This is a genomic window from Pseudooceanicola aestuariicola (genome assembly GCF_045763785.1).
Taxonomy (GTDB): domain Bacteria; phylum Pseudomonadota; class Alphaproteobacteria; order Rhodobacterales; family Rhodobacteraceae; genus Pseudooceanicola.
Map to the genome: position 1 here is coordinate 1 of NZ_JBJGSF010000001.1, position 230686 is coordinate 230686.

190 protein-coding genes, 5 tRNA genes, 1 rRNA gene and 1 riboswitch (1 of these 197 cut by a window edge) are annotated in these 230686 nt (G+C 61.3%); of the genes, 93 read left to right on the forward strand and 103 right to left on the reverse strand.

Translation table 11 applies throughout. The features are described from left to right. Nucleotides 1–99: 99 nt before the first annotated feature. From rrf to serB, 6 genes are all read left to right on the forward strand, one after another. Nucleotides 100–214 (forward strand): 5S ribosomal RNA (gene rrf / locus ACI3GR_RS00005). Between the two features lie 177 nt (nucleotides 215–391). After that, the gene (locus tag ACI3GR_RS00010; protein WP_407491648.1) at nucleotides 392–1168 is read left to right on the forward strand and encodes a hypothetical protein; all 777 of its coding nucleotides are present in this window, start codon (nucleotides 392–394) and stop codon (nucleotides 1166–1168) included. A gap of 13 nt (nucleotides 1169–1181) precedes the next feature. Then, complete coding sequence (locus tag ACI3GR_RS00015) at nucleotides 1182–1508, forward strand: hypothetical protein (RefSeq protein ID WP_407491650.1); 327 nt, start codon at nucleotides 1182–1184, stop codon at nucleotides 1506–1508. A gap of 92 nt (nucleotides 1509–1600) precedes the next feature. After that, nucleotides 1601–1677, forward strand: a tRNA-Met gene (locus ACI3GR_RS00020). Between the two features lie 155 nt (nucleotides 1678–1832). Next, nucleotides 1833–2273 carry a ribose 5-phosphate isomerase B gene (gene rpiB / locus ACI3GR_RS00025; RefSeq protein ID WP_407491651.1) on the forward strand — a complete coding sequence of 147 codons (441 nt, stop codon included), beginning with the start codon at nucleotides 1833–1835 and terminating at the stop codon, nucleotides 2271–2273. Nucleotides 2274–2354: 81 nt separating this feature from the next. Continuing rightward, nucleotides 2355–3221 (forward strand): phosphoserine phosphatase SerB, encoded by an 867-nt coding sequence (serB, locus tag ACI3GR_RS00030; protein WP_407491652.1) that lies wholly within the window; start codon nucleotides 2355–2357, stop codon nucleotides 3219–3221. Between the two features lie 81 nt (nucleotides 3222–3302). Here the strand turns inward: serB and ACI3GR_RS00035 are convergent, their stop codons facing one another. From ACI3GR_RS00035 to ACI3GR_RS00060, 6 genes are all read right to left on the reverse strand, one after another. Next, nucleotides 3303–5645, reverse strand: coding sequence for an aldehyde dehydrogenase family protein (locus tag ACI3GR_RS00035; RefSeq protein WP_407491653.1), 2343 nt, complete (start codon nucleotides 5643–5645; stop codon nucleotides 3303–3305). Nucleotides 5646–5690: 45 nt separating this feature from the next. Beyond that, the gene (gene deoC, locus ACI3GR_RS00040; RefSeq protein WP_407491654.1) at nucleotides 5691–6680 is read right to left on the reverse strand and encodes a deoxyribose-phosphate aldolase; all 990 of its coding nucleotides are present in this window, start codon (nucleotides 6678–6680) and stop codon (nucleotides 5691–5693) included. Between the two features lie 75 nt (nucleotides 6681–6755). Further along, nucleotides 6756–7400 (reverse strand): 2-dehydro-3-deoxygalactonokinase, encoded by a 645-nt coding sequence (locus ACI3GR_RS00045; protein WP_407491656.1) that lies wholly within the window; start codon nucleotides 7398–7400, stop codon nucleotides 6756–6758. A gap of 43 nt (nucleotides 7401–7443) precedes the next feature. Further along, nucleotides 7444–9216 carry a SulP family inorganic anion transporter gene (locus tag ACI3GR_RS00050; RefSeq protein WP_407491658.1) on the reverse strand — a complete coding sequence of 591 codons (1773 nt, stop codon included), beginning with the start codon at nucleotides 9214–9216 and terminating at the stop codon, nucleotides 7444–7446. Between the two features lie 187 nt (nucleotides 9217–9403). Continuing rightward, nucleotides 9404–12211, reverse strand: coding sequence for a DNA polymerase I (gene polA, locus ACI3GR_RS00055; RefSeq protein ID WP_407491660.1), 2808 nt, complete (start codon nucleotides 12209–12211; stop codon nucleotides 9404–9406). A 101-nt stretch (nucleotides 12212–12312) separates the two neighbouring features. Continuing rightward, nucleotides 12313–12486: a zinc-finger domain-containing protein gene (locus ACI3GR_RS00060; protein ID WP_407491662.1), complete on the reverse strand. Its 174-nt coding sequence runs from the start codon at nucleotides 12484–12486 to the stop codon at nucleotides 12313–12315. Nucleotides 12487–12613: 127 nt separating this feature from the next. Here ACI3GR_RS00060 and ACI3GR_RS00065 point away from each other — a divergent pair, with 127 nt between their 5' ends. After that, a complete protein-coding gene (locus ACI3GR_RS00065) occupies nucleotides 12614–13699 on the forward strand; it encodes a CaiB/BaiF CoA transferase family protein (protein ID WP_407491664.1) in 1086 nt (361 codons plus the stop codon). A gap of 48 nt (nucleotides 13700–13747) precedes the next feature. Further along, on the forward strand, nucleotides 13748–14947 hold the full coding sequence (locus tag ACI3GR_RS00070) for an MFS transporter (protein WP_407491666.1): 1200 nt from the start codon (nucleotides 13748–13750) through the stop codon (nucleotides 14945–14947). Between the two features lie 101 nt (nucleotides 14948–15048). Here ACI3GR_RS00070 and ACI3GR_RS00075 read toward each other — a convergent pair whose 3' ends face one another. The 3 genes from ACI3GR_RS00075 to ACI3GR_RS00085 all read right to left on the reverse strand — a co-directional run bounded on the left by ACI3GR_RS00075 (nucleotide 15049) and on the right by ACI3GR_RS00085 (nucleotide 18009). Further along, nucleotides 15049–16527 (reverse strand): NAD-dependent succinate-semialdehyde dehydrogenase, encoded by a 1479-nt coding sequence (locus ACI3GR_RS00075; RefSeq protein ID WP_407491667.1) that lies wholly within the window; start codon nucleotides 16525–16527, stop codon nucleotides 15049–15051. Nucleotides 16528–16590: 63 nt separating this feature from the next. Further along, nucleotides 16591–17580, reverse strand: coding sequence for a P1 family peptidase (locus tag ACI3GR_RS00080; protein ID WP_407491668.1), 990 nt, complete (start codon nucleotides 17578–17580; stop codon nucleotides 16591–16593). A gap of 66 nt (nucleotides 17581–17646) precedes the next feature. Next, the gene (locus tag ACI3GR_RS00085; RefSeq protein ID WP_407491670.1) at nucleotides 17647–18009 is read right to left on the reverse strand and encodes a cupin domain-containing protein; all 363 of its coding nucleotides are present in this window, start codon (nucleotides 18007–18009) and stop codon (nucleotides 17647–17649) included. Nucleotides 18010–18192: 183 nt separating this feature from the next. Between ACI3GR_RS00085 and ACI3GR_RS00090 the strand changes: the two genes are divergently transcribed. The 9 genes from ACI3GR_RS00090 to ACI3GR_RS00130 all read left to right on the forward strand — a co-directional run bounded on the left by ACI3GR_RS00090 (nucleotide 18193) and on the right by ACI3GR_RS00130 (nucleotide 27599). Next, nucleotides 18193–19407 carry an aminopeptidase P family protein gene (locus ACI3GR_RS00090; RefSeq protein ID WP_407491672.1) on the forward strand — a complete coding sequence of 405 codons (1215 nt, stop codon included), beginning with the start codon at nucleotides 18193–18195 and terminating at the stop codon, nucleotides 19405–19407. Between the two features lie 150 nt (nucleotides 19408–19557). Continuing rightward, nucleotides 19558–20634 (forward strand): coiled-coil domain-containing protein, encoded by a 1077-nt coding sequence (locus ACI3GR_RS00095; protein ID WP_407491674.1) that lies wholly within the window; start codon nucleotides 19558–19560, stop codon nucleotides 20632–20634. 93 nt (nucleotides 20635–20727) lie between these two features. Next, complete coding sequence (locus ACI3GR_RS00100) at nucleotides 20728–21849, forward strand: hypothetical protein (RefSeq protein ID WP_407491675.1); 1122 nt, start codon at nucleotides 20728–20730, stop codon at nucleotides 21847–21849. Between the two features lie 51 nt (nucleotides 21850–21900). Continuing rightward, a complete protein-coding gene (locus tag ACI3GR_RS00105) occupies nucleotides 21901–23838 on the forward strand; it encodes an AAA family ATPase (protein WP_407491677.1) in 1938 nt (645 codons plus the stop codon). A 1-nt stretch (nucleotide 23839) separates the two neighbouring features. Beyond that, the gene (locus ACI3GR_RS00110; RefSeq protein WP_407491679.1) at nucleotides 23840–24466 is read left to right on the forward strand and encodes a hypothetical protein; all 627 of its coding nucleotides are present in this window, start codon (nucleotides 23840–23842) and stop codon (nucleotides 24464–24466) included. Next, nucleotides 24467–25822, forward strand: coding sequence for a DUF6638 family protein (locus ACI3GR_RS00115; RefSeq protein WP_407491681.1), 1356 nt, complete (start codon nucleotides 24467–24469; stop codon nucleotides 25820–25822). A gap of 1 nt (nucleotide 25823) precedes the next feature. Further along, complete coding sequence (locus tag ACI3GR_RS00120) at nucleotides 25824–26096, forward strand: hypothetical protein (RefSeq protein WP_407491683.1); 273 nt, start codon at nucleotides 25824–25826, stop codon at nucleotides 26094–26096. Between the two features lie 12 nt (nucleotides 26097–26108). Beyond that, complete coding sequence (locus tag ACI3GR_RS00125; RefSeq protein WP_407491686.1) at nucleotides 26109–26750, forward strand: DUF1523 family protein; 642 nt, start codon at nucleotides 26109–26111, stop codon at nucleotides 26748–26750. 96 nt (nucleotides 26751–26846) lie between these two features. Further along, nucleotides 26847–27599: an SDR family NAD(P)-dependent oxidoreductase gene (locus ACI3GR_RS00130; RefSeq protein ID WP_407491688.1), complete on the forward strand. Its 753-nt coding sequence runs from the start codon at nucleotides 26847–26849 to the stop codon at nucleotides 27597–27599. Between the two features lie 9 nt (nucleotides 27600–27608). On the opposite strand, the gene ACI3GR_RS00135 is transcribed toward ACI3GR_RS00130, so the two are convergent. Both ACI3GR_RS00135 and ACI3GR_RS00140 read right to left on the reverse strand, forming a co-directional pair. Then, nucleotides 27609–27743 carry a hypothetical protein gene (locus ACI3GR_RS00135; RefSeq protein WP_407491690.1) on the reverse strand — a complete coding sequence of 45 codons (135 nt, stop codon included), beginning with the start codon at nucleotides 27741–27743 and terminating at the stop codon, nucleotides 27609–27611. A gap of 131 nt (nucleotides 27744–27874) precedes the next feature. Next, entirely contained in the window at nucleotides 27875–28684 is an 810-nt protein-coding gene (locus ACI3GR_RS00140; RefSeq protein ID WP_407491692.1) for a division plane positioning ATPase MipZ, read from the reverse strand. Between the two features lie 185 nt (nucleotides 28685–28869). On the opposite strand from ACI3GR_RS00140, the gene mutL reads away from it, so the two are divergent. Both mutL and ACI3GR_RS00150 read left to right on the forward strand, forming a co-directional pair. Further along, nucleotides 28870–30723 (forward strand): DNA mismatch repair endonuclease MutL, encoded by a 1854-nt coding sequence (gene mutL / locus ACI3GR_RS00145; protein WP_407491694.1) that lies wholly within the window; start codon nucleotides 28870–28872, stop codon nucleotides 30721–30723. Continuing rightward, nucleotides 30720–31973, forward strand: coding sequence for a DNA recombination protein RmuC (locus ACI3GR_RS00150; protein ID WP_407491696.1), 1254 nt, complete (start codon nucleotides 30720–30722; stop codon nucleotides 31971–31973). Before mutL ends, ACI3GR_RS00150 begins: the two co-directional genes overlap by 4 nt. Nucleotides 31974–31979: 6 nt before the next feature. On the opposite strand, the gene ACI3GR_RS00155 is transcribed toward ACI3GR_RS00150, so the two are convergent. Both ACI3GR_RS00155 and ACI3GR_RS00160 read right to left on the reverse strand, forming a co-directional pair. Continuing rightward, entirely contained in the window at nucleotides 31980–32630 is a 651-nt protein-coding gene (locus tag ACI3GR_RS00155; RefSeq protein ID WP_407491699.1) for a ChrR family anti-sigma-E factor, read from the reverse strand. 4 nt (nucleotides 32631–32634) lie between these two features. Continuing rightward, complete coding sequence (locus ACI3GR_RS00160; RefSeq protein WP_407491702.1) at nucleotides 32635–33192, reverse strand: sigma-70 family RNA polymerase sigma factor; 558 nt, start codon at nucleotides 33190–33192, stop codon at nucleotides 32635–32637. Between the two features lie 221 nt (nucleotides 33193–33413). Between ACI3GR_RS00160 and ACI3GR_RS00165 the strand changes: the two genes are divergently transcribed. From ACI3GR_RS00165 to ACI3GR_RS00180, 4 genes are all read left to right on the forward strand, one after another. Then, entirely contained in the window at nucleotides 33414–34718 is a 1305-nt protein-coding gene (locus ACI3GR_RS00165; protein ID WP_407491705.1) for an NAD(P)/FAD-dependent oxidoreductase, read from the forward strand. 2 nt (nucleotides 34719–34720) lie between these two features. After that, the gene (locus ACI3GR_RS00170; RefSeq protein WP_407491708.1) at nucleotides 34721–35527 is read left to right on the forward strand and encodes a DUF1365 domain-containing protein; all 807 of its coding nucleotides are present in this window, start codon (nucleotides 34721–34723) and stop codon (nucleotides 35525–35527) included. Continuing rightward, the gene (locus ACI3GR_RS00175; protein ID WP_407491710.1) at nucleotides 35524–36255 is read left to right on the forward strand and encodes an SDR family NAD(P)-dependent oxidoreductase; all 732 of its coding nucleotides are present in this window, start codon (nucleotides 35524–35526) and stop codon (nucleotides 36253–36255) included. Before ACI3GR_RS00170 ends, ACI3GR_RS00175 begins: the two co-directional genes overlap by 4 nt. Nucleotides 36256–36342: 87 nt before the next feature. Beyond that, on the forward strand, nucleotides 36343–37542 hold the full coding sequence (locus tag ACI3GR_RS00180) for a hydantoinase/carbamoylase family amidase (protein WP_407491713.1): 1200 nt from the start codon (nucleotides 36343–36345) through the stop codon (nucleotides 37540–37542). A gap of 80 nt (nucleotides 37543–37622) precedes the next feature. On the opposite strand, the gene ACI3GR_RS00185 is transcribed toward ACI3GR_RS00180, so the two are convergent. Further along, entirely contained in the window at nucleotides 37623–38327 is a 705-nt protein-coding gene (locus ACI3GR_RS00185) for a response regulator transcription factor (RefSeq protein WP_407491715.1), read from the reverse strand. Next, nucleotides 38324–40237, reverse strand: coding sequence for a PAS-domain containing protein (locus ACI3GR_RS00190; RefSeq protein WP_407491719.1), 1914 nt, complete (start codon nucleotides 40235–40237; stop codon nucleotides 38324–38326). The genes ACI3GR_RS00185 and ACI3GR_RS00190 overlap by 4 nt, the downstream gene beginning before the upstream one ends. A gap of 201 nt (nucleotides 40238–40438) precedes the next feature. On the opposite strand from ACI3GR_RS00190, the gene ACI3GR_RS00195 reads away from it, so the two are divergent. From ACI3GR_RS00195 to ACI3GR_RS00235, 9 genes are all read left to right on the forward strand, one after another. Beyond that, entirely contained in the window at nucleotides 40439–42412 is a 1974-nt protein-coding gene (locus ACI3GR_RS00195) for an AMP-binding protein (protein WP_407491722.1), read from the forward strand. A gap of 12 nt (nucleotides 42413–42424) precedes the next feature. Continuing rightward, entirely contained in the window at nucleotides 42425–43243 is an 819-nt protein-coding gene (locus tag ACI3GR_RS00200) for an ABC transporter ATP-binding protein (RefSeq protein ID WP_407491725.1), read from the forward strand. Nucleotides 43244–43278: 35 nt separating this feature from the next. Beyond that, on the forward strand, nucleotides 43279–44265 hold the full coding sequence (locus ACI3GR_RS00205) for a branched-chain amino acid ABC transporter permease (protein WP_407491727.1): 987 nt from the start codon (nucleotides 43279–43281) through the stop codon (nucleotides 44263–44265). 2 nt (nucleotides 44266–44267) lie between these two features. Further along, nucleotides 44268–44483: a hypothetical protein gene (locus tag ACI3GR_RS00210; protein WP_407491730.1), complete on the forward strand. Its 216-nt coding sequence runs from the start codon at nucleotides 44268–44270 to the stop codon at nucleotides 44481–44483. Nucleotide 44484: 1 nt separating this feature from the next. After that, nucleotides 44485–45561 (forward strand): branched-chain amino acid ABC transporter permease, encoded by a 1077-nt coding sequence (locus ACI3GR_RS00215; RefSeq protein WP_407491732.1) that lies wholly within the window; start codon nucleotides 44485–44487, stop codon nucleotides 45559–45561. An 86-nt stretch (nucleotides 45562–45647) separates the two neighbouring features. Continuing rightward, nucleotides 45648–46931 carry an ABC transporter substrate-binding protein gene (locus tag ACI3GR_RS00220; protein WP_407491735.1) on the forward strand — a complete coding sequence of 428 codons (1284 nt, stop codon included), beginning with the start codon at nucleotides 45648–45650 and terminating at the stop codon, nucleotides 46929–46931. A gap of 62 nt (nucleotides 46932–46993) precedes the next feature. Beyond that, nucleotides 46994–47818, forward strand: coding sequence for an ABC transporter ATP-binding protein (locus ACI3GR_RS00225; protein WP_407491738.1), 825 nt, complete (start codon nucleotides 46994–46996; stop codon nucleotides 47816–47818). Between the two features lie 60 nt (nucleotides 47819–47878). Then, complete coding sequence (locus tag ACI3GR_RS00230; protein ID WP_407491741.1) at nucleotides 47879–49096, forward strand: phenylacetate--CoA ligase family protein; 1218 nt, start codon at nucleotides 47879–47881, stop codon at nucleotides 49094–49096. A 113-nt stretch (nucleotides 49097–49209) separates the two neighbouring features. Next, on the forward strand, nucleotides 49210–51567 hold the full coding sequence (locus tag ACI3GR_RS00235; protein WP_407491744.1) for a mechanosensitive ion channel domain-containing protein: 2358 nt from the start codon (nucleotides 49210–49212) through the stop codon (nucleotides 51565–51567). A gap of 118 nt (nucleotides 51568–51685) precedes the next feature. On the opposite strand, the gene ykgO is transcribed toward ACI3GR_RS00235, so the two are convergent. Both ykgO and ACI3GR_RS00245 read right to left on the reverse strand, forming a co-directional pair. Then, nucleotides 51686–51811 (reverse strand): type B 50S ribosomal protein L36, encoded by a 126-nt coding sequence (gene ykgO, locus ACI3GR_RS00240; RefSeq protein WP_007255499.1) that lies wholly within the window; start codon nucleotides 51809–51811, stop codon nucleotides 51686–51688. Between the two features lie 82 nt (nucleotides 51812–51893). Beyond that, nucleotides 51894–51968, reverse strand: a tRNA-Val gene (locus tag ACI3GR_RS00245). 147 nt (nucleotides 51969–52115) lie between these two features. Here ACI3GR_RS00245 and ACI3GR_RS00250 point away from each other — a divergent pair. Next, nucleotides 52116–52976, forward strand: coding sequence for an N-formylglutamate amidohydrolase (locus tag ACI3GR_RS00250; RefSeq protein ID WP_407491748.1), 861 nt, complete (start codon nucleotides 52116–52118; stop codon nucleotides 52974–52976). 147 nt (nucleotides 52977–53123) lie between these two features. Here ACI3GR_RS00250 and ccoP read toward each other — a convergent pair whose 3' ends face one another. Genes ccoP through ccoN form a run of 4 tightly spaced genes read right to left on the reverse strand, consistent with a single transcriptional unit; the run spans nucleotide 53124 to nucleotide 56545 of the window. Beyond that, on the reverse strand, nucleotides 53124–53993 hold the full coding sequence (gene ccoP / locus ACI3GR_RS00255) for a cytochrome-c oxidase, cbb3-type subunit III (protein ID WP_407491749.1): 870 nt from the start codon (nucleotides 53991–53993) through the stop codon (nucleotides 53124–53126). Nucleotide 53994: 1 nt separating this feature from the next. Beyond that, the gene (locus tag ACI3GR_RS00260) at nucleotides 53995–54189 is read right to left on the reverse strand and encodes a cbb3-type cytochrome c oxidase subunit 3 (protein ID WP_407491751.1); all 195 of its coding nucleotides are present in this window, start codon (nucleotides 54187–54189) and stop codon (nucleotides 53995–53997) included. A gap of 10 nt (nucleotides 54190–54199) precedes the next feature. After that, nucleotides 54200–54928, reverse strand: coding sequence for a cytochrome-c oxidase, cbb3-type subunit II (gene ccoO, locus ACI3GR_RS00265; RefSeq protein WP_407491752.1), 729 nt, complete (start codon nucleotides 54926–54928; stop codon nucleotides 54200–54202). A 12-nt stretch (nucleotides 54929–54940) separates the two neighbouring features. Further along, nucleotides 54941–56545, reverse strand: a complete 1605-nt coding sequence (ccoN, locus tag ACI3GR_RS00270; protein ID WP_407491753.1) for a cytochrome-c oxidase, cbb3-type subunit I — start codon at nucleotides 56543–56545, stop codon at nucleotides 54941–54943. Between the two features lie 247 nt (nucleotides 56546–56792). Here ccoN and ACI3GR_RS00275 point away from each other — a divergent pair, with 247 nt between their 5' ends. Continuing rightward, on the forward strand, nucleotides 56793–57632 hold the full coding sequence (locus ACI3GR_RS00275; RefSeq protein ID WP_407491755.1) for a universal stress protein: 840 nt from the start codon (nucleotides 56793–56795) through the stop codon (nucleotides 57630–57632). A gap of 282 nt (nucleotides 57633–57914) precedes the next feature. Here ACI3GR_RS00275 and fnrL read toward each other — a convergent pair whose 3' ends face one another. Next, nucleotides 57915–58661, reverse strand: a complete 747-nt coding sequence (fnrL, locus tag ACI3GR_RS00280; protein ID WP_407491756.1) for a transcriptional regulator FnrL — start codon at nucleotides 58659–58661, stop codon at nucleotides 57915–57917. A gap of 61 nt (nucleotides 58662–58722) precedes the next feature. Between fnrL and hemN the strand changes: the two genes are divergently transcribed. Together hemN and ACI3GR_RS00290 are read left to right on the forward strand one after the other, a co-directional pair. Next, nucleotides 58723–60078 carry an oxygen-independent coproporphyrinogen III oxidase gene (gene hemN, locus ACI3GR_RS00285; RefSeq protein ID WP_407491757.1) on the forward strand — a complete coding sequence of 452 codons (1356 nt, stop codon included), beginning with the start codon at nucleotides 58723–58725 and terminating at the stop codon, nucleotides 60076–60078. A 60-nt stretch (nucleotides 60079–60138) separates the two neighbouring features. Further along, nucleotides 60139–60957, forward strand: coding sequence for a PhzF family phenazine biosynthesis protein (locus ACI3GR_RS00290; RefSeq protein WP_407491758.1), 819 nt, complete (start codon nucleotides 60139–60141; stop codon nucleotides 60955–60957). Between the two features lie 52 nt (nucleotides 60958–61009). On the opposite strand, the gene ACI3GR_RS00295 is transcribed toward ACI3GR_RS00290, so the two are convergent. From ACI3GR_RS00295 to ACI3GR_RS00320, 6 genes are all read right to left on the reverse strand, one after another. Beyond that, entirely contained in the window at nucleotides 61010–62341 is a 1332-nt protein-coding gene (locus ACI3GR_RS00295) for a S41 family peptidase (protein ID WP_407491759.1), read from the reverse strand. Between the two features lie 4 nt (nucleotides 62342–62345). Further along, complete coding sequence (locus tag ACI3GR_RS00300) at nucleotides 62346–63512, reverse strand: murein hydrolase activator EnvC family protein (RefSeq protein WP_407491761.1); 1167 nt, start codon at nucleotides 63510–63512, stop codon at nucleotides 62346–62348. Further along, complete coding sequence (gpmI, locus tag ACI3GR_RS00305; RefSeq protein WP_407491763.1) at nucleotides 63509–65026, reverse strand: 2,3-bisphosphoglycerate-independent phosphoglycerate mutase; 1518 nt, start codon at nucleotides 65024–65026, stop codon at nucleotides 63509–63511. Before gpmI ends, ACI3GR_RS00300 begins: the two co-directional genes overlap by 4 nt. A 164-nt stretch (nucleotides 65027–65190) precedes the next feature. After that, a complete protein-coding gene (rlmH, locus tag ACI3GR_RS00310) occupies nucleotides 65191–65661 on the reverse strand; it encodes a 23S rRNA (pseudouridine(1915)-N(3))-methyltransferase RlmH (RefSeq protein ID WP_407491765.1) in 471 nt (156 codons plus the stop codon). A 16-nt stretch (nucleotides 65662–65677) separates the two neighbouring features. Further along, the gene (gene rsfS / locus ACI3GR_RS00315) at nucleotides 65678–66166 is read right to left on the reverse strand and encodes a ribosome silencing factor (protein ID WP_407491766.1); all 489 of its coding nucleotides are present in this window, start codon (nucleotides 66164–66166) and stop codon (nucleotides 65678–65680) included. 96 nt (nucleotides 66167–66262) lie between these two features. Next, on the reverse strand, nucleotides 66263–67588 hold the full coding sequence (locus ACI3GR_RS00320; RefSeq protein ID WP_407491767.1) for a mechanosensitive ion channel family protein: 1326 nt from the start codon (nucleotides 67586–67588) through the stop codon (nucleotides 66263–66265). 160 nt (nucleotides 67589–67748) lie between these two features. On the opposite strand from ACI3GR_RS00320, the gene ACI3GR_RS00325 reads away from it, so the two are divergent. From ACI3GR_RS00325 to ACI3GR_RS00345, 5 genes are all read left to right on the forward strand, one after another. Beyond that, nucleotides 67749–68120, forward strand: a complete 372-nt coding sequence (locus ACI3GR_RS00325) for a hypothetical protein (RefSeq protein ID WP_407491768.1) — start codon at nucleotides 67749–67751, stop codon at nucleotides 68118–68120. A gap of 223 nt (nucleotides 68121–68343) precedes the next feature. Further along, the gene (leuC, locus tag ACI3GR_RS00330) at nucleotides 68344–69747 is read left to right on the forward strand and encodes a 3-isopropylmalate dehydratase large subunit (protein ID WP_407491769.1); all 1404 of its coding nucleotides are present in this window, start codon (nucleotides 68344–68346) and stop codon (nucleotides 69745–69747) included. Further along, a complete protein-coding gene (gene leuD / locus ACI3GR_RS00335; RefSeq protein ID WP_407491770.1) occupies nucleotides 69747–70352 on the forward strand; it encodes a 3-isopropylmalate dehydratase small subunit in 606 nt (201 codons plus the stop codon). Before leuC ends, leuD begins: the two co-directional genes overlap by 1 nt. A 273-nt stretch (nucleotides 70353–70625) precedes the next feature. Next, the gene (locus ACI3GR_RS00340) at nucleotides 70626–71468 is read left to right on the forward strand and encodes a hypothetical protein (RefSeq protein WP_407491772.1); all 843 of its coding nucleotides are present in this window, start codon (nucleotides 70626–70628) and stop codon (nucleotides 71466–71468) included. A 143-nt stretch (nucleotides 71469–71611) separates the two neighbouring features. Then, nucleotides 71612–72469, forward strand: coding sequence for an endonuclease/exonuclease/phosphatase family protein (locus ACI3GR_RS00345; protein WP_407491774.1), 858 nt, complete (start codon nucleotides 71612–71614; stop codon nucleotides 72467–72469). On the opposite strand, the gene ACI3GR_RS00350 is transcribed toward ACI3GR_RS00345, so the two are convergent. Beyond that, the gene (locus tag ACI3GR_RS00350; RefSeq protein WP_407491775.1) at nucleotides 72383–73354 is read right to left on the reverse strand and encodes a Rossmann-fold NAD(P)-binding domain-containing protein; all 972 of its coding nucleotides are present in this window, start codon (nucleotides 73352–73354) and stop codon (nucleotides 72383–72385) included. The genes ACI3GR_RS00345 and ACI3GR_RS00350 overlap by 87 nt on opposite strands. An 86-nt stretch (nucleotides 73355–73440) precedes the next feature. Here ACI3GR_RS00350 and ACI3GR_RS00355 point away from each other — a divergent pair, with 86 nt between their 5' ends. The 4 genes from ACI3GR_RS00355 to ACI3GR_RS00370 all read left to right on the forward strand — a co-directional run bounded on the left by ACI3GR_RS00355 (nucleotide 73441) and on the right by ACI3GR_RS00370 (nucleotide 76787). After that, complete coding sequence (locus ACI3GR_RS00355; protein WP_407491777.1) at nucleotides 73441–74346, forward strand: LysR family transcriptional regulator; 906 nt, start codon at nucleotides 73441–73443, stop codon at nucleotides 74344–74346. Nucleotides 74347–74453: 107 nt separating this feature from the next. Further along, entirely contained in the window at nucleotides 74454–75557 is a 1104-nt protein-coding gene (leuB, locus tag ACI3GR_RS00360) for a 3-isopropylmalate dehydrogenase (RefSeq protein WP_407491778.1), read from the forward strand. 123 nt (nucleotides 75558–75680) lie between these two features. Further along, nucleotides 75681–76649 carry a DMT family transporter gene (locus ACI3GR_RS00365; RefSeq protein ID WP_407491779.1) on the forward strand — a complete coding sequence of 323 codons (969 nt, stop codon included), beginning with the start codon at nucleotides 75681–75683 and terminating at the stop codon, nucleotides 76647–76649. A 61-nt stretch (nucleotides 76650–76710) separates the two neighbouring features. Continuing rightward, nucleotides 76711–76787: transfer RNA gene (locus ACI3GR_RS00370), tRNA-Pro, on the forward strand. Between the two features lie 38 nt (nucleotides 76788–76825). Here the strand turns inward: ACI3GR_RS00370 and arsB are convergent. The 8 genes from arsB to ACI3GR_RS00410 all read right to left on the reverse strand — a co-directional run bounded on the left by arsB (nucleotide 76826) and on the right by ACI3GR_RS00410 (nucleotide 85793). Further along, nucleotides 76826–77848: an ACR3 family arsenite efflux transporter gene (gene arsB / locus ACI3GR_RS00375; protein WP_407491781.1), complete on the reverse strand. Its 1023-nt coding sequence runs from the start codon at nucleotides 77846–77848 to the stop codon at nucleotides 76826–76828. After that, nucleotides 77845–79122 carry an organoarsenical effux MFS transporter ArsJ gene (arsJ, locus tag ACI3GR_RS00380; protein ID WP_407491782.1) on the reverse strand — a complete coding sequence of 426 codons (1278 nt, stop codon included), beginning with the start codon at nucleotides 79120–79122 and terminating at the stop codon, nucleotides 77845–77847. The genes arsB and arsJ overlap by 4 nt, the downstream gene beginning before the upstream one ends. A 1-nt stretch (nucleotide 79123) precedes the next feature. Beyond that, nucleotides 79124–80203, reverse strand: a complete 1080-nt coding sequence (locus ACI3GR_RS00385; protein ID WP_407491783.1) for a DUF1036 domain-containing protein — start codon at nucleotides 80201–80203, stop codon at nucleotides 79124–79126. A gap of 24 nt (nucleotides 80204–80227) precedes the next feature. Further along, nucleotides 80228–81226, reverse strand: coding sequence for an ArsJ-associated glyceraldehyde-3-phosphate dehydrogenase (locus ACI3GR_RS00390; protein WP_407491785.1), 999 nt, complete (start codon nucleotides 81224–81226; stop codon nucleotides 80228–80230). Further along, nucleotides 81223–82068, reverse strand: coding sequence for an arsenate reductase/protein-tyrosine-phosphatase family protein (locus tag ACI3GR_RS00395; protein ID WP_407491787.1), 846 nt, complete (start codon nucleotides 82066–82068; stop codon nucleotides 81223–81225). Before ACI3GR_RS00395 ends, ACI3GR_RS00390 begins: the two co-directional genes overlap by 4 nt. Nucleotides 82069–82134: 66 nt before the next feature. Then, nucleotides 82135–83448: an HlyD family type I secretion periplasmic adaptor subunit gene (locus ACI3GR_RS00400; protein ID WP_407491788.1), complete on the reverse strand. Its 1314-nt coding sequence runs from the start codon at nucleotides 83446–83448 to the stop codon at nucleotides 82135–82137. Further along, entirely contained in the window at nucleotides 83445–85181 is a 1737-nt protein-coding gene (locus tag ACI3GR_RS00405) for a type I secretion system permease/ATPase (RefSeq protein ID WP_407491790.1), read from the reverse strand. Before ACI3GR_RS00405 ends, ACI3GR_RS00400 begins: the two co-directional genes overlap by 4 nt. A gap of 51 nt (nucleotides 85182–85232) precedes the next feature. Further along, the gene (locus tag ACI3GR_RS00410) at nucleotides 85233–85793 is read right to left on the reverse strand and encodes a toxin-activating lysine-acyltransferase (RefSeq protein ID WP_407491791.1); all 561 of its coding nucleotides are present in this window, start codon (nucleotides 85791–85793) and stop codon (nucleotides 85233–85235) included. Nucleotides 85794–86467: 674 nt separating this feature from the next. On the opposite strand from ACI3GR_RS00410, the gene ACI3GR_RS00415 reads away from it, so the two are divergent. Next, nucleotides 86468–120922, forward strand: coding sequence for a tandem-95 repeat protein (locus ACI3GR_RS00415; protein ID WP_407491792.1), 34455 nt, complete (start codon nucleotides 86468–86470; stop codon nucleotides 120920–120922). A 71-nt stretch (nucleotides 120923–120993) separates the two neighbouring features. Here the strand turns inward: ACI3GR_RS00415 and ACI3GR_RS00420 are convergent, their stop codons facing one another. Then, entirely contained in the window at nucleotides 120994–121761 is a 768-nt protein-coding gene (locus ACI3GR_RS00420; protein WP_407491793.1) for a cyclase family protein, read from the reverse strand. A gap of 99 nt (nucleotides 121762–121860) precedes the next feature. Between ACI3GR_RS00420 and ACI3GR_RS00425 the strand changes: the two genes are divergently transcribed. Next, nucleotides 121861–123072: an MFS transporter gene (locus ACI3GR_RS00425; protein ID WP_407491794.1), complete on the forward strand. Its 1212-nt coding sequence runs from the start codon at nucleotides 121861–121863 to the stop codon at nucleotides 123070–123072. 137 nt (nucleotides 123073–123209) lie between these two features. Here ACI3GR_RS00425 and trhO read toward each other — a convergent pair whose 3' ends face one another. Together trhO and ACI3GR_RS00435 are read right to left on the reverse strand one after the other, a co-directional pair. Beyond that, complete coding sequence (gene trhO / locus ACI3GR_RS00430; RefSeq protein ID WP_407491796.1) at nucleotides 123210–124121, reverse strand: oxygen-dependent tRNA uridine(34) hydroxylase TrhO; 912 nt, start codon at nucleotides 124119–124121, stop codon at nucleotides 123210–123212. Between the two features lie 53 nt (nucleotides 124122–124174). Further along, nucleotides 124175–124726, reverse strand: coding sequence for an NADPH-dependent FMN reductase (locus ACI3GR_RS00435; RefSeq protein WP_407491797.1), 552 nt, complete (start codon nucleotides 124724–124726; stop codon nucleotides 124175–124177). A gap of 121 nt (nucleotides 124727–124847) precedes the next feature. Between ACI3GR_RS00435 and pncA the strand changes: the two genes are divergently transcribed. From pncA to ACI3GR_RS00450, 3 genes are all read left to right on the forward strand, one after another. Continuing rightward, nucleotides 124848–125444, forward strand: coding sequence for a bifunctional nicotinamidase/pyrazinamidase (gene pncA / locus ACI3GR_RS00440; RefSeq protein ID WP_407491799.1), 597 nt, complete (start codon nucleotides 124848–124850; stop codon nucleotides 125442–125444). A gap of 105 nt (nucleotides 125445–125549) precedes the next feature. Continuing rightward, entirely contained in the window at nucleotides 125550–126842 is a 1293-nt protein-coding gene (gene pncB / locus ACI3GR_RS00445) for a nicotinate phosphoribosyltransferase (protein WP_407491800.1), read from the forward strand. Between the two features lie 114 nt (nucleotides 126843–126956). Beyond that, on the forward strand, nucleotides 126957–127490 hold the full coding sequence (locus tag ACI3GR_RS00450) for a hypothetical protein (RefSeq protein WP_407491801.1): 534 nt from the start codon (nucleotides 126957–126959) through the stop codon (nucleotides 127488–127490). A gap of 394 nt (nucleotides 127491–127884) precedes the next feature. Here the strand turns inward: ACI3GR_RS00450 and ACI3GR_RS00455 are convergent, their stop codons facing one another. The 8 genes from ACI3GR_RS00455 to ACI3GR_RS00490 form a co-directional block, all read right to left on the reverse strand. Next, nucleotides 127885–128211, reverse strand: coding sequence for a type II toxin-antitoxin system RelE/ParE family toxin (locus ACI3GR_RS00455; protein WP_407491802.1), 327 nt, complete (start codon nucleotides 128209–128211; stop codon nucleotides 127885–127887). Further along, complete coding sequence (locus tag ACI3GR_RS00460) at nucleotides 128208–128465, reverse strand: type II toxin-antitoxin system ParD family antitoxin (RefSeq protein ID WP_407491803.1); 258 nt, start codon at nucleotides 128463–128465, stop codon at nucleotides 128208–128210. Before ACI3GR_RS00460 ends, ACI3GR_RS00455 begins: the two co-directional genes overlap by 4 nt. A gap of 168 nt (nucleotides 128466–128633) precedes the next feature. Then, entirely contained in the window at nucleotides 128634–129050 is a 417-nt protein-coding gene (arfB, locus tag ACI3GR_RS00465; RefSeq protein WP_407493572.1) for an alternative ribosome rescue aminoacyl-tRNA hydrolase ArfB, read from the reverse strand. A 282-nt stretch (nucleotides 129051–129332) separates the two neighbouring features. Further along, nucleotides 129333–129953 carry a queuosine precursor transporter gene (locus tag ACI3GR_RS00470; RefSeq protein ID WP_407491805.1) on the reverse strand — a complete coding sequence of 207 codons (621 nt, stop codon included), beginning with the start codon at nucleotides 129951–129953 and terminating at the stop codon, nucleotides 129333–129335. A 66-nt stretch (nucleotides 129954–130019) separates the two neighbouring features. Then, complete coding sequence (locus tag ACI3GR_RS00475) at nucleotides 130020–130889, reverse strand: esterase-like activity of phytase family protein (RefSeq protein ID WP_407491806.1); 870 nt, start codon at nucleotides 130887–130889, stop codon at nucleotides 130020–130022. After that, nucleotides 130862–131677 carry a penicillin-insensitive murein endopeptidase gene (gene mepA, locus ACI3GR_RS00480; protein ID WP_407493573.1) on the reverse strand — a complete coding sequence of 272 codons (816 nt, stop codon included), beginning with the start codon at nucleotides 131675–131677 and terminating at the stop codon, nucleotides 130862–130864. The genes ACI3GR_RS00475 and mepA overlap by 28 nt, the downstream gene beginning before the upstream one ends. 104 nt (nucleotides 131678–131781) lie before the next feature. Next, entirely contained in the window at nucleotides 131782–133110 is a 1329-nt protein-coding gene (locus ACI3GR_RS00485; protein WP_407491807.1) for an MFS transporter, read from the reverse strand. Between the two features lie 91 nt (nucleotides 133111–133201). After that, the gene (locus ACI3GR_RS00490) at nucleotides 133202–133738 is read right to left on the reverse strand and encodes an acyl-CoA thioesterase (protein WP_407491808.1); all 537 of its coding nucleotides are present in this window, start codon (nucleotides 133736–133738) and stop codon (nucleotides 133202–133204) included. 164 nt (nucleotides 133739–133902) lie between these two features. On the opposite strand from ACI3GR_RS00490, the gene ACI3GR_RS00495 reads away from it, so the two are divergent. The 3 genes from ACI3GR_RS00495 to yaaA all read left to right on the forward strand — a co-directional run bounded on the left by ACI3GR_RS00495 (nucleotide 133903) and on the right by yaaA (nucleotide 137173). Next, nucleotides 133903–134190 carry a YggT family protein gene (locus ACI3GR_RS00495; RefSeq protein WP_407491809.1) on the forward strand — a complete coding sequence of 96 codons (288 nt, stop codon included), beginning with the start codon at nucleotides 133903–133905 and terminating at the stop codon, nucleotides 134188–134190. 166 nt (nucleotides 134191–134356) lie between these two features. Next, entirely contained in the window at nucleotides 134357–136396 is a 2040-nt protein-coding gene (recQ, locus tag ACI3GR_RS00500; protein WP_407491811.1) for a DNA helicase RecQ, read from the forward strand. Between the two features lie 9 nt (nucleotides 136397–136405). Next, nucleotides 136406–137173: a peroxide stress protein YaaA gene (yaaA, locus tag ACI3GR_RS00505; protein WP_407491812.1), complete on the forward strand. Its 768-nt coding sequence runs from the start codon at nucleotides 136406–136408 to the stop codon at nucleotides 137171–137173. 153 nt (nucleotides 137174–137326) lie between these two features. Here yaaA and rnr read toward each other — a convergent pair whose 3' ends face one another. From rnr to ACI3GR_RS00525, 4 genes are all read right to left on the reverse strand, one after another. Beyond that, nucleotides 137327–139618, reverse strand: coding sequence for a ribonuclease R (rnr, locus tag ACI3GR_RS00510; RefSeq protein WP_407491813.1), 2292 nt, complete (start codon nucleotides 139616–139618; stop codon nucleotides 137327–137329). A 12-nt stretch (nucleotides 139619–139630) separates the two neighbouring features. Beyond that, on the reverse strand, nucleotides 139631–140392 hold the full coding sequence (locus ACI3GR_RS00515) for a TIGR04282 family arsenosugar biosynthesis glycosyltransferase (protein ID WP_407491814.1): 762 nt from the start codon (nucleotides 140390–140392) through the stop codon (nucleotides 139631–139633). A 26-nt stretch (nucleotides 140393–140418) separates the two neighbouring features. Beyond that, nucleotides 140419–141591: a succinyl-diaminopimelate desuccinylase gene (gene dapE / locus ACI3GR_RS00520; protein WP_407491815.1), complete on the reverse strand. Its 1173-nt coding sequence runs from the start codon at nucleotides 141589–141591 to the stop codon at nucleotides 140419–140421. Nucleotides 141592–141677: 86 nt separating this feature from the next. Then, the gene (locus ACI3GR_RS00525; RefSeq protein ID WP_407491816.1) at nucleotides 141678–142040 is read right to left on the reverse strand and encodes a DUF8846 family protein; all 363 of its coding nucleotides are present in this window, start codon (nucleotides 142038–142040) and stop codon (nucleotides 141678–141680) included. 532 nt (nucleotides 142041–142572) lie between these two features. On the opposite strand from ACI3GR_RS00525, the gene ACI3GR_RS00530 reads away from it, so the two are divergent. Together ACI3GR_RS00530 and ACI3GR_RS00535 are read left to right on the forward strand one after the other, a co-directional pair. Continuing rightward, nucleotides 142573–143481 (forward strand): Hint domain-containing protein, encoded by a 909-nt coding sequence (locus tag ACI3GR_RS00530; protein WP_407491818.1) that lies wholly within the window; start codon nucleotides 142573–142575, stop codon nucleotides 143479–143481. 38 nt (nucleotides 143482–143519) lie between these two features. Then, nucleotides 143520–143915 carry a rhodanese-like domain-containing protein gene (locus ACI3GR_RS00535; RefSeq protein ID WP_407491819.1) on the forward strand — a complete coding sequence of 132 codons (396 nt, stop codon included), beginning with the start codon at nucleotides 143520–143522 and terminating at the stop codon, nucleotides 143913–143915. A gap of 66 nt (nucleotides 143916–143981) precedes the next feature. Here the strand turns inward: ACI3GR_RS00535 and ACI3GR_RS00540 are convergent, their stop codons facing one another. Beyond that, nucleotides 143982–144233 carry a GlsB/YeaQ/YmgE family stress response membrane protein gene (locus ACI3GR_RS00540; protein ID WP_407491820.1) on the reverse strand — a complete coding sequence of 84 codons (252 nt, stop codon included), beginning with the start codon at nucleotides 144231–144233 and terminating at the stop codon, nucleotides 143982–143984. Nucleotides 144234–144338: 105 nt separating this feature from the next. Between ACI3GR_RS00540 and ACI3GR_RS00545 the strand changes: the two genes are divergently transcribed. Continuing rightward, a complete protein-coding gene (locus tag ACI3GR_RS00545; RefSeq protein ID WP_407491821.1) occupies nucleotides 144339–144935 on the forward strand; it encodes a Crp/Fnr family transcriptional regulator in 597 nt (198 codons plus the stop codon). Nucleotides 144936–145013: 78 nt separating this feature from the next. Beyond that, on the forward strand, nucleotides 145014–145205 hold the full coding sequence (locus ACI3GR_RS00550) for a YgaP family membrane protein (protein ID WP_407491822.1): 192 nt from the start codon (nucleotides 145014–145016) through the stop codon (nucleotides 145203–145205). A gap of 15 nt (nucleotides 145206–145220) precedes the next feature. On the opposite strand, the gene ACI3GR_RS00555 is transcribed toward ACI3GR_RS00550, so the two are convergent. After that, complete coding sequence (locus ACI3GR_RS00555) at nucleotides 145221–145844, reverse strand: trimeric intracellular cation channel family protein (protein ID WP_407491823.1); 624 nt, start codon at nucleotides 145842–145844, stop codon at nucleotides 145221–145223. A gap of 221 nt (nucleotides 145845–146065) precedes the next feature. Beyond that, complete coding sequence (gene dapD / locus ACI3GR_RS00560) at nucleotides 146066–146893, reverse strand: 2,3,4,5-tetrahydropyridine-2,6-dicarboxylate N-succinyltransferase (RefSeq protein ID WP_407491824.1); 828 nt, start codon at nucleotides 146891–146893, stop codon at nucleotides 146066–146068. Between the two features lie 138 nt (nucleotides 146894–147031). On the opposite strand from dapD, the gene ACI3GR_RS00565 reads away from it, so the two are divergent. Then, a complete protein-coding gene (locus ACI3GR_RS00565; protein ID WP_407491826.1) occupies nucleotides 147032–147877 on the forward strand; it encodes an LOG family protein in 846 nt (281 codons plus the stop codon). 3 nt (nucleotides 147878–147880) lie between these two features. Here the strand turns inward: ACI3GR_RS00565 and puuE are convergent, their stop codons facing one another. Next, entirely contained in the window at nucleotides 147881–149302 is a 1422-nt protein-coding gene (gene puuE, locus ACI3GR_RS00570; RefSeq protein WP_407491827.1) for an allantoinase PuuE, read from the reverse strand. Nucleotides 149303–149371: 69 nt separating this feature from the next. On the opposite strand from puuE, the gene uraH reads away from it, so the two are divergent. Together uraH and ACI3GR_RS00580 are read left to right on the forward strand one after the other, a co-directional pair. Continuing rightward, nucleotides 149372–149731 (forward strand): hydroxyisourate hydrolase, encoded by a 360-nt coding sequence (gene uraH / locus ACI3GR_RS00575; protein ID WP_407491829.1) that lies wholly within the window; start codon nucleotides 149372–149374, stop codon nucleotides 149729–149731. A 207-nt stretch (nucleotides 149732–149938) separates the two neighbouring features. Beyond that, the gene (locus tag ACI3GR_RS00580) at nucleotides 149939–150739 is read left to right on the forward strand and encodes a GNAT family N-acetyltransferase (RefSeq protein ID WP_407491830.1); all 801 of its coding nucleotides are present in this window, start codon (nucleotides 149939–149941) and stop codon (nucleotides 150737–150739) included. Between the two features lie 242 nt (nucleotides 150740–150981). Here the strand turns inward: ACI3GR_RS00580 and ACI3GR_RS00585 are convergent, their stop codons facing one another. Beyond that, nucleotides 150982–151659 (reverse strand): YiaD family glycine zipper/OmpA-like lipoprotein, encoded by a 678-nt coding sequence (locus ACI3GR_RS00585; protein ID WP_407491831.1) that lies wholly within the window; start codon nucleotides 151657–151659, stop codon nucleotides 150982–150984. 101 nt (nucleotides 151660–151760) lie between these two features. Next, a complete protein-coding gene (locus tag ACI3GR_RS00590; RefSeq protein WP_407493574.1) occupies nucleotides 151761–152606 on the reverse strand; it encodes a methylated-DNA--[protein]-cysteine S-methyltransferase in 846 nt (281 codons plus the stop codon). 221 nt (nucleotides 152607–152827) lie between these two features. Between ACI3GR_RS00590 and nth the strand changes: the two genes are divergently transcribed. From nth to ACI3GR_RS00625, 7 genes are all read left to right on the forward strand, one after another. Further along, entirely contained in the window at nucleotides 152828–153472 is a 645-nt protein-coding gene (gene nth / locus ACI3GR_RS00595; RefSeq protein WP_407491832.1) for an endonuclease III, read from the forward strand. Nucleotides 153473–153504: 32 nt separating this feature from the next. After that, nucleotides 153505–154452, forward strand: a complete 948-nt coding sequence (locus tag ACI3GR_RS00600; protein ID WP_407493575.1) for an adenosine kinase — start codon at nucleotides 153505–153507, stop codon at nucleotides 154450–154452. Between the two features lie 132 nt (nucleotides 154453–154584). Next, complete coding sequence (locus ACI3GR_RS00605; protein ID WP_407491834.1) at nucleotides 154585–156060, forward strand: AMP nucleosidase; 1476 nt, start codon at nucleotides 154585–154587, stop codon at nucleotides 156058–156060. A 129-nt stretch (nucleotides 156061–156189) separates the two neighbouring features. After that, nucleotides 156190–156477, forward strand: coding sequence for an HU family DNA-binding protein (locus ACI3GR_RS00610; protein WP_407491836.1), 288 nt, complete (start codon nucleotides 156190–156192; stop codon nucleotides 156475–156477). Between the two features lie 112 nt (nucleotides 156478–156589). Then, nucleotides 156590–157483 carry a DMT family transporter gene (locus ACI3GR_RS00615; protein WP_407491838.1) on the forward strand — a complete coding sequence of 298 codons (894 nt, stop codon included), beginning with the start codon at nucleotides 156590–156592 and terminating at the stop codon, nucleotides 157481–157483. Nucleotides 157484–157562: 79 nt separating this feature from the next. Further along, entirely contained in the window at nucleotides 157563–158276 is a 714-nt protein-coding gene (locus ACI3GR_RS00620) for a cytochrome c biogenesis CcdA family protein (protein ID WP_407491839.1), read from the forward strand. A 15-nt stretch (nucleotides 158277–158291) separates the two neighbouring features. After that, nucleotides 158292–158702, forward strand: coding sequence for a thioredoxin family protein (locus tag ACI3GR_RS00625; protein WP_407491840.1), 411 nt, complete (start codon nucleotides 158292–158294; stop codon nucleotides 158700–158702). Here ACI3GR_RS00625 and ACI3GR_RS00630 read toward each other — a convergent pair whose 3' ends face one another. From ACI3GR_RS00630 to aroC, 3 genes are all read right to left on the reverse strand, one after another. Next, nucleotides 158703–158918, reverse strand: a complete 216-nt coding sequence (locus ACI3GR_RS00630) for a hypothetical protein (protein ID WP_407491841.1) — start codon at nucleotides 158916–158918, stop codon at nucleotides 158703–158705. 63 nt (nucleotides 158919–158981) lie between these two features. Beyond that, nucleotides 158982–159932, reverse strand: coding sequence for an AEC family transporter (locus ACI3GR_RS00635; protein WP_407491843.1), 951 nt, complete (start codon nucleotides 159930–159932; stop codon nucleotides 158982–158984). After that, nucleotides 159932–161035, reverse strand: a complete 1104-nt coding sequence (aroC, locus tag ACI3GR_RS00640; protein ID WP_407493577.1) for a chorismate synthase — start codon at nucleotides 161033–161035, stop codon at nucleotides 159932–159934. The genes ACI3GR_RS00635 and aroC overlap by 1 nt, the downstream gene beginning before the upstream one ends. Nucleotides 161036–161223: 188 nt before the next feature. Between aroC and ACI3GR_RS00645 the strand changes: the two genes are divergently transcribed. From ACI3GR_RS00645 to ACI3GR_RS00660, 4 genes are all read left to right on the forward strand, one after another. Beyond that, a complete protein-coding gene (locus ACI3GR_RS00645) occupies nucleotides 161224–162582 on the forward strand; it encodes a dicarboxylate/amino acid:cation symporter (protein WP_407491844.1) in 1359 nt (452 codons plus the stop codon). 130 nt (nucleotides 162583–162712) lie between these two features. Beyond that, nucleotides 162713–162813, forward strand: a riboswitch (TPP riboswitch). Between the two features lie 57 nt (nucleotides 162814–162870). After that, a complete protein-coding gene (thiB, locus tag ACI3GR_RS00650) occupies nucleotides 162871–163848 on the forward strand; it encodes a thiamine ABC transporter substrate binding subunit (protein WP_407491846.1) in 978 nt (325 codons plus the stop codon). Then, nucleotides 163824–165371, forward strand: coding sequence for a thiamine/thiamine pyrophosphate ABC transporter permease ThiP (locus tag ACI3GR_RS00655; protein ID WP_407491847.1), 1548 nt, complete (start codon nucleotides 163824–163826; stop codon nucleotides 165369–165371). The genes thiB and ACI3GR_RS00655 overlap by 25 nt, the downstream gene beginning before the upstream one ends. Further along, entirely contained in the window at nucleotides 165358–166050 is a 693-nt protein-coding gene (locus ACI3GR_RS00660; RefSeq protein ID WP_407491849.1) for a thiamine ABC transporter ATP-binding protein, read from the forward strand. The genes ACI3GR_RS00655 and ACI3GR_RS00660 overlap by 14 nt, the downstream gene beginning before the upstream one ends. A gap of 128 nt (nucleotides 166051–166178) precedes the next feature. Here the strand turns inward: ACI3GR_RS00660 and ACI3GR_RS00665 are convergent, their stop codons facing one another. Genes ACI3GR_RS00665 through petA form a run of 3 tightly spaced genes read right to left on the reverse strand, consistent with a single transcriptional unit; the run spans nucleotide 166179 to nucleotide 168907 of the window. Further along, a complete protein-coding gene (locus ACI3GR_RS00665; protein WP_407491850.1) occupies nucleotides 166179–166970 on the reverse strand; it encodes a cytochrome c1 in 792 nt (263 codons plus the stop codon). Nucleotides 166971–166985: 15 nt separating this feature from the next. Beyond that, a complete protein-coding gene (gene petB, locus ACI3GR_RS00670) occupies nucleotides 166986–168326 on the reverse strand; it encodes a cytochrome b (protein WP_407491851.1) in 1341 nt (446 codons plus the stop codon). An 11-nt stretch (nucleotides 168327–168337) separates the two neighbouring features. Beyond that, on the reverse strand, nucleotides 168338–168907 hold the full coding sequence (gene petA, locus ACI3GR_RS00675; RefSeq protein WP_407491852.1) for a ubiquinol-cytochrome c reductase iron-sulfur subunit: 570 nt from the start codon (nucleotides 168905–168907) through the stop codon (nucleotides 168338–168340). Between the two features lie 220 nt (nucleotides 168908–169127). Here petA and ACI3GR_RS00680 point away from each other — a divergent pair, with 220 nt between their 5' ends. Further along, nucleotides 169128–169814, forward strand: a complete 687-nt coding sequence (locus ACI3GR_RS00680) for an outer membrane protein (RefSeq protein WP_407491853.1) — start codon at nucleotides 169128–169130, stop codon at nucleotides 169812–169814. A 6-nt stretch (nucleotides 169815–169820) separates the two neighbouring features. On the opposite strand, the gene ACI3GR_RS00685 is transcribed toward ACI3GR_RS00680, so the two are convergent. The 4 genes from ACI3GR_RS00685 to dapF all read right to left on the reverse strand — a co-directional run bounded on the left by ACI3GR_RS00685 (nucleotide 169821) and on the right by dapF (nucleotide 173297). Next, nucleotides 169821–170429 carry a glutathione S-transferase gene (locus tag ACI3GR_RS00685; RefSeq protein ID WP_407491854.1) on the reverse strand — a complete coding sequence of 203 codons (609 nt, stop codon included), beginning with the start codon at nucleotides 170427–170429 and terminating at the stop codon, nucleotides 169821–169823. Nucleotides 170430–170480: 51 nt separating this feature from the next. After that, nucleotides 170481–171107, reverse strand: coding sequence for an FMN-binding negative transcriptional regulator (locus tag ACI3GR_RS00690; RefSeq protein WP_407491855.1), 627 nt, complete (start codon nucleotides 171105–171107; stop codon nucleotides 170481–170483). Nucleotides 171108–171207: 100 nt separating this feature from the next. After that, a complete protein-coding gene (gene mtaB, locus ACI3GR_RS00695) occupies nucleotides 171208–172461 on the reverse strand; it encodes a tRNA (N(6)-L-threonylcarbamoyladenosine(37)-C(2))-methylthiotransferase MtaB (protein ID WP_407491856.1) in 1254 nt (417 codons plus the stop codon). Next, the gene (gene dapF / locus ACI3GR_RS00700) at nucleotides 172458–173297 is read right to left on the reverse strand and encodes a diaminopimelate epimerase (protein WP_407491857.1); all 840 of its coding nucleotides are present in this window, start codon (nucleotides 173295–173297) and stop codon (nucleotides 172458–172460) included. The genes mtaB and dapF overlap by 4 nt, the downstream gene beginning before the upstream one ends. 153 nt (nucleotides 173298–173450) lie before the next feature. Here dapF and ACI3GR_RS00705 point away from each other — a divergent pair. Further along, a tRNA-Lys gene (locus tag ACI3GR_RS00705) sits at nucleotides 173451–173526 on the forward strand. A 179-nt stretch (nucleotides 173527–173705) separates the two neighbouring features. Continuing rightward, nucleotides 173706–174188: a Panacea domain-containing protein gene (locus ACI3GR_RS00710; protein WP_407491858.1), complete on the forward strand. Its 483-nt coding sequence runs from the start codon at nucleotides 173706–173708 to the stop codon at nucleotides 174186–174188. A 430-nt stretch (nucleotides 174189–174618) separates the two neighbouring features. Here ACI3GR_RS00710 and ACI3GR_RS00715 read toward each other — a convergent pair whose 3' ends face one another. The 6 genes from ACI3GR_RS00715 to ACI3GR_RS00740 all read right to left on the reverse strand — a co-directional run bounded on the left by ACI3GR_RS00715 (nucleotide 174619) and on the right by ACI3GR_RS00740 (nucleotide 178517). Beyond that, nucleotides 174619–175749 carry a Fic family protein gene (locus ACI3GR_RS00715; protein ID WP_407491860.1) on the reverse strand — a complete coding sequence of 377 codons (1131 nt, stop codon included), beginning with the start codon at nucleotides 175747–175749 and terminating at the stop codon, nucleotides 174619–174621. A gap of 206 nt (nucleotides 175750–175955) precedes the next feature. Then, complete coding sequence (locus tag ACI3GR_RS00720; protein ID WP_407491861.1) at nucleotides 175956–176441, reverse strand: hypothetical protein; 486 nt, start codon at nucleotides 176439–176441, stop codon at nucleotides 175956–175958. 84 nt (nucleotides 176442–176525) lie between these two features. Next, on the reverse strand, nucleotides 176526–176759 hold the full coding sequence (locus tag ACI3GR_RS00725) for a hypothetical protein (RefSeq protein ID WP_407491862.1): 234 nt from the start codon (nucleotides 176757–176759) through the stop codon (nucleotides 176526–176528). After that, on the reverse strand, nucleotides 176756–177502 hold the full coding sequence (locus ACI3GR_RS00730) for a hypothetical protein (RefSeq protein ID WP_407491863.1): 747 nt from the start codon (nucleotides 177500–177502) through the stop codon (nucleotides 176756–176758). The genes ACI3GR_RS00725 and ACI3GR_RS00730 overlap by 4 nt, the downstream gene beginning before the upstream one ends. A gap of 39 nt (nucleotides 177503–177541) precedes the next feature. Then, entirely contained in the window at nucleotides 177542–177862 is a 321-nt protein-coding gene (locus tag ACI3GR_RS00735) for a hypothetical protein (protein WP_407491864.1), read from the reverse strand. A 28-nt stretch (nucleotides 177863–177890) separates the two neighbouring features. Further along, nucleotides 177891–178517 carry a hypothetical protein gene (locus ACI3GR_RS00740; RefSeq protein WP_407491865.1) on the reverse strand — a complete coding sequence of 209 codons (627 nt, stop codon included), beginning with the start codon at nucleotides 178515–178517 and terminating at the stop codon, nucleotides 177891–177893. Nucleotides 178518–178650: 133 nt separating this feature from the next. On the opposite strand from ACI3GR_RS00740, the gene ACI3GR_RS00745 reads away from it, so the two are divergent. The 3 genes from ACI3GR_RS00745 (at nucleotide 178651) to ACI3GR_RS00755 (ending at nucleotide 179913) form a co-directional block, all read left to right on the forward strand. Further along, nucleotides 178651–178872: a helix-turn-helix domain-containing protein gene (locus ACI3GR_RS00745; protein ID WP_407491866.1), complete on the forward strand. Its 222-nt coding sequence runs from the start codon at nucleotides 178651–178653 to the stop codon at nucleotides 178870–178872. 1 nt (nucleotide 178873) lies between these two features. Beyond that, nucleotides 178874–179398, forward strand: a complete 525-nt coding sequence (locus ACI3GR_RS00750) for a hypothetical protein (RefSeq protein ID WP_407491867.1) — start codon at nucleotides 178874–178876, stop codon at nucleotides 179396–179398. 152 nt (nucleotides 179399–179550) lie between these two features. Further along, on the forward strand, nucleotides 179551–179913 hold the full coding sequence (locus ACI3GR_RS00755) for a Rap1a/Tai family immunity protein (RefSeq protein WP_407491868.1): 363 nt from the start codon (nucleotides 179551–179553) through the stop codon (nucleotides 179911–179913). 46 nt (nucleotides 179914–179959) lie between these two features. Here the strand turns inward: ACI3GR_RS00755 and ACI3GR_RS00760 are convergent, their stop codons facing one another. Next, nucleotides 179960–180412, reverse strand: coding sequence for a thermonuclease family protein (locus ACI3GR_RS00760; protein WP_407491870.1), 453 nt, complete (start codon nucleotides 180410–180412; stop codon nucleotides 179960–179962). Between the two features lie 212 nt (nucleotides 180413–180624). Between ACI3GR_RS00760 and ACI3GR_RS00765 the strand changes: the two genes are divergently transcribed. After that, nucleotides 180625–181119, forward strand: a complete 495-nt coding sequence (locus ACI3GR_RS00765) for a hypothetical protein (RefSeq protein WP_407491871.1) — start codon at nucleotides 180625–180627, stop codon at nucleotides 181117–181119. A gap of 239 nt (nucleotides 181120–181358) precedes the next feature. Here ACI3GR_RS00765 and ACI3GR_RS00770 read toward each other — a convergent pair whose 3' ends face one another. The 14 genes from ACI3GR_RS00770 to ACI3GR_RS00835 form a co-directional block, all read right to left on the reverse strand. Further along, on the reverse strand, nucleotides 181359–183218 hold the full coding sequence (locus ACI3GR_RS00770) for a hypothetical protein (protein WP_407491872.1): 1860 nt from the start codon (nucleotides 183216–183218) through the stop codon (nucleotides 181359–181361). A 10-nt stretch (nucleotides 183219–183228) separates the two neighbouring features. Next, nucleotides 183229–183630, reverse strand: coding sequence for a hypothetical protein (locus tag ACI3GR_RS00775; RefSeq protein ID WP_407491873.1), 402 nt, complete (start codon nucleotides 183628–183630; stop codon nucleotides 183229–183231). Then, complete coding sequence (locus ACI3GR_RS00780; RefSeq protein WP_407491874.1) at nucleotides 183627–183872, reverse strand: hypothetical protein; 246 nt, start codon at nucleotides 183870–183872, stop codon at nucleotides 183627–183629. The genes ACI3GR_RS00775 and ACI3GR_RS00780 overlap by 4 nt, the downstream gene beginning before the upstream one ends. Beyond that, on the reverse strand, nucleotides 183869–184129 hold the full coding sequence (locus ACI3GR_RS00785) for a hypothetical protein (RefSeq protein ID WP_407491876.1): 261 nt from the start codon (nucleotides 184127–184129) through the stop codon (nucleotides 183869–183871). Before ACI3GR_RS00785 ends, ACI3GR_RS00780 begins: the two co-directional genes overlap by 4 nt. 160 nt (nucleotides 184130–184289) lie before the next feature. After that, a complete protein-coding gene (locus tag ACI3GR_RS00790; protein ID WP_407491878.1) occupies nucleotides 184290–184730 on the reverse strand; it encodes a DUF5681 domain-containing protein in 441 nt (146 codons plus the stop codon). Nucleotides 184731–184895: 165 nt separating this feature from the next. Then, entirely contained in the window at nucleotides 184896–186863 is a 1968-nt protein-coding gene (locus tag ACI3GR_RS00795) for an AAA family ATPase (protein WP_407491879.1), read from the reverse strand. After that, nucleotides 186856–187113, reverse strand: a complete 258-nt coding sequence (locus tag ACI3GR_RS00800) for a hypothetical protein (RefSeq protein WP_407491881.1) — start codon at nucleotides 187111–187113, stop codon at nucleotides 186856–186858. The genes ACI3GR_RS00795 and ACI3GR_RS00800 overlap by 8 nt, the downstream gene beginning before the upstream one ends. Beyond that, nucleotides 187110–187328 carry a transcriptional coactivator p15/PC4 family protein gene (locus ACI3GR_RS00805; RefSeq protein ID WP_407491882.1) on the reverse strand — a complete coding sequence of 73 codons (219 nt, stop codon included), beginning with the start codon at nucleotides 187326–187328 and terminating at the stop codon, nucleotides 187110–187112. Before ACI3GR_RS00805 ends, ACI3GR_RS00800 begins: the two co-directional genes overlap by 4 nt. 97 nt (nucleotides 187329–187425) lie before the next feature. Next, on the reverse strand, nucleotides 187426–187779 hold the full coding sequence (locus tag ACI3GR_RS00810; protein WP_407491883.1) for a hypothetical protein: 354 nt from the start codon (nucleotides 187777–187779) through the stop codon (nucleotides 187426–187428). 104 nt (nucleotides 187780–187883) lie between these two features. Continuing rightward, nucleotides 187884–188069, reverse strand: a complete 186-nt coding sequence (locus ACI3GR_RS00815) for a helix-turn-helix transcriptional regulator (protein WP_407491884.1) — start codon at nucleotides 188067–188069, stop codon at nucleotides 187884–187886. A 150-nt stretch (nucleotides 188070–188219) separates the two neighbouring features. Continuing rightward, nucleotides 188220–189098 (reverse strand): hypothetical protein, encoded by an 879-nt coding sequence (locus ACI3GR_RS00820; RefSeq protein WP_407491885.1) that lies wholly within the window; start codon nucleotides 189096–189098, stop codon nucleotides 188220–188222. Further along, nucleotides 189098–190300, reverse strand: a complete 1203-nt coding sequence (locus tag ACI3GR_RS00825; protein ID WP_407491887.1) for a tyrosine-type recombinase/integrase — start codon at nucleotides 190298–190300, stop codon at nucleotides 189098–189100. Before ACI3GR_RS00825 ends, ACI3GR_RS00820 begins: the two co-directional genes overlap by 1 nt. Nucleotides 190301–190621: 321 nt before the next feature. Continuing rightward, a complete protein-coding gene (locus ACI3GR_RS00830) occupies nucleotides 190622–191335 on the reverse strand; it encodes a winged helix-turn-helix domain-containing protein (RefSeq protein ID WP_407491888.1) in 714 nt (237 codons plus the stop codon). A 3-nt stretch (nucleotides 191336–191338) separates the two neighbouring features. Then, a complete protein-coding gene (locus ACI3GR_RS00835) occupies nucleotides 191339–191572 on the reverse strand; it encodes a hypothetical protein (protein ID WP_407491889.1) in 234 nt (77 codons plus the stop codon). A gap of 229 nt (nucleotides 191573–191801) precedes the next feature. On the opposite strand from ACI3GR_RS00835, the gene ACI3GR_RS00840 reads away from it, so the two are divergent. Then, complete coding sequence (locus ACI3GR_RS00840; protein ID WP_407491890.1) at nucleotides 191802–192284, forward strand: hypothetical protein; 483 nt, start codon at nucleotides 191802–191804, stop codon at nucleotides 192282–192284. Between the two features lie 90 nt (nucleotides 192285–192374). Here ACI3GR_RS00840 and ACI3GR_RS00845 read toward each other — a convergent pair whose 3' ends face one another. Continuing rightward, a complete protein-coding gene (locus tag ACI3GR_RS00845; protein ID WP_407491891.1) occupies nucleotides 192375–193619 on the reverse strand; it encodes a saccharopine dehydrogenase family protein in 1245 nt (414 codons plus the stop codon). Nucleotides 193620–193695: 76 nt separating this feature from the next. After that, a complete protein-coding gene (locus ACI3GR_RS00850) occupies nucleotides 193696–194787 on the reverse strand; it encodes a carboxynorspermidine decarboxylase (protein ID WP_407491892.1) in 1092 nt (363 codons plus the stop codon). Nucleotides 194788–195026: 239 nt separating this feature from the next. On the opposite strand from ACI3GR_RS00850, the gene rnhB reads away from it, so the two are divergent. Together rnhB and ACI3GR_RS00860 are read left to right on the forward strand one after the other, a co-directional pair. After that, on the forward strand, nucleotides 195027–195644 hold the full coding sequence (gene rnhB, locus ACI3GR_RS00855; protein ID WP_407491893.1) for a ribonuclease HII: 618 nt from the start codon (nucleotides 195027–195029) through the stop codon (nucleotides 195642–195644). A 133-nt stretch (nucleotides 195645–195777) separates the two neighbouring features. Further along, nucleotides 195778–196869: a site-specific DNA-methyltransferase gene (locus ACI3GR_RS00860; RefSeq protein ID WP_407491894.1), complete on the forward strand. Its 1092-nt coding sequence runs from the start codon at nucleotides 195778–195780 to the stop codon at nucleotides 196867–196869. 97 nt (nucleotides 196870–196966) lie between these two features. Here ACI3GR_RS00860 and ACI3GR_RS00865 read toward each other — a convergent pair whose 3' ends face one another. Genes ACI3GR_RS00865 through mutY form a run of 3 tightly spaced genes read right to left on the reverse strand, consistent with a single transcriptional unit; the run spans nucleotide 196967 to nucleotide 199507 of the window. Continuing rightward, nucleotides 196967–197272, reverse strand: a complete 306-nt coding sequence (locus ACI3GR_RS00865; protein ID WP_407491895.1) for an antibiotic biosynthesis monooxygenase family protein — start codon at nucleotides 197270–197272, stop codon at nucleotides 196967–196969. Continuing rightward, the gene (locus ACI3GR_RS00870) at nucleotides 197269–198390 is read right to left on the reverse strand and encodes an alkane 1-monooxygenase (RefSeq protein ID WP_407491896.1); all 1122 of its coding nucleotides are present in this window, start codon (nucleotides 198388–198390) and stop codon (nucleotides 197269–197271) included. Before ACI3GR_RS00870 ends, ACI3GR_RS00865 begins: the two co-directional genes overlap by 4 nt. Before the next feature lie 34 nt (nucleotides 198391–198424). After that, nucleotides 198425–199507: an A/G-specific adenine glycosylase gene (gene mutY, locus ACI3GR_RS00875; RefSeq protein ID WP_407491898.1), complete on the reverse strand. Its 1083-nt coding sequence runs from the start codon at nucleotides 199505–199507 to the stop codon at nucleotides 198425–198427. A gap of 80 nt (nucleotides 199508–199587) precedes the next feature. On the opposite strand from mutY, the gene ACI3GR_RS00880 reads away from it, so the two are divergent. The 3 genes from ACI3GR_RS00880 to ACI3GR_RS00890 are packed head-to-tail and all read left to right on the forward strand — an operon-like array spanning nucleotide 199588 to nucleotide 201875. Beyond that, complete coding sequence (locus ACI3GR_RS00880) at nucleotides 199588–200097, forward strand: DUF721 domain-containing protein (protein WP_407491899.1); 510 nt, start codon at nucleotides 199588–199590, stop codon at nucleotides 200095–200097. Nucleotides 200098–200109: 12 nt separating this feature from the next. After that, complete coding sequence (locus tag ACI3GR_RS00885; protein ID WP_407491900.1) at nucleotides 200110–200769, forward strand: DsbA family protein; 660 nt, start codon at nucleotides 200110–200112, stop codon at nucleotides 200767–200769. Beyond that, nucleotides 200769–201875, forward strand: coding sequence for a CaiB/BaiF CoA transferase family protein (locus ACI3GR_RS00890; protein ID WP_407491902.1), 1107 nt, complete (start codon nucleotides 200769–200771; stop codon nucleotides 201873–201875). Before ACI3GR_RS00885 ends, ACI3GR_RS00890 begins: the two co-directional genes overlap by 1 nt. Before the next feature lie 83 nt (nucleotides 201876–201958). On the opposite strand, the gene ACI3GR_RS00895 is transcribed toward ACI3GR_RS00890, so the two are convergent. Continuing rightward, complete coding sequence (locus ACI3GR_RS00895) at nucleotides 201959–202777, reverse strand: sulfotransferase family protein (RefSeq protein ID WP_407491903.1); 819 nt, start codon at nucleotides 202775–202777, stop codon at nucleotides 201959–201961. A gap of 145 nt (nucleotides 202778–202922) precedes the next feature. Between ACI3GR_RS00895 and ACI3GR_RS00900 the strand changes: the two genes are divergently transcribed. Together ACI3GR_RS00900 and ACI3GR_RS00905 are read left to right on the forward strand one after the other, a co-directional pair. Next, entirely contained in the window at nucleotides 202923–204500 is a 1578-nt protein-coding gene (locus ACI3GR_RS00900) for a DUF5928 domain-containing protein (protein ID WP_407491904.1), read from the forward strand. Between the two features lie 8 nt (nucleotides 204501–204508). Further along, on the forward strand, nucleotides 204509–204889 hold the full coding sequence (locus tag ACI3GR_RS00905) for an HIT domain-containing protein (RefSeq protein ID WP_407491905.1): 381 nt from the start codon (nucleotides 204509–204511) through the stop codon (nucleotides 204887–204889). A gap of 70 nt (nucleotides 204890–204959) precedes the next feature. On the opposite strand, the gene ACI3GR_RS00910 is transcribed toward ACI3GR_RS00905, so the two are convergent. The 3 genes from ACI3GR_RS00910 to ACI3GR_RS00920 form a co-directional block, all read right to left on the reverse strand. Next, complete coding sequence (locus tag ACI3GR_RS00910) at nucleotides 204960–205967, reverse strand: zinc-dependent alcohol dehydrogenase family protein (protein ID WP_407491906.1); 1008 nt, start codon at nucleotides 205965–205967, stop codon at nucleotides 204960–204962. Between the two features lie 165 nt (nucleotides 205968–206132). Beyond that, a complete protein-coding gene (locus tag ACI3GR_RS00915; protein ID WP_407491907.1) occupies nucleotides 206133–206540 on the reverse strand; it encodes a GFA family protein in 408 nt (135 codons plus the stop codon). Then, a complete protein-coding gene (locus ACI3GR_RS00920; protein ID WP_407491908.1) occupies nucleotides 206537–207925 on the reverse strand; it encodes an aminotransferase family protein in 1389 nt (462 codons plus the stop codon). Before ACI3GR_RS00920 ends, ACI3GR_RS00915 begins: the two co-directional genes overlap by 4 nt. 146 nt (nucleotides 207926–208071) lie before the next feature. Here ACI3GR_RS00920 and ACI3GR_RS00925 point away from each other — a divergent pair, with 146 nt between their 5' ends. The 3 genes from ACI3GR_RS00925 (at nucleotide 208072) to ACI3GR_RS00935 (ending at nucleotide 213011) form a co-directional block, all read left to right on the forward strand. Beyond that, nucleotides 208072–209334, forward strand: a complete 1263-nt coding sequence (locus ACI3GR_RS00925; protein WP_407491909.1) for a glycerate kinase type-2 family protein — start codon at nucleotides 208072–208074, stop codon at nucleotides 209332–209334. 153 nt (nucleotides 209335–209487) lie between these two features. After that, a complete protein-coding gene (locus tag ACI3GR_RS00930) occupies nucleotides 209488–209979 on the forward strand; it encodes a Fur family transcriptional regulator (RefSeq protein ID WP_407491910.1) in 492 nt (163 codons plus the stop codon). Nucleotides 209980–210122: 143 nt separating this feature from the next. Continuing rightward, nucleotides 210123–213011 carry an error-prone DNA polymerase gene (locus ACI3GR_RS00935; protein WP_407491911.1) on the forward strand — a complete coding sequence of 963 codons (2889 nt, stop codon included), beginning with the start codon at nucleotides 210123–210125 and terminating at the stop codon, nucleotides 213009–213011. A gap of 233 nt (nucleotides 213012–213244) precedes the next feature. On the opposite strand, the gene ACI3GR_RS00940 is transcribed toward ACI3GR_RS00935, so the two are convergent. Both ACI3GR_RS00940 and ACI3GR_RS00945 read right to left on the reverse strand, forming a co-directional pair. Further along, entirely contained in the window at nucleotides 213245–214717 is a 1473-nt protein-coding gene (locus tag ACI3GR_RS00940; protein WP_407491912.1) for a lytic murein transglycosylase, read from the reverse strand. A gap of 122 nt (nucleotides 214718–214839) precedes the next feature. Then, nucleotides 214840–217008 carry a response regulator gene (locus ACI3GR_RS00945; protein ID WP_407491913.1) on the reverse strand — a complete coding sequence of 723 codons (2169 nt, stop codon included), beginning with the start codon at nucleotides 217006–217008 and terminating at the stop codon, nucleotides 214840–214842. A gap of 237 nt (nucleotides 217009–217245) precedes the next feature. Between ACI3GR_RS00945 and ACI3GR_RS00950 the strand changes: the two genes are divergently transcribed. Beyond that, entirely contained in the window at nucleotides 217246–222723 is a 5478-nt protein-coding gene (locus ACI3GR_RS00950) for an alpha-2-macroglobulin family protein (protein ID WP_407491915.1), read from the forward strand. Then, nucleotides 222720–224741 carry a penicillin-binding protein 1C gene (gene pbpC / locus ACI3GR_RS00955; protein ID WP_407491916.1) on the forward strand — a complete coding sequence of 674 codons (2022 nt, stop codon included), beginning with the start codon at nucleotides 222720–222722 and terminating at the stop codon, nucleotides 224739–224741. The genes ACI3GR_RS00950 and pbpC overlap by 4 nt, the downstream gene beginning before the upstream one ends. A 174-nt stretch (nucleotides 224742–224915) precedes the next feature. Here the strand turns inward: pbpC and ACI3GR_RS00960 are convergent, their stop codons facing one another. The 3 genes from ACI3GR_RS00960 to ACI3GR_RS00970 form a co-directional block, all read right to left on the reverse strand. Then, entirely contained in the window at nucleotides 224916–225959 is a 1044-nt protein-coding gene (locus ACI3GR_RS00960; RefSeq protein ID WP_407491918.1) for a dipeptidase, read from the reverse strand. Then, nucleotides 225956–227605 (reverse strand): thiamine pyrophosphate-binding protein, encoded by a 1650-nt coding sequence (locus tag ACI3GR_RS00965; RefSeq protein ID WP_407491919.1) that lies wholly within the window; start codon nucleotides 227603–227605, stop codon nucleotides 225956–225958. Before ACI3GR_RS00965 ends, ACI3GR_RS00960 begins: the two co-directional genes overlap by 4 nt. Before the next feature lie 71 nt (nucleotides 227606–227676). Continuing rightward, nucleotides 227677–227753, reverse strand: a tRNA-Arg gene (locus ACI3GR_RS00970). 222 nt (nucleotides 227754–227975) lie between these two features. Between ACI3GR_RS00970 and ACI3GR_RS00975 the strand changes: the two genes are divergently transcribed. Together ACI3GR_RS00975 and ACI3GR_RS00980 are read left to right on the forward strand one after the other, a co-directional pair. Further along, on the forward strand, nucleotides 227976–230360 hold the full coding sequence (locus ACI3GR_RS00975; protein ID WP_407491921.1) for a methyl-accepting chemotaxis protein: 2385 nt from the start codon (nucleotides 227976–227978) through the stop codon (nucleotides 230358–230360). A gap of 96 nt (nucleotides 230361–230456) precedes the next feature. Beyond that, nucleotides 230457–230686, forward strand: the start of a protein-coding gene (locus tag ACI3GR_RS00980) for a LacI family DNA-binding transcriptional regulator (protein ID WP_407491923.1). The gene runs 793 nt beyond the window's last position; the window shows 230 of its 1023 coding nt (coding positions 1–230); its start codon is at nucleotides 230457–230459; its stop codon lies off the right edge, out of view.

Here is a 230686-nt window from a genome sequence, read left to right on the forward strand (position 1 = left end):
CCAGTAGTAGCCAGGAATGGCCCTACGGATAAATCAAAAGCATACACATCACAGTGTATCAGAACGATTTGGACAACGATTGTTGAGGGCCTTTCTTGGTCTGGTGGTCATAGCACAAGCGAAACACCCGATCCCATCCCGAACTCGGCCGTTAAGCGCTGTCGCGCCAATGGTACTGCGTCTTAAGACGTGGGAGAGTAGGTCACCGCCAGACCTAGTAAGTCCCTCAACTCTTTCTCTCTTTCGATGATCCATCCCCCAAAATTATGAAATGTCGCCGCGTTGCGTTGCCGTTTGGGCACGGTCGTATCTGACATGGCCATTCTCCGGCTGTGAAATTTGACTGAATGACCTCGTGTCTTATTGATGGGGTACCAACCGAAGGCACGTTATGAACTTATCAATCTTCCGCGCATTCTTGGTCGCCGTCGCAATTGGACAGCCAGCTTGGGCTAACGACGCCGAGGCACCGAATACCCAGACCATTTCCTATGAACTGCGTCACTCGACGTCAAAAAGTACGGCCACTGGACGAAATCGGGAACGTCTGACCCACGTTCTTCGCTACTCCAAGCTGTTGTCAGACCGGTCAAAAGGCTTTTTCTACCTCTCGACCTCATCTTTGGATGCAACCAACCCTTTCGGCAGGTCCGACGCAACCCTGAAAGGCGGTGGACTTGGACTGACGTTCCAAACCGGTGGCTTCACAACTGCGACCGTAGCCCTGTCGTTCAACGACAATGCCGAGGTCTTCAATCCCGGCGGCGGACCCACGACTAGCAGCGGTAATGCGCAAACGCTCGTGTTTGGGATGCAACGGCTGTTCGGCTATGGCCCGCGGTCTTACCTGACCGGCTCCATCACCCACGCCGTCACGCGCCTAAAGCAGGACTTCGGCGGTGGCCCTACGATCGACACCCGTCATATAACAACGCTCTCTGGCATCTACGCCCACCAGATCGGACAGCAAACACTGTTAAACGTGGGTGGCCGCGCGGTATTTTCTAACGATGCCTTTACATCTCATCTGGTGAAGCAAGCCAATTATGCCACCCTCGGCATTGCACACAGGATGGAATACGTGACGGTCTCTGTTCAGGGCTCTGCCGGCATTGGCGCTGTGGCAGGTGACAGACAAGTTTCGTTCAAGATCGGTTATGATTTTTAAAAGGAGGCGGTAAATGAAACGTATTCTTAGGTCTTTCGCGGTTCTGGCTGCCCTCGCTGTCACGCCGCAGTATCTGTCGGCACAAGCGTCCCAGCCGGTGGTGTTTTCTGCTCTGGTCGGGCCTGGGCCTGAGACCCAGACAAACGAGAATACCGGGTCATTCACCTTTTCTACGCCCGATGGGTCGGTCGACCTGGACCGTCAGGGCGGACCGGTCTCGGCAAACCCGGGAACGCCTCCGGCGTTCTTTATCGCCCCTCCGGGGACCATTCAGTCGATAGACCCGGTCGGGACAGGTATCGACAGCACGCTGGACGGGGCGGCCGGGTTCTTGGACTGACCTTCGGAAAAATCGACATTTTTTTGAACAGATTTCCTTGGCTTGCCCTTGCGGTCCGAGGCTAGTGAGCGTACCTGCACAGAACAAATTGGCGCGGGATGGAGCAGCCCGGTAGCTCGTCAGGCTCATAACCTGAAGGTCGTAGGTTCAAATCCTACTCCCGCAACCAAATTGTCAGATTAACCCGCCCTAACCGGCGGGTTTTGTTGTTTCTGGGACTGGTCTCATCGACTTGTACTTTGAGCGAATGAATTCTGGACCCGCAAAATCCGGGTGCTATGTTGCGCCGAATTCCGCGCCACCCCTTAGATATGGAACATCACCATGACCCAGCCAAAACGTATCGTCCTGTCCAGTGATCACGCCGCAATCGACCTGCGCCAAGCCATCGCGAAACATGTCGAGGGATTGGGTTACGAGGTCGCCGACATCGGCCCGACCACGACGGAAAGCACGCATTATCCCCTGCATGGCAAAGCCGCAGCACAACGGATCGCCAATGGCGAAGCTGATCTGGGCATCATCCTGTGCGGGACGGGGCAGGGCATCATGATGGCGGCGAACAAGGTGCCGGGGATCCGGTGCGGCGTGTGTTCCGACACCTTCTCGGCCGCGATGATCCGGCAGCATAACGATGCGAACATCCTCTCGATCGGGGCACGGGTCGTCGGGGAAGGGCTGGCTCTGGCGATCGTCGATGCTTTCCTGGGTGCAGAGTTCGAAGGCGGCCGTCACGCAACGCGCGTCGATATGATCGAAGCGTAACCCTTAGCGGGAGAACTGCCCGCACTGGTACTTCGCACCTAGGCGTGCTTTATCAGCCGCGACCAAAATGGGGCTATCGCTATGTTTACAGCCGTTCTGACCGCAGCCAACCTTGATCCCGCCGCCATAGAGGCGCTGCGCAACGCATGGGGCGGGGGAGAAGTGCGGTGGCTGTCCATCGACCGGGCCGCGGAATTCGATCTGGCGGAAGTGCCCTCGAATTTCCGTGAGACGTGGGATGGGCTGCAGGCGATCCAGATCGATCTGAACATCTTGTCCACCGAAGGGCGTCGCAAAAAGATGCTGCTGGCCGATATGGACAGCACAATGATCCAACAGGAATGCATCGACGAGTTGGCCGATGAGGCCGGCGTCGGCGAGCGAGTCAAAGACATCACCGCCCGTGCCATGAATGGAGAGCTGGACTTTGAAGGGGCGCTGACGGAACGCGTCGGCCTGCTGAAAGGTCTGCCAGAATCTGTGATCGGAAAGGTGATCGAGACGCGCATTACCCTGATGCCCGGCGGACCTGAGCTTTTGGCGACGATGAAGGCCAATGGGGCCTATTGCGCATTAGTCTCTGGCGGGTTCACGGCCTTCACCGCGCGCATCGCCGAGTTGTTGGGCTTTGACGAAAACCGCGCCAATACCTTGTTGGCCGAAGACGGGCTACTGACCGGCGAGGTTGGTCACCCGATCCTTGGCCGAGAAGCCAAGGTTCGAGCACTGGATGAGATTACCGACCGTCTCGGCCTGACCGATGCGGACGTGATCGCGGTCGGCGACGGTGCAAATGATCTGGGCATGCTGGGCCGTGCCGGAGCGGGTGTTGCGCTGCATGCGAAGCCGAGTGTCGCGGCGCAATGCGAAATCCGCGTGAATTACGGCGATCTTCGCGACCTGCTCTATCTGCAGGGATATGACGACAGTGAGATCACCGCCGTCTGATCTGCGCTACAGATTGGTGGCACAAGGGGGCGCTGCCCCCTCGCTTCGCTCACCCCCGGGATATTTCCGGCAAGTGAATGATTATTCTCCGTAAGGCACCCAGACAGTTTTGACCTCGGTCGCTTGATCCAGAAATGCGCGGCCTTCGCCAGCCTCGCTGGTCCAATCGCGCGCCTTGGCGTTATTCACCCAGGTGCGTTTCAAGTTGCCCGCACTTCGCCCTTCGACCTCGGCCGACAGATCGGTCGAGCTGAAGGTCCACACCGCATCCAGATCAAGGTGGTCGGCCAAGGTCGGCGCAAGGTCTTTATGCGAACCGGTGACGATGTTGACCACGCCGCCCGGCACGTCGGATGTATCGAGCACTTGATAGAAGTCCGTGGCGGCCAGCGGATAGGCCTCGGACGGGACCAGAACCATGCGATTGCCCATGGCGATGGCCGGCGCCATGACCGAGATAAGGCCAAGCAGCGGCGCCTCATCCGGGCACAGCGCGCCGATCACACCAACGGGTTCCCGCACGGCCAGCGCCATGCCCCGCATGGGAACAGCCCGCAGGTCGCCCGCGTATTTGTCGGCCCAAGCCCCGTAGGTGAAAAGGCGAGAAACCGCTGCGGCCACTTCGGCCTTACCAGATTTGCCGCCCACCATCGCGTCGATCCGCGCGGCGAATTCATCTGCCCGCGCCTCTAGGTTCTCAGCGATGTAATAGATGATCTGCGCGCGCAGGTGTCCAGTCGATCCGGCCCAGCCTTTGGAGGCTTGAGCCGCCTCAACCGCGTTGCGGATATCCTTGCGGTTGCCGATGCCCACGTGGCCAAGCAACTTGCCCGAGGGGCCGTAGACCGCCCGGGAATAGCCGCCATCGGGCCGCGCCTGTTTGCCGCCGACGTAATTCTTAGCGGTGCGGTCCAGCGCATCGCCAACCTCGTCCGGCTTGCCCTCTTTCGGGGGGATCTGCGCCAGCGCTTTGGTCTTGCCCGACGGTTTCAGATAAGCCGCCAGCCCTTCCCAGCCACCTTCACGCCCAAAGCCCGACTCGCGGACGCCACCGAACCCGGCGGCGGCGTCGAACATATTCGTGCCGTTCACCCAGACCACACCCGCGACAAGCTTGGGTGCAAGGCCGAGGCACAGGTTGACGTTCTCGCTCCAGACAGAAGTGGCCAGCCCGTAGCGCGTATTATTGGCCAGCTGTACAGCTTCGTCCGGGGTGCGGAAGGTGCAGGACACCAGAACGGGGCCAAAGATTTCTTCCTGCATCAGGCGGTCGGACGGTGCGAGGCCGGAAATCAGCGTAGGCGGATAGAAACACCCGTCGGGCACGTCGCAGGCCGCGCGATAGATGTCGCCGTTCGAACCTTCGACCAGCCCCTTGATCGTCTCCAGTTGCACTGGGTCGACGATTGCGCCGACGTCGATGACCTTGTCCAAGGGGTTGCCAACCCGCAGCTTATCCATCCGCGCGCGGAGCTTCGCGTAGAACCTCTCAGCCACGCTTTCCTGCACCAACAGACGCGACCCGGCACAGCAGACCTGCCCCTGATTGAACCAGATCGCATCGACCAGCCCTTCGACGGCGCTGTCCAGATCGGCATCGTCAAACACGATGTAGGGGCCTTTACCGCCCAGCTCCAGCGTCAGCGATTTGCCCTGCCCGGCCGTGGCCTGACGGATCTTGCGCCCCACCTCGGTCGAGCCGGTAAAGGCGACCTTGTCGACGTCATCGTGCCCAACGATCATCTCGCCCACGGCTCCATCGCCGGTGACGATGTTCACGACGCCCTTCGGCACTCCCGCCTGACGGCAGATATCGGCAAAGCACAAAGCGGTCAAAGACGTGTATTCCGCAGGCTTCAGCACCACCGCGTTGCCCGCCGCCAGTGCCGGTGCGACCTTCCATGCCAGCATCAGCAGGGGGAAATTCCACGGGATCACCTGACCGCAGACGCCATGCGCCTCCATTCCCGGGGCTTCGGTGTCCATAAGCTGGGCCAAGCCCGCGTGGTAATAGAAATGCCGCGCGACCAAGGGCACATCGATGTCGCGGCTTTCGCGGATCGGCTTGCCGTTGTCCAAGGTTTCCAACACGGCCAGCAAACGGCTGTGTTTCTGCACCAAACGCGCCAGCGCATAAAGAACCCGCGCGCGGGCCTTGCCGCCCTGTTTCGCCCATTTGGCTTGGGCCTTGCGGGCGGCTGCCACGGCCGTATCCACATCGGCAGACGTGCCCTGCGTCACATAGGCCAGCACTTCTCCGGTTGCGGGGTTCTTGGTCTCGAAGGTCTCCCCAACCTCGGTCCAGCTGCCGTCGATGAAATGCCCAAAGCTGCCGCCCTGATCCACGATCCACGCCAGCGCATCGCCCGCCGCCTCGGGGGCCGGGCCGTAATCCATCGTCTCGAAAATCTCTTTCACGCTCATGCTCGACCCCAGGTCTTCATCTTTCCAGAAATACTCAAACGGCCCTTACCCAACCGCATGACGCCACCCTGCGGAGTAGGCGCCGGTCACGTGATGCTCCAACTGCCGCTCAATATCCCCCAGCAGCGACGACGCGCCAAAGCGGAATAGGTCGGGCTGCAACCAGCGATCGCCCAGCTCTTCTTTCATCAGGGACAGATAGACCAGCGCATCCTTGGCCTTGGAAATCCCACCCGCAGGCTTGTAGCCGACGCGGTACCCCGTCCGTTCGAAATAGTCCCGGATGGCGCGGATCATCACCAGCGTGACGGGCAGCGTCGCGTTCACCGACTCCTTGCCGGTCGAGGTCTTGATGAAATCAGCGCCCGCCATCATGCATACCAGCGACGCGCGGGCCACGTTGCGCAGGGTCCCCAGTTCTCCGGTCGCTAGGATTGCCTTCACATGCGCCTCTCCACAGGCATCTCGGAACGCGCGCATTTCGTCGTAAAGCGCTTGCCAGTTCCCCTCCAGCACATGTCGGCGAGAGATCACGATGTCGATCTCATCGGCCCCGGCGTTGACGCTTTCCCCGATCTCGGCGACGCGCAGGTGGAAGGGCGACAGGCCCGCCGGAAAGCCGGTCGACACGGCGGCGACGGGGATGCCCGTGCCCTGTAGCGCCTGCACGGCGGCAGGGACCATGTCGTGATAAACACAGACTGCGCCGGTGGTGATCCCGTCGATCCCAAGGGCCTGCAGAATGTCGGGCCGCACGGGGTTCGCCGCCTTGGCACACAGTCGTCGCACGCGACCTTCGGTGTCGTCGCCCGACAAGGTGGTCAGGTCGATGCAGGTGATCGCCTTCAACAGCCAGGCGGCTTGATAGTCTTTCTTGACCGACCGCCGCCCCGGCAGGGTGGCGCAGCGGCGTTCGATTGCCGATGTATTGGCCTGCGCGCTTAGCACCCAGTCCAGATCAAGCTCTTGCCCCGGATTGCGCGCGTCCAGTGTCTGGGGCAGCTGCGCGGTGGGGGTATGGGTTTGGGTCGTCATCCGATCCTCCGGTCGACGGGACGTTTGCGGGCAGGGTTGCACGCGCCCTGACCCTTGGCAAGCTTGCCGCGACGGTCAGTTCTGGGTGGGATCGGGGAACACGGTCGCCACGGCTTCGAACCCCTTTGGGATCAGGGCTGTCCGATCCGTCAGGATCACCGGCACATGCGCGGATTGCAGAGCAGTGGCATAGGCTTTGACCAAGGGGCCTTCGCCGATCAGCACCGCCTGCTGGCCCAGCCACAGCATGCGGGTCGACCCGATTTCGGCCCCCATCAACGCCCCCAGCTGAGCGCCGGGCGATGTGGCGGCGCCCAAGGTCATCAACAAACGTTCAGGCCGGTCCATCGTGTCGTCAAGGCGATCGGCCAAGACGCCGGTCAGTTCCAACTTGGCCGCCACCTGAGGCAGTGCACTGGTCTGGGCGTGGATGACCTCGCGGGCGGACAATGTCGCCCAGTGCGTCCGGTCCGTGCCGACCATGATGGCCAGACCGTCCCAATGCGGATTGAGGTGCTGAAATCCCGCCAGAACCAAGCGGTCCTGCGCCGACAGCGGGCCAATGGGCGACAGGTGCAGACGGTCGCCATCAGCCGCTTCTGGTACCAGTTTCGACGGGATCGGCAACGCCTTGGCGGCATCATCGACAGCGATCAGACGCGATGCGCCGGCATCACCCCATAGCCCGTCTGTTCCGCTGATCCTGCCTTGCCAGTTCATGCCCGACCCTTAGGCCCCGAAGGCCCAAGGGTCAATGCAGCGATCAGGAGGCTTTGCGCTGCTCCATGCACAGCGGGTCGCCGGGTTCGGCGGTCAGGCTCATGTAGGCGTCGTATTGCGACAGGAAGACCTCTCCGCTTATCTCCGACAGGAAATGCGACCGCTTCAGCCTGTCTGCCACGGGGCCTTTGACCTCGGACATATGTAGGCAGATGCCCATTTCCTTCAGGCGGGTGTTGATCGCCTCAAGGCTTTCCAGCGCGGACATGTCGATTTCGTTCACGGCCGAGCACATCAGCACCACATGTTCGATCTGAGGATCTTTGGCCAGACGGTCATAGATCAGGTCCTGCAGGAAATGCGCATTGGCGAAATACAGGCTTTCGTCGATGCGGATCGTCACGACCTTGGGCGAAGTCTCGACCGCGTGGCGGTTGATATTGCGGAAATGCTGTGTGCCGGGGACCAGTCCGACCTCGGCAACGTGGGGACGAGAGGTCTTGTACAGGAATAGCACCAGCGACAGCGCGACCCCTGCGGACACGCCGACCTCGACCCCGACCAGAAGGGTCAGCAGGATCGTAACCGTGACGGCAGCGAAATCGACGCGGCTATAGGCCCAGGTTTTCTTGAGGATGGTGAAATCCACAAGGCTCAGGACAGCAACGATGATCGTCGCGGCCAGCACAGCGTTCGGTAAGAAGAACAGCAAAGGTGTCAGCAACAGCGCGGCCAAGCCGATGCCGATGGCCGTAAAGGCCCCGGCGGCGGGCGTTTCGGCGCCCGCGTCGAAGTTCACGACAGACCGGGCAAACCCACCGGTGACCGGGTAGCCGCCGGAAATCGCGGCTGCGACGTTCGACGCACCAAGGCCGATCAATTCTTGATCGGGCACGATCCGCTGGCGACGTTTCGCGGCCAAGGTCTGGGCGACCGACACGGATTCCACGAAGCCGATGATCGAAATCAGGATCGCCGATAGGAACAGCTGCCCCCAAAGCTCAAGCGAGAAGGACGGCATCGACAGCGGCGGCAGACCCATGGGCACATTGCCCACGATGGCCACGCCGCGATCTTGCAGACCAAAGACGAAGACCAGCAGGATCGACACGGCCACGGCCATAACCGGACCGGCTTTGGTCAGAATATCGGCCATGCGGGGTTTCAGGCCAAAGCTCAGCAGCAGGGGTTTCAGCCCCTTACGCACCCAGAACAGGAATGCCACCGAAGCGACGCCGATCACCAGCGTATAAGGGTTCGTGTTGCCAAGGTTCGCGATCAGATTGCCGATCAGGTCCACCAGATTGTGACCAGAGGCGCTGATGCCGAAGATATGCTTTAGCTGCGATGTGGCGATCAGGATGCCAGAGGCGGTGATGAACCCGGCGATCACCGGGTGCGACAGGAAGTTTGCCAGAAACCCCAGTCGGAACAGGCCAAGCGCCAGCAGCATCAGGCCCGAGATAAAGGCCAGCGTGATCGCGGCGGCGATATATTCCGGCGTCCCTTGCGCGGCGAGGTTGCCAACGGCGGCGGCGGTCATCAGCGACACGACCGCCACCGGCCCGACGGCCAAGGCGCGCGAGGTGCCGAAGATCGCATAAGCCACCAGCGGCAGGATCGAGGCATAAAGCCCCATCTCGGCCGGCAGACCCGCCAGCAGGGCATAGGCCAAGGACTGCGGGATCAGCATGATCGTCACGATCACGGCGGCCACGACGTCAGAGGTTAATGTGTCTTTGGTATACTCACGCGACCACGTCAGGATCGGGAAGTAACGGCGAAGGGTATCTACGGTCGGACGGGGAAGGGACAATTGCCTGGTCCTTTATATGGAGTCGGCAAACATATATTGTATTATGAATATGTATTGCAACCCCCCGTATGTTTGGCGGGTCGGGAAACGGGGATAAGGGGGCTGTCTGCCCCCTCGCGGCTGTGCCGCTCACCCCCGAGGAATATTTGTCAGACCAAAGAAGGAGAGAATTCGTCCCTTGAGGGGTTTAGTGCGCCTCGGCCCAGTTGTCCCCTTGGCCCGCATCGACGACCAGGGGCACGTCGAGTTTGACGGCAGGATTGGCCGCCGCCTCCATGACCTTGCGGGCGGCGTTTGTCACATCCTCGACCGCGTCCTTGTCGACCTCGAACACCAATTCGTCATGCACCTGCAGCAGCATCTTCGCGGGCAGTTTTTCGATGGCGTCGGGCATCCGGATCATGGCGCGGCGGATGATGTCGGCGGCGGTGCCTTGGATCGGCGCGTTGATCGCCGCGCGTTTGGCAAAGCCTGCGCGCGGACCTTTGGCATCGATTTCCGGCGTGTGGATACGGCGACCGAACAGCGTCTGAACATAGCCGTGTTTCTTGCCGAATTCGGTCGTGGCGTTCATGTATTCCTTGATGCCGGGAAAGCGTTCGAAATAGCGGTCGATGAAGCCCTGCGCTTCGGCCCGCGGAATGCGCAGGTTCCGCGCAAGGCCAAAGCCCGAGATGCCGTAGATCACGCCGAAGTTGATCGCCTTGGCCTGACGGCGCACGTCTGGCGTCATCTCATCCAGCGGGACTCCGAACATTTCCGACGCAGTGGCGGCGTGAATATCCTGACCGTCCTCGAACGCCTGTTTCAGCGTAGGAATGTCGGCGATATGGGCCAAAATGCGCAATTCGATCTGCGAATAGTCAAGCGATAGCAAGACCTTGCCGTCATCCGCGATGAAGGCTTCGCGGATCCGGCGACCTTCTTCTGACCTGACCGGAATGTTCTGCAGGTTCGGATCGGTCGAGGCCATGCGGCCAGTATTCGCCCCCGTCTGAACATAGGACGTATGGACCCGGCCCGTGTCGGGATTGATGTGGTCCTGCAGGGCGTCGGTGTAGGTCGATTTCAGTTTCGAAAGCTGCCGCCAGTCCAGCACGCGGGCGGGCAATTCGTGTTCGGTGGCAAGATCTTCCAGAATATCGGCCCCGGTGGCATAGGCCCCGGTCTTGCCCTTCTTGCCTCCCTCAAGACCCATTTTGTCGAACAGGATCTCGCCCAGCTGTTTGGGCGATCCGACGTTGAACGACTCGCCCGCCAGTTCGTGGATCTCGGCCTCCAGCCCCGCCATTTTCTGTGCGAAAGCGTTGGACATGCGCGACAGGGTATCGCGGTCAACCTTGATGCCATGCATCTCCATCTGGGCCAGCACGGGCGACAGGGGCCGTTCGAGCGTCTCATAGACCGTGGTGACCTTCTTGGCGTGCAGCTGAGGTTTCAGGGTCTGCCACAGGCGCAGCGTGATATCCGCATCCTCTGCCGCATAGCGCGTGGCCTTGTCGATCGGCACCATGTCGAAGGTGATCTGGCTTTTGCCGGTGCCTAGGAGCTCTTTGATGGGGATCGGCTGATGACCCAGATACCGATCCGACAGCGCGTCCATGCCGTGCTGGTGCAGCCCCGCGTTCAGCGCGTAAGAGATCAGCATCGTGTCGTCGAACGGCGCCACGTCGATCCCATATCGTTTCAGGATCTTGGCGTCGTATTTCATGTTCTGCCCGATCTTGAGGATCGCATCATCCTCAAGCACGGGTTTCAGCATATCGAGAGCGACTTTCTCGGCCATCTGCCCTTCGGCCCGGTCTTCGGTGGCGAACAGACCTTCGCCTTCGGACGCCTTGTGGTTCAGCGGGATATAACAAGCCAGCCCCGGTTCGGTGGCCAGACAGATCCCCACCAGATCGACGCGCATTTCATCAAGACCGGTGGTTTCGGTATCGACGGCCACGTAGCCACGTTCCCGGATCCGGTCGATCCAGACAGACAGCTGATCCGCCGTGGACACGGTTTCATAGCTGTCGGGATCAATCTCTGGCATCTCGACCGTGTCGGGCGCATCATCGCCGCCGCTGACGGCGGCTTCGGGCAGGTCAGGGGGCTCGACCCCCATCTGATCCGCGATCCGCTTGGTCAGGGTGCGGAATTCCATCTCGTTCAGGAAGGACAACAGGGTGTCTGGATCGGGATCCTGCACCTCAAGATCGTCCAGCGTGAAATCGATGGGCGTGTTCTGATCCAGCGTTACGAGCTTTTTGGACAGCTCGATCTGTTCGCGATGATCGATCAGGGTCTGGCGGCGCTTGGGCTGCTTGATCTCTTCCGCGCGGTCCAGCAGGTTTTCTAGCGATCCGTATTCGTTGATCAGCAGCGCGGCGGTTTTGATCCCGATGCCCGGCGCGCCCGGCACGTTATCCACGCTGTCACCAGCCAGCGCCTGCACATCGACCACGCGGTCGGGGCCCACGCCGAACTTGGCCTCAACCCCTTCGACGTCGATGCGGTTGTTCTTCATCGCATCCAGCATTTCTACGCCGCCGCCGACCAGCTGCATCAAATCCTTGTCCGAACTGATGATCGTAACGCGGCCCCCGGCTTCGCGCGCCTGCACTGACAGGGTCGCGATAATGTCGTCGGCCTCGTAGCCTTCAAGCTCTTTGCACGCGATGTTGAAGGCTTCGGTCGCGCGGCGGGTCAGGGGGATCTGCGGGCGCAGATCCTCGGGCATCGCTTCGCGGTTCGCCTTGTACTGATCGTACAGATCGTTGCGGAACGTGTGGCTGCCCTTGTCGAAAATCACCGCCACATGGGTCGGCGCATCGGGGCCGGTGTTCCCTTCGACATAGCGGTGCAGCATGTTGCAGAACCCGCTGACGGCACCAATCGGCAGACCATCCGATTTGCGCGTCAAAGGCGGCAACGCGTGATAGGCCCGGAAGATAAAGGCCGAGCCGTCGATCAGGTGCAGATGGCACCCTTTGCCGAAATTCTGGGACATGTTGACCTCCGCGCGTCGCTTTGGTCGGTTTGTGCCACGAAGTGCGGGGCAGGGCCAGCGGACAAGCGGCGCTGCGGATCACTTCGTGCAGGGAAAGGGGCTTAGCCCTCGTGGCCCTTCATCACGTATTTCGCATCGCAATAGCCGCATTCCACATAGTTCGTGTCTTCGGGGATATGCAGCCAGACGCGCGGATGCCCCAAGGCGCCTTCGCCACCGTCACAGGCGACCTTGCGCGTTTCGACGATTTTGGTTTCTGGGGCCTCGATGCTCATGCGGCGATCCTTTGCGGGGTGTGTCTTACGCGGCGCAATATGGGCCAAACGGCGGGGCCGGACAAGGGCGCATGGCCTTGCGCTGGGCGGCAAAGTCTGACCTTTTCCCCACAAAAGGGAGGCTCACATGCTGCAATCTGTCCGGATCATCGAAATCGAAGGCATCGGCCCGGGGCCATTCGCGGCCATGACACTGGCTGATCTGGGGGCCGAGGTGATCACGATCCACCGTGCCGCCGCGCCCGAAGCCCGCGCCGCCCAGCCCGCCAATCCGCTGGATCGGGGCAAACGATCGATCACCCTGGACCTAAAGGATGCAGAGGATCTGAAGGTCGCCAAAGCCCTGATTGCCAGCGCGGATGGCCTGATCGAAGGCATGCGCCCCGGCGTGATGGAGCGGCTGGGCCTCGGCCCGGACGAAATGCGCGCCCTGAACCCCAAACTGGTCTATGGTCGCATGACCGGGTGGGGGCAGACAGGACCGCGCGCGAAACTGGCAGGGCATGATCTGAACTACATCGGTCTGTCCGGCGCGCTGTGGTACGGATCGCTGCCGGGCCAGCCGCCGATGACACCTGCGACCTTGGTGGGCGACATTGGGGGCGGTGCACTGTATCTGGTGATCGGCATGCTGGCGGGCCTGATGCGCGCCAAGGACACCGGGCGGGGCACGGTTGTCGATGCGGCAATCGTCGATGGTTCGGCCCATATGATGAACCTGCTGATGTCCATGTCTTCCGTCGGTGGGACGGTCACGGAGCGCGGTCAAAGCCGTCTGGACGGCGCACATTGGTCGCGCAGTTATCGCTGTGCCGACGGTGGATATATCGCGGTTCAGGCGCTTGAGGCCAAGTTCTATGCGATCTTTCTTGATAAGCTGGGCCTGAGCGACGACGAAGAGTTTCTGCAGCAAACCAACAAGGCGCTCTGGCCGCACCTGTCTTCCCGGCTCGAGGCGATCTTTGCCGAACGCCCCCGCGACCACTGGGCCCAATTGTTCCACGGGCTAGACGCCTGTGTCGCGCCGGTTCTACCCCCGGCCGAGTCGGCCAATGATCCGCATATGGCCGAACGGAACGTCTGGCACGGGGAAGGCGAGGTGCTTCAAGCCGCCGCCGCCCCAAGGTTCGATGGTGCGACACCGGTCACACCCGCCGCTCCTCCGCAACGCGGCGCGGACAGCGATGCAATCCGCAAAGAACTGGGGCTGTGACCTGCCACGCGTTCCCTATCGGCACAGCCGGGTCTGCAAAGCGAAGGCTTGCGCACTGCTGACGCGCAGGCCAAAGGCAACTATATGAACGCCTCCAGAACCCCTTTCGGCCTGATCGCCCTGATGCTTCTGGCGGGCATGGGGGCTGCCGCGCAATTCGCCAAGGTATCGGTGATCTTTCCGATGCTGGCCACGGTCTACCCGCAGGCGGGCACATCGCTCGGGTTCTTGGTTTCTGTCATCTCATTAACCGGTGTTGTTACCGGGTTGGTCGCAGGCATGCTGGTCGCCCGGATTGGGTTCCGCCGCGTGGTGATCTGGGGCCTTGCCCTTGGCGCGGCGATGTCGGCGCTTCAGGCGCTATTCCCGCCTTTCACCGTGATGCTGATCACCCGCGCGGTCGAAGGCATCAGCCACATCGCATTGGTGGTGGCCCTGCCGACGCTGATCGCCCGCCTGACCGCCGACCGGCACAGGCCATATGTCATGACCCTCTGGGGCAGCTATTTCGGCGTGACCTTCGCGCTTGTCGCATGGCTGGGCGTGCCACTGGCAAACACCTTCGGGCCTGCGATCCTGTTCCTGATCCACGCAGGCCTGATGCTCGCCATGGCCGTCGCGCTCGCCGCCGCGTTGCCCCGCGACCTGATCCCAAAGACCGACACGGCCCTACCCAGCCTGCGCCAGATCCTCGCCAATCACCCGGTGATTTACGCCTCTCCGCGTATCGCAGCCCCGGCGCTGGGCTGGTTGTTCTACACGCTGACCTTCGTCGCGCTGCTGACAGTGCTGCCGCCCTATCTGCCGGATGCCACCCGGACCACGCTGGCCTTCTGGATGCCGATCGCCGGGATCATCGTGTCACTGACGCTGGGCGCGCAACTGCTGCGGATCCTGCCCGCCGTGACCATCATCCTGATCGGGCTGGCCCTGTCGATCCTGGCAACCCTAGCCATGTGGACGATCCCCGGCGCGTTCCTGCCCCCGATCCTTCTGTTCGGATCACTGGGGCTGGTCCAAGGGGCCAGCTTCACCGCCATCCCGCAGCTAAACCCCGATCCGACGGATCAAGCACTTGCCAACGGTGCGCTGGCGCAGATGGGCAACCTTGGCAACCTTCTGGGCACACCGATCCTGCTGACGATGACCGCCCCCATGGGGTACAACGGCGCAATCCTCTTTGCCCTGCTGGCCTACATGGGATGTGCCGCGGTCCACCTGCACGCCGCAGCCCGCCGCAAAAGATAAGGGCGCAGCCAACGCCGCGCCCCATACATCCTTTTGCCGGAAATATCCCGGGGGAGACCGCAGGACGAGGTCAGAGCCCCCACCCCTGGCAAAACCGAAAATCAGACACTCATGCAGACGTATTTCATTTCCAGATAATCCTCGATCCCGTGGTGCGACCCTTCACGCCCCAGCCCGGATTGCTTGACCCCACCAAAGGGCGCAACCTCGGTCGAGATGATGCCAGTGTTCACGCCGACGATGCCGTATTCCAGCGCCTCGGCGACCTTGTACACGCGGCTTAGGTCCTTGGCGTAGAAGTAGGACGCCAAACCAAAGATCGTGTCATTGGCCATGGCGATCACATCGTCCACGTCGTCAAATTTGAACAGTGGCGCCATCGGGCCAAAGGTCTCGTCCGTCGCGACCTGCATGTCCTGTGTGACACCCGTCAGGATGGTCGGCGGCAGGAAATTACCCGCGCCTTGGATCGGGGACCCGTCGCCCAAGATAAGCTCAGCCCCCTTGGACTTGGCATCGGCGATATGCTGCTGCACCTTTTCGATCGCGTCGCCGTTGATCAGAGGCCCCAGATCGGTGCCGTCCTCCAAACCGTCGCCGACCTTCATCTTTTCGACCTTGGCCTTCAGGCGCTTGGCGAACTCATCATAGACGCCCGCCTGAACGTAGATCCGGTTGGCGCATACACAGGTCTGACCATTGTTGCGGAACTTGCACATGATCGCGCCATCGACCGCCGCATCCAGATCGGCGTCGTCAAACACGATGAAGGGCGCATTGCCGCCCAGTTCCATCGAACACTTCATGACCTGATCGGCGGCCTGTTTCAGCAGGATACGCCCCACTTCGGTGGATCCGGTAAAGGTCAGCTTACGCACCTTGGGGTTCTCGCAGAACTCCTTGCCAGCGTCCGAGGACTTGGACGACGTCACGATAGAGAACACGCCCTTGGGAATGCCAGCCCGTTCCGCAAGAACACCCATGACCAGCGCCGATAGCGGCGTTTCCTTGGCCGGACGCCCGACGAAGGAACAGCCCGCCGCCAACGCCGGGCCCGCCTTGCGGGTGATCATGGCGTTGGGAAAGTTCCACGGTGTGATCGACGCCGCAACGCCGATCGGCTGCTTCAGCACCATGATGCGCTTGTCGCGCTGGTGGCCGGGGATCATCTCTCCGTAGACGCGCTTGGCTTCTTCACCAAAGAACTCGATGAAGGACGCGCCATAGGCGATCTCGCCCTTGGCTTCGGCCAGCGGCTTGCCCTGTTCGGCGGTCAGGATGGTGCCCAGATCGTCTTGGTTTTCCATCATCAGGTCGAACCACTTCCGCAACACTGCGGCCCGTTCTTTCCCGGTCCAGGACGCCCATTCCTTCTGCGCCTCATAGGCCTTGTCGATAGCCCCGGCGATCTGCGCGCGGCTTAGATCGGCGACCTTGGCAATCACATCGCCCCGCGCGGGGTTGATCACGTCAAAGGTGCCCTCGTCACCCTCAACCCATTCGCCCGCGACATAGGCCGCTTCGACCAGAAGGGTTGGGTCTTTCAAAAGGGATTTCAGATCGGTCGTTTGGTCCAGCATGGTAGCCTCCCTATGGTTCGCCTTTGTTGGACCACTTAAGCCGATATCTGTCCAGTGCCAGCCTTAGCCAAAGCGGCTGGCCCACGCGGGGAAGGGATCGCCGGGCGCGGCCACGGCGGCATGAACGCCCCGTGCAATCGCCCGTGCCATGCAGATCGCCGCCGCATGTCCCAGCATCAGTGTTTCACTAACCGGTTCGCCCAAAGGCTTTGCCCCGGTCGAGGCCGCAAAGATCAAATCGCCGTCCATCGGCGTGTGGCTCGGCACCAGCGCGCGCGCATAACCATCATGCGCGGCGGTCGCCAGCCGCGTGCATTGCGCTTGGGTGAGCGCAGCATCGGTCGCCACGATCCCGATCGTGGTATTCTGATGCGACCCCAGCTTGGTCACCGGTAGATGCGCGTCAGGATAGGCCTTGGCCACACCCAGCCCACCGAATTCCTCATCAACTTCCCACGGCGCGGCCCAGAATTCAGGCCCGTCGCCGACGATGGCGGATCCCAAGGCGTTCACCGCCACCAAGGCGCCAACCGTCACCCCGTTCGGCAAAACGACCGAAGCCGACCCCAATCCACCTTTCAACTGTGCCGTGGTCGCCCCAGTCCCGGCCCCAACAGTGCCCAGATCAAACTGATCCCCCGCAGCCGCCAAAGCTGCGCGGCCCAAACCTTTGTAGGGATTTTCCGCCCAGCCTTTGTCGCCACCGTTCAACAGATCGAACAGGATCGCGCCTGGCACAATGGGCACGGTCATCCCGCCCACGTCGAACCCGCGCCCCATGTCGCGCAATCCGTCCGCCACGCCCGACGCGGCATCCAGCCCAAAGGCCGACCCGCCGGACAAGACCAGTGCATCCACCTGTTCAACCGTCTTATCGGGGGCCAGCAGATCGGTTTCCCGCGTCCCCGGCGCCCCGCCCATCACATGCACCCCGGCGGTGAAAGGCACATCGCCGACCAACACCGACACACCCGTCTTCACACTGAAATCCTCGGCATTTCCGACCCGCAGGCCGGGCACATCGGTGATCAAATTTCGCGCGCCGGGTGTCATCCGCAAATCCCTTTCATCTTTCCAGAAATACTCCGGGGGTGCGGGGGCAGCGCCCCCCCGGTGCCCTCAGATCCTTGGCTTCTTCGCCGCTGTCTCCGGGTCGCCCGTGTTTGGCTCTCCTTCGGGCTCGATCAGCAGAACCATCGCCTCTTCCTTGGCGCGGGGGCGGTGGGTCATGCCTTTGGGCACCACGCACAACTCTCCGGGGCCAAGCGTCACGCGATCTCCGTCTTCGCCGTCCAGAATGACCTCTCCGGCCAAGACCAGAAAGAAATCGTCGGTGTCCGGGTGGGAATGGAAATCGAACTCTCCTTTGAACTTCACCACCATGATGTCGTTGCCGTTGTACTGCGCCACGACATGCGGATCCCAATGCGTTGTCACCATCGACAGTTTCTCGGGGATATTCACCGCCTTAAGCTTGGCCATCTGGCCCTCCGATCAATAATTTACCACCGCCACCATTTCCCCGACGGCCCGGACGCGCAACCATCAAATTTCCCGCGACAGAGAGGCGGTCGCATGCTAGCCAGTCGCCATGGCTCGGGCGATGGCGTCGCCCGGTCTCCAGCCAGCCCGCTCTGAACGCCGGAGCAGTATCGGAGATATCTCATGACCCAATCCGCATCCCGTCCCGATTTTCACCGGGTCCATAATGGCGAAAAGGCCCCGCTGCCCTTCGCCGAGATCGAATACGAGGCGCGCCTAAAAGGCCTGCGCCGCATCATGGATGACCAGAACATTCATGCCGCTGTCCTCACCTCGATGCACAACATCGCCTATTATTGCGGCTTTCTTTATTGCGCCTTCGGTCGGCCCTATGCGCTGGTCGTGACGGATACCGAATGTGTCACCATCAGTGCGGGCATCGACGCAGGCCAGCCGTGGCGCCGCAGCCATGGGGATGCGATCACCTATACCGACTGGCAGCGCGACAACTACTGGCGCGCGGTGGCTCATGTGACCGGTGAACAGAAGGTCATCGGCTACGAGGGCGATCATCTGACGGTCGCACAGCGCGACAAGATGGAGGATTTCCTGTCCCCGTTGGCCCAGATCGACATCGCGCCCCACACGATGCGGCAGCGGATGCAGAAGTCCCCCGCCGAAATTGCGCTGATCCGTGCGGGCGCTCAGGTCGCGGACGTGGGCGGCTATGCCATCCGCGATGCGATCAAACCCGGCGTCCGCGAAATCGACGTGGCCATGGCGGGCCGCGACGCGATGGAGATGGAGATCGCCAAGCGTTTCCCGGATGCCGAATACCGTGACACCTGGGTCTGGTTCCAATCGGGGCTGAATACCGATGGCGCACACAATCCCGTAACGTCCCGCGTGCTGGAACACGGGGATATCCTGTCGCTGAACACCTTCCCCATGATCTCGGGTTATTACACCGCGCTGGAACGCACGCTCTTTGTGGGCGAGGTCGACCACGCGTCGCGCAAAATTTGGGAGGCCAACGTCGGCGCGCATGAACTGGGTATCAGCTTGCTCAAGGCCGGTAACTCCTGTGCGGGCGTGACGGCGCAGATCAACGAGTTTTTCGCCGAGCGTGACCTTCTGCAATACCGCACCTTTGGCTATGGGCATTCTTTCGGGGTGCTGTCGCATTACTACGGACGCGAGGCCGGGCTGGAGTTGCGCGAGGATATCGACACGGTCCTGCAACCCGGCATGGTCATCTCGATGGAGCCGATGCTGACCCTGCCCGAAGGCATGCCGGGCGCAGGGGGCTACCGCGAACACGACATCCTGCTGATCACCGAGGATGGAAATGAAAACCTGACGGGCTTTCCATATGGGCCTGACCATAACGTGGTGTGACGAACGCCCTTGGGGGGCATCTGCCCCCCATCCCCCCCTGAGGATATTTTCAGCAAGAGGATGACGGCGCGGGGCTTTTAACCGTGACGGATTATTCAAAATGGCGTTAACTGCGCCCATATTGAGATTAAATTCTTCACGGAGACATCCATGTCCGATTTCGACGCACAGGTTCGCGAAAGCCAGCAACAGGTGGCCGAGGCGCAAAGCAAGATCGCAGAGCTGACCAGCCGTATCGACATGGCCCGTCAGAAGATGGAGCAGGGCACCGATGTCACTGTCGATATCGAGAACGCCTCGCTTGAGGATGTGCACGCCCAGACCGAGGTGATGAACGCCAATATCGCTGAGCTGATTATGGGGCTGGACGATGTCACGGCGGCCTTTTCCAAAGACTTTGACGAGATGCGGTCCAAGACGGGCTGGGAAAGCTTTGTCGGCATCTTTTCAGGCGCAAAGGCCGACAGCATGCGGCAGGAGCGTATTCGCACCGCCAGCATTGACGACAAACTGCAGGACCTGATTGCCAAGTCCGACGTGATCACCAAGCTGCTGGAAGGACAGTTGGCGGTGCTGAACGAGCAGAAGGAAAAGGTCGAGGTCAACCTGACCGCGACGCTCGACGATCGGGAAATGACCGTGCAGGAACTGGAGGATACGCGCGCCAAGATCCTCGCCATGGACCCCAAGATCATCGAATTGGAGAATAAGATCAGCGTCGAACAGGACGCTGCCGCGCGAACCAAGCTTGAGACGGAACTGGCCGATCTGAACAAGGAATATAACGCCTTGGTTCAGGAAGAGCAGGTCAAACTGGCCAAATCCCAGACGCTGGAGCGGTACATTGAAAAAGGCAAAAGCTGGGTCGACAGCCTTCAGAATCAGGCGGCGACGCAAATGGTGCTGATCAACAAGCTCAAGACCGACACCCAGCAGCGCGTGGTGCTGTACGATGCGCTGACTAAGTCGCTGAAGACTGCCCAGCAGCAGGACGTCGCCCACAAGATCAACGAGATCGGGACCCAGACGGACAAGCAGGCGCAGCAAGCGATGGCGCAGATCGGTGCAGCGACGAACGCGCGGATGGCGGACATGCTGGAAAAGCACGAAGACCACATGGTCTTTGCCCGCAAGGTGCTGGAAGAGAAGGCCAAGGCGGACGAACGCTTTGCGCGGCGGTTCCAGAAGATCGTCGAAAAGCACGACAAAAACCTCTACGGGGCGTAAGGCGCATTGCTGTGCAATGTGCGCCCGGCAGAGTTTGCGGCGCAAACCCATGAGGGCCGTCGACGTTATGACTGACCTAAGACATGGCCCAAGATGACTGATCCCGCCAACGACCATGTCGGCCTGTCCGACACCTATTCCTCGCGCCGGTATTTCCGCAAATTCGAAGGGATCATGGGCCATCTTGCCCGCGTGGCGGGCGTAATGGAGGCAGAGAAATCGCTGACCCGCCGGGAAACCGAGGTTCTGACGCGGCACCTGTCGGCGCTGACCTTCACCTTTCGTGCTTTGTCGATGAAATACCTTCTGACTGGCCGCGACACAGGCCGGTTCTTCGGGTCGTTGACCATCGACAACCACGAAAGCGGGTTTCCGACGGCGCAGGAACTGATGGTCATGGCAAACGACGCGCAACAGGCCGAACGCCATCTGCGCGAGATGCCCGGAACTGATGAGTTAAAGCGCGACATGCTGGCGCGGATTATCGGCGATCTGGAAATCCCCACGAAGCTGCAATTCGCCATGTCTCAGCGGCTGTATTACGAAGAACTGAGCCGCGGAAACCTGTTCTGGGCGCGCAACGATCCTGAAGCGATCTGGATGGGGGAAATCGACCCCAAGCGCCGGCAGTATATGCTGCACTGGTCGGTTTATGACACTCAGCTGAACTTGCCCGTCATTTATATGATGGAGCTGGAGGACACCGACCCCACCGCCCTGCCGCGCGACGAACGCCGCTGGCCCGAGGTGCAGGCGCATCTGATGGCCCAATCGCTGGGTGGGCTGAAGCTGCTGACCATCGCCAAAGGCTTTGACGAGGATTTCGACGAACTCCACCCCAAGCGCCTGCGACGGTTCCACATCGGCCCGATGTATTCGCACGCCTACACGCGGCAGTCCGGCCCGATCCGAGAGGTTTTGGAGCAGGCGGGATCGACGGAAGGTCAGGACTGGGCGCTGGCCTGGACGGACGAGGTGCTGGTGTCGGAACGGGTCCGCACCGAACGCGCTGGATGGTTCGGCAAGAACGAGCGGGAGATTTTTCAGATCGATCCGCTGTCGGGCGGCACGGAACATGGGGCGACCGAACAGACCCGCGCGATCATTCTGCCAGAGCGGCCCTATCAGGTGCTGGCGGAACGCAATCCGGCGGGATTCGCGCAGGTCCGAAAATTTGTGACGGGGCAGGGCGGCAGGGTGCTGAGCTATCGCTGATGTCACCGTTGGATTGAGTATTTTTGGAAAGATGAAGCTGGGGGTTTCGCCATGACCATGACATCGGATCTGATGGAGTTGCGGGAAGAAGAGATCGCCAAGCATCAGGATGCGGCGATGGCGCTGCTCGATGGCTTTGATCATGCGCCGCGGGTGGCCAAGGCGTCTGAGGCTCCGGTGGCGGAGCGGTCTCCGGGTGTCGGCACACGGCGGCGGTTTCGGTCCACCACGCCGGGGCTGGTGACGCAGCGGACCGAACGGCCGGAGGGCGTCCATCTGATCGACCGGGTGGCGGCTTGTGACGCGGACGATCCGCTGATGTCAGCGCGGCAGGCGGCGGTGTTGCAGGGGCTGCGGCGGGCATTGGCTATTGGGCTGGCGCTGGGCGAGGGGTTTGCCGAACAGACCGGGCTGGCGGACCTGAAGCGCAAGAACCTTGAGGGTGGTTTGGGCGCGGACCGGAAATCGGAGTTTTCGGAACTGCTGACGGCAGAGGCGCTGATTGTGATGCATGCCTCGGCCAATGCTTTGGTGTCGGTGCTTGCGGACCACGCGCGCGAAGTGACGGTCGAGGTGGGAGAGGTCGAAGAGTTCCTGACCGACAACGCCAACCTCGCCCTGCACGGCGCGTTGTGGCAGTTGGATCAAGCGCTGGCCACCCATGCGACGGGTGACGAGGAAAAGCTCGCCCCCACCGTCACCGCATTCGCCGAAGCACTGATGGAAAAGGCCGCGCGCCGCGCCGAGGGACTGACCAGAACCGCACCCTTCGCCAGCGCGTCCTACCGCGTCGAAGCCGACGATCTGACCATCCGCGGCTTCACCCCCGCGCGCAAATCCGGCGGTCCCGCGCTGACCATGACCTTCAAGAAACCGCACGAGGTCGTCGGCAACCACATCGCCAAGTATCAGGCGATGAAGCTGGCCAAGATGGTCATGGCCTATGATTTTGACCGCCGCCTGAACCCCTTTGCGGAACTCGGCGGGTTCATCTTTACTTTCATGGGCGACGGCAAACCCGGCACTGGCAAGACGACGCTGATCCAGATGATGGCGGGGCTGATCAACGAGTACTGTCAGAACGCTGGCTATCCCTTCCGCTACCAGAACTTCGGCATCGACAATATCGACAGCTATCAGGGTAAATCCGGCCAGAACGCCAAGGCCTTTGTCCAGAACGTGCTGGACCCGTCGGTCATCGGCTTCGGTACCATCGACGACATCGACCAGATCGCGGGCAAACGGGGCGACCGTCAGTCCTCTGCCGGGCAGCAGGAGGTCACGGCGGTGTTCATGGAGGCGTTTGCCGGGGCTAACACCGTCGTGCGCGGGAACTGCACCTTCGGCATGTTTTCCAACTACCCCGAAAACGTCGACGACGCCCTGCGCCAACGGGCGGGCGCGCGGTTTCTGGTGGACGGGCCGCAAACGCAAGAGGATTACATCGACATCCTTGCCCTGCTGATGGGCAAACGCCACGACATCCCCCTTGGCGATCACGAACTATACGCCGCGCAGGAAATCAAACGCGCAGTGGCGGCGTCGTTCGAGGCGCATTCGCGGCCCAAAGAGGCCGGGCTGGTCGAGGTCTTTAACAGCGTCGAGGCGCGGATCGGCGGGTTCGACACCATCGCCAAGCTGGGCGCCTATCTGAAGGCGATCCAAGAGGCGGACGAACGCTTCACGGGCCGCGCCATCAAGAACATCACCGACGCGGTGAAGGTCCGCGCGATGGACTTTGAACTGCCGGACGAATGGATGGAAAACCCCGATCTGTTCCTGTTCAAACCCTATGACGAGAAGAAGGCGATGATCGAGGACCTGCGCCAGCCGATCACGGTCGATATGGTCGTGCAGGAGATCAACCGCTACGCGGATAGCGAGTTCCGCTATGCGGATAAGTCGGATGAGGTCGCGATCGAGGCGATGGTGCGGGACTTTGGGCGTCAGGAAGAGGCGAAGAAGCGGTATTTGGAGGGTAAGGGGTGAGATGTACGATTTGCCTGAGGCTCCAGAAGTGGTGACAGCGTTGGCGGCGCTCATTGCAAGCGTTGCGGCACTCTACGGCGCTTTTGTTGCACATAAGGGGTTAGATTCGTGGAAGAGGGATAAGGAGTCTGATTTCGCTCGAGAAATCAGCCGAGAGCTTATCCGATACAAAAGGGCACTACATGACGTCAGAGTGCCCGGATTAACCGAAGCGGAGCACGAGACGGCAGACTTGACCAAGTCTCACCGCGTTATGTTTCGTAGCCTGTTTTTTAAGCGGTGGAGATTCGCGGTCAGCGCTCGTGATTCATTGGACCCGTTGATATTTGAAGCACAACTTCGCTGGGGGGATCATGCAATTGAAGCCTTTCGCCCCATAACTGCTGCCTCAGACAAGCTTATGAGTGCGATCGTGCAATACTCTTTGGTTCAAGGGCAGATTGATCGCCAAAATGAACTATTTGCGGCTGGCGGTAGCGACGCTGAGGCCAAGCTTGAGTCTCTTCTGGACGAATTAGAAAAACTCGAAAGAAAATTGTTCGATGACTATCAACCAGACAACCCGATGCGTTTCGAGATCGAAAATGCTTTCTCGCAATTCGACATGTTGCTGGCGAGAAAAATCTAAATGAACCACCTCATCCGCCTCGGCCTCATGTTCGGCAATCTCATCCCGGTCAACTCCCCCGCGTTGATCGACCGCTACAACCGTGCGCTGAAACATCTGACCGGCAAGACGACCCAACTTACCGATTTCCACATCGACATCTCCGGCTTCTCGCCTGAAGTGGGGGATGAGCTGAACGACCCCCTCTACCTCAACGAAAACGGCTGCAACCGGCAGTTCATCCTGCTGACCACCGCGCAGAAAACCGCGCCGCTGCTGAACGCCAGCTTCTCGACCTCCCGCCAGATTCTCAAACAATTCATCGAAGAGAACGAGGCGCAGCTTTTCGCCCTCACCGCCCGCGACGCGGTGGCCGGCGAACTCCTGAATTCCGTCTTCTCTATCACCAACCCTGCCCGCCTGAACGACATCCGCAAGGTCGAGATCGAGGCGGATACCACCACCGGCCTTGTCCGCGATGCCGAGAAACTCGGGCAGCTTTCGGACCGTTTTCTGGGCGAAGAGGACGCGTGGTTCGACGACGTGCTGATCGCCGACATGATCACTATGGCCAAGCGGACGGGCGACGTGACCCGCAACCCCGTGCGCCTGAAACAGATGGCGTTCGAACAGGAAAACTTCTGGACCGCGCATTTCGGCGGCAGCTACATCTTCCGCTCTACCCCGCCGACGGTGATCACCGTAGATGACGACGCGCTAGAGGATGCGGGGCTGGGCAAGGTCATCGAAAAGGGCGAGACGAACAAGATCGCCCGCTTCCTGACCGACAACAATCTGGTCGAACCGATCATTAAGGCGCGCGGCATCGATGGCACCGCGATCCTGCGGCAAAAGATGGATTTCATCGTCGTGGACGCCGCGCAGGACGCGAACATGGACCTGACCGGCGCCACCCGCCGCGACATCCGCCGTCTGGCCCGCGCCCATGCCGACGACCTGCCGCCCGAATACCACGCCCTGCGCCGGTTGGTCGGGTGGGCCGAGGACGGGGGCAAGTGGCCCAAGATCAGCAGCGATCACCCGGCCTATTTCTATACCCTGCGCGCGACCGATCATAAGGGTGCGGAGCTGGTGAACATGCTGCTGGCCGAACTGGCCCCCAAGGACGTGCGCCAGCTGTTCATCTGCCATAAGGAGCTGTTTTATAAGCTCTACGCGACGTGGTCTGACACCAAGAAATCCTATGTCGCCGATTTCCTCGCGACCGAATACGCTGTGGACAAGGCAGGCACGCGCGCGGCACTCTTTGGGCATGAACCCGCGATGGAAGAAACCCCTCCGCCCCGCGGCGTGCCCCGTGATGATCTGATCACCCGCGTCGGGCCATGGGGCGCGGTCAGACGGGAAAGGACCTGACATGCTCTCACTCGCACGGCTTTTCCTGTTCCTGCTGGTCGGGCTGACGATCGTCTATGTCTCGGTCTCGCTGTGGTCGCGGCAGGTGCGCAAGGGCAAGCTGCGCGCGGCTTGGGACGAAGGCGACCGGGAATACGGCGACGACCGCGACCTTTACGTCAAACGCGGGCTGGAGGATTACGACGACAGCTTTCGCCGCAAACTAATTTTGCTGGTCTATATCGTACCTTTGGCCGTGATCGCCTATATCATCTACGTTGTGAATTTTACCTAAAGGGGCTGCCCCGTGACTTATGTCAAATGGACCTTCTGGGGCATCATCGCCCTGATCGTTGTCGCCTTTTTCCACTACACGCTGCCGCAGCACGACATCGTGCGGGTGTCAGACACCTATGAAAAGCGAGTGGATTTCGGCGAAAACTCGATCTTCTGGGCCAAGGAGGACACCGGCAACGCGACCGGCACGATCAACCGCGACGTCTTCTTCATTCAGACGATCAAGAAAAACGGCAAGCCGCTGGTCTACCGGAACGAAGACACCGGCTGGGGCTGGCCACCCTATTTCAAGTTCGACACGTCCAACCTGCAGACACAGGCCAGCGACCTGCGGTCGACCAGCGAAAACCCGAAATGGGTCATGGTCACCCACTATGGCTGGCGGGTGGAATTCTGGTCGGTCTTCCCGAACGCCATCGCTGTAAAGCGGGTGGATGATCCGGATATGACGATCATCCCGTGGCTCAACATCATCATCATCCTGATCTTCCTCGCCATTGTCTGGGCGATCCGCGTCCGCTGGATCCGCTTCCGCGAAAAACGCATCGACCCGCTGACCGAAGATATGGGCGAAAGCTGGGATAATATGGCTGACAGCGCCCGCGAACGTCGCGGTCGTTTCAGCAACTGGATCGCCAGCTGGCGGAAGTAAATCCGCGGACCAGAGGCGGGCCCCTGTCTTCTTCTGGTCCCAAATACCCTCGGGGCAGCGCCCCCTCGTTCTCTCCGCAGCCACAAGGGGCGTCGCATGACCCGTACCACAGCCATCGTCACAGGCGCCGCCCGCGGCATCGGTCTGGCCACTACCGACGTCTTTCTGGAAGAAGGCCGCAAGGTCGCCATGATCGACCGGGATGCGGACGAACTGGCCCGTGTCGCCGCTGACCGCGCCAATGTTGTCCCCATCGTCTGCGATGTCTCTGACCCTGACGCCGTGGCCCAGATGGCCGCCAAAGCCACGGCAGAGCTGGGCGAGGTCCATGCCCTGATCAACAACGCCGGTGTCGCCGACTTCGGACCTATCGACGATTGTGATTTCGCCACTTGGCGCAAGGTCATGGCCACCAACCTTGACGGCGTCTTCCTGTGTTCTCAGGCCTTGGCCCCGGCCCTGAAGCAAACCAAGGGCGCTATCGTGAATATCGCCTCGATCTCTGGCCTGCGCGCCTCGACCCTCCGCGTGGCCTACGGCACGTCCAAGGCGGGCGTGATCCATCTGACCGAACAGCAGGCGGCGGAATGGGGCGAATGGGGCGTGCGCGCGAACTGTGTCTGTCCCGGTCCTGTGCGCACCAAACTCGCCATGGCCGTCCACACTCAGGACATCATCGACGCCTATCACGACGCGATCCCCCTTAACCGCTACGGGTCAGAGCGCGAGATCGCCGAGGTGATCTGTTTCCTTTGTTCGGACCGCGCCAGCTATGTCACCGGCCAGCAGATCGCCGTGGACGGCGGGTTCCAAAGTACGGGCGTCGGTCTGCCTGCGCTTCGAACCTGATCAGGCGCCTTACAACAGCGCGGGCATGGTGAGTGTCAGGCCGATCAGGCACAGCGTCAGCACGATCATCCGGTTGCGACCCTGTCGGTCAATCCGGCCGCGTGCGAAATCAGCAAAGACGCCAAGGCTTTCGGCGCTGCCCATCAGCGGCTTGTTATTGGCGATCCGGCGGTCTGTAACGATCTTGGCCAGCCGCCTTAGCGTGACGAAAGCAGTCCAAGTCCAGACGGCAAAGGTCAGGCCGGTCAGCGCATAGGCGATCCAGCCAAGCGGGCTCAGAACGAAACCTCGACACCCGGCAGGTTCAGGGCCTTGATCATGTCGCGCAACTCTTGCCGCGCCGCCACGTTCGAGATGTTCAACTGCTGTACGCCAACGTCTTTCAGGTCGAGCAACGTCAGGCCACGGGGGAACAATTCGCGGAAAATCACCCGCTCGTTAAAGCCGGGCGCGACGCGGAAGCCGATCCGCTTGGACAGCTTGTCGATCGCCTTTTCCATCTTGGCCTTGTTGACCATCTGCTGCGCGCCCATACGGTTGCGCAAAACGATCCAGTCGATGGGCTTCAACCCGGCCTGCGCTCGCAACTGTCGCGCGTTCCAGACCATTTCGGAATAGACCGATGGCCCGAGGATGCGTTCGCCATCGTTGTCGATATGCGCCAGCAGGTCGAAATCGACGAAACTGTCGTTCAGCGGCGTGATCAGCGTATCGGCCAGCGAATGCGCGACCTGAGACAGGCGCGTGTGTGATCCGGGGCAATCGATCAGGATAAAATCCGACTCTGCCTCCAGCTCGCTAACCGCTGCGGAAAGGCGGTGATCATAGGGGTTTTCGCCGGGCTGCAGGGCGGATTTGTCGACTTCGGGCAGGTCGATGTAGCTAGGGGAGGGCAGTTCCAGCCCTTCTTTTTTCAGAAACCGCTGGCGGTTGTCGACATAGCGTCCCAACGTCTTCTGCCGCAGGTCCAGATCAAGCGTTGCGATCTTGTGCCCCATCCGCGCCAGCGCAGTGGCCACATGCATCGACACGGTGGATTTGCCCGCGCCACCCTTTTCGTTCCCCACAACGATAATATGCGCCATGAATCCTGACCCTTCTGCGTGGCTCTGTGCCTTTGTCCCTAGCCCCACACTATATGTTGAGGTGCGCCGCGAGGGAAGGCCCGGGTCGTTCGAACCCGCGCTTTCCTTAACCAAGCGGGTGAAAGCAACGGGTCTGGCGGCAAGACCCATGGTCGAATCGCGTGCGCCATGCTAGGTCTGGGGCCATGCTTCGCCCCGACCCCAATATAAGCGATATTCGCCCTGTCATCCGCCAGCTGGACGACGCCGCCATCAACCGCATTGCTGCGGGTGAGGTGGTGGAACGGCCATCATCGGCTGTGAAGGAATTGGTCGAAAACGCACTGGACGCGGGCGCGCGGCGGATCGAGGTGACGATTGCCGACGGGGGCAAAGGCCTGATCCGGGTCAAGGACGACGGCTGCGGCATCGCAGCGGGCGACCTGCCGCTGGCCTTGTCGCGTCACGCCACGTCCAAGATCGACGGCTCGGATCTTCTGAACATCCACACCTTCGGGTTCCGCGGTGAGGCCCTGCCCTCGCTTGGCGCGGTGGGGCGGTTGAAGATTACATCGCGGGTCGCGGGCGCTCAGGCGGCAGAAATTGCCGTCAGCGGCGGCCGGATGGAGCAGGTGAAACCCGCCGCGCTGTCCGGTGGGACGGTCGTTGAATTGCGTGACCTTTTCTACGCCACACCCGCCCGCCTGAAGTTCCTGCGTACTGACCGGGCTGAAGGTCAGGCCGTCACCGACACGATCAAACGCCTCGCCATGGCGGAACCCTTTGTGGGGTTCACCCTTCGGGATGTATCCGGGGGTGGTGAAGGTCGTGTGATTTTCCGCGCTGACCCCGAAACCGGCGATATGTTCGACGCTTTGCACGGGCGGCTGGCCAGCATCCTTGGCCGCGAATTCGCCGAAAACGCCCTGCGGATCGATGCGGACCGCGAAGGCCTGCGGATGACCGGATACGCCGCCCTGCCGACCTATTCGCGGGGCGCGGCGGTGGCGCAGTTCATGTTCGTTAACGGCCGCCCCGTGCGGGACAAACAGCTGACCGGGGCCCTGCGCGCAGCCTATATGGACGTGCTGAGCCGCGATCGTCATCCGGCGGCCGCGCTGTTCATCGATTGCGATCCGACATTGGTCGATGTCAACGTGCACCCGGCTAAATCCGAAGTCCGGTTCCGCGATCCCGGTGTGGCCCGTGGCCTGATTGTATCCGGCCTGCGCCACGCCTTGGCCGAGGCCGGGCACCGTGCCTCGACCACCGTGGCGGGCGCGACGCTTGGCGCGATGCGGCCCGAACCGACAGGCCCCGCCCGCGTCTACCAGATGGATCGCCCGTCGGGCGAGGCACGGGCGATGGCATATCAAGGGCAGGCGCCCGAAGCTGGCCCGTTGGCCTTTGACGGGTTCGCCGATCAACCCTCGGCCCGGTATGAGCCAGAGGTGCCGGAAACGCCGGAACGGTTGGAAAGCTTCCCGCTTGGGGCCGCCCGCGCCCAGGTGCACGAAAATTACATCGTCGCCCAGACTGATCGCGGCATGGTGCTGGTGGATCAGCACGCGGCGCATGAACGGCTGGTCTATGAAAAGCTGAAAACCCAGATGGCTGACAACGGCGTCGCCGCGCAGGCCCTGCTGATCCCCGAGATCATAGAGCTTAGCGCCGGAGACTGCGCTCGTCTGGAAGACTTCGCCGACGACCTGCGCGCGCTTGGCCTGACGGTCGAGCCCTTCGGCGGCAGTGCGGTGGCCGTGCGCGAAACCCCCGCGATTTTGGGAGAGGTCGATGCCAAGGCACTGATCCTCGACATCCTCGACGAACTGGCGGACGCAGGGGATAGCACGACCTTGAAGGCGCGGATCGATGCGATCCTTAGCCGTGTGGCCTGCCACGGCTCCATCCGGTCAGGTCGCCGGATGCGGGTCGAAGAAATGAACGCGCTGCTGCGCGAAATGGAAGCGACGCCACTATCGGGCCAATGCAACCATGGCCGCCCGACCTATGTGGAGCTAAAGCTTTCTGACATTGAACGGTTGTTCGGACGCACATGATCCAGATCGGTGAAACCACCCTGAACCTGAGTGATCCCCTGACCCTTGCGCTGCTGATCGGCGTGGGTCTGGCGGTGTTGATCGTTATCCTGCTGATCGCCGCATTGCGCGGCGTGTCCCGTGCGGCACATGCATCAGAGCCGCTGATCTACCAGATGGACCAGATGGGCCGCGCGGTCGAAGCTTTGGGGCGTGGTCAGGAACAGCTGACCGGTGGGCTGACGTCGGTATCGAACGCACAGGCCAATGCACAGGCGCAGGTGATCCAGTCGATGGAAACGCGGCTGGCGGCGGTGCAGCAGCAGATGACCGACCGCCTGCACGAAAACGCGATGAAGACTGCGCGGGCCTTGTCGGACGTGCAGGAAAAGGTGAACCAGCAGCTACAGGGCGGGTCGGAAAAGACGACCAAAAGCCTGACGGAACTGCAGGCCCGTCTGGCGACCATCGACCGCGCGCAGGAAAACATCACCAAGCTGTCGGGCGACGTGCTGTCGTTGCAGGACATCCTGTCGAACAAACAGACGCGGGGCGCGTTCGGGGAAATCCAGCTGACCGACATCGTGTCAAAGGCGCTGCCAAAAGACAGCTATTCCCTGCAGGCGACACTGTCGAACGGCAAGCGCGCGGACTGCCTGATCCACCTGCCGAACCCGCCGGGCCCCATCGTCATCGACGCGAAATTCCCGCTGGAAGCCTATGAGGCGATCCGCAACGCCAATTCCGATGGCGAAACACGGGCGGCGCAGCAGGCGTTCAAAACCTCGGTCCGGGCGCATATAAAGGCGATCTCGGACAAGTATATCTTGGAAGGCGAAACCGCCGACGGCGCGCTGATGTTCCTGCCGTCCGAAGCGGTCTATGCCGAGTTGCACGCCAATTTTCCCGAAATCGTGCGCGAAGGCTTTTCCGCGCGGGTCTGGATCGTTTCGCCGACCACCTGCATGGCCACGCTGAACACCATGCGCGCGATCCTCAAGGACGCGCGGATGCGGGAACAGGCTGGCGCTATCAGGTCGACCCTGAAGCAACTGCACCGCGATGTAGAACTGGTTGTGGAACGCGTCCAAAAGCTGGACACGCATTTCGATCAGGCCCGGCGTGATATCGAAGGCATCGGCACAGCCGCTGAACGTGCAGGCAAACGTGCTGCACGGTTGGACAACTTTGATTTTGAGGAACTCGCGCCCGAAGACACCCGGGTCGAGGATGCCAGTGCAGCCGTCGCGCGTCTGACGATGCGCGACTAAGCCAGATCAGATTTTCAGGAACGGCTGCGCCAGACGCGGCAACCACGCGCGGAACCGCAAGGGCGCGTCGGTGACGGCCAGACAGATGCAATCTTCGCCCGGCTCGGCGATCGGCATGTGCTCTAGATCTTCGTCCGCAATCTCAACATCACCGCGGCCAAAGCGGTCGGTTTCGTCGGAGAATGCGCCCTGCAGAACCATCGTCAGTTCCATCCCACGGTGTCCGTGATCAGGCACCGCAGCCCCGGCGGGGATATACAGCAACCGGGCCGAGGCGCTGGTGCTTGTGGGCAGGATGGCCTGCTTAACACCGCCGCCCACGGATTTCCAGCGGATCGCGTCATGGTCGCCGCCCACGTAGGCACGCAGCGGTTCCGGCAACGTGTAGCTGCCAGCATCATTCGCCGCCCGCGGCTCCTGCGCGGTGTCATCCAATTTGGCCAGACAATCGTCCAGGCTGCCCGGTGCCATGTCGGCCCGCGCGGTGATGGTGTCGTTCAACACGGCCCCCCCAAGGGCCTCGTAACTGGCCAACCGGGCGCGACAGTCGTCGCACATCGAAACGTGGCTTGCCACGATCAGATTGAACGCTTCGGGCAGATTGCCAGCGGCATAGCCCATCAGCAGGTGGTCGGTCAGGTGATGTTTAATTGTCATCGCTCTATCCCATGGCATGGCGCAGTTTATCCAACGCCAGCCGTATTCTTGATTTGATCGTGCCCAAGGGCAGCCCCGTCGCATCGGCTATTTCCTTGTGCGACAGCTCTCCAAAGTAGGCACGTTCAATCAGGTCCCTTTGTTTCGCAGGCAGCTCTTTCAGTGCTTTGCCCAATTGATCCGTCTCTTGTTGCAGCGCGACACTTTCGTCCTGCGCCGCATCCGGTTCCGGTCCCCATCCCAAATCCTCGGGTTCCGGCCGTTTTTCGCGGCGCGCCAGATCGATCCGGCGATTCCGCGCGATGGTGAAAACCCATGTGGACACGCTGGCCCGGGATGGGTCGTACTGATGTGCCTTGCGCCACAGGGTGACCATCACATCCTGAGCACAGTCTTCGGCCACCTGTGGATCGGCCCCGCCCTTGATCAGAAAGCCCTTCACGCGTGGCGCGAAATGGGCGAACAGGCGGGCAAAGGCCGCCCGATCCTGATGATCACGGATCAGCGCCATGTCTTCGATCCACTGGGCATTGGCCAGTGCGGGATCGTTGTCAGGTGTCATATTGCGTCGTTGCCCCTTGGCTCTGCCCCCAGACCTAACATGAGATGTCAGAGGGGACGAGCCGACATCAGGTGATGGTGAGGCTTCTTGCAACATACTTCTCTTACGCGGGCGCCGCTGGACCGGATCATTTCGGATGCAAAATTTTTTCAGTTTTTTGCATCTGTTTGGTCCGGCCTGCCGTATGTACTTGTGAAACCATCCGAAAAGGGCCCTCTTTTATGCCATTTGAAGCACTTCCCCCGTCCCGTCGCCGGGTCGCCGTCGTTGGTGGCGGTATCTCTGGACTGGGGGCCGCACGCCTTTTGTCGGAGGATTATGACGTAACTTTGATCGAAGCCGCGCCCCGTCTGGGCGGCCATGCCCGCACGATCGTGGCGGGCAAGCGCGGCGATCAACCGGTTGATACCGGGTTTATCGTCTTCAACTACGCCAACTATCCGCTGTTGACCAAAATGTTCGACGATCTCGACGTGCCGGTGGCCAAAAGTGACATGAGCTTTGGCGCATCGGTGCGCGGCGGGCGCATGGAATATGGTCTTTCGGACCTGCGCGCGGTCTTCGCCCAGATGCGCAACATCGCTGACCCCCGGTTCATCCGGATGCTGCGCGACGTGATGCGGTTCAACGCGAATGCGCTGAAGGCTTCGAAACAGCCGGGCATGACCATCGGCGACCTGCTGGACGTCCTTGGCACCGGCGTTTGGTTTCGCGACTACTATCTTCTGCCGCTGTCCGGCGCGATCTGGTCGACCCCCAAGCAGAAGATTCTCGACTTCCCGGCCGAGGCGATGATCCGGTTCTTTGAAAACCACGCGCTGCTAAGCCACACGGGCCAGCACCAGTGGTACACCGTTCAGGGTGGATCGCGCGAATACGTCACCCGGGTCGAAGCCGCGCTGCGCACCAGTGGCGTCAGCATCCGCCTCGGCACTCCGGTGCAGGGCATCCGGCGCACCATGACGGGCCCCGAAGTGCGCACCGAAGGTCACGGCTGGGAAAGCTTTGACGAGGTCGTGTTGGCGACACATAGCGATGACAGCCTTGCTCTGTTGACCGATCCGTCGGTCGCGGAACAGTCCGCGCTGTCGAACATCAAGTATCAGCCGAACACCGTCACACTACACGCCGACCCGTCGGTCATGCCCAGTCGTCGCCGTGCCTGGGCGTCGTGGAACTATCGCGAAGCTGACGGAAAGATGGGCGATGATCTGGACCTGACGTATTGGATGAACCGCCTGCAGCCGATCCCGCAGGACGATCCGATGTTCGTCACCCTGAACGCCACCCAAAAAATCGACCCGTTCCTGATCTATGACGAAGTCACCCTGCGCCATCCGGTCTATGATACCGCCGCCTTCGAGGCGCAGGACAAGGTTGCGCGTCTGAACGGCGAACAGAACACGTGGTACTGCGGCGCGTGGCGACGCAACGGGTTTCACGAAGACGGGCTGGCCAGCGCGGTCGACACGGTCGAAGCGTTGCGCGCCGCGGATCAATCCGCTCGGTCCATCGCGGCGGAATAGGCATGACGGCACAACAGCCATATCTGCTGACGGGCCACACGTGGCACGGGCGCAAAGGTGCGATCAAAAACGCCTTTCGCTATGGCGTCGACTACGTCTTGCTGGATGCCGAGGCTGATCTGAAAACCCCAAGCCTGTTTTCCCGCAACGCCGGTAACATCGTGTCACTGCACGACAGCGACCATGGCGGCGCGCCCAAGCAGGGCAAGGGGGCGGCTTGGGTGCGGGATGTCCTGCGCACCCATGCATTGCCCGCCCCGGACCGCATCCGCCTGCTGACCCAGCCGCGCGTGTGGGGGCACGTGTTCAATCCGGTCAGCTTCTGGCTGTGTGAAAACGCCAGCGGTCAGACCACCGCGATCATTGCCGAGGTGACGAACACCTTCGGCGATCGCCATTCGTACCTTTGCACCACGGATGGCCCGATCGCCAAAGACAGCGATATCAAGGTGCGGAAGGTGATGCATGTCTCTCCGTTCCAGCCACAGACGGGGTCATATGCCTTTCGCTTTGACCTGAGTGACGACCGGATCGGCATCAAGATCGACTATGGCCGCGACGGTGGCGGCGTGATTGCCACGCTGGTGGGTGATCTGACGCCGATGACGAACGCGGGCCTGTTGCGTGCGATGATCCGTCGCCCGTTTGGGTCTTTGCGCGTTCTGGCACTGATCCATTGGCAGGCGGTCAAGCTGAAGGTTAAAGGCGCCCGTTATCGCCCACGGCCCGCGCCCCCGACGACCGAAATGACGCCGCAGGAACCCGCACGATCCGCCCCGCGTTTGTCCCCTGAAACGGAGGCGACATGAGCGACTGGCAGAACAAAACCTATTGGCTGATCGGGGCCAGCGACGGATTGGGCGCGGCCTTGGCCAAGGAAATGTCCAAGGCGGGCGTCGAAGTTATCCTGTCGGCCCGCAGCGAAGATGCGTTGAACGACCTCGCCTCTGACCTGCCGACCAAGGCACGTGTTCTGCCGTTGGACGTTACCGACCGGGACGCCGTGCGCAAGGCAGCCGAAGATGTGGGTGATATCGATGGCATGGTCTATTTGGCCGGGGCTTACTGGCCCTTCGGCGCGGACGACTGGGATGACGACAAAGCCCAGACGATGGCTGACGTCAACTTTGGCGGTGTCATGCGGCTGGTCGGCGCAGTCCTGCCCGGCATGAAGGAACGCGGGCGCGGCCACATCGTCCTGACCGGGTCGCTGACCGCTTATGGCGGATTGCCCGGCGCGGCCCCTTACGTCTCGACTAAGGCGGGGATCATGGCGCTGGCGGAAAGCCTGCGCTGCGATCTGCATGACACGGACATCAAGGTGCAACTGGTGAACCCCGGCTACATCCGAACGCGCCTGACTGATAAAAACGATTTCGCAATGCCCGGGATCATGGACCCGGAGCCTGCGGCGAAAATCTTTTTCGACCACATGAAGACCAACCGGTTTTCCCGCGCGTTCCCGACCTGGTTTTCGCTGGTCTTCCGCGGTGCGCGTTTCCTGCCGGACTGGGCCTACTTCAAGCTGTTCGGCTGACACAAAGCAGTTCCCGGCGGTCTGCTTGCAGGGCGACGCGGGCTCAGGCACTCTTGTCTGAAACCCCGTCAATTCTGAAAGCCCGCCATGCTGCCCGTCAATCCAGACCGTTTCCTTGCCGACCTTCACCACCTGCGCAGCATCGGCGCCTCTGGCGTGGGTAAGGGCGTCGTACGCCCCGCGTTTTCAGACCCTGACATAACCGCCCGCAAGTGGCTGGCCGATCAATACCGCGATATCGGTCTAGAGGCGCGATTTGATCCCACCGGCACCGTCTGGGGACTGGCCGAGGGCAAATCGCTTCTGATCGGTTCTCACTCTGACACTCAGCCCGAAGGCGGTTGGTTGGATGGCGCCCTAGGCGTGATCTGCGGTCTGGAACTGGCGCGCGCGGGTGCAGAGGCCGGGGTGCCCATTTCGACCGTGTCCTTTCAGGACGAGGAGGGCCGTTTCGGCGTCACCACAAGCAGCCGCATCTGGGGTGGTCTGACGTCGCTGGAAGATGCGGATCAGCTGACCGATACGCAGGGGATCACCTTCGCCGACGCGCGGTCCAGACTGTCTGACGTGATGGGGGATTTCCCCGACCCGTCGCGGTTCAAAGGGTTCATCGAATGCCATATCGAACAGGGCCCGTGGCTGGACAAGGCGGGCGAAGCCGCGGGTATTGTCAGCGGCATCGTCGGCATCCGTGACATGCGGATCACCTTCACCGGCGAACAGAACCATGCGGGCACGACCCCAATGCACATGCGCAAAGACGCCTTCCGCGGATTGCTACGGTATCAAGAGCTGATCGCCGACCGTTTCCGCAACCTCGTGGTGCCAGAAACCGTCTGGACCACCGGCCATGTGGAACTGCACCCGGGGTCACATTCGATCGTGCCGGGGCGGTGTACCTTTTCGATGCAGTGGCGTGATGGGGACAAACAGCGGTTGAAACAGATGGAAGAGGTTGTGCGCCTTTCGATTGACGATGTGGCAAGCGAGTTGGGGCTGAAAGCGTCGACGTCTGACATGCTGGGGATCGACCCTGTGCCGATGGACGACGGATTTCAGGCCGCGCTGGCCCGAGGGGCCGAGGCCGAAGCCCCCGGCAAATGGCGCAAAATGCCTTCTGGTGCGCTGCACGACGCGGCCTCTGTCGCCGCGCACATGCCGGTTGCCATGCTATTCGTGCCGTCAATCAACGGTATCAGCCACGCCTTCGAAGAAGACACGGCCGAAGACGATTTGGTCACCGGCCTGAAGATCCTTGCACATGCCGCAGAAGAGCTCGGCCGCTAGGATCACCCTCTTGCTGAAAATTTCCAGCTCTGCGCGACCTTCCGTCCGCAGGTCCACGCATACTCAACGTGGCGCCACGCTCAGCTCCATTTGACGTCGCCCAGAAAGATATACCCGGCCCCATAGATCGTTTTGATCAAGCGCGGGTTTTTCGGGTCTTCGCGCAATTTCGTCCGCAGACGGGAAATGCGCACATCCATTGCGCGGTCAAAACTGTCGCCCGCGCCGCCGCCCAGAACCTCTTGCATCACAGCGCGGGAAATCAGCCGCTTGGGGCGTTCCAAAAACAGGCGCAGCACCTCACCTTCGGCGTGGGAAAACGGCACCTCTTCGCCCGCGGTATCCTCTAGCGCGAAACGGTCGAAATGCGCGGTCCAGCCCGCGAATTGCGCTGTCTGGGAAGACGCAGCCGCCGTTCTTTCCTGCCGCAGTCGCGCACGCACCCGCGCGACGACCTCGGCCGGATCGAAGGGTTTGATGATGTAGTCGTCGGCGCCAAGCTCCAGCCCCGTGACCTTGTCCTGCACCTGCGCCCGACCCGAGATGATGATGACCCGCGCGCCTTTTTCCAGCGCAAGCCTATGGATCAGCGTCAGCCCGTCACGGTCTGGCAGGGACAGATCCAGAAGGCACAGATCGGGGGTGATCGATTGCAGCGCCGCTTCAAACTCGGTGGCTCGGGAAAATCCCAACGTGCGATATCCGCTGTCCTCTAGGGCGGCAGCCAGCATCGACCGGATCTCCGGCTCGTCATCCAAGATCGTGACAAGGGGGGCTTGGGTCATTCTGGCAGGACTCCGTGGCCAAGAAGGTAAGACAGGTCTGATGGCTTGAAGGGCTTGCGCAGAACAGGCGTCCGCTGGGCCGCGCTTACATGTAGCGGATGATCGGGCCTAAGCGACGTCATCATGTAACAAGGCGGTGCATCATCAGGCAAGCTGTCGAACAGATCGATACCCGTCAGGTGCCCTTCCAAGGAAATATCCGTCAGCACCAGCGTCAGGCCAGGCACCTGCGTGACCAGCGACCGCGCCTCATCCACGCTGGCGGCTTCGATCACCGAATAGCCATCGGCCCGCAGCATGGCGCGCACATTTTGGCGCAGGTCCGGGCTATCCTCGACCAACAGCGCCAGCCCCGGAGAGGACGCCGCCTGCGCCCGCCGCCACGGCAGCATCAGCGACACCCAGCCGCCAACCTTGCCGTTGCCGATCTTCATGCGTCCGCCGACCAACTGGGTCATGTCATAGACCGTCGACAGGCCCAGCCCCGTGCCATTGTCCCCCTTGGTGGTGAAAAAGGGATCCAGCGCATGTTCCAGCGCGGCGGCGGAAAAACCGGTGCCGTCGTCGGCAACCGTCAGGTCCAGCCACGTGTCTTGAATATTGCGCGCCGTCAGGGTGATCTGTCCATGGTCGCGATCCTGACTGGCCACAGCATCCTTGGCGTTCAGGATCAGGTTCAACAGGCTGTCCTGCAACATCGACACATCCAGCATCAGCCGCGCGCCATCGGTTTGGTCATTGATGGTCAGACGCGCGCGATCCCCAAGGGTCGGCCCGGCCAGTGTCGCCAATTCATCCAGAAACGCCCCCAGATCGACGGGTGCGGGGGCTGGTGTGCGATCGGCGGTCATCTTGGCCAAGCCGTTCAACAGATCGCCCCCACGATGGGCCGCAGCGACGGTGGCATCGATCAGCTTTTGTGCCTCGGGGTCGGTATTCATCGCCGCCAGCCGCGATTGCGTGCCAAGGATGATCGTCAGCAGGTTTGAGAAGTCATGCGCCATGCCACTGGTGACCTGCGCCGCCAGCTGCCGCCGCCGGGATTGCGCCAGCGCGGCGCGTGTCTGGCTTTCTTCGGTGATGTCCATCGACAGGATGTAGGCCCCGCCCGCGCCATCGGGCGTCAGTGCTGTCCTGATCCGGCGCGACGATGCTTCGTCCGTGAATTCAAACACGGAGGAGCGGCCGTCGAAGGCCTGCTCCACGTAAGGTTTCACCGCCATATAGGCCTGCGCGCCCAGCACGTCCGCCATATGCAGGCCAAGGATGTTCGATGGCCGCCCCGGCATGACCGAAGACAGGCGGCGGTTCGAATATGAATAGGTAAGGTTCGACTCCAGATGCGCGATATGGGCGGGCATCATTTCCGTCGTCATCCGGGTGCGCGCTTCCATCCGGGTCAACTCGCGCCGCGCCTCTTCTAGTGCTGCATTGGTGGCCTGCAGCTTACGGTTGGTGGCGGCCAAATCCTCGGCATGGTTGAGCAATTGGCCAGAAAGCTCTTCGGACCGGGCGCGCAGAAGGTTTTCTTGTCGTTTGATGTCGGTGATGTCGGTGTAGACGGTCACCCAGCCACCCTGCGGCAGGGGCGCCCCCTCGACCGAGATGACGCGGCCATTCGCGCGGGTGCGTTCAAAATAATGCGGCTGGAAGGTACGGGCCTGATCCACCCTTTCGCGGATCGCGGCTTCGACATCGTCGACGGGCCCGTATTCCCCGCATTCGATCAGATGTCGGATCGAGTCCTCAAAGCTTGCGCCCGTCTTGGTCAGTTTCGCTGGCAGAGAGAACATCGACTGGAACTGCTGGTTCGAAAGCACCAGACGCAGGTCTTCGTCATAGATGGAAAGCGCCTGTTGGATTAGGTTCAGGCCAGCACGGGTCAAACTATCGTGCGCCTTGAAATCCATACCTCACCCCCTGCAAACCCCCGCAAGATCTAGCAGTTCCCACCGCGCCTGAAAAGCACGGGCTAGGCTGTTACAATTCGTTACATTTCGGAAATGATGCCGCAAAACTTCGCGGTGAGTCCTAGGGGCATACCCCGGTAAACGGGGATTCGCCGAAAGGCGGCTGGTGTGAGGAGACACCAGGGAATGGGAGGAGATAGTATGGCACCTGCGTCTGGGGACGCGGGCGGGTTCGTGTCGATACCGGCACTGCTTGACCGCAACGCACAGCAGTTTGGCACCAAAGCGGCCTATCGCGAAAAAGAATTCGGGATCTGGCAAACGTGGTCTTGGGCCGAAGCGCGCGAAGAAATCCGCAATCTGGCGTTGGGCCTGATTAACCTAGGCGTGACCAAGGGCGATTTCGTTGCCATCATCGGGTCCAACCGACCGCACCTTTACTGGTCGATGGTGTCGGCCCAGATGGTTGGTGCGGTGCCCGTGCCCATCTACCAAGACAGTTCCGCAGAAGAGATGGCCTATGTGCTGGATCACTGCGGCGCGCGGTTCATCATCGCCGAGGATCAGGAACAGGTCGATAAGGTGCTGGAGGTCAAAGATCAGCTGACCCAGTTCGAACACCTGATCTATCTCGACCCGCGCGGGCTGCGGAAATACGACCACTCGCGTCTGCACGAATATTCCCACGTTCAGGAAACCGGACACGGCCTGCGTGACGAACTGACCCCAGAATTGGACCGCCGCCAGTCCGCCATCACCTACGACGACATCTGCGTGATGCTTTATACCAGCGGCACCACCGGCAAGCCCAAGGGCGTGGTCCTGTCCAACCGTAACATCATCGAAACCTCCATCGCCTCGTCCGAGTTCGACAAACTGGGCAAGGGTGAAGAGGTTTTGGCCTATCTGCCGATGGCCTGGGTGGGCGATTTCATCTTCTCGATCGGGCAGGCCTATTGGACCGGTTTCTGCGTCAACTGCCCGGAAAGCGAAGACACGCTGATCACCGACCTGCGCGAAATCGGTCCGACCTATTACTTTGCCCCGCCGCGCGTGTTCGAGACGCAGCTGACCAACGTCATGATCCGGATGGAAGACAGCACCCGGATGAAGAAATGGCTGTTCAACACCTACATGGCGCACGCCCGCAAAGTGGGCGGCGATATTCTGGATGGCAAATCCGTCAGCCTGATGGATCGTCTGAAATACAAGCTGGGCGAGTTGTTCATTTACGGTCCTTTGAAAAACACCCTTGGCCTTAGCCGCGTGCGCGTCGGCTATACCGCCGGGGAAGCCATCGGACCCGAGATCTTCAGCTTCTACCGCTCACTCGGGATTAACCTGAAACAGCTTTATGGTCAGACCGAAGCGGGCGTGTTCATCACCCAGCAGCCCGATGGTGAAGTGCGCGCCGATACCGTTGGCGTCCCGTCGCCGGGGGTCGAGGTCAAGATCGCCGATACCGGAGAGGTGTTCTATCGCTCTCCGGGCGTCTTCGTCGAATATTACAAGAACCCCGAAAGCACCGCGTCGACCAAGGATGCCGAAGGCTGGGTTGCCACCGGCGATGCAGGCTTTTTTGAGCCTGACACCGGACACCTGCGGATCATCGACCGCGCCAAGGATGTGGGCAAGATGGCCGATGGCGCCATGTTCGCGCCCAAGTATGTTGAAAACAAACTGAAGTTTTATCCCAACATTCTGGAAGCCGTGGTCTTTGGCGCAGGTCGCGACCGCTGCTGCGCCTTTATCAACATCGATCTCAGCGCTGTCGGCAACTGGGCCGAACGCAACAACATCGCCTATTCCAGCTATCAGGAACTGGCCGGTCATCCGCAGGTCATGGCGGCAATCCAAGAGCATGTCGAAGAGGTCAACGCCAGCGTTGCCGAGGATGAGATGCTGTCCGGCTGCCAAATCCATCGCTTCCTGATCCTGCATAAGGAACTGGACGCGGACGACGGCGAAATGACCCGGACCCGTAAGGTCCGTCGGCGGATCATCGAAGAGAAGTACCACGATCTAATCACCGCGCTTTACGACGGGTCCGAAACGATCTCGACCAAGACCGAAGTGACCTATGAGGACGGGCGCAAGGGCTACATCTCGGCCACGCTTGAGTTGCGCGACGCCAAGGTCGTGCCGGTTCAGACCAAGCCCATCGCGGCAGAATAAGGGGGGCTGGTCATGTTGGATCAATCCGAAGGCTACACCACCGCAGACGGCCGCAAAATCGGCGGCGTCGTGATGGAAATGAAGAACATCACCCTGCGCTTCGGCGGCGTGGTGGCGATCAAGGACATCAGCTTCGACATCCGCGAGGGCGAAATCCGCGCCATCATCGGTCCGAACGGCGCGGGCAAATCCTCGATGCTGAACGTCATCTCGGGCTTCTACATCCCGCAGGAAGGCGAGGTGCTGTATCACGGCAAACCGCGTCCGCAGATGAAGCCCTATCAGGTCGCGCGTCAGGGCATCGCCCGGACCTTCCAGAACATTGCATTGTTCGAAGGCATGACCGTTCTGGACAACGTGATGACGGGCCGCCTGAACAACATGAAGACAGGCATCTTCAGTCAGGCGATCTGGAAGGGGAAAGCCGAGAAGGAAGAAGTTGAGAACCGCGAAGTCGTTGAAAAGGTTATCGACTTTTTGGAAATCCAGAACATCCGCAAGACGCCTGTCGCGCGCCTGCCGTACGGCCTGAAGAAACGCGTCGAACTGGCCCGCGCGCTGGCGGCGGAGCCGTCGCTGCTGTTGTTGGACGAACCGATGGCGGGGATGAACGTCGAAGAAAAAGAGGACATGAGCCGCTTTATCCTCGACGTGAATGACGAATTTGGCACCACCATCGCGCTGATCGAACACGACATGGGTGTGGTCATGGACCTGTCCGACCGAGTGGTCGTGATGGATTACGGCAAAAAGATCGGCGACGGCACGCCCGACGAGGTGCGCAACAATCAGGCCGTCATCGACGCCTATCTGGGGGTGGCCCATGACTGATCTGACCCCGACACCCGCATTCAAGGAGGCCCGCAATGCCTGACCAGCTTCTTTTCGGAACCGAGGTCTTTTTGAACGGCCTCATGGCCGGGGTTCTTTATGCCCTCGTCGCGCTTGGCTTCGTGCTGATCTACAAGGCCTCTGGCATCTTCAACTACGCTCAGGGCGTGATGGCGCTGTTCGCGGCGCTGACCCTTGTGGGCATCATGGAAGGGCAGGTTCCCTTCAGCCACCTGATCAACGCGGTCTTCGGGACCGAGGTGCATCACTTTGGCTGGCATCTTCCAGCCTTTGTCGGGATCGTGCTGACCATCGGCGTCATGGTGGCGCTGGCGTGGCTGGTGAACAACCTGATCATGCGGCATCTGGTTAACCAAGAACCGATCATCCTGTTCATGGCGACCATCGGTCTGGCCTACTTCATGGAAGGTCTAGGCGACCTGATGTGGGGCGCGGATATCAAGAAGCTGGATGTCGGTCTGCCGCAGGGTATCAACACCTTCATCGATGAAACCACGTTCAACGCCTTTGGCTACGGCTTCTTTATCGACAACCTCGATATCTGGGCGACGGTGATCGCGGCGATCCTTGTGGTCGCGCTGATGATCTTCTCTCAGTACACCAAACAGGGCCGCGCGCTGCGCGCCGTGGCGGACGATCACCAGGCCGCGCTGTCTGTCGGCATCTCGCTGAACTTTATCTGGGTTCTGGTTTGGTCCATCGCTGGCTTCGTCGCGCTGGTTGCGGGGATCATGTGGGGTGCCAAGTCCGGTGTTCAGTTCTCCTTGTCGCTGATCGCGCTGAAGGCCCTACCGGTTCTGATGCTTGGCGGCTTTACCTCGATCCCCGGCGCCATCGTTGGCGGCCTGATCATCGGTGTGGGTGAGAAACTGTTCGAATTTGCCATCGGCCCGCTGGTCGGCGGCGCGACCGAGAACTGGTTCGCCTATGTGCTGGCCCTTCTGTTCCTCGTCTTCCGGCCACAGGGTCTGTTCGGCGAGAAGATCATCGAAAGGGTCTGACGATGAAGACGCTTGCCAATATCAACGTGCTGGCGTGGGCGACCTTCTGGGTCTTTGGCTTCCTCGCCGTGACCGAAAACCCGTCCAACGCCATGACTATGTCCGTCTATGCGCTGGTCGCCTTTGCGGGCCTTGCGACGGGCATCCGCTGCTACATCAAGATTTGCCGGATCGGTGATGCTCTCGCCCCCCGGCCCACCCAAATGAACGAGGTCTGACATGTTTTACCGCGAAGCAGGTGAATTCAAGACATCATATGTCGACGATAACCAGACCTTTCCGATCCGGTTCGACCGCTGGCGCTATTACTTTGTGCTGTTCGTGGCCTTCTGCGTCATTCCGTTCATCATTAACGACTATTGGGCGAACGCCGTTCTGCTGCCCTTCCTGATCTACGCCATCGCGGCGATCGGTCTGAACATCCTTGTGGGCTATTGCGGGCAGGTGTCACTGGGCACCGGCGGGTTCATGGCTGTGGGGGCCTATGCCACCTACAAGCTGATGACCGCCTTCCCGGACATCAACCTCTTCTTCCACATCATCATCGCGGGTGCGATTACGGCTGTGGTCGGCGTGCTCTTCGGCCTGCCTTCGCTTCGGATCAAGGGCTTCTACCTCGCCGTGGCAACGCTGGCGGCACAGTTCTTCCTTGTGTGGCTCTTCAACCGGGTGCCGTGGTTCTACAACTACTCGGCCTCGGGTCAGATCAACGCGCCCGAGCGTACCGTCTTTGGCTATGCCGTGTCTGGCCCCGCCAGCGAACCCTGGGCTGTCTACCTGTTCTGTCTGGTCTTCACCGTAGCCAGCGCGATCATCGCCCGTAACCTGACCCGCGGCACCGTGGGCCGGAAGTGGATGGCGATCCGTGACATGGACATCGCGGCGGAAATCATCGGGGTGAACCCGCTGGCCTCCAAACTGACCGCCTTTGCCGTGTCGTCGTTCTTTGTCGGTATCGCAGGCGCGCTCTTTTTCGCCAACTACCTTGGCGCGGTCGAAGTGGGCGAGGTCTACGGCATCAACAAGTCGTTCCTTGTGCTCTTCATGATCATCATCGGCGGCCTTGGGTCCATCTTCGGCAGCTTTGCCGGTGCAGCCTTCCTCGTGCTTCTGCCGGTTCTGCTTAAGAACCTGCTGGTGGGCACATTGGGCTGGCCCACCGATTTGGCGGCGCATCTGGAACTGATGATCGTCGGCCTTCTGATCATCGTGTTCCTGATCGCGGAACCGCACGGACTGGCGCAACTGTGGCGCGTCACCAAAGAGAAATTAAGGCTGTGGCCCTTCCCGCACTAAGGCGGGGCCGCGTCCAAAAAGACCGGGGGAGGAGGAGCCCCCGGCACCTAGAAACCATCGGATATATCAAGGGAGGAACCTGACCGATGAAAACCACCACCCTAATTACCGCAGCAGCGGCCGCCTTCATGGCCGCCGCCCCGGCGATGGCGGACCTGTTTATCCCCTCGCTGACCTATCGTTCCGGTCCCTATGCCGCAAACGGCATCCCGACCGCGGATGGTTATGCCGACTATTTCACCCTGCTGAACGAACGCGATGGCGGCATTGGCGGCGCGAAGGTTGTCTTTGAAGAATGCGAAACCGGCTACAACACCGAAAAAGGTGTGGAATGCTACGAGGCGCTGAAATCCAAGAACCCGCTGACCATCCACCCCTGGTCCACCGGCATCACCTACCAGCTGATCCCCAAGGCGACGGCTGACGGCATTCCGGTGCACTCGGTCGGCTATGGCCGGACCTCTGCCAAGAACGGCGAAGTCTTCCGCTGGGTCTTTAACTATCCTGCGAACTACTGGGACGGCGCAAGCCACGCGGTCAGCCACATGCTGGAGCAAGAGGGCGATCTGAACGGCAAAAAAGTCGCGCTGGTCTACCACAACTCTGCCTTCGGTAAGGAACCGATCCGCACCCTGGAAGAGCTGGGCAAAATCCACGGCTATGAACTGGTCCTGCTGCCCGTCGACCACCCCGGTCAGGAACAAAAGTCCCAGTGGCTGCAAATCCGCCGCGAGCGTCCCGACTATGTCGTGATGTGGGGCTGGGGCGTGATGAACCAGGTCGCCGTGCAGGAAGCGGTGAACATCCGGTATCCGATGGACCATTTCATCGGCATCTGGTGGTCCGGGTCTGAAAACGACGTGAAGCCCGCAGGCGAAGGCGCCAACGGCTACAAGGCGCTGACCTTCAACGGTCTGGATAAAGACTATCCGATCTTTGACGATCTGAAGCAGTACGTGCACGACGCCGGTAAAGGCGCAGGCGCTGGCGATCAGGTTGGCACGGTGCTGTACATGCGCGGCCTTTATTCTGCTCTGATGACCGCCGAGGCGATCAAGAAGGCGCAGGAAATCCACGGCACGCCCGACGTGACGCCCGCCATGGTGCGTGACGGCTATGAAGCCCTGGAAATCACCCAGGCGACCTACGAAGAACTGGGCCTGCCGGGCTTTGGCCCCGACATCAAAGGGTCCTGCCAGAACCACGGCGGTCAGGGTCTTGGTGCCGTGTCCCAGTGGGATGCTGCAGCAGGTCAGTTCACGCTGATCACCGACTACATCCAGTCCAATCAGGACGTGATCCAGCCGCTGATCGACGCGGATTCGACCGCCTACGCGGAAGAAAACGGCATCACGCCGGGCTGCGATTAATCTAACCCCGCTCCGGCCCCCATGGGCCGGAGCACACCGCCCTTTTGCAAGAGGATCCCCAGATGCTGGATGCCGGACAAACCCAGGAAAAGTTGCTGGAAGTCAACAATATCGAGGTCATCTACAACCACGTGATCCTCGTGCTGAAAGGCGTATCCCTTTCCGTACCCAAAGGCGGCATCACCGCCCTGCTGGGCGGCAACGGTGCGGGCAAGACGACCACCCTGAAGGCCGTGTCGAACCTGCTGCACTCCGAACGGGGTGAGGTCACCAAGGGCACCATCACCTATCGCGGTGAACGTGTCGCCCACCTTGATCCGGCCGCGCTGGTGAAAAAGGGTGTGATTCAGGTGATGGAAGGGCGCCATTGCTTTGAACACCTCACCGTCGAAGAAAATCTGCTGACGGGCTCTTACACGCGGGGTGCCTCCAAGGGCGATATCGATGCGGATCTGGACCTCGTCTACCAATACTTCCCGCGCCTGAAGGAACGCCGCAAATCGCAGGCAGGATATACCTCGGGCGGGGAACAGCAGATGGTGGCCATCGGGCGCGCGATCATGTCCCGGCCGGAAACCGTGCTGTTGGACGAACCGTCGATGGGTCTGGCCCCGCAGCTCGTGGAACAGATCTTCGGCATCGTCAAAGACCTGAACGAAAAGGAAGGTCTGACCTTCCTGCTGGCTGAACAGAACACCAACGTCGCCCTGCGATTTGCGCATTACGGCTACATTCTGGAATCCGGCCGCATCGTGATGGACGGCCCTGCGGCCGAGCTTCGTGAAAACCCGGATGTGAAAGAATTCTACCTTGGCATGTCCGACGAAGGGCGTAAGTCGTTCCGGGATGTCCGCTCGTACCGTCGTCGCAAGCGTTGGCTGAGCTAAGACATGCTGCACCGCCTGCAGACCGGCACGGATGAGGCATCGGATAAAGGACCGCGCAAGATGAGTCATTTCGATACATTGGAAACCCGCAGTGCGGACGAACGCGCCCGCGCCATCGCGGACGAACTTCCGCGCCAGATCGAAGCGGCGCAGGCCCTGTCGGGCTATGCCGGATCGCTGTCCGACGTCGATGCGTCGTCGATCACCAGCGTGGCGGATCTGGCCAAGTTGCCAGTGTTGCGGAAATCCGATCTGGGTGCGGCGCAGAAAGCAAATCCGCCGTTTGGCGGGCTGACGACGCTGAAAACCAGCGGCTTCGCGCATGTGTTCCAATCCCCAGGCCCGATTTATGAGCCGGGCGGCATGGGCCACGACTGGTGGCGCATGGGGCGGTTCCTGCATGCGGCGGGGATCGGCAAGGGCGACATCGTCCAGAACTGTTTCGGCTATCACCTGACCCCTGCCGGTATGATCTTTGAAAACGGCGCACGGGCCGTCGGCGCGGCTGTACTGCCCGCCGGCACCGGTCAGACCGAACTGCAGGCGCAGGCGGCGCATGACATTGGTTGCACGGCTTACGCGGGTACGCCGGATTACCTCAAGGTGATCTTGGATAAAGCGGATGAGATGGGCCTGCCCCTGAAAATCATGCGCGCCGTTGTGGGGGGCGGGGCGCTGTTCCCATCCTTGCGTCAGGAATACGCCGATCGCGGCATCGCCTGCCTGCAAAGCTACGCCACCGCTGATCTGGGCAACATCGCGTATGAATCCGACGCGATGGAAGGCATGATCGTCGATGAAGGCGTCATCGTCGAAATCGTCACCCCCGGTACCGGTGATCCGGTCGAACCGGGACAGGTGGGCGAAGTGGTCGTGACCACCCTCAATCCCGATTACCCGCTGATCCGCTTTGCCACGGGCGACATGTCCGCGGTGATGGAGGGGACCAGCCCCTGCGGACGCACCAACATGCGGATCAAGGGCTGGATGGGCCGTGCGGACCAGACCACCAAGATCAAGGGCATGTTCGTGCGCCCTGAACAGGTCGCCCAGCTTGTCGCGAAACACGACGATATCAAGCGCGCCCGCGTGCTGGCCCAACGCGAAGGCGAAGCCGACGTGATGGTCGTCCAACTGGAAACCGATGCCGGCGATGCCACAGCCTATCAGTCGTCCATCGCGGATGTGCTAAAGCTGAAGGGCCGGGTCGAATTGGTGGCGCCGGGCACGCTTCCGAACGATGGCAAGGTGATCGAAGACCAGCGCAGCTACGACTAGGCCGTGCCAAAGGCTAAAGCCCGGGGTTTCAAGACAATACCTTGAAACCCCGTTGCTTGTTCTATTTTGTTCCCGGAACCCTACGACCGGGCAAATATCGGGACAGCCTTACTATGCGATCACTACTTACCGCCCTGCTGATGACTTTGTTGCTACCGCTTCAGGTCCTTGCGCAGGACGCCGCCGCCGACACCTCGACCGAAGCGGGGGCTGAAACAAGCGGCGAACAATCCTCGCTAGAACTGCTGTTGAATGTCATCGAAGACGATACAGCGCGGGCCCAGCTGATCGACCAGCTGAAGGCCGCCGGTGCCGAAGCCACGGCCACCCCCGATCAGATTGTCGAGACCTTGGCCGACGGCACCCCGCCGTCCGAAAATCTGTCTTTCGGTCGCCGTATCGCCATCATCACGCAAGAAGCGGCAGAAGGTATCGCCAACAGCGCCACCGCGGCGTGGTCGCAGCTTGGCCGGTCCGGGTCCGTTCTGGACGGGCTAAGCGGCAATGAATTCAACGTTCTTCTGGATGCGCTGAAAGACTTGGCACTGGTGATCGCCGCCACGTTCATCGTGTTTCTTCTGCTGCGCCGTATGGGCAAGACGATCTACGCCCGCATGGGCGCGTCCGCCGCGGACGGCGGCTTCGCCCGTACCGGCGCGCTTTATGTGGCATCGGCCATTATTGATGCGCTGACGGTCATAATTGCTTGGGCTGCAGGCTATGCGATCGCGATTCTGGTGCTGGGGGAATTCGGGCAGATTGGTATTCGCCAGACGCTCTACCTTAACGCGTTCCTGCTGGTTGAAATGGCCAAAGTGGCGGTCCGACTGGTGCTGTCACCGGCGTCCACCAACCTGCGTCCGCTGCCCATCGGCGACCGCGCTGCGAAATACCTGACCACGCGCCTGAACTTTCTGATCGGGCTGGGCGGCTACGGCCAGTTGCTGATCGTGCCGATCATCAACGCCAACGCGTCCTATGCTGCGGGCCGGGCCATTTCGACGCTGATCGCCTTTGCGATCTTGGCCATCGCCGTCTACCTCGTCATTCGCAACCGCAAGGGCGTCGCAAACTGGATGCTGGGCGATCGGGACGTGGATCAACCCATCACGCACGCCGAAGGGCCCGTGGGCGAAACCATCGCCGACCCGCAGGCCGCCGTTGCGGCTGAAGGCATGACCGGTGACGACGGTGCGGCTGGCATGAGCCCTGCTTTGCGCGACGAACCCACGCCGCAGCGGCGCGGGGCGCTGCATTTCCTTGCCTCTCACTGGCATTGGCCCGCGCTGATCTATCTGCTGATCATGTTCCTGATCGTGCTGGTTCGCCCCGGCGACGCGGCCTTCCGGTCCTTCGTTGCCTCTGGGCAGGTGGCAGTGATCGGTCTGATTGGTCTGGCAGTCTCTGGCCTGATCAGCCGGGCGATGTCCCATGGGGTCATGCTGCCCGAAAACATCAATGCGCGGATGCCCCTGCTGGAAACCCGGCTGAACCGATTTGTCCCGCGCTTCCTGTTCCTTCTGCGGATCGTCATCGTCGCTATTGTTCTGGCCTTCGCCCTGAACGCTATCGACATGATCGACCTGCGTAGCTGGATGACCAGCCAGTTCGGCGCACAGATGACCAGCGCCTTCTTCTCGGTCTTTGCGATCCTTGCGGTAGCTTTCCTGATCTGGCTGGCGCTGACATCCTGGGTGGATTACCGGCTGAACCCCGAGTTTGGGCAGGTCGCCTCGGCCCGGGAACGCACGCTGCTGACCCTGCTGCGTAACGCGGCGACCATCGCGCTGGTGATCGTGACGATGATGTTCGTACTGGCCGAGATCGGCCTGGACATCGCGCCGCTTCTGGCCTCGGCCGGGGTGTTGGGTCTGGCGATTGGTTTCGGTGCCCAGAAAATGGTGCAGGACATCATCACCGGCATTTTCATCCAGTTTGAAAACGCGATGAACGTGGGTGACGTCGTGACCGTGGGCGGCACCACCGGCACGGTCGAACGCCTGACGATCCGGTCTGTATCGCTGCGAGACGTGGCAGGGGCTTTCCACATCATCCCGTTTTCGTCAGTCGACATGGTCACCAACTACATGCGTGATTTCGGGTACTTCGTCTGCGACATGGGCGTCGCCTATCGCGAGAACGTCGACGAGGTGAAGCAAGCCATGCTGGACGCCTTCGAAGAGCTACGGTCCGATCCCGATCAGGCCTCCAAGATCATGGCGGATCTGGAATGGTTCGGTCTGAATTCCTTTGGTGACAGCGCGGTTGTCTGTCGCGCCCGGGTCAAATGTATCCCCGGTGCGCAATGGGGCGTGGGCCGCGCCTATAACGAGGTGCTCAAGCGGGTGTTCGATGATCGGAACATCGAAATTCCCTTCCCGCATCAGACGATCTTTCTGGGCGAATCGAAGGACGGCAAGACCCAGACCTTCAAGATCGAAAGCGACGACGCCGATATCCAGACCGCCTAAGACGGTTCTTGTCCCCGCCCGAGGATGCCTCCGGCGGGGATATTTTTATCAAGCTGAAAGAGAAACGAAAAAGCCGCCCCCGAGGGAGCGGCTTTTCGATTTGGTCTGCCCGAAGTTCTTAGCCCTGGCGAGCTTTGAACTTACGCTGCGTCTTGTTGATCACATAGACGCGGCCTTTGCGGCGCACGACGCGACAATCGCGATGGCGCTGCTTCAGCGAGCGGAGCGAGTTACGGACCTTCATGGGCCATCTCCTTCTTCGCGGCGCGGCGAGCGCCTGATTCGCAATTTGACCCAAGGCTTTGCAGCCGGGGGCCAGTGAAACATGGTGGGCGGTACAAGGATCGAACTTGTGACCCCTTCGATGTCAACGAAGTGCTCTACCGCTGAGCTAACCGCCCATATGTCTGTGCAGGCCTTTGCCCCTTTAATCAAAAGGGGCGCGGGGTTCCCGCGCCAGTCCGCGTGTCTATAGTCAGAGTCGTGAGGGGGATCAAGCCTTTTGAAGCCGAAAGTTTTCAGTCTAAATACGGCTGAAGGATCGACGCATGACCATATCCGCTTTTGACCTCTATCTGCCTGACGCGCTGACCACCAGCGTGGTCTTTGCGTCGCCGCATTCCGGGCGTGCCTATCCGGCTGGTTTCCTACGCCGATCCATCCTTGATCACCGCATGATCCGGTCGTCCGAGGATGCTTTTGTGGACCGTTTGTTCAGTGCGGCGCCTGACGCTGGCGCACCGCTGCTGACGGCCCGCGTACCGCGGGCCTATGTCGATCTGAATCGTGGCGCGGATGAACTGGACCCGGCGGTGATCGAAAATATCCGCCGTCCTGCGCATAACCCCCGGGTCGCCTCTGGCCTTGGGGTGATTCCCCGCGTGGTGGCGAATGGTCGGCCCATCTATCGCGGTAAGCTGTCGCTGGAAGAAGCGCGGTTGCGGCTGGAGAGCTACTGGCACCCCTATCACGGCGCGCTGCAAGATCTTTTGACCAACGCGCGTCAGCAGTTCGGACAGGCGATTCTGATCGATTGCCATTCAATGCCGCACGAAGCCGTGGATTGCGTGGTCCGTGCAGGATCGACCCGTCCAGACGTGGTGCTGGGGGATCGGTTCGGCGCCTCTGCGTCCTCTGACATCGTGGACAGGGTAGAGCAGGCTTTGACCGACGCAGGGCTGACGGTGGCGCGTAACACGCCCTTTGCCGGGGCGTTCGTGACGCAGAACTACGGTCGCCCGTCGCGCGAACAGCACGCGCTTCAGATCGAAATCGACCGGGCGCTCTATATGGATGAACAGCGGATTGAGCCGCGCCCCGATTTTGCGGCGTTTCAGGCGTTGATGGCGGGGGTGGTCGCGCAGATTGCTGAAATCGGGCGCGGTGCGCTGCCTTTGGCCGCGGAATAGCGCCCCGATATATCCGAACCTAAAACGAAACAGCCCCCCGGAATGTCCGGGGGGCTGATCATGTTTGGCACCGGCGTTCAGGAAACGCGCGAACAGGACGAACGGTCCGGTGCCACCCCCCGTCGCCGGGGGGAAGCGAGGGCGAGGTTATTCCCCGCCGCCAAGCTGGTGCACATAGGCCGACACGGCGCGAATTTGCGCTTCGGTCAGGCGGTCGCCCCACGCCGGCATTTGGCCATAGCGAGAGTTCCAGACCGTTTCCTTGAGCGTGTCGAAATCCCCACCATAGAGCCAGATGGCATCCGTCAGGTTCGGCGCACCCTGGCCGCGGTCGCCCGTGCCGTCTTCCATGTGGCAGGAGGCGCAGTTTTCTTCAAACACGGTCGCGCCGTGATCGACCATCGACGCATCCCGCGGCGTGCCGGACAGCGACATGACGTAGTTCACGACCGCGTCGATATCGCCTTCTTCCAGCAGTTCGTCCCGACCAAAGGCAGGCATCTGCGACTGGCGCAGGTAGTCGCCTTCGGCGTCGGCGGGCTGACGGATACCGACGGTGATGGTTTCGTGGATGGTCTCAATATCGCCGCCCCACAGCCAGTCGTCGTCCAGCAGGTTGGGATAGCCCTTGGCACCGGCTGCACCCGATCCGTGACACTGTGCACACCAGGTCTTGAAGACCGCGCCGCCCGAGGACACCGCATAGGTTTGCAGATCGCCACCGGTGGTCAGCTTGGCCAGATCAACGCCCGCCAGTTGTTCGTTGATATTGGCGTTGGCGGCATTCACCGCGTCGATATCTGCGGCCACTTCGGCCCGGGTCGAATAGCCCAGAACACCAGCCGTTGCCCGGTTTACCAAGGGCCACGCCGGGTACATGACCGTGTAGATCACGCCCCAGACGATACAGGCGTAGAAGGTCCACAGCCACCAGCGGGGCAGGGGGGTGTTCAGTTCTTCGATACCGTCCCAGCTGTGACCGGTTGTGCCGTGCTTTTCTTTAAGGTCTTCGCTCATCTCAGGCCTCCTTTGCGACCTGTGCCGCGTCAGCAGCAGGCTTGGTTTCGTTCCGGAACGGGATGGATGCCGTGTCGCTGTAGGTCTTGCGGCTTCCCGGACGGAAGACCCAGAGGATCACCGCCACGAAGAAGGAGAAGAGCGCCAGCAGCATCCAGCTGTCCGCGAATTCCCGAAGGATGGAATAGGTGTCCATGATCGCCCCCTTACCGGCTTGCGTCGGGTGTGAAGGTCGAGAAATCGACCAGCGTACCGAGCATCTGGAGGTAGGCGATCAGGGCATCCATTTCGGACACACCGGGCCGACCGTCGAAGTTACGCACCTGAACCTTATCGCCATAGCGTTCCAGCAGGCCGTCGAAATCGGCTTCCGGGTCCGCTTGGGCTGCAAAGTCAGCCTGTGCAGCGTCCAGCATTTCTTCGGTATAAGGCACACCGACAAAGGCGTGGGTCGACATGATGTCCTGAATGTATTCGCCTTCAATCAGCGTGTTTTCCAGGAAACCGTATTTGGGCATCACCGATTCCGGCACAACCGACTGCGGATCGCGCAGGTGGTCGACGTGCCATTCGTCGGAATAGCGGCCGCCGACGCGGGCCAGATCAGGCCCGGTTCGCTTGGACCCCCACTGGAACGGGTGGTCGTACTTCGACTCCGCTGCCAGAGAGTAGTGTCCATACCGCTCTACCTCGTCGCGCATCGGGCGGATCATCTGGGAGTGGCAGACATAGCAGCCCTCCCGGATGTAAATGTCGCGCCCGGTGAGCTCCAGCGGGGTGTAGGGGCGCATGCCCTCTACATCCTCGATGGTGTTCTCCAGATAGAAGAGCGGAGCGATTTCGACGATGCCGCCGATCGTGACCACCGCGAAGGAGAAGGCGAGCAGTAGCGTCGCGTTCTTTTCCAGGATCTTGTGTTTTTCAAGAATTGCCATTGTCCTGTTTCCTTATTCCGCGGGCACGAGGCCGTTGTTGCTTTGAACCGCGGGTTGGCGCGTGACGGTCAGCCACAAGTTCACGCACATGATCACCGCACCGGCGAGGAACAGAACCCCACCCAGACCGCGCACCACGTACATCGGGAACTTGGCGGCAACCGTGTCGGCGAAAGAGTTCACGAGGAAACCGTTCGCATCCACTTCACGCCACATCAGGCCTTCCATGATGCCGGTCACCCACATGGACGCCGCGTAGAGAACGATGCCGATCGTGGCCAACCAGAAGTGCCAAGAGACCATCGAGAGGCTATAGAGCCGTTCGCGGTTCCAAAGTTTCGGCACGAGGAAGTAGAGTGCACCAAAGGTGATCATACCGTTCCAGCCAAGCGCGCCAGAGTGCACGTGACCAATGGTCCAGTCGGTGTAGTGGCTTAGCGAGTTCACGGCTTTGATGGACATCATCGGACCCTCAAAAGTCGACATGCCGTAGAAGCCAACTGCAATCACCATCATCCGGATCACCGGGTCGGTGCGCAGCTTGTCCCATGCGCCGGACAGCGTCATCAGACCGTTGATCATGCCACCCCAGCTGGGCATCCACAGCACGACCGAGAACACCATGCCAAGGGTCGAGGCCCAGTCAGGCAGCGCGGTGTAATGCAGGTGGTGCGGACCGGCCCAGATGTAGATGAAGATCAGGGCCCAGAAGTGGATGATCGACAGCTTGTAGGAATAAACCGGACGTTCGGCCTGTTTCGGGATGAAGTAGTACATCATGCCCAGAAAGCCTGCGGTCAGGAAAAAGCCCACCGCGTTGTGACCGTACCACCACTGCGTCATCGCATCCTGCACACCGGCCATCACCTGCACCGATTTCGACCCCCAGATCGACACCGGGATGGACAGGTTGTTCACCACGTGCAGCATGGCGACGGTCACGATGAACGACAGGTAGAACCAGTTCGCCACGTAGATGTGGCGCTCTTTCCGCATGATGATCGTGCCGAGGAAGACTGCCAGGTAAACCACCCAGACGATGGTCAGCCACAGGTCAACGTACCATTCCGGTTCGGCGTATTCCTTGGACTGCGATCCGCCCAGAACATAGGACAGCGCCGCCATGACGATGAACAGCTGGTAGCCCCAGAACACGAACCATGCTGCATTGCCGCCCCAAAGCCGCGTCGCCGAGGTGCGCTGCACCACGTAAAAAGATGTCGCCAGAAGAGCGTTGCCCCCAAACGCGAAAATCACCGCGCTGGTGTGCAGCGGGCGCAGGCGTCCAAAGTTCAGATAGCCCTGCGCCCATTCAAAGTTAAGCACCGGGAAAGCCAGCTGGAACGCGATCACGATCCCGACGAGGAACCCGACCACACCCCAGAAGGCCGTGGCAACCACCCCGAACCGGACCACACCGTCCATGTATTCACCGGACAAATCCGGTTTGGGCGTTTCATCGCCCGAGTTTTTAAGCGTCCACAGGAACAGGCCGCCAGCGGTCAGCATGACCACCAGCGCGTTCACCATATACGCAAGATCACGCGCGTAATTGGCTGCAATTGCCCCGAACAGGGCAATCAGGCCAAGCGCGATAAGCTTGAATGTATTCGTCATTTCGCGTCCCTTCGTCTGTCCTCTGCAGGCACGAATCCCCTGCATGTCGGAATGTCGACTGGCCGCTTTTTGAACGTCGGGCCGGGGACGGGCTTTGATCTGCGTCAAGATTTCTGAAATGCGTCGCGAAATATCTGTGCCAGATGCCCCTTTGCGATTTTCCGTCGCATTTGATCACGGTCAAAGCGGCGGATGGCGCCGTCGGGCTAGCCTTTGCGTCAGGACCATTTCCGCCAAGGAGGGCATCATGGCCATCAAGACCATTGCAACAATCCTGACCGACACGACTCTTGTGAAACCCGTACTCGACGCGGCGACGGCCCTTGCCGGTGCGGTCGATGCGCACCTCGATACGCTTTGTCTGGGCGTCGATCGCAGTCAGGTCGGCTATTATTACGCAGGCGCCAATGCGGTGATCCTGCAAGAAGCCATCTCTCGCGCCGGGGCCGAGGCTGAAGAGATCGAAGAGCTTGCCAAGCAGACGCTGGCGCTAAGCGACGTACGCTGGGGCACCGACACGGGCGTCGCCCAGATGGCCGATCTGGGACGTCATGTCGCCCAGCATGCAAGGTTCTCTGACCTCGTGGTGCTGCCGAAACCCTACGGCAAAGACCACGGCATCGAACTGGAACCGGTGGTCGAAGCTGCCATGTTCGAAGGCCGCGCCCCCGTGCTGATCGTGCCCGAGGCTGATCAGGTCGCAAAGTTGCCCACCAGCGCGCTGCTGTGCTGGAACGAAAGCCCCGAAGCACTGTCTGCCATCAAGGCGTCGCTGCCGCTGCTGGCCCATGTCGATCGTGTTCACGTGGCGATCATCGATCCGCCTGTGCATGGCCCCAACCGCTCTGACCCCGGCGGCTCTCTTGCCGCTTGGCTGGCCCGACATGGCGTGAAGGCCGAAATTGACGTGCTGGCTCGCACCGTACCGCGCGTATCCGACGTGATCCGCCGTCACGCGCAGGACACGAATGCCGAACTGGTCGTGATGGGCGCCTATGGCCATTCCCGGTTCCGCGAGGCGATCTTGGGCGGTGCGACCCGCAACATGCTAGAGGATACGACCATCCCGATCTTCATGGCGCACTAAGCGTCATGGTTTGCCGTCGGGGCCGCAGGCGACCCCGGCGGCAAAAGCCTTCGGCGAAGGTATTTATCAACCAGAAGAAGCAGGGGGGCGATCCATCCGGTCCACCCCCTGCCACGACGAGCAGGGGGCTTCTCCTGGTGCGGTCATCGGCACCTCTGCCTGTACCGCAATCTCAGGCTCGCTCGATTCTGGTTAACAGAACCTTGCTGATTTCTTCTGGTCGATAAATACCCTCGGGGGAGAGCGGCGCAGCCGCGAGGGGGCAGAGCCCCCAACTCCGGATCAGTCCAGCATGCCGCCGTCGCTGTCGTCGCCTGCTTCTTCCAGCAGACGCTCCATATCCGGTATGGTCACGTGGCGCTTGCCTTCCAGCAGGATCACCCCGTCCCGTTTCAGGGCAGAGATCTGACGGCTGACCGTTTCCAGCGTCAGTCCCAGATAATCCGCCATCGCCTCTCGGGTCAGCGGAAGGTCAAAGACCAAAGGACCGGTTGCCGCGTTCAGATGCAGTGACGCATCCCGGCGCGCGATAATGGCCAGCAGCGATGCGATCTTTTCCCGCGCCGTTTTACGGCCCAGAACCAGCATCCATTCCCGCGCGGCATCCAACTCGTCGAGCGTCATCTGCAGCAGGCGCTGCGCGATATGCGGAGTTGTCTCCATCATCTGTTCGAACGGCTTCTTGCGGAAACAGCACATTACCACATCCGTGGTGGCCACGACGTCATAGGCCGCGCCATCACGACCCGGGCGGCCCACGAAATCCGAGGGAAGCAAAAGGCCGACCATCTGCGTCCGGCCGTCTTCCATCGTCTGGGTCAGCGTCGCGATGCCTGACACGACCGAACCAACGAAATCCATCCGGTCACCAGACCAGATGATGTGCTGACCGGCTTCGAAGGTGCGGTAATACTTGATCTCTTCCAGCGCTTCCAATTCGTCGGATTCGCAGCGCGCGCAGACAGCACGGTGCCGGATCGGACATGATTCACAGTGAATGTGATCGCTCAGGGCGCTTTCTAACAACATGATCGGAACCGATTGATCTGAGTCAAAGATATTTCTGCTACGTGCCAATAGGCCTAGCCGCATGATAAGCAAAACGCAATTAGAACGGCTGAGACTGTTTGACGCGAAAGTGCCGCGTTACACCAGCTATCCCACGGCGCCGCACTTCAAAGATGCGGTCGGGCCGGATCACATGACGCGCTGGATTTCTGCGATCCCCGAAGGCTCGGAGGTATCGCTCTACATCCACGTGCCTTTCTGCCGCCGCCTGTGCTGGTTCTGCGCCTGCCGGACGCAGGGCACGCAAAGCGAAGCACCGGTCGCCGCTTATCTTGAGGTGCTGAAAACCGAACTTGCCTTGCTGGGTCAGACACTGCCCAAAGGCGTGCGGCTATCGCGGTTGCATTGGGGCGGCGGGACGCCCACCTTGCTGTCTGCGACGATGATGTCTGAACTGGCTGGCGCGATTGCCGATATCGCCCCCTTTGCCGAAGGCTACGAATTCTCGGTCGAGATTGATCCCAATGAAATCGACGCGCCCCGGCTGGAGGCGCTGGCCAAGGCCGGGATGAACCGCGCCTCAATCGGGGTGCAGGATTTCGATCCCAGCATTCAGGAATGCATCGGCCGCGTTCAAAGTTACGAAGTGACGCGCGACGCCATCGCGGCCATCCGCACCGCTGGCGTTCACAGCCTGAACGCCGACATCCTGTTCGGCCTGCCGCACCAGACAGGTCCGCGGATCACCGACAGCGTCCAGAAACTGCTGTCGCTAGCACCGGATCGCGTGGCCCTTTATGGCTATGCGCATGTGCCGTGGATGGCGCGGCGGCAATCCATGTTGCCGTCCGATGCCCTGCCTACGCCCATGGAGCGGCTTGAGCTGTTCGAAATCGCCCGCAAACTGTTCGTCTGGGACGACTACGCCGAAATCGGGATCGACCACTTCGCGTTGAAATCCGATGGTCTGGCCAAGGCGCAGGTAGCAGGCACGCTGCGGCGGAACTTCCAAGGCTACACTGACGATCAGGCTGATGTGCTGATCGGCGTCGGGGCGTCATCGATTTCGCGCTTCCCGCAGGGATATGCGCAGAATGCGCCCGCGACTTCGGCCCATATCGCCGCGATCCGCGAGGGGCGGTTCTCGGTGTCGCGCGGACATGCCTTTGCCGGCGACGACACGTTGCGCGCCCGGATTATCGAAGCGCTGATGTGCGACTTTGCCGTATCCAGCGCCGAGTTGACGCGTGATTTCAACGTGTCTGCTGCCACGCTGCGATCCATGTTCGACGCGGTCAATGCGCAGTTCGAAAGCCTGCTAAGGGTCAGCGACGCCGGTTTGATGATCCCGCCAGAGGCGCGGCCCCTGACCCGCATGGTGGCGCGCGCGTTCGACGCCTACGACACAACCAAGGCGCGCCATTCTTCGGCCATTTAACCTTGCACCGCTTTCGGCCCGGTGATCCTGTGGCGTGACCACAGGAACCGGGGGCGAAGCATGTCAGACCATAGATTTTCCAAGCTGGACGTTTTCACCGATGTGCCGCTGAAGGGTAACCCTTTGGCGGTCATCCATGATGCGGATGGCCTATCTGCTGACGTCATGCAGGCGACCGCGAACTGGATGAACCTGTCGGAAACGACCTTCCTGATGCAGCCCGAGGCGCAGGCCGATTACGCCCTGCGGATCTTCACGCCGCGCCGGGAGTTGCCCTTTGCGGGCCATCCAACCCTTGGCACATGTCAGGCGTGGCTGAACACCGGTGGGCAGCCCAAAGGCGACACCATCGTGCAAAGCTGTGCCGCTGGTCTGATCCCGATCCGGCGTGATGGATCGAAACTCGCCTTTAGGGCGCCGCCGCTTATGCGTTCTGGCGCTGTTGATCCAGAGGTTGTCGAACAGATCAAGGCGCGGCTGGGCCTGACATCGGATCAGATCGAGGCGACAGAATGGATCGACAACGGCCCCGGCTGGTGTGGCGTTCTGGTGCGTGACACGGAAATCCTGCGGTCCATTCAACCGGACTATTCCCAGCACCCCGAGCTTGGGTTGGGCGTCATCGCCCCGGCCGATGGAGAGGATTATGATTTTGAACTGCGCGGGTTCACTCGGGCTTACGATGACCCGGTCACCGGATCGCTGAATGCCTCTGCCGCGCAGTGGTTGTTCGCGTCCGGTATCGCCAAGGGGAACTACGTCGCGGCGCAGGGGCGCGAACTGGGCCGTGCGGGCCGAATTGCGATCACTAAGGAAGGTGATGATGTCTGGGTCGGCGGCGATGTGGCGACAGTCGTCACCGGCCAGATCACACTGTGACCCCGTAAACGAAAACCGGCCCCGCGATGGGGGCCGGTTCGTGTTTGGTTTATCAGGGCTTCAGCGCCGTCAGGCCTTTGAGGATGTCGATGGCATAGGCCAGTTGGTAATCCTCGTCCCTCAGCTTGGCGGCTTCTTCCGCTTCGGCCTGTTCTTTTTCGATCTGGCGGATCTCATCCTCGGACAGGCTGTCGTTGTTCAGCGCACCCCGCAGGTCGGCCTCGGACCGGCTGCGGCGGGGCGTATCCTCTTCTTCTTCCTCGTCTGCAGGCACGCGGCGCGGCTGTTCGACCACGATGTCCGGTGACACGCCAAGCGCCTGAATGGACCGGCCCGATGGCGTGTAATACCGCGCGGTGGTCAGGCGCATGGCCCCATCGCCCCGCAGCGGCATGACCGTCTGGACCGAACCCTTACCAAAGGATTTGGTGCCCACGACAATAGCGCGGCGGTGATCCTGAAGCGCGCCGGCCACGATTTCCGATGCCGAAGCAGAGCCGCCGTTGATCAGAACCACGATGGGCTTGCCGTTGATCAGATCGCCTTCGGTCGCGTTAAAGCGTTCGCCGTCTTCCGGTTCGCGACCGCGGGTCGACACGATTTCACCTTTCTCAAGGAACGTGTCCGCGACTTTGATCGCCTGCGTCAGCAGGCCGCCCGGGTTGTTGCGCAGGTCCAGCACGATGCCGTCGATGGCATCCAGCCCACCGGCTTCTTCGATCTGCGTTTCCAGACCTTCGACAAGGTTGGGCGTCGTCTGATCGTTAAAGGTCGTGACCCGCGCGACAACGGCCTGACCTTCGGTGCGGACACGGGCGGCGGTCAGCTTGATCGTGTCGCGGATAATGGACACGTCAAACGGCTCTGCCTCGCCTTCGCGCACGATGGTCACCACGATTTCCGACCCGACGGGGCCGCGCATCAGGTCGACCGCCTCGTCCAGCGTCAGGCCCAGCAGGCCTTCGCCGTCGACGTGACTGATGTAATCGCCAGCTTCGATCCCGGCCTCATCCGCAGGGGTGCCGTCCATCGGCGATACGACTTTGACAAAGCCTTCTTCCTGCGTGACTTCGATCCCCAGACCGCCAAATTCGCCGCGCGTCTGCACACGCATCGCGGTGGCGTCGTCCGGCGACAAGTAGCTGGAGTGCGGGTCCAGAGACGTCAGCATCCCGTTGATCGCCGCTTCGATCAGTTCGGATTCTTCGACCTCTTCAACGTACTGCGCACGGATGCGTTCAAAGATGTCCCCGAACAGGTCCAACTGTTCGTACACATTGCTAGAGCGTACGTTTTCCTGTGCCAGTAGGGGTGCGGCCACTTGTGTCGACCCAAGAATACCCGCGGTGATGCCGATGATGCCGGCCACGATTTGCTTTTTCATGCTCTTAATCCTTCATGTCCCTGAACCACTGGGCGGGGTCTTGCGGGATATTGTCTTGTCGCACTTCGATGTACAGCGTTTCGCTCAAATCACTATCAGCGCCGGTTGCATTTGTCCCGGTCGTATTTGTCGGCGTCAGCATGGCCCCCAGATCACTGTCGGTGCCAGCCATTAGCCCGATCGGGGCGCCTTCGGCCAGAATGTCACCCGAGGCACCATAAACCACGTCTAACCCGGCGAACACGAAAAGAATGCCCGGTTCCGGCTCAAGGATCATCACATTTCCGAGGTCAAGTAGTGGACCGCGATAGCGGATCGTCGCAGCCGTCGGGCTGGTCACCAGCGCGCGGGGCCGGGTCGCCAGCACGACGCCGGGCCGCGTGACGCCCGCCGCATCCGCCTGACCCGACCGCCGCAAGACGCGGCCCAGAACAGGGCTGGCCAACTGGCCTTTGCGGTCCGCCACCGTGGGCAGATCAACGGACCGTTCGTTTTCGGCAATGTCGGTCAGGCCAGAAGCAAAAGCCCCCAAAGTTTCGGTCGACGCGATCAAAAGCGCGGTCTGGATCGGGTCTTCGGTGAACTTGCGCGGCAGGTCGCGCCGGTCGGCGACGGCTTGGCTCAGATCGGTGCGCGCCTCTTGCACGCCGCGCAGCCCATCCGCCAAAGTGGCCGAGGCGCTTTGCTGAAGCTGCCGCAGCACGCGGACTTCGTTCAGGTCGGCGCGCAGATCATTGGCACGGTCATCCAGCCCCCGTGACACATCGGCCACGATCATGGCCGACCGCGCGGTGCCCACTGCCCCTGAAGGATGCAAAAAGACGACAGGTGTCCCCGTGCCGCCCATCATTTGCAACGTGCCAAGCAGTTGCGCGATCTCATCTTCGCGCGACGCAAGCGCGGCGCTCAGCTCTGCTTCGCGGGCGGTCACCTGGCGCAGACCTTCACGCATCGCGGCCAGCCCGTCCTCAAAGGCGCGGGTGGTTTCCGTCAGCGCGGCGACCCGGTCCGGCGCATCCTGCGCGTTCGTCAGCATGGCGATCGCGGTTTCGATGTCCTGCGCCGCCTGAATGGCCGCCGCCGCCGTCGCGTTCTGGCCAGACGCATCCTGCGCCCCGGCGGGCAGGGCGGTCAGGCAAAGAACGGCGATCAGGCGGGCAAACAGGGTCATGCAATCAGGCTTTCGCCCGTCATCTCATCAGGTTTTGGCAGGTCCATCAACTGCAGCAATGTCGGCGCAAGATCGGCAAGCCGTCCGTCGCGCAGGCTGGCCCCCTCGGGACCGCCGTAAAGCGCCACGGGAACAAGGTTCGTGGTATGTGCCGTGTGCGGGCCGCCGGTTTCCGGATCGACCATGACCTCGCAATTGCCGTGGTCAGCGGTCAGGATCATCGCGCCGCCCGTCTTTTCCAAGGCTGCAACTACCTGCGTCAGTCCACGGTCCACGGCCTCGCAGGCCGCAATGGCTGCTTTTAGGTCGCCGGTATGGCCAACCATGTCGGGGTTGGCGAAATTGGTGACGATCAGGTCATAGCCGTGTTCGATTGCGGCGACGAATTTCTCGGTCACCTCCTCCGACGACATCTCAGGCTGCAGATCGTAGGTCGCGACCTTGGGCGACAGCGGCATATAGCGGTCTTCACCTTGCTTTTCGATCTCGACCCCACCATCAAGGAAGAAGGTCACATGCGGATACTTTTCGGTCTCGGCCAGCCGGAACTGTGTCTTGCCCTGTTTCGCCACCCATTGACCAAGCGTGTTCACGATTTCCTGCTTGGGATAACAGGTGGTCATATATGCGTTGTGAGCTTCGGAGTAGTCGACCATCCCCAGCAGCGCGGCCCAGTCAGGGCGCGCGCCAGTGTCGAAGGCAGCAAAGCCCGGTTCGCCCACCGCGCGCAGGATTTCGCGGGCGCGGTCAGCGCGGAAATTCAGGCAAAAGAACCCGTCGCCGTCCCGTGCCCCGGCGTAATCGCCAATCACCGTGGGGGTGATGAATTCGTCGGTTTCGCCATTCTCGTATCCCCGCGTGACAGCCGCATGCGCGGTGGCCGAGGTCTGAGCCTTTCCCAGCACCATGGCGGTGTAAGCTTCTTCCACCCGGTCCCAGCGATTGTCGCGGTCCATGGCGTAATACCGACCCGAGAGGGTGACGATCTTTGCCGCGTCGGGCAGCGCGTCTTCCAGATCGGACAGGTAGCCATAGGCGGATTTCGGGGCCACATCACGCCCATCGGTGATGGCATGCAGCGCGACGGGCACGCCCCGGTCGGTGATCGCCTTGATCGCGGCTTTGATGTGGTTCAGGTGACCATGCACCCCGCCGTCCGACACAAGGCCCATGATATGCGCCGTGCCGCCTGTGGACTTTAGCTTATCTGCGAAGGCGACCAGCGCTTCGTTGTCGAAAAAGCTGCCATCTTCGATTGCCAGATCGATCTGGCCCAGATCCATCGCGACCACGCGGCCTGCGCCGATATTCGTATGGCCGACTTCGGAATTGCCCATCTGCCCGCTCGGCAGGCCAACATCCGGGCCATGCGTGATCAGCATCGCATGCGGGCAGGTCGCCATGATCCGGTCGTAGGTCGGGGTCTGCGCAAGATAGGGGGCGTTGTCGTCGGTCCGATCGGACAGGCCCCATCCGTCGAGGATACAAAGTACGACGGGTTTCGGTGGGGTCATTGCGCTGCTCCGGGCCGTTGATTTGGCCCGTATGTAGCGGCTTGGGGACGGGGTTTGAAGGTGCGATATGGCCGCGCTGCTGGGGCAGGCCCGGGAACGAGGCGGCGTTGCCCGCTCGCGCTCACCCAAAACATTTGTGGCAAGATGAAGCGCCGGGTTGGCGATCAGACCCGGTGGTAGGGCGATCCGGCCAGAATCGTGGTTGCGCGGTAGATCTGTTCCGCCAGCATCACCCGCACCAGCATATGGGGCCAGACCATTTTGCCAAAGGATAGGCTAAGGTCGGCGCGGGCCCTTAATGACGGATCGATCCCGTCGGCGCCGCCGATGATAAAGGCGGTGTCGCGGATGCCTTCGTCACGCCAGTGCGCCAGTTGATCCGCAAAGTGGGGAGAGGTGAGAAGTTTGCCACGCTCATCAAGGGCGATGATCTTGGAATTGTCGGGCAGGGCGTTGGCCAGAAGCGCGGCTTCGGCTGCCTTGCCGCCACCCTTCTTGTCTTCGACTTCGGTGACAGAGGCCGGACCCAAACCCAAGGCGCGCCCTGTGCGGGTCGCGCGGGTCAGGTAGTCGTCTATCAGATCGGCCTCGGGCCCCTTGCGCAGGCGCCCGACGGCGCAGATCGTCAGTTTCACGAGGACCCGCCTGAGATCAGGCGGTGCCCGCGTCGGCCTTGGCCGGCATCCACATCTTTTCCAACTGGTAAAAGTCGCGGACTTCGGGCCGGAACACATGGACGACAACATCGCCCGTGTCGATCAGAACCCAATCGCCGGTATCCTTGCCTTCGACCTTGGCCGTGAAGCCGTAAGTTTCCTTGATCTTCGCCACCAGCTTTTCGGACATGGCCGCAACCTGTCGGGTCGAGCGCCCCGAGCAGATCACCATGAAATCACCCATGGAGGACTGCCCGCGCAGGTCGATCTGCACGATGTCTTCGGCTTTGTCTTTTTCAAGGGACGTGACGATCAGATCCAAAAGGGATTCGCTGATCGGTTGCTTGGGGGCGCTCATCTGCGACCCCTTGGAAGCGGTTTCAGCCGCTGCAATGTCAAGTGACAGGACATCGTCCTCCTTGTTGCGCGCCGCCAGAGCCCCGGCGCTGGGCGTACCTATAAGGTAGCAGCCCCCTAATGGCATTTCAATGAAACAGGTGCAATTGGGCGTCAAATGGCCGGACAGCGCCTGCCGTACGGGCAGCGAAGCCGCGGCTTCGCCCGGTACTCAGTCTGGTGCTTAATCCGGGGCCTTGGCGGGATCGTTCAGCATCCGCACCTCGCGCTGCGGGAAGGGGATGGAAATACCGTGCGCCTGAAACGCATCCCACAGCGCCAGATAGACGTTGCCGCGGATATTGGTCAGCCCGCCCGTGGGGTCGCGGATCCAGAACCGCAGGATGTAGTCCACCGAACTGTCGCCAAAGCCGACGATGTGGCAAACCGGCGGCTTGCTGGACAGCACACGTTCGACGCCCTGCGCGGCTTCGATCGCGATGCGGCGTACCAGATGTGGGTCGTCGCCGTAAGCGGTGCCAAAGTAGATGTCCAAGCGGACGAAGTCGTTGGAGTGGGACCAGTTGACCACCTGCGTGGTGATCAGGTCTTCGTTCGGGATCAGATATTCCTTGCCGTCCCGCGTCGTGATCGAAACATAACGCGCCCCAAGCGAATTGATCCAGCCGAAGGTTTCCCCGACCGTGATGACGTCGCCGGGTTTGACGGATTTATCCAGCAGGATGATGATGCCCGACACAAGGTTCGACACGACCTTTTGCAGGCCGAAGCCAAGGCCCACGCCGATAGCCCCCGACAGAACGGCAAGCCCTGTCAGATCGACGCCGACGGCCTTCAGCCCGACAAACAGGGCGATCCCATACAGCAGCAATTGCAGGAACTTGACGACCAGCACCTGCATGGACGGAGAGATATCTTCGACCCGGCTGATGTTCGCGGCCGAAGCATGGCTGAGGAATCGGGCGATCGTGAAAAGCGCGGTCAAGATGACCAGCGCCTGAAGCACCATCCATGTCGTTATCCGCGTTTCGCCAATACTCAGCCCGATGCTTTCCAGTAATTGCTGGGCGTCTTCGGTCAGCCCAAGGATCACCAGCGTCACCCATATCCAGCCCCCAAGCCGCACCAGCCCGCGCAGCGCGTTGTTGGCGATAAGCCGCGTCAACAGCGCGATGATCAGCCACGCGAAGGCAAGGCTTGCGATGATTCCCAGAAGGTAAGAGCGGGAGGGCCAGGTGATCTCTCTCATCACCCAGACCACGGGCCATATCAGCGCCACGAAGGCGATCAGCCGCATCCGTCGCTGAATCAGAAGAGCGTAGCGCAGCCGCCACTTGGGCCAATCCTCGCGGGACCGCAGCCAATCGTGATAGCGCGCCGCAAGGGGTCGCGCCAAAAGCGTCGCCACCACCAGAATGGCCAGCGCGATCCCCAGTTGATACAGGTTCCACGGTCGTAACAGCCCCGTGACAAAGACCTGCCCTTGCGCCCAGAGGTTTTGTGCAATGTCTAGCGTTACATCGCTAGGTTGTGGGGTCGGTTCCGCCAAAGATGTTGTCCCAGTTAGATAAAATTCAAAAATGACGCTAAACAGTGTCGACTAATCCGACCTACTTCTTTAGAACAGTAACACGGTCTTGGGATCAAATCGAAGTCACAAAGGCCAGGGGATAATGACGGTAGAGACGAAGCTCCTGTCGAGGGGCATATTGTGCGCGCAAGTTTCCGGCGCTTCCGATGATGCCGACACGGACATCATCCTAGAACAGATATTGCAATCCGTCCGTGATGACACCGCTGATCGCTGCTTGTTGGACCTGTCTGATCAAACGTCTTCCAGCCTGAATGCCGTGTCTGCTCGGGCTGCATTGTCGAACCTTAACATCGGCTTGGCTAAGATTTGGGGCGATGATCTGCGGCAACTGCCGTTGGCAATTGTCACGCCGATGGCCAGCTTCGGCTATGGGATCGGGCGCATGATCGCGGGGCACGCCTATGACCTGTCGCAGCTGTCGGTCGCGCAGTTCGAAAGCGTTGACGAAGCGATGGACTGGCTGAGCGACGACACGCAGCGCGCCTGACCATTGGCGCATCCCGCGAAGTATGCTTGATGCAGCGCGGGTTCGGGTATATCTGAGGCGCATGAAACGTATTTTCGACATGGATGATCGTGCCCGCCTGCCTTGGCGGTTCTTTGGCGCGACGATGACGGTCCTAGCACGCCTATGACGCGGCCGGGTGTGTCCCGGCCTGCCCATGCACTTTCGCCCGAAAGCGATCATTCATAGGACAAAGGAAGACCCCATGTCTGGTAAGACACTCTACGATAAAATCTGGGATGCCCACGTTGCCGATCAGGCCGAAGACGGCACCTGCCTTCTGTATATCGACCGTCACCTTGTGCACGAAGTGACCAGCCCGCAGGCCTTTGAAGGTCTGCGCATGGCGGGCCGCAAGGTGCGCGCGCCGGAAAAAACCATCGCCGTGCCGGATCACAACGTTCCGACCACCGGCGACCGGAACGCCAAGATCGAAAACGAAGAATCCCGCATTCAGGTCGAAGCGCTCGACAAGAACGCCAAGGAATTCGGTCTGAACTACTATCCCGTGAACGACGTCCGTCAGGGCATCGTGCACATCGTCGGCCCCGAACAGGGCTGGACGCTGCCGGGTATGACCGTCGTCTGCGGCGACAGCCACACCGCCACCCATGGCGCGTTCGGCGCACTGGCCCACGGCATCGGCACGTCCGAGGTGGAACACGTTCTGGCCACGCAGACGCTGATCCAGAAGAAATCCAAGAATATGAAGGTCGAAATCACCGGCAAGTTGCGCCCCGGTGTGACGGCCAAGGACATCACCCTGTCTGTCATCGGCGCCACCGGCACCGCAGGCGGCACTGGCTATGTCATCGAATATTGCGGCGAAGCGATCCGCGACCTGTCGATGGAAGGCCGTATGACCGTCTGCAACATGGCCATCGAAGGCGGCGCGCGCGCTGGCCTGATCGCGCCGGACGAAACCACCTTTGGATATGTCAAAGGCCGCCCGCACGCCCCGAAGGGTGCGCAGTGGGAAGCCGCGTTGAACTGGTGGAAGACGCTTTATTCCGATGACGACGCGCATTGGGACAAGGTCATCACGCTGAAGGGTGAAGACATCGCGCCCGTCGTCACCTGGGGTACGTCGCCCGAAGACGTGCTGCCCATCGACGCGGTCGTTCCCGCGCCCGAGTCGTTCAAGGGCGGCAAGGTCGATGCGGCCCGTCGCTCGATCGAATACATGGGCCTGACCCCCGGTCAGAAACTGTCGGACATCGAAATCGACACCGTCTTTATCGGGTCCTGCACCAATGGCCGGATCGAAGACCTTCGCGCCGCCGCTGCCGTGCTGAAAGGCAAAAAGATCAAAGACGGGATGCGGGCGATGGTCGTGCCGGGCTCTGGTCTGGTCCGCGCGCAGGCAGAAGAAGAGGGCCTGGCCGATATCTTTAAGGATGCCGGTTTCGAATGGCGTCTGGCGGGGTGTTCCATGTGCCTTGCCATGAACCCCGACCAGCTGGCCGAGAACGAGCGCTGCGCCTCGACCTCGAATCGTAACTTCGAAGGCCGTCAGGGCTACAAGGGTCGTACGCACCTTGTGTCCCCCGCTATGGCCGCCGCTGCTGCCGTGACCGGCAAGCTGACCGACATCCGGGAGATGATGTAATGGAAAAGTTCGAAAAGTTCTCTGGCATCGCCGCGCCGATGCCGCTGGTCAACATCGACACCGATATGATCATCCCCAAGATCTTCCTGAAGACGATCAAACGCTCGGGCCTTGGTGTGAACCTGTTTGACGAAATGCGCTACGAACGCGACGGCAGCGAAAAGCCCGACTTCGTTCTGAACAAACCGGCCTACCGCGACGCGTCGATCCTGATCGCGGGCGACAACTTTGGCTGCGGCTCGTCCCGGGAACACGCCCCTTGGGCGCTGGCGGATTTCGGCATCAAGGTCGTCGTCTCGACCAGCTTCGCCGACATCTTCTTCAACAACTGCTTCAAGAACGGCATGCTGCCGATCGTCCTGCCGCAGGAACAGGTCGATATCCTGATGAAGGACGCCGAAAAGGGCGCGAATGCCCGTCAGGAAGTCGATCTGGAAGCACAAACCATCACCACGTCCGACGGTGAAGTGATCACATTCGACGTCGATCCTTTCCGCAAGCACTGCCTGCTGGAAGGTCTGGATGACATCGGTCTGACGCTGGAAAAAGGCGCCGCAATTGACTCGTTCGAGGCGCAGGCCGCCCAAGCGCGCCCTTGGGTGTAAACTGCTTTACCGCCTATGGGGGCGGGAGCAGCAAACCACAAATTGTAGTAAAAAGGGGCCATTTGGCCCCTTTTTCGTGCCCAAATTGATGCAAGAACGCACCAGTTGAGGCAAGGAATCGCCCCAATTTCCGGGTCTTATGAAATCGCGGCTTGAGCTATGGGCGAAAAGTCGGCACGATTAGGGCAACAATGAGGCACCGCAAATGCGGCATCAAGTTGGGATACAGAGACGGCAACGTATCGTCTCGGGCCAGTTTGAGGGGAAAGAGCAGTGATCGTCCGTATGACCGGCGCGTTTCTTCGCGCTCTATTGATCGCTTTGGCGATAGCGACGCCGGCACTTCTGTTGCCGGATGTTGGTGCTGATGCGGCGCAGGTCACCGTACTGGTCGCGCTTGTCGCCGGGGCCTTCACCTTCGTCGAATACTACAGCCAGTTCCCGTCGATCCTTGAATTCCGCTTTGCCCCGCCTGTGAACCGCATGCGCTATTTCACCATGTTCTCCATGGTGCTGCTGCTGACGGTGTTCTTTTCCGGCGCAGCGCTGGAAAATCCGATCGCGTCTCTTTTGATGACACTGTCCGAGCTGATGGCTCGCGCAGTGGATTTCCCCTTCTCTCCGGTACGTCTGGTGCTGCTGGCCCTGCCGTCCGACACCACGGCCGAAACGACCGCCATGGTCCGGTCCGCGGCTGGCATCGCGTATGTTGTGGCACTACTGGGCGTTCTGGCCTTTGGCCTGATGGTCCGCATCTACGGCTGGCCCGTCCGCTATGGCGCATTCAATGTCTGGATCAACCTTCCGCTGTTCGACCCGACGGGTGGTGGCGACGTGCTGACGCGCCTGAAGCGCGACTCGATCGTTAACCTCGTGTTAGGGTTCTTGCTGCCATTCCTGTTGCCAGCATTTGTAAAACTGGCCGGGGCTTTGCTGGATATGTCCGCCGTGACGAACCCGCATACCCTGATCTGGGTGATGACCGCATGGGCGTTCCTGCCTGCAAACCTGATGATCCGTGGCATCGCGCTGTACCGCGTGGCCGATATCATCGAAGAAAAACGCCGCCGCACCTACGCCGAGGCGCGCAGCGACGACGTCTTGCAAGCCGCCTGATCCTTTTCCTATCGCTGGTATTTGCGACAACGGCTGGCGCCGATTCCATTCGGCTGGCCTATTGGCAAACCGACCTGTCCGCCGATGGGCCGGGGACGCTTTACCAAGACATTGTCGAAGGCGATGACCGGATTACCGATAAGGTGGCGGCTTTGCAGTCCGTCCGGGCCGATATCCTTGTGCTGGGCGGGATCGACTATGACCATGATCAACTGGCGCTAACCGCGCTGCGTGCATCAATTGGCGGCCCTGACCGTTATCCCCATGCCTTTTCGCGGACCCCGAATGCGGGCGTACCCACCGGATTGGATCTGGATGGAAATGATCGGCTGGGTGAGGCGCGTGATGCGCAGGGCTATGGCCGTTTCCCGGGGCAAGGCGGACTGGCGGTGCTGTCGCGGTGGCCGGTTCGACTGATCGCGGATCATTCAAAGGTGCTGTGGCGCGACGTGCCGGGGTCTTTGTTGATCGATGCGCGGGGACGTGTCGGGGACAAGGCGACCGGCGCGGACGTCCAACGCCTGTCTTCGACCGTCCATTGGGAACTGCAGATCTCGCCCCCCGGTCTGACCCCGCTGACCTTGATGGTCTTTCATGCCACGCCGCCCGTGTTCGATGGGCCAGAGGATCGCAATGGCCGCCGTAACGCGGATGAGGTGAAGTTTTGGACACACCGTTTGAATGGCTCCCTCGGGGCGCCGCCCAAGCCCCCCTTGGTCATCTTGGGAACCTTTAATCTGGACCCAGAGGCCGGGCAGGGCCGGCGCCAATTGATGCGGGACGTGTTGGCCGACCCCAGACTGCAGGACCCGACCGGGTTGTCTGGCCGGGCCACGGCGCATTGGCCCGACCCCGGGCCGGGGTCCATGCGCGTCGATTACATCCTGCCCTCCAGCGACCTGACAGTGCTTGGCTCAGACCTTCTGCCTCTCGCCCCGGAGGTCGCCGCGCATAGCCCGATCATGGTCACGATCGACCTGCCGCGTATCAGCCCCGAATGATCCGGCCTTGCCGATCCTCCGCAATGCCTGCGCCAATCCGATCTCAACCGGGGTTGCGCGGAAATCGGGGCAGAGCGTGGCCAGTTTGCTGCCGTCCAAATGGTGCGGCAGATCCCAGAGGTACCGCATCTCGAACACACCTTTCAGAACGGGGACAAAGGGCCGGACCAGTTGGAATTTCAGCCACGACATCCGGCGGGCGACAATCCTTTGTCCCAAGGCGCGGGACAAGGCTTCTGCCATTTCTTGGCCGGTCAGCGTGTAGCCTGCGAAAGGCACATCCTCGAACGTGGCCAACTGATCGCGGCACTCTGCCAGATGCACGACCGCCTCTGCCAGATCGGGCAGGTACGCCCAAGAATGCGCGGTATCCAGATCGCCGGGATAGCTGATGAAGCCCTTATCCACCTTGGCGGCGATGAACATCTCGAACCACGTCATCGAACTTTCGGTGTCGATGAAATCGCCAGCCCGCAGGATGATCGTCTGCACGCCCGAGGCTTTGTACATCTGCTCTTGCTGAATACGCAGCCGCGCCAAGGGGTTCGTCGCCAGATGCGGGGTCGCGGCTGTCCAGCCGCGCGGTGCATCGGGGCCAAAGTTATAGACGTTGCCGGGCATGATGACGGTCGCGCCGCTTGCCTTGGCGGCTGCGATGACCTTCTCATGCATGGGCATCAGCTCTTCTGCCCATTTCTCATAGCTCGACGGATGCCAGCCGACATAAATCACGTCGGCACTATGCGCTTCCTGAACCAAGTCGTGGCGCGCGCGATCAAACCGGCGGACCTGCCAGCCGTGCGCCGCAAAGGCTTTTGCGGTGTGGCGACCGGACTTGCCGGTCGGGCCTAGGATCAGAACAGTCTGAGATTTTTGTTGGGTCATGGTCGTCTCTCCTTTCGATGTGACCCAAGCTAAGGTATTCTGTTTTGGTTACATATTGGCTTTGATTGAATATTGGATATTCATGAATGAATAGAGATTTGCTCAGTTCATTGGATTGGACGTTGGTGCAATCCTTCCTCGCCGTGGCCGACACGGGATCGCTGTCCGGCGCGGCGCGGCAGTTGGACCAATCTCAGCCGACGCTTGGACGACAGATCAAACGGCTGGAGGACGCGCTGGGCCTTGATCTGTTTCACCGACAGCCGCGCGGGCTGACCCTGACCGAACAGGGCGAGGCCATCCTGCCCGCCGCCCGCCGTATGGCCGCCGCCTTAGGAGATATCGCCCTGACTGCTGCGGGCGAAGATCGTGGTCTGTCCGGCACGCTGCGCATCACCGCGTCGCTGATCGTGTCGCATTTCCACCTGCCCGAAATCATCGCTGACCTGCGCGCCGCCGCGCCGGAAATGGCGATTGAATTGTTGCCGTCCGATACCTCGGAGAACCTGTTGTTCCGAGAGGCCGACATTGCCGTGCGCATGTATCGGTCTGAACAGCTGGATGTCGTTACGCGCCAAATCGGCTGGATGCCCATCGGTGCCTATGCCGCGCCGGAATATCTGGCCCGGAAAGGAGAGCCGAAATCGCCACAGGATCTGATGACCCATGACGTCGTAGGCTTTGACCGATCTGACCTGATCCTGCGGTCGATGCGGGACATGGGGTTGCCGATGACGCGCGATCATTTCGCGGTCCGCTGTGACGATCAGGTGACCTATTGGGAACTTGTGCGCGCGGGCTGCGGGATCGGGTTCGGGCAGCGGCCCGTAGGCGATGCCGATCCCGGCGTTGTTCGGATTTTCAACGACATGCCCATCCCGTCGCTGCCTGTCTGGCTGGCTGCGCATGATGCGATGCGGCGCACCCCTCGGGTGGCGCTGGCGTGGGATCATCTTGAACGCGGCCTCGCCCCTATTTTGCAGCCCCTATAGCGTCTGTTTCGCGCTAGCCTTTCTTGACCCCGCCCGCGCCGCGGGCTACGCCCTTCGCGACCTTGGGGCAACGGATGGCCCCGCAGCTGACGAAAAGGGACAGACCCATGACGAACCCCTCGCTTCTTATCCTTCCCGGTGACGGTATCGGCCCCGACGTGATGACTGAGGTCCGCAAGATCATCGACTGGTATGGCGAAAAGCGCGGGATCAAGTTCGACGTGTCCGAAGACCTCGTCGGTGGCTGCGCTTACGACAAGCACGGCACGCCGCTGCACGACGACACGATGGCCAAGGCGCAAGAAGTCGACGCCGTTCTGCTGGGCGCCGTGGGCGGCCCGCAGTACGACAACCTTGATTTCAGCGTTAAGCCAGAGCGTGGCCTGCTGCGCCTGCGCAAGGAAATGGACCTGTTTTCCAACCTGCGCCCGGCCCAATGCTTTGACGCGCTGGCGGATTTCTCATCCCTGAAAAAGGATGTGGTCGCGGGCCTCGACATCATGATCGTGCGCGAACTGACCTCTGGCGTCTATTTCGGCGAACCGCGCGGCATCTTCGAAGAAGGCAACGAACGCGTCGGCATCAACACGCAACGCTATACCGAGTCGGAAATCGACCGCGTCGCGCGCTCTGCCTTCGATCTGGCCATGAAGCGTGGCAAAAAGCTGTGTTCGATGGAAAAGGCCAACGTGATGGAATCCGGCATCCTGTGGCGCGAAGTCGTGACCGAGGTCGGCAAGGATTACCCCGAGGTCGAGCTGTCGCACATGTACGCCGATGCAGGCGCCATGCAGCTGACCCGCTGGCCCAAGCAGTTCGACGTCATCGTCACTGACAACCTCTTCGGCGACCTGCTGTCCGACCTTGCTGCGATGTTGACCGGCTCGCTCGGTATGTTGCCGTCCGCGTCGCTTGGCGCACCTATGGACAACGGTCGCCCCAAGGCGCTGTACGAACCGGTCCACGGCTCGGCCCCCGACATCGCGGGTCAGGGTAAGGCGAACCCCTGTGCCTGTATCCTCAGCTTTGCGATGGCGCTGCGCTATTCCTTCGACATGGGCGACGAAGCGACCCGTCTGGAACAGGCCGTCAACTCGGTTCTGGGCCAAGGCATCCGCACCGCCGACCTGCTGAACGAAGAAGGCGTGACCCCGGCCACCACGACCGAAATGGGCGACGCAGTCATCGCAGCACTGGACGCATCGCTGTAAGACGCGCCATTACGCAAAATCCACGGCCCCTTCTGCCCGGCAGAGGGGGCCTTTTTCTTGCGCGAAGGCTGCAAAGCCCTAGTCTGAAAGGCATAGGGAGGATGTCACAGACAAGAGGTCGCCATGCGCGGACCGCTGCCCGGACTTCTCTTTGCCCTATTGGGGTTTGCCCTGTTTTCCACCCACGACGTGGTGGTCAAGACGCTTGGCGGGGCATACGCGCCGTTCCAGACGATCTTTTTCTCGGTCCTCTTCTCATTTCCGATCGCTACCCTGATGCTGCTGCGGGACGCGACGCCCGGAACCTTGCAGCCTGTGCATCCCGGTTGGGTCGTCGCCCGCACGCTGGCCGCGGTGATCGCCACCATGTGCGCCTTTTACGCCTTTTCCGTCCTGCCCTTGGCCGAGGTCTACGCCATTCTTTTCGCGACCCCTTTGCTGATCACGGTCCTGGCGATTCCGATCCTCGGCGAAAAGGTCAGGCTGCGGCGCGGATTGGCGGTCCTTTTCGGCCTTGCAGGGATCATCGTCGTGCTGCAACCGGGACAGACCACCCTGACCCTTGGCCATCTGGCGGCGCTGACCGCGGCGGTCGGCGGGGCCTGCGCGTCTGTCATCGTACGCCGCATCGGGGCCGAGGAACGCTCTGTCGTACTTCTGCTATATCCGTTGGTCGCGAACTTCACCGTCATGGGCGCCGCGCTGCCGTTCGTCTATCAACCCATGCCGCTGGTGGACATCGGGCGGGTCGCGCTTACCGCGGTGCTGGCCTTTGCTGCGATGACCTGCATGATCCGCGCCTATCGCCTGACCGAAGCCGCGCTGGTCGCGCCGATGCAATATTCGCAAATCCTGTGGGCGCTTTTGTTCGGCGCGCTGTTGTTCGGGGAAACACCCTCATCGCGCACGCTGATCGGCGCAGGCATGGTCATCGCCAGCGGGCTGTACATCGTGTTCCGCGAAAGCCGCGCAGGTGTTTCCGACACCACGCCCGTCCTGAGATCGCGTTCGCGCGTGGGAACGCCCGCCGCGCTGCGCCTTGGTCCGTTGATGCGCCTGCGGGGCTGGACGCGGCACGAGGGTAAAAGTTAGCCCCCGGCGCACAACCCTCTTGTCAAGATGATCCAAAGGCGCTACGCCGCAGCCTCACGGTCGGAGTGTAGCTCAGCCTGGTAGAGCACTGTCTTCGGGAGGCAGGGGCCGGAGGTTCGAATCCTCTCACTCCGACCAATTTTCACGATCATTTCGATAAGACTGCGCCAGACAGGTTAGACCTGTGTCGGCTCCGTAAACCTGTGCCGCGTCCGGTTTGCAAAGCCGACCAGCGACAGCATCACCGGCACTTCGACCAATACGCCCACCACGGTGGCCAGCGCCGCACCGGAATTCAGCCCGAACAGGCTGATCGCCACGGCCACCGCCAATTCGAAAAAGTTCGAGGTGCCGATCAAGGCGCAGGGGGCGGCGATACGGTGTGGCACCTTCAGCGCAAAGGCCGCGCCATAGGCCAGCGCGAAGATACCATAGCTTTGCAGGATGATCGGAACGGCTATCAGCAGGATAACACCCGGCTTGGCCAGAATCGTATCGCCCTGAAGGCCGAACAGAATCGCGACGGTGGCGATCAGCCCGACGACGGACCACGGCTTGATCTTGGTGGAAAACGTATCGATCGCCTCTTGTGTCCCCAACAGGCGCCGCGTCCCAAGGCCCGCCAAAAGTGGCAGCAGGACATAAAGGACCGTGGCCAGCACCAGCGTCTGCCAAGGTACGGTGATATCCGTGACCCCGAGCAGGAACGCGACAATCGGGGCGAAGGCCACCACCATGATCAGGTCGTTCACGGAAACCTGTACCAGCGTGTAGGTCGCATCGCCCTTGGTTAGTTGCGACCAGACGAAGACCATCGCCGTACAGGGTGCGGCACCCAGCAGGATCAGGCCTGCGATATATTGCGGCGCGTCTTCTGGTGCGATCCAAGCGGCGAAGACGTGGTCGAAAAACAGCACGGCCAGAAGCGCCATGGTGAAGGGTTTGATCAGCCAGTTCACCACCAGCGTGATCAGCAGTCCCTTGGGCTGCCGCGCGACGCCAGACACGGCGCCGAAATCGACGCCGACCATCATCGGATAGACCATCGCCCAGATTAGGACGGCGACGACTAAATTGACGCTCGCCACTTCGGTGGAGGCGATGCCCGTCACCAACAGCGGTGCCGCCTGACCGATCAGCACGCCGCCGATCATGGCAAGCGCGACCCAAAGGCTCAGGTACCGTTCAAAGATGCTCATGCCATGGCCCCATCCGACTGCGGGTCCAATCGGCCCGAGGTTAGGGCCGCAAGCGCGACCATGATCGCCGCGGTGCCCATCACAAGGCTTAGCCCGCCAATCTGATAGGTCAGGCCGGATAACACTGTGCCCAGCAGCCGTCCGCCGGCATTGGCCATGTAGTAAAAGCCCACGTCCATCGTCACACGTTCGGATTTCGAAAAGGCGAGGATCAGGTAGGAATGCAGAGAAGAGTTCACAGCGAAGATCGCGCCAAAGACAAGAAGCCCCGCGACCAGCGTGACGGTCAGCCAGAGTTGCGGCCCGTCGGATAGCGCGATGGCCACCGTCAATGCGGCGGGCACGAGGAACAAGGCCCAGGCCCAGGATCGGGCGGCGCTGATCAACTCTGGCTCGGGCCGTGTCGCTGCGCGCAGAATCCGGGGGGCGCTGGCCTGGACCGCCCCGTAAAGGATGATCCAGATGGCCATGAACGTTCCGATCATGAAGAACGCGGCGCGATTGCCATCTTCGGTCCCGTCCGACAGCACAGCGTAAAAGTAGATCGGGATACCGACCACGAACCAGACGTCTCGCGCACCGAACAGGAAAACCCGTGCCGCCGACAGCCAGTTCACATTGCGCGATTTCGACCAGACTTCAGAAAACTTGGCCCCCTTACGACCCTTCGGTAGCCCTGCAGGCATGAAGACCATCACAGCGATCAGGATCAGTGCCAGCACGCCCGCCATGCCCAGAACCGCCCCGTCGAACCCGGCGGTCGCCAAAAGCGCGGCGCCCAGTAGAAAGCCCAGCCCTTTCACCGCGTTCTTCGATCCGGTCAGGACGGCGACCCAGCGAAACAATCCGCCGTCGCCCTTGGGGGCCAACAGCTTGACCGCGGATTTCGATGACATCTTGGCCAAATCCTTGGCCACGCCCGACAGCCCCTGCACACCCATCACGAACGCGACCGAGGCCGCGATGGTCCAACCCGCATCCAATTGCGCCAAGGCCAGCAGCGCCACGACCTGTATCGCCAATCCGGCATAAAGCGTCGCCGTCAATCCGAACCGCGCTGCGATCCAGCCCGCTGTCAGGTTGGTGACCATCCCCGCCACCTCGTACAGCACGAACAGATATGCCAGTTGAACAGGGCTGAACCCCAAGGTGTGAAAGTGCAAAAGCACCAGCATCCGCAATGCGCCGTCCGTCAGCATGAAAGCCCAATAGGCAGCCGTGACGGCGATATAGGCCGACAGCCCTTCTGGACGGTCGCGGGATATGTCTGTCATCTCAATTCACATAACTGAAGGACCGCGCGCCACCTTCGACCGCGTCTTCGACGATCAGGTGTCGCGGTCCGGTGTCGCGCACGATCCAGCAGGATGGGCCCATGCTGGGATCATATTCCGGCCAGGCTATGATCACCGGCCCCACGCCATTCGAGGCCGCGCATTCCGGATGAAGTTCAAAGGCGTATTCCTCGGCGATATTGGCATCGTGGATCCAGCGCAGGCGGTTGCCTTGGATCATCCACGCGGTGCCGCTGCCAGTGTCGTCTTCCCAAGTGCCCTGTAGAAATTCCATAAGCCCATCCATCTGGCCTGCCTGCAACGGCGGCGCGGCGGGCGGTTCGCTGAGGGCGATGTCGCGCACCATGATGTCGGCGCGATCGCCCGAGTAATGCATCAGGTCGCCGCTAAGCTGCAGGAATGTCCCGATCTCATAGCTGTTCAGGGCCGAGATCACCGAAGGCGCGGTCGGCCCGTCCTCGGACGCGATATAGACCCAGCCGTCGGCATGCAGTTCACACTCCAGATCTTCGTTCACAGCCCAGCAGCCTTCGAACCGGCCGCTAATGGTCAATGGCTCACCAAAGGTGCCGGGGCCGTTGTCGATCTGTGGGCCGTCATCCGGATAGGCGATGTTTTCTTCGGGGTCTGACATCGGCTCTTTCGCCTTGGACGACGATTTCTTGGCCGCGGGGGCGTTCAGCGTCAGGGTGAAGTCTGTGGCCCCGTCCAGTTCGATTTCGTTGAATCCAACGCGGGCGTAACCCCGGTCGCCGCAATCCTTGTCGCCGACGATGGTGAATTCGGTCTCCTGCGTGCAGAACATGTAGCTTTCGTGGTCAAAGCTGATCGCACTGCTTTCCGCCCGCCAGTAATAATGCGTGCGGGGCAGGTCACCTGCGATCAGTATCTCGCAGGTGCCGGTGTCGACGTTCCACCACCCTTCGGACGTCCAGCCATCGTCGCCCTTGTATCCAACCGCCATCGACACCGAAGCGCCGCTGTCATTACAGACCTCCAGCGCGGCCAAGGCCGCACCAGGGGTGGTTACACAAAGCGTGAAGATCAGCGGTCGAAGCATGGGAAAAGCCTTTGCGGTCAAGCGTTATAGCGACGCCCCGACCATCCGGGCAACGTCCGCCAGCCGCTGGGCATATCCCCATTCGTTATCATACCAAGCGTAGATTTTCACCTGTGTCCCGTTGATCACCATCGTCGACAGCGCATCCACGATCGAAGACCGGGGGTCGTTGGCGTAATCCGTCGACACCAGCGGCCGGGTTTCATACCCCAGAATGCCCTTCAAGGGACCGCTGGCGGCAGCTTCGAACGCGGCGTTGACCTCTTCGGCGGTGGTCTCACGCTCAACCTCAAACACACAGTCGGTCAGTGACGCGTTCAGCAGCGGCACCCGAACGGCGTGGCCGTTCAACCGTCCCTTGAGCTCGGGGTAGATCAGGGTGATCGCTGTGGCCGATCCGGTGGTGGTCGGGATCAGCGAATTCAACGCTGACCGCGCGCGGCGCAGGTCTTTGGCGGGGCGGTCGACGATGGTCTGGGTGTTGGTCACATCATGGATGGTGGTCATCGATCCATGTTTGATCCCGAAGGTTTCATGCATGACCTTCACCACGGGCGCCAGACAGTTCGTCGTGCAGGATGCCGCCGTGACGATCCGGTGCTGCGCAGGGTCATAGGTGTCGTCGTTCACGCCCATCACGATGTTCGCCGTATCACCATCCTTGACCGGGGCCGAAACGACGACCTTTTTCACGCCCGCATCAAAGTAGGGCGCAAGTTTCGCGTCGGTCTTGAACGCGCCGGTGCAATCGATGACGACATCGACACCGTCCAGCGGCAGGGCCGTCAGATCCTTCGTTCCGATAAAGGGGATGCGTGTGCCATTGATGGTGACGCTGTCGTTGTCGTAGGAAAACTTCGCATCCCAACGGCCATGCACCGTGTCGAACTCTAGCAGATGGGCGTGTATCTCTGGATCGCCCACCGCGTCGTTGATCCACGCGATGGTCATGCCTGCATCCAGCAGGGGCTTTAGCGCCAGTTTGCCGATCCGGCCAAGTCCGTTGAGAGCGTAGGTGGTCATTGAGTGGTCTCCGGGGTAACGCGGCCGATGTCGTCGACGGCTTGTTGCAGGGCGATGCGATCAAGGCTGGAAACGGGCAGGGCAGTGAACGCCTCAATCCGCCGTTTCAACGCGCCGTAGGCCTGTTGGAAGGCAAGGCTTTTCTGTGCGTTGGTGCCTGTCGCCTTGACCGGGTCTTCCATGCCCCAATGGCCGCTGATGGGCTGACCGTCCCAAGCTGGGCATTCTTCGTTAGCCGCCTGATTGCAGACGGTAAAAACGAAATCCATCTCTGGCGCGTCGGGGCCACTTAATTCCGATACGTTCTTGGCCCGAAGGTCGCCTATGTCATGCCCCTTGTCCTGAAGGACCTGCAGGGCAAACGGGTTCAATTCAGATTTTGGCGTTGTGCCCGCAGAATAAGCGGTGAACCGATCCTGCCCAAGCGACCGTAATAGGCTTTCGGCAAAGATCGACCGGGCAGAATTGCCGGTGCATATGAACAGGACATTGTACTTACGGTCGGTCATGGCAGCGCTTTCCGGGCTGGGGAACATGGACAGGTCAGTGCAGATATCGGGGCGACCGCGGCAGCAATCCTGAAACAGGAAGCCGAACAGCTGTTGTACCGCCGTCATATTCACGGAGTAGAGAAGCGAGGTGCCCACCCGGTCCTGCGCCACCAATCCCGCCCGCAGCAGCGCGGACAGATAGGTGGACATGGTGGAGGGCTTGACGCCAAGCGCGCCCGACAGCTCACCCGCCGGGACGCGGTCCGGATACCGGCGCATCAGCAACCGAAACACCGCCAGACGCTGCGGATGCCCTAAAACGGCAAGTTGGTCAGAGCTTTCTAATTCCATATTTCATGGATTATTGAAATATAGCAGCAAAGGCAAATGAAGCTTTTATGACGCGGCAGCGGCAGGTCACTCTTCGCGGAAGGCTTGGTTTAGCTGTTCGGATAGGGGTTTCATCAGATAGCTCAGCACCGATCTGTCCCCGGTTTGCAGGTAGGTTTCCACAGGCATCCCCGGCACCAGACGGTTATCGCCAAGCCGGGCCAGTTCCTCATCATCAGCCGACACCCGCACACGGTAAAAAGCCATGCCCGTCGCTTCGTCCACCACAGAAGTCGGAGAGACGTCGATCACCGCACCGTAAAGTTCGGGCGTGGTGCGCTGATTGAATGCGGGAAACCGCAGGGTCGCGTCCTGCCCGACATAGACCTGATCAATTGAGGCCGGATCGACGCGGACCGAGAAACTCAGCGCCTCGTCCACTGGCACGATCTGCAGGATGGTCGCGCCGGGGGGCACCACGCCGCCAAGGGTCGTGATCTGCATTTCATGGATCCGACCCGTCACAGGTGCGCGGATATCGATCCGGCTAAGCTGCTTTTCGGTCGACAGGATCTGCTGACGTAATTCGTGGATGTTGTTGGTGACCTGACGCAGTTCGGTGGCCACCTGTTCCCGCATCTGACGTTCACCCTGCAGGATCTCCAGTTCGGTATCTCGGATGGAATTCTGGATGCGCGCCAGTTCCGATCGGGGTTCTGCGATCTGACCCAACAGATCCGCCTGATTACGGCGCAGCGCCAGAACTGCATTGGCCCGCGCCAGCCCTTTGTCTGCCAAACTCTGGACCGAGGCGAGCTCATCCTCCAGCAATTTCAACTGTTCCTCTTTCGAGGCGATCAGCCCTTCGACCCCGGTGGTCTGGTTGCGAAACTGCGCGATCTTTTCGGTTAATTGTTCCCGGCGACCTGCTTCGAATATCCGCCGCGCCTCAAAAATGGCGGCCTGTCCGTCGCGGTGTGAGGCGATGTCGACGCCCGCGGTCAGTGGGTCATCGGCCGACAGAGTAATCTGATCTGCGCCGACCTGTTCCGCCAGCAGACGTTCGCGCAGGGCAATCGCTTCGGACAGGCGGGTGCGATAGATATCCAAATTCGCCGACAACAGGGTCGCATCCAGCCGCACCAACACGTCGCCCTGGGTCACTGACTGGCCGTCTTCGACAAGGATCTCTTCGACCACACCGCCGTCCAGATGCTGTACCGACTTGGGCTTGCCCACCACCTCGACCGTGCCGGTGGCAATGACCGCCCCGGCGATATTTGTGCTTTGCGCCCAGTAGACAAAGGCGGAAAACAGCGCGACCGCCGCGACCAGCCCCAGCCAAGAGGCCGCGCGCAACCCGGTGCGCAACTTGGGTCCGGTATCGATGGCTAGGGTCATTTCGCAGGCTCCGGCGTGGCGGGTTTGGCTGTGCTCCGGGTGCGCTGAGGGGCCGACATCTTTTGCAGCACGTTCTCTTTTGGCCCGAACTCTGCGACCCGGCCATGATGCAGGACCAGCACCTTGTTCACCGCGGCAATGGCAGAAGGCCTGTGGGCCATGACGACGACGGTGGATCCGGCCTCTCTCAGTGCGACGATCGCGCGGGCCAGTGCGTCATCCCCCGCCGCGTCAAGGTTGGAATTGGGTTCATCCAGAATGACATAGCGCGGCATCCCATAGACCGCGCGGGCCAGCCCGATCCGCTGCACCTGACCGCCGGAAAGGGCGTCCAGCCCGAATCCCAGTTCGGTCGCGTAGCCTTCGGGCAGGCCCAGCACCATTTCGTGCACGCCCGCCAGCTTGGCCGCGGCGATGACCTTTTCGTCGTCCGTATCAGGATCGAAACGGGCGATGTTGTCCCGGATCGTCCCGGCCAGCATTTCCAAATGCTGCGGCAGGTACCCGATGTGTCGACCCAGTGCCTCTGGTGGCCATTGATCCAGCGTCGCACCGTCCAGACGCACCTCGCCCGAGTCGGGCTGCCACGCGCCCGTCAGCAGCCGCGCCAAAGTAGATTTGCCCGACGCCGACGGCCCGATGACACCCACGGCATCTCCGGGCTCTAGGGCGAAGGACACCTCGTCCAAGATCGGCGGGGCATCCCCGGCGGCCTTCTGGCCGGGGGCGTATTTCGTCAGCGCACGGACCGTCAGGTGGCCTGTCGGGTCCGGCAGGTTCACCCGGTCGCGCGGGGCTGGCATAGCTTTGAACATGGCCTTCAGCCGCTTGTGCGCCTCGCGGGCGCGGACCACGTTGCGCCACTGACCGATGACCAGATCAACCGGTGCCAGCGCCCGGCCTGCGATAATCGACGACGCGATAATCATGCCCGGAGAGATCTCCTGCTGCAGCGCCAGATACCCGCCAAGGCCCAAGAGCGCCGATTGCAACAACAGTCTGAACGCCTTGGACGTGGCGGCAAAGCCTTCGGCCCGGTCGCCGCCGATCTGTCCGGTGGCCAAGCCGCGCGAATGCATCGCGCTCCACCGATCGGCGACGCGGTCTGCCATGCCAAGCGGCAGGATGGCATCCGCCGTGCGACGCGCCTGTTCGACGAAAAAGCTCTCTGACGCATCCATGCTCATCGCCTGCGCATGGTGGCGACGCGTCAATGCCTGGTTCAACAGCGCCAGGGTCACGACGACGCCCACACCGGCCAGTGCCAGCATCCCCAGCCAAGGGTGCACGACCCAGACGATCAACAGGTAGAAGGGGATCCATGGCGCATCGAAAAGCCCCAGCATCGCAGGGCTGGACAGAAACCCGCGCAGGATCGCCAGATCGTTCAGCGGCCGGGTCAGATCTTTGCTGCCCGCAAGCCCCGACCGCATCCAAGCTGCAAACGCGTCTTGCCCTACCGCCTGATCCAACCGCATCGCGGCGCGTGACAGCAGCCGTGTGCGCAGGAAATCATACAGTGCCAGAAAGGCATACAGCACCACGACGATGATAAAGAGCCCTTGCAGCGTGGCCAGCGACCCGGATGACAGCACCCGGTCGTAGACCTGCAGCATGAACATCGGCCCGGTCAGCATCAGCACGTTCACAACGGCCGAAAATACCGCGACCACCACAAAGGTCCGGCGCATACGGCGCATCGCCACCGTGTATGGATTTTCCCACCGTCTCATTGCCGCGGCGCTATCCCCTTGCTGTCGTCACCGCAGGGCCTGACCAACCTATCAAGCCTCGGCGTCGGCTTTCTGGTGCTTCTGGATCCGCTCCAACGTGTCGGCATCCACCAGACGCGTGATGATCGGATGAAGGCGCAACTCGCCGTCTTTGATCACCTGCTGAAAGTTCGCGATGACGCTGCCGGTGGTTTTCTGGTCGATCGCAATCACGTCCAGTAACCAGTTGATATTCCCCGATACCCACTCATTGGGCTTCAGCCGGATCGGATAAACCCCTGCCTTGATCTGATCTCGGATTTTCAGATCGACCTCTTCGGACACGCTGGCCCAGATCGCCATGCCAGCCATGTCGCCCGACGGCCCGCCGGCATCTTTGGTGTAGGCCATGGCGATACGATCGACGGTCAATGGTTCCAGCACCAGATGCTGAAGGTCCGACAGGGTCTGATGGCGGTATCTGGGCTGGGTCATCATCGCCATGACGACCTTGCCAAAGCTTTCCCGGACCTGAGCGCGCAACTTGGCGATCTTCTCGGCCACCTCTGCTTCGTTCAGCGGAGGGGTCGGCGTCTCGGTCCCGTTCTTCGAGCTATCGGATTTCTTGGTCATGAAAATATCCTTTTACAGATTTGCGTTCACTATAACCGGGCGGTTGTCCGCGTTCGCAAGACTCAATTGGTCTGCGCCGGGATTTATCTGACGTGAACGGCTGGGGCTGTGGGTGGATCGAACGGTGCAAAGCGTCTGATTCGAAAACTGCGGAAAAGTGATTCGCGAACAATGTCGTAAAGCCGAACGAGAATGTAATAAGTGTATGAATTAGCTTATATAAACCGGCCGTCGCTCTAATCTCAAAGACCGATGATTGGCAACCGTTCGCGAACAATCCCTGCCGGAACGTCGAATTGTAGTTAACCAAATTTCACGGGTCGTGACTTAAGCCCTTCGGCGGCCAATCGGGCGCATACACAAAATTGGGTACGTGGAGCAGTTTTCGGGACGCATCTGCCCGGCAGACTGGTTTTCAAACAGCGTTAAGCGCGCGTTAACGTTGACTCAGAGCCCCCCGGACTCCGACCCTTACAGGGTCATTTTGACCTGCAGTTATTTTTTCGACGGGCTTCCTGTTTTTACCCGGGGGGAGATTGTTTTGATCCACGCCATTTCCGCTATGGCGCTTCAGCCATTCGCAACGTCGGGCGCGCTTTGCTGCCCGACGACTTTGGCTGCCTGCCCCGCGCTGATCGCCCCCAAGCCCCTATTGCCCGCATCGGAGATGCCCCATGGCTATTGATGGTACCCCCAACGACGATTTCCTTCCCGGCACTTCCGGCGATGATGAAATCAACGGTCTGGCCGGAAATGACACGATCAACAGCGCAGGCGGCAACGACACCGTGTCGGGCGGTGATGGCAATGACGAGATCACGGGCGGCAGCGGCGATGATGAGCTAAGCGGCAACGCCGGGTTCGACACCATCCGCGGTGACGGCGGGAACGACGACATTTCTGGCGGCGAAGGCGGTGACGATATCGACGGCGGCGCGGGGGCCGACACGATCTCGGGCGGTGGGGGCGACGATACGCTGCATGGCGGTGTCGGCGAATATCAAGACGAGCTGTCGGGCGGCGCAGGCAACGATGAACTCGATGGCGGGGCCAATCAGGACACGCTGTCGGGCGGCGACGGGAACGACACCCTGCGCGGCGGTTTCGGCGATGGCGCAGACGACTTGGATGGCGGCGCAGGCGCTGACTACCTCGACGGTGAAGGCGGCAATGACACGATCACCGGCGGCTCTGGTGACGACGAGATCTACGGCGGTGCCGGGTCGATCCTGAACGGTGGCCAGGACGAAATCTATGGCGGGCAGGGTCTGGACACCATTGATGGCGGTCAGGGCAACGACACCATCGAAGGCGGTTCCGGTGACGACGAATTGCAGGGGTGGCTGGGCAACGACAGCATCAAGGGTGATGCCGGTGCCGACAGCATCGATGGCTATCTGGGCGACGACACGCTGGAAGGCGGATCGGGCGACGATACCATCGACGGCGGCGATCAGGCGGACTCAATTCTGGGCGGCGCCGGTGCGGACAGCATCAACGGCGGTATCAACTATGGCGACGATACGGTCGACGGCGGGTCGGGTGACGACACCATCGAAGGCGGTTGGGGCAACGACAGCCTGCTGGGTGCCAGCGAAAACGACTCGATAGTGGGCGATCGCGGTGAAGACACCGTCGAGGGCGGCGAGGGCGACGATACCGTCGAAGGCGGGTCGGGCGACGACCTGCTAAAGGGCGACGCTGGCATCGACTCGATCTCGGGTAACGACGGCGGCGACACCATCGAAGGCGGCAGTGAGGGCGACTCTCTTTACGGCGGCGATGGCGACGACAGTATCACCGGTGACGAAGGCGCGGACCACATCGAAGGCGGTGCCGACGAAGACACGATCGACGGCGGTCTTGGACAGGACACGATCTTGGGCCAGTCAGGCGACGATTCCATCATGGGTGACGCCGAAGCCGACAGCATCGATGGCGGCGACGGTTGGGATACGATCGATGGTGGCGACGGTGACGACACCATCATGGGCGGTGCAGGTCAGCAGGCTGACACGATCTATGGCGGCGCTGGCAACGACAGCATCGACGGTCAGGACGGCTGGGATTCCATCGAAGGTGGCGCGGGCCACGACACCCTGCTCGGCGGGGATGCGAATTACGCCGACGACATCTACGGAAATTCCGGTGACGACAGCATCGAAGGCGGCGGCGGTCAGGACGAGATTTACGGCGGCGACGGGTTTGACAGCATCAAGGCGGGTAGCGGCGATGACGTCGTCTATGGCGATGCTGGCGGAGACGAGATTTTCGGCGGGTCTGGTGACGACGATCTTTATGGCGGCAGCGGTGACGATACCATCGACGGCGGCGGCGATGACGATCTGATCTATGGCGGCACTGGCGATGATCAGATCACGGGCGGCGCGGGCAGCGATACCATTGATGCCGCCTCTGGCGACGACACGATCGAAGCAGGCGAAAATGCTGACCTGGTCGAAGGCCGGTCCGGCGACGATTCAATTCTGGGCGATGGCGGTGACGATACGCTTTATGGTGATGAAGACGACGACACCATTCGCGGGGGTGCGGGCGTTGACCTGATCGATGGCGGCGCGGAAAACGACGATCTGTACGGTGGCGGCAGTCAGGACACCCTGATCGGCGGGACCGGCAATGATTTCATCGACGGCGGCAGCGGCGATGACGTGGCCTTTGGCGATAGCGGCGACGACATTCTTTATGGCGAACTTGGTGCGGATGAACTGCAAGGCGGCAGCGGTGACGATGACCTCTATGCTGGCGAAGGCAATGACGCGGTCTATGGCGATGCGGGCGATGATGTCCTCGAAGGGCGGTCCGGCGACGACTACCTTGATGGGGGCTATGACGACGACACCATAGAAGGCGGCGCCGGTCAGGACATCCTACTGGGTCGTGACGGCTTTGACCTTCTGGAAGGCGGGTCGGGCGACGATGAACTGGACGGTGGCGGCGGCTATGACACGCTCGAAGGCGGGGTGGGCGACGACACACTTGAAGGCGGCGAAGGCAACGACCTTGTCGACGGCGGGATCGGGGATGATGACCTATACGGCGGCGGTGGCAGTGACACCGTTGATGGTGGTTCCGGTGACGATTACCTGCGCGGCGACGCGGGTGACGACACCGTCGATGGCGGCGAAGGCGATGACGAGCTGTTCGGCGACGATGGCGCAGACCATCTGGATGGCGGGGCCGAAGATGACACCCTGCGTGGCGGCTATGGCGACGATATCCTGATCGGTGGCGGCGGGATCAACCTGCTGGACGGTGGCGAAGGCTACGAAATTGTTCGCTACGACACGCCCGTCAACACTCTGATCTTCCAAGATGGCGACCCGACCGAGGGCAGCCACATGACCATCACTGGGATCACCGGCGAAGGCCCTGTCACCGACAGCCTGATCGACATCGAAGAGGTCGAGCTGAGCGACGCCAGTGATTTCGTTCTGATGGAAGGCGGCGGCGCGCGCGAAGGTGAGTTGCTGACCATTAACTTCGGCGCCGGGCATGACGTTCTGGATTTCTCCAGCCCGTTCTCGAATTACGCGGCCTCGGGCGTCTATATGATCGATGGCTTCGTACAAGAAGCCAATCCGACCCTGACCGGGGCCTACATCGCCACCAACTTCAGCCTTGGCGCGCAGCCGATGCTGGTTCAGGCGCTGATCAGTAACGAAGATGACGGTGATCAGAACATCGAATTCGTTCAGATGAACGATGTCTTCCTGACTGATGGCAACGACCGTTTCTACCTGACCGAGGCCGGAGAGGGCGAAGAGTTTGGTCACAGCGGTATCGGCGGCATCTACGGCGGCGGCGGGATTGACGTGCTGTTTGCCGAAGACACGGACGCCGAAGATCTTACGCTGGACGGCGGGGACGACAACGACATCGTCATCGCCTACGGCGGCGAAAACGTGAAGACCATCGGTGGTCTGGGCCGTGACGTGATCGTCAACTACTCGGCCGGGGGTGAGATGTACGGCGATCTGGAAACAGGTCAGAAGTTCATCGATAACCCGATCCAAGGGGGCCCGCCGGTCGAAGGTCCTGCGGATGCCAGCGAAAACGCGGACCACTTCCGTTATTATCCGGACACCACGATCTACGACCCGCAGAAATTCGACATCCTGACTTTCTACGGTGTGCCGCTGGTCGGCGGTGATGTGGTGGCAGGCTCGGCTGGTCTGTTCGCGCTTAGTAAGTTGGGCTTTGCGGTAGACTCGGTCTTTAGTGCGGTCGCCAATACCGCTGGTTTCGCCGCGCTGATGGCCAGCGCCGCAACCGGTAACTATGCTCGCATCTTCTATGACACTTGGTTGCCCTTCATGGCCTTCGTCGCCACGCAGGACGGCAACCTGCGGGTGGTCAACACCGGCGATCTGCTATGGCAACTGGTGACCGGCAGCACCCTTCCGGCCGATGTCATGGATCCGGGGGCGGAAACCAATTTCCAGACCGTCCGCGCCTACGATTATTCGAACATCGTTTTCCACACCGATCTTTATTCGCTCGACTTGCTGGGGGGCGTGACGCAATTCGAACAAAGCCTCAGCAACGATACGCAGGACCTTGGGCTGATCTTCGCCTTCCCGGATGTGCTGTCGATCATCCTTGGCGCGTTTTCGATCGCGAACGAATTGATCAAGGCGACGCCCGCCGTAGGCGCCTTCCTGACGGCATGGAGCAAGCTTTCCGACTTCAACGCCGTTATGGCGCTTTGGGGGGCCAAGATCCGTCTGGACAAGGGCTTTGGCTGGGCTGCAGGCGCGGACCCGCTGGCAATCGACCTTGATGGCGACGGGCTGGAAACCATCGCGGTCGAAACCAACAAGGTCTACTTTGACCTCGACAACGATCTGTTCGCTGAACGCAGCGGCTGGCTGGGTGGCGACGACGGGTTCCTTGTCCACGACGTCAACAACAACGACCGTATCGACGACCGAAGCGAAATGTTCGGAAACCAGTTCGACGGCGGCTTCGAAGATCTGGGCCAGTGGGACGCCGCCGAAAAGGGCGGCAACGAAGACGGCCTGATCACCGCCGACGACGTGATCTGGGACCAGCTGCGCATTTGGAAGGACGCCAACGAAGACGGCGTCACCGACGACGGCGAACTGCTGACGCTGGAAGAGCTGAACATCGTTTCGTTCTCTCTCACCTCGACGCCGATCGATATCACGACCCCGCAGGGCGCTGACCTTTTGGCCGTGGGCGACGTGACCTTTGACAATGGCGATACCCGCCTGATGTTCGAAGCGATCTTTGAAACGATTGAATCGGATAGCAAATTTGCGGGCGAAGCCGGTATCGCCCCATGGCAGACGGATCTGCAGTTCGATGCTAAGGGCTATGGCGGCACCACAGATCTGTCCGTCGCCATGGCAAACGACATCGAGCTGGGCCAGATCGCCGCCACCGCAGCCGCGACCATGACCGAACCGGATTTCTTCCAACTGGTCGAACAGGTCGGGCCGATCCTCGACTACTGGGGCCAGACGATGGTCCAGTCGCGCGAACTGATGCCAGTGCTGTTGCAGACCGACGTGGATGGCAAGGTTACGCTGGTCGATCGCGGTATCTATGTCGAAGACGCCACGGGTGGATTCTGGACGCTGGAAAGCGGTGCGCCGCTTCTGGATGGCACAGGTGCGGTCATTGACCGACCCACGCTGGAAGACGTCATGGCGCAGGCCTCGGCAGCCGATCAGACATGGCAGCTGGAACAGGCTTGGTCCTCGGCCAGCCGCGACTATGAACTGCAACACCGTGACAACGCACCTTACCTGATGCGGATCGTGGATGGCCGTGCCGTCATCGACGACTATGGCATCCAGAACACTGACGGCAGCTGGCGTCTGGCCAGCGGGCGCGACATCACCGATGGCACCGGCGCGATTATCCCGTTGCCGACCGTTGAAGATATCCTTTCCCTTGATCGCGCGGATGGTCAGGAATGGCGTGTCGAAAACATCCTTTACAACGAATACGCCGCCATTCCCGTTGAACGGATCGGGGTGCGTGTCACCGATGGCATCACCGTCGACTACACGGTCGAGGTCACCGATCAGGATGGTAAATTCCTTGTCTGGGCGCGTAACCTTGATCGCGCGCTAGAGCTTCAGTTCAAAACCGGCGACTCGCGCGAATTCAACCTGCGCAATTACCAGGTCGATCTGGACACGCTGCAAGAGGTCGGGGTCAGCGACGACAGCGCCTATCGCGTGGTCAGCCTGACACCCGGTCAGTTGCAATTTGCAAGTGCTTTGGGCGGCGACGATTTCCAGCCGCACATGCTGTCGGCCACCTTGGACAATTCCACCGGCCTGATCGATTACCGCGTTACCGAAGGTGCCAGCTACACCTTCTCGACCGAAACCTACGACTCGGTCATCAAGCCGATGATCGAAATGGTCGGCCTGACCATGCAGCAGTACACCCTGACCAGCTATCGTCTGGCGGTGAAACTGGCGCTGCAGCAAGGCCTGTCGGATTTCGCACGCGGCCTGACCTATGATCTGGAAAACGACGTCTATCGTCCGACGACCGATCGCGAAATGGCCCCGATGCTCGAGGCGATTTTCGAAGGTGCGCCCGCGACCAATGCGGACGATGCCGTCTACGACTACCTTGTCGAATGGAGCATGATCCTTCAGCAGGTCTTCCCCAACTACAAGGCAGGGGATCCGAACTTCTTCTTTGAAAGCAAGGCAGAGTTCGATCAGGCCTATATCTTCCAGATGGTTCTGGCGGCGATGGAAAACGTCGAAATCGATCTGGACCTGTTCGCAATTGCCAACGCCTTTGGCATGGACGAACGCCGTATCATCACGCACGAGGCCGTGGAAACCGCCGTCGTGGGCCAAGACGGCATCAACTTCTTCTACCTGACCGAAGGCGATCAGACGGTCACCGGCAGCTACGAAGAAAACAGCGACGCCTTCACCAAGGCGGTCCAGTCCGACATCTATTTCGTCGGTCGCAATAGCGGCAGCGACGTGATCTATGACCGCGACCTTGGCGACGCGGACCAGCTGCGCCTTGTCCATATGATGGAAAGCGATATCGAGGCCGTGCGCGAAGGTCAGGACATGATCCTGTACTACAACGACCGCGCCAATTTCATTCGCCTGCAGGACCAGTTCCTAGGTGAATTGAACACGCTGCTTCGTGACGGATCGCGCACCCAGACGGGCGTCGACGAAATCATCTTTGCCGACGGAACGATCTGGGATCGCTATCGCATGGCCTTTGCCGTGATCGATTATGACCGCGGCGATCAGGTCTATAGCGATAGCTATTATGGTTCTGGCTCGGGCGATGTGTTGTTTGGCGGTCTTGGTAATGACTACCTGTCCGGCGGCGCGGGGGGTGATACCTATTACATCCGCCGTGGCGATGGTCAGGACGTAATTGACGACCTTGGCAACTTCTCCTTCGGCCCGGTCGAGGCGGGGCTCGACTTCCTGATGTTCCGCGGTGACGTCACCAGCGACGATCTGTACCTGACCCGCGATGGCGCCAGCGATGACCTTCTGATCACGCTGCTGGATGATCAGGGCAACCTGACCTCGGACACGGTCAAGATCGTTGGCCAGTTCGGCGGGATGCGTCTGAACCTTGGCGCATTTGCCGAAGCAGTCGGGTTCGAAACCGGGCTCGACTTCGTGTCTCCGCAGCTGATCGAAAAAATCACGTTTGAACGCGGTCCCGAACTGACGGCGCAGCAGATTATCGAAAGGGTCTTGGAAAACGCCAAGACCGATGGCGACGACGCGATCTATGGCGTGTTGAACGACAACACGCTGGACGGCGGCGCGGGCGATGACTTCCTGACCGGCTTTGAAGGGTTCGACACCTACATCTATGGCCGCGACTACGGCAGCGACGTGATCATTGATCAGGATATGAGCTCGTCCCTGTTCGGGTCCAAAGACGACAAGGTCGAGTTCATCGACGATCTGCGCTGGACCGACTTCGACTTTATCCGAGACGGATCGACCGACACGCTGCGGATGCAGGTCAAGGACACGACCGATCAGCTGATCATGTCGGATTTCCTCGACTACATCCTGCTGGTCGGCTTCGTGAACATGATCGAAGAGATCGAGTTCGCTGATGGAACCGTCTGGGATTCCGTCAAGCTGTTGCAGCACTATGTCGATATTGCCAAAACCGACGGCGACGACACGATCTATGGCTTTGAAATCATTGCCGATCGTCTGGATGGCGGTCTGGGCAATGACCGGCTGGAAGGCTTTGGTGGCAACGACACCTACGTTTTTGCGACCGGCTATGGCGAAGACACGATTTTCGACACCACGTCCGAAATCTTCTCGGGCCCCGGTATCGATACCATCGAATTCATTGGCCTGAATTCTACCGATGTCAGCTTCTCACGGACGGCGCTGGACCTGATCATTTCGATCGACGGCACCACCGACAAAATCATCCTAGAGGATCAGTACGTCCGCGCGGCGGCCCAGAAACACGCCGTGGAATTCTTCCAGTTCGGCGACACCATTCTGGAATACACCGACTTTAACCCCGAAGACATTGATTTGGTTGGCACGGCTGGGGCCGAGGAAATCGTTGGGTCAAACTTTGCCGAAACGCTGGATTCCCGCGGCGGCAACGACACGATGATCGGCGGCGACGGTGGGGATACATACCTGTTCGACGTGGGCTATGGCGAAGACCTGATCATCGACACCCGCGTCCGGGCGTCGTGGATCGACCGCAAAGGTGTCGACGTACCCGTCGATGACGTCATCGTCTTTGGCGCGGATATCACGCAGGCCAACGTTGTCTTTACCAAGGACGGCAACGATCTGGTAATCTCGGTCCAAGACCGCACCGACACTCTGCGCATCCGCAACCAGTTCCTTGATCTGGAAAACGGGATCGAACGGTTTGAGTTCACCGACGACAACTCGGTCCTCGACATCTCGGACATTGAAGAGCTGTTGCAGATCGAAGGCGGCAACCGCGGCGACAACTTGATCGAAGGCAACCCGTCCAACCCCAACGTGCTGGATGGCCGTCAGGGTGACGATACGCTGGTCGGTGGATCGGCCGCAGATGTCTACGCATTTGGCGCGGATTATGATTTCGACCGGATCATCGAACGGCCCGACGCGCCCGGCGTGATCGATCAGGTGCAGTTCGGCGCGACCGTGACGCGCGACATGCTGCAGATCAGCCGCGACGGTCTGGACCTGATCATCGATCTTGGCAACGGCAGCGACGTGCTGACCATCGTTGGCGGGCTAGGCGACACGCGGGTTGAAGAGTTCCGCTTTGCCGATGCGTCTATCCTGACGCTGGACGAAATCATCAACGACATGCTGACAGGGACCGAGGCAGATGAACGCCTTGCGGGCCTTGATAACCGTGACGACACGATCAGCGGCGGCAGCGGTGCGGACGCGCTGGAAGGCGGGGCCGGGGATGACACCTATCTGGTGAACCTTGGCGATACGTCTACCGCGATCAAGGACACGGCGGGCGTGGACCGCATCGTCTTTGGCGACGGGATCGAACAGAATACCATCGACTTCCGCAACATCGACGGCGATCTGGTCGTGACCCTTGGTGGCACCGGCGAAAAGATCGTTGTTCTGGGCGGCTACAAGGACACCCCGGTCGAAGTGTTTGCCTTTGCCGATGGCACCGAACTGACCATCGATGACGTGCGGGATATCCTGCGCCGCGAAGCCAATTTTGACGGCCAGAACGTCGTCGACGGCTCTGATTTCCTGCCCGGCGTGCCGCTGGTCCCGGGCGAAGGCCATGATCTGGTTATCCTTGATCAGGGCAGCGTGGTGGACATCGCGCCGGGTCAGGGCATCGACCGGGTGGAAATGGGTCCGCGCGTCACCGAAGCGACCCTGCGCCTGTTCGAAACCGCCAGCTACAACGTCAAGGTACGCCGTGCCGACGGGTCCACCGATGATGTCGTTATCGATTTCAAGAATGGTGACAGTCAGGTTGTGATCGCGGGTGGGCTCGGCTCGGGCGCGGTGCCGTCGATCTTCTTCGTGGCCGATCAGGTGACGTGGGGTGCTGCCGATCTGATCCAGAAAATGGTCGAAGGTCAGACCAGCGAAGGCAACGACTGGGTGCGTGGCAGCGAACGCAACGACACCATCAATGCCAAGGGCGGGGATGACATCATCTTTGGCGACCGTGGCGATGACGTCTACCTGTTCTCTCCCGGCGATGGTCAGGATGTGATCGAAGACAACTCTGGTTTTGACCGTCTGATCCTGACCGGCTATCGCCCGTCGGAAATGCGCGTCGAACGTCTGGCAGATGACCGCGACGACCTGCTTCTCAGCTTCCTCGCGAGCGACGATTCAATCCTTGTCCGCAACGCCGCGATCGAGGAAATCGAATTTGGCGACGGCACCATCTGGACGCGTGACGCGCTGCTGGATCTGGTCAACGCCGTCGGATCCGACACCGACGATCTGCTGCGCGGCACTGCGGGCGACGAAGACTATCGCGCGGGGCTTGGCAACGACCTGATCTTTGACGGTCGCGGCACGGATCTGTTCTATTTCGACCTTGGCGACGGACAGGACCGGATCGCGGCAACCAAATCCGCCGACGGTTTTGGCACCATCGTCTTTGGGGCTGGCATCGCGCTGGAAGACATCTCGGCCAAGCGGGATGCGGATGGTAACATCATCCTGCTGATCGCGGGCACAGAAGACCGCTTGACCCTGCTGGACCCCGAAGGTGATCCCGACGCCATCGTCGGCACGCTGCGGTTCAACGACGGACGGACCCTGTCCATCACCAACCTTGCACGGGCGATACCCTCGACCGATGGGGACGACCATATCATTCTCGCCTCCGGCCCCACCACGACGCCAGAGCCGTCGTTCACCGTCTATGGTCAAGGTGGCAACGATACGATCGAAACCGGACGCGGCGCGGACGTGCTGGACGGCGGGTTGGGCAACGATCTGCTGGAAGGTAACTCTGGTGGCGACCGCTACGTCTTCAACATCGGTGATGGTCAGGACACCATCCGCGATGAAGAAGAGCTGGATAACGCGGCCATCGACGCCATCGAATTCGGTGCGGGCATCCTTCCCGCCGACATCACCTTCCTGACCGTTGGCCCCGCTGATCTTGTGATCGGCCTTGCGGGCACGCAGGACCGGCTGACCATCAAGGACATGTTCGCGGCTAATGCGGGCAACACCGGGGTCGAGGAATTCCGCTTCACCAATGGTGAGACATGGACGATCGAAGACATCCTGTCCGCTGCCGTTGCTGGCGGCGCCGGCGATGAGGTCATCGACCTCGGGTCGCGCTACTCTGTCGATCTGGAATTCGCCAGTACCGCGGGCGACGACCTGCTGGCCGGTGGGCGAGGTAATGACACCTACCGTTTTGCTCCGGGTGCAGGCCGCGACACAGTGGTCGAGGCCGGGTTCGGCGGCGGTACCGCGGATGCGGTGATCTTTGACGGGGGCTTTGATGCCGCTGACATGGTGGCCGTTCAGCAGGGCGATGACCTGCTAATCCGCTTTGTTGGGCATACCGATCAGCTTTTGGTCCGCAACCAGTTCGCCACCGCGCAGACGCCCATCGAAAACTTCTACTTCACCGTCGGTCAATCCTTTACCGCCGCGCAGATGCAGGCCGCCTTGGTCACGGAAGACGAGGCGCAGCGCCTGCTGTCGCCCAGTGTCGCCGACACCAACCCCTTCCTGTCTGACACCTTCAGCCACGCCAATGGCGGCGACGGTTCGGGCGGTAGCACCGGTACGGACGCGGGCGCGGATACGTCGAACATGCAGGCCCGCCGCATCGTGGCCGAGGCCGGCGTGGTCGAGACATTCGAAACCTTCCTGCCCGAAGTGGACGAAGGCACGCCGCTGATCACGATTGCCGGGTTCGAAACCGGTGATCTGGGGGACAAGCTGGATATCCGCATCGCCGCCGGGCTAAGCGGTGAGGTCGTCGCCCATCAGGAAGGCGCGGACACTTACGTGTATTTCGTCGAAACCGGCGTCTACGACCTCACCTCGGCGCGGCAGATCTTCCGTCTGGAAGGCGTCGCGATGATCGAGCTGACGTTGGGCAACTTCTCGGGTGCGCCGTTCACCACCACCGTATCACAGGTCATCGGCGGCACCAGCAGTGCCGAAACGCTGACCGGCGGCTGGGGTGATGACACCATCACCGGAGGCAATGGCGATGACGAAATTGTCGGCGCACAGGGCAACGATTACCTGCGCGGCCAAAGCAACAACGACACCTATCGGTTCGAACCGGGCTTCGGCAACGACACGATCCGCGACGATGGCAGCAACAGCAATTCTTTCGCGGATCGCATTGTCTTTGGCGCAGGGATCGAACTGGACGACCTGATCGTCGAAGGTCAGGACAACGATCTGCTGTTGTCCTTCCCGACCGGAGATTCGATCCTGATCCAAGGGACGATGAACAGCTCGCTCCGCCGGATCGAGTTCGTTGACTTTGCCGACGGCACCACGCTGACCCACGAAGATCTGGTCGCGCGGGTGTTTGCGCCCTCTGATGGTGATACTTCGATCAAAGGCAGCTATGACCCGGAAACGATCAACGGGGGCGATGGCAATGACACCATCGTGGCAACGGGCGGCGAAGACGTCCTGATCGGTGGCACGGGCAACGATAGCCTCGACGGTGGCTATGCCAGCGACACCTATCTGTTCGAACTGGGCTTCGGCAACGACACCATTCAAGACTATGGCAACAACGCATCCGACGATGACCAGATCGTCTTTGGTCCCGGCATCGCGTTCGAGGATATGTCGGCCGAAACGCAGGGCAACAATATCCTGATCAGCTTCGCCAACGGTGACAGCCTGCTGCTGGTGAACGTCCTGAATGTAGCCAATCGTAAGATCGAAAAACTGGTCTTTGACGATGGCACGGTCGACGGGTTCATCGTCGATTTCGACGCGCTGCTGGCGCTGGCCAATCAACCCACCGATGCAGATCAGACGCTGAACGGGGCCTTGGGCAACGAAAGCATCGACGGCGGCGGCGGCAACGACGTCATTTCGATGCGCAATGGCGAAGACACCCTGATTGGCGGCAGCGGCAACGATTTCCTTTACGGCGGCTACGACAGCGACACCTACGTTTTCGAAGCGGGCTTCGGCAACGACACGATCAACGACAATGGCAACAACGCATCAACGGCTGATCGCATCATCTTTGGCGCGGGCATCAGTGCGGACGATATGTCGGTGCACATCACCGGCAACGCGCTGGTCCTGACCTTCCCAACCGGCGACAGCATCAAAATCGAAAACGCGCTGAACGTCACCAACCGCAAGATCGAAACCGTCGTCTTTGACGACACGACCGAAGTGACGCACGAAGAGCTGCTGGCGATGGCCAACGCGCCAACGGACGACGATCAGGTGCTGAACGGCGATCTGAGCGGCAACGACCTGAGCGGCGGTGGTGGCAACGATTCCATTTACGGTGGCAACGGCGACGACACGATTACCGGCGGTACCGGCAACGACTATTTGAACGGTGGCAACCAGAACGACACCTACCTGTTCGAGGTCGGTTTCGGTCAGGACACGATCTATGAATTCGCCGCGCCCAGCAATTCGGGCGCCGACCTTGTCGTGTTCGGTGCGGGCTTTGATCTGGCCGATCTTATGGTGTCTTCGCGTGGAACGGATTTGATCATCGAATTCGCCGGGTCCGAGGATCGCCTGACCCTGCAGAACGCCTTGGGTCACAGCTATTCGGTCATCGAAACACTCAGCTTCAATGGCGGCACGGAAACCATCACCCACGCGGAACTGGTCGCGCGTCTTGGCCTGCCGACGGAAGGCAACGACAGCCTGTCCGGCGATGCCAATGCGAACGACATCGACGGTCTTGGCGGGGATGACACCATCCTTGGGGCCAATGGCAACGACACCCTGACCGGCGGGGAAGGCAACGACCTGCTGCAAGGGCAAAGCAACAACGATGTCCTATATGGCGGGGTCGGCAACGACACGCTGGATGGTGGCGACCGCAACGATACGCTGGACGGTGGACTGGGCGACGACCTGATGCAGGGCGGGGCTTGGGCTGATGTCTATATGTTCGCGCCGGGCGACGGTCACGACACTGTTGAGGACGGCTTTTATTCCGGCGGCGACACCGTGCAGTTCGACGCGGTTATCGTGCCGGGTGATGTGATCGTCTACACCGACGGCGGCGATATCATTCTGGATCTGCCCGGCTCTGGCGACCGCGTCACCCTGAAGGAAACGATCAGCAACAGCGGGAAACGCATCGAAACCGTCACCTTCGACGATGGCACCGCGTGGAGCCACGCGGACATGATCGCCGCGGCCCTGCCGTGGCCCGGACCTGCAGGCCTGATCCAAGAGGGCGATCCAGCAACCAACCTGCTGCAAGGCACCGATGCTGATGACCAGATCATCGGCCTTCCGAACACGGCCAGCCGGATGGACGGCGGGATTGGCAACGACACGCTGACGGGTGGCGCGACGGATGAAACCCTGACCGGTGGCACCGGCAATGATCTGCTGGACGGGGCCGAGGGCAGCGACGACTACCTGTTCGCCTTGGGCTTTGGTGAGGATACGATCACCGACAGCGGCATCACCGGCATCGATACCGTGCGCTTTGACGCAGGTATTCTGCCCGCCGATATCATCGTCGAGAAGGACACAGACACCGGCGGTGATCTGGTGCTGCGAATTGCAGGCACCAACGACCGCCTGACCATCACGGACGGCAACGAAATCGATCCGGCGACCGGCGGCATCGATGCTGTCCAGTTTGATGACGGCACCATCTGGGACGCCGCGGCCCTGCGCGCGGCGGCCGTTCTGCCCACGATTAACGTACTGACGACTCCTACCGGCGGCGTGGCCGACAACCTCACCGGCACGGAAGGCGACGACTACCTAAGCGCTGGTCTGTTGGCCGACACGCTGAACGGTGCAGAGGGTAACGATAATATCTACGGCGGGTCCGGCGACGATGTGATCGAAGGTGGTCTTGGCAACGATTATCTGTCCGGCGCCACTGGCAACAACACCTACCAATTCGCCGAAGGCTTCGGTCAGGACACCATCACGATCGACGATGCAAGCCAAGACACGCTAAGCTTTGGTGCGCCATACACTTGGACCGACCTTGAGGTTTACGAGACCTCTGACTGGAGCGGCCCGATCTACATCCTGCGCTTTGCCGGGCAGACTGACGAAATCCAAATTCGCACAACCAGCAGCGGAGAGGGCGAAGTCGTCCCGTCACCGGTGCCCGGGATGCCGACGTTCGATGCGCTGCTGCAATTCGCAGGCGACGCGACCACCTACACGACAGCCGATCTGGTGGCGAAAATCGTCCCGCTGGTTAATGTCGAACTGATCGGCGACGCCGTAGATGACACGATCACGGCAGCTGATCTTGCGCAGATGATCGACGGCCGTGCCGGGGATGACGTCCTTAGTGCGACAGGCACGAACGCCACGATCTACGGCTCTGCCGGGGATGACGTGCTGACCGCAGGACCGGGTCAGACCATGCTATACGGCGGCGCAGGCAGCGATACCTACGACCTGACCGCCGGGTTCGACGCGGTATGGATCAGCAGCTATTTTGACGGCGTTTCCATCGACGTCCTTGACCTGACCCACCTGAATTCGACCGAGGTTACGGCGGGCTATAGCGCCTATTACGACTATCAGATCGCAGTGAACTTTGGCGAAGGGCGCGTGCGGCTTGGCAACAACGCCTTCACCGAAGTGCAATTCGCAGACACCACATGGACCTGGGCCGATTTCGCCGCTCTTGCCGAAACAAACGGCATCACGGGCATCGAAGCGCTGGTGCCCAATGACGGCACAGGCGCGACCAGTACGCTGAATGGTAGCGCTGGCGACGATCGGCTGGACGGCGACGACGTTGACAATGTGATCAACGCGGGCGCGGGCTCTGACTATGTCGATGCCGGGTCGGGCGACGACACGATCGCGGGTGGCACCGGTCACGATACGATGTTCGGCGGCTATGGCGACGACCGCTTTGTCTTCGGTGCTGGCGAAGGCCATGACATCGTGCGTGGCAGCTATGGCAGCGCCGACTATGACGTTATCGAACTGCAGGCCTCGATCAACGTCGCCGATGTTGAACTGTTCTTCGTGAACGGCAATCTGCTGATTTCGGTCAACGGCGGCGCCAGCACAATCGAATACCAGCGCACCTATGCGCAGCAGATGATTTCCGCGATCGAATTCGCGGACGGCACGATCTGGGATGCCGCGACGATCCAAGCGACGGCGACGGTGTTGGATTCAGTGCTGCTTGGCGGCACGCAGGCTGACTCTCTGACCGGGACGAGCGGCAACGACGATCTTTATGGTGGCGGCGGTGACGATACGCTCGACGGCGGGGCGGGCAACGACTACCTCGACGGGGGCGCGGGTTTGGACGATCTGACGCCCGGCGCGGGCCGCGACTACGTCTGGGACGATGACGGTGGCGCCACGATCTACTACTCGGCCGGGTTCGGTCAGGACACGATCGAGACGCGCACCAACATGGGCGGTCTGGTCCGCGTGGTGTTCGACGCGAGCATAGATAAGAACGACATCTCGATCATCTATGACGTGGGCAACCAGTTCGAACTGAACTTTGCTGGCACGTCCGAGCGGCTGACCATCTATTCCTACAGCTACGGCGACGAAAGCTGGGGTGTGGATCAGGTCGAATTCGCGGATGGCACCATCTGGACCGAAGCCGACATGATCGCCATGTCAGTGCCCGAGCAGGGCGACAGCTTCTACGGGGACAACCCGCCGGTGCCACCGGGCACGGATGGCGATGACTCTATCATCGGCAGCACCACCGACAACGTCATGGACGGCGGCGCTGGCAACGATACCCTTTTGGGCGACAGCGGTTACGACACCTTGGTCGGCGGCACCGGCAACGACGTTCTGGGCGGCGGCATCCGCAACGACGTCTTCCAGTTCTCGGCCGGGTTCGGTCAGGACGTGATCCTGTACGACGGCTATTACTACGACAACGATGTCATCGAGTTCGACGCCACGATCAGCGCCGCGGATGTGATCGTCGAGATCAATTACGACACTTCGGAAATGATCCTGCGGATTGCAGGTACCGACGACCGGATCACCATCGAACAGGGCGCATGGCGCACCTTTATCGATCAGGTCCGGTTCGATGACGGCACCACGTGGAGCAACAGCGAGTTGCGCAACCGTGCCATCGAGGTGACCCCCAACATCGTGGACCGTTCGATTGCCGACACGACCATGACCGGGTCCGCGCTTGAGGACGTGCTGCAGGGTCAGGACGGGAACGACGAAATCTTTGGCCTTGGCGGACGCGACCAGATCGAAGGCAGCGCGGGCGACGACACCATCGAAGGTGGTGCAGGCAACGACACCATCACCGACGCGGCGGGCGACGACACCTATGTCTTTGGCCTGGGCGATGGTGTGGACCAGATCACCGATCTTGGTGGACTTGATACCATTCAGCTGGGTGCGGGCATCGCGCCTGCAGATGTCGATGTGGTGCAGCGCGGCGCAAGCGATATCATCCTGATCATCGGCGACGCGGGCGACCGGATCGAACTGATCGGCGCCTTTGCCAACCCGGATCAGGCGATTGAACAGATCATCTTTGACGACGGAACCACGTGGGACAGCGCGGCCCTGATCGCCTTCCTGACGGCAGGCGACGACACGGCGCAACTGATCGAAGGCACCGCGCAGGGGGACACGATCACTGGCCTTGGCGGGTCGGACACGATCAACGGCAACGATGGCGACGATAGCCTGCTGGGCGGTACCGGATCGGATCTGGTGTCGGGCGGGGACGGCAACGATACGCTGTCTGGTGGCAGCGGCGCGGACACGCTTCTAGGCGGATCGGGTGACGACACCTATCGCTTTGCCATGGGCGACGGGAACGTTATTGTCGACGATGCGCGCGGCACGGATCATGTTGAACTGGCGGCGGGCATCCTGCCTTCCGCAGTCACGGTCAGCCGACTGGGCAACGACATCCACATCCGAATTGACGGCAGCGAAGACCGCCTGATCCTCGACAATGTGCTGGGCAGCAGCTTCAACCGCGTAGAAGAAGTCCGTTTTGCCGATGGCACGACGTGGACGCATGACGATCTGGTCGCGTTGGCAGATGCCTCGGCCACCGACAATGATCTGACCGGCGATGGCATGGATCAGACCTTCGACACGGGCGAAGGCAACGACACCATCGACGCGCGTTCTGGCAATGACAGCATCCTTGCAGGCTCGGGTGACGATTCCATCGAAGGCGATGACGGCAATGACACGATCGTCGGCGGCCGTGGTGAAGACAACATCACCGGCGGCAATGGCGACGATACCTTCCGCTTTGCCTTGGGCGATGGTCAGGACACGATTGAAGAGGCCTCGGGCTTTGACATCATCGAATTCGGGCCGGGCCTGAACCTGTCCGACCTGCGGGTCAGCCAGCCGTCGACCAACGATATCCTGATCCGGTTCGACGGGTCCGAAGACCGCATCCTGTTGAAGAACACGCTTCTGAACACGGCGCGTGCGGTGGACGAATTCCACTTTGACGACGGTACCGTATGGACCTTCGATCAGCTTCTGGCGGCCAGCCAGACAGCGACCAGCGGTGCGGATCGTCTGTCTGGGATGAGTGGCGATGACACGCTGGAAGGCCTTGGCGGCGATGACACGCTGACCGGTCGCGATGGCGCGGATGCGCTGTCGGGCGGCGTAGGGTCGGATTCCATCGACGCGGGCGCAGGTGACGACACGCTGGATGGCGGCGCAGGCACCGACCGTCTGGAAGGCGGCACCGGCGACGACACCTATATCTTTGAACTGGGTGATGGTCAGAACACCATCAACGATAGCGCGGGCATTGACACGCTGGCCTTCGGCGCGGGCATCACCCCGGCCATGATCAGCGCGGCGCGCGACGGAAGTGCCATCGTCCTGCGTATCCCCGGCACCAACGACCGTGTCACCATCGAAAACTACCTGAACGCGGGCGAGATCGAGGTGATCACCTTCACCGACGGCACCATCTGGGGTCGTGCCGATCTGCTGGCACAGACCACGCTTGGGACGGCGGGCAACGACCTGTACGACGGGATCGCCGACGATGAAGAGATGTTCGGCCAGTCGGGCAACGACACGCTGAACGGCGAAGGTGGCAACGACACGCTGGATGGCGGGACGGGCAACGACAGCCTGTTCGGCGGCGCAGGAGAGGACGACCTGACTGGCGGCCCCGGCATCGATTTCTTGTCGGGTGGCACAGGGGCGGACCTTTACCGCTATGCCGCTGGCGACGGGTTCACCACCATCGACGATCAGGGCGACGCGACGCTCGACCGGTTGGAGATCTCGGGCTACGACCTTGTCGACCTGCGGTTCTCTCGGACCGGCCCGGATGGCGACAACCTGACCATCCGCTTTGCGGGCAGCACAGACCGCATCGATGTCAAAGGCGCCTTCGCAGGTGACGCTGGCAAGGTCGAAGAACTGCTGCTGACCGACAGCCTCGAAGCGCTGACATTTGCTGAAATCGAAACCCGAGTGCAGCCCGACGTGGGTATCGACGGTCTGGCGATCTATGGGGATGACACGGACGAAGTCCTGACGGGCACGGCACAGGCGGACTACATCGAAGGCGGTGCGGGTGCGGATACCATCGACGCAGGCGACGGCGACGATATCATCGGCGATCTGCTGACCGACACATCGGTCGATGAATACACCGGCGGTACGGGGCGCGATATCTATCGCTACCTCCCGACCTTCGCGATTTCAGCCGATATCGCCGAAGACGTCATTACGGATTTCACCGCTGGTGATGCGGGCGATATTCTGCGTCTGGTCGCGGCGACGCCGAACCCATTCGTCACGGGGCGTTTGCAGATCGTGCAGGACGGCGCTGACACGACCATCGTACTGGCCGATGACGCAGGCGGCAGCCGGTCGATCCTGCGCCTGCTGAACGTCGATGCAGCGCAACTGACACCCGCCAACTTTGGTGGTGTGACGCTGGAGCGTGATCTCGACGGCATCAGCGACAGCGACGATCCCAACGCGATCGCAGGCGGCCCGCTGGCTGATCTGGTCTTTGGCAACGGCGGCGCCGACACGATCCAAGGTCTGGCCGGAGACGACTCTCTGGCAGGCGGCGAGGACGGCGATCAGCTGTTTGGCGGCTTTGGCAATGACGCAGTCGCAGGTGAGGCGGGTCATGATCTGGTCACCGGCGGCGCAGGCGACGATAGCCTGTCGGGGGGCGCGGGTAACGATACGCTTGTCGGTGGCGACGACGATGCCGAATTCGCAGGCAATGACGTCTTTGACGGCGGCTCGGGCGATGACGATATCACCGGCGGGGCCGAGAACGATTTCTACCTGTACGGCGCGGCGGATGGCCGTGACACGATCCGCGATGCAGGCGGTGTGGATGTTATCGAATTTGACGCCACAGTCCTGCCTGCGGATGTCGCCGTGGTGCAGATCGGCGATGATCTGGAACTGCGTGTCCTGTCCGGCACCACCCGCATCCGGTTGGAGGGCGCGGCAGGCGATCCCATCGGTACGGATATAGAAGAGATCCGTTTTGAAGACGGCACCACTTGGGTGCGCGCGGATTTGCTGACCCGTGTCATGCAGACCACGGCAGGCGATGATAACGTCGAAATCCTGATCGGGGACAGCGTCGACGGGCTGGCAGGCAACGACACGCTGACAGGGTCTGACGGCGACAACTCCATCACCGGCGGCGAAGGCGATGACCTGCTGCGCGGTGGGGCGGGCAACGACAGCTACTTCTTCTACCTCGGTGATGGTCAGGACGTGATCGAAGACGCCGAGGGTGCGAACGTCATCATCTTTGGTGCGGGTATCGCACCCGCGGATGTTCAGGTGGTGCCGGGTCAGCCGACCATCACCCTGCAGATCACCGGCACTGGTGACCGCATCAACACTGGCCAGCAACCCGATCCGAACATGGCCCTGTCCGAGGTCCGCTTTAGCGACCTGACCGTCTGGACGGCGGCTGATCTGGTGGCCATGGCGTTGGCTTCGACAGCCGGAGATGATGTCATCTACGGCTCTGACGTTGCTGAAACCGTTCTGGGCGGCGACGGCGATGACCGCCTGATTACGCTGGATGGCGATGATGAGCTGAGCGGCGGCACAGGCGTTGACCTGCTGGAAGGCGGGCTGGGCGACGACACCTATCGGTTTAACCTTGGCGATGATCAGGATCGCATCGTGGACGAAGGCGGCGCGGCGGACGTGCTGATCCTTGGCCCCGGTATTACGGTGGCCGACATCCGCGTCGCGCAATCCAGCGACGGGTCTGCGATGATCCTGGCTATTGGCACGGACAGTGACCGCGTGCGGATCGACAACGCGCTGACTGACGGCACCATCGAAACCGTCCGCTTTAACGACGGCACGGAACTGGGCCTGGGTGATTTGATCGCCATGGTCCCGACCGTGCTGGACGATTTCATCTTTGGTGACGATGCGGCCAACGACATTGCAGGCGGGTTGGGGGATGACCGCATCAGCCTTGGTGGCGGCGCGGACACCTACCGGTTTGCCGCAGGCGATGGGCGCGACATCCTGCGCGATGGCAGCTTCTCGGACAACGACCAGCTGATCATCACCGGCTACACGGCCGACGATTTGATCTTCACGCGACTGGGGACTGACAGCACCGATCTGTCCATCCGCTTTGCGGACAGCGACGACCAGATCATCATCGCGGATGGCCTGTCCGGCGGCAGTCGCCGGATTGAACGGATTATCCTGTCGGACGATGGCACTGAATTCACTGTGCCGGATATCGTCGCGCTTCTGACAGACGCGCAGACCACGGATGGCGATGACGTTGTCTATGGCACCAATGGCAATGACACGCTGTCGGGCGGTCTGGGCGACGATCTGGTGGTCGGTCTGAACGGCAACGACACGTTCCTTTATGCCTCGGGCGATGGCGACGACCGGATCGACGCGTTTGGCTATGGCGCCAATGAACTGATCCTCACCGACTACAACATCGACAACATCACCTCGGCCGTTCGCGCCGGTCCCGAAAGCGATGATCTGATCCTGACCTTCGACACACCCGGAGACCGGATTACCCTGATCAACGCGCTGGGCAATGTGAATGGCAGCGCCCGGTCGCTAAGTCTACGCTTTGCAGACGATACCGTATGGACCCGCGACGACATGCGCGCCCGCGCGCTGGTCGATATTGAAACTGACGGCAGTGACCACATCAACGGCTTTGGCAGCGCGGACCTGATCGATCTGGGTCTGGGCGACGACACGGCTGATGGTCAGGGCGGGTCGGATGAATACATCTACACCGCGGGTGACGGCAACGACTGGGTGGCTGATACGGGCACCGATGCCGCCGACACCGACATCCTGCGCATCGTTGGCTTTGACGTCGCGGATGCCGAGGTCACGCGCCTGTTCCAAGGCTCCAACTCGGTCGAGATTACCTTTGCAGGCAACACCACGGACAGCCTGACCGTGCTGAACGTCCTGTCTGAACAGGCGGACTCCGTCGAACAAATCCTGTTCGACGACGGCACGATCTGGACCCGTGAAACGCTGCTGGCCTTGCTGGAAAACAACGCCCCTGTGGCCTCTGACGATGGCTTCTTCTCGGTCACCTCCGGCGAAGAACTGGTCATCGACCTCTCGACCATCCTGCTGAACGACTTTGACGCTGACGAAGACGCGCTGACCCTTGTGTCGGTCGACGGAAGCCCCGAAGGCACGGCGACCATCGACATCGATGGCAACGTCCGCTTTACCGCCAATGATGGTTTCACTGGCGCGACGACGATCCGCTATGTCATCACTGATGGCCGCAACGCCTTTGACGAGGCCGAGATTTCGGTCAACGTCCGGCCCGTGGCCGAGGCGCAGGACGACACCGGGTTCACGGTGGACGAAGACACCTTCCTGAACCTGCACGTCGAACGGCTGTTGTCCAATGATCTGGACGGGGACCGGATGATCGTCGGGTCGGTCTTTGACGCGGTCAACGGCACCGTGTCGTTGTCGACGGATGGCAATATCGCCTTCACCCCTGATGCCGAATTCTATGGCGAAGCGCAGTTCACCTATGCCGCCAACACCCCGGAAGGCGGCCGGGCCGAGGCGACGGTCTACATCAATGTTCTGCCCGTCAATGACGCGCCCGAAGCGCGCAATGATACCGGCTATATCGGTAGCGAAGACACGACGTTCACCATCTCCGCAGCCTCTCTTCTGGCCAATGATATCGACATCGACGGCGACGCGCTGACCATTCAGGCGGTCATCAACTCTCCGGAACTGACGGTAAGCCTTGATGCCAACGGCGATGTCATCGTCACCCCGGCCGAGGATTACTTTGGCACAGCCACCTTCGACTACATTGTCGCCGACCCTGACGGTCTGACCGACACCGGCACCGTGACCGTGACCATCAATCCCGTGACCTTCGGGACGGATGCGCGCAACGACCGGTTCGAGACGACCGATCAGGGTGGTCCGATCCTCGAAGACAACCCGATCGTCATCGGTCTGGACCGGCTCATCGCCAACGACACCAACAGCGCCGGAGAGCTTCGGATCGACAAGGTCTTTGCCGCCAGCGGTGGCCGCGCAAGACTGTTGGCCAACCAGACCGTGCTGTTCGAACCGGACGCCAATTTCAACGGCGAGGCGACGTTCAAATATACCATCGATGACGGGCAGGGCGGGCGCGATACCGCGACCGTGACGCTGGTCTATCAACCGGTGAACGACAACCCCGTCGCCCGCAACGATCGCTACAACGATCAGGACTTGGCGCATGTTCTGCGCGGCACGCAGGACACCGATCTGGTGATCCCGATCCTAGAGCTGCTGAAGAACGACTATGACGTCGAAGGCTTTGCGGTGAACTTTGAAACCGCGACCGGCCCTGTGAACGGCGATCTTGTGGTCGATGGTGGCAACATCATCTTCACGCCCGACGAGGGCTTCTATGGCGAAGCGACCTTTGGCTATTCCGTCACCGACCCCGAAGGTCTGGTCGATGGTGGTTTTGTCACGATGTACTTCGACGCCACCTCGGACGCGCCGCCCGTGGCCGTGTCTGACCTGATCTTGGTGCCCGAAGACATCCCGACGACCATCCGTCTGGACACGCTGATTGCCAACGACACCGATGTGGATGCGGACGACGTTCTGCAGATCATCGGCTGGCGTCCGTCCACCCCGTTCGACATCTTCAAATTCGGGTTGGATGCCGCCTTTGATCTGAACGGCACCATCGAAATCGACGCCAACGGCGATTTCCTGTTCACGCCCTTCATCGACGCGGATGTGTCCGGTGGGATTGTCTACCTGCTGTCCGATGGGGCCGACGGGACTGCCGAAGGCTATGTCGATATCCAGATCGTGCCGTCGAACGACGACCCGACCGTCGTGGACGATCCAGGCTTTGTGACGCCTTTCGACGTGCCGCTGGTCATTCGCACCGACGATCTGGTCTTTAACGACTATGATATCGAACAGGCCGATACCGATGGCGATGGTACGATCGATCAGAACCTTGACGATCCCGACCGCGCCCGCCCGACCTTCGTGGGTGTCGATGGCGTCTGGGATCCGATCGAACTGGCACAGGGCAATCGCGTCGCGCTGGGGCAGTTCGAAATCGTCACCTTCCGCGATCAGAACTTCCTCGTCGTTCGGTTCGACAATGGCTACACCGGCGACGTGGTGGTGGAATACCGCATCGCGGATGAAGAAGGGCTGGAAGACACCGGCTTTGCCTTTGCCACCGTGGCCGATTTCTACGGCGGCGAACTGACGGGCACGCCGCAGGTCGATTACATCGAAGGCAACGAACTGTCCGAAACCATCCAAGGCTATCGCAACGACGATTGGGTCGTGGCGCTTGGCGGTGATGACACGATCATCACCGGCGAAGGGGCCGACCTGATCGAAGCGGGTGATGGCAACGATATCATCGACGCAGGCGACGATGCGGATGACGTCCGCGGTGGCGCGGGCTTTGACATGCTGCGCTTTACCGGGTCGAACACTGGGGTGCGCGCCGATCTGTTCACGCTGATCGGGCAGGGCGGTTATGCGCAGGGCGACCGGTACGTCGACCTCGAAGGGTTCGAGGGCTCTGAATACAACGACACGCTGGGTGGCAACGATTTCCGCAACATCCTGCGCGGCATGGGCGGTCAGGATGAACTGATCGGCCGCGGTGGCGAAGACGACCTGATCGGCGGCTTTGGCGATGACCTTCTGGAAGGCGGCGAAGGCGCCGATGATCTGGACGGCGGCGATGGCAGCGACACCGCCAGCTATGTCAATAGCACTGAAGGCGTGCAGATTTCGCTGGCGGCCGGCACTGCCACGGGTGGTGAGGCGACGGGCGATCAGCTGACCAGCATCGAAAACCTGATCGGCACCGACTTCGACGACACGCTGGAAGGCGACGCAAACGGCAACCTGCTGCAAGGTGGTCGTGGCGACGATTCCATCTTTGGCGGGTCGGGCGACGACACGCTGCAGGGCGGTCGCGGCGCGGATACGCTGACCGGCGGTGAAGGCACCGACACGGCCGACTACATCCTGTCGAACACCGGGATCGACATTGACCTGCAGGCTGGCACCGCGACCGGTGGCGATGCCGAAGGCGACGTGCTGTCGGGGATTGAGATCATTCAGGCCTCAAACCAGAACGACACGCTGCGCGGCGACGATGCGGCCAATACCTTCCGTGGCGCGCTTGGGGCCGATCTGATGGACGGTCGCGGCGGCTTTGACACGGCGGACTACAGCCGCGCCGACAACGCGGTGGTCGTGGACCTTAGCACCGGCTTCGGCACGGGCGGAGAGGCGGCGGGCGATCAGCTGATCTCGATCGAAGGGCTGGTGGGATCGATCCATGGTGACACCTTCTATGGCTCTGACGTAGCTGAATATTTTGACGGCGGCTTTGGCGCGGATACGGTCTATGGCGGGCTTGGGTCCGACGAATACCTCTTTGGTTACGACAGCGCGGCCGACACTATCATCGAAGGCGAAAACGCGGGCGATATCGACATCATCACGATGGGTCCGAACATCGCCGCGAAAGACGTGTCGCTGCTACGCTTCGGCGATGATCTGTTTATCGAGCTTGAGCGCGATGACGGCTATCTGATCGATACGATGCTGGTGGCCGACCACTTTGCTGGCACCAATACCGGCGTCGAACAGATCGTGTTCGAAGACGGCACCATCTGGGATCGTCTGGCCATCGAAAACGGCCTGCGCGATGGCCGCTTCAACGCCCAGAATGACGTGTTCCTGCTGGGAGTCGAAGACGAAATCGCCCTGATCGATCCCGCTGATCTGATCCTGAACGACGCCGAGGCTGGCCTTGAGGATCTGGAACTGATCTCGGTCCAGAATGCAGAATTCGGCAGCGTCTGGATCAACGCCGATGGCATGATCGAATTCCTTGGCGCACAGGATCACTTTGGCGATGCCTTCTTTGCCTACACCGTCCGCGATCCCTTGGGCCGTGAGTCTACCGCCCGGGTCGAGGTCAACCTGTCCCCGGTCAACGACGCGCCCGTCGCGGTCGACGACCCGCTGCAATACGGCATCGAAGACACGCCGCTGCGCATCCGGATCGAAAACCTGCTCGCCAATGACTATGACGTCGATGGTGACAATGCCTCTGAAGGCCTGCGTATCGTCAGCGCCAGCCCGCTGACTGACATCGACGGCAACGCCCTGCGCCCCTATGAGGACAAGAAGAATTACGACGGCCCCGCCACCGATGCGACGTGGAAACTGTCGGGCGATTACATCGAATTCATGAGCCGCCCGGATCACTTCGGCTTTGCTGGCTTCCGCTACGTGCTGGCGGATGCGGACGGGGCGACCTCGACCGCGGATGTGGAGATCTACTTTGCCCCCGTCAACGATGCCCCGCGCATCAGCGACACAAAATCTTACGCCAAGCTGAACCAGGTGACGGAATTTACCGTCGATGACCTGATGCGCCGCGTCTATGACATCGAAGGCGACGACTTTACCTTTGTCGGTCTGCATATCGGCGCGGATGGCAATGCCTCGGCCAACGGAGTCGAGGTCTTTGATCCGGCCACTGGCGTCATCCAGTTCACACCCGGCGTTCTTGGCCTTGCTTCGATTTCCTTCGACGTGATCGACGCCCGCGGTGCCGAAGCGACGCTGCAGTTTGAAATTCAGGTGCGCCCGGAAAACCTTGCGCCCGTGGCCCGCGATGATCGCGGTATCCGCGTGCTGCAAGAAGGCACGATCATCATCGATCCGGCTGACCTGATGGCCAACGACACCGATCCTGATGGCGATACGCTGGTTTTCGACTCGGTCTATCGCTTTGCCGAAAACGGCAAGGTGCGGGTCAACGAGGACGGCATGATCGAATTTGCCGCGCGCGAAAATTACAACGGCGCGGCCAGCTTTGAATACACGATCAGCGATGGCCGCGGCCTGACCGACACCGCCGTCGTTCACCTGACAATCCTGCCAATCAACAACGGCCCCGTCCTGCGCAACGATCTGGTCGCAGGGCTGGAAGACGGCCCGCAATACGTGATCCCGGCAGAAGCCTTTGGCAACGATCTGGATCTGGATGGCGACGTGCTGTTCTTCCAGCAGACAGAGCTGCTGGGTGTGTTCACCGAAAAGTACCTGAACCCCGATTACGAGGTCCGCGCCACCAGCGCCAACAACACCGATCTGCCGGATTGGCTGTTCTTCGACGCCGACACCATGACCTTCTCGGGTATCGTGCCTGACGATCTGACCGGAAGGGTCGAGGTCGCGGTCTTCCTGACCGACCCGTCGAACGGTGCGGTGCATGTCACCCGCTATTCCTTCCATCCGACGGACGACGCAGGCGATCTGGCCACGGGTATCAATGTTCAGGACAACGTGCTGGACGGCTTTACCCTGCGCGAGGCGCACAGCACCTCGTTCGACGCCGATGATGACGGTATGGCCACCTTCGATATGTCGGCTGGCAGCTTCTCGGCTCAGGTCAACGGCGGGCGTGCCCTGCCCAACTGGCTGACCTTTGACGAAGCCACTCGCAGCCTGTCGATTTCCGACTTCGGCACCGATGAGACGGATCAACTGGCCCGCGTGCAGATCGTCTTTACGCCAGACGCCAAGCCCGCGCTGCCCGAAAACGAATTCTACGCCACCGACCGTGGCTTCACGCTGGAATTCGTCATCGATCCCGCCGATCCGCAACTGGCCGCGATCAACGCCATTCTGGCAGGCGATGCTGCGTCCGAGGCGGCTGGACTGTTCGGTCTAGATCTATCGTCCGATCCGTCACTGACTGTCGCGCGCGAAAGCGGCGCACCGCTGAATTCGTGGATCACTTTCGATCCGGCCACGCTGACCTTCTCGGGGATGCCGCCGTCGGAATACGTGGGTGCGGTACCGGTGCGGATCGACATCGACGGGGGCAGCTTGCCGCCTATGTCGGTGATCACCGAAGTCGTCGTCGACGAAACCTTCACCGTGATCCCGCAGGACAACGACAGCCCGTTCAAGGTTTTTGATCTGCCGGAACGGATCGACGTCGAAACGCCCGAAGACTTCAACGGCTCCCTTGCCTTCACCTATGACGCCGAGGATGAAAAGGGCGGCGAAAGCGACGCGCCGGCAACGATCGTCTTCAACGTCCGCCCGACGCGCGAACTGGCCGTGGCGAACGACGACACCTTCGATCTGCTGCAGAACGAAAGCGTGACCTTCGCCCTGACCGATCTGCTGGTGAACGATCGCGACGACGACGGTGACACACTGCGGATCACCGATCTGGGTGGCGTGACCAACGGCACACTAGAGGTGCAACTGGGCGAAAAGACGATTGATCTGACCGCGGCCACCTTCCTGCCCGGCGCGAATAGTTGGACCGCGGAACTGACCGACGGCTCGCCCCTGCCCAGCTGGATGGGCGTCGATGAAACCACAGGTTTGCTGACCGCTCAGATCCCGCTGAACATCCACGGTGACTTTGACATTCGCGTCACCGCCTCGGACGGATTCTTCACCGAAACCGGTACGCTGACCGCCAGCTTCGACGGCAACGCCGACGCCACGGTCACTTTCACCCCGACGCTCGGCTTCTCGGGTCAGCAGGAAATGTCGTACACCCTGACCGACGACGCCGAAGGCGCGGTGACCGGCACTGTCATCTTCGACGTGGAATCCCGTCTGGACCCGCCGCAGGCCGTGACTGACACCTTCACGGTCCTCGAAGACGGGTCGATTGATCTGACCCCGGCCGATCTGCTGGCCAACGACTTTGACGTCGATGGCGATCCCGTTCGCTTTGTCGGCATCGGTGACGCGACCAATGGCACCGTCGACTATGACGGCACCACGATCACATTTACGCCCACACCGAACTTTGCTGGTTTGGCGACCTTCACCTACACGATCACTGATGATCGCCATGGCGAAAGCACCGGGACCGTTCGTTTGTCGGTGACCAGCACCAACCAGAAACCCGTTGCGGCGGACGATACTTTTATCGTCACCGAAGACGTGGCTTACGAATTCACCATCGACGATCTGCTGGCCAACGACAGCGACGCGGATGGGGATGCGATCAGCTTCCGCTCGATCAGCACCGAAGCGAATGGCGGCCGCCTGCTGGAACTGCCCGATGGCCGCTACCAGTTCGTGCCGGACGAAAATGTCACCGGCGAAGTCAGCTTCCAATACGCCATCACCGATGGGCGACTGGCCGACACCGGTCGGATCACCTTTGACATCCAGCCCGTCAACGACGCGCCGATTGCCAACCCGGATGGGTTCTTCTTTGGCACGCAGGATCAGGAATTCCGCATCGATTTCGCGGACCTTCTGTTCAACGATCGCGACGTCGAAGGCGACAGCTTCCAGATTGTTGACGTCTTTGATGGCGACAACGGCACCGTCTACCGCGATGGCGATCAGGCCGTGTTCCAAGGTCGTCCGGGATATTTCGGCGACGGCGGTTTCTTCTACCGTGTGACGGACGAACACGGCGCGACGAACGTGGGCTATGCCAGCGTCATCGTGATGCCGCTGTTCGACGTGCCGGTTGCGGTGTCCGATGCGGGTTATGAGATGCTGGAAGACACCTTCCTTGATCTCGATCCGGCCGAACTGATGGCCAACGACCAGATCCCGCTGGGGTCCGAGGTCACCTTCCTTGGCCTTGAGATGACCGGTCCCAACCGGTTCGAAGCGACGGTGACCGAGCTTGATAACGGCATGTGGCGCGTCACGCCGGATGAAAACTTCTTTGGCGAATTGAAACTGCAATACGCCCTGACGAATGAAACCGGGTTCGAGGTTCCGACCACCGTCACTATCGACGTGATCGGCACCGAAGACGCGCCCGTCGCACAGGATGATGCGCTGACCGTCACCGAAGATACGCCGCTGGCCGTCTTTGTGACCGCGCTGACCGCGAACGACAGCGACCCGGATCGTCAGGCGATTGTCATCACCCGTATTCTGGACGCCGAAAACGTCACGGTTGAGCTGACCGGTGATGGTCAGGTGATCGTCACGCCGGATGCCGGATACGCAGGGCCCGCGTGGTTCGAATACGAACTGCAGGATTCCGGTGGCACGGCCACCACGGCCCGTGTCGATGTGACGGTAACCCCGGTAAATGATGCGCCCGAACTGGCCGAAATTGGCACGCTCTATGGTGTGGAAACCGACGCGCTGTCGATCACATTGCCCGCCGATGTGGCCTATGATCCAGACGGCGATGCGCTGATCCTTGATCTGCGTGGCCCCGGCGGCACGCTGCTGCCCGCATGGCTAAACTTTGACGCGGCAACCCGCACCCTGTCTGGTACGCCGCCTTTGGGCGCGGCGGGTCAGATCGCGCTGGAACTGGTAGCCGACGATGGGCAGATCGAAACCGTCCAGACGGTGACCCTGTCGATCGCCAACGCGAACCAGGCTCCGATCATCACGCCGTTCAGCCTGACGGGGACCGAAGACACCGCGCTGTCGCTGACGCTGGATGCGGCGAACTTTGTCGATCCCGATGGCGATGCCCTGACGATCAGCCTGCGCGGCGCAGGCGGTACGGACCTGCCAACTTGGCTGACCTTCGATCCTGTGGCGTTGACCCTGACCGGCACCCCGCCGCAGGATTTCAACGGTGACATCGCGCTGGAAGCCGTGGCCGACGATGGTCTGATCCAGACGGTCGAGCCTGTGACCCTGACCATCGCTGCCATCAACGACGCGCCGGTGATCGCCCCGATCAGCCTGTCGGGAACCGAGGATACGGCGCTGACCCTTACGTTGGATGCGGCAGACTTTACCGACGTCGATGGTGATACGCTGACGATCAGCCTGCGCAGCGCGGGCGGCACGGACCTGCCGACGTGGTTGGAGTTCGATGTGGACACGCTGACCATCACCGGCACCCCACCGTTGAACTTCAACGGCGACGTCGCGCTGGAAGTCGCGGCCCACGACGGCACCACCGAAACGGTTCAGCCCGTCACCCTGTCTATCGCGGCTGTCAACGACGCCCCGGTCATCACCCAGTTCACCCTGTTCGGGACCGAGGATCAGGCGCTGAACCTCGCGCTCAACCCCGCCGACTTCTCGGACGTGGACGGTGATCCGCTGACTATCACGCTGCAAGGCGTAGGCGGCACCGAACTGCCGACATGGATGTCCTTCAATCCCGAGACGCTGGCGGTCACTGGCACGCCGCCCGCGAACTTCAACGGTGACATTTTGCTGGAAGTCGTGGCCGACGACGACGATATCGCCACGGTTCAGCCGGTCACGCTGACCATCAACGCGGTCAACGACGCGCCGCAAATCACGCCTTTCACCCTGACGGGCCGAGAGGACACCCCGCTGGCGCTGACGCTGGATGCGGCCAACTTCTCTGACCCTGAAGGCGACGATTTAACGATCACGCTGCGTGGCGCGGGCAATACGGCTCTGCCAAGCTGGCTGACTTACGTGGACGGTAATCTGACCGGCACCCCGCCGTTGAACTTCAACGGTGATGTGGCGCTAGAGGTCGTTGCATCCGACGGTGCGCTGGAAACTGTGTCCCAAGTCACCCTGACCATCGATCCGGTCAACGACGCGCCCGAAATCGCGCCGATCACCCTGTCCGGTCAGGAAGACACGGCGTTGAACCTGACGCTCGACCCGGCGGACTTCACCGATGTGGATGGTGACGGTCTGACGATCACCCTGCGCGGGGCGGGCGACACGGCCCTGCCAAGCTGGCTGAGCTTCGACGCTGAGACGTTGGCGATCACCGGCACCCCGCCGCTGAACTTCAATGGTGACGTGGCGCTAGAGGTCGTGGCGGATGATGGGACCGACATGACCGTCGCCCCGGTCACCCTGACCATCGACCCGGTCAACGATGCGCCCGAAATCGCGCCCATCACGCTGACCGGCGAAGAAGACACCGCGTTGAACCTGACGCTCGACCCGGCGGACTTCTCCGACGTCGATGGCGATCCGCTGACGATCACACTGCGTGGTGCAGGCGACACGGCCCTGCCGACATGGCTGACTTTCAATGCGGCGACCTTGGCGATCACTGGCACCCCACCGCTGAACTTCAACGGCGATGTGGCGCTAGAGGTCGTGGCGGATGATAAGACCGACATGACCGTCGCCCCGGTGACCCTGACCATCACCCCGGTGAACGACGCACCCGAGATTGCGCCGTTCACCCTGACCGGCACCGAAGACACCGCGTTGAACCTGACCCTCGACCCGGCGGACTTCACCGATGTGGATGGTGACGGCCTGACGATCACCCTGCGTGGTGCAGGCGGCACGGCCCTGCCAAGCTGGCTGACCTTCGCTGGCGGCACGCTCACCGGCACCCCGCCGCTGAACTTCAATGGCGATGTGGCGCTGGAAGTCGTGGCGAACGACGGAACCGTCGATACCATTGCCGCGGTCACCCTGACCATCGCGCCGGTCAATGACGCCCCGGCCGCGGGTGATGACACCTTCGACGCGGCAGAGGCGCTAAGCTTCACCATCCCGGCCGCCGATTTGCTGGCCAACGACACCGATGTCGAAAGCGATGCGCTGACGATTACAGGGGTCACCGCGCCTGCGGGGATCACTGCCACCGTCACGGGCGGCAACATCGAAATCGTCCGTGACCGCGCGTTGGATGGGGAGTACACCCTGACCTACACGGTCAGCGATGGGCAGTTGACCGACACCGCGACCATCACCCTGTCGCTGGCGGTCGTGAATGACGCGCCGGTCATCACGACGATCGATCCGGTCACCGTGGACGAAGACACCGCTTTGGACTTCACCTTCCCGGCGGGGACAGTCACCGATCCCGAGGGCGACACGCTGACCCTGTCCGTCACCGCGGCCGATGGGACGGCCCGCCCGGATTGGCTGACCTTTGATGCGGGCGCCCGCCGCCTGACTGGCACGCCGCCGTTGAACTTCAACGGAACAATCGCGCTGGCCTTGGTCGCCTACGACGGGCAGGACGTGACGACACAGACCTTCGATCTGGTCATCGCGCCGGTAAATGATGCGCCGGAAATGTCGATCACCCTGTCGGATATCATGGCGACCGAAGACACCGCCTTTGATCTGCAACTGGCGCAGGGCGTCTATTCCGACCCAGAAGGCGACCCGATCACCTTTGCGCTGGAACTGGCCGATGGCAGCCCGGCGCCGGATTGGATCACCTTCAACCCGACCACGCTGCGCCTGACCGGAACGCCGCCGCAGGACTTCTTTGGCGATGTCGAACTGGCCCTGCTGGTGTCGGATGGTCAGGACACCACGACCGAAACCTTCACCCTGACGGTTGAAGGCACGCCAGACGCACCCTTGGTGGAAACCCAGCTGCCCGATCTAAGCCAGGATGACAGCGGTGCGGCCCTCTTCGTCGGCACACCATTCAGCATCACGCTGCCCGAAGGCACCTTTGCCGACCCGGATGGCGAGGCGCTGACGCTGTCCGCGACTCTGGGTGACGGCAGCCCGCTGCCCAATTGGCTAAGCTTTGACGGTCAGACCCTTTCGGGCACCGCGCCCGCCGGAACTAATAGCCAACCGCTTGAACTGCGGATCACTGCCTCTGATGGGGTCACCAGCGTCTATGACGTCTTTGCGCTGACGTTTGACGCCGACAACACCGCACCGACGGCGAATGACGACAGCTTTGACGTCACCGTGCCGAACGTGCTGGTGCTGACGCCGGATATGCTGGTGGCCAATGACGTCGATCCCGATGGCGATACGCTAGAGGTAATCGCGGTCGGCGATGCCGATCACGGTACGGTCACCTTCGAAGACGGGGTCATCAAGTATCTGGCCAACTTTGAGCACGAAGGCACCGACCAGTTCACCTATACCGTCAGCGACGGCACGGAAACGGCGACGGCCAATGTCATCGTCGACGTCGACAATCCCTTTGAAACCGTGCGCGAAGGCGGCGATGGCACCGATTTCGTCTTCGGTGGTCGCGGCGACACGCTGGCCTTTGGCGGCGGCGGACGCGACTTCATGTTCGCGGGTCGTGGCAACGATTACCTTGATGGCGGCGACGGCAACGACTTCCTGTTCGGAGGCCGCGGCAACGACACGCTCAAGGGTGGGGCTGGCAATGACCGTATCTTCGGTGGCAGCGATGGCGACCTGATCGAAGGCGGTACCGGCAACGACCATCTGTTCGGCGGTCGCGGTCAGGACACTTTCCGCTTTGGCGAAGGCGACGGGTTCGACGTGATCTACGGCTTTGACACGCCGCGTGGCGGGCGTCGTCGCCACCGTCCGGGGGACGAACTTCAGATCAGCGTCGAAGGCATCAATGACTTTGACGACCTGATGGCCAATGCCACCCAGACCCGTGGCGGCGTGCTGCTGGATCTGGGCGATGGCGATGGCATCTTCTTGGCCGGAACGCGCCTTGCCTCGCTGGATGAAGATCAGTTCACCTTCTTCTAACGCGGATGGATCTGACACGAAAAAGGGGCGGCCCATGCGGGCCGCCCCTTATGCCATCCAGCAATCTGCGTTTAGGGCAGGATCGCCACCGGACGGCACCACCCTGCGCTGGCGTCCTTGATCTTGACCGGGAAGCATTGCACCTGAAAACCGTGATCGGGCAGTTGATCCAGATTGGCCAGCTTCTCCATATGGCAATAGCCCCGCACCATGCCTGCGCGGTGTCCTTCCCAGATCAGCCCCGCATCGCCCGTTTCAGCCACCCGTTTCGCGGTATGGATAAAGGGCGCATCCCAGCTCCACGCGTCGGTGCCGCAGACACGCATGCCACGCTCGGTCATCCAGCAGGTCGCCTCATGCCCAATGCCGCAGCCGGTCGCGACATATTCGGGCGTGCCATAAGCCGCGCCCGCGGCGGTGTTCACCAGCACGATGTCGCCCGGCTGCAGGTCATGCTCAATCCGGTCGAATTCCGCTTCGACCTCGGCGGCGGTGACGACATGCCCGTCCGGCGAATGACGAAAATCCAGCTTCACCCCCGGCCCGATGCACCACTCCAACGGCACCTCGTCGATGGTGATCGCCCGCTGCCCGCCATCCATGGTGGAATGGTAGTGATAGGGCGCATCCAGATGCGTGCCGTTGTGGGTCGAGATCTGCACCCGCTCTACCGCCCAGCCTTCACTGCCGGGCAACCCATCGCGCGTCACACCGGGGAAGAACCCGAGGATCTGTTCGGCCGTATCCTGATGCCCCTGATACTCGATCTGCGGCGCCAGCCCCGGCGGATCGGCATAAGTGGTGTTTTCCAGCGCGCGGGCAAGGTCGATTAACTGCATGATGGTTCCTCCGTTTGAGCGGACAGTATCCGCATCAACGCTGTTGCGCATTGCATTTCCGTCTTGCGCAAGCACGGGACTGCGCCATAGCGTCGCCGGGTGAGTGATGACGTCCTAGATAGCAGGTATTCCTGGCAGCGACTGGCCCTGTCGCTGGCCTTGTCCATTGTCGGCAATGTCGGCATGTGGGCGGTCATCCTTGTGCTGCCATCCATGCAAGCTGAATTCGGTCTGGACCGCGCGCAATCGACGCTGCCGTATACACTGACAATGGCCGGGTTCGCGATCGGTAACGGCATCATCGGCCGCGCGGTGGACCGCTTTGGCATCACCCGCGCTTTGATCGCGGCAGCCATTGCGCAGGCGGCGGGCTTCCTGCTGGCGGCGATGTGGCCGGGCTTTGCCACCGTCACCCTCCTGCACGTGGCCGTAGGCTTTGGCGCGGCAGCTTGTTTTGCGCCGCTGATCGCGGATGTGTCCCTGTGGTTCCTGAAGCGCCGCGGCATCGCCGTGGCGCTGATCGCGTCGGGCAACTACCTTTCGGGCGCGCTGTGGCCCCTGCTGCTGGCCAGCACGATTGCCGAGGGCGGCTGGCGTCCCGCCTACACCATTCTTGGCATCGCGATCCTTGCGGTGGTTATTCCCGGTGCGCTGTTCCTGCGCCGGTCTCTGCCGGACGCAGCTATCGTTCAATCCGATCTAGACAGTTCGGCCCGCGCGCGATCGTCGGGGTTTTCACCCAACACGCTGACCGTTTTGCTGGGTCTTGCTGGCATCGGCTGCTGCGTGGCCATGTCGATGCCGCAAGTCCACATCGTCGCCTTCTGCGTCGACCTTGGCTACGGCCCCGCGGTCGGAGGGCAAATGCTGTCCCTGATGCTGCTGGGGGGCGTCGCCTCACGCATCGTGTCCGGGCTGCTGGCCGACAAGATCGGCGGCGTGAGGACCCTGTTGCTGGGGTCTGTGTTGCAGACTCTGGCGCTGGTTGCCTATCTGCCCTCGGACGGATTGATTTCTCTTTACGTGGTCAGCACGATCTTTGGCCTGTCACAGGGTGGCATCGTGCCGTCCTACGCGGTGATCGTCCGCGAATACCTGCCCGCGCGGCAGGCAGGTGGCCGTGTTGGATTGGTTATCATGACGACGATCGTCGGCATGGCCTTGGGCGGCTGGATGTCCGGCTGGATCTACGACATCTCGGGCAGCTATTTCTTGGCTTTCGTAAATGGCATCGCCTGGAACCTGCTGAACGTGGGGATCGTGCTGCTGATCCTGATCCGGACGGGTCGGGCGCGGGCGGTAATGGCCTAAGGGGGGCTTTGCCCCCGGCCCTGCGGGCCTCCCCCAGGAATATTTATGGGACCAAAGAAGCCAAAGTGCGCGCTGTGCTTCTTTGGTCAGAAAAATATCCCCGCCGGAGGCATCGCGCCAAAGGCGCGACCAAAACCTTAGTGGTCCGCGCGACCCAGATGTTTTTCGCCACGAGCCCGGGCCAGACCAATCTGTTTCTGCCGTTCGCGAAACCGCGCTTTATCTGCGTCCGAGGTCTGGTCGATACATTGGTGACACGACACACCGTGTTCATATTCGGGCCGGTCGCGATCTTCGGGCAGGATCGGGCGGCGGCAGGCATGGCACAGATCATGCGGGCCTTCGACCAATCCATGGCCAACAGACACGCGGCCATCAAAGACAAAGCACTCACCTTGCCAGGTGCTGTCGTCCGCTGGGACTTCTTCTAGGTATTTCAGGATGCCGCCCTTCAGGTGATAGACGTCCTCGACCCCCTGACCCATCAGGTAATTGGTCGATTTCTCGCACCGGATACCCCCGGTGCAGAACATCGCGATCCGTTTGTTGTGAAAGCGGTCCTTGTTCGCCTCCCACCACGCGGGGAAATCGCGAAAGCTTTCGGTTTGTGGGTCTACCGCGCCCTCGAACGTGCCGATGGCGACCTCGTAGTCGTTGCGGGTGTCGATCACCGCCACGTCGGGCGACCGGATCAGATCGTTCCAATCGGCCGGATCGACGTAATGACCCACGCGTGCCTTGGGGTCCACGTCGGGCTGGCCCATGGTGACGATCTCTTTCTTTAGCCGCACCTTCATCCGGCCAAAGGGCTGGTCGGTCGCGGTGTTTTCCTTCCACTCCAGATCGGCGCAGCCGGGCAGGGCGCGGATATGCGCCAACACTTCATCGATCCCGGCACGGGGGCCGGCAATGGTGCCGTTAATCCCTTCGCCCGCCAGCAGCAGCGATCCGGTGACGCCTTGGGCAAGACACAGGTCAAGCAGCGGCTGGCGCAGGGCCGCCGGATCCGCGAACCGGGTAAAGTGATAGAGGGCAGCGATCGTGAACATGGCCGCGATTTACGCCTGCCCCCGCGCCAAGGCAAGGGACAGGCGGTCGCGGGTCAGCTGTGACCTTCGATCAATTCGGCCAGACGCTTCAGGTTCGATGCCAGAAAGTCGCGGGTGTCCGCGTCGCTGACGCGCCCGTCCGACACTTTGTCGCCCATGCGGGTGATCGCCACCTCTGGACCGGTCAGGAACACCGCGCCCGTGGTCGAAAGCACCTGCCGCAGGTGGTAATTCGACAGAATACCGCCCAGTTGGCCGGGCGACTGGGTCGCGATCAGCGTCGGTTTGCCGTCCAGCGGCTTGCCCGGTTCGACAGACACCCAGTCGATGGCATTCTTGATCACCGCCGGGGGGGAGCGGTTGTATTCCGGTGATCCGACAATCAGCCCGTCTGCGTTCGCGATCTTGGCGGCGAATTCCTGCACGACGGCAGGGCCATGGCCGTCTTCGCGCAGATCGGCATTGTAGAAGGGCAGGTGGTCAATCCCGACCAGATCTATGGTCATGCCCTCTGGCGCAAGCTCGGGCAGGGTTTCCATCATCTGGCGGGTAAAGCTGCCTTCGCGCAGCGATCCGGTCAGTCCAACGATAGTCATCTTCGGCATTCGTGTCTCCTTTTCGTAAGCAAATAAGCCGACGGGGCGACGGGTCCATTCTTATCCCTCATAAGATTGACGCCGCGCCCCCGGCTGTTACCTTCGCCCCATCTCAAGGACAGGAGCCCCCATGACCCGCGCCCTTATCGTCATCGACGTGCAAAACGATTTCTGCCCCGGCGGCGCGCTGGCAGTGAACGAAGGCGACCAGATCGTACCCGGCATCAACGAGCTGATGACCGAATTCGACGCCGTGATCCTGACGCAGGACTGGCACCCGGCGGGCCATTCTTCCTTTGCATCGTCACACGACGGCAAAGAGCCGATGGAGATGATCCAGATGCCCTATGGCCCTCAGGTCCTGTGGCCCGACCATTGCATCCAGGGTTCTCACGGGGCGCTGTTCCACCCTGATTTGACCACCGACCGCGCCGATCTGATCATCCGCAAGGGCTATAACCCCGCGATCGACAGCTATTCCGCATTCTTTGAAAACGACCACAAAACCCCCACCGGGCTGGAAGGCTACCTGAGAACGCGTGGCCTGTCCGATCTGACCATGGTGGGCCTCGCCACTGATTTCTGCGTCAACTTCTCGGCCGTGGACGCGGCAAAGCTGGGGTTCAAGACCACCGTACGCACCGACCTGTGCCGTGGCATCGACCTGAGCGGTTCGATGCAGGCCGCGCTGGAAGGCATGGCGGATGCGGGTGTGACGATCCTCTGATCCTATCCTGCAGCCGGAATTATCTCTGCCGGAGGCATCGCCGCTACCCGCTGGACAACCCCTTGCTGCCCCTGCTTTAACCTATCCCAAAGCAGGAGCCCGACTATGACAGATCTCGCCACCCGTGTCTGGAACCACCGCTGGAAGATCGACCCGATCGTCCGGTCCCTGATCGACACCGATTTCTACAAACTGCTGATGTGTCAGTCGGTCTTTCGCAACAAGCCCGACACCAAGGTCACCTTTTCGCTCATCAACCGCTCCAAGCACGTGCCGCTGGCCAAGCTGATCGATGAAGGCGAGCTGCGGGAACAGCTGGACCACGTCCGCTCCCTCTCGCTCACCCGCGGGGAAAGCACATGGATGCGCGGCAACACCTTCTACGGCAAACGCCAGATGTTCCGCCCAGATTTTATGGAGTGGTTCGAGAACCTCCGCCTGCCCGCCTACCATCTGGAACGCGTTGGCGACCAATACGAGCTGACGTTCGAGGGCAGCTGGCCCGAAGTCATGCTTTGGGAAATTCCCGCGCTCGCCATCCTGATGGAGCTGCGGGGCCGCGCGATCCTTGACCAGATGGGCAAGTTCGAACTTCAGGTGCTTTATGCTCAGGCCATGACGAAGATCTGGGAAAAGATCACCGCCCTGCGCGACCTCGACGGGCTGCGCATCGCCGATTTCGGCACCCGCCGCCGCCATTCGCACCTTTGGCAGGATTGGTGCGTGCAGGCGATGACCGAAGGCCTGGGCGACAAGTTCACCGGCACCTCCAACTGCCTGATCGCCATGCGCCGCGATCTGGAGGCCGTGGGCACCAACGCCCATGAACTCCCCATGGTCTATTCCGCGCTAGCGCAGGACGACGCAGCACTTGCCCGCGCGCCCTATGACGTGCTGGCCGACTGGCACGAGGAGCACTCCGGCAACCTCCGCATCATCCTGCCCGACACCTACGGGACGGAAGGTTTCTTGAAGAACGCCCCCGACTGGCTGGCCGGCTGGACCGGCATCCGCATCGACTCTGGCGATCCCGCGACCGGGGCCGAGACCGCGATCAACTGGTGGCTGTCGCGCGGCGAGGACCCGAAGGAAAAGCTGGTGATCTTCTCGGACGGTCTGGACGTGGCGAAGATCGAGGAGCTGCACCGCCAATTCGCAGGCCGCGTGCGCGTATCCTTTGGCTGGGGAACGTTGCTGACGAATGACTTCCGCGGGCTGGTCCCCGGAGACGCGCTGGCGCCGTTTTCACTGGTCTGCAAGGCGATTGCGGCGGACGGGCGGCCGACGGTCAAGCTGTCGGACAACCCGGAGAAGGCCATGGGGCCGGAAGACGAGATCGCGCGTTATAAGCGGGTGTTTGGGGTTGGGGAGCAGGAAAGGGTGGAGGTTGTGGTTTAGGTTTGCGCGATGGATGAATTAATAAAGCTCACATGGCAGACCCAAGTCATATTGGTTTCCGGATACTTGGGATATGCGCTTGCGTTCTCAGGGAGGCGCGCATTGCACGGACCAATGGACTCCGCCTTTTTGTCATTGTCATTTGGTGGAGTGGCTCTGTTGACGCAGTCTATTTCTGCACCACTTTTACAGTCGCCGCCTTATGAACTAAGCGAAAAGCACTTGGATTTGACGCTGAGTTTGTTGGGATTAACTTCAGCAATATTGGCTGCCGCCATCTGGCGAAGGCTGGGAGAACGGATGGCCAAGAAAATTATCAAGGCCGTTTCCAAAAGTGAAGAGGACGGTTTAGGCTCCGCGTGGAATTCTGTTATTCAGACCCAAGGATTAAAATATTCGCAAATTTGCGTCACACTTAAGAATGGCACCGTATATGAGAGTTTTGGACTGGGAGATTTTAACGATTTTCACAACGGTCCCTGCATCTTAGGGTCCGATGGTTCTGTGGCGCTATATGTTACCCATATTACAGATCCGGGCGCCGAAATTCGGAAAGTAGAAGATGTCGAAAACGACTACGGCCAGCGGATGACTATTGTTCCGGCAGCAGAGGTTGCAGAGGTCGATGTCCGAAGGATTCGGATTTAGGAATTATTTTTTTCCAGGTTTGGCACTTCCAGTGTTATTGGAACCACCCGTTCCGGCGGGCTGAGTAGAACCTTGCTGGGTTCCTACCCCGCTAGGCGAAACGCCGCGGATAGTGGTGCCTGAATTACTGCCGGTTCCGGCGGGTTTAACAGAGTCACCTATAAAAGTTCTCGGTGTTTTAGCCATTAATCACGTCCTTAGCTTCAGAGTTGTGTAATTCCTTAACATATTTCGTTGAAGAGTTCGATTCAATGTTCGGATGCCTCCAAAAATTGTGTGAAAAATTACACGATTTTATAATGGTTATCGAGTAATCGTCATCTTGGCTGTCGGCAGTTTGAGGTGAACCGTAGGGTGCGCGCTCGTACGCACCATCCGCCATTGGTGCGCGAAATCACGCACCCGACCGCCCCAACTCCCGCACCCGTCTCCCCAAATCCATCCGCTGGTGCACCACGTCCACCACCACAACCGCCCCGTCCCGCTCCACGAACACCACGTAATGCCCGCCCGCCCGCGCGAACAGGAGCCCCTCTGCCCCCGGAACCAGCACGTCGCAGCCTTGCGTCACCGCCTCTCCCGCCGCGATCCCCTCGCAGCAGGCCAGCAGCTCCGCCTCATAGGCCTCTGCCTGAGCTGGTCCGAATGTCTCATAAGTCCAAAGCGCGATCTCCGTCAGGCTCTCCTCCGCCTGCCGGGTCAGCCGCCATGGCCGGGTCACGCCCTGTCCCGCGCCTTCGCAAAGGCCCGCCGCACGGCATCTGTTCCACTTCCTTCGGCCAGTTCTCCGGCGTCCGCCTGACGTAGCCCTTCCGTAAGCCGCGCGCGCAATTCCAGCGTTCCGGCTTCCTCGGCCTCAAGCAATCGAAGTCCGGCCCGTAACGCCTCACTCGCATTCTGGAAACGCCCAGAGGCGACAAGCTGGTTCACGAGGTTTTCCTGCTGATCCGTCAGAACGACATTACGCGTGGCCATGGGGAACTCCGGGTTGGGTGTTGGCAATATATGCCATTTCGGACGAAATGTGTAGGGCGGGGTTCACCCCGCCAACCTGCTTACCAACAAAAAGGCGGGGTGAACCCCGCCCTACGCAAACCCAACCGCCCTCCAACCACCCGCGCTACGGTGGGTTACAAACCCACCCTACGGCCTCTCCCACCCTCTCCCTTCCTTCACCTCCGACCGCGCCTTCTTCGCCTCAACCCGCTTCCGCTTCTGATTGGCCGACACCTTCGTCGGGATCCGCCGCTTGGGCGCGACGGTCGCCTTCCGCACCAATTCCGCCAACCGCTCCCGCGCGATCTCTCGGTTCCGCGCCTGTGACCGCTCCGACGACACCTGCAGCACCAGCGCCCCGTCCTTGGTCCAGCGCCGCCCCGCCAGCCGCCGCAGCCGCCGTTTGACCGCGTCTGGCAGCGATGGCGACCGCTCCGCCTCGAACCGTAGCTCGACGGCAGACGACACCTTGTTCACGTTCTGCCCGCCGGGACCGGAGGATCGCACGAATTGCTCCGTGATCTCCCAGTCCTCGATCGTGATCTTATCGGTGATGCGCAGCATGAAATCGTTCCAATCGTCCCGAAACAGAAGGTAACGCCAAGCCTTCGTCCGGCAAATCAAAAGGGCCATCCGATCGGTTCGGATGGCCCCCTCGAGTTTAGGAGGTGCGCCGGTTAGGCGTGCACCAATTTGGTTTAAAACACCCCGAGGGCTGCCTCAGGTGGTTTTTCTCCAAACTGTTCCGACACCTCTCTCCGTAATCCCAATAGACACTAGAGCACCTCCTTTCATCTGTTTCCGATGAGTTCAGGGTGCCACAGATTTCGTGTCGGTCAATGAAAATTACGCAAGGTCTGGTGAAACTTTTCTGACGATCGCCCGGAAAGGCAGCAAAGCCACGATTGCGAGGATCAATTTCACCATCCAGTCGGCCACAGCCAGCGATACCCAAAGCGGGACAACAGGCCCGACGCCCAGCAAAGGCAGCGCTTCACCCGCCCAAGACACGTCATTGCCCGGCTCGATAAAGGTCAAAGAGGCCGAGAAGGCGATGGTAAAGAAGATCGCCGTATCGACCGACGATCCCACGATGGTCGACGCCAGCGGCGCGCGCCACCATTGGCCGCCCCGCAGCCGATCAAAGATCGCCACGTCCAGCAATTGCGCGGTCAGGAAGGCAAGGCCCGATCCAATGGCGATCCGCCATGTGACCAGCGGGCCGTACTCGCCCATGATCTGCGTGCCGATCAGAGAACAGATCACGCCGACGACGAACCCGATGGCCACCACGCGGCGGGCAGCAGGGGCGCCATAGACGCGGTTCATCACGTCGGTGACAAGGAAAGCGATAGGATAGGTGAATGCACCCCAAGTCAGCCATTGGCCGAACAGGAACTGCACAAGGATGTTAGAGGCCACAACGACGGCGGCCATGGCGAGTACGCCGGGAAGAATTCGAGTCATGTTTTGATACCGTTTTTTAGACAAGGTCGCGGAGACTTGTGGCCCACCATGGACCGGGGGCGTCGCCTAAAGGGTCGCCGGGCTCTTGGCAAGGATTATTTCGACAAATCCACCAAAGAGGGCAGGGGATTCGTTATCATCCGCCACCATCGTAGCTCGCACCCGACCCTTGTCATCGGTCCAAAGCGACAGCCCTTCGAGGTTCCCCAGGCTGGCGTTTGACGTCCAGAGGGTGCGCCCCTCCATCTCGCCCTCATCCATCACCTCGATCTGCCGAATGCGCGACCGGAACCCGATAGGGCTGACGAGCCGTTCCAGCACATAAAGCCGCCCGTCCGGCCCGAAATCCGCCCCCACGGGCAGAAAACCACCCTCAAGGCGCAGATCGGCCAGCCGCATCCAGCCACCCGCATCATGCCGCAACACATAAGTGCGATCATGCCGCCCTTTGCGCTTTTCCATGATGATGACGGCCCGGCCTTGCGGATCCAGCGCCAGGGCCTCGAACCCGTTGTTGGGTTTCAAATCACCAATCGGCGGCAGGTCGCTTAACCGCGTGCCCCGCAGGTCAGGGCCGAACCGGGCCACCCGATGCTGCCCCTCGAACGACACCCACAACGTGCCATCCGTTGTCTCATCTAGCCCTTCGGCATCGTTCCATGCGCCGACCAGATCACGCCCCTGCGGATCCTTCAGCCGGTCACGGCTATCGATCGCTACCCCGCGCAAGACACCGTCAGGACGTATGAACCGCCCCCGGATCAGGGTATTGCGATCACTGATCGCGACAAAGCCTGCGCCATCGTCGGACACAGTCAGACCAGACAACCCGCCGACCGCATCAAAAGACACCCGCGCGAAATCTTCGCGCGGGGTCGTCGGGACGCATCCCGAAATCAGGAATAGGCTTACTGCGACTGCAGAACCGAAACGCATTGGCCGGGTAGGTCTGCCATGGTCAACTCGCGCTTGGGCTGCGGCTTGGGCGCATTGGGATCACGGGGCTTGGGCGGCGGCGGGTTCAGGATGTTGCGCACCCATTGCTCTGCATCCGCGCAGCCATCACCGGCAGGCGGCGGCGACTGGTTCACACAGCCCTTGGCCCCCTTGGGGCAGGCCAGACGCACGTGGAAATGGTAGTGATGACCATACCATGGCCGGATCTTGCGCAGCCAGCTGCGGTCACCCTTTTCGTCGTTACACATCTGAACCTTGGCGCCGGGGAACACGAAAATCCGCGCCACCCGCGGATCGCTGGCGGCCGCCTTCAGCACCTGATGGTGCTGCGGGGTCCAGTCGGAATTTACGTAAGCCCCGCCGGCCCGCCGCATGGAGATTGAGCTGATGCTTTCACGCTCGCTCCTGCTCAGGTTCAGGCGTTTGGGCGGCAGCATCCAAATGTCCGCGTCCAGCCCGATCTGGTGCGACGCATGGCCCGTCAGCATCGGCCCGCCGCGAGGCTGGGAAATATCGCCTACGTAAATGCCTTCCCACCCGGGCAGGGTGGCCACCTTGCGGGACAAATCCTGCAGGTAGTCGATCATCTCGGGGTGGCCCCAGTTCCGGTTCCGCGACAGGCGCATCGCCTGCCATGTCGGCCCGGTTTCTGCCAGTTGCTCTGACCCGGCGGCACAGCCCTTGGCATAGCTGCCGAAAGGCGCAGCGCCCTGCGCCGAGGCAAAGGACATCGCCCCGAACAATTGTTTCGCCTGCTGCCCGGCCATCGATGCGGGCACGGCCTGTCGGGCCACCTGTTGCGTGCTGGCCGTTTCACGCCCCCCGCCGCAGGCGGCCAGGGCAAAGGTCAGGGCAAAGGCGATGTGGCGGATCATGCGGTGCGGTCTCCTTCGGGTTTGACCCACCGTAGCAGGATCAGCCCCAGAAGAAACAGGAACATCAGGGGCGACACGCCGATCTGCTGCGATCCGCTTATTGCAGTGACAATCCCGATCAAAGTCGGGGCAAGGAACGACGTCGCCTTACCCGCCAAGGCGTACAGTCCAAACGCTTCGGCCATGCGGTCGGGGTTGGCCTGCCGCACCATCATCGTCCGGCTGGCGGATTGGATCACACCGCCTGCCGCGCCGATCAGCGCGCCGAAGACAAAGAAGACGATATCCGGCAGCATCGAGTCCGCGCCGACCGTGATCCCATAGACCGATGTCCGCGACACGAAGACGATCGACACCGCCACGAAGGCCAGAACCAGGATGCAGACCGTGATCACCGGCTTGGGCCCGAACCTTTCGTCCATCCGCCCACCGATCACCGCAAAGATGGCCCCCGCGATGATCGCGACGATCCCAAAGACGCCGATGAACACCACCGACCATCCCAGCACGCCGGATGCGTAGATGCCGCCAAAGAAATACATGCCGTTCAGCGCGTCGCGGTAAAACATCGACGACCCGAGATAGGCGAACAGCGATGGCGTCTTGGGCAGGTTCTTCAAGGTGCCGACCAGCCCTGTCAGGGCTGCCTTGGTTGCGCCCTTAGGCGGTTTCGCGGGCTTGGGGTCGCGCACGTACAGAAAGAAAGGGATCATGAAGACCGCGTACCAGATTGCGGTCAGCGGCCCGACGAACCGGGTGCCTTCGCGCGCTTCGGCGTCCAGCCCTAAGATAGGTGAGATCCCGATCAGCGTCGTACCTGTCTCGGCGTTTTCGGCAAAGAGCACCAGCATCAGCACCAGCGTCACCAACCCGCCCGCATATCCGAAGGCCCAGCCATTACCGGAAATGCGCCCGATCTCTTCTTTCGTACCAAGGTCCGGCAGCATGGAGTTGGTAAAGATGGTCGCGAATTCCATCCCGATCATGCCGATGCCGAAGAAAAACAGCGTCGTGTAAAGGTTGAAGTCGCCCGGCGCCGCATACCACAGCATGGCAGACCCCAGCACATACAGCACCGAGAACCCCCAAATCCACCGCAGCCGATTGCCCGACACATCGGAAATCGCACCCAGAACAGGGGCGAGTATCGCGATCAGGAACCCGGTCAGCCCGATCCCGAACCCCCAGGCCGCCTGCGCCTGCGCGCCGTCGCCGATCAATTCCTTGACGTAAGGCGCAAAGATAAATGTGATCAGAAGGGTGTTGTAAGGCTGGCTGGCCCAGTCGAAAAAGAACCAGCCCCAGATACGTTTGCGCAATGCCATGGATTGTCCCCCAGTTTCGGCGATAGAAGCCGGAAACAGGCAGTGGGGCAAGAAAATCCTTTATGACAGCGCGGTTTGCGTCGCGCAGACCTTAGACCTTTTCCGGCGGCCAGGGGCGGGTGTCATCCGCTTCGAACAGGGCCGCCACCCAGTCCGGCAACTCGGGCGAGGTATCCTCGACCCCCATTTCGCGCAGGATGTCGTCGGTGGGCACCATCTTGCCCTTACCCACCAGCGCGGTCCGGAAAATCCCGTGGTTGGCGCAGGTGCCGTCCCGGGTCCACATGGATTGCTCAATATAAACAAAGCGGTGGTCCCAGCCCAGCAGGCGCGACTGCATCTCGATCCTCTCAAGGTTGGTCAGACGGCGACGATAGCGCACCACCGATCCGGCCACCGTCAGCCCCCATTTCCGTTTCCGCAGCACCCGAAACAATCCCGAACGCATGGCAAAGGGGATCCGTCCCAGATCAAAGATCGACAGGGTGCGGCCGTTGTTCAGCTCGGACATGAAGTCCAGATCCCAAGGCCAGATCCGGTGATGAGAGATATGGACATCCCGAAAGCCCAGCGGCGGGGCTTTGCGGAATTTTAGGATTTCCTTGGCAAGACGGATAAAGGGATACATGGGGTTTCTCCTGTTGGCCCTAGAAAACGCTGCGCTGCGGCATAGTCAACCGGGGCAGGGCGCTTGGGCCCAGATGACGCAGCGGCGCGGCGCGCCCTTGCCATATCGCGCGTCTGTCCCTACGTAGAAACCGCCCGATAGGCGGCCGTTGAATGGAGTGACCGATGCAATCCCTTTTCCAGATCCTGATGCTGATCCTCGACATCGTCTGGTTCTTTGTCATCGCCCACGTCATCATGAGCTGGCTGATCTCGTTCCAGGTTCTTAACGTCCGCCAGCAACTGGTGGGTCAAATCTGGTACGGTCTGAACCGCATTCTTGAACCGCTATATGGCCCGATCCGCCGCATCCTGCCGCAGATGGGTGGGTTCGATCTGGCCCCGCTGGTCGTATTGATCGGCGTCTATGCCCTGCGCATCATCCTGACGAACAACATCGCCGCCTTCTACTGACGCCGTGCGGGCTGACCCGATGCGCCATGAGTATTTTTGGAAAGATGAAGCAAAAGGCGCCACCAGATGCGGTTGGCGCCTTGCATGACCCTACCAGATTTTGGTTTACTGGTCCTTAATCGGTTTCAGGCCGAATAAGAGCAGTTTCCGGAATGCTGAGGGGCGCATGTCCGACACCAACACGCTATTGCGCGAGATTTTCGGCTTTGACGCATTCCGTCCGGGCCAGGAAGAGATTGTCGACGCCGTGACCGCCGGTCAGGATGTTCTGGCCATCATGCCCACGGGCGGCGGGAAATCCCTGTGCTATCAATTGCCTGCCCTGATGCGGCCGGGTGTGACAGTGGTGATCTCGCCGCTGATCGCGTTGATGCGCGATCAGGTCCGCGCGCTGCGGGCCGCGGGGGTTGAGGCGGGCGCGCTGACATCCGGCAATACCGAGGAAGAAACCGAAGCCGTCTGGCAGGCGATTCAGGCAGGCACGCTGAAACTGCTCTATCTGGCGCCGGAACGCCTCGCCTCGGTCGGGACGCGCGACATGTTGCAGCGCGTCGGCGTGTCGATGATTGCCGTGGACGAAGCGCATTGCGTCAGCCAATGGGGACATGATTTTCGCCCCGACTACCTGCGGATCGGGGACCTGCGTCAGGCGCTGGACGTGCCCGTCGCCGCCTTTACCGCCACCGCCGACGCCGAAACCCGGGCCGAGATTGTCAGCCGCCTGTTCGACACCCGCAGGCCGCAGCAGTTTCTGCGCGGCTTTGACCGGCCCAACATCCATCTGGCCTTCGCCGCCAAGGACCAGCCCCGTCGTCAGATACTCGACTTTGCCACCGCGCGCAAAGGCCAGTCTGGCATCGTCTATTGCGGCACGCGGGCGAAGACGGAAACACTGGCCAAGGCGCTATGCGACGCGGGCCACAGCGCGATCTACTATCATGGCGGGATGGAAGCAGACGCCCGGCGCGACGCCGAAACCCAGTTCCAGCAGCAGGATGGGTTGATCGTCGTGGCCACCGTGGCCTTTGGCATGGGCATCGACAAACCCGATATCCGCTGGGTTGCCCACGCCGATCTGCCCAAATCGATCGAGGCCTATTATCAGGAAATCGGCCGCGCGGGCCGCGATGGGGCCCCGGCTGAAACCCTGACCCTGTTCGGGTCCGACGACATCCGCCTGCGCCGGTCGCAGATCGACGAAGGCCTCGCCCCGCCCGAGCGCCGCATGGCCGATCATGGCCGCCTGAACGCGCTGCTGGGTCTAGCAGAGGCCTTGGACTGCCGCCGCGCCACCCTGTTGAAATACTTCGGGGAAGAGGCGACCGCCTGTGGCAAATGCGACCTATGCGACCGCCCGGCTGAGGTGTTCGACGGCACCGAGGCAGTCCGCAAGGCGCTGTCGGCCATCCTGCGCACCGGCGAATGGTTCGGCTCGGGCCACCTGATTGACATCCTCACAGGCAACCCGACCGAAAAGGTCCGCGCCAAGGGCCATGAAGACCTGCCCACTTTCGGTGTCGGCCGCGATCTGAAGCGTCCCGAATGGCAGGCCGTGTTCCGGCAGATGATGGGCCACGACCTGATCCGTCCAAATCCTGACCGCCACGGCGCGCTGACCATGACCGACGACGCCCTGCCGATCCTGCGCGGCGAAGACAGCATCCGCCTACGCCGCGACACGATCACCGCCGCCAAATCCCGCCGCGCGGTCAAGACGCTGGTGAACGAAGAGGACGAACCGCTGTTGTCGGCGCTTAAGGCCAAGCGGCGCGAACTGGCAGAACAACAGGGTGTGCCGGCCTATATCGTGTTTAACGACCGCACCCTGATCGAAATGGCCGAACAGCGCCCTCAGACTTTGGACGACATGGCAAAGGTGTCCGGCGTGGGGACCAAGAAGCTGGACACTTACGGCGCGACCTTCCTGTCGGTCATCACCGGATCGGTCGAAGACATGCACCCAAAGCGGATGAAGCTGGCCGCCAAGGGCCACGGCAATCTGTATGACCGCCTGATGGAGCTGCAGCGCGATCTGTACCATGGTCTGGATGGCACCGAAAAACCTTTGTCCTGCTCTGCGTCCGTCATCGCCAAAGTCGCAGACGCCCGGCCAAGCGACCCTGTCGCGCTAGAACGGATCCTCGGCGATCGCAGAACCGAACGTTTTGGCGCCGCCTTTCTGGACGCCATCGCAGAAGCGAGCTAACTCCCCCACATGCTGATCGTGATTTCCCCCGCCAAACGCCTTGACTGGTCCGACCGCAACGTCGACCTGACCACCCCTGATTTTCTGGATCAGGCCAACAGCTTGGCCCGCACGATGCGGGGCCGGACGCTGACGGAACTCAAAGGTCTGATGGACCTGTCGGACGATCTGGCCAAGCTGAACCGCGACCGCTATCGCGACTACGCCGATGAGCCTGACGCCGACGCCCTGCGCCCCGCCGCGCTGGCCTTTGCGGGCGACACCTATCAGGGGCTCGAGGCCGAGACGCTCGACGCGGATGAACTTGACTGGGCGCAGGATCGCCTCCGGATCCTCTCGGGCCTTTACGGGGTGCTTCGCCCGCTGGACGGTATCCAGCCGTATCGCTTGGAAATGGGGTCCCGGCTCAAGACGCGTCGCGGCAAGAACCTCTACGACTATTGGGGCGATGACCCGGCCAAAGCCCTGAAAAAGCAGGCGGAAGAGGTCGGGACTGACACGCTGATCAACTGCGCCAGTCAGGAATATTTCGGTGCGGTGAACACCGACAAACTGGGCCTGCGGGTGATTACGCCGACGTTTCTGGAAGAGAAGAACGGCAAGGCCAAGATCGTGTCCTTCTTTGCCAAGAAGGCTCGCGGCTCCATGGCGCGTTTCATCATCACCCGCCGCGTGACCGACCCCGAAGGCATCAAGGATTTCGACCTTGGCGGGTATCAATACGACGAAGAGGCCTCGACCGAAGAAAAGCCGGTTTTCATCCGCCCTGCCGAATAAACTAGCATTTTAGGAATAGCTTAGGTCATAGGTCCCGCCCGGCGGCACGCCGGGCAGCGCCGACCCGCCCCCATGGGCGGCGCTTATGCGCCACCCCGGGTCGGCGCTGCCCTAAATTAAAAGCCCAACACAAAGTAATCTGTAATCTTAGCCTCAGCGCCCCTGACGCTTCAGCTTCTTCTTCACCTTGTCGCCCTTCTTATTGGCACGCACCAGCTTCCGCTTGGGTCCACCGCCAGAAGGCCGCCCGGATGAGCGCCCGCGCCCTCGCGAACCACGCCCGCCACCGGGGCCGTGCGACACGGCCTCACCATCCAGCGACAACAGCTCCAGCATCAGCCCGCCGGTGACCGGCGCGGCTTCGGCCAGTTTCACGGTGACGCGCATCCCCGGCTGAATGATCCGGCCCGTTTTCGACCCCATCAGCGTCGCGGCCTCGCGGTCGTGGTGAAAGAATTCGTCGCCCAAAGACCGGATCGGGATCAGCCCGTCGGCCCCGGTCTCATCCAGCCGGACAAAAGCCCCGAACCGCGCGACGCCGGAAATCCGGCCCGAGAATTCGTGCCCCTCGCGCTCTGACAGATACGCCGCAAGGTAACGGTCATTGGTATCCCGCTCGGCCGTCATCGACCGCCGTTCGGTTTCCGAGATATGCCCAGCCACGCTGTCCAGTTCGTCGATCTGGGCCTCATCCAGACCATCCGGGCCCCAGCCGTGCGCCGCGACCAAGGATCGGTGCACGATCAGGTCGGAATACCGCCGGATCGGCGATGTGAAATGCGCGTAATTCGCCAGCGCCAGACCAAAGTGGCCAAAGTTCTGCGGCGCGTAATAGGCCTGCGTCATCGACCGCAGGGTCGACATGTTGATCAGCTCTGCATGATCCGTACCGGCGGCGGAATTCAGCAGCGAATTCAGATGGGCCGTCTTGATGACCTGCCCCTTGGCAAGGTTGAACCCGGCGGCCTGCGCAGTGTCGCGAAGGCTCTCCAGCTTCTCCACGGGCGGCTCTTCGTGCACGCGGAACAGCAGAGGGGATTTCTTGGCGATCAACGTCTCGGCGGCGGCGACGTTCGCCAGCACCATGAACTCTTCGATCAGCTTGTGGGCATCCAGACGGTCGCGGAAATTGACCGACAGAACCTCGCCTTCGTCGGACAGCACGATCTTGCGTTCCGGAAGGTCCAAATCCAGCGGCTGCCGCTTTTCCCGCGCCTCTTTCAACGCGGCATAGGCCGCGTAGAGGGGCCGGATCACGTCGTCCATCAGGGGCCCGCACTTGTCACTGACCGACCCGTCCATCGCCTGCTGCACCTCTTCGTAATGCAGCGACGCCGCCGATCGGATCAGCGCGCGGTGAAAGCTATGGCCCAGCTTGACCCCGTGCGGGTCCAGCCGCATCCGCACGGCAATCGCGGGGCGCGGCACGCCTTCGTGCAGGGAACAAAGATCGCCCGACAAACGGTCCGGCAACATCGGCACCACGCGGTCGGGGAAATAGGTCGAATTGCCCCGCTTCCGCGCCTCGTTATCAAGGGCCGATCCGGGGCGCACGTAATGCGCCACATCGGCAATCGCGACCCACAGGACATGGCCGCCCTTATTTTTCGGATCATCGTCCGGATGGGCGTAACAGGCATCGTCGTGGTCGCGCGCATCGCTAGGGTCGATGGTGACAAAGGGCAGGTCGCGCAGGTCTTCGCGGCCCTTTAGGCCCACGGGTTTGGCGCGGTCGGCCTCTGCTATGACCTCGTCCGGGAAGTCATCGGGAATGCCATGCTGGTGGATGGCGATCAGGGACACGGCCTTGGGCGCCGAAGGGTCGCCCAGACGGTTCACAACGCGCGCTTTGGGCAGGCCCATGCGGGCCTTGGGGCCGGCCTGCTCGGCCTCGACCAGCTCTCCGTCCTTGGCGCCATGCGTTGCGCCCGCAGCGACCATCCATTCGAGGTCCGAGCCCTTGTCGATCGGCACCACCCGCCCCCCTTCCGATCCCGCGCGGAAGATGCCCAGAATGCGTTTCGGGTTGTGCCCGATGCGGCGGATCATGCGGCCTTCATAGTCGGGGCCGCCGTCCTGCAGCGTAAGACGCGCAAGGATACGGTCGCCTTCGCCCAATGCCGGATCCCCGTCGCGCAGCACCAGATGCACCACAGGTTCCTGCCCCTCGCCATGCCATTCCAGCGGCTTGGCGGTCAGGTCGCCGTCGCGGTCGGGCGCATTGACCTGCAGCACAGATACGGGCGGCAGGCGGTCGGGGTCGCGGTAGGTCTTCTTGCGTTTCTCCAGATGACCCTCGGCCTCAAGCTCTTTCAGCACACGCTTCAGGTCGATGCGTGCGGCGCCTTTGATCCCGAAGGCTTTGGCGATGTCGCGCTTGGCCGTCAGGGTGGGATTGTCAGCGATCCATTTCAGGATCTCGTCTTTGGAGGGTATCTGGCTCATGTCTTGGGCCTATCACGCGCGGGCAGGGGCGTCATTTGCAAAACGATTGGAGGGCAAGTCGGCGGCAGTGTCGACGTCGCGTAGCGTGTCGATCTGCGCGATTTTCCAGCCGGGGAGGGTAGAGAGCGTATCGGCCAGCGCGTGTTCAGTCGACCAGCGGACGTTTTGAAAAAGCGTCGCTGGCGGCGTGCGGGTGCCCATCCCGATCAGCCAAAATCCCCCGTCTGGCGCAGGGCCGATCACGGCGTCATGCGCCCCGAGGGCATGGAAAGCGCGGGCGATGTGGGCGGGGGTGATGCCGGGGATGTCAGCGCCGGTGATGAGGGTGGGGGAGCTGTCCCATGAGGTGTGTCCCGCCCGGCGGCACCGCCGGGCCGCGCCGCATTGACCGGCAGGTGTTTGCAAGCAAACACCGAGAGGGGCCCGCCCCCCAGGGCGGCGCGATTGCGCCACCCTCGGGTCGGTCGCGGCCCTATGCTTGCGGTTCAATCGCTTGGGCTTTCCCTTAAGGATCAAAGCCATTCGATCACCGAGTGTCCCGCTGCCTTGAGGTACTTGAATCGTCATCTCAGGCAACATCCGACTGCCCACAGCCCGATCCGGCGCAACGGCCAGCACCAGATCCCATCGGGGGTCCCGCAGCCGCCGCACCAAGGACGCCAGCTGATGCCGCATCCACCACGCGGCGGGGACCATGCCGATATCGCGGCCCAGCCGGGTTTTCACCCGACCGGCGACCGGCTCTTTCACCATGATGACAAGGCGGGGGCGCATGACGAGACTCCGCGTGAAGCCGCAACTTACGCGAAATAATCCGTCAGGATACGGGCGTAGATGGATTTTAACTGGTGGATCTGCGCGATCTCGACCCGTTCGTCGACCTGATGCATCGTCTGGCCGACCAGCCCGAATTCGACCACAGGGCAGTGATCCTTGACGAACCGCGCATCCGACGTGCCGCCCGAGGTCGACAATTCAGGCACAACGCCCGTTTCCGCCGTAACCGCCTTGGAGATCATGTCGGACAAGGCACCCGGAGGGGTCAGGAAGCTTTCGCCAGACACCTTGATCGTCGGGGTGATCTGAACGTCGAACTCTGCCGCGACCTTGGAGGCCTCTTCCCGCAGCCATGCCGACAGGCTGTCGCCGGAATGGGCGTCGGAAAAGCGGATGTTCACCGTGCCACGGCACTTGGCCGGGATCACGTTGGTCGCAGGGTTTCCGGTGTCCATCGTGACGATGGCAAGGGTCGAGGCATCGAAGTGATCGGTGCCGGTGTCCAGCTCGTGCGACGCGAGCCGGTCCATCAGGCGAGCCAAAGCGGGCAGGGGGTTCTTGGCGCGGTGGGGATACGCGGAATGGCCCTGCATGCCCGTCACCTCGAACCACGCGGTCAGGGACCCGCGGCGGCCGATTTTCATCATTTCGCCCATGGTGTTGGGGCTGGTCGGTTCGCCCACAAGGCAATCGGTCATTGCCTCGCCATTGGCCTGCATCCAGTCCAGCAGGGCGACGGTTCCATCGGTGGCGTCGCCTTCTTCATCCCCGGTGATTGCCAGAATGACCGCACCATCGGGCGGCGTGTCGGTCACGAAATCCACGGCTGCGGCAACAAAGGCCGCCACGCCGGATTTCATGTCTGTCGCGCCGCGCCCCCACAGCATCCCGTCCTTTTCGACCGCGCCAAAGGGCGGGACGGACCACGCGGATTCGTCCCCCACGGGCACCACGTCGGTATGGCCGTTGAACCCAAAGGATCGGTTCGCGCCGCGGTTGCCCCAGCGGGCATAGAGGTTCGAGGTGCCGTTGCGATCCACCCGCGTGCAGGTGAAGCCAGCGTCGGTCAGGACCTGTTCCAGCAGGACAAGCGCGCCGCCTTCTTCGGGCGTGACGGATGGGCAGCGGATCAGGTCGGCGGTCAGGGAAACGGGATCGATGGGCACTTGGCGCACTCCTTCTTGTTGATTGACCATAGAGGTAACCGATTGGGCGAAAAATCTCAAATCAGGGGTGCGGGGCTGCGTACGGTGGTCAGGTTTTTCGACGCGCGCAGAGGGCCTTAGTCGGTTTCGTCCTCGTCATAGAACGGAGTCACCTGCGCCACGATGACCGCGTTGTCGGACAGCGCCTGCGCCATCAGCTTGCGTTCGTCCGCGCCGATGTCGTGCCCTTCGGCGATCCGTTCGTCCAAGGTGCCATAGCCCGACACATCCAGCGGCGCCATGTCCGCCTGTTTCAGGATAGCGACGGTTTCGCGCACCGCCTCGGCCTCGTCCACGCCAGAGGCATAGCACATCAGCGCGGCGCCGGTGCTGCCTTCGGGCAGACCGTCGTCTTTGGACCGGCCGACCTCGACCAGCAGGGTGAAGACCTGCTGTTTACGCGGGGTCTTTTTCTCTTTGGACGCGTTCTCTTTGGACATGGGCGGCTCCGTTCAACTTGAGCTGTTCGGTGTCAGGTTTGCGGGACGGAGTAAAGGACCGAGTGTGGCAAAACCAAGGCAGCGGCCCCCATGATTGTGGCAAACAGCGGGCCGAATTGTGGCACCGTTTTTCCGATCAGCAAAACCGTAAAGGCACATTTGCGACACTCCTTTACGTTGGGGAAATTCACGCGAATGGTAAATCTGCCTATCCGAAAGAAGTAGGCGTAGCGCCTTGTGGCTAAGGGTCAGAGACTCTGACCAGTGGCGATTTGCCCTCTAAAAACAGGGGATGTTGCGAATTTTGCAACAGAGTCGTTGCAAAAAACGTTAATGCCACAATTGACCCCCAAACCGACACAATCCGGCCCTGCTGGGCTGCTGTGTACATGTTGCTTTCTGAAAGGAAGTGGCCCCGCCGGGCCTGACCCGATGGTGAGTACGCAGAGCCGTGGATCTGACCGTAGCATATAGACCGTACCTCTTCGGTCTGGCTCTGAGCTCCCTATGGGGGAACCAGACGAATTTGCTCTTGTCGTCCTTTGGTCCCACCGAATCCAACGTCACCCTGCCGACCGACGAAGGCATCATGTATGTCGGCGAACAGTTCGCGATGGACGGGCGGACGGTTGAGTTTCTGGGGTCGGGTTTCGCGCAGCCGGGTGTTTCTGTCCTTGGGGTGATCGTGCCGACCGGCCTGCCGGTTGATCTGGTCCTGATGCAGGATGTGGACACCGGCGAGTTACTGTTTGCCTATCCCGATGGGGAACCCAGCCTGTTGGGGGCGATCGCGATGGTCGTCGATGTGGACCCGGTCGCCTATTCCGCCACGTCGCAAGGGGCCAGCCCGATTTGTTTCTGCAAAGGCACGCGGATTGCCACGCCGGACGGCGCCACGCGGATCGAAGATCTGGTGCCGGGCGATGTGGTCACGACCGCAGGCGGTGACACGGCGACGGTTCTGTGGGCCGGAAAGCGTGTCCATGCCCATCTGCCTGCTGATCAGCGTCCCATAGCCATCCGGCCTGCATCGCGGTTTGCGCCTGAGCGGGCGCTGAAGGTGTCGCCGCAGCATCGCATCCAAATCGGCTTGGATGCCGATGGCACGCCTCTTTTGGCCCCGGCCAAGGCGCTGCTGAAGGAAAGCGGTGTTCAGCAGGTCAAGCGGGATGACCCCGTCGCCTACCATCACATCCTGCTGGATCGTCACGCCGTTGTTCTGGCCGAGGGCGTTGCGGCCGAAAGCCTGCTGTTGGCCGATCGGTCGCTGCAATCGCTGCCCGGGCAGGCGCGGCGTGACATCGCGATTGCGCTGGATTGCGCGATTAATGATCTGATGGAACAGCCCCAGTCTGCGCCCGCCGGCCGGTTGCTAAGTGTCCGCGAAGCGCGCGAGTATCTGGCCCAGCAGGAACGCCCCCTTGCCAAGCTGGACGCATGACGGTCAGATGCGTCCAAACCTAAGGGAGAGGATCAAAGATGAAACGCATCAAGGACATGGTGGCCGAGGCCAACGAACAGGTCAGCCACGCCCCCGCCGCCGAAATGCAGGACCTGCTGGGGCAGGACGGCGTCACATTCGTCGATCTGCGCGACCCGCGAGAGCTGGAGCGGGATGGCATGATCCCCGGCGCGTTCCATTGCCCGCGTGGCATGCTGGAGTTCTGGATCGACCCCGAAAGCCCCTATGCGAAGCCTCAGTTCCAGACGGGCAATAAGTTCGTGTTCTATTGCGCCTCGGGCTGGCGCTCGGCCCTGTCGGCGCGCACGGCGCAGGACATGGGGCTGGAGAACGTCAGCCACATCACGGATGGATTTTCAGGCTGGAAAAAGTCCGGGGGTCCGGTGGGCGAAAAGCCGTCGAAGAAAGGCTAAGTCGCGGGGATGGAAAGCAAAACGGCCGGGGGTGACCCCGGCCGTTTGTGTTCAAGTCTCAGGCGGTTAAGCGCGACGGACTGCGCGGTAGCCACCGATCAGGATGCAGGCACCGATGATGCCGATGATCAGCTGACCGATCCAACCGCCAAGCGTGGCGCCAACGATGGCCATCAGAAGGAAGTTCAGCACCAGCGCGCCGACGATCCCCAGAATGATGTTTGTCAGCAGACCGTGGTCTGCCTTCATGATTTTTTCCGCAATCCAGCCAGCCAAAGCGCCGACGATGATTGCTGCGAACCAACCTAAACCTTCCATAGTTCCAATTCCTTGTATTAATCATGTGTTGTCAGACCAACGTCCCAAGCCGCCCGGCGGTTCCCTTGGGGGCGTCCTTCACACCTCAGCCGTCGGAGGCGCCCCGTGATCCATGACCATCCGCTGATCTGTGACCGTGGCGACGTGCTGTTTTCGCCCGGATCGCCCTGCACCGGCTTTGTCGTGCTGGAGGAGGGGACGATCCGTGTGTCCCTGACTGCGGCCAACGGGCGCGAGGTTGTGCTCTACCGGGTCGAACCGGGGCAGGTCTGTTTGCAGACCTTCGGATGCCTGATGGACGGGCGCGATTATTCGGCCGAGGGCGTGGCGGAAACCCCGGTGCGCGGCGCGATCGTCCCGCCCGGAGAGTTCCGCCGCCGCATGGCCGAGGACACCGGTTTCCGTGACCGTGTGCTGGCGGCGATATCGACCCGGTTTCACGATTTCGAACGGCTGGTCGAAGATGTCGCCCTGACCGGGTTCGACACACGTCTGGCCCGCGCGCTGCTGCGCCTGGCCAAGGGCGGGGACACGGTCAACGCCACGCATGAACGGCTTGCGGCGGAAACCGCTTCGGGCCGCGCCTTTGTCAGCCGTCGTCTGGCCGAATTTCAGCGCAACGGTCTGGTCGAGGTGACACGCGGCGCAGTGCATCTGCGCGATCTGCCTGCCCTGACGCATTTGTCGCAGGCAGAAAGTTAACGGGATGTGACGAAGTCACAGACAGGGGCGCGCGACTCGGTGGAAAGTAAGGTCATAGATTGTGGAAGGAGACATCTTATGACCCGCAACGAAGGTACCATCGACCGCGCCCTGCGCATCATCCTAGGCCTCGTGCTGATTGCACTGGTCTTCGTCGGCCCGCAGACCCCTTGGGGCTGGATCGGCATCGTCCCGCTGGCCACCGGCCTGATCGGCTGGTGCCCGCTGTACACCCTGCTGGGCCTCAATACCTGCCCGATGAAAAAGTAACGGGGCGCGCGGGGATCAGCCCTTGGGGCCCGGTGCCTTGGGGGCCTGCCACCCGCGCAACACGCTCAGGATCCGGACCAGCGCAGCTAAGGCTGCGCCAAGGATCAGGGTCCACAAGGGATCGGCGCCCAGACGGTCGCCGATCACAACCACGACGGCCCCTAGCAACGCGGCGAGGGCATAGACCTCTTCTCTCAGCACGCGGGGCACCTCGGCCACCAGCAGATCCCGCACCGCGCCGCCGCCAACGGCCGTCAACACGCCCAGCACCAGCGCGGGCAGCGGGTCGAGGCCATAGTCCAAAGCTTTGCGCGCGCCGCTGACCGCAAAAAGGCCAAGGCCGATCGCGTCCAGAACCATCACGGGTTTGGACAGCTTTTCGATCAGCCGATGAGCAAAGAACACGCAGATCGCAGCAGCGAGAGCGGCCAGAAGGTAATGCGAGGTACCAAGGGCGGCGACGGGCGTCGCCCCCAAAGCCATGTCGCGGAGCATGCCACCGGACAGAGCCGCCGCGACTGCCAGCACAGCGATGCCGAAGACATCCAGATCCCGCCGCACCGCCAGCATCGCGCCTGACAAGCCGAAGACGAAGGTGCCTGTGAGATCAAGCAGGGTAAGGGTCAGGTCTGGGGACATGGTTCAGAAAAAGCCTGAAAAGCATTTAGTCTGACCGAGTATGACGATTTGGCCGTCAAAGACAAAGGCGGAACACCGATCAGATGTCCAGTCCGGCGTCTACGCCGGGCAGCGCCGACCCGCCCCCACGGGCGGGCGCTTTCGCGCCCACCCTCGGGTCGGGCGCTGCCCTCATTTTTGATCAAGGTCGTTCGGCTAGGTATTTGCCAACCAGAAGAAGATCAGTCGCGCAGCAGTTCGTTGATGCCGGTCTTGGACCGGGTCTTTTCGTCAACGCGCTTCACGATGACCGCGCAATACAGGTTCACACCGTTGGTCGACGGCATGGAGCCCGCAACGACGACGGAATAGGGCGGCACTTCGCCGTACATGACTTCGCCGGTTTCGCGGTCGACGATCTTGGTCGACTGGCCGATGAACACACCCATGCCAAGGACGGAACCTTCGCGGACGATACAGCCTTCGACCACTTCGGACCGCGCGCCGATAAAGCAGTTGTCTTCGATGATGGTCGGGCCGGCCTGCATCGGTTCCAGCACGCCGCCGATGCCGACGCCACCGGACAGGTGCACGCCCTTACCGATCTGTGCGCAGGACCCGACGGTTGCCCAGGTGTCGACCATGGTGCCTTCGTCCACGTAGGCGCCAAGGTTCACGAAGGACGGCATCAGCACCACGCCGGGCGCGATATAGGCGGACTTGCGGACGATACAGTTCGGCACGGCGCGAAAGCCCGCGTCTTTCCACTGGTTGTCGCCCCAGCCTTTGAACTTGCTGTCGACCTTGTCCCACCAGCCGCTGCCCTGCGGGCCGCCGTCCTGCTGTTCCATGTCCTTGATGCGGAAGCCCAGCAGCACGGCCTTTTTCGCCCATTGGTTCACATGCCAATCGCCATTGTCCTGACGTTCGGCGACGCGCAGCTTGCCCGAATCCAGCGCGTTCAGCGTGTCTTCGATGGCTTCGCGGGTTTCGCCGGTGGTGGACGGCGTGATGGTATCGCGCGCCTCCCAGGCGGCTTCGATGGCGGTTTCAAGCTGTGCGTTGGACATGCGGGTTCCCTCATCCGTAAATCGCGGTGGTTAGACACCATTCGGTCGTGCGGCGCAATCTGTTCGCTGGGATGGCCCTTTGCCGCACGGGCTCTATAGTCCGGTCAACACATAAGGCCGAAACAGGCAGGAGCCGAGATGACCGACGACCGTTACCGTCCATTCCGCGACGCGCATACAGATATCCAGACCGCGGATGACGTCCCCGATACCCCACAGACCCGCGCACCCGCCTATCGGCTGGCCTTTGCGGACGATGATTTCCTGTGCCGGGACGAACTGCGCCCCGTGCGTCTGCAACTGGAACTGCTGAAACCGCAGATGGTGATGGATGAACGCGGGATCGAATCCACCGTCGTGCTGTTTGGCGGCGCGCGGATCCCTGAACCTGCCAAGAAAGACACGGCGCGAACCGAAACGCTGGCCGAGCTGACCAAGTACTATGATCAGGCCCGCCGCTTTTCCGCAATGATCACCGCCCGGTCGCTGGAAACCTATGGGCGCGAATGGGTCGTCACCACGGGCGGTGGCCCCGGCGTGATGGAGGCGGGCAACCGCGGCGCGGACGACGCGGGCGGACAGTCAATCGGGCTGAACATCGTGCTGCCGCATGAACAGGCGCCCAATGAATGGGTGACGCCTGATTTATGCTTTAACTTCCACTACTTCGCGATCCGCAAGATGCATTTCCTGATGCGCGCCCGCGCCATATGCGTCTTTCCCGGCGGCTTTGGCACGCTGGACGAAATGTTCGAGGCGCTGACCCTGATCCAGACGGGAAGGATGGAGCGTGTGCCCTTCCTGCTGTTCGGTCAGGCCTTCTGGGAAAAGATCATCAACTGGGACGCGCTGGCCGACGCAGGCACCATCGCCGCCGAAGACCTAGAACTGTTCAAATTCGTCGAAACCGCCGAAGAGGCGATCGAAGCGATCGACAACTGGCCCGCCGCCGGGACCAAACGCGGCGATATTCCGGGACGCTAATCCTTAGCCCAGCAGGTCGCGCAATCGGTGCCATGCGATGCGTTCGACCTGCTTGCAGGCGGTGGCGAACTCGACCTCTCGGCTATTGTTGAGGCGGGTTTCAAAGGCCGACATGATCGTCGCCTTGGTGTTGTCCTTGACGGCAATGATGAAGGGAAAGCCGAACTTCGCGGTATAGGCGTCGTTATGCGCGACAAAACCCGCGCGTTCATCATCCGTCAGCGCGTCAAGGCCGGCCGAGGCCTGTTCCGCCGTGCTTTCTGCCGTCAGCCGCTTGGCCTGCGCCAGTTTGCCCGCCAGATCGGGGTGGGCGGTCAGCACGCCCAGCCGTTCCTCTTCGGATGCGGTGCGGAAGACGCGGGCCAGCGCGTTGGCCATGCCTTCGTGGCGGTCGTGGACGGGCCCAAGCTCCAGATCAAAGGCGCGGTCGGCGATCCACGGGGAATGTTCGTAGATCGACCCGAAGGTCGCGACAAAGGTGTCACGGTCCATGCGCGACGGGATCAGATCGCGCGTCTGCGGCGGATGGGCATAGGCCCAGTGGCGGGCGATGTCGATCCGGCGGGCGAACCAGACGTCGTCGTGGGATTGCGCGTATTCGATGAACTTGCGCAGCCCTTCGACCCGGCCCGGGCGGCCCAGCAGGCGGCAATGCATCCCGATGGACATCATCTTGGCCGCGCCCTCCTGACCTTCACGATACAGTGCGTCGAACGAATCCTTGAGGTAGGTGAAAAACTCGTCCCCCGTCGAAAACCCGGCAGGCACGGCAAAGCGCATGTCATTGGCGTCCATCGTATAGGGGATGACCAATTGGTGACGGTCCTGCCCCTCGACCTCGCGCCAATAGGGCAGGTCGTCGTCAATCGTGTCGCTGACCCAGTCGAACCCCATGTCAGACGCCAGCCGCACGGTGTTTTCGGAACAACGGCCCGTGTACCAGCCAGTGGGGCGGTCGCCCGTCACCTCGGTATGCAGGCGCAGCGCCTCTTCCATCTGGGCGCGTTCCTCGTCTTCGGACATGTCCTTGTGTTCGATCCACTTCAGCCCGTGCGACGCAACCTCCCAATCGGCGGCCTGCATTGCGGCCACCTGTTCAGGCCCGCGGGCCAGAGCGGTGGCCACGCCGTAGACGGTCAGGGGGATGTGGTATCCGGTGAACAGCCGATGCAGCCGCCAGAACCCGGCCCGCGCGCCGTATTCGTAAACCGATTCCATGTTCCAGTGGCGTTTGCCCGGCCATGGCATCGCGCCGATGATTTCGGACAAGAACGCCTCGGACGCGGGATCGCCGTGCAGGATGTTGTTTTCGCCGCCCTCTTCGTAGTTCAGCACGAAGGATATCGCGATCTTGGCCCCATTCGGCCATTTCGCATCGGGCGCATCGGGGCCGTAGCCAATCAAATCACGGGGGTAACGGGTCATGGCTTGCCTCCTTCACCGGCACGCGGCACTGTCTGATCCAATGCATACACCCCAATTCCGGAGACGCCCATGCCCAAAGGCTACCTGACCACCCATGTTCTGGATACGGCCCGGGGTGTCCCCGCGCAGGGCATCAAAATTGTGCTATACTGCCTGAATGGAGAGGCGCGCGAAAAGCTGGTCGAGATGACGACCAACGCCGACGGCCGCACCGACAGCCCGATCCTGCCTGCCGCGGATTTTGCCACCGGAACGTATGAGCTGATGTTTCATGCGGGCGATTACCTGCGTGCGTCGGGTCAGGCGGCAGAGGAGCCGTTGTTTCTGGACCAAGTGCCAATCCGCTTTGGCATGGCCGATGAGGACGCGCATTACCACGTGCCGCTTTTGCTGTCGCCTTATGGGATGTCGACCTATCGGGGGAGTTGATCGGGGAGGGGGCCTTTTGGGGAGCCGCAGCGTAAGGTGGGTTTGAACCCATATTTGACCGATGCTGCGCTTTGTCCGAATGTCTGCTATTAATCGTCCCGAGACTCAGGAAACTGGGAACTTCGCTATTTGACGTTCCCTGCGAACGGCTATTGCGGGAACGTCGATCTCGTCGCCAGCTCCACGAAAAGGCCAAGGGTAACAGCTATGACCAATGATTTCTCGCCGTACTTCGGGACAGATCAAGTCAGGGCGCTCCAACGGGCGCGCGATGAGCAGGTCGCTGCGCTTGCTGACCTGCCCGGTGCCGTTGTCCATGCCCGTACGTTTTCAAGTGACGATCCAGCCAAGCTTGGTTGGGACTATTTGAAACGGATCATGTCTGAAGAAGGCATGGTGACACTACGTGGCGCCGACGAAGCGACAGTCGAAGTCGCCAAAGTGAAACTAAACGATTTCGACCCCAAGCTGCATATCTGGGACCTCTTCATGGCGGATGCAGACACCATCCGCGACGTTTGCGGAACAATAGTCCGCAGCGGTCTGCCGGACGGCGTGAGACGTGTACCCGATAGCGCAATGACGCCTCAGAAAGCCCAAGAAATTCAGGCGTTTCTGATAGAGCAGGGTGTCTCACCCTTCTCGACAGATGCGCTGTTGGGCAAATTATTTCCAGCAAGACTGATCGCGTTGGAAAATTCGGACGACAGGATTGTCGCTGCTGGTTTCGCAGCCATGACCCACAATCGCCATAGCCCGTTTTACAAATCGGCTTGGGTCGGCCTGATTGCTGTCGATCCTGACCTTCGTGGATTAGGCTTGGGGAAACTGGTGGACGCGATATCCAATCTCGCCGCTGTGACTGAGCTTGAGGCGGTGTCCACCATGGAATTTGTGGCGCAAGACAATGCACCCTCGCGCGCGATGCTCGAAAGCTGCGGCTTAAGGCAGGTGGACGGCAAATCGGTGGTGATGTTTTCGACATCTGCCGACCGCATCACACGCTAATCACCCACACCCAAGCGGGATAAGCCGGTTCCGCGTGGTGTTTTTTGGAACGGGAAGAAGCTCAACTTCCCCTTTGAGGCCCAACAAGCAGACATTGGCGCAACCGCAGCGAAAGCCTGCAAAGCAGCCATTTTCAACGCCCCAAACAACCTCGCCGCCCATCACTCACAACACCCTTGCAAAAACAAACGCCCTGCCGATTAGGGCAGGGCGCTGTCTGACTATGAAATCGGGGCGGGTGCTTACGCGGTCGGCAGGATCACGATTTCCACGCGACGGTTCTGCTGACGGCCCTCGGGTGTCAGGTTGGTCGCGCGGGGCTGATCTTCGCCACGGCCAAAGGATTGGATACGGCCGGAGGACACACCATTGTTCACCAGAACCGAGGCGACGGCATTCGCACGGCGTGCCGACAGTTGCTGGTTGTAAGCTGCGTCACCGGTGTTGTCAGTGTGGCCGATCACCTGCACGGTCGTTCTGGGATATTCGTTCAGGCTGCGCGCCACGGTGGCCAGATCGCCAGTCAGTGCGCCGCTTAGCTGGGCGCTGTCGGTGGCGAAAAGGATGTCCTGCGGCATGGTCACGATCAGGCGGTCGCCGGTGTTGACGATCTGGACGTTGTTGCCCAGCTGGCCACGCAGGGCGGCTTCCTGACGGTCAAGGTAATCGCCATAGGCTGCGCCAGCGATGCCGCCGACGGCTGCACCCAGCAGGGTCCCCTGACGTGTGCCGCCAGAGATTGCGGCGCCGGCGATGGCCCCGGCTGCAGCGCCACCCAAGGCGCCGGTGCGGGTGTTCTGGCGGCCGTCGTTCATCTGCGCTTCGGTACAGGCGGTCACCAGCAGCAGGGCGGATGCGGACAGGGCCAGCATCGGGCGGGGCAGGGTGAAACGCGGGGTGGCGGTGGTCGTACGGGTCATTCTGGGCCTCAAAAGGTCAAGTTCAGTCGCCGCAGCAATGAACATTCCTACGACCAAGTCAAAACACTTGAGCGTGCAAAAAGTTCCAAGCCGTTTTCCGCCTACCCGGTGACGACCTCATCCGCGCGCGCAGTTTCCCACGCCAGCATCGCCCGTTTGACCGGCAGGCCCCAGTGATACCCGCCAAGCCCCCCGGTCGCCCGGATCGCCCGGTGACAGGGGATCAGCCAGCTGACGGGGTTGCGGCCCACGGCGGTGCCCACGGCGCGGACAGCCTTGGGCGAGCCGATGGATTTCGCGATCTCGCCATAGGTCGACACATGGCCCGAGGGGATACGCAGCAACGCTTCCCACACTTTGATCTGGAAGGGCGCGCCGATCATGTGCAGCCGCGCCTCTCCGGCTTGGCCAAAGGCGGCGTTGGCCCAATCGCGCAGGGCGTCGGGGTCGTCGATATAGGTGGCGTTTGGCCAGCGGCCCGTCAGATCGGCCCAGACAGTGTCGCGGCCCATTTCGGTCACGAAGCCCAGACCAGCAAGGCCTTTGTCGGTGCCGATGACCAGCGCCTCTCCGAACGGGCTGTCCATCCAGCCGTACCGCATGATCAGGCCCGCGCCGCCCTTGGCGAAGTCTCCGGGGCTCATCGCTTCCCACCGTAGGAACAGATCGTGCAAGCGGCCTGTGCCGGACAAGCCCGCGGCAGAGGCGGCCTCGAGCGTGGTGAACCGCTCTGACAACAGCGCCTTGGCGTGACCCAAGGCAAGGTATTGTTGAAACCGTTTCGGGCTCACCCCGGCCCAGGCCGAGAAGACGCGCTGAAAATGCGCCGGGCTCATCCCCATTTGCTGCGCAAGCGTTTCGAGCGGCAGGGGGGCGTCGGCCGCATCGATTGCGTCGATAGCACGGCGGATGACGTGATAGTGGTAGCTTTGGGGATCGGTCTGCATGTGCATCGGTCTGGTCCTCTTGGAGCAAACGATACGACGGGGCAGGGAGGGAGGCGACCCGGATCGTGCGGAATAGGCGCGACAGAAGGCAGAAGTCTCGCCCGGCGGCACGCCGGGCTGCGCCGACCCGCCCCCATGGGGCGGCGCAGCCCTCTCCAAAGACCACAGTCGCGACGATCAAGCGCTTGCCGCCCCAACAAAACCAAGCAATAACCGCTGCCATGGCCAAGCAACTGCCCTATCAGACCCTGACCGAGATCTTTCGCCGCTTTGAGGCCGCCGAGGCGGAGCCGAAAGGCGAGTTGGAGCATGTCAACGTCTACACTTTGGTCGTGGCCGTCGCGCTGTCGGCACAGGCCACCGATGCAGGCGTGAACAAGGCCACGCGCGAACTGTTCAAAATCGCCGACACGCCGCAAAAGATGCTGGACCTCGGCGAAGAGGGCCTGACAGACCACATCAAGACCATCGGCCTTTATCGTCAGAAGGCCAAGAACGTGATGAAGATGTCTCGCATCCTCGTCGAAGAATACGGCGGCGAAGTCCCGTCCTCGCGCGCCGCGCTTCAGGCGCTGCCGGGGGTCGGGCGCAAGACAGCTAATGTCGTTCTGAACATGTGGTGGGGTCTGCCCGCACAGGCGGTCGATACGCATATCTTTCGCGTCGGCAACCGCACGGGCATCGCCCCCGGCAAGGACGTCAATGTTGTCGAACGCGCGATCGAAGATAACATCCCCGCTGAATATCAACGCCACGCACATCACTGGCTGATCCTTCACGGACGCTATACCTGCGTGGCCCGGAAACCCAAATGCGCGGCCTGTCTGATCCGCGACCTATGTGAGTTTGAGGAGAAGACCCTGTGAAATACGACGTAATCGCCATTGGCAACGCAGTGATGGACATGATCGCCCCCGTGGACGATTTCTTCCTCTCCGAAATGGCGATCCAGAAGGGCATCATGCAGCTGGTCGAGCTGGAGCGCTCGGACATGCTGTACCAGGCGATGGGTGACCACCGTCAGATCCCCGGTGGATCGGTGGCCAACACGGTCGCGGGCTGCGGGAACCTTGGGCTAAAGACCGCCTTCATTGGCAAGGTCGCGGACGATGAGATCGGCAAGACCTATGTGACTGAAACCGAAGCCGCAGGCACCCATTGCCCGAACGCACCGGTCAGCGGCGCGGCGATGCCCTCGTCACGCTCAATGATCTTCGTGTCGCCGGATGGGGAACGGTCGATGAACACCTACCTTGGGATTTCGTCGGAACTGGGTCCAGAGGACGTGCCAGAAGAGGTCTGCAATGAGACCCGCATCCTGTTCCTTGAAGGCTACCTGTATGACAAGCCCAAGGGGAAAGAGGCGTTCGAGACCGCAGCCCGCCTGACCCGCTACGCTGGCGGCAAGGCTGGCATCGCGCTGTCCGATCCGTTTTGCGTCGAACGTCACCGCGGGGATTTCCGCAAGCTGGTGAAGGAACTCGACTACGTGATCGGCAACGAACACGAGTGGAAATCGCTCTACCAAACCGACGACCTTTCTTATGCGCTGGAGCAGGCAGCAGGCGACAGCGGGTTGATCGTCTGCACGCGGTCCGGCCACGATGTGGCGCTGGTTCAGGGCGACAACCACGCGCAGGTCCCGGTGCACGAGATCACGCCTGTGGATGCCACGGGCGCAGGCGATCAGTTCGCCGCCGGGTTCCTTTACGGCATGGCCAAGGGCGCTGACCTTGCAACCTCTGGCCGGATGGGCTGTGTCGCGGCGGCGGAAGTTATTTCGCATTATGGTGCGCGGCCCGAGAAGGACTTGAAAGAGCTGTTCAAGGCTGAAGGTCTGATCTGAGCGACCTGCAATAATTTGAGGGCAGCGCCGGGTGCGACTTACCGGGGGCTGCACTTATCGCATCTGCGAACAAACCCCATTTCCGCCAAGTCCCCCTTGCCTTTCGCATCGCAAGCCTGACAGATGATCCCCATGACGACCGAGCTTAAGATCATCACGCCCGACGCGCCTGAACCGCAGTCATTCACGGACCCGGCCAAGGCCGTGGATTGCCTGAACGCCCTTTACGATCAGGCGACGACCTTTCTGCAAAAGGAATTCCAGTCGGCCCTGCGCAACGGTCGCCCCGATAACCGCGTGCGCGCCTTCTATCCCGAGGTCCGGATCACCACGACGACCTTCAGCCAGATCGACAGCCGCCTGTCCTTTGGCCACGTTCCAGCCCCCGGCACCTATGCTGCGACGATTACCCGGCCCGACCTGTTCCGGAATTACCTTGAACAACAGCTGCGCCTGTTGATCGACAATCACAGCGTGCCTGTCGTCATCGGATTTTCCGACACGCCGATGCCCGTGCATTTTGCCGTCACGCGCAATGCCGATCTGGCCGTGCCGCAGGAAGGCGCTGCCGATTTCCCCCTGCGCGACGTGTTCGACGTGCCGGATCTGGACACCACGAACGACGATATCGTGAACGGCACCCATGTGCCCGCGCCAGGGGCCCCGCAGCCCTTGGCCCCGTTCACCGCGCAGCGCATCGACTATTCGCTGGCCCGTCTGGCGCATTACACCGCGACCGACCCGGACCATTTCCAGAACCACGTGCTGTTCACCAACTACCAGTTCTACGTCAGCGAATTCGAAGCTTTTGCCCGCCGTATGCTGGCTGACAAATCCAGCGGCTACACGTCCTTCGTTTCGACCGGAAACGCCGAGATTACCGACCCGCTGGGCGAACTGCCCGCTGCGCCGCGTATGCCGCAGATGCCGACCTATCACCTGAAACGGAAAGACAGCGCCGGGATCACGTTGGTCAACATCGGTGTCGGCCCGTCCAACGCAAAAACCGCGACCGACCATATCGCCGTATTGCGCCCGCACGCATGGGTCATGGTCGGCCATTGCGCGGGGCTGCGGAATTCCCAGTCGCTGGGCGACTTCGTATTGGCTCACGCCTACCTGCGCGAAGACAAGGTGCTGGACGACGACCTGCCGGTCTGGGTGCCGATCCCCGCGCTGGCGGAAATCCAGATCGCGCTGGAAGAGGCGGTCGAGAAAGAAACCGAACTGGAAGGCTATGACCTAAAGCGCATCATGCGGACGGGCACGGTCGCCAGCCTCGACAACCGGAATTGGGAGCTGCGCGAGACCTCGGGCCCGGTTCAGCGGCTGTCTCAATCCCGCGCCGTGGCACTAGATATGGAATCCGCGACCATCGCCGCAAACGGGTTCCGGTTCCGGGTTCCATACGGCACCCTTTTGTGTGTCTCGGACAAGCCTTTGCATGGCGAATTGAAACTTCCAGGCATGGCCAGCGACTTCTACAAGACACAGGTGTCGCGCCATTTAATGATAGGGATTCGCGCGATGGAGACCCTGCGGGAGATGCCGCTGGAACGAATCCACAGCCGAAAACTGCGGTCCTTCGACGAAACCGCGTTTCTCTGACCGAAAAAATGCTGTTTTTAGGGGTTTTCGGGCGATTTCCGCCTCACAATTTCTTGTGCAGCAATACTACATACGGTTAAATGCTTAAAACCAAGCCCAACCAATCGGGCACAAGCAAGGAGACCAGAAATGGCAAAACCTCTGACAAAGACCCAACTGGTGGCCGCTCTGGCCGATGAAATGGGTTCGGACAAGAAATCTGCAACCGCAGCTCTGGACGCGATCGCAAACGTGATCACCAAAGAAGTCTCCGAAGGCGGCGCAGTGGCCATCCCCGGCGTAGGCAAGTTCTACTGCCGTGAGCGCCCCGAGCGTATGGTGCGTAACCCCGCCACCAACGAGCAGATCAAGAAAGAAGCCGACAAAGTGGTCAAGGTCACCATCGCGAAGGCTCTGAAAGACAGCGTGAACTCGTAAGTGCGCGCATCGGGGGTTGTCCCCCGACACGGAATTCGAAAGGGTCGCCCGAAACGGCGGCCCTTTTCATTTGGGCCTTTTCCTCTGAGACCTCGTAAGACGGGACATAGCGATGGATCTGCGCGCAATCGGACTGGGGCTGGCCTTTGCCTTCATGTGGTCCTCGGCCTTCACCTCGGCCCGGATGATCGTGGCAGATGCGCCGCCGCTGACGTCGCTTGCGCTGCGCTTCCTGATCTCGGGCATTCTTGGTATCGCGATTGCCCGCGCCATGGGGCAGACATGGCGCCTGACCCGGCCACAGTGGACATCGACCTTTATCTTCGGCATCTGTCAGAACGCCCTGTATCTTGGCCTGTTTTTTGTCGCCATGCAGCAGATCGAGGCATCGCTGGCCGCCATCATCGCCGCCGCCATGCCGCTGTTCGTGGGGCTGGCGGGCTGGATGTTCCTAGGCGACCGCCTACGTCCGGTTGCTGTGATCGGGCTGATCATGGGCATGGGGGGCGTTGCACTGATCATGGGCAGCCGCCTGACGGGCGGCGCAGATATCATGGGCATCGTGCTGTGCGTCATCGGGACCTTGGCACTGACCGTCGCCACGCTATCGGTTCGCGGGGCCAGCGGCGGAGGCAACCTGCTGATGATCGTCGGGCTGCAGATGCTGGTAGGGGCTACCGCGCTGGCAGTTGTTGCAGTGTTTCTGGAAAGCTGGGACATCAACTGGACGCCGCGCCTGATCGGGGCCTTCGCCTATACCACGCTGATCCCGGGCCTGCTGGCAACCTTTACGTGGTTCGTGCTGGTCAACCGGATCGGGGCGGTTCGGGCGGCGACCTTTCATTTCCTCAACCCGTTCTTCGGCGTCATCATCGCCGCTATCGTGCTGGGCGAGGCGGTCGGCCCGCTGGACATCGTTGGCGCGGTGATCGTGGCGCTGGGGATTTTGGCGGTGCAATTGTCGAAACAGAACCCGGTCAAACCCGCGCCGACCCGCACGGTTTGAAACATTTCCTGACACGGCTGTGACGCGGCTCACGGTTTCGTCAGGTGACGGCGGGGGATCGACAGGGCATCCAATTGATATGGAATTATTTCTTGGATACCTCGCGGGCCTGCTGACGCTGATCAACCCCTGTGTCCTGCCGGTACTGCCCATCGTGCTGGGATCAGCCCTACAGGCCAGCCCGCGCGGACCGCTGGCGCTGGCGGCGGGAATGTCGATCAGCTTTGTGGTGCTGGGCGTGACGGTTGCGGGTTTTGGCTATGCGCTGGGGATCGACGCGGAAACGATCTCTCAGGCGGGGGCGGTTCTAATGATCGGCTTTGGCCTGATTTTGCTGGTGCCCCGTTTCAGTGCTGCCTTTTCCACGGCGACCGCAGGCTTTGCCGCCGGGGCCGACACCCGCATCAGCCAGATCGAAAGCACTGGCGCGCGGGGCCAGTTCCTTGGTGGCCTTTTGCTGGGCGCGGTCTGGAGCCCTTGCGTCGGTCCGACCTTGGGCGGAGCGATTTCGCTGGCCTCTCAGGGCGGGTCGTTGGTTTGGGCGACCGCGATCATGCTGGCGTTCGCCGCCGGGGTCGCGACGCTGATCATCGGCTTGGGCTACGGCGCGCGTGCCCTGCTGCAGCGCCATCAGGCCCTGATGCGCCGCATTGCCGAAGTATCGCGCCCGGCGATGGGCGTCATCTTCCTCGCCACCGGGGTGGCGATCCTTTTCAAGCTTCACCACCTGGCCGAGATCTGGGCCCTTCAAAACCTGCCGCCTTGGCTGATAGACCTCTCTGTATCCCTCTGACGAAAGGATTTTCTCATGAAACGCCGTGATTTTCTGACCCTGACCGCTGCTGGTCTTGTTCTGCCGACGTTGGCCCATGCCGCCCCGCTGGACTACAAACCCGGTCTGGTCGAAGAACATCTGGACGCCGGAGAGACGGTCTTCCTCGACTTCAAGGCCAGCTGGTGTTCGACCTGCGCCGCGCAAGAAAGGGTGCTGAAAAAGCTGAAGGCCGCGAACCCGTCGTATGAAAACGTCATCACCTTCATCGACGTGGATTGGGACACCTACGGCAAATCCCAATTTGCCTCCACTCTGAAAATCCCGCGCCGGTCGACCCTTGTGGTTCTGCGCGGCGATGCCGAAATCGGGCGTCTTGTGGCGGAAACGCGCGAAGCCAAGATCAAGGAACTGATGGATGCGGCCCTTGCCGCTGCCAGCGCCTGATCATCCGCTGTCAGCGGGGTCCAGACGTTTGACCTGAACCTGCGGCGGCGGGGCGAAAGCCACCTTCGGCGCAGGTAGATCGCGGCCCAGAACCGACGCGTCGGGCGTCGTCACCTCGACCGCGAACCAGCCCATGACCCAGGCCATGAACCCTGACAGAAGGGCCACCGACATCAGGCTGGCCCCAAGGGTTTCGGGATCGTCGAAAGTACGCATCTGCTGCCTCCTTCCCAGATGGGGGAAGGATGGCGCAAGCGAATGAATATTTCGTCAATCGCCTTAAATCAGCAGGATCAGCGCCAGATTGATTGTCAGGAAGGACAGGCAGGTTCCCATCATGACCGAGAGGGAGGCCAAGCCTTCATGCCCCGCCTCTTGCCCGAACAACGCAAAAATCGCGAACATCGGCAGACAGCCTGTCAGGATCACCCCGATCGTCAACTCGGGCCCAAGCGACACCACGCCAAGCGGCGTCAGAACCGTCAGCGCCGCCAAGATCATCGCCGGGTGCACCATCAGCTTCACCCCGGTGATCAGCGACGCCAGTTTCAGATCGCCCTTAAGGTTCAGACCCACCAGCCCGCCGCCGATCACGATCAGCGCGACGGGCGATGCGGCCTGGCCGACCAAGCCTGTGAACCTGTCCAGAACCTCGGGCACTTCGATCCTGAGCAGCACGCTGATGAACCCAAGCAGCAACCCTATGATCAGCGGTCGGCGCAGCACCGACAGGATGATCTGCCCAGCCAGTGCCAAGGGTGCAGGACGCGGCGCGTCGCCTTCACGGACACTGCCTAACAAGGTCAGGCCGATGGGCGTCAGTAGGATGTTTTCGATCAACAGGTTCATGGCCACGACGGCGGCGGCATAGTCGGGGATGACCAGCAGCAAGATCGGATATCCCAGAAAGGCGGTGTTCGGCGTGGCGGCGGCCAGAACCGACAATGACCGCCGCTTTGGACCCGCCCCCTGAACCCGCGCGGCGATCCACATGATCACCTGCGTCACCAGTCCCGCCGCAGCCAGGACCAGCAGGTACGACGGGTTCACCACTTCGGAAAAGTCGCGCGATGCAATGGCGTTGAATAGCGCGCAGGGCAGCGTGACGTTCAACGTGAACGCGCCAAGGCCCCGCATGGTCTCGACAGAAAACGGACCGAACCGCACGATCCCGAAGCCAAGCGCAATGACCGCGAAGACCGGCAGCGTGACCGACAGGACATCCAGCATTAGCCGATCTTGCCGCCTGTATCCCCGATCTGACCCCGGTGCAGCAGCAGGTGGTCAAGGATCACGCAGGCCATCATCGCTTCGCCCACAGGCACGGCACGGATGCCGACGCAGGGATCATGGCGGCCCTTGGTGATGATATCGGTGGATTGGCCGGATTTCGTGATCGTCTGGCGCGGCTTCAGGATGGACGAGGTCGGCTTGACCGCGAACCGCACCACCACGTCCTGACCCGTTGAAATCCCCCCAAGGATCCCGCCCGCGTGGTTCGAGGAATAGACAGGCTGCCCATCGTTCCCCATGAAGATCTCGTCGGCGTTGGCCTCTCCTGTCAGTTCGGCCGCGCCCATGCCTTCCCCGATCTCGACGCCTTTGACCGCGTTAATCGACATCATCGCTGCCGCCAGATCGGTATCCAGCTTGCCATAGATCGGCGCGCCCAGACCGGCGGGAACACCGCGCGCCACAACCTCAACCACCGCGCCGACCGAATTGCCGGACTTGCGCAGCCCATCCAGATAGTCGGCCCAGTCCTTGGCCGCCGTCGCATCCGGGACCCAGAAGGGGTTTTTGTCGATCTGGTCCCAGTCAAAGTTTTCCCGGTCGATCTTATGCGGCCCCATCTGGACCATGTAGCCTTTGATCTGCACCTCTGGCGCCAGATGGCCCAAAGCGGCCCGCGCCAAGCCACCCGCGGCCACCCGGGCCGCGGTTTCGCGCGCAGACGACCGGCCGCCGCCGCGATAGTCGCGAATCCCGTATTTTTGCCAATAGGTTATATCAGCATGGCCGGGGCGAAATTTCTCGGAGATCTCGGAATAGTCCTTGGACCGCTGATCGGTGTTGCGGATCATCAGCTGCACCGGCGTGCCGGTGGTCTTACCTTCAAAGACACCCGACAGGATCTCGACCTGATCGGGCTCTTGCCGCTGGGTCGTGTACCGGTTCTGCCCGGGTTTGCGCATGTCCAGCCAGTGCTGCAGCATCGCCTCGTCCACCGCCACGCCCGGAGGGCAGCCATCCACCGTCGCCCCAAGTGCGGGCCCGTGGCTTTCGCCCCATGTGGCGATGCGGAACAGGTGACCGAAGGAATTGAGAGACATGGCGAAAAACCCGAAATTATCGTTCTCTGCGGGGTAAACCATCCGTCCCCTGCACGCAATTCCCCCTGCACGATGCTGTGCAAATCCGGCTTTTCACGCGGAATCCTTCATTTCAGACGCGTATTTCTTTGCTTTACCGCAAGGCGGTCTGCCAAACTGGTTTAATACAACCATTGGTGGAGGTTCCCATGGCGGAAGCAACAGCAACACCGGGCGGGGGTGGCAAGATGTCCCTGACCGTTAAAGTCCTGATCGGGATGGCGGCAGGTTTGGTCCTTGGTGTCATCTTCAACATGATCGACAGCGAATTCATCAACACGCACATCTCTGGCGGGTTGTTCGCCATGATCGGCAAAATGTTCGTCAACGCGTTGAAAATGCTGGTGGTCCCGCTGGTCTTCTTCTCGCTCATCACGGGCGTCACGGGTATTGGGGACATCCGGGTGCTGGGCCGCGTGGGCGGCAAAAGCCTCGTTCTCTACATCATGACAACGGCGCTGGCGATTTCCATCGCGATCATTCTGGCGCTTCTGGTCGGCCCCGGCGTGGGCTTTGACATGCAGGGCGTCGACACCTCTGGCGTGACGGGCCGCGAGGCGCCAAGCGTCTGGGACGTCTTCGCCGCAATCGTGCCGACGAACCCGGTGGCGGCCTTTGCCAACGGCGACATGCTGCAGGTGATCTTCTACACCGTGGTGCTGGGTGTCGCGGTCCTGATGCTGGGGCACAAGTCCAAACCCTTCGTCGAGGCCTGCGAATACATGAACGAAGTGATGATGAAGGTCGTCACCATCGTCATGGCCTTCGCGCCCATCGGCGTGTTCTGCCTGATCGCCAAGACCTTCACCGAACAGGGAATTGAACTGTTCGTGCCGGTGCTGGCCTACGTCATCACGCTGGTCGTGGCGCTGTTCCTGCACCTCTTTGTCACGCTGATGATCATCCTCAAGGTTTTCTCGGGCCTGAACCCGCTGACCTTCATGAAGAAAATCCGCCCGGCGCAGATTTTCGCCTTCTCGACCGCGTCGTCCAACGCGACGATCCCGGTCACCCTGCGCTGCGTCACCAAACGGATCGGGGCCGACAACTCTGTCGCGTCCTTCTGCGTGCCGTTCGGTGCAACGATCAACATGGACGGCACCGCGATCATGCAGGGTGTGGCGACCGTGTTCCTGGCCAACGTCTATGGCGTTGATCTGGGGCTGGGGGGCTATATCACCGTGATCGCCATGGCGGTTCTGGCCTCGATCGGGACCGCCGGGGTTCCCGGTGTGGGTCTTGTGATGCTGACCATGGTTCTGGGTCAGGTTGGCCTGCCCATCGAAGGCATCGCGCTGATCCTTGGCGTTGACCGCCTGATGGACATGATCCGCACAGCCGTGAACATCACCGGTGATGCGGTCGTCTCGACCATCGTGGCTAAGGGCGAGGGCAAGATCGACATGGCTGTCTTCAATGACCCGGACGCTGGCAATCTCGAAGACAGCGACCTCGACGTTGACGAAGAGGCCGAGCGCGAACTGGCCGAAGCCGCCCGCCCGCACTGATGGAAGGGGCAGGGCGCAACGTCCTGCCCTTCATCTTTCCCAAAATACTCAAAGTGGCGCGCCTGACCCAAAGGCGCGCCGTTTCCGTTTTCGACCTCTCTTGTCTTCGCCGCCTCGTCGCACTACCGTCCGCCTTACCTCGGGGTGCCCAGAGTGGCTGAGATGCAATGACGCGAACCCGTTGAACCTGAACCGGTTAACACCGGCGGAGGGAAGGTCGGGGCCGCACAGGCAAACGCACACGCCGCCCGCACGCTTTCTTTCGCCCGTAGCTTAAAGGAGGATGCCGTGAAGCATCTGATCTACGCCACGGGTCTTCTGCTTGCCACTCAGGTGGCCGCAGAGACGAAGACCCTTACCGTCTACACCTACGATAGTTTCGCCAGCGAATGGGGCCCGGGCCCGGCGCTGGAAGAAGCGTTCGAGGCTGACTGCACCTGCGACCTGCAGTTCGTGACCGCGGGCGACGGGGCCGCGCTTCTGTCGCGCCTGCGTCTGGAAGGCGACGCGACGCAGGCCGATGTGGTCCTTGGTCTTGATACCAACCTGACCGCCGCCGCGCGTGACACCGGCCTTTTCGCGCCGCATGACGTCAGCGCCGACTTTGCGCTGCCCGTCGCGTGGTCCGACCCGGACTTCGTTCCCTTCGACTGGGGCTATTTCGCCTTTGTCGGCAACGCAGGCGACCCGATGCCCGCAAACTTCAAAGACCTTGCCGAAAGTGACCGCCGCATCCTGATCCAGGACCCGCGGTCCTCGACCCCCGGTCTGGGCCTGCTGCTTTGGGTCAAGGACGCCTATGGCGACGACGCCCCGGCCATCTGGGACGCGCTTTCCGACAACATCGTCACCGTGACCCCCGGCTGGTCCGAGGCTTATGGCATGTTCCTCGAAGGCGAAGGCGATCTGGTACTGTCCTACACGACCTCGCCCGCCTACCACATCATCGCCGAGAATGACGCCACCAAGGTCGCGCTGCCCTTCGACGAAGGCCACTACATGCAGATCGAGGTCGCGGGGCTGGTCGCAGGTTCTGACAACGCCGCCTTGGGCAAGCAATTCCTCCGGTTCCTCGTATCCGACGCGGCGCAATCGGTGATCCCCACGACCAACTGGATGTACCCGGCGGTCGAACCCTCGGGCGGTCTGCCAGAAGGCTTTGACACGCTGATCGACCCGGCCAAGCCGCTGTTGATCGCACCCGAAGACGTGCCCGAAACCCGCGACGCCGCATTGGAAGAATGGCGCAACGCGCTGTCGCAATAACCCGGGGCGGTGTGATCCCCGGCAGCGTGGCAGCCCTGTTGGTTGCCACGCTGATCCTTGCCCCGCTGGTCGCCGTGCTGACCCGCGCGGGCGGGGCTGGCTGGCCGTCACCCGCGGATTGGGCCGCGCTGCGATTTACGCTGATGCAGGCGGCGCTCTCGGCCCTTATCAGCGCCGCGTTGGCCATCCCCGTGGCGCGCGCGCTGGCCCGGCAAAACTTTCCCGGTCGTCGCATCGTCGTCACCCTGATGGGTGCGCCGTTCATCCTGCCCGTGATCGTGGCCATCGCCGGGCTTCTGGCGATCTTTGGCCGCAACGGGGTGCTGAACGCGGGGCTGGCATGGGTGGGCCTGCCGCCCGTCAGCATCTTTGGCCTGCATGGTGTTCTGCTTGCGCATGTCTTCTTTAACCTGCCACTGGCCGTTCGGCTGCTGCTGGAGGGCTGGCGTGCGATTCCAGCCGAACAATTCCGACTTGCCGCACAGCTGGATATGACCCCCGGTGCGGTGTTCCGCACGCTGGAATGGCCTATGCTGCGCGACCGGATCCCCGGCATTCTGACTGTGGTCTTTGCCATCTGCCTGTCCAGCTTCGCGGTTGTTCTGGTTCTTGGCGGCGGGCCCAAGGCGACCACGGTCGAACTGGCGATCTACCAAGCTTTCAACTTTGATTTCGATCTGGGGCGCGCGGCGGTTCTGTCTGCTATGCAACTGGCCTTGGTCGCAGGCGCGGCCGTTTTGGCGCTGTGGCTGGCGGGCCCCGACACTGCCGCGCCGGGGTTGGACCGGGTGGTGGACCGATGGGACAATTCAGGCGCGGCGCGGTGGAGTGACGCGGCATGGATCGCCTTTGCCGTGGTCTTTGTCCTGACGCCGATCGCGCTGGTCGTGGGGCAGGGGTTGACGACGCTGACCAGCCTGCCGCGCGTGGTCTGGGTGGCTGCCGGTATCTCGATCCTCGTGGCGCTGGCATCGGCGGCGCTGTCGGTGACGCTTGGCCTTGCGCTTGCCCTGCCGCGCCGCAAGGGGTTCGAGGCGATAGGCCTGATGACGCTTGCCGCCTCTCCGCTGGTGCTGGGCACGGGGTTGTTCCTGCTAATCCGTCCCTTCGCCTTTCCGGGCAACCATATCCTTGCCATGACGGCGGTGGTGAACGCGGCGATGGCGCTGCCCTTTGTGCTGCGCAGCCTGTCCCCCGGCGTCCGCCGGACCGAGGCGACCTATGGCCGCCTTGCCGACAGTCTGGGAATGACGGGCTGGGCGCGTTTGCGATGGATGATTCTGCCCCGGCTTCGGCCCGCGCTTGGCTTTGCCACCGGGCTCGCTGCGGCATTGTCGATGGGTGATCTTGGGGTCATCGCGCTGTTTCCGCCGCCCGATGCTGCGACGCTGCCGCTAGAGATCTACCGCCTGCTTGGCGCCTACCGGATGGAGGCGGCGGCAGGGGCCGGATTGCTTCTGACCGCGCTCAGCTTTGGCCTGTTCGTGTGTTTCGACCGATGGGGACGCCATGCTGAGATGTGAGGACCTGACCCTGCGCCAAGGTGATTTCACCCTGACCGCGGACTGGACGCTGGATCGTGGTGCACGGCTGGCGCTGATTGGCCCGTCCGGTGCGGGCAAATCGACCCTGCTGGCTGCGCTGGCCGGGTTTCTGGACCCTGCAGGTGGTCGAGTCACTTGGGACAATCAAGACCTGCGCGGTGTGCCCCCCGGCAAGCGGCCCATGGCGACGCTGTTTCAGGACGGGAACCTGTTTCCACACCTAACGATTGGCCAGAATGTCGGGCTAGGCTTGCGGCCAGATTTGCGCCTGACCGATAAGGATCGTTCGCGCGTAGACGAGGCGCTGTCGCGCGTCGGATTGGACGGGTTGTCGGCGCGCAAACCCGCGACCCTGTCGGGCGGTCAGCAAAGCCGCGCGGCCTTGGCGCGGGTGCTTGTCATGGCGCGGCCTGTCCTACTGTTGGACGAACCCTTCGCGGCCTTGGGGCCAGCGCTACGGGCCGAGATGCTTGATCTGGTCGCCGAGGTGGTGAAGGAGGCCAGCGCGACCCTGATCATGGTCAGCCACGCGCCAGAGGACGCCAAGCGGATCGCGGGGCTGGTGAGTGTCGTGGCGGATGGTGAGGCGGCGCAGCCGATCGGTACAGCACAGATCTTTGCCACCCCCCCGGCGTCCCTGCGGGACTATCTGGGCTAAGACGTTCTGCGGAATGTTTGCCGCGTCTTTGGCGGACGACCATTGCGCGAACCCACGACAACCAAACCGAACAAACAAAAAACCCCGCCAAACAGGCGGGGTTTCTTAATCGTGTGAACTGACCCGGATCAGGCCTGCTTCTTGCCCTTGTGCGGGGCCCACAGACGCTTGTTCGTCAGGTACAGCAGCGATCCCAGAACGATCAGGAACAGAACTGCGACGAAACCGGCGTGCTGACGCGCCATCATCTTCGGCTCTGCCGCCCACATCAGGAACGCCGCGACGTCCTGTGCTTCGTGGTGCAGATCGTTGGAGTGGCCATCGGCGAACTCTACGTCTTCACCCGCCAGCGGCGGTGCCATTGCAATCCAGCCGCCCGGGAAGGCGGTGTTTTCGTAGAACGTGGTGCCAGCTTCTTCCTTGGTCTCACCGGTGTAACCGGTCAGCACCGATGCGATGTATTCTGCACCACCCATGCCCTTGATGATCTGGTTGATACCCAGACCGTAGGGACCGTGGAAACCGGCACGTGCCTTCGCCATCAGCGACAGGTCAGGGGCGTTTTCCAGGTTGGACTGCGGGAAGTGGTCCGCCGGGATCGCCGGACGGGTGTCGTCCAGCTCTGCGTCGAAGGTTTCAAAGTTCTGCGCGGCATAGGCGCGAACCTGATCTTCGGGCAGGTGGGGACCACCTTCGTCGGCCAGCGTCCGGATCGGCACATAGCGCAACCCGTGGCAGGCCGAGCAGACCTCGGTGTAGATCTGCAGACCGCGCTGCAGCTGGAACTGGTCGTAGGTGCCGAAGGGGCCTTCGAAGCTAAAGTCGAAGTCTTCGATGTGACCTTCGCTGCCTGCCGCTTGGGCCGCACCGGCCGTGACGGCCAGTGCTGCTAGGGCAGAGAGAGTGAACTTACGGAACATGATCTCTGTCCTTTCTTATTCGGCCGGCGACGTGACGGTCTTGGTGCCGCCCGTCTTCGAGTAGTGCGCATCGAAGTCTTCCTCGATGGTCGCAGGCTGCGGCAGCGGTTTCTCGATCACGCCGAGGATCGGCAGGATGACCAGGAAGTACGCGAACCAGTAGGTGGCCCCGATCAAAGAGATCGTCGAATACGGCGGTTCTGCCGGCATCGCGCCACACCACATCAGGACGATAAAGTCGATGACCAGCAGGGCGAACCACCACTTGAACATCGGACGATAGCGACCCGAACGCACCGAAGACGTGTCCAGCCAAGGCGTCAGCGCCATGACAGCGATCGCACCGAACATCGCCAGAACACCAAAGAACTTCGCGTCGACGATCCCGCCGGTGATCCAGCTAGAGAACATCACGACCCAGACGTCCGAGGTGAAGGCCCGCAGGATCGCGTAGAAGGGCAGGTAGTACCATTCCGGCACGATGTGTGCAGGCGTCGAAAGCGGGTTCGCTTCGATGTAGTTGTCGGGGTGGCCGAGGTAGTTCGGCATGAACCCAACGATGGCGAAGAAGATCACCAGAACCACGGTCAGGCCAACAAGGTCTTTGATGACGAAGTAGGGCCAGAAGGGCAGGGTGTCTTTTTCAGCTTCTTCCTTGGAGCCGCGACGCACCTCAACACCCGTGGGGTTGTTGTTGCCGGTCGAGTGGAAGGCCCAGATGTGAACGATCACGAGGCCTGCAATCACGAAGGGCAGCAGGTAGTGCAGCGAGAAGAAGCGGTTCAGCGTAGCGTTGTCCACGGCGGGTCCGCCCAGCAGCCAGGTCTGCAGCGCTTCGCCCACGAAGGGGATGGCGCCGAACAGGCCGGTGATCACGGTCGCGCCCCAGAAGGACATCTGACCCCAGGGCAGAACGTAGCCCAGGAAGCCGGTGGCCATCATCAGCAGGTAGATCAGCATCCCGATGATCCAGGTGATCTCACGCGGGGCCTTGTAGGACCCGTAGTACAGACCACGGAAGATGTGGATGTAGACCGCTACAAAGAACAGCGAAGCGCCGTTTGCGTGCAGGTAACGCAGCATAAAGCCGCCGTTCACGTTACGCATGATGTGTTCGACGCTGGCAAAGGCCAGATCGACATGCGGCGTGTAATGCATCACCAGAACAATACCGGTGATGATCTGCAGCGCCAGACAGAACGTCAGAACGATGCCCCAGATCCACATCCAGTTCAGGTTCTTCGGCGTGGGGATCATCAGGGTGTCGTACAGCAAACCGACAACGGGCAGACGAGAGTTGATCCACTTCTCGCCCTTGGTTTTCGGTTCGTAATGATCGTGGGGAATACCGGACATGATTACCCTCCTCAGCCCAGAACGATCTCGGTGCCCTCAAAGCGGGCAACGGGAACAGGCAGGTTTTCAGGTGCGGGGCCCTTACGAATGCGCCCGGCGGTGTCATAGTGCGACCCGTGGCAGGGGCAGAACCAGCCGCCAAAGTCGCCAGCGCCGTCACCCAGAGGCACACAGCCCAGGTGGGTACAAACGCCCATCATCACCAGCCATTCTTCGCTGCCTTCTTCGTTGGCAAGCGCACGGTTGGGATCGGTCGCCGGGGCGCCCTCTTCGATGTTGGGGTTCCGCGCTTCGGGGTCAGGCAGAGTGCTGACGTCCACGTTGTTCGCGGCGTCGATCTCTTCCTGCGTGCGGCGGCGGATGAACACCGGCTTGCCAAGGAATTTGACCGTCAGCTGCGTGCCCGGCTCAAGGCCCGACACATCGACGCGGATCGAGGCAAGCGCCTGAACGTCGGCCGAGGGGTTCATCTGGTTCACTAGCGGCCAGACGGCCGCGCCCGTTGCGACGGCACCTGCACCTGCGGTGGCATAGTAGAGGAAGTCCCTCCTGGTGCCTTCGTGGTCTTCTGCGTGGGACACGAGGTTTGCTCCATCATTCGGCCTGTTGGCCCGGATACGAAAACTGGGGCCGGACCCAATAGGCCCTGCCACTCCGTCGCGGTGTTTAACGGCGGTTTTCCGCGCCGTCCAGCATACAATGGGCTACTTTGTGAGGGGGCGATCATCTGTCGCGCTTGAGCCATCCCCCCACGAGGTGTAGGCAAGGTCAAGCAATTCCCACAAAGACTCGGAATCGATCATGTTGAATAAACTGGTAAAACGCGCCTCTGCCGCCCTTAGCCTTGGGGTCGTTGCGGCCTTCGCGGCCTTTGCAACCCCGGCAAGCGCTGAAATCGAGCTGAGTTTTTATTCCGGCTACCAGACTGCCCCGCACAGCCGGGTGACCGGGACGCGCGGCGCATCCTCGGGTGGCACGGCCTTCAACAACCTGATCGGCTGGCAGGGCAAAAGCTTTGAAATGCCGCCCTATTATGGCTTCCGTGCCACGTGGTGGCAGCCCAACAACCTGGGCTTCGGTCTGGAATTTTCACACAACAAGGTCTACGCGCCCGCCGCGGAAATGCCCGCCGGGTTCACCCGACTGGAATTCACCGACGGTCTTAACCTGCTGACGGCCAACGTCGCAAAACGCTGGCCCGGCAAGCTGGGTGGCGCTGTGACGCCCTACGTGATCGGTGGTCTTGGCGTGGCGATTCCGCATGTCGACGTGACCGAAGGCACCAACCGCACCTATGGCTACCAGTTCACCGGCGCGGCTGCGCGCCTGACGGCGGGTCTGCAGTACCGTCTGACCGACCGCTGGTCTGTCTTTGGCGAATACCAGTTCACATGGTCGCAGAACAAAGCGGACCTGACCGGCGGTGGTAAGCTGAACACCCGGATCTTCACCAACGCCCTGAACGTGGGCGTTGGCTTTACGTTCTAAGGGGCCTCAGGCCTCCGGCGGCTGCGTCGCCTCCATCGAGGGGCGCGCAGACATGTCGGAATACCACTTGGCCAGCGCCGGGGCCTCGGCCCGCCAGTCGCGGTCGGGGTGGCGTAAATCCAGATAGCCAAGCGCACAGGCGACGCCGATCTGCCCGGCGTCGATCGGGCCCGCCAGATGTCCCATCCAGCGATCTTCGATTGCCTTCAGCGCACCGACGGCCTTACCCCACTGCGCCTCGATCCAGTCTTCAAAGACCTTCTCTTCGGGGCGCACGCGCCGTTCGTAAACCATCAACACCGCAGCCTCCATCAGACCATCGGCGGTCGCCTCCAGCGTCAGCACGTCCCAGATGCGCGCCTCCGGATACAGCGGGCCATCGGCGATACCGTTCAGGAACCGCGTGATCACCCGGCTGTCATAGATCGCAGGCCCATCGTCGCGCACCAGACAGGGCAGCTTGCCCAAGGGGTTCGCAGCCTTCAGCGCCGCATCGGTTGCCACAGGCGTCGTCGCGGTGGCCACCAGCTCGACCTGATCGACCAGCCCCAACTCGTGCACAGTCACCATGACCTTGCGGACGAAGGGCGATGCCGGTGAATGGAATAATTTCATGTGTCTCTCCCTGTTTGCGCGAAGCTTATGAAGCCGCCGAAGCAGTGTCCACTAGGCTTGAATGGGCTTGGCAGCCCGCATCAAAGCCGCCAACGCGCCAGTCTCAGCCCCCAGCCCTGCAGCCTCCATCCCATTGGCGGCCGACAGACGGGCTGCCTCAGGCTTGTGCTGGGCCAGCTTCCACGTGCCATCCACGTCTTCGATATGAAAGACAAAGGGCAGGATGATCCGCATCAGCCGCGCCAGCGCATCAGGCTCCACCTTATCGATTTTCCACACGGGCTTGGGGGCCAGCCGTTCTTCGAACTGATCAGACAGCTTTTCCAACGTGGCGCGCAGGTCCGATTCGGGCAAAGGCTCCAGCCGTCCCGTCAGATGGACCGATACATAGTTCCACGTCGGCACCTGATCTTCGATCCCATACCAATCGGGCGAGATATAGCCATGCGGCCCCTGCACAGCCAATCGCGCCACAGCCCCCGCCTTGGCCGCCCGCGCCACAGGATTGGACCGCATCAGGTGCAATTCCACCCGGTCGCCGTCCAACACGTAAGGCACATGCGCCATATGCGGCGCGCCCGCAGGGTCCGAGACGGCTAGAATGCCGAACCCGACCTCTGCCGCGTAATCCAGACACTCTTGACGGGTGCCTGTGTGATACATGGGATTAGGATGCACGACCCGCCCCTTTCAGCTTGATACAAATATCCCCGCCGGAGGCGTCCGACGGGTCAGCAGAAGATTAGCAGGGGCAGGGGCGTCACGTCGCCCCAAGACATTACGCGAACAATGACTTTCCGTCATGCGAGGTAATCCGCGCGGTGATGATCTGCCCCTCGGGCACATCGCGATCAAAGTGCACTTCGGCAAATTGCTCGGTCCGGCCCATGCGGGGGCCTTCCATAAGGATCGTCTGATCGGTGCCCACCTTCGCCGCCAGATGCGCCGTGACCTGAACCTCGCCCGCCGCCCGCAACTGCGCCGCCCGCGCCTTGATCGCCGGTCCGCGGACCTGAGGCATCTTGGCCGCCGGGGTGCCGGGGCGGGGCGAATAGGGGAAGACGTGCAACCAGGTCAGGTCACATTCTTCGACCAGCTTCAGCGAATTGGCGAACATCTGATCCGTTTCGGTCGGGAAACCGGCGATGATATCCGCGCCATAGGTCATATCGGGCCGCAACTTGCGCGCCTCTTCACAGAACCGGATGGCATCATCGCGCAGGTGACGCCGCTTCATCCGCTTCAGGATCATGTCGTCGCCCGCCTGCAGCGAGAGGTGCAGATGGGGCATCAGCCGCGGTTCGGTGGCGATACATTCCATCAGCGCGGGATCCGCCTCGATCGAATCGATGGACGAGATTCGCAGACGTGGCAAATCCGGCACCAGCCTCAGGATTCGCCGCACCAGATCGCCCAAGGGCGGCTGCCCCGGCAGATCGTCGCCCCAGGACGTCAGATCGACGCCCGTCAGCACGACCTCGTTAAACCCGCGATCCACCAGACGCTTGATCTGATCCACGACGACGCCCGCAGGCACGGACCGGGAATTCCCCCGGCCATAGGGGATGATGCAGAACGTACAGCGATGGTCACAGCCGTTCTGGACCTGCACATAGGCCCGATGCCGCCCGAAGCCGTCGATCAGATGCCCGGCGGTTTCCGTGACCGACATGATGTCATCGACGATCACCCGTTCGGTCTGGCCAATCAGGTCAGGCGCAAAGCCCTTCCACGTTTCCGCCTGCATCTTTTCGGAATTGCCAACGACATGATCGACCTCGGCCATGGCGGCGAAGGTCTCGGGTTCGGTCTGCGCGGCGCAGCCTGTGACGATGATCCGGGCCTCGGGGTTGTCACGGCGCAGCTTGCGGATGTCCTGCCGGGCCTTGCGCACGGCCTCTGCCGTCACGGCGCAGGTGTTCACCACCACGGCGTTTTCCACGCCCGCAGCCTCGGCGAGTTCTTTCATGGCTTCGGTTTCGTAGGCGTTCAACCGGCAGCCGAAGGTTTCAAAGATGGGGGGCGTTTTCATGGGGCCACGCCCAGAAAGGCTGGTGTCAGCGTGGCATCGAACACATGCGCCACCGGCCCGGTCATCCAGACCCCATCGTCGCGCCAGTCAAGTTCCAGCCAGCCGCCGTCCACTTCCATGCGGATGTGGCGTTCGGTCAGCCCGCGCTGCGCCCCGGCCACGGCCACGGCACAAGCTCCCGACCCGCAGGCAAGGGTGATTCCCGTGCCGCGTTCCCAGACCCGCATCCGGACCTCGTCGCGCGACCGAACCTCGACGAACTCCACGTTGGTTGCCTGCGGGAACATGGGATCATGTTCCACAGCCGCGCCCCGCGCCGCCACGTCGACCGACGCGATATCATCGACAAAGAACACCGCATGAGGGTTGCCCATCCCCACCGCCACCGGATCGCCGTCCAGCGGCAGGTGCTGCAGGTCCACATCGCGCGCCACAGGCACCTGATCCCATTGCAGTACAGGCGCGCCAAGGTTCACCCAGACCGCATCGCCGCGCATCTCGCCCTGCAAAACGCCGCGGGTCGTGCGGATCGTCACCGACTCTCGCCCCGTCTCGGCCATCCACAGCGCCGCCACACAGCGCGTTGCGTTGCCACACGCCCCGGCGCGGCTGCCGTCAGAGTTCCAGAAGTCCAGACAGATGTCCGTGCCGTCGCCATCGCGAATCTCGGCCAACTGGTCGAATCCCACGCCGCGATGCCGATCCCCGACCATCCGCGCCAAATCAGGCGTGCAGACAGGGGCCATGCCCCGACTGTCGAGGATGACAAAATCATTACCTGCACCATGCATCTTGCGAAACGGCAGGCCTTCGGATGGGATCGCGCGTGTCTCCATGCGCCCGCATATAAAGCGCATGAGGCGCATAGAAAAGGGACCCGCGCGGCAAGCCGGTTATGCCCTCACGACAATATCGGACAATTTCCCAAATGTTTTGTCCAAAACGGGGTTGACCGTCTGGCGGGTCATATCTAATAGGGCGGCTCTAGTGGGCCGTTAGCTCAGTTGGTAGAGCAACTGACTTTTAATCAGTGGGTCGAAGGTTCGAATCCTTCACGGCTCACCACTGAACACCCTGAATTGTTTGGGGTTTTTGTGTTCATTCTGTTTTTTCGCGATGCGTCAGGTTCTCCTTGGGGGACACATGGGGGACAATGTGGCATCGAATCTGTCTTTGCCGGGCGATGCATTCAGGGGATTCATTTGTGCTGCGCTACATGATAGAGGTCCCATCGGAGGCTTGCCATGCTGATCGCAACGACGGAATTCCCGCAGTCTCAGGCGATTGCTGACTACTTGCTCGCTGAGAGCAGGGAGCGCGGTGAGCTCTTGACGCCTTTGAAGCTACAAAAACTGCTCTTTTACTCGGATGCTTGGCATATGGCGCTTTACGACCAAGAAGCGACGAACGAGCGATTCCAGGCTTGGGTTCATGGCCCGGTGGCCTTGTCTCAGTATCACCGGTTCAAGGATTTCCGGTGGCGACCTATCACTGAGGAAATTGACAGGCCCGAACTTGAGGGCCGAATGGCTCAACATTTGAACGAAATAATCGATGTCTTCGGAAGTGAGAGTGCGACGGCTCTGGAGATCATGACGCATCAAGAAGCCCCTTGGCAGGCGGCTCGCGGTGGAATTCCAGACAACGAGCCCTGCAACAACTACATCGACAAAGGCCTGACAAGGGATTTCTATGGCGCCCTCGCGCAAGAAAATAGCGAAGGTTAAGCCTAAACGTGGATCTCCCAGTGGAATTCGCGCCGCGTCGAACGACGATGCTGTTTTAACGTTCTCGTTTAGCTTATTTGACCATACCGACGAAGGTGCTTGCCCGCCCAATTTTGGGGACGGATATACGCAAGCTCTCATGAGGCGTTTGAAGGACTTGTCCTCTTGGCGTGTTTCTGAGTTCACGGGTAGCCGAAGCCGTTCAATCCGAAGCCACCAGGTCGACTGGTCCGATACCACCCGGCCAGATGGCTTTCAGCACTTGAACGAACAGTTCGATGCCCATCCTGCTTGGCAATTCGCGATCAGTGCAAACGAGCACGGAAGGGTTCACGGGTTGCTGATCGGCAATTGCTTTCACGTTGTATGGCTTGACTGCAACCACGTGGTGTATTCGTAGCCTTCGGACCATGTGTCCGTCGCCCTCGCGTCAGGTGCGAACCAATCGGATCAGAGGCTCGAACGCGTAAAGGGCCGCTCTCTGGCCGGAAGCACTTTCCAATTCCACCAACAACCCAGCCTCCGCCAGCGCCCGAGAGATTCGGATCGCGGTGCTTGTTGGAATGCCGCTTCGACCAGTGAACCTGTTGTTGCGAAAGACAGGATTTTTGAAGATGTAGTCCTGCGCAGTCATGGCCCACTGAGAGTTTGTTGTGTCCCTGAATACCGTTTTCATGTCTTCATAGAGCTGAGAAATTGCCTTGGCAGTCTCCAGATTGCGCTTGGCTTGCTCAGTTAGGGCGATGAGGAAAAATTCACACCAGCCGGTCCAATCACCACTCAAAGAGACTTGGCGCATGCGCTCGATATATTGATCTTTCTCCTCCTCCAGAAAGGCACTGATGTAGAAGTGGGGCTCGGCAATGAGGCCCTTTGACCATAGAGAGAGCGTGATGATCATTCTGCCGATCCGGCCGTTGCCGTCGTTGAACGGGTGGAGTGCTTCAAATTCGACATGTGAAAGCGCAATGCTCAGCAACGGCGGGAACTCGTCGCCGTTCGCAAAGTTGATAAGCCTCTCCATGGCGGGCTGGAGTTGTTCAGGAGAAATCGGTGTGAACGACACCTCCCTCCTTCTGTCGTCACCGATGTAGTTCTGCTCCTTCTTGTATTCGCCTGGGTCTTTGTTCGCGCCTCTACCGAAGCTAAGCAGATGTCGGTGGGCCGACTTAATGAGGAACTCGCTTAGGGGGTGACCATCCCTCATGCTGGACTGGGCCCTTCGCAGCGCTGAGCCATATAGCGCCACTTCAACGGTATCTCGGCGTGCTTCTGTCGGGGCCCCATCTTCATGATCGGCTTCGTATCGAAACACTTCATCGACAGTTGAGATGGTTCCTTCCATCCTCGACGATACGACCGCTTCCTGCCCCCTTAGAGACGTGAGAAGTATGTCGCTGTTGTGGAGGGCTTGTAAGGTTTGATCGTATCTGGCCAAAGCTTCGCGAGCATCCCCCATGGCCGAAAACAGTCTTTGATAGTCCAGTTGTTCTGGAGGGAACTTGCCGTAGTGATAATCTACGTTGTCGTCGAAGCTGTAGCGGTCGATAGGCTGTCGCATACGAAATCTCGGTTAGGTGCTCAGATAAGCCGTTTGGTGGCAGTCGGTGCCGTTTGTGACTCACGCATGACTCACAAATTATCTTGTCGATCATGTTTTGCCGTATGTGAGTGACAAGGGGTTTAGCTTACAATCGACTGCAAGCAAAGCGCGTTGTTGATTTGGAACTGTGAAATATGGCGGTCAAATGCATCAAGCCTCTGAAATCATTGCTGTGAACTTGATAGAACGAGCTTTGGGTCTCGAGGAAACGACCTCACATCAAACCAAGTGAAGCTGGTGCCGTCGAAGTTCTCTTGGGTGCCATATCTGATGTCCGCTCGCCGGATCAGAGCAGCGCGAAACGCTCGAAGATCCAGAAGCCACCACTTCGCAAGCCGCCCGTATTCGTCTGCGTGGCCGTAGAACATCCAGTCGCCGTAGCCGTTGACCACCTTGTTCAGTTCGGTGGGTGCGCCAGATGGTAGGCCTGAGCGGATCGTGAAGTCGTAGGGGTAGCGATCCGCATAGCCGGGACGTCTGATGCGCACGGCAATGCGCTGAGGTGCTGCGTCGAGGGTCACGAGGTCCGTCGCCTCGTGCCAATCCATGGCATCCGGAGCAACGGATATCACGTGCTGCGCGATGATCTGTTTCACCTGGGGCAGGAAGCCGTCTGACCACTGGCGATTGACGTCATAGTGGAAAGTCATGTGTGAAATTTCTTGGGGCTGAAGGGGTGGGAAAAAGACGGCCCGCGAAATTTCGGACCGTCCGGTTCAGTTCGTGTCAGGCTTTCAGTCTTCACCTCCTTTCGCGGCCAAAAGGTCCTTTTCGAGGTGTTCGACGAGGTCGATAAGTTCACCTGCCATATCGGACGCCATCTTCAGAACCTGATCGATCCCGCGCCGGTAATGTTGAACTGATGACGTCTCGTTGTCGTGGGCAAAGAGGCACACGTCGATCAGGGCACCTACGCGGTAGGCAAGCGAACTCGCTTGATCGTGTTCGCCGGAGAGCTGGGCATTCATGCTCGGCCCTCCCCTTGGGCGATGATCGCGCCCGCCAGCTGTTCGGCCCACTCCACGCCATGCTTGTTGAGCGCCTTGTAGAAGGGATCGACGGTGGACCACGCCTGAAGGGCCTGCGCCTTGATGACAACGCCTTCCATCGTGGCCGCTTCTGCCCCCATTACCTTTGAAACGTGATCGCTGAATGCCTCGTATGCGGCCTCCTGCCGGTCTCTGGCGGGACGGTAGCCGGACTGCTGCTTGAGCCGTTCAATCTCGGCGACGTAGGTCCGCGATAAGGGAAGGGCTTCTTCGGAGCGCTTGAGCCATTCTTGCTCGAATTTCAGGCCGCGCTTGCTCTTGGTCTTCATGATGTGAGCGATGCGGACTTTGTGACGCTGGATTTGGGCTTCGAAATATTCGGGCGTGCCATAGCTCCACATCTGTTCGAAGTTCCCGCGTTCGTCGACCGCGCGACGAATGCCTGCGCCTGTCACGTCGCGCTCCTCCAGGCAGCCATGTCCGAACGATAGGATCGGCTCGGGAGCGAGGGGCCACTCCTGCCGCACGTCCTTCGCAATCCGGCGAGCTTCGGCCCTGGTTTCCTCGTAGTTGCGTTGCAGGGTGAGGGTCGCATTTCCGAGAGCGATCAGCTCGGGATTTTCCGGGATAAGCCTCTCGGCCGCTGGCGCTCCAGCAGCTGCGGCGGTGCTGGCTGCGGCGAGACCAAGCAGCATTTGGCGACGGGTATTGAGGAAATTCATTGCAGTTCTCCGATTCAGGGTAGAGGGTGTCTGGGCAGGTCAGCCAGCCACTGCGCTGGCGAACCAATTGAACCTGACGCTTGGGCGGAGGTGAACGAGCCGATAGTCTTCAGTGATGGCGCTCGCCCAGATGCTGTCGGGACGAATTTCACCGTCGACTGCGGTGAAGCTGAACCCCTTAACCATGGCCCCTTCGGGTGCGCTTTCACGTAAAAGGTCCATGATTGCACGGGCGTGGGCAACGATTGCCGCTTCAGTTTTTACATCTTGCCGAATGCTCGCCGAAGCCGGACTTGCAGCGGCAGCCAAAGCGCTCAGGGGTGCACCCTGAACAAAGGTGCGTCGAGTGATGTTCGTCATAGCTTTTGCTCCATTTGAAGGTGATTGATCACGCGGTGAACAGATGAACATGCCCGCCGACCGCGATGCGGGTGATCGTGGCGAGGTTCACGGAGCGGGGGGCCTTGTTCTCTGCATCCCATACCGGCAACAGATTTGGATGCCGGACCGCGCGGGTTTCTGCGGCTTTCCGGCCTGCCTCCGTCGCTTCGTCACCTTTGACATGGAACTTCAGAGCGGCGGGCTGGACCTTCATGACCCGTTCGGAGCCGTCCTTCTTGATGAAGGTGACGGCGCAAATGCGGCCATTCGAAGAGGCGATCAATTCGCGCTTTTCCTTGTAGTCCACTTCAGCTGCTGCGGCTTCACGCGCGTCTGCGGCCCGGAGCGCATTCCGCAGTTCATCCATGCGAGCCATTCCAGCATGACCCAGTGTGTCGCGATTTTCCATGTCCGTCAGTTCCGCCCTGATCGATGCCGCCGACCGCTCCGCAAGCTGACGCTGCTTGGCCTCCCTTTCCGCGACCAGACGAGCAGCACGCACCTTTTCCTTCGCCGTCCACCACACAGACTTCAGTGCGCGTGAGAGAAGGCCTCCAAGCGTCTCACCGTTCCCCAGGAACCGGCGAACAATCTTCCAAGCCTCAGTCATGATTTCACTGCGGTCATAGGTCATGGCGTCCATCTCATGTTTGCGTTTAGCTCTGATATGAACTAATTTGGGTCATGAGTGGCCCAATGTCAACCATATTGGATCACATAAGAGCCAAAATAGGTCATATTCATTGATTACAGGCGCACAAATCAGGATGGCCCGGGGTTATGCCAAGCTTTCCGTGAAGGAACTGGCTGACGTCTCGGGCGTGGCAGCATCGACGATCAAGCGAATGGAGGCGGTCGAGGGTGTTCCAGCGTCCTCGGGATCGAACCTCGAAAAGGTTCAGAAAGCCTTGGAGGGTCAGGGTGTCCAGTTCCTGGACCCCGGGGACGCTGCCTGTGGCGTTGGAATTTCTGTTTCGGGCGGAGAATAGGGTGCTGCGCTGGCTCAGAAGTTTATTCGGGCCAAAGCCGAGCGTTGATGCGGTGACTATTGCCAACGCTTACGACACCTTTGTTCTGGGCGCCGGCCCTGCCGCAGGGACTGAAGGCCACATCGGCTCCGAGCAACTGGCAATTCCCGCCAGCAAGATTTCCGACTTCGTGGTCAAGCGTATCTACATGCACGAAGCGTTCCTGTTTGCGGCGTTCAGCATAGTGGAACATCAATGCGACGCGGACGTCGAGGCTGCTCCACCGTTCACGACCCAAATAGCAGCTAAGCTGCGCTCTGAATGGACGGAGCGGGAAGGCGAGATACTGAGCGCCGAAGAAATTGGAGAGCGGTGTTTTGGGGTCGTCGATCGACTGGTAAATGATCCTGTCGGATGGAGCCGCGCTTGGCTAAGCGAGTTCTATCCAGAGCCTGGATGCCTTGCGGAGCACGCAGAGGGATGGGCTAAGCAGTGCACCAAAGAATTCTTGGCCATTAAACGGGTTGCAGCTGATCAATTCGGATAGCGCTATCGGCTGCCAGTCATTGCTCAGACCTCGGATGGCGGTCGATTGGGACTGTTCGTGTTGGCTTCAAAATTTGCCACATCCTCATTGCGATACCCTGTGCGGCCCGGTTAAGCCTGTAGAGACAGCCAACAGTGCCAGAGGTTTAGACCTTGAAGAAATTGATGATAGCGCTTCCTTTGGTGGTATTGCCGGTCTCCACTGACGCCTTCACCGTCCAACAAATCATGCCCAAATGTCAGAAAGCGCAAGGCGAAAATTTCGACATTGACGCAACATTTTGTCTGGGCATGGTTTCCGGTATCGGGCACCTCGCCAACCAGAACTGTGCCAGCGCCAAGGGTGACTGGGTGCCTTATCCTGACTATGCAGCCGACACAAAAAATGTCCCTCTTGGCGCGTGGGTGCAAACCTTCCTCAACTGGGCTCAGGAGCATCCGGAGAACTGGGGATGGCAAGCAGAAGAAGGGATCATCATGTCGCTCAGCGAAAAGTTCCCTTGCCTTTCAGAATGATCGTGCTCGACGTATAGATCGTCCGTTTTTTTGGTTCAAAAGTGCCTCAGGCACACCAATTTGCCCGATATCCCGGATACCATTTACGGGCATAGCCTTCCGAGATCATGCGAGCGCCAGCGGTAGAGCCATCCGGCAACCTAACTGCAACGAGTTTTCGTCCGAACTTGTCGCGCACACCGCTATCCTCGATCCGCAAACCCGGCGTTTGAACCAGTTCCTTCATTCTACTGGTCGCCGCGCGTCCCAATTCAAGCTCCGCCTGACACTTCGGTCTGTAGGTCTCAGGAGTATCGAAGCCAGCCACGTTTGGGGCTCCGTCGCCAAGAAGGCGGAGACGCTCCCCGTCGCATTTCAAGGTGTCGCCGTCGATGACTGCGAGCGATAAGCAGGTGAGCAATACAAGCATGATGGATTCAGTGACAATGAACGCGGCCGGTAGCCTTTTCCATGTGGCAGCACTGCCCAAGAGGCGATGATTTGCGGCAACCTCCGCCATGCGCTGATGCGCTTACGGTCAAAAGCGGGAGAGCCAGTCCCATTGAAAGCATGCATACGATAAAGGACTTCATTTCCCGCTCCTCCACAATTGTTAACGAAGATTACCGGCGTCGGCGCAACTCGCAAGCGTCAAAGTGGAAACAGCCCTTCCAATAACTCGGTGTGTCCCCCATCTTTAGGTCGGACACGGTGATCAGTTTCGGAGCGACGATGATGTTTGTGGACTTGGACGAGATTGCACTGGTTGACCCTTCGCAAGCGGATAAGGGGTCATTGCTGATTGGCGACGCGTTCTATAGCCGCTCGCCGATGTTTCTGTTCTCATTTGAAAATGAAATCCTTGGTTTCGAACTGGCAGCACCGGAGGGCGGCGATGGCGGTTTTCGCCCGGACAAGATTGGGCGAGGGTCACGTCGATATCTATTGGCCAAAAAGTTCATGCTCGAAGTCGATGTCTCCGACGCGTCCCGAGTGAGCCCAACTCGGGCGGATATCCTCCCGGGGCAAGTTGTTTTGTCTGAAGCCGGTCCTTGCTTCGCAGTGCGAACCCGGAACCATTCCACGATGTTCGTCAGTGCTGCCGGTGAATTGGCTTTCGACATCGACGACTCGAGAGTTGTCGGCTTTTCGCGATGGCGACTGACTATTCCCGGCGTTGGAGACGAGCGCCATGTGATTTACGAAGCGGGGTCACCGGATGCATGACGAAAAAGAAGACTACGCGGACACCCTGGGCGACAGCCACTCTGACGGCTCGCATGGCGGGGCGGAATATTGGCCATACATCTGGGCTATCGTGATCATATTGGGGGCCGGGCTTTCCGGTCTGATATAATGGACGCCTTTGCCAGCATGCTGGGGTCGCCATTATCCACCGTTAAAAAACGGTCGCCCTACACTTGCGGCCGCTATCTCCCGCTATCAAGCGGCCGCCAAGACACCCGTCATTCTGATCGATAGCCCATCAAGCCACCGATTGTTCCGGACGCGCCTGCTGTAGTGGCAAGCGGGTTTGCGCGCCCAAGCAATGCCTCGATAATCCTTCTCTTGTGATCGTCCATGCCAGCCATCCGGCGGACACCTTCGGCTTGTGACCTGATCATCGCGTTCGCGACAGCTTTGGACCCGAGGCCGACAGCGGGAATGGCGGCGGCAGCCGGACCGGTGGCATAAGCAGCTCCGCCCGTCAGCATCGCCCCGAAAATTGAGTTGGGGGCCATCAGACTGCCCAGCGACTTTAGAGATTTGACCGTAGCAGTGCCCCGGGCGATTTTCCCCATCGCGTCACGCTCGGCCTGGCTAAAGCCGCGCATGCGACGCGGGTTGCGAAGGAGCGCCCGAAATTTCGTCTGCAACGCCTGCTCGAAGTTCGGGCTATTCGATGCGTCCTCGATAATGGCCTCGACCGCCTCCATGCGGCGCATCCTGGACCATACTTCCCGGGCTTGCTTGAGTGGTGCAGAAGCATCGCCCATGCCGTCCACCGCGTCGTCAATTTTGTCGATGACCATCGACGCCAGACGGCGCTCGTCCGGCTCAAGGGAACTTGCCGCATTGCCAGCCATCCGCCGCAGTTGCTCCAACCTCTGCAATGGCTGGTCGGTTGCGGCCATGTGATCGATTTCGCCAAGCACAACGGAAAGCTTCGGGTGGAGGCGAGGGTGATAGCCCGCATCTTTGAGGGCGGAAGAAGTTCCGTCTCGCAGTTGAGCCATGCCCGACCTTGGCAAAGCCGCTCCAGAACGCTCAGCAGCCGCGTAGAGGCCTTTGGCTTCGTCTCTTAGGCTGTCGAGCGTCGGAATGGCCTCTCTGAGCTCTGGACGGCGGCTCAGGGCGCGTGAGGCCCTGTTGAAGCCCTGACCCACCGCTGAGAGCGTTCCACCGGCCGCCAGACCGATTGCGCCGTCCCTCGCTGCGCCTTGAAGACGACCTTCAGCTGTCTCCCCTTCCATTGCCCCGCCGACAGCTCCGGCCCCGGCTCCTGCGATCGCACCGCGAAGAATGCGACCGATCCCCGAGTTCGCGGCGTTCACGAAACCGGCTGCGCCCTTGCCCGGGCCAATCAATGCGCCCGAGATATCCGCGCCAATGGAGAGATACGGATTTTCGCGTTCGACCTGAGCTTCCTGCCGCCGATAGTGGTCGCGCCGGTCTTCATAGCTCCCTCGTCCGACTGCCGCGTCGAATGCGGCTCCGGCTTCATCACCAATAACGCCCATCGTCATGCTTTCGCCGGCCTTATTGAGAAGCGAGCCAAGTTTTTCTCCCGGAGACATAACTCCGTCATCGACCCCGATTACATTGTCTTTCAGGCGCCCGAGCAGGCTCATATTCGGCGCGGGAGTGGGTATGGCTGGCGCGGGGGGGCGATACCCATACTTCTCGAGGACCGCTCGCTTCTCCGGGGTCAATTCTCGTGAAACCTTGGGCTGATACTTGTCCAGGATAGCCCGCTGTTCAGGTGTAAGCTCAGACGGATCGCGTTGCTGTAGCGCACGAAGTGCAAGGTCTTTTGCTTCATCTACTCGGCCAGCGCCGACAAGTTCACGCGCTTTCGTCATTGCATCTTCGTAGCTTGAAGACCCGCCGCCCTGCGGTGCCCCACCGTGTTGGGCCCAGTATTCTTTTGTGGCATTTGCCGCCGCATCTGGTCTGGTTGCTTGAGCTTCGTAGGAGCGCCCGTTCTGTCCTTGGACTTCGTAGGCCTGCATCTCCCCTTGGCGGGCCATATCCTGCCGGAACTGAAGCTGCTGCTGCTGAAGCCGGAGGCGTCGCTGATCGTCAGTCTCGAATGTGTTCGCCATCTTGGTATCCTCACCAAAGTCCAGGGGTGCGATTCCTGTTGCGAAGCAGTGCCTCGGCAATTGCCCGCGTCGGATTTTTTTCAACCGCTGGAAGTGGGGCAGAGGGTTTAGCATGTTGCATTTCAGGTTGTCCCGCGCCACCAAGCAGATTGCCCATGACTGACATCATACCGCCACCGCGGAACCGCCCACCGGACGCGCCAGGGCCTCCTCCGTCGAACATGTCCGCAAAGGAGGTGTATCCAGTTGGTCGGCTATGCCCGTTTTGTTTGCCACTCCAGCTGCTTTGAAAATTCATTTCATCCAGGATGTTGTTTCCAAAGCGCGCTATTGGGCCGCCTGTATAGCGATTACCCGACCTACCGGGACCTCCTCCGTCGAACATGTCGGCCCAGTTGAAAAAGCTGCTCATTGGTATTCCTTTCGGTTTGGTTTGGCTTTCAGGTTTGACAAATGCTTCTCACAGCGCCCGGAGAAGCCTTCGCAGGTTTCGCCGTCTTCAGCGCTGAGCTGCACGGCGTGACCAACAAAATAGGCGTAGGCTGGATAGGAGTTGCCGCCGGGTGCAACGATTGCGCGGACAATGATTATCTCCGGTCCGGCGGTCGGCGTCGTATGGCCCTCCAGCTTAGCGAGACGGTTTTGCAAGCTCATTGTGCGGTCTCCATTTGGGCTTCGTTGTTTGGGCGTGCGATGGTGCGAACGCGACAGCGGAAATCTTCTGGATCTTCGTTCGGCTGAGATTCCAGAAAGGTCGACTGACCGGGGCCGAAGAACACCGTCGCGCGACAGTGCGAGCTCTCTGCGCTGCCGTCCTTTGCCTCATAGACAGTTTGAAAAATCACGATGTCCGGCTCACGATCCTGGCCGGTCTTCCGTTCGGCAGCTGAGAGGCGCGTCTTGAGGCTCATGTCTGCTCCTCCGCTGCCTGAAGGGTATTCTCTGGTTCAACTACGCGAACCATAATCGGGGGCCTGTTATCATCCGGCCCACCACCGTCGGAAGCGATCACGACCCGGATAGAGATTTCGTCGGTAGCGCTACGGGTTTCGAGCCGGGAAAGTCGTTGCCTCATTTGCATAGCTGTTCCTCCAGCTTAGCGAGACGTGCTTCCAGTTCGACGGTTTCGAGTGTCTTCCGGTATGTCTCGACCAATGCCATGACGCTTGCGGCCTCCATGGGCGACAGCGAGCCTTCTGAAACAGCTTTGAGGATTGCTTCTGCCGCGATTGCGGCATCCGTCGCGCAGGCCATCGGCGGGAGCGAGAATTCAACAGGAGTATCCTTCCGCGCTGGCGCAATCCGTTCCATGCAGAGGCGCAACGCAACGCTATCGCCCTCCAGAGCCATATCGATGGCTTTGCGGGTCAGCTGTTCAGCTTCGCCACCAAGGAGCTCTTCAACGGCACGGGTGACTTTGTGCCGGGCACCAGCAGGCCGACCAGGATTGCCGGACGAGAAGGTCCCGTCAGCGTTTCGACCCGTTGTGCTACCGTTGTTTCGGTTGGTCATGCAGCCCCCCTTTGGCTGGCGTGCACCCCGCCGCCGAGGGCGGGTGCAACGCAGGGGGTATATAGGGGGTGTCTCTCCCCCCCGTTGCACGGGCGTTGACCGGGCGTTGCCCCTATCGTTGCACCCCCCGTTGAACCGGCGTTGCCCCGGCGTTGCACCCTGTCTTTAGTCATCGTGCTGCTCCGTCTTTCTGGCGATATGGTTGCGTGCTTTGGCACCCTTGCCGTGAGTGGCGACGGTAATCGCGCCGCGCTGGAAAAGCCGCTCCATGGCCATCTTGAAGGCCCGCTTGTTCATGCCCTCAGCGTTGGGGTGGCCTTGGAAAACGGTGGGCGCGAACGTGCTGGAAGGGCTGGCTGATACAAAACGGCCTTGAACCGTGTAGTCGTCCAGCAGACGGAGAAAGACCCGTTCGGCCTTGGCATCCGCCGCCATGCGGTCGAGGGTGCCACCGTGCGACGTGTCGGTGACGAATACGCCCTCTTTCCAACGAAGCTTCAGCACCAGACCGGTCGGCCCGTAGTTCGCCTTCATGACTTCGAGTTCGCGGGCATCCGGATCGATTTCCTCACCGTCCGCCCTGAGCCGCCGGAAATACAGACGGGACCGCACCGAGTTATTCCAGCCTGTGGAGCCGGAGCTCCCCGAGCCGTTGGCCATGCCTGAGAGCGATGGATGCGCCAGCAGGGGGATAGTGGTCTCATGCTTGAGCGCGAGGCCCTTCAGGATACCGATGAATTGGCGTGCCTGGGCGCGGTTGTTCTCGTCACCTCCGAACAGGTCGGCCAGCGTGTCGAACACCACCAGCGCCGGTCTGTGGCGGCCGATCCAATGGTCCATGATCTGGAACAGGGGCGTTTCATGCAGAATGTTCGTCTTGCCATCAGGAACGGCAAGCAGTGCGTCCTTTCCTGCCAGACTGCGGAAGACGAGTTTCTTGAGGTCAGCGAACCTGATGCTTTCGGCTGAAATGATGTCATCCAGCCGCCGGTGCAGTTCCTTCTTGTCGTCCTCGGCGCTGATGAACAGCACTTTGCCGCTCTTGCACTCTTGGCCCAGCCAACGCTGTCCCAGAGCCGTGGAAACGGCCAACTGAAGCGCGATCAAACTCTTTCCTGTCCCGCCATCGCCATTGAGGATCGTAACCGTTCCGGCCGGGATGATGTCCGGCACATGCCATTCGCGGGGCGGGACCGGAACGCCTTCCAGTGAGGCAGCAAAGATGAATTCGTCATCATCGGTTTCCGGATCGAAGGGCTTCGCAACAGTCGGGCCGCTTTCCTCGCGCTGAACCGGATCACGGGGATTCTGCATGCCAGCCGACAGACCGCTTTCTACGGTCGCAGAAGCCTCCTGTTCCATCAGTCCGATGGCCTGGGCGGCTCCCATCAGACGGCCCCGCACCTGGCCTTCATCGAGCCGACCTGACCCGACAATCTGCCCGAGGCGGAAGGCCACCGTGTTCAGGGTGTCATTCCTTTGGCCTTCTGGTGCAGCCATGAGCTTACCAAGTTCGCCAGCGAGGGCGGCATCAGCCCATGCCGATTGGCTGCCTACATCGAGGCGGAAGACATTCGATGTCATCTTCGGTGCCGTCAGGAGATTGCGGACCGATTGGGGCAGAGCGGGCAGGGCTGCCCTGTCCAGATTACCGGTGACGACCTGATAACTCTGAGACCCGGATTGAGAGCCCGGAGCGATGACATAGCCACCGTCGCCCCGGGTATCGATGCCGTTACCGAGGCGCTTGGCGGAGTTTCCAAAGCCTTCGCCGGGGTGCTGGAAGTAGATATGCCTGCCGCCACTCGGGGTGCAGACGCTCAAACCTTCGACCATGAGGTCAGCCAGTCCGAGGGCGCTTAGCGTGGTTTCGCCAACTGCTTCGCCTGTCTTCTTGTCCACATCGAGGTCGATCACGTAGAGGCCGGACTTTGGACCGGTCGGCAACCCGATCATGGCACCGGGATGCTGCCGCCACATGCTTTCGACTTTGGTCGCGTCTGTGGTCGCTTCCTCGGTCCACTTCACCAGAGGGCGCTTGTCCTGGCCGCATGGGAATACCGGGAACCCCTTCGCCGCGAGGTCCAAGGCGGCATCCACCGGTCGTGAGGCTTGAAGGATTTGCTCAGACATGGGCAACCTCCCGCCGGAGTGGGACGATTTCCGCAGTGGTCAGTTTGTGGTGATGGTCCTCCGCCCATTGCTGGGCGAAGGTGATGGCTTCGGGACGGGTCCAATAGGTGCCGATGATCTGGCCGCTGTCGCGGCTCTCCGACCATTGGTAGACCTGATAGACGGTCGCGAAAAAGCGCGGGATAAGCTCCAACCCGCGTGCTTCCACGACATCCACCCAACCGGTCTGAGGGAAGGCATTATCGTTCATGCGTCCTCCTGCTGAGCTTCGATGGATTTCAGTGCCGCCGATACCTGCGGGAGAAGCTCAACACGGAACGCGAGCCCCTTCTTGCTGGGGCGCATGTCGCCGTCGTCAGCTTCGAACCAGACACGAAGGCTGACCAGTTGGTGCCCTTGGTATTCGTTGACGCTGACACGGATTTCCTCGCGACTGTTCTTGGTGATGATCACGGGCGCACTCATTGGCGGGCCTCCCCGTAGATCAGGAAAGCGATCAGCGCCGCTTTGTGCTCCGGAAGGGCGTGGCGGGTGCGAAGACGCGCTATCTGAAGGTTCCGCATCATGCCGCCTCCAGTGCCGACAGCCGGGCAACACGGCTCTTCAGGAAATAGACGCCATAGGTTCCGGCACCCGTTTCGGTGTCGCCGGGATAGAACTCGGTGTGGACCTCAAGGCCGTTCTCGCGCTTCAGCACATGGACCATGTCTGAAAGGCGCACGGGCGAGGCACAGTAGACCGGACCTTTCAGAAGGAGCTCCAGGACCTGACGACGCCGGTTCGCAAGGATGACGTTGATTTCGGAGCCGTCGGTATTGGTGAACCGATACGACTGCGCACCCCTTCCCTTGGGAAGGTCGGAGACCCGCCAGATGCGTTGGCAGTTCGCCGGTGGCTTCAGTTTGTTGTTGATCATGCTCGATCCTTTTTCTTGAAGGACCGGACAGCATTCGCTATCTTCCGCTTGCACCTGAAAGAATAACGCCCCTGCTGACCCGGTCGGGTTTGCGGGGGTTTTCTTTAGGCTGCCGAAGCAGTGCGCTCTTTCATCCAGTCGGAAATTTCGTCGTCGCGCCATGCAACAGCACGTTTTCCGATGCTGACGGGACGCGGGAATTCGTCGCGGGCCATCATATCGTAAATCGACGAGCGGCTTAGGCCGGTGATGCCTTCGACTTCGGGGCGGCGCAGAAATTTGACAGTCATTCCAAGACCCTTTCGGTTTTTGGTGGAAGCTGTCGGAATGGTAAGCCGAGCTACATCGGACCGTCAGACTTGCAAAACCACCAAAAACTCGCTGGGGTTTTGGTGGGGTTTTTGCATGTTCTTTCTGAGTTTTGGCGGACTGTGATCAGGTTATTTGAAAGGGTATCCTGCCCTCAAAGATGCTGTAGCCAGTTTGGCGGCTGGCATGCTTCCGATCAATTCAGATGGGTCGTCAAGGGCCGCTGCGACCCGTTCTTCCGATAGTTCACTGCCAGCCTCGAAATCACCTGACCCCAGCAGTTTATCCAACAGCTCACGCAGCCGAAAGACGCGGCGAATGGTTGTTTCTGAGCAGTCCTGGCCCATCTGTTCGATAACACTGGTTTGGATAATGTTGACGGGAGTATTTTTTCGTCCGTCGGGATATCTCATGCAGTAAGCGTTCAAAGCCGTGAGTATCTTCGGCGGCCTACCGTCCTTCTGCTCCGACACTCCGTTTTCTGGCGGTTCGTCTGTTGTCGCATCCGCCAGCGCGTCCCCGAAATTGAGATAGAGGTCGAACGAACCGCTGTCTTGGGGGACATCTTCTTGTTTTATGGTAATGGACCATCCGTTAAAACGCGAGAACATGTTCGCACGCTTTCGTTGATTGTTGATGAGAGCTTCGACGATCCGCTCTCTGACGTCTGTAGTCGGTTTCGGTGCCCCCCAAGGCTCGACATCAACCAACCAAGTCGTTTCATCAATACATTCAAAATATCGATGATCTGGAGGCGCACTATCGCTACGAAGTCTGGTCAGAATCCGGTTTGAAACCCTCAGAACTTCCCCCTGGGGAGAGCAAACAGACAGTGAAGGGCAGGATGCCAAGAACATTTCCAACGCGAACATCGCGTTCAACGAATGCCTGAAATACAGTCCGATGACATCGTCATCGTCTACTTCATCGAACTCAATCGTTGTTTGAGACCGGTCGAGAATTTTGGGGTAAATCTGCTCAAGCAGCGCATATCCCGGCGGACAAAACATCAACTATCCTCCGGGATTGCGTCGGTGGAGACCAATAGGCCCCACCTATCAAGGAGCATTCTTCGTTCCTTCAGCTTCTTTGCTCGGTTGTATATCCTCGCAACCGGACTTGGAGCCGAACCACTCGCCTTGTGGTTCAACACACGGTCCACCACGGCTTCGTCTTCGCCAAGGTCACACATGGTCGTCGCAAAAGCTGTTCTGAAATCGTGAAAGCGCCAGTCTTTGATGGAGTTTTCAAGAACCTCGTTGAGCTTATTCTTGGTTTTAGTGAAACCGGATATTGGGCTATATCCGGTTGTCGTGAAGACATATTGTGCATCCTCGTCAGCGAGAGCCCTCATGTCGGCTATCTCCGCCATAGATGCGTCGCACAAATGCGTAATATGGCCTTCACCGTTCTTTGTCCGAGCCGCTCCGAGGTTCAGGTAACGACCTTCGAAGTTAACTTCAGACCATTGGAGTTTGGCGATTTCTGAGCGTCGCTGTGCGGTCAGCAACAAGAGTCGGAGAGCCGCACCGAAAGTGTCACCTAACGCGAATGTCGCGCAGTAAATCCGACGGACCTCGTCGAGGCTGAGTTCGCGTTCACGCGGTTGTTCTTTGATGGCCTTGGCAAGGTCCCGGCCAACATCTGGGCCGAAGTAACCACGTTGCCGAGCGAATTTTGCCAACTTTGAGAGCGCGGCTTTGAGCCTATTGGCTTGGTAAGGTGCCGTGCGGGCCTTCTTGTCTATCGCATCCTGGAGCATCAAATTGGTTACTTGGGAACACGGGGTGTCCGCATGTTGACCAAAGTTGTCCCAAAGAACTTTCATGTTGTCCTCAGCGGTCCGCAGATTTTTGACGTGTAGGTCGTAAAAGTCTGAAAAAAGGTGCCTGACCGTCTTGGTGTTGTGTCTGTTTTCTTCGTTAGCAAGCTTCTCTTGCTCCTTGATGGCCACCCGATCAATCCCAGCATCCGCCTCGACTTGGATCTCAGCCGAAATTCGACGCGCATCCTTGATGGACACCAAGGGATATTCCCCCAAAGTGTGCTTCCGTTTGGGACCGCCTTTTACACGCTTCTCATATACCCAAGTTGCATGTCCCATGGGTGATAGCCTGAAGCGAAGCCCCCTCCGAACAGTGTCTGAAACCTCGATGCGCTCGGTGTTGGGCTTCAAGGACTTTAGATATTTGTCGGTGAGGCTTACTTGCATGGTTTTTTTTACTCATGGAGACGTCTGGGGGACAACTGGGGGACAAAAGAGGGTGGCTCTACATGGATCGCCTCGGAACACTTTAGAACACTTGGCTATCAATTCAAGCATCTGCAATGGATGGATAAATCAAAGTTTTTCTTGATTTTTGGAAGCCTTCGGAACTCGCTGGAGCGAACCGGAACAAATCCGAAAATCAAACAGCCTCCGACTTTTAATCAGTGGGTCGAAGGTTCGAATCCTTCACGGCTCACCACTATACAAAAGGCGGGTTATCCCCGCCTTTTTTGTTGTCTTCTTCATATGTTGGCGAAATGGGGGTCAGACGACCCGGATGACATCCTTGCCGACCGACAGCATATAGCCACGCCGGGCGATGTTACGGACCAGCAGTTCGCTGACCAGCTGGTTGCCAAGCGTGTCGCGCAGCCGTTTGATCCGCGTGGCACCTGCAGCTTCGTCGCAATCTTCGGCCCTGCGGCCTGAAATCATCGCTTCGATCTGCGCGCCGGTCAGCATTTCGTCGTCCATCCGCGCCTCGGCGAGAATCGACAGCGTCTCCATCGCGGCGTCTGTCAGTTTGAAACCGTGGTTGTTCAGATAGACGGTCTTTTCCTCGCGCGAGATAAGCAGAGAGTTCACCTCGATTCCCGCGCGCTCAATTTCGGCCATGCGTTTGTTCAGCGTGACGAGAATCACGAGGAACACCAACGCAGCCACCAGAAGCGCGGTGGAGAAAACCAAAAGCACAAAGATCACGATCCGGTAGCCCGCCAGCGTTTCCGCAAAGGCGGTGCCGGACTGGGCGAGGATCTCCAGCAGCTTGATCTCGGCGTCGCCAGTCAGCGTGTCATTTTCAACGAAAAGCTTTTCGACCCTTTCGTTGAACACACCCGCATCCGGCAGGGTCAGGAACAGGATCACCCCGCCGATCAGCAAAAGCGCCGTGATCGCCCCGACGCCGATCAACACGGCGCGCGTGCCGACGCGGCGGGCGTCGGCGGCGAAGGTCTGGCTTTCTGGCGGTTGGTGCACGCGTTATTCCTTGACTGACAGAACCTTCAGCAGCGTCCAGCCCTGCTGTGCCAGATGCGCCCGAACCTCGGCCGCAGCCTTTGTGGGGTCACAGGACGAAACCTGCAGCGTTCCGACGGTCAGGCGCAAGGGGTTGTCCTGCTTGGCCTTGTATTCAACCGTACAGGCGGCCTGCGCTGCGGCAGGGGCAAGGGACAGGGCCAGAACAGCGGCGATGGTATGGGGCAAACGTTTCATGTCACTCGGGGGTCAGAGGAGAATTGGCAAAGGCTAGTCAGAAATCCTTCCGTGTCCCCGGAATGTGCACCCGCACCTGTCGTCATTCAATAACCTAGGCCCCAAGCGCACGCTGTTATCCGATAACTTTGTGACGTTATTGCCCGATCTCACCCCTTCGACCGAACCTGTTCCTACCTCGTCGCGGCACCTTCGCCGCACCAACAGGGAACCAAGAAGGAGCCCACCCATGACTCGCAAGATCCTTGCAACCGTGCTGGCCGCCGCGCTGAGCATCACCTCTATCAACGTATCCACCGCACAGGCCGGTGATCGGGATGCCGTGCGCATCATCGTCGGCGCCACCGCGCTGGCCATTATCGGCAGCGCACTGGCCGCCGAACAGCGCAAAAAGCAGACTGTGACGCGCAACTATAACCACCAGCCACAGCACAACTACCAGCAGCGCCACCAGCAAAACCGGTACAACAACCACTATCAGAAGCCTCGCCACCAGAAACCGCAGACCCAGCACCGCCGCGTGTCCGTGCCGCGCAACTGCCTGATGACTGTCCGTGGCCAGCGTGGCTGGACCGAAGGCTATGCGGTTCGCTGTGCGCAACGTGGCACCCGCGCGACGCTGCCGAGCGATTGCGTCCGCCGCAACTACGCCCAGGGCCCGCGCCTGTTCTACGCACCGCGCTGCCTGCGTCGGAACGGCTTTAACGCCTGATCGAACATACCCGCCGACATCCCGGCGGACCGAACACAGAGGGGGGCCAAAAGCCCCCCTCTTTTTCGTCTGACTGTCGTGAAAAAGCGATCAGCCCTTGTAATCGGTCCAGGCCATGTCTTCGCCTTTCAGTCCGCCCTTGATGACACGCGTTGGCAGACCGATCCGGTCCAGCAGGGTGAAGAAAGGTTTCGGGTCCAGCTCTTCCACGTTCTTCATGGCTTTCGCGTCCCATGCGCCATTGGCGACCAGCAGCGCGGCCGCGACGGGCGGCACACCGGCGGTGTAGGAAATCCCCTGAGAGCCGACCTCGTTATACGCGTCCTTGTGATCGGCGACGTTATAGACGAACAGCTCAATCTCTTCGCCGTCTTTCACGCCTTTGACCAGATCACCGATGCAGGTCTTGCCAGTGTAGTCGGGCGCAAGGCTGGCCGGGTCGGGCAGGCAGGCTTTGACCACCTTCAACGGTACGACCTCTTGGCCTTCGGCGGTGGTGACGGGCTGTTCGGACAGCAGGCCGATGTTCTTCAGCACGGTGAAGACGTTGATGTAGTGATCGCCAAAGCCCATCCAGAAGCGCACGTCGGCCTGGGGATAGTTGGCGGCCAGAGAATGCACCTCGTCATGGCCGGACTGATAGGCCTTGGAGGGGCCGACAATCGGCAGGTCCCATTCGCGGCCCGAGGCGAACATGGTGGTTTCTTTCCACTGCTGGTCTTCCCAGTAGTAGACCACGCCGGTGAATTCCCGAAAGTTGATCTCCGGATCGAAGTTCGTGGCGAAATACTTGCCGTGGCTGCCAGCGTTGATGTCGACGATGTCGATGGATTTCACTTCGTCCATCTGATCGGCGGCAAAGCGGGCATAGGCGTTCACCACGCCCGGATCAAAGCCTGCGCCCAGAATCGCGGTCACGCCCTTTTCGGCGCAGACATCGCGACGCTTCCATTCGTAGTTGGCATACCACGGCGGGGTTTCGCAGATTTTGTCCGGCTCTTCGTGAATGGCCGTGTCGATATAGGCTGCACCGGTTTCGATACAGGCGTCCAGCACGTGCATGTTGACGAAGGCGGTGCCGACGTTGATGACGATCTCACATCCCGTGTCGCGGATCAGCGCGGCGACCGCGTCGGATTGCGTGGCGTCGACCTCGTGCGAGGTAAAGGCGCAGTCGTGGCCCTTGGCGCGGACGCTTTCGATGATCGCATCGCATTTCGTCTTGGTTCGGCTGGCGATATGCAGATCGCCCAGAACCTCGGCATGCTGGGCGCACTTATGGGCGACCACCTGTGCGACACCGCCGGCGCCGATGATGAGAACGTTTCTCTTCAAGTCTGAATCCCCTCAGATGAGTAGGCGCCGCACCGCGACACCGGTTTCAACAGGCGCCCCGCAGGGCGCGGATGCTTCACGACAGGGCCGCCGCGAAATCGTCATAGGTGAAGGATTTCACCAAGCGTTCGGTGCCATCCAATTCACGGATCGCTATGGACGGCATCTGCACGCCGTTAAACCAGTTCTTTTTGACCATTGTGTAACCTGCTGCGTCCTGAACAGACAAACGGTCGCCGGGTTGCAGGGCTTTGGGAAAGCGGAATTCCCCGAACACATCGCCCGCCAGACAGGATTTGCCGCAGACCATCCACTCCTGATCGCCGCTTTCCTCCATCTTCGCGCTTTCGCGGTAAATCAGCAGGTCCAGCATATGCGCCTCGATGCTGCTGTCGACGATCGCAAGGTTCTTGCCGTTATAAAGCGTGTCCAACACCGTGACCTCTAGAGTGGTCGATTTGGTGATCGCCGCCTCTCCGGGCTCCAGATAGACCTGCACCTCGTTTTGGCCTGCAAAGCGCTTCAACCGCTCGGCCAGCTTGTCCAGCGGGTAGTCGTCGCCGGTAAAGTGGATGCCGCCGCCAAGGCTGATCCAGTCCATGCGCCGGATCAGATGGCCAAAGCGCTGTTCGATCATGCCCAGCATCGCGTCAAACCGTTCGAAATCCGCGTTTTCGCAATTGTTGTGAAACATGAATCCGCTGATCAGGTCCGCCACTGGTTCGATCGCCTCGGGCGTATGTTCGCCAAGGCGTGAAAAGGGCCGGGCCGGATCTGCCAGATCGAAGCTAGAGGTCGAGACACCGGGGTTCACCCGCAGCCCACGGGTATGATTGCGGCTGATCTCTTCGTGCAACTGCAATTGCTGCGCGGTGTTGAAGATCACCTTGTCCGAAGATGCCAGTACCTCTTCCATCTCACTCGGCGCCCAGGCGACGGAATAGGCGTGGGTTTCGCCGGGGAATTTCTCGCGCCCCAGCTTGACCTCGAAGAGCGACGACGACGTCGTGCCGTCCATGTATTCGGACATCATGTCGAACACCGACCATGTGGCGAAACATTTCAGCGCCAGCAACGCTTTGGCGCCAGAGTTTTCGCGCAACCACGCAATCTTCTCCATGTTCGGCAAAAGCCGGGACTTATCGATGAGGTAGTAAGGCGTCTGCATGCGCGTCGGGCCTCCGATCTTGGGGCAGGGACGGGGATGCACCATGCCTGATGATGCGGGGGTGATGTAGCGCGTGATGGGGGCTGTCGCAATGTTCGGGGATTGGAAAACTTGGGTTTTTTGGGGAATTGGGGGCACTGCCCCCTCTTGAGCCATAGGCTCAATTCACCCCCGAGGGTATTTGGAACCAGAAGAGGACAGGGGTTCCGCGCTTGGCGGTGCAGGAGTAGGACAGGGGTATGAGCGGACCAGATTATTCATTCGAGACTGAACTGCGCGATCGCGGCGTGATGCGGATTGCGGGCGTGGACGAGGTCGGACGCGGCCCACTGGCGGGGCCAGTGACGGCAGCGGCGGTGGTGCTGGACCCGGCGCGCATCCCCGAAGGTCTGAACGATTCCAAAAAGCTGAGTGAAAAGAAGCGCGTGGCGCTGCTGGCCGAGCTTGAGGCCTGTGCCGAAATCAGCGTCGCCCACGCGAGCGTTGAAGAGATCGACGAATTGAACATCCTGCGCGCCAGCCATCTGGCGATGGAGCGGGCGGTGGCGGGACTAAGTGTGCCGCCGGATCACTGCCTGATCGACGGCAACATGATCCCCCGCGGACTGACAATTCCGGCGACGACGGTGGTCAAAGGTGACGCCAGATCCGTGTCGATTTCGGCCGCGTCGATCGCCGCGAAAATCGCGCGCGACACGATCATGCGGGATTTAGAGCAACAGTTTCCCGGCTACGGATGGGCGCAAAACGCCGGTTATCCTTCAAAAAGCCATATTTCGGCGCTTCAAGCTCTAGGGGTGACCCCACACCATAGAAAATCTTTCAAGCCCGTCCACAATATCTTGTGTAAAGCCTGATTAGTAAGCCCTTGAATCAAAAAAGAAATTGACCACGAATCGGTTTCGAATCATCCTTAGCGCAACGCAGTGAGCATCAAGAATTGGTGCCATAAGTGCCGAGAATCGGTGCCTCAGCAAAGGCTAAAGCAGGATGAAAAGAACCGATCCCAAGGCATTTCTGCCTCTGAACACTATTGTCGCCGGCGACTGTATCGAGGTGATGAATTCGCTTCCCGAAGCGTCCATCGACCTGATCTTCGCGGACCCGCCGTACAACCTCCAACTCAAGGGTCAATTGCACCGCCCGGACAATTCCGAGGTCGACGCCGTAGACGACCATTGGGACCAGTTCGACAGCTTTGCCGCCTATGACAAATTCACGCGCGAATGGCTGGCCGCGGCCCGCCGTCTGCTGAAGCCGAACGGCGCGATCTGGGTGATCGGGTCCTACCACAACATCTTCCGTGTTGGGTCCGCCCTGCAGGATGCGGGCTATTGGATCCTGAACGACGTGGTCTGGCGCAAATCGAACCCGATGCCGAACTTCCGCGGCAAGCGGTTCACCAACGCGCATGAAACCATGATCTGGGCGTCGAAATCCGAAGGTGCGAAATACACTTTCAATTACGAGGCGCTGAAATCGCTGAACGAAGGCGTGCAGATGCGGTCAGACTGGGTTCTGCCGATCTGTAACGGTGGCGAACGCCTGAAAGACGCGAATGGCGATAAGGCACATCCGACGCAAAAACCGGAAAGCCTGCTGCACCGCGTGTTGATCGGCTCGACCAACCCCGGCGATGTGGTTCTGGACCCCTTCTTTGGCACGGGCACCACCGGCGCCGTGGCCAAGATGCTGGGCCGCGAATTCATTGGGATCGAACGCGAAGAAAGCTACCGCAAGGTGGCAGAGGCGCGTCTGGCGAAGGTTCGCAAGTTCGACAAGGAAGCCCTGCAGGTCAGCGCATCCAAGCGGTCCGAACCGCGCGTGCCTTTTGGCCAGCTGGTCGAACGCGGCATGCTGCGCCCCGGTGAGATGCTGGTGAACACCCGTGGCAAGGCCGCGCGCGTGCGCGCCGATGGGACGCTGGCCACTGACGGGTTCAACGGGTCGATCCACCAAGTAGGCGCGCATCTGGAAAATGCGCCGTCCTGCAATGGCTGGACCTATTGGCACTTTAAGAAAGACGGGAAGACCATTCCCATCGATCTGCTGCGCCAGCAAATCCGCGCGGAAATGAACTAATTCACCAATAGCTTAGCCGACCGCACCGCCGCCCGTACTGCGCGGCGGTGATCGGTCTACCTGTGCCCCGCCCGTCCCTCGTGGTGGGGCGCCTTTTTCAGGCGCGGTTGAACTTGGACTCGCGGATCACGGTGCAAACCTGCAGGTGATAATCCGCATAGAACCGGTCCCGGCCTATCTTCTTGACCTCGACATGCTCTGAATGCCGCGCCCAGTCGCGCAGGGTCTCTTCGCTGTCCCATTCGAACAGGGTGAGGCGTTCGCCGTCTTCGGCCTTGTACGCCTTGTGCGAGATATAGCCGGGCATCGTCACTGCGATCTCGGCCATCCGGGCCAGATGTGCGTAATAGTCGGGGCCATCGCCTGCCTCGGTCCGGTGGGCGCGGAAGACGACGACGATCATGCGAAATCGCCGCGCTTGTACGGCTCCCAATCCGTGATCTCGGGATAATACATCGCCCGCCATTTGCGCACGCGGGGGTTCATCATGCGCCGCCAGACCGGGGGGACCATCGCCATGGAGGTCATCAGCGGATAGCCGTAGGGCAATTGCGGCGCTTGATCCTCGGCATGGTGCTGAAGCAGCGGGAACCGGCGGTCGGGTTTGTAGTGGTGATCCGAATGGCGCTGCAGGTTGATGAGCAGCCAGTTCGATACCTTATGCGCGGCGTTCCACGAATGCTGCGGCTTCACATGTTCGAACTTGCCGTTGCCCAGATACTTTCGCGTCAGGCCATAGTGTTCGATGTAATTGGTCAGCTCCAGCATCCACGCGGCAAAGAAGGCCTGCACGACGAACATCATCAACCCGAACCAGCCGCCGACGATCAGCGCCATCGCGATCATCCCCAGTTGCAGCGCCGCGTAGCGCCAGAAGGGGTTGCGGCGGTCAAAGGGCGACAGGTCGCGGCGCTTTAGCAGGGCGACCTCGGCCTTCCACGCGGACTGCGGGCATTCGCGCAGAACGCGCGGGAAAAAGTGGAAGAAGCTTTCGTTATAACGTGCCGTCACCGCATCCCTGGGCGTGCCAACATAAGGGTGGTGCACCAGCAGGTGTTCGGATCGGAAATGGGAATATAGCACCATCGACAGCAGAATATCCGCCAGCCAGCGTTCGAATTTGTTCCGTTGGTGCATCAGCTCATGCGCGTAAACGATGCCAGCCGCGCCGGTCATGATCCCCACGCCGTAGAGCAGGACGATGACTTCAAGCCAGTTAAGATGGCGGTTGGCCGAGACATAGCCGATGATCCAGAACAACAGAACGAATTGCAAAGGCACCCACAGCACGGTGATGGCGCGGTACCAGAACAGGTCGGCCTCGACCGTGTCGGGATCGGCGTTCGCCTCGTTCAGCCCGGCGATCTTGTCCAGGATTGAGACGAGGATCAGGCCGTAGGCGGGCAGGGCCAGCAACCACCAGCCGCCCCAAAGCGTGCCCATGATCGCCAAAGGCACGTTCACAAGCGTCATCCAGAAGGGCAGTGCCGATTTCAGATTGGTAATGGGGTGGGCTGACATCCGAGGCTCCGTCCGGTTCGGGGTCATAGTCGCGTTAAGTTTCCAACGCGCCTTGAGCAAGGTCAAATGCCTTTCGCATGACGGTGGGTAAGTCCGAGGGGCGGAACGCGTGTTTGTCGACCAGCCGCATCCCTTCCGGCAGATCAACGCCCGTGGGCAGGGTCGCCACGCGGATGGCAAGACGCAGGTGGAAATGGGTGAAGGTGTGCCGCGCCTCGGCCCCCAGATCGCGCCAGTCGGCGGGCAGGGGCGGGGTGTCGACAGGCTCGCCCTCGGCCCATGTGGTGCCGGGCCAGCCCAGCATTCCGCCCAGCAATCCTTGATCGGGCCGCTTTTCCAACAGCCACGCCCCGTCTTCGGTGCGCGCGACATAGGCGATGCCCAGCCGGATCGGTTTGGCCTTTTTCTTCGTCTTTTTGGGCAATTCCGGCGCGGTCCCTGCAACCCGCGCGGCGCAGGGATCGCGCCACGGGCAAATCCCGCAGGCAGGCGAACGTGGGGTGCAGATTGTCGCGCCCAAATCCATCACCGCCTGCGCGTAATCGCCGGGGCGATGGTCCGGCGTCAGCGCCTCTGCCTGTGCCTTCAATTCGGGCTTGGCCTCGGGCAGGGGGGTGTGGATGTCATGAAGTCGCGCCATCACGCGTTCCACGTTGCCGTCCATCACGACCGCGCGCTGGTCAAAGGCGATCGCGGCGATGGCGGCGGCGGTATAGGGGCCGATACCGGGCAGCTTAAGCAATTCCGCCTCGGTCCCCGGAAACACGCCGTCGTAGTCCGACGCCACAACCCGCGCGCATTTCAGCAGGTTCCGGGCGCGCGCGTAGTACCCAAGCCCCGCCCATTCGGCCATCACACGGTCATCCTCGGCCGCGGCCAGATCGCTGACTGTGGGCCAGATCGTCGTGAAGCGCTGGAAATACTCTTTCACCGCCGCGACGGTGGTCTGTTGCAACATCACCTCGGACAGCCAGATGCGGTAAGGATCGGGCGCCGCGTTCGACAGGGGTGGCACGCGCCACGGCAGATCACGCGCGTGCACGTCGTACCACGCCAGAAGCGTAGCTGCCTGATCCGCCCCCTGTTCTGGCCCGTGAGTTTCAGTTTCGTCACGCATAGTTTACGCCCAGTGTTCCGCTGCCTCTGGTTCCTGCCGAATTAGCGATTAGGATAGAGAACAACCGCACGAGGGAACAGATGGCCCGCCGCAATACATCCACCTACGGCTTCAAAAGCGCGTCAAAACTGCTGGAGGATCGCATCCGCCACGCAGGTGAGACGCGCGGCTTTGCCGTCACCCGCCTTCTGACCCATTGGGAAGAGATCGCGGGCGACGTCGCAGGCATGGCGCGGCCTGTGGATGTAAAGTTCGGGCGCGAAGGTTTTGGCGCGACGCTGACCCTGCTGACCACTGGCCCCATGGCCCCGATGGTCGAGATGCAGAAGGACCAACTGCGTGAACGCGTGAACGCGGTCTACGGCTACAATGCCATCGCGCGCGTTCGCGTGACCCAGACCGCCTCGACCGGGTTTGCCGATGGGCAGGTCAGTTTCGACATGGGTGGCGCGCCCAAGGCCGCCCCCGAACCCCCGCGTCCCGAAATCGTGGCGCGGGCTAGGGATGTCGCCCATGACGTGGGCGATCAGGGCCTCAGATCGGCGCTTGAGGCGCTGGCCCGGAATGTTTTAAGCAAGCAGGACAAATAGGAAGGACCTTTCATGGACCGCAGAGCTATGATGATGGGCGGTGCCGCCGCAGCCATCGCCGCCGCAGGTGGGCTTTGGTACATCAACCAGCCCAAGACCACGCAGATTGCCAACGTGACCGATGCGTCGACCGGCGATGCTGACTTCTCCAGCATCAATGAAATGGTCATGGGCGACGATGACGCACCGATCAAGATGACGGAATATGCGTCCTTTACCTGTTCGCACTGCGCCAATTTCCACCGGACCGTCTTTAAGGACCTGAAGTCCGACTACATCGACACCGGCAAGGTGCAGTTCACCTATCGCGACGTGTACTTTGACCAATTCGGCCTTTGGGCTGCGATGATCGCGCGCTGTGAACCCACCCGGTTCTTTGGCATTGCCGATATGCTGTACAACCAGCAGCGCGACTGGATCGGCAATCAGGATCCGGCCGGGATCGCGGATCGTCTGCGCAAGATCGGCCTCGTCTCGGGCCTTGAGGCAGACGCTATCGACGCCTGTCTGGCCGACGAAGAAAAGGCTCGGACCCTCGTGGCCTGGTGGCAGAACAATTCGCAGACCTATGACGTGACGGCGACGCCGACGCTGTTCATCGACGGTGAAAAGCATTCGAACATGTCCTACAGTGATCTGAGGGCGATCTTGGACGCCAAGTTGGAAAGCTGATGGCGACGCCGCTGAATGGACTGAAAGTTGTCGAACTGGCCCGCATCCTTGCGGGCCCGTGGGCAGGACAGACGCTATCCGACCTAGGCGCCGAGGTGATCAAGGTCGAAAGCCCCGATGGGGATGACACCCGTAAGTGGGGCCCGCCCTTCATCGACCGCGATGACGACCATACAGCGGCCTATTTCCATTCCTGCAATCGCGGCAAGACCTCGATCACCTGCGATTTCCGCACCCCGGAGGGGCAGGAGCAGGTGAAAGAGCTTGTCCGCGACGCGGATATCCTGATTGAAAACTTCAAGGTCGGTGGGCTGAAGAAATACGGGCTGGATTACGACAGCCTGTCGGCCATCAACCCCGGCCTGATCTATTGTTCGATCACGGGCTTTGGGCAGAACGGGCCTTACGCGCATCGCGCGGGGTATGATTACATCATCCAAGGCATGTCCGGCCTGATGTCCCTGACCGGCGAACCCGACGGCCCACCCCTGCGTGCGGGCGTGGCGATCACCGATCTGTTCACGGGCATCTATTCTGCCACCGCGATCCTTGCCGCGCTGCATCAGCGTACCGCGTCCGGCCGCGGGCAACACATTGATATGTCGCTGCTGGATTCGGCCGTCGCGGTCACGGCGAACCAGGCGATGAACTATCTGTCGACGGGCACGCCGCCTGCGCGGACGGGGAACTATCACCCGAACCTGACACCCTATCAGGTGTTCGAAGTGTCAGATGGCCATATCATCATCGCCACAGGGAATGACGCGCAGTACCAGCGGCTTTGCGACGTGTTGGGCCTGCCCGACATGAAGGACGACCCCGACTATCTGATCAACGCGGACCGGGTTGCCAACCGTGAAGAAATGATCCGCCGCCTGTCAGAGGCCTGCCTGCGGTTTACCAAAGCCGAGCTGCTGGCCCAATGCGAAGACAAGGGCATCCCCGCCGGTCCGATCAACGACATGGCCGAGGTGTTCGAGGATCCGCAGGTCATCGCGCGCGGTATGCGGATCGAGCCCGAAGGCGTGCCGGGCGTACGCGCGCCGTTCAAGTTCTCGGATGCAGACCTAAAGCTGGATCGCGCATCGCCCAAACTGCCGCGCTGACGCTGTCGGGCCTCACTGAGGCCCGATGCCTCCGGCGGAGGTATTTTTAACCAGAAGAAGACCTGAAGACAGGGGCGCGGGGATCAGTCCCCAAGCTTGGCGTGCACCTCTGCCAGATCGATCTCTCCGATCGGCATCTTGTTGGCGGGGTTTTCAAAATCGTATTTGAACAGCTCGAAATCGCGTTTGTAGATCTCGTAGACCAGATGCATCGACAGGTCGTCGAAGTAATCCTCGACCGGATGTTCCCGCTTGGGACCATGTCCTTCGCTTTCGTTGAAACGTGGGATCTGGGACAGGTCGATGGCGTGCGGCAGCTGCGTGTTGTCCAGCACCTTCTGCATGCCGGTATTGAAATCCTCGGTCCAGAAGATGTGGTCGTAGCTGCCGCCATTCACGATGAAGGTGGAGATATGGCCCGACATGGCGGACCAGTGAATGTCAGGCTCCATCGGGCGGCGCCAGCGGATGGTGTCGCGGGCGAACAGCAGGAACCGCCGGAACGACCGGATCTGGTCGAACGGTTCTTTCCCATCGTCGCCGCCCACTTCGATCCCGTATTTCTGCACCAAGAGCGGTACAAGGTTGCCGCGGTAGCGGTTGCCGTTGCGCTGAATGCCGCAAATCTTGTCGAAAAACGAACTGAGGATCCGCGTGTAGGGGTTGCGCACGCAGGTGAAGGAGTAGCTTTTGTGATCCTGTACGTTGGCCTGGATCAGTTCCTGACTGTGGTCCTGCGCCCATTTGTGCAGACCGTCCTTGGAATCATGGATGTCGCCGTCATAAAATTCCCCATGATCCGAGAAATACATGATCTGCCCGATGGTTGAGCACGCGCATTTCGGCACCACACGGTACACCATGCTTTCGCTTTCGGTCATCCAGACCCCGGGAAACCCCATTATGCTCAACCTCCGATCGACGGGATGATTTTGCCATCCCGTTCTGTTTGAAAGGTAAATAAGCAAACTTTCGCCGGTATATCAATCTGTCCAACTGTGTAGTACTAGGGACAAAACAACCTAAGAGCAGGTAATTGTTTCGGAAATGGCGACGATTGCTTACATCCTTCTGTGCCACAAGGATCCAGACGCGATCATCGACCAGGCTGCGCGCCTGACAGCCGTAGGTGATTATGTGTCGATCCACTTCGACGGCAATGCGCCCAAGGATGCCTACGACCAGATCCGTGCAGCCTTTGCGGACAATGACAGGGTGACCTTTGCCGCCAAGCGGATCAAGTGTGGCTGGGGCGAATGGTCCTTGGTCGATGCGACATTGCAAGCGGTCGACGCGGCGCTGAACGCCTTTCCTCGGGCCACGCATTTCTACATGTTGTCGGGCGATTGCATCCCGATCAAATCCGCCGAATACGCCCATCGTTTCCTAGATGAAAACGACGCGGATTTCATTGAAAGCTTTGATTTCTTCAACAGCAACTGGATCAAGACCGGCATCAAGGAAGAGCGGCTGATTTATCGCCACTATCTGAACGAACGCAAACACAAGTGGCTGTTCTACCAGATGCTGAACCTGCAGCGGCGACTGGGTCTGACACGGCAAATCCCCAAGGATCTGCAGGTCCAGATCGGCAGCCAATGGTGGTGTCTGCGGCGTCAGACGGTCGAGGCGGTGATGGATTTCGTCCGCGCCCGCCGCGATGTCATGCGGTTCTTTTCCACCACCTGGATCCCGGACGAGACGTTTTTCCAGACCATCGTCCGCCACCTTGTGCCGTCGGATGAAATCCGATCACGCACGCTGACCTTCCTGATGTTCACCGACTACGGGATGCCCGCGACATTCTATAATGATCACTACGATATGCTGCTGGCGCAGGATTTCCTCTTCGCCCGAAAGGTAAGCGCCGAGGCGACTGAACTAAAGCGCAGGACCGGCGATCTTTATGCGGCGACGGGGGTGGAGTTTTCGATCTCCAACGAAGGGCGGGCGCTGTTTGCCTTCCTTAGGAACCGCGGACGGATCGGCCATCGCTATGCCCCGCGCTTCTGGGAGAATGAGGCGACGCTGGGCCGGGACCGCGAACTGCTGATCATCTTTTGCAAGAAATGGCACGTGGCCAAGCGGCTGGCGGCCCGTATCCGCGATGTGACCGACATCCCGGTGATCGAATACCTGTTCCACGAGGAATCGACGCCGCTGCCCGATCTGGGGGGGATCCAAGCCTCGCTCTACAAACGCTCGCGCCACCGCCGGTCGCTGATGCGGATGCTGTTCGACTATTTCAAAACCAGCCGCATGGTCATCTGCCTTGACCCCAGCAGCCCGGAGTTGATCAAAGATTTCACGTCAGACCGCGCCGTAACCTCGATCCTTGAAATCGATTGCACCTTCGACGACGCCTATGTGGCAGGCCACGCCAAACGCACAGGACTTGCGCCCGAAGATGCCCCGGACGAGGCGTTGGAGCGGCTGATCCCCACAGTCCGCGACGCCCTTCAGATGGAGGCGGACGTGATCCGCGACGCAGGCTACGAAAATTACAGCCGCATCCGCCAGTCAGCGACCACGGCCCAGAACGCGGAAGAAATCGCGCGCTTCCTTGCGGTTCCCGATCATGTGGCGCAAGACTTGGCGCAAACCCGACACCTATTCGACGACTGAGGTTCCCGATGGCCTATGCCTATGACGACCAAAACATTTTCGCCAAGATCCTGCGTGGCGAAATCCCCAACAAGACCGTGCTGGAAACTGACCACACGCTGGCCTTCGAAGATATTCAGCCGCAGGCCCCCGTGCACGTACTGGTGATCCCCAAAGGTCCATACGTGACCTACGATCATTTCGCGGGCGAAGCGTCTGCAGATGAGATCGTGGATTTCAACCGCACCGTGGCCGAGGTCTGCAAGAAAATGGGCGTGACTGCAGATGAAGGGCAGGGATGCCGCTTTATCTCGAACGCCGGGGAACATGGTGTGCAGGAGGTGCCGCATTACCACCTGCACATCCTGGGCGGTCGGCGCATCGGCCGAATGATTCCAAAGGCGGACTAAGAGCTCCGATTCAGTTCGGCCGTAAATGACCCGGATCGCGAATACCGCGGTCCGGGTCTTTCGTTTGGTGTCACATCGTGACGCAGATCTTGCCGAAATGTGCACCGCTGCCCTGATGGCGGAAGGCACCGGCCAGATCGGCCAGACCAAAGGTGCTGTCGATCACGGGGCGAATGCCGAGCGTCTCTAGCGCTGCGACGAAATCCATCTGATGCTTACGCGATCCAACGATCAATCCTTGAAGCTTTTGCTGTTTGCGCATCATGGCGGCTGTCGGGATCTCTCCGCTGATGCCCGTCAGAACTCCGATCAGCGCAAGATGCGCGCCGGGGCGTCCGGCTTCGATCGATTGGGCCAGCGTGGCGGGGCCGCCGACCTCGACCACCAGATCGACACCGCGCCCGTCCGTCAGGCGCTGCATCTCTGTCCCCCAATCGGGCGTGGTGCGATAGTTGATGACGTGATCCGCGCCCATGTCGGTCAGCTTGGCAAGCTTTTCGTCCGAAGATGAAGTGGCGATGACCCGCGCGCCCATGGCCTTGGCCAGTTGCAGCGCATAGATCGACACGCCCCCTGTGCCAAGCACCGCAACCGTCTGGCCGGGCATCAGACCACCATCGACCACCAAAGCCCGCCATGCGGTCAGGCCAGCCGTGGTGATGGTCGCTGCCTCCGCATGTGTCCAACCCTTGGGGGCGCGGGTGAACCAAGTGGCGGGCAGAGTCACGGCTTCGCGGGCGTAGCCGTCGATCCCGTCGCCCGGAACGCGGGCAAAGCCAGAGGGGAGGTCGTCGCCGTCCTGCCAATCAGGAAAGAAGCAAGAAACCACCGCGTCACCCACGGAAAACTCGGACACACCGTCGCCAACGGCGGTCACCTCTCCCGCGCCATCGGCCATGGGGATACGGCCATCGGCGGCCCCGATTTCGCGGGTGCAGACCAGATAGTCGTGAAAATTGAGCGCATTGGCGTGCAGGCGCACTGTGATTTCACCCGCTGCAGGCGCGGCGGCATCTGCCACGTCCGTCATCACCAGATTGTCCAATCCGCCCGGCGCGGTAAGAGAGATTTGTTTCACGTTCGGTCTTCCTGTCTTAAGTGTCGGCCTGTCCGGCCGGTGCCGGGGCGTGCGCGGAAACCTAGAGCTATTGTCGGCGTCGTCCAAGCGACGAGCGGTCGAGCGTGGGGGGCGCTGCCCCCGTCCTGCGGACTCCCCCGAGGGTATTTTTGACCAGAAGAAGACTTAGTCGCGCGGCACCATTTTGTCGTGGCGCGTCACGCCGTCCGGGATCACGTGAAAGGTTTGCAGGTCGCAGGTGTAGATCGCGATTTCGGGTCCGGGATACAGCGCCGGGTCGTCCATTGTGCCAACTTTGATCACGACGACGCCGGGCCGCGGACAGGTGTTCAGATGCGTGCCGCATGTCGGGCAGAAATGGCGGGTCACTGCACGCTCAAGGTCGGAGCGCTTGAACGCCTTGGGCGAGCCCTTTGTGATCCGGTAATCATCGGCCTTGCACAACATGAAATAATTCGGACCACCGCCAGAGATATACTGACATTCCCGGCAATGGCATTGCGCAGGAAAGAACGTCTCTCCGGCGACCTCATAGGCGCATTCACCGCAATAGCATCGACCTGTAAAACTCATCCGAAGACTGCCTTCAGAGATTCATCCACGGCATTGGAGATTTCGTCGATGTGGTCAGGCGTAGCGATCAGCGCGGGGCTGAAGGTCAGCGTGTTGTTGTAGCCGGGGATCGACCGGTTAGTGACGCCGATGATCACATTTCGCGCTGCGCATTCCGCAACGATCTGGGCACACATCTTTTCGTCCGCCGGTTCGCGGGTCTGACGGTCCGCCACCAGTTCGATCCCGGCGAACAGCCCCTTGCCGCGCACGTCGCCGATGACTTTGTGCTTTTCGGCCAGCGCGTTAAAGTTCGCCATCAGCCGGTCACCCATCTGTTTGGTGTTGTCCAGCAGGTTTTCGTCCTCGATAATCCGCATGTTTTCGATCGCAGCCGCCGGGCCCGCCGTGCAGCCACCGAAGGTGCTGATATCGCGGAAATAATTCAGCGGATCGCTGGCGTCGTCCTTGAACATGTCGAAGACTTTTTCCGACGTCACGCAGCAGGCAATCGCCGCGTAGCCAGAGGCCACGCCCTTGGCCATGGTCACGAAATCCGGTTCGATCCCGTAGTGCTGATAGCCGAACCAAGTGCCGGTTCGTCCAACGCCGCAGACGACCTCGTCGATATGCAGCAGGATATCGTACTTGCGGCAGATTTCCTGAACGCGGGGCCAGTAGCCCTCGGGCGGGACGATGACGCCGCCGCCTGCTGTGATCGGCTCAAGGCACAGGGCGCCGACGGTGTCGGGACCCTCGGCCAGAATGACCTGTTCGATCTGATCTGCGGCCCATTCGCCGTAATTCTCGACCGGCGCGCCCTGATCGCCTGCGCGATATTCTAAGCAATGCGGCACGCGCATGAAATCGGGCGCAAAGGGTCCGTATTGAGCATTCCGCTGGTCCTGACCGCCAGCCGACAGGCAGGCGATGGTCGTGCCGTGATAATCGCGGTCGCGGTACAGGATTTTCGTCTTTTTGCCGCCGTAACGCTTATGCGCGATCTGGCGGACCATCTTGAACGCCTTCTCGTTCGCCTCGGAGCCCGAGTTGCAATAGTAAACGCGGCTGAGGCCCGGCATCTTTTCGATGAGTTTTTCAGCAAAGATCGCGCCGGGGATCGTGCCCGCAGCACCCGCGAAATAGTTCAGCTTGATCAGCTGGTCGCGCACCGCGTTGGCGATGCTTTCGCGGCCATAGCCGACGTTCACCGTCCAGACGCCGCCCGACACGCCGTCCAGTAATTTCACCCCACGCTGATCCCACACATGGATGCCTTTGCCTTCGGTGATGACCCTCGGATCCCCTGTTTCAAAGGGCTTGTGCTGGATCAGATGATGCCAGACGTGGGCTTTGTCAGCTTCGACAATTTTCGAGATATCGTTGTCGCGGAATCCGTCATCCATGGCGCTGTCCTTTCAGGGATTTGCTTCACCCTAAGCGCGGAAATCGCGTCTTGGCAATCGTGCGGCTTTGAAATCTGGACCATATGGTCAGAAATCACGCAGATCGTGGGCCTTGCGGGCAGCATCCCAAGCCGTAAGCTGAGGCGATGGACCCGAACGACATCCGCTTTTTCACCGACCTTTTCGACACTGCGGTCGCCGCCGCCGATCCCGCGCTGGCGTTGCAGGGGCACCTGCCGCCCGCACCCAAGGGCCGCACGGTGGTGATCGGCGCGGGTAAGGGCGCGGCGCAACTGGCGCAGGCGTTCGAATGCGCGTGGGACGGGCCGATCGAAGGCGTGATTGTCACCCGCTATGGCTACGCGGCGGAATGTTCGCGACTGAAGGTCATCGAGGCCGCGCACCCCGTCCCCGATGCAGCCGGAGAGGCTGCGACGGAACACGTTCTGGCCGCGCTTCAGGGCCTGACCGAGGACGATCTGGTGATCGCGCTGATCACCGGCGGCGGCTCTGCCCTGCTGGCCGCCCCGCCCGAGGGTCTGACGCTGGCCGACGAACAGGCGTTGAATCAGGCGCTCTTGGCATCTGGGGCGCCGATCGGGACGATGAACGCGATCCGCAAACAGGTCAGCCGGGTAAAGGGCGGGCGTTTGGCGGCAGCGGCCTATCCCGCGCGCGTCGTGTCGCTGATCGTGTCGGACGTGCCCGGCGATGACCCGGCCGAGGTCGCCTCTGGCCCCACGGTTCCCGGCCCGGCGACCCGCGCAACGGCTTTGGCGGCGATCCGCGCTTGGAACATCGACCTTCCCCTGCGCATCATGACCTATCTGGAACAGGCGCCCGAAGATGCGCCGCGTCCCGACGATCCGATCTTTGCGCGGAACGAGGTGCAAGTCATCGCCTCTGCCGCGCGGTCACTGGAGGCCGCAGCCGATCACGCCGCCAACCTCGGCATTCCCGCGCACATCCTGTCCGACGCGATGGAAGGCGAATCCCGCGACATCGCCCGCGCCCATGCGGCCATCGCCAAAGAGGTTGCCGCCCGCAACCGCCCCTTTTCGACCCCCTGCCTGCTGCTCTCTGGCGGGGAAACCACCGTCACCCTGCGCCACAAGGGGCGTGGCGGTCGCAACACCGAATTTCTTCTGGCCTTTGCGCTGGCCATTGAAGGGCAGGACAATATCCTTGCCATGGCGGCTGACACAGATGGTATCGACGGCAGCGAAGACAACGCGGGGGCCTTCGCCGATGGGAACACCTGTGCCGCAATGCGCGCGGCGGGTGTCGATCCGGCCGAAGCGCTGGCCCGCAACGACGCATGGGCCGCGTTCGAGGCCTGCGGTCAGCTGTTCGTGCCGGGGCCGACAGGGACCAACGTTAATGACTTCAGGGCGATCCTGATCCGGTGAAACACCGGGTGGGTCTGCAGTTGGCACATTACATGCCGCGTAAGGTTGCTCAGCTTTCACGAACGCTCGCCCAACCCGGCGCCGCCTTTTCGCGCCGCGCTGTCGATACGCCAACGGTTTCCCTCCCGGAGTGTTACATGGTAACGTGCGCCCATGACCTCGCCCCATGCCACCAACCGCACAGCTGAAGAGCCGCACGAGTTCCAGCCGCACAACCATGACCACTGCGTGACCAACGCGATCGCGGCGGCGGTCACCCTGTGCGAAGACAAAGGCGTCAGGCTTACCCCGGTGCGTCGGCGGGTGCTCGAGATCCTGTTGGAAGGCCACCGTCCCATGGGGGCCTACGACGTGCTGGCGCGGCTGGATGCAGAGGGGCTGGGCTCCAAACCGCCGGTCGCCTATCGGGCGCTGTCATTTCTGGTCGACAACGGTCTGGCGCATCGGATCGAACGTCTGAACGCCTTTATCGCCTGCGCCCATCCCGATCCCGACGGCCATGCCCCGGCTTTTCTGATCTGCCGGTCCTGCAACACGGTCGCGGAAATTTCGGCCACTTTGCCCGGTATTCCGCAGGGCTTTAAGGTCGAACGCACCACTTTGGAAGCGGAAGGCCTCTGCGCGGCCTGCGCGACAGCCGCCTGATCTTATCTGACATTTCGCCGTCAGAGCATAATCCGTTCCTCCTGAACTAATTTCGCGAAACCCGCGCCTTGGTCCATTCAAGCTACACTTCAAAAAAGAACAAAACGTGAATATACTGCACGGGCCTCTCCGAATCCGCTGCCATGATCCCCGAGCTTTCTGCCACTTCGAACTTCACCTTCCTTATCGGGGCGTCCCACCCCGAGGAGTACATGACCCGTGCCGAGGAACTGGGCCTGTCAGCCATTGCGATTGCCGACGAAAACTCTGTCGCGGGGATTGTGCGCGCGCATCAGAAATCCCGCGACATCGCCCGCGCGATCCGCGAACGCGAAGACTGGGACGCGGCGCACGGCCCCATGGGTCCGCTGAAACCCGGCCACGTGCCGCCCAAACCCCGTGCGCCGCGTCTGATCCCCGCCGCACGGCTGGTGCTGTCGGACGGGGTCGAACTGACCGCTCTGCCGGAAACTCGCATCGGCTGGGCGCGGCTGTGCCGCCTTATCTCTTTGGGTCGTCTGCGTGCGCCCAAGGGGGTATGCCTGCTACATATCAGTGATTTGCTGGAAAACGGATGTGAGGCGCTGCACCTGATCCTGCACCCGCCACAGGCGATCACCGATCCGCGCGGCGCGGACGGCTGGCTGCCACAGGCGCGCCGACTGACGCGCCGCTTTGCCCCGCAGATGTCACTGGCGCTGGCCCCCGCCTATGACGGGCAGGACGCCGCCCGGTTCGACGCCCACGCTGCGCTTGCCAAGACACTGAACCTGCCGACTATCGCCAGCGCCCGGCCCATGATGCACCACGGTCGCCGCCGCCGTCTGGCCGACGTGATGACCGCGATCCGCATGGGTCGCACGGTGGATGCGCTGGGCCGCGACGCGCTGGCCAATGGCGAACGTCGCCTGCGTTCAGCCCCCGAGATGCGGCGCATCCTCGGGCCTCACGCAGACGCTCTGGACCGTTCGGTCCAGCTGGCGCGAAGCCTGACGTTCTCGCTGGATGAACTGCGTTACGAATACCCCTCGGAAATCGCCGAAGGGGAAACGCCCACCGACCGTTTGGCGCGGTTGGCGCGCAAGGGGCTGTCTTGGCGCTATCCTTTCGGCGCGCCGGACCGGGTGAAACAAATGCTGGATCACGAACTGACCCTGATCGCCAAGCTGAAATACGAACCCTATTTCCTGACGGTGCACGATGTCGTCGCCTTCGCCCGGTCGCGCAATATCCTGTGTCAGGGCAGGGGGTCTGCCGCCAATTCGGTTGTCTGTTATTGCCTTGGCGTCACCTCGGTTTCGCCCGAGATCGGCACGATGGTCTTCGAACGTTTCGTGTCAGAGGCGCGGGACGAACCCCCTGATATCGACGTGGATTTCGAACACGAACGCCGCGAAGAGGTCATCCAGCACATCTACGAACACTACGGCCGCCACCGTGCGGGCCTTTGCGCGACCGTGATCCACTACCGCGGCAAACGCGCGATAAGGGAGGTCGGGGCGGCCATGGGCTTGACGCAGGACACGATCAGCGCGCTGTCCTCGCAGCTTTGGGGCTTTTTCGCTGCCGGAGGGATGGAGGCGCAGCGGATGCGGGAAATCGGCCTCGACCCCACCGACCCGCGTCTGCAACAGACCATGGCCCTGATCCACGAAATTGAAGGCTTCCCCCGCCATCTCTCCCAACACGTCGGCGGCTTTATCATGACCGAAGGCCGGCTGGATGAGTTGGTCCCCATCGAGAATGCGACAATGGAGGACCGCACCGTCATCTGTTGGGACAAGGACGATATCGACACGTTGGGCATCCTCAAGGTCGACGTGCTGGCGCTTGGCATGCTGACCTGTATTCGCAAGGCCTTTGACCTGCTGGTCCGGCATGAAAATACCGACCTCAACCTTGCCACCATCCCGCCCGAGGACCCACAGGTCTATGACATGCTGTGCAAGGCCGACACGATTGGCGTCTTTCAGGTGGAATCCCGCGCGCAGATGAACTTCCTGCCCCGGATGCGGCCGCGCTGTTTCTACGATCTGGTGATCGAGGTCGCGATCATCCGCCCCGGTCCGATCCAGGGCGACATGGTCCACCCCTATATCCGCCGCCGGAACGGCGAAGAAACCGTGGAATTCCCCTCGGACGAGTTGGGTAAGGTGCTGGGCAAAACCCTTGGCGTGCCGCTATTCCAAGAACAGGCCATGCAGATCGCCATCATCGGCGCGGGCTTCACACCCGAAGAAGCCGACCGCCTGCGCCGATCCCTCGCCACGTTCAAAAAGCACGGCAATGTCAGTGAGTTCCGCACCCGGTTCATGCGCGGCATGGCGCGGAACGGATATGACGAAGACTTTGCCGACCGCTGTTTCAGCCAGATCGAGGGCTTCGGCTCTTACGGCTTTCCCGAAAGCCATGCCGCCAGTTTCGCCCTGCTGGTCTATGCGTCGTCGTGGATCAAACGTCACCACCCCGGCATCTTTGCCTGCGCGCTGCTGAACTCTCAGCCCATGGGGTTTTATGCCCCCGCTCAGATCGTGCGTGACGCCCGCGAACACGGGGTCGAGGTGCGGCCCGTGGATATAAACGCCAGCCAGTGGGACAACATCATGGAGCGTGACGGTGCGCGGCTGGCCCTGCGTCTTGGGTTCCGCCAGATCAAAGGCGTGGGGGAGGCCGAGGCCGATTGGATCACCGCCGCGCGGGGCAATGGCTACCATTCAGTGGGTGACGTCTGGCGCCGCGCCGGTGTCGCGCCCGCGCTGATCGAACGGCTGGCCGAGGCGGATGCCTTCGCCGATCTGGGGCTAAGCCGGCGAGAGGCGATCTGGGAAGCCAAGGCCCTGCGCCCCGGCGCTCCCTTGCCGCTCTTCGATGGCGACATCGACGGAGAAGGCATCGTAGAGCCTGCGGCGCTTTTGCCGCAGATGACCCCGGGCGAAGAGGTGGTCGAGGATTTCGTGGCCATGCGCCTGTCGCTTAAGGCGCATCCGGTTGCGTTTCTAAGGGAGGTGCTGACGCCGGGGTATGGAGAGTAGCAACGGCTATTCTAAGCGCTCAGGGCAGCGACCGACCCGGGGTGGCGCAAAAGCGCCGCCGTCTCGCAGAAGGCGGGCCAATAAGATTTACGCGCACCTTAGGTGCGACGGGGTGGGTCGGCGCTGCCCGACGTAAACGCCGGGCGGGACAAATGTCCGCAGCGGGTAAAAAAACGCGGGCTGCCGGACCCACATCAATCTTGGACAGATAGACGCAAAAGGACCGAGGGCGCCTACCCCCGCAAACGGTTCAGCAAATCGACCGAAGGGTGCCCGTCCGGGATCATCCCGACGCGTTCCTGATAGCGGCGAATGGCCCCCACGGTGTTGGGCCCGATCATCCCATCCACGCCACCGGTCGAAAACCCGGCGCGGGTCAGCAGCGACTGCAATTCCTGCCGTTCTGCACGCTTCAGCGCGCGCTCTCCTGCCGGCCATGTGCCGCGCAGCGGACCACCCCCGGCAATGCGGTCGCCCAAGTGCCCCACGCCCAAAGCATAGGCGTCGGAGTTATTGTACCGCTTGATCACGTCAAAGTTCTTGAACACCAAGAAGGCCGCCCCCTTGGCTCCTGCGGGCAGCAGCACGCGCGCCTCTCCGTGGTCGGGGATCGTGCGGCCATCGGCGGCGCGCACACCTAGCCGCGCCCATTGCGACGGCAGGTATTTGTTGGTCGTCGCCAGCGCAAAGTTGAACGAGGAGGGCAGGGTCACTTCCACCCCCCAGGGCTGGCCAGAGACCCAGCCCATCCGATCCAGATACGCTGCGGTCGAGGCCAGCGCATCCGTCGGATCCTCGGCCCAGATGTCGCGACGGCCATCACCAGTGAAATCCACCGCATAGGCTTCGTAGGACGTGGGCATGAATTGCGTATGGCCCATCGCGCCCGCCCAGCTGCCGCGCATGTTGTCGGGGGTCGTGTCGCCCTGCTGAAGGATGTTCAACGCGGCGATCAGCTGAGATTCAAAGAACGACCCGCGCCGCCCGTCATAGGCCAACGTGGCAAGGGCTGACGGGATATGCGTATTGCCCCGATAGCTGCCAAAGTTCGTTTCCATCCCCCAGATCGCGGCGACGATGTGTTTGTCGACACCGTACTTGGCCTGAATCGCGTTTAAAGACCCACGCTGCGCGGTGGCCTTGTCGCGACCTGTGCTGACGCGCGTGTCGGACACGGCGCTGGCCAGGTACTCTCCGGTCGTTTTGGTGAATTCGGATTGCTTGCGGTCCAGCTTGATGACCTCTGGCAGGTATTCTACATGCGCAAAGGTCCGGTCGTAGACCTGACCGTTGATCCCCTTGGCCATTGCGCGGCCGCGGAAGCTGGCGATCCAGCGGCGGAATCCTGCGGCGGTGGCGTCGGACACCTCTGCCTCGACCGCGGCGGTGGGCACGATGGACTGAATGACGACGGGCCGTGTTTTGGGCCGTAAAGAGGCCGCGCGCAGGGCAACCACCCGTTTGGCCGGAGCCGCCTTTTGTTGAGCAGCAGGCGACAGTGGTTTGACGCCAAGCGTCTGAACGGCCAGCGCGGCGATGGCAGAGGCGTCTTCGGGGGTACCGCGCACCTGTGTGACCTTTGGCACGCTGACGGACCCGGGCCGCACCATGGGGCGCAGGGATCGTTCAAATGCATCCACCGCCACAGCGGGAAGAGGCAACAGCACAACAAGTGACGCAAACGCCACGGAAAACAGGGGTCGCATGGAATGTCCTAGCCTGACTGCTTTTTTGTTATTGTTTCCGATCTTACACAAATCGGGGTCGTTTCGAAAGTCCGCCCTGCGACACGCGCGAAGAGATGCCGACATGTTGATCACGCGCCGCATCATCCTGCGGCCCGTTCAGCCTGAAAGGCGCGCCCGGCAGGAGTATGCTGCGCCACCGCTTCCAGCACGGCAGCACGGCGCATCGGCTTGGCGATATAGCCATCCATGCCGACAGAGGTGAAATCGTCACTGCCGTCTTCGATCACATGGGCCGTGACGGCGATGATGGGCGTTCGGGGGCGGCTGCCCTCTGCCTCGATCCGGCGGATTTCGCGGGTCGCCTCTGTCCCGTCCATGCCGGGCATGGAGATATCCATGAAGATCAGATCGGGGCGCAGGCTTTGCCACTTCTCGACCGCTTCATGCCCGTTCTCGGCGAAATGCAGATCAATCGGCGCGCCGCGCAGCATCTTGGACAGGACCAGACGATTGGTTGCGTTATCCTCGGCCGCAAGCACCGTGGCGACTGCATTCGGGGCCGATGGCGCATTTTTGTCCTGATTTGGCGGAGCGATACGGGCCAATAGGCCGAAAAGTTCATGCCGCGGCGTGGGGCGTTGCAGGACGCCCGCCAGATGCCGCCGCGCCGGATCGTTTTCCGTCATCCCCGAGGAGGACGAGAGCAGCACGATCGGCACCTCGGACCCGCGGTCGCGAATGGCATCGGCCAGCTCCATCCCGTCCATACCGGGCATATTGTGATCGGTGATGACCAGATCGACGCGGTCATCCAACACTGCCAGCGCCTCTGCCCCCGAAGCCGCGACAACTGGCGTCGCGCCAAGCGTTTCGATCTGTTTGGCAAGGATCGTCCGGTTCACTTCGATATCATCGACGACCAGCACGCGGCGCAGCCCGTGACGCAGATGCGGCACCTCATCGGGCAGGTCCCCGGCGACGGGCAGGGTGACATGGAACCCGAAAGCTGATCCGACCCCGACCTCACTGTCCAGCCACATCTCACCGCCCATCAGGGCGATCAGCCGTTTCGAAATCGCAAGCCCCAGCCCAGTGCCTTCGAACTTGCGCTTGTGATCGTCTTCGACCTGCTGGAATTCGCCAAAGATCAGGTCTTTCTTGTCACCTGCGATGCCGATGCCCGTATCTTCAACCGTGATATGGATGCGCTGTTGGGTGCCGTCGCCCACCGGCAGGCCAACACAGCGGATCAGCACGTGGCCCGTCAGCGTGAACTTGACCGCATTGCCCAGAAGATTGGTCAGCACCTGCCGCAACCGCCCCGGATCACCGGTGTAGGTCGTCGGCATGAAAAGATCGTAATCCACCGCCAGTTCCAGCCCCTTGTCGCGGGCGGCGGGCTGCAACAGCATCACGACCTCGTGGATACAGCGTTCCAGATCAAAGGGTTCTGGGTGAAGCTCCAGCTTCTCGGCCTCGATCTTGGAGTAATCCAGAACGTCGTTGATGATGACCAGAAGCGCCTCACCAGAATGGCGGATGGTGTCGACGTATAGGCGTTGTTCTTCGTTCAGGTCGGTATCCGACAGCAGTTCGGTCATCCCCACGACGCCGTTCATCGGGGTCCGGATCTCATGGCTCATGTTGGCAAGAAACGCGCTTTTGGCCCGGTTGGCGGCCTCTGCCTTCTGGCGGGCGCGGCGCAGGATACGTTCGTGGCGCACGGTGTCGGTGATGTTGAGCGCAAGGCATACGATATCCCCGTCGCGCCCGCGTTGCGCGATCAGGCGGACGAAAACGCCATTCCATAGTCGCAGCACCACCGGGTCAGAAGAGGGCGATTCCCACCGGTCCATCATCATGCGACGCCAGTCGGCGGGCGTGGCGTCGCCGATGTCGACGATGCCTTCTTCGGTCACAAGCTGCAAAAGCTGGACATAGCTGACGCCGGGCTGCACGTCCTCAAGCCCATCGAAAACCTGTAGCCATGCGTCATTCGCGGCGATCATATCCCCATCCGCATCGAAGACGGCAAAGCCATCGCGGATCGCCCGGATGGAATGCCACAACCGGCGTTCGGCGATGGCAACCTTTTGGGTGGCCACGGAAAGATCCAGTTTGACCTGCTGGTTTTCATTGCGGACGGTCGCGACCTCGGCCCGGGTTTCGTTGATTTCTTCGGACAGGGCGCGGGCATGGCGGCCCAACTTGCGATTGGCCGCGTGTAATTCTGCCTGTTTCTGTTCCAACAGCCGTTCGGCAGCAAGACGCGCCCGCCGTTCCTCGGCCAGTTTGGTGGCAAGTGACATTCGCCCCGGTCCTCATCCCACGCTGATCCGGGATGGATCGCGCTTGGACAAGACGTTCCGCGAACGAGGTAAATTATTGGTTTATGCACCGTGCGGAGGGAGCGAATCCTTGTAAACTTCTTACAGCACGTGCCACTTTGTCTGCGTTCGTTTCCTGTGGCCGCGAGGTTTGTGGCGCCAGTTGATATCCGATCCCGGCTGTTCCTGATGGCCGACCATCCGTTGAAGGAGAGTGCCATGTCCCGAACGTCCGTGATCTTAGCCGCCATTCTGGGTCTGATGGCCCCTGTCGTGACCGCCCCCGAGGCGCTGGCTCAGGCGCTGGAGGCGCCGGACAAGCGGATGATCGTGACGATGGATCAGGATTTTGTCGGCGCCGACCTAAGCCAGATGTTCGACACCACGTTCGAGGCCTGCCGCAGCGCCTGTGAGGCACAGACCGAGTGTACGGGGTTCACCTTCAACAGCCGGTCGAATTCCTGTTTCCCGAAAACCGACATCACCGGGATGACACCGTACGTCGGCGCGCAATCCGCGCGGATCGTGTCGATCCGGGACGAGATCAAATCCCTAATGGAAACGCGGTCAGACGATCTGGCCTATCTGGGCAACAACACCCTGCGATATGCGCGCGGGCTGGCGCGAGAGATCGGCTGGATTCATCCCTCGGGTCAGTATTCGATGGATGACATGCTGCGTGCCACCTACGACCGGCAGAACGCGGGCAACATGGTGGACGCGATGCGCTGGATGGGCGGCGCGGTGGCGACCTCTGACAATTCCGATCACTGGGCGGAATACGCGCGCCTTTTGCTGGCCGCGGCCCCCACTGCCGGGAGCAACCAACGCCGCTATATCCAACGCGCGCTGCCAGCGGCGATCAACGCCTACCTGCGCGCAACCTCTGACCCGGCGCGCGCGACCACGTTGGTGACCCTGTCGCAGGCGTTGCAGGCCAATGGCCGCGGGCGCGACATGATCCCGACGCTGCGGTTGGCCGAACGGCTGCAGCCGCGCGAAGATATCGTTGCGGCGCTGGATGATGCGATCAACAAATATGGCTTCCGCGTCAGTGATAATGAGGTGCGTTCCGATCAGGCCGACCCGCAGATCTGCGCCGAATTCACCGAACCGCTGGTCAAGGCGGGCATCAACTATGCCGATTACGTTCAATTGCCGGATCAGACCATGGCGGTCGAAGCGTCGGGCAACCAGATCTGTGTGCGCGGGCTGAACCACGGCGAACGCTACACCGTGACCTTCCGCGAAGGCCTGCCTGCTGCGTCCGGAGAAGAACTGGTGCGCGACGTCACGATCCGGTCCTACGTGCGTGATCGCAGCCCGTTGGTGAATTTCCCGGGCCGGGCCTACGTGCTGCCCGCCGCAGGTGAACCGGCGCTGCCCATCGATACCGTGAACCTCGATCAGGTGGACCTGATGCTGTATCACGTGACGGATCGCAATATCCTGCAATCGATCCGCAGCGGGTATTTCGGCGAACGCATCTACAGCTGGGACGTGCCGAACTTTGAAAGCAGCGTGGCCGAGAAGGTCTGGGAAGGGCAGGGCGACACGTCCAACACGCTGAACCAGACGATGACCTCTCGTCTGCCGATGGGGGACGTGCTGGCCGATCAGATGCCCGGCGTCTATGTCCTGTCGGCCGCTGTTCCCGGTGACGACGAAGCCGAGCCTGCATTCCAATGGTTCATCCTGACCGATCTGGGCCTGACCACCATGCAGGGCAACGACGGTCTGCACGTCTTTCTGCGTGGTCTGGGCGATGCGCAGCCCCGTGCTGGGGTCGAGCTGTCGCTGATCGGACGCGCCAACCGCGTTCTTGGGTCGGCCACGACGGACGAGGACGGCTATGCTCGGTTCGATCCCGGCCTGTCGCGCGGCACGGGCGGTGCGGCCCCGGCGCTGATTTTGGCCGAGGATGGTGACGATCTTGCTTTCCTGTCGTTGACCGATCCGGCGTTTGATCTGTCGGACCGTGGCGTTGCGGGCCGCGAACCCAGCCCGCCGGTCGATGTCTTCATGACGACCGACCGTGGTGCTTACCGCGCCGGAGAGGTCATTCACCTGACGGCCCTTGCCCGTGATGGTGTCGCCAAGGCGGTCACTGGGCTGCCGATTACGGCGATCCTGACCCGTCCCGATGGGGTCGAATATGCGCGCATGACCTCGACCCGCGATGTGGCGGGCGGGCATGTCTTTGCCATGCCGCTGGGCCAGACCGTCCCGCGCGGCAGCTGGCGGATCGAAGTGAAAGCAGACGTGGATGCGCCTGCGCTGGCCTCGACCCGCGTGCTGGTTGAAGATTTCCTGCCCGAACGCATAGACGTGACGCTGGACATGCCCGAAGGGGTTCTGACCTCGGACGATCTGCCGCCCGTGTCCGTTCAGGCGGATTACCTGTTCGGCGCACCGGGCGCTGATCTGGATATTGAAGGCACCGGGCGTTTGACCCAGACACGGCGTCTGGAAACCCACCCCGGATACGTCTTTGGCCGCTATGACGCCGACCGGTTCGCGCGCACCGTCCGTATCTCAGGCACCACCGACGCCGCCGGATTTGCCGAGATCGCGGTAGAGCCGCCCTTCCCGGACACTGGTCTTGGAACACCCTATGAGCTGACCGCCACCATTGGCGTCGCCGAAGGGTCGGGCCGCCCGGTGGAACGTCAGATCACTCGTGTCATCGGCCCGGATGCGCCGATCATCGGGATCAAGCCGCAATTCGACGACGCCGTGCCCGAAGGGGCCGAGGCCGGGTTCGACCTGATCGCCCTTGCCCCCGACCTGACCGCCGCGCCGATGCAGGTGAAATGGACCGTCAACCGCGTTTCGACCCGGTATCAATGGTACCAGCAATACGGCAACTGGAACTGGGAACCCTTCACCACCCGTAGCAAGGTCGCAGAAGGCACAGCAATGCTGGGCGAAGAGCCGGTCAGCGTCAGCGCCCCGACCGACTGGGGCCGGTATGAGATCGTGGTCGAGCGTATGGATGGGGACTACGTCGCCTCCAGCCTCGATTTCTCGTCCGAATGGTATGCGCCTGCCAGCGCGGGCACGACGCCCGACATGCTGGAATTGGCCTTGGACAAGCCCGAGTACGCAGTCGACGAATGGGCACAGGTCCGTCTGGTACCGCGTCACGCGGGCACCGCGCTGGTCACTGTGATCTCTGACCGGTTGATTGAAATGAAAACGGTCGAAGTGACCGAGGGCGAGAATATCGTAAACCTAAAAGTCACGCCCGACTGGGGCGCTGGCGCCTATGTCACCGCCTCGGTCATCCGCCCGATGGAGGCAGAGGCCGGCCAGATGCCCGCCCGCGCCATGGGCCTGAGCTATGCGCCGGTCGATCCCGGTGCCAAGGCGCTGTCGGTCAGTATCGATACACCCGATCAGGCCAATCCGCGCGGCCCTGTCGATGCGGTGGTGCGTGTCGATGGCCTGACGGCGGGGCAAACCGCCTATGCCACCATCGCCGCGGTTGACGTTGGCATCCTGAACCTGACAGCGTTCGATACGCCCGATCCCGAAGGACACTACTTTGGCCAGCGGCGTCTAGGTATGGATATCCGCGATATCTATGGCCGCCTGATCGACAGCACGCAGGGCGCTATGGGGCAGGTCCGTTCAGGCGGGGATGCCAGCGGTGGCGCGGGGCTGCAATCTCCGCCGCCGACCGAAGAACTGGTAGCCTATTTTGCGGGTCCGCTGACAATTGGTCCGGATGGTACCGCGCAGGTCAGCTTCGATATGCCCGAGTTCGACGGCACCGTCCGCTACATGGCCGTGGCTTGGACCGACACCGCTGTCGGTGCGGCCGAGGCCGAGGTGCTGGTGCGCGATCCGGTGGTGGTCACCGCGTCGCTGCCCCGGTTCCTGCAGCCGGGCGATGCGTCGTCGATGCTGCTGGAGGTCGTCCATGCCACCGGTCCTGCCGGGCGTGTTGGGCTGGACGTGACGGCGGCGGGTGTCGAGTTGCCCGAGGCCGTGCCTTCGGGCTTTGATCTGGCCGAGAAGGGCAAACAGACCTTCCGCGTGCCCGTCATTGCGGATGAGGTCGGCGATCACACGATCACCGTCGCCATCACCACGCCAGAGGGCCAACAGCTGACCAAGACACTGAACATGCCCGTCCGCCGCAATGATCCCAAGGTCGCGACGACGCAGCGGTTCTCTCTGGCTGCGGGAGATACCTTCACCTTGGATAACAATGTCTTTGCCAGCTACCGCCCCGGCAGCGGAGAGGCGATCGTCGCCGCAGGGCCGCTGGCCCAACTCGATGCACCCGCGATGTTGGCCGCGCTGGACCGCTATCCCTATGGCTGCACCGAACAGGTGACGTCCAAGGCGATGCCGCTGCTGTATCTGTCGTCGGTGGCCGAGGCGATGGGCCTTGCCAGCCCCGCGCAACTGGACCAGCGCATTGACCAAGCGATCGACCGGGTGCTGACGCGTCAGGCCACCAACGGGGCCTTTGGCCTGTGGCGGGCCGAGTCCGGGGATTTCTGGCTGGACGCTTATGTCACCGACTTCCTGTCGCGCGCCAAGGTCGAAGGCCATGACGTGCCCAAGCTGGCGATGCAGCAAGCCGTGGACAACCTGCGCAACCGGGTGAACTACGCCCCTGATTTCGACGCCTCGACCAATGGGGGCGGTCAGGATCTGGCCTATGCCCTGATGGTTCTGGCGCGCGAAGGGGCGGCGACCATGGGTGATCTGCGGTACTACGCTGACGTGAAGGGCGATGATTTCGGCAGCCCGCTGGCCGCCGCGCAACTGGGGGCCGCGCTGGCGATGTACGGGGATCAGACCCGTGCAGATGCCATGTTCGCCATCGCATCGCGCAAGCTGAACAGCCTTGGCTCGACGGAAGAGGCGCGCCTGTTCCGTGCCGACTATGGCACACGCCTGCGGGATACCGCCGGTGTCCTGTCGCTGGCGGTTGAGGCCGGGTCGGATGCCGTGAACCGCGCCACGTTGGTGTCGCAGATCACGGGGGGCGACCGGACCTTGTCGACACAGGAAAGCGCCTGGTCACTGCTGGCTGCCAAGGCCCTGCTGGGCGCGCCCGCGTCCTCTGGCCTGACGGTCAACGGCGATCCGGTCGAAGGCCCTTTCGTGCATGCGGTCGAAGGCCCTTTCGTGCATGCGGTCGAGGCGCAGACGCTGACCTCTATGGCGATCCGCAACACCACGGCCAGCGATACGGCCATCACCCTGACGACCCTCGGTGTGCCGTCCACCCCGGTCGAGGCGAACGGCTACGGCTATTCCATCCGGCGTGAATATTTCACCACCGATGGAAATGCGGTCGACCCAAGCGCCGTGGCGCAGGGGACGCGGCTGGTGACCGTGCTGACGGTGCAGCCGTTCGACAGTACGGGCGCGCGGCTGATGATCGACGATCCGCTGCCCGCCGGGTTCGAAATCGACAACCCTAACCTGCTGCGCGCGGGTGACGTGGCCGCGCTGGACTGGCTGGACCCGATCGACGGGGAATACAGCGAATTCCGCGCTGACCGGTTCCTGACGGCAGTGAACTGGAGCTCGGATCGTGCCTTCCAACTGGCCTATATCGTCCGCGCGATCAGCCCCGGCACTTATCACCATCCGGCGGCCACGGTCGAAGACATGTACCGCCCGCAATATCGCGCCAACACCAGCGCTGGTCGGGTGACCATCGCGGAATGACGCGGGTTCTGGTCCTTCTGGCGCTGCTCTTGTGGGGCGGCGCCGCGGCCCGGGACGGTCTGGATGGTTGGATCGATCAGACGGTGCTGCCGCCCTTGGGGCAGGACACCTCGGCCGAGGTGCGGGATCGGAATGGCGATCTGCTGCGCGTCTATACGGTTGCTGACGGGCGATGGCGTCTGCGCGCCGGGGTGGGCGATGTCGACCCCGGTTACTTGAAGATGCTGACCACTTACGAGGATCGCCGCTTCTACTCTCATTCAGGTGTGGACCCGCGGGCGATATTGCGGGCGACGTGGCAATCCGCGAAGGCCGGGCGCGTGATCTCTGGTGGGTCGACGCTGACGATGCAGGTCGCGCGACTGTTAGAGGACAGCGGCACCGGCCAATGGGCAGGCAAGCTGCGCCAGATGCGCGTGGCGCTGGCATTGGAGCGGCGGCTGAGCAAGGCGGAGATCCTCGACCTCTACCTGCTTCTTGCACCGATGGGGGGCAACCTTGAAGGCGTCCGCGCCGCCACCCTGTCGTACTTTGGCAAAGAGCCACGCCGCCTGACGCCCGCGGAATCCGCGATGCTGGTCGCGCTGCCGCAATCGCCCGAAGCCCGCCGCCCTGACCGCGCCCCAGCCGCCGCGGCCGAGGCGCGCAATCGCGTGCTGGACCGCGCCCTGCGCTACGGGGCCATCACAGAGGGCGAGGCGCGCGCCGCCAAATCCGACACCGCGCCGTATCAGCGTCACGCCTTCCCGGCGCTGGCCCCGCATCTGACCGATCATGCCCGCGCCTTCGCCCCCGACACGCCGGTACAGACCCTCACCCTTTACGCGCAGGTGCAGCACCAGATGGAGGCGCTGGCCCGCGCCGCCACCCGGCCTTTGTCGGACCGTCTGTCCATCGCCATTCTTGTCGCCGACCACGCGAGCGGAGAGATCGTGGCCTCTGTCGGCTCTGCTGGCTTGGGCGAAGACGGGCAGGGGTTCGTCGATATGACACGGGCCGTGCGGTCGCCGGGTTCCACGCTGAAGCCGCTGATCTACGGGCTGGCCTTTGACCAGGGATTGGCGCATCCCGAAACGCTGATCGACGACCGCCCGATGGCTTTTGACGGATACGCACCCCAGAATTTTGACGGAGAGTTCCGTGGCGAACTGCCGGTGGCCGAGGCCCTGCGTCTGTCACTCAACCTGCCTGCGGTACAATTGACCGACGCCATCGGCCCGCAGAACCTGATTGCGGCCCTGCGACGCGCCGGGGCCGATCCGCAGGTGCCGGGGGGCAAGCCGGGGCTTGCGGTGGCTTTGGGCGGGCTGGGTCTGACGCTGACCGATCTGGTGCAGATGTACGGGGGGCTGGCCAACGGGGGGCAGGCGCTGCCGCTGCATTGGCGTGCCGACGCTGCGGGTGATCCGACGCGGGTGCTGTCGCGCGCTTCTGCCTGGCAGATCGGCCATGTGCTGAGCGCGCTGACCCCACCGCCGGGGGCGCCCGCCAATAAGCTCGCCTACAAGACCGGCACCAGCTACGGCCACCGGGATGCTTGGGCTGTGGGTTATGACGGGCGTCACGTGATCGGTGTGTGGCTGGGCCGTCCAGACGGCACGCCTGTGCCCGGCGTCTTTGGCGGTGACTTGGCCGCTCCTGTTCTGTTCGAAGCCTTCGCACGCCTGAAGCCGCAGTTTGACGCGCTGCCGCCGCCCCCGCCCGAAACGCTAATGATCGGCGCATCCAGCCTGCCCGAACCCCTGCGCCGCTTCAGGTCGCGCCGGGCCGAGGTTGCGCCGGATCAGCCGAACCTCGTTTTTCCGCCAGACGGCGCGGTTTTGGCGGTGGCCGATACTTTGCCGGTCAAGGTGCGCGACGGGCGTCCGCCGTTTACGTGGCTGGCCAATGGTCAGCCTATTGTGACCGGTGAGCGGGGCAGAGAGGTCACTCTGCCCGGACTGGGGCGTGGGTTCAATGATCTGGCGGTGATCGACGCGATGGGGCGGTCTGCGCGGGTGACGATCCAGGTTGAATAGCCAGTTAGGCGTCGGTTTGATTTTTTGACTGAGGGCATCGTCGTCCGCGGGTGGCGCGATAGCGCCGCCCAGGGCGGCGGACGGCGCTGCCCGGCGGGCTCGCCGGGCGGGTCTTTAAAACTTAGACCTTGCTATGGGGTTTGTATGTCTGAACGACGTTAATGGCGTGTTTGGTCACGCGCCCCACGTCGCCCGCTGCACCCTCAGCCAATTGCGATACAACAGCTTTTCCAACAGCGCCTCACCAATTGCATGTGTCACCAGCGCCTCGCTCAGCACGGACAACCCGCTGACGTCCTGCATCCAGTCCGGCACCAAAGCCCCGTCAAAGTCAGACCCAAAGCCGACCCCGTCCTCTCCCATGATGCCAAGCAGATGATCGAGATGCCGCAGCAGATGGTCCACCGGACACTCTGTGATAAACTTGCCATCGGGCCGCAGGAAGCAGGTGCCAAAGTTGATGCCGACCATGCCGTCCGTGTCCGCGATGATCCGCAATTCGTCATCTGTCAGGCAGCGGGCAGAAGGCGTCACCGCATGTGCGTTCGAATGGGTCGCGACCAGCGGTGCGTCGGATAGTGCGGCCACGTCTTTCAACCCGGCCATGTTCAGATGGCTCAGGTCCACCATGATGCGGCGGCGGTTGGATTCGCGGATCAGATCCTTGCCTGCCTCGGTCAGCCCCGGTCCGATGTCCGACGTGGATGGATACCGGAACGGCACCCCATGCCCATAGGCCGTAGGCCGCGACCAGACCGGCCCGAGTGAGCGCAGCCCACGGGCATACAATTCATCCAACTCAGCAAAGTCGGGACCAATCGCTTCGGCCCCTTCCATGTGCAGGACGGCGGCGAGGGTTGGGCCGTGGATCGCGTCCTCGACCTCGGCCGCGGTGGTGCAGGGCGTGATGACCCCAAGCTCGGCCAAGCGGTCGAAATGATCGATGCCTTTGCGGACTTCGCGCAGCGCGGTCGCATGGTCTACTGGATCGGGCAACGGCAGATCGTAGCTGTCGCGCCGCATCGCCGCCATATCCATGCCTGCCGCCCCGGGCGTCGGCACGAACAGCGCAAAGAACCCGCCGCCCAACCCGCCATGTTGTGCGCGAGGCAGGTCAATTTGTCCGGCCTTGTGACCATCCCGCACCTCTTCCGCCGTCATCCGCCCAAGCGTCATTTTCAGCAGCAGATCGTTATGGCCATCAAAGAACGGGATCACGAGGACGCCCCCCGAACTTCGGACAGGGTTTTGCCGATCGTCAGCGCCTCGGGGTCAAGGAAGCAGTGGATCAAGGCAGGCTTACCGCTCGCTTTGGCGCGGGTGAACGCCTCGGCAAAATCGGCCGAGTCCCGCACTGTTTCGGCATGACAGCCAAAGCTGACCGCCATAGCCGCAAAGTCGGGGTTCTTCAGATCGGTGGCAGAGACCCGACCGGGATATTCGCGTTCCTGATGCATCCGGATCGTGCCCAGCATGCCGTTATCCACCACGACGACGATCAGCGGAATGTCATATTGCGCGGCGGTTGCCAGTTCCTGCACCGTCATCATGATGTCGCCGTCACCCGCCACGCAGACCACGTCACGTTCTGGCCGGTGTCGTTTCGCCATCACCGCGGCAGGCAGGCCATAGCCCATCGACCCAGAGGTCGGCGCCAGTTGAGACCCCTGATCCCGGAACCGGTAATGCCGGTTGATCCACGTCGCGAAATTGCCCGCACCATTGGTGATCGCTGCGTCGGGCCCAAGCGTGTCGCGCAACCAGCAGATCACGTCGCCCATCTGGAACGACCCGGGCAAGGGCAGGGGATAAGTGGACCAGTCAAGATAATTGGAACGTAACGTCTCGACCCATTCCGATTGTTTGTTCGGGCCGGGAAGGTCCGCCACCGCCTCGGCAAAGCCGCCCGCGGTACCGATCAGGCCAAGGCCCGGTTGATAGACGCGCCCGATCTCTTCTGGGTCGGGGTGCAGATGGACGATCCGGTCATCCGCCACGCCAATGTCGAACAGGGTGTAGTTCTGCGATGGGCTTTCCGACATGCGCCCGCCCAGCATCAGCACCAGATCGGCGTCCTTGACCGCCTGCACCAGCTTGGGCGCGGCCCCGATGGACAGATCGCCGACATAGTTCGGATGGTCCGCCGGAAAGGACCCGCCGCGCCGGAATTGCACGGCGACAGGCAGGGCAAAACGTTCCGCAAAGCCGATCATCGCGTCCCGCGCGTCACCTCGCCATCCACCGCCGCCAAGGATAGCAATCGGGCGCTCGGCCTTTTCTAACCGTTCCGTCAGCGCGGCGATCCCGCCTGACGACGGCGCCATCTCAATCGGCTCTGCCTTTGGCGCGTCGGCCACGTCGACCACGTCGGTCAGCATGTCTTCGGGCAGGGCGATGACCACGGGGCCGGGTCGGCCTTGGGTGGCCACGCGGAACGCCCGCGCCACCAGTTCGGGGATACGCGCCGCATCGTCGATCTCGAACGCCCATTTGGCCATCGTGCCAAAGACCGCGCCGTAATCCAGTTCCTGAAACGCCTCGCGATAGCGCATTTTGCGGCCGATCTGACCGACGAACAGGATCATCGGCGTGCTGTCCTGCATCGCCACATGCACGCCTGCCGCCGCATTGGTCGCCCCCGGCCCGCGGGTCACGAAACAGATGCCCGGACGCCCCGTCATCTTGCCATAGGCCTCCGCCATCATGGCCGCGCCGCCTTCTTGCCGACAGGTCAGCAGGTCCACGCCCGACCCGATCAGTGCATCCAGTACCGCCAGATAGCTTTCGCCCGGCACACAGGTGGCCCGATCGACCCCCTGTATCATCAACTGATCCACAAGAATGCGTGCGCCGGTCCGGTCCATGTCCGCCCCCCAAGTAATGCCAAATCGTGTTGCCCCGCACATTGGCGGCTTTGACGCGGAATGGAAAGCGGTGGTGATCCCGGCAGGATTCGAACCTGCAACCTGCCCCTTAGGAGGGGGCTGCTCTATCCAGTTGAGCCACGGGACCACGCGCGCCTCTCATAACGAAGGTGGGGCGCGCTGTCATGTCTGCGCGCACTGAAACGGTCGAAAAATCGTGGGGGCGCAAAAACATGCAGGAAAAATGCGTCAAGGAAGGCCGATGTTAAGACTTGGCGGGTCATGGTGCGCCCAAGTCCGCCCGGAATCCGCCGGGTGGCATGTCTTGCGATTGCGGGAAATCCGCGAAACCCAGCCAAAGGACCACGTTATGTCGGCACCTGTGACCAGCCTTTCCGCTAGCTCTGCTGGTGGATTGTCCCGTATGAACCCCCTGAACCTTGTCGCGCAAATGCGTCTTGCCGCGAAGCTACCCTTTATCATCGTATCGCTTGGCGCGCTGATCGCGGCGGTGATCGCGATCACGTCGTTCTTCAACGCCCGGTCGATCCTGATGGAAGAGATTGAGCGTAAGTTCGAATCCAGCCTGCACAGCCGAACACTGGAATTGGAAAAGCTTTTCGAAGAGTCTGAAAAGTCTATCATTTCCGAGGCTGCCAATCCCACCACGCTGGCTGCGATCAACAGTTTTTCGCTGGCATGGCGCACGTTGGGGGAAGGTCAGACACAGGCGCTGCAGCAGGCCTATATCCACCAAAACCCCAATCCTGCCGGGCAAAAAGATGCGTTAATGGCGGTTGGCGACGGATCGCAATATGACCTCGTACATGCCAAGTACCACGCCTATTATCGGATGATGATGTTGGAACATGGCTTCTACGACCTGTTCCTGATCGATGCCGACGGCAACGTTGTCTACAGCGTCTATAAAGAGGCTGATTTTGCCACCAACCTAAACGATGGCCAATGGCGCGGGACAGACCTGGCAAATGCCTATCGATCCGCCATGTCGATGAACACTGGCGAAACCGCCTTTTTTGATTTCAGTGAGTACGCGCCCAGTGGTGGCGCCCCGGCAAGCTTTATGGCCACCCCGATCATGGTCGGCGCAGAGGTCAAAGGCGTTCTGGTTCTGCAGATGCCTGTTGGTCAGTTGAACGACATCCTGAACAACGACACCGGCTTTGGCGAAACCGGTGAAACCTACGCCGTCGGTGATGATTTCAAGGCCCGGTCAGATTCGCGGTTCGAAGGCGGTCAGGCGTTTCTGCAGACTGTGAAAAAGACGGCCTATCTGACCGAAACTCTGGAAAGCGGCAAATCCGCGTTCATCACGGTACCCGGACGTCTTGGCGGCACGGACCACGTGATGGCAGAACCAATGAATTTTCATGGTGTCACCTGGGCCATCGCCGCCCGGCAAAGCGATGCAGAACTGATGGCGCCGATCACCGAATTGCGCAACATGCTGCTGATGCAGATCACCGCGCTGATGGCTGGTCTGGCTCTTATCGGCTGGCTGGTCGGGGCCGCGATTGCAAAGCCTTTCGGCGTGGTCGGACAGCGCCTGCAGGGAATGGCCGATGGCGATCTCAGCACCCCGGTCCCAATGACAGAGCGTCGCGAAGATGTCGGCGACTTGGCCCGCAACCTTGAAAGCCTGCGCAGCAAGCTGGAAGTGGCAGAGCATGAGCAGATCCGCAACGATCAGAAAGCGCAGGAACAGCAACAGGTTGTCCAGCATCTGACCCGAAACATCGGTGCGCTGGCTCAGGGCAACCTGACTGCTCAGATCGAGGTGGCCTTCGCGCCGGAATATGAAGACCTGCGCCATGCCTTCAACGCGGCATTGGCCAAGCTGAACGAAACTGTCGCTGCCCTTCTATCGGCTGCGCAGGAAATCGACGGCAATGCCCGCGATGTGGAAAACGCCTCCAACGATCTTAGTCAAAAGGCTATCGAACAGGCGGCCAGCCTGGAAGAAACGGCCGCGGCCATTACCGAACTGTCGGCCTCGGTCAAGTCAACGGCCGACGCGGCCAGCGATGCAGACAGCGTTATGGGCCGGGCCAAGGCCGATGCGGTCACCAGCGGTCAGGTCGTGAGCCAAGCGATGACCGCGATGGACAAGATCTCGACCTCGTCGCAGAAGATCACGCAAGTAACCTCTGTGATCGAAGACCTGGCGTTCCAGACCAACCTTCTGGCCCTGAACGCCGGCGTCGAAGCTGCCCGCGCAGGCGAAGCGGGGCGTGGCTTTGCGGTCGTCGCCTCCGAGGTGCGGGCGCTTGCGCAACGCTCCTCCGATGCCGCGAAAGAGATCAACACGCTGATCCTGGAAAGTGCGGACAACGTGGCCAGCGGTGTGGAGTTGGTGGAACGGGCCGGAAGCTCTTTCGAAAGCCTGATCGGCGATTTTGACAAGGTATCCAGCTCTGTATCGTCGATCGCCTCTGCCGCGCGCGAACAATCGGTCGGCCTGCAGGAAATCAACACGGCGGTCGACCAGTTGGACGGCGTGACCCAGAAAAACGCCGCCGTCGCCAGCCAGGTGCATGGAACCGGCAAAACGATGGTGCAGGAGGCGAACAAGCTCATGCAGGTCTCTGCCGCCTTCAAGGTCGACACCAGCAAGGTCGCGAACTCTCCGGCACCGGTGCCGACCCAGCCTGTTGCGCCGGCGCGGCAGATGGTCGTCAACGACCGGATCGCAAGTGCGGCCGATGTGTCGGATGACGAATGGGCAGAGTTTTAAGTGAAGATAAGCAACGGCGGGGATCGCTCGCCGTTGCCGCTTGAACGGTGTCAGGGGGCAGAGTAGGATTCGGTATCAGTTACAGGAACCTACGCTTTGCCCCCCAACGATCGCCGCCCCCTGACCCTTCGTGACGTATCAGAAGCTTCGGGAGTGTCGGAAATGACGGTCAGCCGGGTACTGCGCAACCGCGGCGACGTATCCGCCGCCACTCGCGAAAAGGTGTTGGAGGCCGCGACCCGTCTTGGGTATGTGCCCAACAAGATTGCGGGCGCATTGGCCAGCCAAAGGGTCAACCTGATCGCGGTGATCATCCCTTCCTTGTC

Excerpts from the sequence above, each read along its gene's own strand:
- ACI3GR_RS00010 (WP_407491648.1), top strand. The coding sequence starts at position 392 with ATGAACTTATCAATCTTCCGCGCATTCTTGGTCGCCGTCGCAATTGGA.
- ACI3GR_RS00015 (WP_407491650.1), top strand. The coding sequence starts at position 1,182 with ATGAAACGTATTCTTAGGTCTTTCGCGGTTCTGGCTGCCCTCGCTGTC.
- rpiB (WP_407491651.1), top strand. The coding sequence starts at position 1,833 with ATGACCCAGCCAAAACGTATCGTCCTGTCCAGTGATCACGCCGCAATC.
- serB (WP_407491652.1), top strand. The coding sequence starts at position 2,355 with ATGTTTACAGCCGTTCTGACCGCAGCCAACCTTGATCCCGCCGCCATA.
- ACI3GR_RS00035 (WP_407491653.1), bottom strand. The coding sequence starts at position 5,645 with ATGAGCGTGAAAGAGATTTTCGAGACGATGGATTACGGCCCGGCCCCC.
- deoC (WP_407491654.1), bottom strand. The coding sequence starts at position 6,680 with ATGACGACCCAAACCCATACCCCCACCGCGCAGCTGCCCCAGACACTG.
- ACI3GR_RS00045 (WP_407491656.1), bottom strand. The coding sequence starts at position 7,400 with ATGAACTGGCAAGGCAGGATCAGCGGAACAGACGGGCTATGGGGTGAT.
- polA (WP_407491660.1), bottom strand. The coding sequence starts at position 12,211 with ATGTCCCAGAATTTCGGCAAAGGGTGCCATCTGCACCTGATCGACGGC.
- ACI3GR_RS00060 (WP_407491662.1), bottom strand. The coding sequence starts at position 12,486 with ATGAGCATCGAGGCCCCAGAAACCAAAATCGTCGAAACGCGCAAGGTC.
- ACI3GR_RS00065 (WP_407491664.1), top strand. The coding sequence starts at position 12,614 with ATGCTGCAATCTGTCCGGATCATCGAAATCGAAGGCATCGGCCCGGGG.
- ACI3GR_RS00075 (WP_407491667.1), bottom strand. The coding sequence starts at position 16,527 with ATGCTGGACCAAACGACCGATCTGAAATCCCTTTTGAAAGACCCAACC.
- ACI3GR_RS00080 (WP_407491668.1), bottom strand. The coding sequence starts at position 17,580 with ATGACACCCGGCGCGCGAAATTTGATCACCGATGTGCCCGGCCTGCGG.
- ACI3GR_RS00085 (WP_407491670.1), bottom strand. The coding sequence starts at position 18,009 with ATGGCCAAGCTTAAGGCGGTGAATATCCCCGAGAAACTGTCGATGGTG.
- ACI3GR_RS00090 (WP_407491672.1), top strand. The coding sequence starts at position 18,193 with ATGACCCAATCCGCATCCCGTCCCGATTTTCACCGGGTCCATAATGGC.
- ACI3GR_RS00095 (WP_407491674.1), top strand. The coding sequence starts at position 19,558 with ATGTCCGATTTCGACGCACAGGTTCGCGAAAGCCAGCAACAGGTGGCC.
- ACI3GR_RS00100 (WP_407491675.1), top strand. The coding sequence starts at position 20,728 with ATGACTGATCCCGCCAACGACCATGTCGGCCTGTCCGACACCTATTCC.
- ACI3GR_RS00105 (WP_407491677.1), top strand. The coding sequence starts at position 21,901 with ATGACCATGACATCGGATCTGATGGAGTTGCGGGAAGAAGAGATCGCC.
- ACI3GR_RS00110 (WP_407491679.1), top strand. The coding sequence starts at position 23,840 with ATGTACGATTTGCCTGAGGCTCCAGAAGTGGTGACAGCGTTGGCGGCG.
- ACI3GR_RS00115 (WP_407491681.1), top strand. The coding sequence starts at position 24,467 with ATGAACCACCTCATCCGCCTCGGCCTCATGTTCGGCAATCTCATCCCG.
- ACI3GR_RS00120 (WP_407491683.1), top strand. The coding sequence starts at position 25,824 with ATGCTCTCACTCGCACGGCTTTTCCTGTTCCTGCTGGTCGGGCTGACG.
- ACI3GR_RS00130 (WP_407491688.1), top strand. The coding sequence starts at position 26,847 with ATGACCCGTACCACAGCCATCGTCACAGGCGCCGCCCGCGGCATCGGT.
- ACI3GR_RS00135 (WP_407491690.1), bottom strand. The coding sequence starts at position 27,743 with ATGGGCAGCGCCGAAAGCCTTGGCGTCTTTGCTGATTTCGCACGCGGC.
- ACI3GR_RS00140 (WP_407491692.1), bottom strand. The coding sequence starts at position 28,684 with ATGGCGCATATTATCGTTGTGGGGAACGAAAAGGGTGGCGCGGGCAAA.
- mutL (WP_407491694.1), top strand. The coding sequence starts at position 28,870 with ATGCTTCGCCCCGACCCCAATATAAGCGATATTCGCCCTGTCATCCGC.
- ACI3GR_RS00150 (WP_407491696.1), top strand. The coding sequence starts at position 30,720 with ATGATCCAGATCGGTGAAACCACCCTGAACCTGAGTGATCCCCTGACC.
- ACI3GR_RS00155 (WP_407491699.1), bottom strand. The coding sequence starts at position 32,630 with ATGACAATTAAACATCACCTGACCGACCACCTGCTGATGGGCTATGCC.
- ACI3GR_RS00160 (WP_407491702.1), bottom strand. The coding sequence starts at position 33,192 with ATGACACCTGACAACGATCCCGCACTGGCCAATGCCCAGTGGATCGAA.
- ACI3GR_RS00165 (WP_407491705.1), top strand. The coding sequence starts at position 33,414 with ATGCCATTTGAAGCACTTCCCCCGTCCCGTCGCCGGGTCGCCGTCGTT.
- ACI3GR_RS00170 (WP_407491708.1), top strand. The coding sequence starts at position 34,721 with ATGACGGCACAACAGCCATATCTGCTGACGGGCCACACGTGGCACGGG.
- ACI3GR_RS00175 (WP_407491710.1), top strand. The coding sequence starts at position 35,524 with ATGAGCGACTGGCAGAACAAAACCTATTGGCTGATCGGGGCCAGCGAC.
- ACI3GR_RS00180 (WP_407491713.1), top strand. The coding sequence starts at position 36,343 with ATGCTGCCCGTCAATCCAGACCGTTTCCTTGCCGACCTTCACCACCTG.
- ACI3GR_RS00185 (WP_407491715.1), bottom strand. The coding sequence starts at position 38,327 with ATGACCCAAGCCCCCCTTGTCACGATCTTGGATGACGAGCCGGAGATC.
- ACI3GR_RS00190 (WP_407491719.1), bottom strand. The coding sequence starts at position 40,237 with ATGGATTTCAAGGCGCACGATAGTTTGACCCGTGCTGGCCTGAACCTA.
- ACI3GR_RS00195 (WP_407491722.1), top strand. The coding sequence starts at position 40,439 with ATGGCACCTGCGTCTGGGGACGCGGGCGGGTTCGTGTCGATACCGGCA.
- ACI3GR_RS00200 (WP_407491725.1), top strand. The coding sequence starts at position 42,425 with ATGTTGGATCAATCCGAAGGCTACACCACCGCAGACGGCCGCAAAATC.
- ACI3GR_RS00205 (WP_407491727.1), top strand. The coding sequence starts at position 43,279 with ATGCCTGACCAGCTTCTTTTCGGAACCGAGGTCTTTTTGAACGGCCTC.
- ACI3GR_RS00210 (WP_407491730.1), top strand. The coding sequence starts at position 44,268 with ATGAAGACGCTTGCCAATATCAACGTGCTGGCGTGGGCGACCTTCTGG.
- ACI3GR_RS00215 (WP_407491732.1), top strand. The coding sequence starts at position 44,485 with ATGTTTTACCGCGAAGCAGGTGAATTCAAGACATCATATGTCGACGAT.
- ACI3GR_RS00220 (WP_407491735.1), top strand. The coding sequence starts at position 45,648 with ATGAAAACCACCACCCTAATTACCGCAGCAGCGGCCGCCTTCATGGCC.
- ACI3GR_RS00225 (WP_407491738.1), top strand. The coding sequence starts at position 46,994 with ATGCTGGATGCCGGACAAACCCAGGAAAAGTTGCTGGAAGTCAACAAT.
- ACI3GR_RS00230 (WP_407491741.1), top strand. The coding sequence starts at position 47,879 with ATGAGTCATTTCGATACATTGGAAACCCGCAGTGCGGACGAACGCGCC.
- ACI3GR_RS00235 (WP_407491744.1), top strand. The coding sequence starts at position 49,210 with ATGCGATCACTACTTACCGCCCTGCTGATGACTTTGTTGCTACCGCTT.
- ykgO (WP_007255499.1), bottom strand. The coding sequence starts at position 51,811 with ATGAAGGTCCGTAACTCGCTCCGCTCGCTGAAGCAGCGCCATCGCGAT.
- ACI3GR_RS00250 (WP_407491748.1), top strand. The coding sequence starts at position 52,116 with ATGACCATATCCGCTTTTGACCTCTATCTGCCTGACGCGCTGACCACC.
- ccoP (WP_407491749.1), bottom strand. The coding sequence starts at position 53,993 with ATGAGCGAAGACCTTAAAGAAAAGCACGGCACAACCGGTCACAGCTGG.
- ACI3GR_RS00260 (WP_407491751.1), bottom strand. The coding sequence starts at position 54,189 with ATGGACACCTATTCCATCCTTCGGGAATTCGCGGACAGCTGGATGCTG.
- ccoO (WP_407491752.1), bottom strand. The coding sequence starts at position 54,928 with ATGGCAATTCTTGAAAAACACAAGATCCTGGAAAAGAACGCGACGCTA.
- ccoN (WP_407491753.1), bottom strand. The coding sequence starts at position 56,545 with ATGACGAATACATTCAAGCTTATCGCGCTTGGCCTGATTGCCCTGTTC.
- ACI3GR_RS00275 (WP_407491755.1), top strand. The coding sequence starts at position 56,793 with ATGGCCATCAAGACCATTGCAACAATCCTGACCGACACGACTCTTGTG.
- fnrL (WP_407491756.1), bottom strand. The coding sequence starts at position 58,661 with ATGTTGTTAGAAAGCGCCCTGAGCGATCACATTCACTGTGAATCATGT.
- hemN (WP_407491757.1), top strand. The coding sequence starts at position 58,723 with ATGATAAGCAAAACGCAATTAGAACGGCTGAGACTGTTTGACGCGAAA.
- ACI3GR_RS00290 (WP_407491758.1), top strand. The coding sequence starts at position 60,139 with ATGTCAGACCATAGATTTTCCAAGCTGGACGTTTTCACCGATGTGCCG.
- ACI3GR_RS00295 (WP_407491759.1), bottom strand. The coding sequence starts at position 62,341 with ATGAAAAAGCAAATCGTGGCCGGCATCATCGGCATCACCGCGGGTATT.
- ACI3GR_RS00300 (WP_407491761.1), bottom strand. The coding sequence starts at position 63,512 with ATGACCCTGTTTGCCCGCCTGATCGCCGTTCTTTGCCTGACCGCCCTG.
- gpmI (WP_407491763.1), bottom strand. The coding sequence starts at position 65,026 with ATGACCCCACCGAAACCCGTCGTACTTTGTATCCTCGACGGATGGGGC.
- rsfS (WP_407491766.1), bottom strand. The coding sequence starts at position 66,166 with ATGCCATTAGGGGGCTGCTACCTTATAGGTACGCCCAGCGCCGGGGCT.
- leuC (WP_407491769.1), top strand. The coding sequence starts at position 68,344 with ATGTCTGGTAAGACACTCTACGATAAAATCTGGGATGCCCACGTTGCC.
- leuD (WP_407491770.1), top strand. The coding sequence starts at position 69,747 with ATGGAAAAGTTCGAAAAGTTCTCTGGCATCGCCGCGCCGATGCCGCTG.
- ACI3GR_RS00350 (WP_407491775.1), bottom strand. The coding sequence starts at position 73,354 with ATGACCCAACAAAAATCTCAGACTGTTCTGATCCTAGGCCCGACCGGC.
- ACI3GR_RS00355 (WP_407491777.1), top strand. The coding sequence starts at position 73,441 with ATGAATAGAGATTTGCTCAGTTCATTGGATTGGACGTTGGTGCAATCC.
- leuB (WP_407491778.1), top strand. The coding sequence starts at position 74,454 with ATGACGAACCCCTCGCTTCTTATCCTTCCCGGTGACGGTATCGGCCCC.
- ACI3GR_RS00365 (WP_407491779.1), top strand. The coding sequence starts at position 75,681 with ATGCGCGGACCGCTGCCCGGACTTCTCTTTGCCCTATTGGGGTTTGCC.
- arsB (WP_407491781.1), bottom strand. The coding sequence starts at position 77,848 with ATGAGCATCTTTGAACGGTACCTGAGCCTTTGGGTCGCGCTTGCCATG.
- arsJ (WP_407491782.1), bottom strand. The coding sequence starts at position 79,122 with ATGACAGACATATCCCGCGACCGTCCAGAAGGGCTGTCGGCCTATATC.
- ACI3GR_RS00385 (WP_407491783.1), bottom strand. The coding sequence starts at position 80,203 with ATGCTTCGACCGCTGATCTTCACGCTTTGTGTAACCACCCCTGGTGCG.
- ACI3GR_RS00390 (WP_407491785.1), bottom strand. The coding sequence starts at position 81,226 with ATGACCACCTACGCTCTCAACGGACTTGGCCGGATCGGCAAACTGGCG.
- ACI3GR_RS00395 (WP_407491787.1), bottom strand. The coding sequence starts at position 82,068 with ATGGAATTAGAAAGCTCTGACCAACTTGCCGTTTTAGGGCATCCGCAG.
- ACI3GR_RS00400 (WP_407491788.1), bottom strand. The coding sequence starts at position 83,448 with ATGACCCTAGCCATCGATACCGGACCCAAGTTGCGCACCGGGTTGCGC.
- ACI3GR_RS00405 (WP_407491790.1), bottom strand. The coding sequence starts at position 85,181 with ATGAGACGGTGGGAAAATCCATACACGGTGGCGATGCGCCGTATGCGC.
- ACI3GR_RS00410 (WP_407491791.1), bottom strand. The coding sequence starts at position 85,793 with ATGACCAAGAAATCCGATAGCTCGAAGAACGGGACCGAGACGCCGACC.
- ACI3GR_RS00415 (WP_407491792.1), top strand. The coding sequence starts at position 86,468 with ATGGCTATTGATGGTACCCCCAACGACGATTTCCTTCCCGGCACTTCC.
- ACI3GR_RS00420 (WP_407491793.1), bottom strand. The coding sequence starts at position 121,761 with ATGCAGTTAATCGACCTTGCCCGCGCGCTGGAAAACACCACTTATGCC.
- trhO (WP_407491796.1), bottom strand. The coding sequence starts at position 124,121 with ATGTTCACGATCGCTGCCCTCTATCACTTTACCCGGTTCGCGGATCCG.
- ACI3GR_RS00435 (WP_407491797.1), bottom strand. The coding sequence starts at position 124,726 with ATGCCGAAGATGACTATCGTTGGACTGACCGGATCGCTGCGCGAAGGC.
- pncA (WP_407491799.1), top strand. The coding sequence starts at position 124,848 with ATGACCCGCGCCCTTATCGTCATCGACGTGCAAAACGATTTCTGCCCC.
- pncB (WP_407491800.1), top strand. The coding sequence starts at position 125,550 with ATGACAGATCTCGCCACCCGTGTCTGGAACCACCGCTGGAAGATCGAC.
- ACI3GR_RS00450 (WP_407491801.1), top strand. The coding sequence starts at position 126,957 with ATGGACTCCGCCTTTTTGTCATTGTCATTTGGTGGAGTGGCTCTGTTG.
- ACI3GR_RS00460 (WP_407491803.1), bottom strand. The coding sequence starts at position 128,465 with ATGGCCACGCGTAATGTCGTTCTGACGGATCAGCAGGAAAACCTCGTG.
- arfB (WP_407493572.1), bottom strand. The coding sequence starts at position 129,050 with ATGCTGCGCATCACCGATAAGATCACGATCGAGGACTGGGAGATCACG.
- ACI3GR_RS00470 (WP_407491805.1), bottom strand. The coding sequence starts at position 129,953 with ATGACTCGAATTCTTCCCGGCGTACTCGCCATGGCCGCCGTCGTTGTG.
- ACI3GR_RS00475 (WP_407491806.1), bottom strand. The coding sequence starts at position 130,889 with ATGCGTTTCGGTTCTGCAGTCGCAGTAAGCCTATTCCTGATTTCGGGA.
- mepA (WP_407493573.1), bottom strand. The coding sequence starts at position 131,677 with ATGGCCGGGCAGCAGGCGAAACAATTGTTCGGGGCGATGTCCTTTGCC.
- ACI3GR_RS00485 (WP_407491807.1), bottom strand. The coding sequence starts at position 133,110 with ATGGCATTGCGCAAACGTATCTGGGGCTGGTTCTTTTTCGACTGGGCC.
- ACI3GR_RS00490 (WP_407491808.1), bottom strand. The coding sequence starts at position 133,738 with ATGTATCCCTTTATCCGTCTTGCCAAGGAAATCCTAAAATTCCGCAAA.
- ACI3GR_RS00495 (WP_407491809.1), top strand. The coding sequence starts at position 133,903 with ATGCAATCCCTTTTCCAGATCCTGATGCTGATCCTCGACATCGTCTGG.
- recQ (WP_407491811.1), top strand. The coding sequence starts at position 134,357 with ATGTCCGACACCAACACGCTATTGCGCGAGATTTTCGGCTTTGACGCA.
- yaaA (WP_407491812.1), top strand. The coding sequence starts at position 136,406 with ATGCTGATCGTGATTTCCCCCGCCAAACGCCTTGACTGGTCCGACCGC.
- rnr (WP_407491813.1), bottom strand. The coding sequence starts at position 139,618 with ATGAGCCAGATACCCTCCAAAGACGAGATCCTGAAATGGATCGCTGAC.
- ACI3GR_RS00515 (WP_407491814.1), bottom strand. The coding sequence starts at position 140,392 with ATGCGCCCCCGCCTTGTCATCATGGTGAAAGAGCCGGTCGCCGGTCGG.
- dapE (WP_407491815.1), bottom strand. The coding sequence starts at position 141,591 with ATGGTCAATCAACAAGAAGGAGTGCGCCAAGTGCCCATCGATCCCGTT.
- ACI3GR_RS00525 (WP_407491816.1), bottom strand. The coding sequence starts at position 142,040 with ATGTCCAAAGAGAACGCGTCCAAAGAGAAAAAGACCCCGCGTAAACAG.
- ACI3GR_RS00535 (WP_407491819.1), top strand. The coding sequence starts at position 143,520 with ATGAAACGCATCAAGGACATGGTGGCCGAGGCCAACGAACAGGTCAGC.
- ACI3GR_RS00540 (WP_407491820.1), bottom strand. The coding sequence starts at position 144,233 with ATGGAAGGTTTAGGTTGGTTCGCAGCAATCATCGTCGGCGCTTTGGCT.
- ACI3GR_RS00550 (WP_407491822.1), top strand. The coding sequence starts at position 145,014 with ATGACCCGCAACGAAGGTACCATCGACCGCGCCCTGCGCATCATCCTA.
- ACI3GR_RS00555 (WP_407491823.1), bottom strand. The coding sequence starts at position 145,844 with ATGTCCCCAGACCTGACCCTTACCCTGCTTGATCTCACAGGCACCTTC.
- dapD (WP_407491824.1), bottom strand. The coding sequence starts at position 146,893 with ATGTCCAACGCACAGCTTGAAACCGCCATCGAAGCCGCCTGGGAGGCG.
- ACI3GR_RS00565 (WP_407491826.1), top strand. The coding sequence starts at position 147,032 with ATGACCGACGACCGTTACCGTCCATTCCGCGACGCGCATACAGATATC.
- puuE (WP_407491827.1), bottom strand. The coding sequence starts at position 149,302 with ATGACCCGTTACCCCCGTGATTTGATTGGCTACGGCCCCGATGCGCCC.
- uraH (WP_407491829.1), top strand. The coding sequence starts at position 149,372 with ATGCCCAAAGGCTACCTGACCACCCATGTTCTGGATACGGCCCGGGGT.
- ACI3GR_RS00580 (WP_407491830.1), top strand. The coding sequence starts at position 149,939 with ATGACCAATGATTTCTCGCCGTACTTCGGGACAGATCAAGTCAGGGCG.
- ACI3GR_RS00585 (WP_407491831.1), bottom strand. The coding sequence starts at position 151,659 with ATGACCCGTACGACCACCGCCACCCCGCGTTTCACCCTGCCCCGCCCG.
- ACI3GR_RS00590 (WP_407493574.1), bottom strand. The coding sequence starts at position 152,606 with ATGCAGACCGATCCCCAAAGCTACCACTATCACGTCATCCGCCGTGCT.
- nth (WP_407491832.1), top strand. The coding sequence starts at position 152,828 with ATGGCCAAGCAACTGCCCTATCAGACCCTGACCGAGATCTTTCGCCGC.
- ACI3GR_RS00600 (WP_407493575.1), top strand. The coding sequence starts at position 153,505 with ATGGACATGATCGCCCCCGTGGACGATTTCTTCCTCTCCGAAATGGCG.
- ACI3GR_RS00605 (WP_407491834.1), top strand. The coding sequence starts at position 154,585 with ATGACGACCGAGCTTAAGATCATCACGCCCGACGCGCCTGAACCGCAG.
- ACI3GR_RS00610 (WP_407491836.1), top strand. The coding sequence starts at position 156,190 with ATGGCAAAACCTCTGACAAAGACCCAACTGGTGGCCGCTCTGGCCGAT.
- ACI3GR_RS00615 (WP_407491838.1), top strand. The coding sequence starts at position 156,590 with ATGGATCTGCGCGCAATCGGACTGGGGCTGGCCTTTGCCTTCATGTGG.
- ACI3GR_RS00620 (WP_407491839.1), top strand. The coding sequence starts at position 157,563 with ATGGAATTATTTCTTGGATACCTCGCGGGCCTGCTGACGCTGATCAAC.
- ACI3GR_RS00625 (WP_407491840.1), top strand. The coding sequence starts at position 158,292 with ATGAAACGCCGTGATTTTCTGACCCTGACCGCTGCTGGTCTTGTTCTG.
- ACI3GR_RS00630 (WP_407491841.1), bottom strand. The coding sequence starts at position 158,918 with ATGCGTACTTTCGACGATCCCGAAACCCTTGGGGCCAGCCTGATGTCG.
- ACI3GR_RS00635 (WP_407491843.1), bottom strand. The coding sequence starts at position 159,932 with ATGCTGGATGTCCTGTCGGTCACGCTGCCGGTCTTCGCGGTCATTGCG.
- aroC (WP_407493577.1), bottom strand. The coding sequence starts at position 161,035 with ATGTCTCTCAATTCCTTCGGTCACCTGTTCCGCATCGCCACATGGGGC.
- ACI3GR_RS00645 (WP_407491844.1), top strand. The coding sequence starts at position 161,224 with ATGGCGGAAGCAACAGCAACACCGGGCGGGGGTGGCAAGATGTCCCTG.
- ACI3GR_RS00655 (WP_407491847.1), top strand. The coding sequence starts at position 163,824 with ATGGCGCAACGCGCTGTCGCAATAACCCGGGGCGGTGTGATCCCCGGC.
- ACI3GR_RS00660 (WP_407491849.1), top strand. The coding sequence starts at position 165,358 with ATGCTGAGATGTGAGGACCTGACCCTGCGCCAAGGTGATTTCACCCTG.
- ACI3GR_RS00665 (WP_407491850.1), bottom strand. The coding sequence starts at position 166,970 with ATGTTCCGTAAGTTCACTCTCTCTGCCCTAGCAGCACTGGCCGTCACG.
- petB (WP_407491851.1), bottom strand. The coding sequence starts at position 168,326 with ATGTCCGGTATTCCCCACGATCATTACGAACCGAAAACCAAGGGCGAG.
- ACI3GR_RS00680 (WP_407491853.1), top strand. The coding sequence starts at position 169,128 with ATGTTGAATAAACTGGTAAAACGCGCCTCTGCCGCCCTTAGCCTTGGG.
- ACI3GR_RS00685 (WP_407491854.1), bottom strand. The coding sequence starts at position 170,429 with ATGAAATTATTCCATTCACCGGCATCGCCCTTCGTCCGCAAGGTCATG.
- mtaB (WP_407491856.1), bottom strand. The coding sequence starts at position 172,461 with ATGAAAACGCCCCCCATCTTTGAAACCTTCGGCTGCCGGTTGAACGCC.
- dapF (WP_407491857.1), bottom strand. The coding sequence starts at position 173,297 with ATGGAGACACGCGCGATCCCATCCGAAGGCCTGCCGTTTCGCAAGATG.
- ACI3GR_RS00710 (WP_407491858.1), top strand. The coding sequence starts at position 173,706 with ATGCTGATCGCAACGACGGAATTCCCGCAGTCTCAGGCGATTGCTGAC.
- ACI3GR_RS00715 (WP_407491860.1), bottom strand. The coding sequence starts at position 175,749 with ATGCGACAGCCTATCGACCGCTACAGCTTCGACGACAACGTAGATTAT.
- ACI3GR_RS00720 (WP_407491861.1), bottom strand. The coding sequence starts at position 176,441 with ATGACTTTCCACTATGACGTCAATCGCCAGTGGTCAGACGGCTTCCTG.
- ACI3GR_RS00725 (WP_407491862.1), bottom strand. The coding sequence starts at position 176,759 with ATGAATGCCCAGCTCTCCGGCGAACACGATCAAGCGAGTTCGCTTGCC.
- ACI3GR_RS00730 (WP_407491863.1), bottom strand. The coding sequence starts at position 177,502 with ATGAATTTCCTCAATACCCGTCGCCAAATGCTGCTTGGTCTCGCCGCA.
- ACI3GR_RS00735 (WP_407491864.1), bottom strand. The coding sequence starts at position 177,862 with ATGACGAACATCACTCGACGCACCTTTGTTCAGGGTGCACCCCTGAGC.
- ACI3GR_RS00740 (WP_407491865.1), bottom strand. The coding sequence starts at position 178,517 with ATGACCTATGACCGCAGTGAAATCATGACTGAGGCTTGGAAGATTGTT.
- ACI3GR_RS00745 (WP_407491866.1), top strand. The coding sequence starts at position 178,651 with ATGGCCCGGGGTTATGCCAAGCTTTCCGTGAAGGAACTGGCTGACGTC.
- ACI3GR_RS00760 (WP_407491870.1), bottom strand. The coding sequence starts at position 180,412 with ATGGCGGAGGTTGCCGCAAATCATCGCCTCTTGGGCAGTGCTGCCACA.
- ACI3GR_RS00765 (WP_407491871.1), top strand. The coding sequence starts at position 180,625 with ATGATGTTTGTGGACTTGGACGAGATTGCACTGGTTGACCCTTCGCAA.
- ACI3GR_RS00770 (WP_407491872.1), bottom strand. The coding sequence starts at position 183,218 with ATGGCGAACACATTCGAGACTGACGATCAGCGACGCCTCCGGCTTCAG.
- ACI3GR_RS00775 (WP_407491873.1), bottom strand. The coding sequence starts at position 183,630 with ATGAGCAGCTTTTTCAACTGGGCCGACATGTTCGACGGAGGAGGTCCC.
- ACI3GR_RS00780 (WP_407491874.1), bottom strand. The coding sequence starts at position 183,872 with ATGAGCTTGCAAAACCGTCTCGCTAAGCTGGAGGGCCATACGACGCCG.
- ACI3GR_RS00785 (WP_407491876.1), bottom strand. The coding sequence starts at position 184,129 with ATGAGCCTCAAGACGCGCCTCTCAGCTGCCGAACGGAAGACCGGCCAG.
- ACI3GR_RS00790 (WP_407491878.1), bottom strand. The coding sequence starts at position 184,730 with ATGACCAACCGAAACAACGGTAGCACAACGGGTCGAAACGCTGACGGG.
- ACI3GR_RS00795 (WP_407491879.1), bottom strand. The coding sequence starts at position 186,863 with ATGTCTGAGCAAATCCTTCAAGCCTCACGACCGGTGGATGCCGCCTTG.
- ACI3GR_RS00800 (WP_407491881.1), bottom strand. The coding sequence starts at position 187,113 with ATGAACGATAATGCCTTCCCTCAGACCGGTTGGGTGGATGTCGTGGAA.
- ACI3GR_RS00805 (WP_407491882.1), bottom strand. The coding sequence starts at position 187,328 with ATGAGTGCGCCCGTGATCATCACCAAGAACAGTCGCGAGGAAATCCGT.
- ACI3GR_RS00810 (WP_407491883.1), bottom strand. The coding sequence starts at position 187,779 with ATGATCAACAACAAACTGAAGCCACCGGCGAACTGCCAACGCATCTGG.
- ACI3GR_RS00815 (WP_407491884.1), bottom strand. The coding sequence starts at position 188,069 with ATGACTGTCAAATTTCTGCGCCGCCCCGAAGTCGAAGGCATCACCGGC.
- ACI3GR_RS00820 (WP_407491885.1), bottom strand. The coding sequence starts at position 189,098 with ATGTTTTGTCCGCCGGGATATGCGCTGCTTGAGCAGATTTACCCCAAA.
- ACI3GR_RS00825 (WP_407491887.1), bottom strand. The coding sequence starts at position 190,300 with ATGCAAGTAAGCCTCACCGACAAATATCTAAAGTCCTTGAAGCCCAAC.
- ACI3GR_RS00835 (WP_407491889.1), bottom strand. The coding sequence starts at position 191,572 with ATGAAACGTTTGCCCCATACCATCGCCGCTGTTCTGGCCCTGTCCCTT.
- ACI3GR_RS00840 (WP_407491890.1), top strand. The coding sequence starts at position 191,802 with ATGACTCGCAAGATCCTTGCAACCGTGCTGGCCGCCGCGCTGAGCATC.
- ACI3GR_RS00850 (WP_407491892.1), bottom strand. The coding sequence starts at position 194,787 with ATGCAGACGCCTTACTACCTCATCGATAAGTCCCGGCTTTTGCCGAAC.
- rnhB (WP_407491893.1), top strand. The coding sequence starts at position 195,027 with ATGAGCGGACCAGATTATTCATTCGAGACTGAACTGCGCGATCGCGGC.
- ACI3GR_RS00860 (WP_407491894.1), top strand. The coding sequence starts at position 195,778 with ATGAAAAGAACCGATCCCAAGGCATTTCTGCCTCTGAACACTATTGTC.
- ACI3GR_RS00865 (WP_407491895.1), bottom strand. The coding sequence starts at position 197,272 with ATGATCGTCGTCGTCTTCCGCGCCCACCGGACCGAGGCAGGCGATGGC.
- ACI3GR_RS00870 (WP_407491896.1), bottom strand. The coding sequence starts at position 198,390 with ATGTCAGCCCACCCCATTACCAATCTGAAATCGGCACTGCCCTTCTGG.
- mutY (WP_407491898.1), bottom strand. The coding sequence starts at position 199,507 with ATGCGTGACGAAACTGAAACTCACGGGCCAGAACAGGGGGCGGATCAG.
- ACI3GR_RS00880 (WP_407491899.1), top strand. The coding sequence starts at position 199,588 with ATGGCCCGCCGCAATACATCCACCTACGGCTTCAAAAGCGCGTCAAAA.
- ACI3GR_RS00885 (WP_407491900.1), top strand. The coding sequence starts at position 200,110 with ATGGACCGCAGAGCTATGATGATGGGCGGTGCCGCCGCAGCCATCGCC.
- ACI3GR_RS00890 (WP_407491902.1), top strand. The coding sequence starts at position 200,769 with ATGGCGACGCCGCTGAATGGACTGAAAGTTGTCGAACTGGCCCGCATC.
- ACI3GR_RS00895 (WP_407491903.1), bottom strand. The coding sequence starts at position 202,777 with ATGGGGTTTCCCGGGGTCTGGATGACCGAAAGCGAAAGCATGGTGTAC.
- ACI3GR_RS00900 (WP_407491904.1), top strand. The coding sequence starts at position 202,923 with ATGGCGACGATTGCTTACATCCTTCTGTGCCACAAGGATCCAGACGCG.
- ACI3GR_RS00905 (WP_407491905.1), top strand. The coding sequence starts at position 204,509 with ATGGCCTATGCCTATGACGACCAAAACATTTTCGCCAAGATCCTGCGT.
- ACI3GR_RS00915 (WP_407491907.1), bottom strand. The coding sequence starts at position 206,540 with ATGAGTTTTACAGGTCGATGCTATTGCGGTGAATGCGCCTATGAGGTC.
- ACI3GR_RS00920 (WP_407491908.1), bottom strand. The coding sequence starts at position 207,925 with ATGGATGACGGATTCCGCGACAACGATATCTCGAAAATTGTCGAAGCT.
- ACI3GR_RS00925 (WP_407491909.1), top strand. The coding sequence starts at position 208,072 with ATGGACCCGAACGACATCCGCTTTTTCACCGACCTTTTCGACACTGCG.
- ACI3GR_RS00930 (WP_407491910.1), top strand. The coding sequence starts at position 209,488 with ATGACCTCGCCCCATGCCACCAACCGCACAGCTGAAGAGCCGCACGAG.
- ACI3GR_RS00935 (WP_407491911.1), top strand. The coding sequence starts at position 210,123 with ATGATCCCCGAGCTTTCTGCCACTTCGAACTTCACCTTCCTTATCGGG.
- ACI3GR_RS00940 (WP_407491912.1), bottom strand. The coding sequence starts at position 214,717 with ATGCGACCCCTGTTTTCCGTGGCGTTTGCGTCACTTGTTGTGCTGTTG.
- ACI3GR_RS00945 (WP_407491913.1), bottom strand. The coding sequence starts at position 217,008 with ATGTCACTTGCCACCAAACTGGCCGAGGAACGGCGGGCGCGTCTTGCT.
- ACI3GR_RS00950 (WP_407491915.1), top strand. The coding sequence starts at position 217,246 with ATGTCCCGAACGTCCGTGATCTTAGCCGCCATTCTGGGTCTGATGGCC.
- pbpC (WP_407491916.1), top strand. The coding sequence starts at position 222,720 with ATGACGCGGGTTCTGGTCCTTCTGGCGCTGCTCTTGTGGGGCGGCGCC.
- ACI3GR_RS00965 (WP_407491919.1), bottom strand. The coding sequence starts at position 227,605 with ATGGACCGGACCGGCGCACGCATTCTTGTGGATCAGTTGATGATACAG.
- ACI3GR_RS00975 (WP_407491921.1), top strand. The coding sequence starts at position 227,976 with ATGTCGGCACCTGTGACCAGCCTTTCCGCTAGCTCTGCTGGTGGATTG.